Here is a 225,840-nt window from a genome sequence, read left to right as displayed (position 1 = left end):
GATCTGCGTGTTTTGCCTGTCGCACGTGCCCGCCTTGCTGTCGCTTGATATCGCGCAGATGGGCGACAGCAACGTGCTGCTGATCGCGTTCCTGATCCTTGTCGTGCAATTCGGTGACCTGCTGGAATACTGGTTCGGGCGGCGGATCGGCAAACATCGCATCGCGCCCGAACTGTCACCCAAAACCCGCGAAGGCATGATCGCCGGTCTGCTGAGTGCTGCGGCAATCGGTGCGGCTCTGCACTGGATCACGCCCTTTGGCGTTTTGGGTGCCGCCGGGATGGCTGCCGCCGCATCGCTTTTCGGCATGATGGGTCATCTGGTCTTTGCCGCGATCAAACGTGACCGCGGCGTGCAGGATTGGTCGCATCTGATCCCCGGTCAGGGTGGTGTTCTGAACCAGCTGGATTCGGTGCTGTTTGCCGCACCGGTGTTCTATCACCTGACCCGGTATATCTGGGCGACCTAACCGTCGTATTCCGCGTCGGTCACATGATCCAGCCAATCGGCCGCAGATCCATCGACCTCTTCTTGCAGGGCGAGATGGGTCATGGACACATCGGGGGCTGCCCCGTGCCAATGTTCCTCGCCGGCGGCGAAACGCACGATGTCGCCCGCGACCACCGTGATCACTGCACCGCCCCGAACCTGCACGCGCCCTGCACCTTCGGTCACGATCAGGGTCTGGCCGACAGGATGGGTGTGCCAAGCGGTCCGCGCCCTGGGTTGAAATGTCACCTGAAGCCCTGACAGACGGCTGTCCCCCTGGGCCTGGAACATGCGACGGATCGCGACACCGCCTGTAAAATAATCCGGATTGGCGGGTGCGACATCCAGCGTTGCAACGGCATTGATCTGCATGAGAGTCCTCGGGTCATGGGCGTTCCGTCATACCCTAGCCGCAGATGCGCCCCCGCCCAACAGGCATCACACCCGCTGCCGCACGGGCCAGACCTCGCACACACCGGCAAACAGCACCAGCGCGCCACCTACAAGTTCCAGCGGGGCAAGCGCCTCACCGGCCAAAAGGGCGGCAGAGGCCGCACCGATCAGAACCTCTGCCATCAACAGGATACCGACGCGGGTCGGGTCCAGACGGACCGTGGCCCACATCAGACAGGCGGTGGACAGTCCCCACCACAACGCCCCCGTGCCCAGCGCCACGATGATCGTGACACCCGGGACCGGGGCGGTTGGCCAAGGGGACAAAGATGGTGCCATGAGGACCGAGGCAATGACCGCCCCCAGCGCAAAGACAAAGGCTGCTGGCGCGGGCGCAATTTGCGATGCGGTGCGCATTCCCGTCGTCGCCAGCGACCACAATATCCCCGCGGCCAGTGCCATCCATTCACCGATACCACGCGGAACAGGCCATTGCCCGTCCGCGCTGAGCATCACGCACAATCCGCCAAGACCCAAGCCGATGGCCACAATCCGCAGCATCGGTGTGTGCCAACCCAGCACGAAACGCGTGATCAGAACGCTCCAGACCGGGGTCAGAAAGAACAGCAAGATGATGATTGCCACGCGACCGTAGTTGAACCCGATAGAATACAGCGCAAAGGCCAAACCGCCCAGGCCGATCGAGACCAGCGCCAGCGGCGACGCCCGGCGCAGGTCAGATCGCGCACGCCAGGCCGCTGGTGCCAGCACCAGCAACGCAGAGACTGTGATCGCCAGCGTCCCCCAGGCCCCGCCCAGCCCGGCATCCGACAACATCCTGACGGGCAGCCAGTAAAACCCCCAGATCGCGCCCGACAGGACGACGATCAAGGTGGCGCGCGCAATCTGACCAGACATGAACATTCCCGCCGGATATGCTTCACATGCGACCAATGCAATCGGTCGTGCTGCGCAGGATGCAGAGTGGTGGTCAGATTTTCGGTGCAAATCTTGCGGTCGACACGCCAAGCCCCAGGCGACTTGGCGATCCCGGGAGGACTCGAACCCCCAACATCCTGATTAGAAGTCAGGTGCTCTATCCAGTTGAGCTACGGGACCATGCGGTTCTGATACCGTTTCGCATTCCCGTCCGCAACCTGCTGTGCAGGGCGCGCGGGGTGGGTCGGATGCAGACCTGGCCATCGTGCCACCTGTCCTATTTTTCCGCCCCCACAACCAAGGCCCATTTGGTTGATGTTCCCGATCCCGCGACGCCCAGGCCGAAATCCTCGGCTCGGCGGTCAGTCAGGACAGCGTCGTGGGTCGGCGAATTTTGCCAATCGGTCATGACCTGCGCCTCGGTCTGTTGGCGCGCGCCAAGCGCCTCGCCCACAAAGCGAAAGTCATAGCCTTCGGCGCGCACGCGATCCCCCACAGTGCGCCCGTCTCGGCCACGGTGCGCAAAATAGTTCTGGTCGACCATATCCTGCGCGTGTTTCTGGGCCGCTGCATTCAGTCGGCTGTCGAACTGAACCGATCCCGCCCCCGAAGCGAGGCGATAAGAGTTCAGAAGCTTGCCAAATGTGGCATCGCGCGGCGAGGTGATGGGGCCGGACAGGGGTTCACGGTCCACGCGATCCACGATCACATCGGATTTCACCTCTCCGCCGCCACCCGATCCGCATCCGACCAGCATCGCCAGCATTATCGCAACCATCCCTGCCCGCATTGCGCCATCCTTTGTCCAGGGTCGCAATCCGCCAGTCGGCCAAGGCCGTTTTTCTGCGCATGCGACTATGTGTTTCGATCCATCAAGGGGATCGCACGCAGCACTTAATCAGGGATTGAGAAACGCGATGAAAAACGCCCGCAGCAGGGACTGCGGGCGCAAAAACGCATCACAAGGTAAAGAGGTCGTTTATTTCTCGGCGCCGACAATCAGCGCCCATTTGACGTCGTTGCCCGTTCCAGCCACACCCAAGCCGAAATCCTCGGCTCGACCGTCCTTCATGGCGCGGTCATGGGATGGCGAATTTTTCCAGTCCTTGAACACTTCGGCATCGGATTGCTGGCGCCAGGCGATGTTTTCCGCAACGAAACTGTAGTCATAGCCTTCGGCGCGGACACGCTGGCCGACATCCGTGCCCTCGGGGGACTGGTGGCTGAAATATCCGCGTTTGACCATGTCTTCGGTGTGTTTCTGGGCCGCGCGGTTCAGGCGGCTGTCGAACTGCACCGCCCCCACGCCAGAGGCCAGGCGGTAGTCGTTCAGCAAACGGCCAAAATTCGCATCCTGCGCCGAGGTTGCCGGCCTACCCGATGTTGATGTGCGCGACGCGACCAGCGTGTCGACTTTATCCGGCGTAACGACGACACCCGATCCACCGCCGCTGCCGCCGCCACCACAGGCCGTCATCGCCACACATGCCGTGGCACACAAAATGCGTTTCATTTCTCGTCCCTCACTGATCGGCCGGCAGGCCTGCGGCACGCCAGCATTGAATTGGGACGAATTTAACCCAACGTGCGGGCCAAAAATAAGGCCACAGGATGCCCGACTTTGGTCACTGGCGGAAAAACGCGCGCAAGTTTGCGCAAATTTGCAATAGATGGCCTGTTTTGCAGCCTATCATGCGGGTGTTCAGCGCCTAACCACAGAACTGCCCTCAGTGGGTCCAGGCACCGCGACGGTTGGTGGCAAAGTTTTCACCGTAACCACCTGCGCGCACGTTCATCTTGCGGGTCTGGGGTTCCGTGACGACTGCGTCGATCCCGTTATCCTTGGCATAATCGATTGCCTCTTGCTTGGTCGCAAAGGTCAGGCGCACCTGGCTTTGGGTATCGCTGGACGATGTCCACCCCATCAGCGGGTCGATTTCGCGGGCGCTGGCATCGACGAAATCCAGCACCCAGGTCCGTGTCTTGGCCGTGCCGGACGACATCGCGGTGCGGGCGGGACGATAGATACGGGCTTGCATGGGATACTCCTTGATCGCTGCGCGTCTTATCCAGAATCGGGTCGTTTTTTGCAAGGAAAACCGGACGATTGCCTCTGGGGTTGAACCATGGGTGAATAGACGCATTTATAAGGTCCTGCCCGACAGACGAAGGATCGCCCATGGCCTACGCCCAGACCGACAAAAGAGAGCTGGCAGACGCAGCCTATCTGTCAAATCCCGCCCCCAACGTGCGCGAGCGCGAAAAGATGGAAGGCGGCAAGCAGTTCAAGCTGGTGACCGAATTCGACCCAGCGGGCGACCAACCCACCGCGATCCGCGAATTGTCGCAAGGCGTGCGCGACGGTGAACGCGATCAGGTGCTGCTGGGGGCGACCGGCACCGGCAAGACGTTCACCATGGCCAAGATCATCGAGGAAACACAGCGCCCCGCGATCATCCTTGCGCCGAACAAGACGCTGGCGGCCCAGCTTTACGGCGAATTCAAGGGATTCTTTCCCGAAAACGCAGTCGAATATTTCGTCAGCTACTACGATTACTACCAGCCAGAGGCCTATGTCGCCCGGTCCGACACCTACATCGAGAAGGAATCACAGATCAACGAACAGATCGACCGGATGCGCCATTCGGCTACCCGGGCGCTGCTGGAACGCGACGATGTGATCATCGTGGCCTCGGTGTCCTGCATCTACGGTATCGGGTCTGTGGAAACTTATGGCGCGATGACGCAGGATATCCACGTCGGAAAATCCTATGACCAGCGCAAGATCATGGCCGACCTGATCGCCCAGCAATACCGTCGCAATGATGCAGGGTTCCAGCGTGGCTGTTTCCGGGTGCGTGGCGATTCGCTGGAAATCTGGCCTGCGCACCTTGATGATCGCGCGTGGAAACTGTCGTTCTTTGGCGAAGAGCTGGAGGCGATCACCGAGTTCGACCCGCTGACGGGCGAAAAAACCGGCACCTTCCCGAAAATCCGCGTTTACGCAAACAGCCACTACGTCACACCGAAACCGACGATGCAGCAGGCCATCATCGGCATCAAGAAAGAGCTGCGGATGCGGCTCGACCAGCTCGTGGCAGACGGCAAGCTGTTGGAGGCGCAGCGACTGGAACAGCGCACCAACTTCGATCTGGAAATGCTCGAGGCCACGGGCGTCTGCAACGGGATCGAAAACTATTCCCGCTATCTGACGGGCCGCGCACCGGGCGAGCCGCCCCCCACCCTGTTCGAATTCATTCCCGACAATGCGATTGTTTTCGCAGACGAATCCCACGTCAGCGTGCCGCAGATCGGCGGGATGTACAAAGGCGACTTCAGACGCAAGATGACGCTGGCCGAACACGGGTTCCGCCTGCCGTCCTGCATGGACAACCGCCCCCTGAAATTCGAGGAATGGGACGCGATGCGCCCGCAGTCGGTGTTCGTGTCCGCCACCCCCGCCGCGTGGGAGCTGGAACAGACCGGCGGCGTGTTTTCCGAACAGATCATCCGCCCCACCGGCCTGATCGACCCGAAAATCGAAATCCGTCCTGTGGAAATGCAGGTCGACGACCTGCTGGACGAGGTCCGCAAGGTCGCCGCCGACGGATACCGGACGTTGTGCACCACGCTGACCAAGCGCATGGCCGAGGACCTGACGGAATACATGCACGAACAGGGCATCCGCGTGCGCTACATGCACTCGGACATCGACACCATCGAACGGATCGAGATCCTGCGTGATCTGCGTCTTGGTGCCTTCGACGTGCTGATCGGGATCAACCTGCTGCGCGAGGGTCTGGATATTCCCGAATGCGGGCTGGTGGCGATCCTCGACGCCGACAAGGAGGGTTTCCTGCGCTCCGAGACGTCCCTTGTTCAGACCATCGGCCGCGCCGCGCGCAACGCCGAAGGCCGCGTCATCATGTACGCTGACCGCATCACCGGCAGCATGGAACGCGCGATGGGCGAAACCGAACGCCGCCGCACCAAACAGCTTGCCTATAACGAGGAACACGGGATCACGCCCACGACGGTGAAAAAGAACGTCGAGGACATTCTGGCGGGCCTCTACAAGGGCGACGTGGACATGAACCGCGTCACCGCCAAGGTCGAGCGTCAGGGGTCCAACATGAAGGCCGTGCTGGACGGGCTGCGCACCGACATGCGCAAGGCCGCCGAAAACCTCGAATTTGAAGAGGCCGCCCGCCTGCGCGACGAGCTGAAACGGCTGGAAGCGGTGGAACTGGCCATCGCCGACGATCCCCTCGCGCGGCAACAGGCCGTGGACAAGGCGGTCGAGGAAAGCAGCGCAAAGTCTGGCCGCTCGACGGGTGGTCGCGGCGGGATGCGCGGCGGCAAATCACGCTATGGCGGGAAAAAGCGGTGAGGCGCCTTGCCGCAATCCTTCTCACCTGCGCGGCGCAATCGGCAGCGGCCTGGACGTTCAAGGCTGACCCCATCTGCAAGATGATCCAGCCGACCGGGGACGGAAGCATCACCGTGACCTATGATCCTGCCACGGGGGAATATGCCATGATGCTGACGCTTGTGACGGATCACTGGGTGCCGTCTGACCGGCTGACCATGGCATTCATTGGCGCACGACCGTTCCAGATTTCAACCGACCGTCATTTTCTGTCGGACAACGACACGCGCCTGACCGTGACCGATACGGGGTTTGGCAATGTGCTGGACGGGTTGCAATTCAACGACGTGGCACAGGTCCGGTCTGGGGAACAGACCATGACGATCCCCCTTGCAGGTGCCGCCGAGGCCGTGGCCGCGTTCCGAAACTGCCCTGCCCCGCAGCTGTCCTAGGATTTGCGGCCAAACAGCGCCTTGACCAGCACCACCAGAATGACAGCCCCGACCACGCCGGTGAACAGGATCAGCACCAGCCCGGCACCGGCCAGTGCCGTCACGCCCAGGGCTGCAAGGATGAACGGAAACGCAACCGCCCCCAGCACGCCTGCAATGACGTATTTCGCCTTGCTGCCGCCGGTGATGACAGCCGCGATCAGGCCGGACACGACGCCGATCAGCGCCAGCAGGATCAGGGCCAGTGCCCCGACGACGTCCAGAAATGTTTCCATGGGTTGCTTTCCCTCGCGTTACCGACGCGGATGCGTCCAGGTGACTGCACCATTATCATAGGCCCCGCGCAAGATACGGCCCTTCTTTTTGACCCAAGGGTATTGCACGGACCACTCTCTGAAACGGTCGTTGGACACGACAGGCAGGTTCGCCTCGTCCGCGACCGCCAGAATGGCGGTGTCGGCCACGTCACCACGGTCAACGACCAGGATCAGACGTTCCGGCATTTCCAGCGCGCGGGCCATGGCGTCATGGCCGTGGAACCTGTCGAACAACTTGTAGCCCACATTGGCGTCGAACACGACCGCAGGCACATGTCCCAGGTCACGCAGCGCATCCAGCACCCGCAGCAGGACCGCCAACTACGGATCGCCACCCCAATGCATCACGTTCGACCCGTCGACGATGACTGTCGCCTCTGGCCCGGCGGGCAGTGCGTCGTGATCCCCGGCACCCCGCGCGCCGCGCAGGGCCCGCACCACCAGCAGTGTCGCAAGCAGCCCCAACAGGAACAAGCCAAACAGCGTGAGAACCTGAGCATCTGTCATGACGGACATCTTATTCAACCGCAGCGTGTCACGCGTTTAGCAATCACAAGATCGCAACCCAAGCCCTGAAACGGGCGCGGGCACGGATTTTTTCGCGGGCCGGTTTCGTTCGACAGAGGGCGACCCGGATGACGCAGGTTGAACGGTGCCCGCGCAGGTCGCATAAATTTCGATACCCCGCATTCATGACGCAGCAAACGGGTCTTGACTGATCCCGCCAAACCGCTGTCACTAGGCCGATCGACGGGACGCCACAGCCGCGCCCCGCCGAACCACCCCGGACGGAGCGCGCGCCATGACACTGCATTCTATGAACAACGATCCCTCTGCCATCGTCGAGGCCGACCGCGCCCATGTCTGGCACCACCTCATCCAGCACAAACCATTTGAAACCGTGGACCCGCGCATCATCGTCGAGGGCCGCGGCCTGCGCGTCTGGGACATCAAGGGCAAGGAACATCTGGACGCCGTGTCCGGTGCCGTCTGGACCGTGAATGTGGGCTACGGGCGCAAACGGATCGCGGATGCGGTGGCCGCACAATTGACCAAGATGTGTTTCTTTGCGGGTGCGTCCGGCACGATCCCCGGTGCCCAGTTCGCCGAGGCGCTGATCGACAAGATGCCGGGCATGAGCCGGGTTTATTACGCCAACTCGGGGTCCGAGGCGAACGAGAAGGCTTTCAAGATGGTGCGCCAGATCGCGCACAAGCATCACGGCGGCAAAAAACACAAGATCCTGTACCGCGAACGCGACTACCACGGCACGACCATTGCCAACCTGTCGGCTGGTGGGCAGGCGGAACGCAATGCCCACTACGGCCCCTTTGTGCCCGGTTTTGTCGCCGTGCCGCATTGTCTGGAATACCGCGCCCAGGACGGCTGGTCCGGCGAGGCCTACGGCGAACGTGCCGCCAATGCGATCGAAGAGGTCATTCTGCGTGAAGGTCCGGACACCGTGGGCGCACTGTGCCTGGAACCGATCACCGCAGGCGGCGGCATCATCACGCCGCCGCGCGGCTACTGGGAACGGGTGCAGGAAATCTGCGCCAAATACGACATCCTGCTGCACATCGACGAGGTCGTCTGCGGCCTGGGCCGCACCGGAGCCTGGTTCGGCTATCAGCAATACGGGGTCAAACCCGACATCGTGACGATGGCCAAGGGCGTTGCCTCCGGCTATGCCGCGATTTCGTGCTGCGTGACCACGGAAAAGGTGTTTTCCATGTTCAAGGACGACAGCGATCACCTGGGATATTTCCGTGACATTTCGACCTTTGGCGGCTGCACGGCGGGACCGACCGCCGCGATCGAGAACATGGCCATCATCGAAGAGGAAAACCTGCTGGAAAACTCCACCCGGGTCGGTGCCTATCTCAAGGACAGTCTGAACGCCCTGATGGACCGCCACCCGGTCATCGGCGACGTGCGTGGCCTGGGTCTGTTTGCGGGGGCAGAGCTGGTAACCGACCGCGACACCAAGGATCCGGTCAATGAAAAACAGGTCGGCGCGATCGTGGCCGATTGCATGGCGCAGGGGGTCATCATCGGGGCCACCAACCGGTCGGTGCCGGGGTTCAACAACACGTTGCTGTTTGCACCCGCACTGATCGCGACCCGCGACGACATCGACCAGATCTGCAATGCGGTCAGCGGGGCGATCACCCGCGTGCTGGGCTGACATCTTCTTCTGGTTGAAAATATCCCGGGGGCCGCGCAGCGGCGGGGCAGCGCCCCTCGACGCCTGCATGCCTGATGCCGTTTGATTTACCCCTGACGCTGGTCGCAGCACTGGCCGTGGCCCTCTTTGCCGCGGCGCTCGTGCGGGGCTATTCCGGCTTTGGGTTCTCTGCGATCTTTCTTGCCTTTGCGGCTTTGGTGACTGACCCGGTGCCGCTCATTCCCGTGGTGTTCATGGGGGAAATCGCGATGACCGCGGTGCAGGCACGCGGGATCCGGGGCCACGTCGACTGGCTGCGGGTGGTCTGGATGCTGCTGGGTGCGGCACTCACCCTGCCGCTTGCGATCATGGCAGTGCTGGCGCTGCCGACCGAAACCGTCAGGCTGGCCGTCTCGACCATCATCCTTGCAATGGCACTGGTGATGCTGGCGGGATGGACCTTGAAATCCCGCCTGTCCCTGCCCGCCCATACCGGTGTCGGCATGATCGCGGGGATCGCCAATGCCGCAGGTGTGGGTGGCCTGCCGGTCGCGGCCTGTCTGACCGCACAGCCGATGCCGCCCGCCACCTTTCGCGCGACGATGATCGTGTTTCTGACAGGCATCGACCTTCTGACCTTGCCGTTGATGGGATTGGGCGGCAACATCACGACGCAAACCTTTGTGGCCGCACTTTGGGCCTTGCCGATCCTGGTCGCGGGCACCCTGCTGGGCAACCGCCGCTTTGCCGCCGCACCGCCTGCGGCGTTCCGCCGCTTTGGCGTCTGGCTGCTGCTGATACTGGCGGCGGCCGGCATCATCCGCGCGCTGCTGAGCTGACCACCCCCGCAACCGCGCATGGACGGCCCACCCGAAAAGAGGCTAGAGTTGACCCCCAAGGACCACGCCGCAGGAGCAGCCCGTGCAGACCGCAACCATTGCTGGCCGCCCATGACCCAGCCCGTCATCGACCTGTCACCCAAGGTATCCGACGAAATCCGCAAGACGACTTGCTACATGTGTGCCTGTCGCTGCGGCATCGACGTGCACATGAAGGACGGCAAGGTCGCCTATATCGAAGGCAACCGCGACCATCCGGTCAATCAGGGCGTCCTGTGTGCCAAGGGCAGCGCCGGCATCATGCAGCACAACGCGCCGTCGCGCCTGCGCGCACCCATGAAACGGACGGGTCCGCGCGGGTCTGGCCAATACGAAGAAATCAGCTGGGACGAGGCGCTGGACCTTGCCGTCAGCTGGCTGAAACCGATCCGGGACACCGCCCCCGAAAAACTGGCGTTTTTTACCGGGCGGGATCAGTCGCAGTCGTTCACGGGCCTCTGGGCGCAGGGATTCGGCACGCCGAACTATGCCGCCCATGGCGGGTTTTGCAGCGTCAACATGGCGGCGGCGGGCATTTACACCATGGGCGGCGCATTCTGGGAATTCGGCCAGCCCGACTGGGACCGCACCAAGCTGTTTTTGCTGTTCGGCGTGGCAGAAGACCACGACAGCAACCCGATCAAGATGGGCATCGGCAAACTCAAGGCGCGTGGCGCGCGCATGGTCGGCGTCAACCCGGTGCGGACGGGCTATAACGCCGTCGCCGACGACTGGTTCGGCGTCACTCCCGGCAACGACGGTCTGCTGATCCTGGCACTGGTGCATTGCCTGATGACCGCAGGCAAGATCGACACGGACTATCTGGCGCGGTTCTCCAACGCCAGCGTCCTGGTCAATCAGGACCCGAAATCGCCGGAATACGGGCTTTTCCTGCGCGACGACGACCTGCAACCGCTGGTTATCGACCGCAACACCGGCAAACCCGCGCCGTGGAACGGCCAGGGTGTCGAACCCCTGCTGACGGGCAAATTGCGTCAACGCGGCACCACCCATGTCAGTGTTTTTCACCTGATGGCCGATCGCTACACTGATCCGGTCCACGCCCCCGAAAACGTGGCCGACCGCGTCGGCATCCCCGCCGCCCGCATCCGCCGCCTGGCCGCCGACATTGCGGATGTGGCGTTCAATCAGGAAATCGTGCTCGACCGCGAATGGACCGATTTTCGCGGCAAGGTGCACAAGACCATGGTGGGCCGCCCCGTCAGCATGCACGCCATGCGCGGTATTTCCGCTCATTCCAACGGGTTCCAGACCTGTCGCGCCCTGCACATGCTGCAAATTCTGATCGGCTCGGTCGAAACCCCCGGCGGCATGCGGTTCAAACCACCCTACCCCAAACCCGCGACAGCCCATCCCAAACCACACTGCAAGGTGGTGCCGGGTCAGGCCCTGAACGGCCCGCATCTGGGCTATCCGCAGGGACCCGATGACCTGTGTCTGGCACCCGACGGCGGGCCCGCCCGCATCGACAAGGCGTTCACCTGGGAAAATCCGCTGTCGGCCCACGGGTTGATGCACATGGTCATTTCCAACGCCCACGCGGGCGATCCGTACAAGATCGACACGCTGTTCATGTTCATGGCGAACATGTCGTGGAATTCATCCATGAACACGCGCGGTGTGATGAAGATGCTGACCGACACGGACGAAAACGGTGACTACGTCATTCCGCGTATCATCTACGCCGACGCCTACAGGTCCGAAATGGTGGCCTATGCCGACCTGATTCTGCCCGACACAACCTATCTGGAACGCCACGATTGCATCAGCCTGCTGGACCGCCCGATCTGCGAGGCGGACGCCGCCGCAGACGCGATCCGCTGGCCCGTGGTGGAACCCGACCGCGACGTGCGCGGGTTTCAATCGGTACTTTGCGATCTGGGCGGACGGCTGGGCCTGCCGGGGTTTGTGAACGCCGACGGCAGCACAAAATACGCGAACTATGCCGACTACATCCAACAACACCTGCGGCGTCCCGGCATAGGCCCGCTTGCTGGCTGGCGCGTGGGCGAACACGGCCTTCAGCATGGGCGCGGCGATCCCAACGACAGCCAGATCGACGCCTATATCGCAAATGGCGGGTTCTGGATCAAACATGTCCCGGAAGGTGCCGCCTATTACAAACCGTTCAACCGCGCCTATCAAGATTGGGCGGTTGAAACGGGCCTCTATGATGCGCCTGCGCCCTATATCTTTCAGCTATACGTCGAACCCCTGCGCCGGTTTCAGTTGGCGGCCGAGGGGCATGGCGACCGTCAGCCGCCAGACCACTTGCGTGGCCAGATCAAGGTCACGATGGACCCATTGCCGATCTGGTATCCCCCGTTCGAGGACGGCCATGTCGACCCGGCCGAATACAACCTACATGCGCTGACCCAGCGGCCTGCCGCGATGTATCACAGCTGGGGTGGGCAGAATGCCTGGCTGCGGCAAATCCACGGACATAATCCGCTCTATGTCCCGACAGCGGTCTGGGAAAAACACAAATTCAAGGACGGCGACTGGGCACGTGTCACCAGCGCGCACGGGTCCATCACTGTGCCCGTCGCCCATCAGGCCAGCCTGAACCCCAATACCGTCTGGACCTGGAATGCGATCGGCAAACGCAAAGGTGCCTGGGCCCTGGACGAAAACGCGCCAGAGGCCACCAAGGGATTTCTGCTGAACCACCTGATCCACGAATTGCTGCCGCCCAAGGGCGATGGGTTGCGCTGGTCCAACTCCGACCCCGTCACCGGGCAAGCGGCGTGGTTTGACCTGCGGGTGAAAATCGAACGATCCGGCGCGCCCGCGGAATCCCAGCCTGTTCTGCCAGCGCTCGATATGCCAAACCCGGACACACCCAAAACCCTGCGCTGGAAGGTCGGCAAACCGTGAAAATGACACTTCTCCTGATCGCTGCCTTCCTTGCCTTCACCATCGGCTCTTTCGTCTGGTACGTGGCGACATGGTCCGATCCCGCGGCGACCAGCATCATCTTGCCCCAAATACTCCCGCCGGAGGCGTCCGCCGCATGACGCAGCTGCCCCCCCCTTCGGACGTCAAGCTGGGTCTGGTGATCGATCTGGACACCTGCGTCGGGTGTCATGCCTGTGTCGTCGCCTGCAAAGGCTGGAATACCGAAAATTACGGCGCGGCCCTGTCAGACAGCGATCCCTACGGCGCTGAACCATCCGGCACCTTTCTCAACCGCGTCCACAGCTACGAGGTGCAGCCAGAAACAGGCCCTGCCCAACAGGTCCATTTTCCCAAATCCTGCCTGCACTGCGAGGATGCGCCCTGCGTCACCGTCTGCCCGACCGGTGCGAGCTACAAACGCGCCGAGGACGGGATCGTTCTGGTGAACGAGGACGCCTGCATCGGGTGCAGCCTGTGCGCCTGGGCCTGCCCATATGGTGCGCGCGAACTCGACGCCGCCGCCGGGGTGATGAAGAAATGCACGCTCTGTGTCGACCGGATCTATAACGAAAACCTGCCAGAGGTGGACCGCACCCCGGCCTGCGTGCGCACCTGCCCGTCGGGGGCGCGGCATTTCGGTGATCTGGGCGATCCCGAAAGTGCTGTCAGCCAGTTGGTTGCCGAACGTGGCGGGTTCGACCTGATGCCGGAGCAGGGCACAAAGCCGGTGAACAAATACCTGCCGCCGCGCCCGCGCGATGCGGACGAAATCGACATTCTCGCCCCGCTGCTGGCCCCTGTGGCAACCGATGGCAAGGGGTTGGTCGCCTGGATCGACCGGGCCCTGTCCGCCCTGCCCGGAGGCGCGCGCTGATGCACCCCGCACCGTCCGTCATCGCGTTCACGACGTTTTCAGGGTTGGGATTCGGCCTGCTGTTCTGGCTGGGTCTGGGCCTGCCTGCACCGACCGGACTGGTGGCGCTGGGGTTCTATGTCATCGCCTATGTCGGCGCTGTGGGCGGCTTGCTGGCTTCGACCTTTCATCTGGGCCGGCCGGAACGCGCGGCCAAGGCACTGACCCAATGGCGCACCAGCTGGCTGTCGCGTGAAGGCATCGCCGCCATCGTCACGTTGCTGCTGGGGGGCGTGCTGGCGCTGGCCGCACTTTTTGGCAGATATCTCGCACCTCTGGGCTGGCTGGTCAGCCTTGGATGTCTGGTGACTGTGGGCACGACCGCAATGATCTATGCCCAGTTGCGCACCGTGCCACGTTGGCGCCATTGGACCACGCCCGCGCTTTTTTTCACGCTGTCTCTGGGGGGCGGCGCATTGCTGGCCAATCAGGGGGCTGCGGCACTGGCCCTGCTGACGCTGGGCGCTGTCGTGCAGATTATCGCCTGGGTCACCGGGGACACGCGATTTGACCGTTCTGGCACGACAACGGGCAGTGCAACGGGCCTGGGCGATCTGGGCGAGGTCCGCGCCTTTTTGCCACCGCATTCGGGGCCGAATTATCTGTTGCGCGAATTCGTTTACGTCGTCGGACGCAAGCACGCCTTTTATCTGCGCCTCATCGGCATGTTTCTGGCCTTTGGCGTGCCGCTGCCGATCCTGGCGGTTGGACTGACCCATCTGACAGCGGGTGTCGCGGTACTGTCTCATGTGCTGGGCGTGCTGTGCCTGCGCTGGCTGTTTTTCGCGCAGGCCGAACATGTCGTGGGTCTGTATTACGGCAAGCGTTGAGGGGGCGCTGCCCCCGGGCTGCGCCCTCCCCCGGGATATTTCCAACCAGAAGAAGAGGCGTAGGGTCGGGCCCCTAGCTACGGATGCGTTGACCGCTGGTTTTGTCAAATAGATAGATGCGGCTGGCGTCGATGCTGACACCCACACGATCGCCCAGGCTGGACCGGTGGTCACCGCGTTCCTCGATCACCAGCCGCTCACCCGTGTCGCCTACCAGATAGACATAAGAGACGCCGCCCAGGCTTTCCGTGAGGTCGACGGTGTGCGTATCGCCGCCCGCATCGACTGTCAGATGTTCGGCGCGCATGCCGACGTCGACAGCCCTGTCGCCGCTGGCGGTCAGCGGCAGATCGAAGGTGCCGCGCATCGCAGGCACGGTCAGTTTTCCGCCCGCAAGGGTGCCTTCCATGAAGTTCATCGCAGGGCTACCGATGAAACCCGCCACGAACTTGTTGTCGGGATTGCGGTAGAGGTCCATGGGCGCGCCGACCTGTTCGATTACGCCTTTGCGCAGGACCACGATCTTGTCCGCGAGGGTCATCGCCTCGACCTGGTCGTGAGTGACGTAGATCATCGTGGCGCCGATGTCCTTGTGCAGGCGGGCGATTTCGACCCGCATCTCGACCCGCAATTCCGCATCGAGGTTGGACAGTGGTTCGTCGAACAAGAACACCTCTGGTCCGCGCACGATGGCGCGGCCAATGCTGACCCGCTGACGCTGACCGCCTGACAGGGCCGCCGGTTTGCGGTCGAGGTAGTCATCGAGTTTGAGGATGCGCGATGCCTCCGCCACTTTTTCGCGGATCTCGGCCTTGGGGTGGCCGTTCATTTTCAGGCCGAACCCCATGTTGTCGCGCACGGTCATATGCGGATAAAGCGCGTAGGTCTGGAACACCATCGCAACACCGCGATCGCTGGGGTCAAGCCGGGTCACGTCGCGGGCGCCGATGTCGATCTGGCCCGATGTCGTTTCCTCGAGCCCTGCGACCATCCGTAGAAGCGTGGATTTCCCGCAGCCCGAAGGACCGACGAAAACGCAGAATTCGCCATCCTCGATTTCCAGGTCGATCCCGTGGATGACCTGCGCCTCGCCGTAGGATTTCTTGACGTTCTTCAGTGTGACACCGGACATGGGTTATTCCCCCGCTAACTTGAATTCTTGGGTGGTCTGGGCTGGGAAGCTCCAGCTTTGGGCATCGCGTGCGATGGCCTGTGCTGCATCGCGCACACGCGGGGCCAGCGCCTGAAGGGCGGCCAGCGACGTGCGCTGCGTGGTGCTGGTGACGGAGACCGCACCCAGCACGCGTCCATTGTCGCTGATCACCGGGAGGGCCACACAGATGATTCCGGGCTCGTGTTCTTCGCGGTCAAAGGCGAAGCCATCCGCGCGAATCGCCCTGATTTCCTGATCCAGTGCAGCGGCGGTCGTGATCGTCTGCGGCGTAAAGCGATGAAACGACTGTTGTGAAATCACGTTCTGTGCCTGATCGTCGGGCAGATGGGCCAGCATCACCTTGCCCACGCCCGTGCAATAGACCGGGCCGACGCGGCCAGCCTGACTGTACATCGGCACCGGTTCGGCGGCGTTGCGTTTATCCAGATACAGGACCTGCCCTGCGTCGATCTGCGCCAAGTGTACGGTTTCACCCGTTTCTGCGCTGAGTTTTTGAATATGTGGACTGGCCACCTGCACCAGCGAGGATTGCGCCCATGCCGTATGCGCGAGCCGCACCAGACGCGCGCCGGGCGAATAGGTTTGCCGTTCGGCGTCGAATTGCAGCATGCCCTGATGAGTCAGCGTCTGCATCAGACGGTAGAGCGTGGGTTTGGGGTAATCCGCACGTTCCAGCACCTCGGAAAACCGGACAGGCCGGCCGAAATCGGCAACCTGGTCCAGCACGTCCAGCGCCTTGCCGACGGTGCCATCGCGTCGTGTCGTCATGGATCATCCTCCCGTGTTGACACGTTAGCGGCTCTGCGCTTTAGTATCAATATCCAAAACCAAGTTTCAAATAGTGGAACTTATCGGAAAGCATCTGGGAGGATATCATGCGTTCCATCATCAAGACTTCATTCGCTGCGGCCGTCGCGGCAGCCATCGCCAGCACGGCAAGTGCCGAACTGACCGGCGAGCTGAAAATCATCTCGGACATGTCGAACCCCGCACCGCGCGCGGTGATGGAAGGCATGGTCGCCGATTTCCAGGCGATGAACCCCGACCTGGATATCGAGCTGACGATCGTCGACCGCGAAGCATGGAAAACGCAGATCCGCAACGCCCTGGGTGCCAACCCGCCGGACGTCGTCAACTGGTACGCCGCCAACCGCATGCGCCCCTATGTGGATGCAGGCCTGTTCGCCGACATCTCGGACCTGTGGGCCGAAGAGCAGTTCGCAGCGCTGGAATCCACCAAGGGTGCCATGACGCTGGACGACAAGCAGTGGGGCGTGCCCTACACCTATTACCAGTGGGGCGTTTACTACCGCAAAGATATCTTTGAAGAGCTGGGCCTTTCCGAACCCGCCACCTGGGAAGAAGAGCTGGCAAACTGTCAGGCGATTCTGGACAGCGGGCGCAAGTGCTACACCATCGGGACCAAGTTCCTGTGGACCGCTGGCGGTTGGTTCGACTACATTAACAGCCGCACCAATGGTTATGATTTCCACATGCAGCTGGCCCGCGGCGAGGTCGAATGGACCGACGAGCGCGTGCGCCAGACATTCGCCAACTGGCGTCAGCTGATCGACATGGGCGCGTTCATCGACGACCACCAGACCTACAGCTGGCAAGAGGCCCTGCCCTTCATGCTGAATGGAGAGGCCGCATCCTATCTGATGGGCAACTTTGCCGTGGCAGCCATGCGTGAAGGTGGTCTGACCGATGACCAGCTGGATTTCTACCAGTTCCCCAAGATCAACCCCGACGTGGACTACGCCGAGGACGCACCGACTGATACGTTCCACATCGCATCGGGTGCGGAAAACATGGACAACGCCAAGGCGTTCCTGCGTTTCGTGACCTCTGCCGACAACCAGTCCAAGATCAACGCGGGCGACGCGCTGGGTCAGCTGCCGGTGAACTCTGAGGCGTCGATCAGCGACGACAAGTTCCTGCAGGAAGGGTTCGAGATGCTGTCCAGCAATGCATCCGGCGGCATCATGCAGTTCTTTGACCGCGACTTTGACGCCGAAATGGCCTCTGTCGGCATGGAAGGCCTGCAGGAATTCATGGTGTTCCCGGACAACCTGGACGACATCCTGATGCGTCTCGAAGAAACGCGCGCACGCATCTACCAGTAATCAACGACCGACGGCGCGGGCCTGCCCCGCGCCGTCAACCCATTCGCAAGCGGCGATTGCTGCCGTTTTCGCATGTGTTGAACAGGTCCAAAGGTGCCCCCAATGGCCACAGCCCCCATCGTTCCCGACCGCCATCCCCCTGCCACGCGCGGGTGGTACAAGCGCAACGAAATTGCCCTGACGCCATGGTTATTCCTGGCGCCTGCCATGCTGTTCTTTGCGGTCTACGTGATCGTGCCGATCGGCCAGTCGTTCTGGATTTCGTTTCACGAATGGGACGGTCTGGGCGAAAAGACCTGGGTCGGCATGGCCAACTACGACCGTCTGCTGGGCATCGGTGAACAGAACATCGACCGCAAGTTCGAGGTGTCGTTCTGGAACAACCTGCGCTGGTTGATCCTGTATCTGCTGGCGATTCCGCTGGGTCTGTTCATCGCGTTGTTCCTCAATCAGACGGTGACGGGCATCCGCCTGTACAAATCGTTGTTCTTCTTTCCTTTCGTCATCTCTCAGGTCGTTGTGGGCCTCGTGTTTTCGTGGTTCTACCTGCCGCGCGAAGGGCTGCTGAATGCCATTCTGGGGCTGGTCGGTGCGGGTCCGATCAACGTGCTTGGCGATCCTGACATGGCGACCTACGGCATCATTGCCGCGGGCCTGTGGCCGCAGACCGCTTATTGCATGATCCTGTATCTGACGGGGCTTAATTCCGTCGACCCCGAACAAGTCGAGGCCGCCCGTCTGGACGGCGCAAAGGGTTGGCGCATGCTGTGGTACGTGATCCTGCCACAGTTGAAGCCCGCGACCTTCATCGCCTTCGTCGTGACGATCATCGGTGCGCTGCGGTCGTTCGACCTGATCAGCGTGATGACCAATGGCGGCCCGTTCGGATCGACCCGCGTGCTGTCGTTCTACATGTTCGAGGAATCGCTGTCCGAATTCGGGTTCCGCATGGGATACGGTGCCGCAATCGCCGTCGTCCTCTTCTTTATCATGTTGTTTTTCATCGCCTATTTCCTGTGGTCGATGTACCGTGACGAACGGGGGGCACGTTAATGTTTCCGACACCTATCGCCAAACGGTCCCGCACCGCACAGATTGGCTATCAGGCGTTTTTGCCCTTGGCGTTGATCGTCTGGCTGTTGCCGTTGATTGCCGTCGCGCTGTTTTCCATCAAACCCGACGCCGATTTCACCAACGGCAACTATTGGGGCTGGCCGTCGTCATTCGAAGGCTTCACCAACTACGGGCGCGTGTTCTTTGAATCGAACATGCCCCGCTATCTGCTCAATTCCCTGCTGATCACGATTCCCACGATGATCGGCGCTGTCGCGCTGTCGGCCATGGCGGGGTTCGCGCTGGGGATCTACAAGTTTCGTGGCAACCTGTTGCTGTTCTTCATCTTTATCGCGGGCAATTTCGTGCCGTTCCAGATCCTGATGGTGCCGGTGCGCGACCTGACGATTAGCCTGGGGATGTATGACACGATCATGGGGCTGGTGCTGTTCCATGTCGCATTCCAGACCGGATTCTGCACATTGTTCATGCGCAATTTCATCCGCGCCCTGCCCTACAGCCTGGTCGAGGCCGCGCGGGTCGAAGGCGTGGCGGAATGGCGGATTTTCCTCTACGTGATCCTGCCCTTGATGAAACCCGCGTTGGCGGCCCTCGCCGTGCTGATCTTTACGTTCATCTGGAACGATTATTTCTGGGCCGTGGTGCTGACGCAGGGACCGGGCGCGCAGCCCGTCACGGCAGGTATCACCGAATTCAACAGCCAGTTCCGGGCGGCGTATCACTTGATGAGTGCGGGCAGCATCGTGGCGGCACTGCCGCCCGTGGTGATGTTCTTTCTGATGCAGAAGCACTTCATCGCCGGCCTGACGCTTGGGGCGGTCAAATAATGACCCATTACCGACTGGACGACGATCGACAAACGCTGGTTCTGCATGTGCCTGCGACGGGCCTGCCGGCCTGCGTCTATTGGGGCGCACGCCTGCCGGATGCAGAAAACCTGACGGCACTGACGGATGCGGTGCGCATCGACATGACCGGTGGATCACTGGACGCCAATCCGGCGCTGACGCTGTGCCCGCAAACCGCCGATGCCTTTCCGGGGCAACCCGGTCTGACAGTGCGCGGCGCGGACGGCAGCCCCTTGCGCCCTGTGTTCACCACGACGGCGGTCAGCGCCGATGACGGGCTGACGCTTGTCTGTGCTGACAGGGATCTGGGTCTGACGCTGACGTTCCATCTGCTGCTGGACGCAGGCACGCGGATGCTGGTGGCGCGCACCACGCTGGACAGTGCCACTCCGGTCTTGTGCGACTGGCTGGCGGCACCGGTGCTGCCTGCCCCGCAACTGGCGGACGAGGTGATCGATTTCGCAGGCCGCTGGTGCGACGAATTCCAGACCAATCGCACGCCCTGGTCACCCGGTATCCGCGCCCGCGACAATCGCACGGGACGTACGGGGCACGAACATTTTCCCGCCTGCATCATGCCCGCGCGCGGCACGACCAATACCGCCGGCCAGGCCTGGGCGATCCACTACGGCTGGTCGGGCGGGCACAAGATGCTGGTCGAGGAATTGCAGGACGGGCGCCGTCAAGTGCAATTCGGCCATGCGACGGGGCTGGACACGGCCCCTGCCACACGGTTCCAGACAGCACCCATCTACGCCACGTTTTCCGACAGCGGGTTCAACGGCTGCGCCACCGCCTATCAGCGCCACCTGCGCGACCGTGTTGTGACATGGCCCAAACCCGACACCCCGCGCCCGGTGCATTACAATTGCTGGGAAGCGATCTATTTCGACCACGATCTGCCAGCCCTCACCGCCATCGCTGACCGCGCCGCCGCCATCGGGGCAGAGCGTTTCGTGCTGGACGACGGCTGGTTCGGGCGACGCGACGACGACACCACGTCGCTGGGGGACTGGACCATTGATCCACGCAAGTACCCCGATGGACTGACGCCGCTGATCGACCATATCGCAGCGCTTGGCATGACCTTCGGCATCTGGTTCGAACCGGAGATGATCAACGCCGACAGCGATCTGGCCCGCGCGCATCCCGACTGGATTCTGGGGCCGATGGACCAGCCACTGGGTCGTCAGCAATACGTGCTGGACATGGCCAACCCTGCGGTGCGCGACCATCTGTTCATGCGGATTGACGCGGTGCTGGCGCACCACGCGGTCGATTACGTCAAATGGGATCACAACCGCGTCCTGCCCTATGCTAGCGCCGATCAGACACGCGGCACCTATGACCTGCTGGACCGCCTGCGCGCGGCCCATCCCGGGGTCGAGATCGAATCCTGCGCATCGGGCGGCGGACGTATCGATTTTGGCGTCATGCAGCGCACGCAGCGGGTCTGGCTGTCGGATTGCAACGACGCGCTGGAACGGTTGCGTATCCAGCATGATGCAGCCCTGTTTCTGCCGGCAGCCGTCACTGGCAGTCACGTCGGCCCGCGCAAATGCCACACGACCGGGCGCATCCACGACATCGCCTTTCGCGGTTGGGTCGCCGCACAGCGTCACATGGGGTTCGAGATGGACCCGCGCGAATTGACCGATCAAGAGGCCGAAACGCTGACGCGCATCACGAACTGGTTCAAGGCGAACCGCGACTGGATGCGCCACGCCGATATCCTGCGGCTGGACAGCGCCGATCCTGCCGTGATCGCCGAACAGCAACTGTCCGCCCGCGGCGACCGTTTCGTGGTCTTTGCCGGCAAGGCCGCGACCAGCAGCCAGATCGCGCCGCGACCGCTGCGCCTGACCGGCCTTGACGCTGACGCGACCTACCGTGTGCAGATCGTCAACCCAGAGGATTTGTCCACCCTGTCACGCGGTACGCCCGCACTCAAAAGCGGGCCAGTCACACTTTCGGGGCGCGCCCTGATGGAAGCCGGGCTCGCCCTGCCCTATGCTGTGCCCGACAGCATGTGGGTGCTGCAAGGAGAACGCCTATGACCGCGACATTCCCGGAACTGGCGGGCCGTGGCATCGTGATTACCGGTGGCGCATCCGGCATCGGTGACGCCTATGTGCGGGCCTTTGCCGCGCAAGGGATGCGGGTCACGTCGCTGGATATCGCGGACCCGGCCGATGCCGTGGACGGCGTCACCTACCTGCGCTGCGACATCACTGATACGGTCGCACTTCAGGCGGCGATCGCGCAGGCAGGCCCGCTGCATTGCCTGCTGAACAACGCCGCCAACGATCAGCGCATGGCACTGGATGACGTCACACAGGACATGTGGGACGGGATGATCGCGGTGAACCTGCAACCCTATTTCTTTGCAGCCCAAGCGGCTGCGCGGGTGATGTCAGAGGGGGCGTCGATCATCAACATGTCGTCCGGGTCCGTGCAGATCGCCAGCGGCGGCATGACCCCCTATGTCACCGCGAACGCGGGCATCATCGGCCTGTCACGCGCATTGGCACGCGAGCTGGGACCGCGTGGCATCCGCGTCAATTCGATCCTGCCGGGTTGGGTGCTGACCGACAAGCAGCTGGAAAAATGGGTCACGCCCGAGGCGCTGGCCGATTTCATGGAACGTCAATGCCTCAAGGCGCATCTGGCCCCCGAGGATCTGTGCGGCACGGCGCTGTTTCTGGCGTCCGACCTCAGCCGCATGATGACAGGTCAGGCCCTGTGCGTGGACGGCGGGCTGGCGTTCACATCATGACCATTTCACCTGCCTGGATCGCCGTTGACTGGGGGACGTCCAACCTGCGGGTCTGGGCCATGTCCGACAGTGGCAGCGTGTTGGCCGAGGCGACCAGCGACGAAGGCATGGGCACCTTGGATCAGGCGGGCTTTGCCCCTGCGCTGGACCGCTTGTGCGCGGATTGGGACGCGGCCCCGGTCATCGCCTGCGGCATGGTCGGATCACGTCAGGGCTGGGCCGAGGCCCCCTATACCGCCGTACCTTGCACGCCACTCTCTGGCGGTTTCGCCACCACGCACAGCAGCCGGCTGAGCGTCAACATCATTCCCGGGCTGAAACAGGCCAGCCCAGCCGATGTGATGCGCGGCGAGGAAACGCAGATTGCAGGATTTCTGGCGCAGAACCCGCGCTGGGATGGTGTGATCTGCCTGCCCGGCACGCATACGAAATGGGTCCACATCAGCGCGGACGAGGTCGTCAGCTTTCAGACCTGCATGACAGGCGACATGTTCGCGGCGCTGACGGGCCACACGGTACTGCGTCATTCCTGCGGGGATGGCTGGGACGATGACGGGTTTGCGACCGGATTGGACGACGGCATATCCCGCCCCGAACGTCTGGCCGCCCGCATGTTCACCCTGCGTGCCGAAGGTCTGCTGAACGGGTTGCCGCAGGCGCAGGCCCGGGCGCGTCTGTCGGGCCTGCTGATCGGGGCAGAGCTGGCCGCAACCAAGCCCTATTGGCTGGGTCAGCAGGTCGCGGTGATCGGCGCGGGCGCGCTGTCCCATCTCTATGTCACGGCATTGTCGACACAAGGCGTCGCGGCCACACAGGTCAACGCCGAACGCGCCACGCTGACCGGCCTGACCGCCGCCTATCGTCTTTGGAAGGAAACTGCATGACCCGTCCCCTGATCGCCATTTTGCGCGGTGTCACACCACCCGAGGCCGCGGTTGTCTGCGAGGCCTGCATTGATGCGGGCATCACCTGGGTCGAGGTGCCGCTGAATTCACCTGACCCCTTTGCCAGCATTCAGGCCATGACGGATGCGCATGGCGATCGGGCCGTCATCGGTGCAGGCACCGTTTTATCGCCCGAGGACGTCAAGCGGGTCAAACAAGTCGGTGGCCGCCTGATCGTGTCGCCCAACTGCGATGCCCGCGTGATCGCGGCAACCAAGGCCGAAGGCATGTCCAGCTGGCCCGGTGTCATGACACCGACGGAATGTTTCGCCGCGTTGAAGGCCGGTGCCGACGGGCTGAAGATCTTTCCAGCCAGCCTGATCGGACCTGAGGGCATCAAGGCGATGCGCGCGGTCCTGCCGGCCGAGACACCGGTCTATGCCGTCGGCGGCGCGGGGCCTGAAAACTTTGGCGAATGGATGGCCGGGGGGGCCGATGGGTTCGGGATCGGCTCTGCACTCTATCAACCCGGAATGACGGCAGCAGAGGTCGGCAGCCGCGCGCGGGCCATCGTGGCCGCCTACGATCAGGCCGCAGCATGATACATGACAGCAGCCTTTGTGCACTGGGTGAAGGCCCCCTGTGGCATCCCGAACGGCAGCAGCTGTTCTGGTTCGATATACTGAACAAGCGTCTGCACACCAAGGGTCAATCCTGGGATTTTCCCGACCATGTCAGTGCCGCAGGCTGGGTCGACCGCGATACCTTGCTGATCGCCTCTGCGCGTGCGCTGCACCGTTTCGACATTGCCACCGGTGCCGACGTGATCCTGACCAACCTCGAGGATGACCGCGCCCATACCCGGTCCAACGACGGACGCGCAGACCCGCAGGGCGGGTTCTGGATCGGCACGATGGGCCTGGATGCAGAACCCGGCGCGGGGTCGATCTGGCGGTTCTACCGCAACGAGCTGCGTTGCCTGTTCGCCGACATCACCATCTCGAATTCCATCTGCTTTGCGCCTGACGGCAAGACGGCCTATTTCACCGACACCCCGACGCAACAGATCATGGCTGTCGATCTGGATGCAGAGGGTTGGCCACAGGGCAGTCCGCGCGTGCAGATTGACCTTCAGGGGACCGATCTGAACCCTGATGGGTCAGTCGTGGACAGCGCAGGCAACCTCTTTTCGGCTCAATGGGGTGCGGGCCGGGTCGCGGTCTATGACCCACAAGGGCAGTTCATCGAGGCCTTTGCCGTGCCGGGACGCCATGCGTCCTGTCCGGCCTTTGGCGGTCCGCACATGCAGACGCTGTTCGTCACCACAGCGCGACAGGGCATCAGCGATCCCGACGACGATCAAGGTCGCACCTATGCGATCGAAACATCCTACACCGGCCAACGGGAACACCGCGTCATCCTGTGACGCGTCCCCCGTCCCGACAATTTCAAAATACGACAAAGGGTCCGACATGAACCGCACATTGGGCGTCTGCTATTACCCGGAACACTGGCCCGAAACGCAGTGGGCATCCGACGCGGCCCGCATGGTCGCAGCGGGCCTGACCTGGGTGCGGATCGGTGAATTCGCGTGGCAGCGGATCGAGCCCGCCCCCGGTACGTTCGACTGGGACTGGCTGGATCGCGCCGTGGCCGTGCTGGGCGACGCCGGGCTAAAGGTCGTGATGGGCACGCCGACCGCGACGCCGCCCCGATGGCTGGTGGACCAGATGCCCGACATGATCGCCGTCGATGCGCAGGGCCGCCCGCGCAAGTTCGGATCGCGCCGGCATTACGATTTCAGCTACCTGCCCTACCGTGACGCCTGCCGCCGTATCGCGCGCCTGATGGGCGAACGCTATGGCCGCAATCCGCATGTGGCCGCCTGGCAGATCGACAACGAATACGATTGTCATGACACTTGCCTGTCTTATTCGGACGCAGCCCGTGCTGGTTTCCAGGACTGGCTGGCGCAGAAATATCAATCCACCGACGCGCTGAACCGCGCCTGGGGCAATGTGTTCTGGTCGATGGACTACGACAGCTTTGATCAGATCGACCTGCCTAATCTGACGGTCACCGAACCGAACCCCAGCCATGTGCTGGATTTCCGGCGCTACAGTTCCGATCAGGTGGTGGCGTTCAACCGCGTGCAGGTGGATGTGCTGCGCGACCTCACCGATACGCCGCTGATCCACAACTACATGGGTCGCACGTTGACCTTTGATCACTATGCGGTCGGGGCCGATCTGGATATCGCCAGCTGGGATAGTTACCCCATCGGCTTTCTGTCCGACCGGATCGAGGGGACCGAGGCCGAAAAACAGGCATTCCTGCGTCAGGGCCACCCCGACAATCAGGCGTTCCACCATGATCTCTACCGTGCCGTCGGCAAGGGACGGTTGTGGGTGATGGAACAGCAACCCGGCCCGGTGAACTGGGCCCCCTACAACCCGGCCCCCCTCCCCGGCATGGTCCGCCTGTGGTCATGGGAGGCATTCGCCCACGGCGCAGAGGCTGTCTGCTATTTCCGCTGGCGGCAGGCCCCCTTTGCCCAGGAACAGATGCACGCAGGGCTGTTGCGCCCCGATGATGCCGAGGCCCCCGGACTGGCCGAGGCGCGTCAGGTCGCAGATGAACTGGCACAACTACCGGACGTCAGCGCGGGCACGGCACCCGTGGCCCTGGTGTTCGATTATGAAAGCGCATGGGCCTGGGATGCCCAGCCGCAGGGCGCGGATTTCGAGATGTTCCGCCTTGCGTTTGCAGCATACCGTGGCTTGCGCAAACTGGGGCTGAGTATCGACATTCTGCCCCCCGATTGCGCCGATTTGTCTGCCTACAAACTGGTGCTGGCCCCCGGTCTGCTGACCCTGTCGGACAACCTGCGCGACGCGCTCGCCCGGTTCACGGGCGTGGCCTTGATCGGGCCGCGCACGGATGTGAAGACCCCTGATCTGACGATCCCCAATCCGATGGGACCCAATCTGCCCGGCACCGATGTGACCGTCACCCTGACCGAGAGCATCCCGCCCTCGGATGCGATCGCACTGGAGGGCGGCGGTGCCTTCCGCCACTGGTTCGAGGCACTCGACGGCACCGCCACCGTTCATCACCGCACCGCCGACGGACGCCCTGCAATCATGGGCGGCGACCATCTGCGCTATCTGGCAGGCTGGCCCTCGGATGAGACATTTGTCGATATCCTGCGCACCACCTGCGCAGAGGTCGGCGTCGCGACACAGGATATGCCCGGCGGCCTGCGGCTGCGCGAAACGCCAGAGGCCACATTCGCCTTTAACTATGGAGCAGATCCCGTCGATTGGAACGGTCAGACAATCCCCGCCGCCGGTGTCGCATGGGTGAAACGATGACCCCGTTCGGCACGACCAAAACGGGCGAGGACGTCCACGTCCTGACGCTGACCCAGGGTGATCTGCGCGTCGATCTGCTGACCTACGGCGCGCGCTTGCAGGACGTGCGGCTGGCCGGTGTGCCGCACAGCCTGACGCTGATGTCCGACACGCTGTCCGACTACGAGGGGCCGATGCCATACCACGGCGCATTGGTGGGTCCTGTCGCAAACCGCATCGGCGCTGGTCGTGTGACGCTGGATGGCATGATGTATGAACTGGAACGCAATCAGGACGGTCGCATGACGCTGCATTCGGGCAGCGATGGCATGCATGCCCGCGTCTGGCAGGTCATCGACCACGCACCGGACGCGGCGACCCTGCAGCTAACCTTGCAGGATGGCGATTGCGGATTGCCCGGCCAACGCGTCATCACCGCCCGGTTCAAGATCACAGCACCCGCGACACTGACCATGGACCTGACAGGCACCACGGACGAGCTGACCCTGATGAACATCGCGAACCATTCGATGTGGAACATGGACGGCAGCCGAACATGGCAGGGTCACAGCCTCGGGATCGCGGCCGAACATTATCTGCCGACCGATGCCGATAACCTCGTGACAGGCGAGATCGCACCCGTGGCCGGCACCGGCATGGATTTTCGCACAGCGCGCACGCCCGTGCCAGGTGATCCGATGCTGGACCACAACTTTTGCCTGTCGGACCAGCCAACGGCCCTGCGCGAGGTGGTGACGCTGACCGGAAAAAGCGGCTTGCGAATGACGCTGGCGACCGATCGCACGGGCGTGCAGGTGTTCGACAACCACGTAGGCCTACGCCCCGGGGCTTCCCCCTACGAGGGGTTCGCACTCGAAGCGCAGGACTGGCCGGACGCGCCGGCACACCGCGATTTTCCGTCTGTCCTGCTGAAACCTGATGCCCCCTATCGCCAGACAACGACCTGGCGCTTTGACCGGACGGAATAACCGCGCGAAATGCGCAAATTCGGTTTGACACCCCGGCGCAATGGGCCTAGTTCAGCGCCCGTGGTGAGGCGCGGTAGCTCAGTTGGTTAGAGCGATCGACTCATAATCGATAGGTCGGGAGTTCAAGTCTCCCCCACGCCACCACCCTTTTCAGACAGTCTTGATGCCTGCGCATGATGGTGCCGTCGGCGTTTGGCAAGCGAACTGCCCACGGCAGGTTTTGCGGCTTGCACAGCGGCTGCGTCGTGGTCACAACTTGCGGCATGGATATTCTTGCAGCACTGCGAACCGAACTGGGTGATGATGCCGTCGTGACCGGCGACGCCATGGGACCTTGGTGCCACGATTGGACAGGTGGCTACACCAGCGCGCCCCTTGCCGTGGTCCGGCCACGCGATACCGTAGGCGTCAGCGCGGTGATGCGGGCGGCGCAGGCCTCGGGCACGGCGGTCGTGCCGATTTCTGGCAACACTGGCCTGAACGGCGGTGCGTCAACGCAGGGCGGCCTGTTGCTGTCGCTGGACAGGATGAAAACGATCCGCGCCATCGACGCCACCGCGCGCAGCGCCGTGGTTGATGCAGGCGTGATTCTCTCGCAGATGCACGACGCTGCCGCGGCGCATGACCTGATCTTTCCGCTGACCTTTGGCGCGCGCGGGTCGGCGATGATCGGCGGGGTCTTGTCGACCAATGCGGGCGGATCGAATGTCCGGCGCTATGGCAATACGCGGGATCTGGTGCTGGGGATCGAAGCCGTACTGCCGAACGGCCGCGTGATGGACCTGATGGGACACCTGCACAAGGACAACACCGGCCTGAACCTCAAGCATCTGATGATCGGGGCCGAGGGCACGCTGGGCATCATCACGGCGGCCGTGCTGCGCCTGTTTCCCAAACCCCGCGCCTATGCCACCGCGATGGTCGCACTGAACGATCTGGGGCCGGCCCTTGACCTGCTGAACCGCGTGCAGGACGCAAGCCGCGGCGCTGTCGAGGCGTTCGAATTCATGCCCGACACCTATATCGACGGACATCTGGCCATCAAACCTGACGCAAGACCCCCGTTCGACCGACGCTATCCGGTCAACATCCTGATCGAGCTGGGTGCCACGGCAGCGCAGGACACCACGCCGCTGGCCGACGGCACCGTGCCGATCACCAACCTGCTGGAGGACATCCTCGGCCAGATGATCGCGGACGGCACCGTGCTGGACGCCCATGTCGTCGCATCCGAGGCGCAGCGCAGGGACATGTGGGCCCGCCGCGAGGCCGCGGGCGAAATCGGGTTTCGCAAACGGCCATTGGTGGACACAGACGTGGCCGTCGGCCTGACCGACGTGGATGCCTTTCTGCGCAACGTCCGGTCGGGTCTGTTGGCACTGGACCCGGATGCCACCGATTGGGCCGTGTCACATCTGGGTGACGGCAACGTCCATTATGTCGCCTATCCCAGCCGCGACGACCCCGCGTTGATCCACGCGATCCGCGCCATGGTCGATGCCGTGACGGCGGACCTGAACGGGTCCTTCAGTGCAGAACACGGCATCGGCCTGTCCAAACGCATCAGCATGGCCCGGCACAAGGACCCCGCCGCACTGGATGCGATGCGCGCGATCAAGGCAGCCCTCGACCCGCACGGGATCATGAATCCGGGTAAAATGCTGCCGGACGCCTAGTCAAAGAAACCTTCGCCCGCCTCTGCCAGCAGTTTTGCCGCCATGTCGCGGCCCATGTCGGGGCCCTGTTCGACCCAGCCTGTCGCGACCTCGGTCAGCACGCGGCTGCCGTCATGGCGCAGGATCTCCCCGCGCAGATGCAGGGTATCGCCGTCCAGTTCGGCCAGCCCCCCGATTGGCGTCTCGCACGACCCGTCCAGCCCCGCCAGCAGCGCCCGTTCGGCGGCCAGACGGTGGCCCGTGGGCGCGTCGTGGATCGCAGCCAGCATACGGTCTGCCCTGTCGTCCCCGATACGCCGTTCGATCCCGATGGCGCCTTGGGCAATCGCGGGCAGCATGTCGTCCGGCGAAATGGGGAAATACGGCACATCGGCCATGCCCAACCGGTTCAGACCCGCCGTCGCGAGGAATGTTGCATCCGCGACTCCATCCGCCAGTTTTTTCAACCGGGTCTGCACGTTGCCCCGGAATTCGACCACTTGCAGGTGCGGAAACCGGGCCGCAAGCTGCGCGCGGCGACGCGTGGATGACGTGCCCACGACCGCACCATCGGGCATTTCGGCCAAGGACCGGTATTTCAGCGAGACGAACGCATCGCGCACATCCTCGCGCGGCAGGTAGCAGTCCATCACCAGCCCGTCAGGCTGCCGGGTCGGCATGTCCTTGGTCGAATGGACCGCGATGTCGATATCGCCCGCCAGCAGCGCCTCTTCGATTTCGCGGGTAAACAGGCCCTTGCCGTCGATTTCGCGCAGCGGTTTGTCCAGGATCTGATCACCAGTGACCTTGATCACCGTGATTTCAAAGGCCTCCTGCGGCAAGTCAAAGGCAGCCGAGAGGCGCGCGCGCGTCTCATGCGCCTGTGCCAGCGCCAGCGGCGAACCGCGGGTGCCGATCTTGAAGGGAGCGTCGGGTGTGGGCATTTTTTCTGTCATAAGTGTTTGTTAGCGGTGTCACGTTCGCTTGACAACGGCAGGTGTCACGTTGGATCAAAACCCCAGACAAAAGGGACTGATATGACAAAAACTATCCTGCGCGCACTGGCGGGCGAAACACTGCCGACACCACCGATCTGGATGATGCGGCAAGCGGGTCGATACCTGCCGGAATACAAGGCGACCCGCGCGCAGGCGGGCGATTTCCTGTCCCTGTGCTATAACCCCGAACTGGCGGCCGAGGTCACGTTGCAACCGATCCGTCGCTACGGGTTTGATGCGGCGATCCTGTTTGCCGATATTCTGTTGCTGCCGCAGGCATTGGGTGCGGACCTGTGGTTCGTCACGGGCGAAGGCCCGCGCCTGTCCACGATCACCAGCCAGTCCGATCTGGACAAGCTGGGTCCGGTCGACGACATCGACGAGGTGCTGTCCCCCATCTACGAGACAGTTAAAATCCTGTCGCGGGAATTGCCGTCCGAGACGACATTGATCGGTTTCGCAGGCGCGCCCTGGACCGTCGCGACCTACATGATCGCAGGTCAGGGCACACCCGATCAGGGGCCTGCGCACAGGCTCAAGGACGAGGATCGTCCGGTTTTCGAGGCCCTGCTGGACAAGATCACCGAAGGCACGATCCACTACCTGTCCAAACAGATCGAGGCCGGTGCCGAGGTCGTCAAGATTTTCGACAGCTGGGCCGGGTCACTGACTGGCGCTGATTTCGAAAAATACGCCGTGGCCCCCGCCGCGCGCATCACCGCCGCGCTCAAGGCGAAACACCCCGGCGTGCCGGTCATCGCGTTTCCGCGCGGCGCGGGTGAAAAGTACGAAGGGCTGCATCAGGCCATCGGTGCCGATTGCATCGCGCTGGATGACGGCGTGACCGCTGGCTGGGCCGCGGGTGCCGTGCAAAAGGACGGCTGTGTGCAGGGCAACCTCGCCTCGCGCCACATGGTCAGCGGCGGCGATGATCTGGTGCGCGAAACGCGCGCGATCTGCGACGCCTTTGCCAAGGGGCCACATATCTTCAACCTTGGTCACGGGATCACGCCGGATGCTGATCCGGCAAATGTGCAACTGATGATCGACACGGTGCGGGGCGGCTGACCCATGTATGTGCCGCCCGCCTTTGCCGAGGACCGGCCAGAGGTTTTGCACAAAGCGATCCGCGATATTCAGTTCGCCGCACTTGTCACGCAGACGGCAGAGGGCATGCAGGTGACGCATGCCCCGCTGCTGTTGCGCGACACGGGCCCGGTGGTGACGCTGGAAACCCATGTCGCGCGCGGCAATCCGCACGCCGGCGCGTTGTGTGCAGGCCACCCAACCGTTGCGATTTTTCAAGGACCGCAGGCCTATATCTCGCCCTCGTTCTATCCCAGCAAGGCAGAGCACGGCAAAGTCGTCCCGACCTGGACCTACATCGTGGTGCACGCGCATGGCACCGTCGCACCGATGCAGGACGATGCCGACCTGTTGCAACACCTGCACGATCTGACCGACCACAACGAACGACCGCGTGCAGAACCGTGGTCCGTCAATGATGCGCCTGACGGCTATATCGCCGCGCGCCAACGCGGCATCATCGGGCTGCGCATGACCGTCGACCGGATCGAAGGTGCGTGGAAAATCAACCAAAACAAACCAGAGGCCGACCGCAACGGCACCGCTGACGGCCTTGCGGCCAGTGGCGAAATGGGCCGCGCCCTCGCCGACGTGCTGCGCGCCGCACGCTAGAGGGGCGTCAGCCCTTCGATCTGCGGCAGCGGCGCAGGCTGCGTGACAAGGTGTGACTTGCGTTTTTCGTAGAACGCATTTCCACCCGCCGTGACGACGTAATGCATGTTGTCATAGGAAAAACGGTGATCCTTTTGATGGAAAAACCGCGCGCCGCCGACCATCGGGTGCCGTTCGCCCGCCAGCACCGCGCGGGCGGCAGCCTGCACGCCTGGCATGGCGGCAGAATTCATCGGGCGTGTCATGACGCCGGGCGCAAACTGGTTACGCTGGCCGACCACGCCGCAGACCGTGTTCGGAAAATCAGGCGACGCCACGCGGTTCATCACGACAGTACCGACAGCCATTAATCCGTCACGGCTGGATCTGTGCGATTCAAAGAACATCGCCCGTTCCATGCATTCAACGCTATCGTCACTGAACCGCATCTGCGGCCCATCCGTCACGTCGTCCTTGCCGCCAAAGAACCCGCAAGCGGTCGTCAGCGACAAAACTGCCGCCATCGTCCCCAGACGCAAAGCCGAAGTTGCCATCATATCATGTCCCCGAAGCTCGTTTGCGACAGATTATGCGCAAGGTGCTGGATCGCTCAAGACAACATTGCGCCATGCGCGCCGCACCGCCGTCAGACCCATTTCGCCAGTGGTGGCAGGCTCATCAGCACGGCATTCGCGTCGTGCCCGGTGGTCAGGCCGAATTTTGTACCCCGATCATAGACCAGGTTGTATTCCGCATAGAGCCCGCGATGGATCAGCTGTGCATCCTTGTCCGCGTCCGACCAGGGCATGTCGCGGCGCCGTTCCACAAGAGGGACATAGGCGGGCAGGAATGCACGGCCGATGTCCTGCGTCAGGGTGAAATCAGATTCCCAGTCGCCGGTGCAGTGGTCATCCATAAAGATGCCGCCGACGCCACGCGCGCGATTGCGGTGCGGGATGTAGAAATACTCGTCCGCCCAGGCCTTGAGCCGGGGATAGTGGTCGGTGCCATGCGGGTCCAGATGCGCCTGCTGCGTGGCGTGGAAATGGGCGGTGTCCTCTTCGTATTCGATGCAGGGGTTCAGGTCGGACCCGCCGCCGAACCACCAGGCGTGGGGTGTCCAGAACATGCGCGTGTTCATGTGCACCGCAGGGGCATGGGGGTTTTGCATATGCGCGACCAAGCTGATGCCCGACGCCCAGAAACGCGGATCGTCCGCCATGCCCGGCACACCGCGCGCGGCCATGGCACGCTGTGCCGCCTCGCCCAGCTGGCCGTAAACCGTCGAGGTGTTCACACCCACCTTTTCAAAGACCCTGCCACCGCGCATCACGGACATGACACCACCGCCCGCGTCCGATCCATCCTCGGACGTGCGCGCAGTCACCGTGCGTTCGAACCGGCCTGCGGGCAGGTCGGCCGTGGGGCCACTGGTCTGGCTGTCTTCCAGTCCCTCAAAGGCTGTGACGATCTGATCGCGCAGGGTTTCAAACCAGCCGCTGGCGCGCGCCTTTTCGGTATCCATCAAATCAGCCATCAACCCTTGCCCCCGTGATATTGCATAACATCTTATGCCTTGCTCCACTCGACCGGACCAGAGCAGTTCAGAGGATTTTCACGATGAAATGGGTAATCGCACTTGCGCCGCTGGCCGTCATGGCCGCCTGTGCCACGCCACAGGAACAATGCCTGTCGAATGCAACGCAGGACCTGCGGATCAATGCCTTTTTGATCGCCCAGACCGAGGCCAATCTGGAGCGCGGCTTTGCCGTTGACCAGCAGCAGCGCGTGACGCGCAGACCCACGTTCTGCCGGACCGAGGACAACGGTTTCCGGTTTGGCTGTACCGACGTGCGCGTGCGCAATGTGGCGGTGCCGCAGGCAATCAATCTGGAAACGGAACGCGACACGCTGGATCAGTTGCTCGCCACACGCGCGCAACTGCAGCGCCGGACCGATGCCGCCGTGGCCGAATGTCGGCGGATGTTTCCTGCCTGATCAGTGAACCGAAACGGCGGCCGGATCCAGCAGGGTGCGGCCACCGTCCACGGTGATGACCTCGCCCGTGACAAAGCTGGCGGCATCAGAAGCCAGATATTGCACGGTATCCGCCACCTCTGCCGCGTTGGCGATCCGGTGCATCGGCGTGCTTTCGATGATGGCCGCACGCGCGTCGCCGTGATCCTTGATCCAGCCGCGCAGCGATGCCGACAACACCGATCCAACGGATACGGCGTTCACTCTGATTTTCTCGGGGGCGAGGGCCACGGCCAGACTGCGGGTCATCTGTTCCAGTGCCGCCGAAGCGATGGAAAACCCCAGCAGTTCGGGGTGTGCACGCCGGGCGGAAATCGACGACAGGTTCACGATGCAGCCGATGCTGGAATCGTCAGGTGCAGCATCGCCAGCCTGTTTGATGAACCGCCGCGCGACCGCCTGCGACAGGCGCAGCGGCAGCAGCAGGTTCTGGTCCAGCATGTTGCTGACCGATGTATCGTCGGGGTCAAGCGGTTCGGACGGGATGACCTGTCGCGCCGCGTTAACGAGGATATCCACCCGGTCAAAGGCATCGACCGTCGCAGACAGCAGGTTTGCCACCGCCAGTTTTTCGCGCAGATCGCCCGAGAACAGCAGCACGTTGTCCTCCTTGGCAAGCTCGCCCACCTCTTCGGTCAAGGCCGCCTCGTCAATGTCGGCAAAGACGACATTCGCGCCTGCGCGCACGAAACTGCGGGCAACCGCAAGGCCCACACCATTGGCAGCACCGGTCACGATGGCCGTGCGGCCCTTGATCGAAAATGACATGATTGTCTCCTGTCAGGATGTGCCGGGGCGACTGGCGTGGAACAGCTTGAACGCCCCGTCGCCGGGCAGTTCTTCGACCCGCCGGAAATGATCACGCAGCGCGGCCTCGTAGGGCAAATGCCGGTTGGCGACCATCCACAGTTGGCCGTTCGGGGTCAGCATCCGCGCAGCCGCGGCGATGAACCCCTGCCCCAGCGCAGGCGTGCCCTTGGACCCCGTATGAAACGGCGGGTTCATCACGATACCGTCGAATTTGCGGTCCGGCCGGAACGTCAGCGCATCGGCCCAGTGGAACGTCGCACGTGGATCCTTGATGTTCAGCCGTGCACAGTCGAGGGCCAGCGCCTCGGATTCGACCAGCGCCAGTGACGTCACCTTGTCACGGCGCAGAATTTCGCTGGACAGATAGCCCCAGCCAGCCCCCAGATCGGCCATTGCACCGGGCAGTTTTGCCGGCAGTGCCCGCGCCAGCAACGCGGAGCCACGATCCACATCGCCATCGGAAAACACGCCCGCCGTCGTATAGTGACCCGCCGCATTCGGCGCAGGTGCACCGACCGCCCAATCGGCGAATGCGTCGGTGGCCGGAAACCAGAAAATGCGGCCATGCGCCTTGGGTATGGACGGCAGGTTGCCCAGACGTTTGCGGCAGGCGCGGAACAGACTGTCGATCCCGTCGCTGCGCTGGCCGTCAACGACGACGAGACCGCCACCCGCTGCGGCCTGCGCTACGAGCGATTGCGCAAGCGCCTTGAACCGGGGCACGACAACGATCGTGGTCGCACCGGGGCCCGCATCGGTCGTGACCGTGTAGCCAGCCGCGCGAAAGGCCTCGACCTCTGGGGCGTGGGTATGCTGGATCAGCACGTCTTGACCCATCAGTGGCGAAAGGTCGGTGTCCATGTTGGGACGCATGACGGTCACGGGACCGTCCGGCAGGGTCAGCGATCCGTCGGCCAAGGCGGTCGCGAGGCGGGAAAGAGCAGCCATCAGGGCGGAACAGCGCGGGGCGCTATTCCTTCTCCATCGTGCATTGCAGCGGATGCTGGTGACGTTGGGCGTAATCCATGACCTGCGCCACCTTTGTTTCCGCGATTTCGTGACTGTAGACGCCGGCGACAGCCACGCCTTTCTTGTGGACCGTCAGCATCAGGTCAAACGCCTGTGCATGAGTCATGCCGAAAAACCGTTCCAGTACCATGACGACGAATTCCATCGGCGTGAAATCGTCATTCAGGATCAGCACCTTGTACAGGGGCGGACGTTTGGTTTTCGGTTTGGTCTTCAGGGCGACGCCGATGTCGTCCTGACCATCGTCATCATCGTCCCTGTCCGCCATCATCTGCTGGTTCAAGCGCATCACAATCCCGGTTCGATCCATGTCGGTGAGACGTCTATATAACCTTGATAGGCCTGGTGAAAACCCCCGGCGGCGAAACGCCTCAATCCGTCGCAGATCGGCGGATTGTCGCAGCGCGCGGTGGCCACCTACCGCATGTGGCACAAACAACCCGCCACACCCCCTAAATGTCGTATTGTGCCGAAACAACACGGCACAAGCCCTTTTGAAATCGGGACTTTTCGTCGTCAGGCTGTTCGTGCTAGCGTGGCTTCAATGAGTAATCACCGGGGCAAACTCCGGGATACCGAGGCAGACAAAAAGGCAGGTGACGTGCAAAATCGTCCTATCTCCCGCACTCTTCGTGCGACTATCGTTGTATTGCTTATCACGATGCTCAGCCCTGTGGCGGCGTTCGCTGCCCCCTATGCTGCGTTGGTGATGGATGCCCGCACCGGAGAGGTGCTGCATTCGCGCAATGCCGACACCCGGCTTCATCCGGCATCGCTGACCAAGATGATGACGCTTTATATCGCGTTTCAGGCCATTCAGCGTGGTGAAATCACGCTGGACACCGAGGTCCGCATTTCATCCAAAGCCGCAAGCGAACCCCCGTCCAAGCTGGGGCTACAGGCCGGACAGACGATCAAGCTGCGGTTCCTGCTGCGAGCCGCTGCCGTAAAATCCGCCAACGATGCCGCGACAGCCATCGGCGAGGCAATTTCAGGATCCGAAGAGGCCTTTGCGACCCGGATGAACCGCACGGCCGCCGCGATGGGCATGACCAACACGACATTTCGCAACGCACACGGCCTGACCGAAAACGGGCACCTGTCCACCGCCCGCGACATGAGTGTGCTGGGCCGCCACGTGATCTATGATTTCCCGCAGTATTATAACCTGTTCTCGCGCCGTACCGCAGACGCCGGGATCCGGCAGGTCAGCCATACCAACACGCGTTTCCTGAACAGCTATACCGGGGCCGACGGCATCAAGACCGGTTTCACCAACGCCGCCGGTTTCAACCTGACGGCATCGGCGCAGCGCGGTCAGGAACGCATCATCGCCACCGTTTTTGGCGGCACATCCACCGCGCAGCGTAACGCCCGCATGACCGAGCTGATGGACATGGGATTCAACCGCGCTCCGGCCGTCGCCACGCTGCAACGTCCCGACATCCCCGCAACCACCGGAACCGAACAGGTGGCCATGGCCGGCAACGCACGCCCCACGACGCAGAACGGATCAGGCAAAACCGTGCGCGTGACAGGCCGCGTCAGCGAGGCGCTTCGCCCCGCGATGCGCCCTGCACCAGAGGTCCCCGTCGCACTGGCCGTGAACACCACCAGCATCGAGGACGCCCTGGCCGAGGCAATTCAGGTCAGTTCTGCCCCTGCGGCACAGCCCATGGCCCCTGCCCCCGAGGTCGTCACCCGCATTTCGACCTCTGGCGGGCGGCATTGGGGCGTGAACGTGGGCCGATTCAATTCCCGCTACCAGGCGGAAAAGGTTCTGATCCAGGTTGCCCTGAACGAGATGAGCACCCTCGAAGGTGCTGTGCGCCGCGTGACGCAGCGATCAGGCGGGTTTGACGCGAATTTCATGGGTCTGACCCGCGAGGGCGCCGACTTGGCCTGTCGCAGGCTTCAGGCGCGCAACCAGACGTGTTTCATGTTGGGCTCCGAGGGCTGAGGCAAACGGGCGATCGGTTCAGATCGCCCGACCCTCGAATGCGGCCGCCATCAACGCACGGGTATAATCAGTGCGTGGATTGTCAAAAATATCGGCAGCAGGTCCAGCTTCGACCACGTCGCCCTGTTTCATCACCATGACCTTGTGCGACAGGGCGCGCACGACCTTCAGGTCGTGGCTGATAAAGATGTAGGCAAGGCCGTAGCGCTGTTGCAGATCGCGCAGCAATTCCACGATTTGCACCTGCACCGTCATGTCCAGCGCCGATGTCGGTTCATCCAGCACCACCAGTTTCGGGCGCAGGATCATGGCGCGCGCGATCGCGATACGCTGACGCTGACCGCCCGAAAATTCGTGCGGATAGCGGTCCATCAGATCGGGCGACAGCCCCACCTCAGTCATGATTTCAGCCACCATGTCGCGGCGTGGTCTGCCTGGGTCGATATTGTGGATGGTCAGCCCTTCGGCGATGATCTGTTCGACCGTCATGCGCGGCGACAGGCTACCGTAGGGGTCCTGAAACACGATCTGGATGTCGCTGCGGTAGGGGCGCATCTGTCGCTGGCTCAACCCGTCGATGCGGTCCCCCTGAAAGGTGATCGCCCCCTCTGACCGGATCAATCGCATGATCGCAAGCGCCGTCGTCGTCTTACCCGACCCCGATTCGCCCACGATGCCGATGGTTTCCCCCGCCCTGACGGACAGCGTGGCATCGTTGACCGCCTTGACGTAGCCGGCCGTGCGTTTCAGCAGACCGCGATAGATCGGGAACCAGATTTTCAGCTGTTCGGTTTGTGCGACGACGGGTGCATCCGCAGCGACAGGGGCAGGCACGCCTGCGGATTCGGCAGCCAGCAGCATCTGTGTATAGGGGTGTTGCGGATTGCCGAAAATCTCGGCCGTGGGGCCTGTTTCCACGATCTCGCCGTCCTTCATCACGCAGACGCGGTCCGCGATCTTGCGCACGATGGTCAGGTCGTGCGTGATGAACAGCATCGACAGGCCCTGGCTGGCCTTCAGCTCGGCCAGCAGATCCAGGATCTGCGCCTGAATCGTCACGTCCAGCGCCGTTGTCGGTTCGTCCGCAATCAGCAGGTCAGGACCATTGAGCAGCGCCATCGCGATCATGACCCGCTGGCGCTGGCCGCCGGACAATTCGTGCGGATAGGCGGTCAGGCGGCGTTCGGCGTCGCGGATGCCCACCTGTTCCAGCATCTCGATCACGCGGGCACGCACCGCATCGCCGCGCAAATCCTGATGCAACACGATGGATTCGCCCAGCTGCCGTTCGATCGTATGCAGCGGGTTGAGCGAGGTCATCGGTTCCTGAAAGATGAAACTGATGTCGTTGCCACGCACACGGCGGAGGTCTGCCTCTGACGCGCCCAGCATTTCGCGGCCCTCATAGGTGATCGACCCGTCGGACTGCGCCGAATCCCCCAAGAGCTGCACCGTGGACAGCGCCGTGACGGATTTGCCCGACCCGGATTCACCGACCAGAGCGACGGTTTCACCGCGCCCCACGGTGAATGACACACCCCGCACCGCATGGGTCACGGCCCCATCCTGCCTGAACCGCACGTTCAGGTTCGACACCTCGAGAACTGGTTTCATTGAAACGTCTTTCTGGGATCGAATGCGTCACGGATCCCTTCGAAAATGAACACCAGCAGCGACAGCATCACGGCAAAGGTCACGAATGCCGTGAACCCCAGCCAAGGTGCCTGAAGGTTCTGTTTTGCCTGCAGGGTCAATTCGCCCAGCGACGGGGCCGAGGACGGCAGACCAAAGCCCAGGAAATCAAGGCTGGCCAGCGTCGCGATGGACCCGGTCACCAGAAACGGCAGCATCGTGACGGTCGCCACCATGGCGTTGGGCAGCATGTGGCGGAACATGATGGTGCGGTCACTGACGCCCAGCGCACGGGCGGCCCGGACATATTCGAAATTGCGCGCGCGCAGGAATTCGGCACGCACCACACCCACCAGCGCAGGCCAGCCGAACAGCACGGTCAGGAACACCAACAACCAGAAACTTCGCCCAAGAATCGCAAAGACGATGATGATGACATACAGGGACGGCGTGCCCGTCCAGATTTCGATGATCCGCTGGAAGATCAGGTCCGTCCATCCGCCGAAGTATCCCTGTACGGCACCTGCAACGACGCCGATCAGCGATGCAGCCGTTGTCACGATCAGCGCAAACAGGATCGACAGCCGGAATCCATAGATCACCCGGGCCGCCACATCGCGTTTGGTGTCGTCCGTGCCCAGCCAGTTGTTGCCGTCGGGTGCCGATGGGGCCACGCCCGGAATATCCACGATCGTGTCATAGCTGTAGGGGATCAGCGGCCACAGCATCCAGCCCTTGACGAAATCGGGATCGTCAATGCTGCCGGCCTCGGCCGCGTCGATCAGTCCTTGCGGGTCATCGAAACAGGACAGCAGACCGCCTGTCTTGATCAGGCATTGCACCTCGACATCGGTATAGCCCGCCTCGGTCGGGAAATCGCCGCCGAAATCCTGCTCGGAATAGAACGAGATGATGGGCGCGCGCACCTCGCCCCGGTAGCTGACCAGCAACGGTTTGTCGTTGGCCAGCACTTCGGCGAACAGCGACAGTCCGAACAGAATGCCAAAGATCACCAGCGACCACAGCGCCCGGCGGTTGCGTTTGAAATTGCGCCAGCGGCGCTGGTTCAGCGGCGACAGCCGTGGCTTGCGACGCGCGGGGGCGGTTGCAGCGCCGCCCGTCAAGGCCACGTCAGAGGCTTCGGTCTGGCTCATGTCAGCCCCTCCCCTCGAAATCGATGCGCGGGTCGATCAGCACATAGGTCAGATCGGTCAGGATGCCGACGATCAGTCCCAGCAGCGAAAAGGCGAACAGCGTGCCGAACACCACCGGATAGTCACGCGCGACCGCAGCTTCGAATCCCAGACGGCCCAGACCGTCCAGCGAAAAAAGCGTCTCGATAATCAGCGACCCCCCAAAGAACACACTGACAAACAGCGCTGGAAAACCTGAAATCACGATCAGCATGGCGTTGCGGAACACGTGTTTATACAGGATCTGGCGTTCGCCCAGCCCCTTGGCCTTGGCGGTGATGACGTATTGTTTCTTGATCTCGTCAAGAAAGCTGTTCTTGGTCAGCAGCGTCAGCGTGGCAAAGGATGAAATCGTCAGCGCCGTGACCGGCAGGATGATGTGCCACAGATAATCCAGCACCTTGCCGACCAGTGACAGCTCTTCGAAATTGTTGGAGGTCAGGCCACGCAGCGGGAAAATCTGGTAATAGCTGCCGCCGGCGAACAGCACGATCAGCAGGATCGCGAACAGAAAACCCGGGATCGCGTAGCCTACGATGATCGCCGCAGAGGTCCAGGTGTCAAACCGCGTGCCATCGCGGATCGCCTTGCGGATGCCCAGCGGGATCGAAATCAGATAGGCGATCAGCGTGGACCACAGGCCCAACGTGATCGAGACGGGCATTTTTTCCATCACCAGATCGAACACGCTGATGGACCGGAAATAGCTCTCTCCGAAATCCAGCCGCATGTAGTTCCACATCATGTTCAGGAACCGTTCCAGTGGCGGTTTGTCGAAACCGAATTCGGCCTCCAGTTCCGCGATGAAATCGGCGGGCAGACCGCGACCACCAATATAATCGGAATCGCCGCCACCCGTTATTTCGCCACCCCCACCCGAGATGCCCTCGAACACGTCACCGCCGCCTTCCATGCGGGCGATGATCTGTTCGATCGGCCCGCCAGGGACAAACTGGATCAGGGCAAAGTTGATGATCATGATCCCCAACAACGTGGGAATCACCAGCAACAACCGTCTCAGGATATAGGCGCCCATGGTTACTGTGTATCGCCGCCGGCAGTGATGCCCAGCTCTGCCGCGCGATCAGCGTCGTACCACCAGAAATCAATCTCGCCCAAGGCATAGGGCGGCAGTTCGGCGGGGTGGTCGTATATGTCATAATAGGCGACGGTATGCACGGCCTTGAACCACTGCGGCACGTTGAACCGGATGGTGCGCAGCGCACGATCCAGCGCATGTGTGGCGGTCGTCATTTCCTCGGTCGTGGTGGCATTCACGACGGCGTCGATCAGGCGGTCGATCCCTTCGTTTTTCAGATACATCAGGTTGCGACTGCTATCCTCTGCGGTCTCGGACCCGAACCACTGGTACAGCACCTGACCGGGTTCCAGCCCCATCTGAATGCTATGGGTCAGCATGTCCCAGTCGCCCGACCGGCGGCGTTCGGTTTCCTGTGCCGGATCCACGCGGTCCAGCACCGCATCAATGCCGAGGCGCGTCAGGTTCTGCACATAAGGGTTGATGATGCGGTCCCAGCTGGGGCTGGATTCAAGGAATTCGACGCGCAGCACTTCGCCGTCCTTGCGGCGCATGCCGTCATCACCGGCAATCCAGCCTGCCTCGTCCAGCAGGGCCGATGCCCGGCGCAGATTACCGCGATCCAGCTGGTTGCTGGTCGATACCGGCGGCATCACGACCTCATCCGTCAGGATGCTGGCGTCGAACAATCCCTCATCCACCAGTGGTTGCAGCAGCGCCAGTTCACCTTCGGACGGTGTGCCCGTGGCGGCCAGTTCGGAATTCGACCAGAATCCGGTGACCCGATCATACAGGCCATAGAACAGAGTTTCGTTCGACCATTCGAAATTGAACATCAGGCCCAGCGCCTCGCGCACGCGGGGATCCTGGAATTTCTCGCGACGCAGGTTGAAAATGAACGATTGCGCGGACGCGAGGTTACCGTCCGGCAATTCCGTCTTGATCACCGTGCCGTCCTGAACGGCGGGGAAATCATAAGCCGTCGCCCATTGCAGCGATGAAAACTCGTTGCGGAACCGGTAGATGCCGGCCTTGAACCCCTCGAGCGCAGCGGACCCGTCAGCAAAATATTCCAACCTGATGCTGTCGAAATTGTTGCGCCCCACATTCAGCGGCAGATCCGCGCCCCAGAAATTCGGGTTGCGCACATAGGTCAGATCGCGGCCATAGTCGAACGAGCCCAGCATATAGGCCCCGGTCCCCATCGGCGGGGTGTCCCATGATTCGTCCAGACGGCGGTCCGACGCTTCCCATTCTGCCTTGGAAAACGGGGAAAAGATCGACGCAAGGCCCACGCGCGCGCGCAGCGGTGCCTGATCGGTGAACGTGTATTTGAACCGGTAGGTGTCCAGCACCTCGAAATCGGAAATCTGATCGTTCACGACGGCCAGAAATTCCGGCAGGCCCTGTTCCATGAAGAGATTGTAGGTGAATTCCATATCCGCCGCAGTCATCGGGCTGCCGTCGGAAAAGGTGACATCCTCGCGCAGGTTGATGATGACGTAGGACAGATCCTCGGGGTATTCGATGGTGGTGCACAGATAGCAGTACAGCGTCGTCGGATCATCCGCCGTGGCGATCATGATATCCTCGAACGGGGTGGTGGACAGGGCCGCCGCATTGCCCAACCGCGTGAACTGGTTGAAGCTGTCAAAGGTGCCCAACACGCTTTGCGACATTTCCCCACCCTTCGGCGCGTCGGGATTCACATAGTCCAGATGCGTCATGTCGGGACCGTATTTCACGTCGCCGAAATACGAATAGGCGTGCGTTTCGATCAATGCCTCGTCCTGCGCCACGGCTTGGTCGGCCCAAAGTGCGGCCCCGAACAACAACGTGCTGCCCAGCAGTGCGTGACGGGTGCGGTTGACGATACGGGGGCGGCAAATGGCTTGGGGCATTGGACTCTCCGTTGCGTGGGTCGCGACACGGTAACGCCCCGGCTGGGCCAGCATCAAGTTGAGAATATGTTATCTGACGACAAGGTCATGTCGGCGCACAAAAAAACCGCGCCCCGAGGGGCGCGGCTGTGACCATTGGGCGCGGCCTGCCTCAGCTGCCGGGGTTCGACGCCAGATAGGCGATCAGGTTCGCGCGGTCGGCAGGGTCCGGCAGACCCCGGTATCCCATTGCGGTTCCGGGTGCCCAACCCTGCGGGTCCTCGAGAAACGCATAAAGGTTTTCCGGCGTCCAGACATCGGCGGCCTCTTCAAGAGCACCGGAATAGTTGTATCCCGCCACCGCGTCGATATCACGACCAACCACATCGTACAGGTGCGGGCCTACGCCATTTTCGCCTTCGGCCAGTGCATGACAGGACCGGCAGTTGCGGAACACACCTTCGCCTGCGGAGGCATCTGCTACAGCGAACGCTTCTTCAAACGTGACTTCGACAACTTCTTCGACGGGGCCGGTATCAGCCTCGGGCACCTCGACCAGATAGCCCTGTGCATGATCCTCGTCATGGCTGCCAGCGCCAACATAGATCAGTTCGGCGGCCCATCCGCCCAGCATGAACACCAAAAGTGTGCCGCACAGTCCGCCAAGGACCTTGGTCATCGTCATTGTGTCGAACATGTCGCGTTCTACCTCGCATTAAAACTTTGCCGCCGTGTAGCCGTTTTCACCCGTCCAGTGCAAGGTATAGTGGCGCGTCGAAACGCCCCAAACCGCAGGCAAGGGGCCAGGCACAGCCATTTATCCGGGAAAGACCATAGCATGAGCGGACATATCGCGTTTCAGGGTGAACTGGGTGCCTACGGCCATCAGGCCTGCGTCGAGGCGCAACCGGATTTCACCCCCCTGCCCTGCGATACCTTCGACGACACGCTGGCGGCCGTGCGCGACGGGCGCGCCGATCTGGGCATGATCGCGATCGAAAATTCCACTTATGGCCGGGTGGCCGACGTGCATTCCCTCTTGCCCGAAAGCGGCCTGCATATCGTCGGCGAAACGTTCGTGCGGGTGCACGTCAACCTGCTGGGCGTGCCGGGCGCATCGCTGGCAGACGTGCGCGAGGCCTATGGCCATGTGGTCATCCTGCCGCAATGCGCGACATTTTTGCGCGACCACGCCATCCGCGGCGTGGTCAGTTCCGACAATGCCCGCGCAGCACGCGAGGTTGCAGCGGCAGGTGACCCCAGCCGTGCGGCGCTGGCATCCGAACTGGCCGCCGACATCTACGGACTGGACGTGCTTGCCGCACATATCGAGGACCACGCCCGCAATACCACGCGGTTCGTCGTCATGGCGCGCGATCCCGACCACAGCCGGCGCGGCGACGGCAAGATGGTCACGTCATTCGTGTTCCGGGTCCGCAATATCCCAGCCGCGCTCTACAAGGCGATGGGTGGTTTCGCGACCAATGGCGTCAACATGACCAAACTCGAAAGCTACATGGTCGGCGGCACGTTCCGCGCCACCCAGTTCTATGCGGAAATCGAAGGTCATCCCGAGGACCCGAACGTCCGGTTGGCGCTGGATGAGCTGGACTATTTCACCAATCATTTGCGCATCATGGGCGTGTTCCCCGCCGCCCCCCGCAGGTTCGAACAGCGCTGATCAGCTGCGTGTCGGTTTTTCGCGGTTTTCGATGCTGGCGGCGAAATCGGCCACACGTTTCTTGAACCGGTTGGTCAGGTTCGATTTCGCCAGTTTCAGCGATTGCAGCAGCAGGCGCGCGGACAGTGTCTTGGCCGACAGATCAATGGCCATCGACATCCGCGTCTTGTTTTGTGACAGCGGCAGCAGTTCGATCGTCGACACGCCGTTCAGACCGTTGGCAACCAGCGTCAGTTCCAGCAGGTTGGGTTTTTCCATCCGGGCGACCGTCGCCGTGATCGTGCGCGCCCGTCCACGATAACTGAACGCCACATCCCAGACGCTGCCGACCCCGGCAATCCCGTCGGGGTCCGTGCGACGCACCTCGGCACCACGACGGATCATCTGACGCTCGAAGGTGTCGAAATCCGTGACCCGAGCAAACACGACGTCGATCGGGGCCTCAATGTCCTCGCGCGCGCTGAATTTCATGCTTCAACCTTACATCTTCGCGGGCGCAAGATACGCCTGTCACATCAGTCAAGTGTGTCAGATAACCAGTTTTCTAACAGAAAGTGAGCTATTGCGCCGGGCCGTGCGGGTTTGATGTCGTGGTGTTGCCCCGCGAATACATCGGCCATTTCCTCACGCGTGACCCAGCGGGCATCCTCGATCTCGGCGGGATCGATGGTGATCGCCGTGCTGGTCGCCTCGCCCCGCATCCCGCACATCAGCGACGCTGGAAACGCCCAGGGCTGGCTGGCGAGATAGCTGACTGCGCCTACCGTGACGCCAGCCTCTTCGAACACCTCACGGCGCACGGCGGCCTCCAGCGTCTCGCCGGGTTCGACAAACCCCGCGAGCAAGGAATACATGCCTTCGGGCCAACCGGGGGACCGACCGACGAGCACAGAATTCTGATGCGTGATCAACATGATGACCACTGGATCGGTGCGCGGAAAATGATGCCGCCCACAAGCGGCACAATCGCGCTGCCACCCCGCCTGTGTCGCAACACTTGCCGCGCCGCAATTGGCGCAAAACCCGTGAATCGCGTGCCAATGAAACAGGGAACGCGCCGTCGCCGCCAGTTCGGCATCCTCTCGCGACAGCCGCGTCATGGCACTGCGCAGCTCGACAAAGGTTGCCTGCGGCACGGCCGGATGTGCCTGCTCGGTCTGGTCCGAAAAGCTGTCCAGATGGGCCACGTCAGGACCCGCGGGCGTCCAGTCGGACAGATCAGCCGCAAAAATCGCACGACCCCCGCTGCGCGCCAAAAGAAGGCGCATGTCGCGCGCATCCGACAGCGCCGGATGATCGTGGCGCAGCCGCACCAGCGCATCCCCCGCGACCAAGGGTTTGCCGCGCCAGAGCGCGATCACATCCGAATCAGCAATGTGGGCGGCAGAATCGGCGCGCCAGTCAGCCGCGCGATCCAGATTGGCACCTGCAAAGGTGACGGTTTCTGCAATTTTCATGACCCGTTGAATGGCACGCTGGCTAACAAAGCTCAATATTTGCAATTTTTGTTTACAAATCTTTCAGCGCGATCCTCTTAGGGTTGCAAAGCACCCGGTGATCGTTCGATTTAAACACATGACAACTAGACCACCGATCATTGTCTCCGCGCCCTTGCGGATCTTGCAGACGACCGATCTGCACATGTCATTCACCGGCTACAATTATTTCGGGACGCAACATGCGACGCCATCGGGGTTGTTTGGCCTCGCGTCGCTGATTGCGCAGGCCAGACGCGCGGCCAGCGCCTCTATTCTGGTGGATTGCGGTGACTTTTTGCATGGCACGCCGCTTGCCGATGAAATCGCGCAGCGCGATCTGCAGCCGCATCCCATCGCGGCAGCGTTCCAGATGCTGGACTACGATGCCATCACGCTGGGGAACCACGATTTCGAATTTGGCCTGCCCTACCTTGCCGCAGCCCTGAGGCCCTGTGCAGACCGCATCGTGGCAAGCAATCTGCGCAAGGCACCGATCGAGAACCTTGCGAACCGCTGGAAGATCATCACCCGCGACCTGATGTGTTCGGACGGCGTGTCGCGCCCGATCCGGATCGGCCTGCTCGGCTTTGCACCGCCACAGATCACGGACTGGAGCGCGGACAAACTGGACAATGCACTCGAGATTGACGACGCCGTTTCCGCCGCACGGACCTATCTGCCGCAGCTGCAAAGGGCGGGTGCCGATATTGTCATTGCCCTGTGTCACGGCGGCCCGTCAGCGGATGGCCAGGCCTACAGGTCGGAAAATCCGGCGGCGGCCCTTGCGGCCTTGCCCGGTATCGACGTGGTGCTGATGGGACATCTGCATCGCAGTTTCCCGGGACCGGACTTTGGACAATTTCCACAGGTGGATACTGTCAGCGGCACGATACACGGCAAACCCGCGATGATGCCCGGTCCACACGGCGAACATCTGGGGCAGCTGGATCTGACGGTTGTACTGGATGCGCAAGGCCGCTGGTACCCGGCCCGGCATCATATCCAGTTGCTCTGTCCCGGTCCTGGCCAGGTGTCCGGGCCCGGCGATCTGTCCGCGCGTCTGTCACCGGTCATCGCCCCGGCCCATCGTGCCACGGTGGCGCGACTGTCGCAGACGGTTGGTCGATCACCCGTTGCGATGCACAGCTATTTCGCAACCATCGGGCTGGACGGCACCGCCGATCTGCTGGCGCGCGTGCAGGCCGACGTCGTGCGCGCAGGTTTGTACGGCACCGATCTCGCCACACTTCCGATCCTGTCCAGCACCGCATCCTTTGCCGCAGGCGGACATGCTGGTGCGCAGAACTTTGTCGATATCCCAAAAGGTCCGCTGCGACTGCGCGATTGCACGGCGATCGCGCCGTTCGACAATCGCATTTGCGCCGTCTTGCGGCGGGGCTGGCAAATCCGGGACTGGCTGGAACGCAGTGCGACCTATTTCAACCAATTGGTCCCGCAGAAGACCGGGCAACCCTTGTTGTCAGGCCGCACTGCATCCTACCATTTCGACACCATTTATGGCCTCGACTATGTCATCGACCTGTCGGCGAAACCGATTGTGGCAGGCAGCATGGCCCAGTCCGCGCCCCGCATCCGCGACATCCGGCTGGGTCAGACGCTGCTGAATGATGATGCGCTGGTGATCGTCGCAACCAGCGCCTACCGGGCGCGCGGCGGCGGCTCTCTTGTTCGGGCAGAAGAATCCGACATCGTCTATACCTCGCAGATCGGGTTGCGCAGCGCCCTGCAGGATGCGCTGTCGTCGGGGCGGATCACCCCGCGCGAGGCGCAACCTGTCTGGCGTTTTGCCCCCTTGCGGGTGCCAGTGCCTGCTTTGTGTCGGCCATGGCCGCACAGGATCACCTGGCGGGTGTGCCGCATGTGACCGCAGGCAATCCACTGGATGACGGGTTCATGCAATTTCATCTGCGGTTGTAGGCCGGGCCGGGTTGCACTGATTTTCGCAGCCCCCTATATATAGGGCGAGAGGTTGGCGCGGGCGAGTGCTTCGCCAACCTGGTCAGGACCGGAAGGTAGCAGCCACAACGAATACCGCTTGGGTCGTTGTCAACCTCTCACCCCCACTCATGACCCCCAGCGGGACGAGGGATTAGGATCTGCCAGACCGCGCCCGCCTTAGCCCGACCATCGTGACCGGCACACCGCATGGCTGAGCCGCTGACGCTGTTTCAGATGGGCTGGACGGACCATTTCGCGGACCAGATCACCGATCGCGACGGGACACCCGCCCGCATCAGTTCCGTCCATCGCAAACGTGTCGCCGGCCTGACGGTGGATGGACCCGTTGACCTGACACTGGATCCCGGACAATCCACCGCCACGATGGCCGTCGGCGACTGGGTTCTGTGTAACCCTGACGCCGCACGCGTCCTGCACCGGCTGGACCGTCACACGACCTTGCAACGCGGCAAGGAATTCGCCACCGGCGAACGCCAGTTGATCGCGGCGAACCTCGACACGTTGTTCATCACGACATCCTGCAATGCCGATTTCAATGTAGCACGTCTGGAACGCTACCTCGCACTTGCCCATGACGCAGGTATTGCGCCTGTGATCCTGCTGACAAAATCCGATCAGGCGGATGATGCCGCGGCCTACGTAGCCGAGGCGCAGGCGCTGGGGGCGGATCTGCCTGTCGTCGCCCTGAACGCCAAGGGTGCGGATGTGGCGCAGATCCTGTCGCCCTGGTGCGCCGTGGGGCAGACCGTCGCCATGGCCGGATCCTCCGGTGTTGGCAAAACCACCATCGCCAACGCGTTGACCGGCAACACCGCCGCGACGCAAGGCATCCGCGAGGACGACGCGCGCGGCCGCCACACGACTACCGGTCGCAGCCTGCACCGCCTGCCGCAGGGCGGCTGGTTGATCGACACGCCGGGGATGCGGGGGCTTGGCGTGGCGGATGTGTCATTCGGGATCGACGCGACCTTTCCCGAAATCAGCAGCCTGACCGACGATTGCCGTTTCCGCGATTGCAAACACGAAAACGAACCCGGTTGCGCGGTGCTGGCCGCTGTGGACGCAGGTCGCGTGACCGCCGACAGGCTGGCGCGTTATCGCAAATTGCGGCGCGAGGACGAGATCGCGACCGAAACCACCGCCGAGGCACATGCCCGCAAACGCCGTTTTTCCAAAACCGTCAATGCCGCGGTCAAGGGCAAGAAACGGGGCCGCCGGTAGCCCAGCGCATCTGCGCGTCGGTTTCCACAGCACAGGGCCTGACCTGTCGCAGGCGCGACAGAGCCAGGTCGGCCGGTTCGCCTGCTTCGATCATCAGGCGCAGGGCCACCATCCCCGACCGCCCACATCCGCCAAAGCAATGCACCAGGACGCGCGCCCCTTGCCCCAGATCGGCGCGTGCCATGGCCGCGACTGACGGCCAGCGGGCCAGAACATCAGCCCCCGGCACACCAAAGTCAGGGATCGGCAGATGGTCCCACGCGATCCCCACCGCGGCCAGATCAGACCCAAGTGACCCGGCACCCTTGCGGTCCAGCTCTGCCTGCGTGGTCATGCTGATGACGCGGCGGGGTCCCCATGTCATCAGGCGGTCCCAATCGGTTGCATAATGCCGCGTGCGGCCCGGAATCGGAGAAATGGCGAGCGTGCCGCCGCCACACTCCAGCGCATGTGGTATGAATTCCGTCACCGTCGCCTCATCCCTCGCTGTCACGACCCAATCCTAATGCCATCACCACCTCAGGCAAAAGCACCCGATTGACCCCGTATGGCTCATGTCGTCCTTCGGTTGCTCTGACACCGTCGGGCGCATAGGTTGGCGGCAGCATCCAGCGAAAAGAGCATCATGTCAGACCAACCCGCCTATCAGGTTCTCGCCCGCAAATACCGGCCCGAGACCTTCGCCGACCTCGTGGGACAGGACGCGATGGTGCGCACGCTGAAAAATGCCTTTGATGCCGACCGCATCGCACAGGCGTTCATCATGACAGGGATCAGGGGCACCGGCAAAACCACCACCGCCCGGATCATCGCCAAGGGGATGAACTGCATCGGCCCGGACGGCAACGGCGGGCCCACCACGGAACCCTGCGGCGTCTGTGAACATTGCACCGCGATCATGCAGGGCCGCCACGTCGACGTGATCGAGATGGACGCGGCATCGAACACCGGTGTGCAGAACATCCGCGACGCGATCATCGAAACCGTCAGCTACCGCGCGGTGTCGGCACGCTACAAGATCTTCATCATCGACGAAGTGCACATGCTGTCGAAAAGCGCATTCAACGCGCTGCTCAAAACGCTCGAAGAACCCCCCGCGCACGTCAAATTCATCTTTGCCACCACGGAAATCAGACAGGTCCCCGTAACTGTGCTGTCGCGATGTCAGCGGTTCGACCTGCGCCGGATCGAACCCGAGGTGATGATCGGCCTGCTCAAACGTATTGCCACCTCCGAAGGTGCCGAAATCGCGGATGACGCGCTGGCGCTGATTACCCGCGCCGCCGAAGGGTCCGCACGCGATGCAACCTCGCTTCTGGATCAGGCGATCAGTCACGGCGCAGGCGAAACCACCGCCGATCAGGTCCGCGCCATGCTGGGTCTGGCCGACCGGGGCCGCGTGCTCGATCTGTTCGACATGATCCTGCACGGCCATGCTGCCGAGGCGATGCTGGAACTGTCCAACCAATACGCCGAAGGGGCAGACCCCATGGCGATCCTGCGCGATCTGGCAGAGGTCACGCATTGGGTCAGCGTCATCAAGATCACCCCAGAGGCCGCAGAGGACCCCACCGTCGGCCCCGACGAACGCACCCGCGGGCTGGCCATGGCCGAGGCGCTGCCGATGCGCGTGCTGTCACGCATGTGGCAGATGCTGCTCAAGGCACTCGAAGAGGTGGCCCATAGCCCCAATGCCATGATGGCCGCCGAAATGGCCGTGATCCGGCTGACCCATGTCGCCGATCTGCCCACCCCAGAGGATCTGGTCAAGAAACTCAAGGATGCGACACCGCCCCCTAGTGGTCCCGGCGGTGGCGCACCGCGCCCCGCGCCCGCCGGTGGTGGCACCGCGCAGGCGGTATCGCGCACCCCGGCCCCGACACACAGCGGACCGTCCGGCCCATCGGCCAGTGCGGCACCGCAGCTGGCCACGGACGCGCTGGCGCACTACGCCCGGTTCGAGGATGTGGTCGATCTGATCCGCCACCACCGCGACGTCAAACTGCTGGTCGAGGTCGAAACCGGTCTGCGTCTGGTGGCCTACCAGCCCGGCCGCATCGAAGTGAACCCCACCGCCGACGCCGCAGCCGACCTGACCCAGCGTCTGGGTGCCAGGCTACAGGCCTGGACCGGCAACCGCTGGGCGGTCACCGTGACGAATGCCCCCGGTGCCCCCACCATCGCCGAACTGCGCGATGCCGAAGACAGCGCGCGCGAGCAAGAGGCCCGCGCGCATCCGCTGGTTCAAGCCGTCTTTGCGGCCTTTCCCAACGCCAAGATCGCAAACATCAAGACCGAGGCCGACAGGCTGGCCGATGCGGCTGGCGACATGCTGCCGGAGGTCGACGAAGAATGGGACCCCTTTGACGACGATTAGGACGCGGGCCATTCATCTGGCCCGATCCGGCCCAGGACGGTGAAACCATCGCCCGTCGGTGCGATGACATAGGCCACGCCCTGCGGTTCGGGATAGATCCCCGTCGCAGCCTCGAACGGATCGTCATGGCCCACGATCACCAGATTGCCGTCCTGCGGGATCTGCGAAATGGCCGCCGTGACATTGGCCGACATCATGTCCAGATCGGACTGTTTGTAATCCTCGGCCGGGGCGAAATTCAGTGCCGCATCCTGCCGGTAGTCGCCAAACGCCAGATCGGCCGTCTGCCATGCCCGGCAATATTCGCTGCTAATTACTTCGCCCACGGGGATTTCCAGCCCGCTGATGGCGGCACCGATGGCCTTGGCCTGCTGCCAGCCCGCTTCGCTCAGCACACGCTGTGTTGCGCAATCGCCCAGCTTTGCCGCGACCTGATCGGCATAATCGGTCTCGGTCATGGCATGCCGCAAATACAGGACGTGGCCGCCCGACTGCAACGCGTCGACCAGCTCGGCGACGCTGGCCGTCTCTTGCGCAAGGGCCTGTCCGCCGCACAGTGCAAGGCTCGCAATGGCCGGAATGAATGGGGTTTTGGATCGCAACATCAGATGATTCCTTATCCTGACTGATTTACTCAACCACTTAATCCTGATTCTTTTAGTCAAGTAAACCCCACTTGTTCGCTTCCGCAGCCCTGCATATCGTCCAGTTCACAATCAGGCGGCGCAAAGTGACACCACCGTCGCAGGCCTCGCGCCAGAAGGAGTGACAGACGTGCGATACCCAATGACCCTGCTGCTGGCATTTGCCCCGGGGCCCGCGTTGGCGCAGGTCTGCGCGCAGATGCGTCCCGATTGGTCAGGCGGCCCGGTCAGTGCGATGACCGAGGCAATCTGGCTGTTCAGCACGGCACCGACCGTTGCCCTTCTGATCGCGACCGGGGCCGCGATCTGGTTTCGCAGCACCTGGGCCGGTGCCGCCGCCGTTGTGGCATGGTCAGGCTATATCTACCTGCTCAGCTCTGACGTGCAGATCCTGTCGCAAGCCCGCGCAGAAGGCTGTATCGGGCCACAAACCTTGTCGATCGGCATCGTCATTGCAATATGTGTCACGACAGTCTTGATTACCGCGCCGCGCAAACCGCGGTCAGAATAAGGAAAAATCCAATGCTCAAAGGTTTAGGCGGACTTGGCGACATGGCCAAGATGATGAAATCCGCACAGGACATGCAGGCCAAGATGGCCCAGATGCAAGAAGACATGGACCATATCACCGTCGTGGGTGAATCCGGTGCCGGTCTGGTCAAGGCGACGGCCACCGCCAAGGGCGATCTGACGGGCCTCGACATCGATCCCAGCATCTTCAACGGTGACGAAAAGGAAATCGTCGAGGACCTGATCCTCGCCGCGATCAAGGACGCCCAGTCCCGCGCTGCAGACCGCGCCCAGCAGGAAATGGCGAAAATCGCCGAAAGTCTCGGCCTGCCTGCGGGCATGAAACTGCCGTTCTAAGGCATGTCCGCCAGTATCATCTTGCCAAAAATACTCTCGCCGAAGGCCCGGCTTTCCGCATGGAAAGCCGGTACATGACCGACAGCCCGCAAGCCATCGACGACCTGATCGCGCTCATGGCGAAACTGCCGGGGCTGGGCCCCCGCTCGGCCCGCCGCGCGGTGCTGCATCTGGTCAAGAAACGCGCACATCTCTTGATCCCTCTGGCGGATGCGATGCAACAGGTGGGCGAAACGGTGCGCGAATGTGTCAACTGCGGGAATATCGCAACCGATGACATCTGCGGGATCTGTGCCTCCGAACGGCGCGCCATCGGCGAAATCTGCGTGGTCGAGGATGTGTCTGACCTGTGGGCGATGGAACGCAGCAACCAGTTCAAGGGACGCTACCATGTTCTGGGTGGCACGCTGTCGGCACTCGATGCCGTGGGACCAGAGGATCTGCGCATCCCCCGCCTGCTGGACCGGATCAAGTCCGAAAACGTGACCGAGGTGATTCTGGCCTTGGGGGCCACCATCGACGGCCAGACCACGGCGCATTACATCGCTGATCAGTTGCCGGGCATCACGGTGACATCGCTGGCCCAGGGTGTACCGGTCGGTGGCGAACTGGACTATCTTGATGACGGCACGATCACTGCTGCCCTCAAGGCCCGCCGCGCGATCTGAGCCATCGGCCTTGCAGCGATGCAGCGCACACGGTCGCGTCGCGATCGGCATGCATTGCCCATGACTGTCCGAAACGAAAAGACCCCGGTCGAATGACCGGGGCCTTGTCAGGACGCGATGATGATCTGTTGATCAGTCTTCGTCGTCATTTTCCGCATCGACGTTCTCCGGCAGCTTGAAGAAGCTGTCGGCGTCGCGCACGTCACGGGTGTCGACGGGTTCTTCATCATCCTCGGGTGTCTCGGACAGGCTGAAGGTTTCCAGCCCGGCGATGGATGACGGCATCTTGGGTTCGGGTGCCATGCCAAGGCTGCTTTCGGTGCTGACCAGCTTGCGACGCTCGTCGTCGGTCATTGCACCGCCCTCGGCGGCCCTTTTTGCATTGGCCTTTTGCACGGCCGCGTCCAGTTCGGACTGCTTGCACAGGCCCAGTGCGACCGGATCGATCGGTTCGAGGTTGTTGATGTTCCAGTGGGTGCGTTCGCGGATCGCCTGGATCGTGGGCTTGGTCGTGCCGACCAGTTTGCTGATCTGGCCGTCCGACAGTTCGGGGTGAAATTTCACCAGCCAATAGATCGATGCCGGGCGGTCCTGACGCTTGGACAGCGGCGTGTAACGCGGGCCGCGACGCTTTTCCTCGCCCACGGCGGCCTTGTAGAACTTCAGCTTCAGGGCGTGGGACGGATCCGCCATGCCCTTGTCCAGTTCTTCCTGGGTCAGCTGGTTGTTGGCGACGGGATCGAATCCCTTGACGCCCGTGGCCACGTCGCCATCGGCGATGCCCTGCACTTCCAGCTCGTGCATGCCGCAGAAATCCGCGATCTGCTTGAAGGTCAGCGTGGTGTTGTCACACAGCCAGACGGCCGTCGCCTTGGCCATGATCGGTTTGTTGTCAGCCATCATGTCTCTCCTATTCTGGACAAGCCTTTCCCGCGCCCTTGAGGGGGCTGACCGCATGGGCCGGGTTCGCATTGTCGGGGAACTTGAGGTGTATATAGTCAGACCACACGAATTTGGAAAGACTGCAAATGTGGAAATGGCTGGCCGCTGCGGCCCTGATCGCCCCTCCTGCCCTGGCGGATGAGGCGGGCGATTTCGATTACTACGTAATGGCGTTGTCATGGTCGCCCAATTGGTGCGACCGCGAAGGGCGCGCGCGCAATTCACCGCAGTGTGCACCGGGGGCGAATTACGGCTGGGTGCTGCACGGTTTGTGGCCGCAACATGAATACGGCTACCCACAGGATTGCCGCACCAGCGTGCAACCCCCGTCGCGCGGACAAACGGCGGCCATGGCCGATATCATGGGGACCAGCGGGCTGGCATGGTACCAGTGGAACAAACATGGCAGCTGTTCAGGCCTGACGTCGCAGGCCTATTTCGACCTTGCGCGCCGGGCCTACGACAGCGTCGATATCCCGCAGGCCTTTCGCGAGTTGAACCGGGACGTGACCCTGCCTGCATCGCTGATCGAAGAGGCATTCATCGACAAGAACCCCGACCTGTCGCCCGACGGCGTGACCGTCACCTGCCGCGACGGCGCGATCCAGGAGGCGCGGATCTGCCTGACCAAGGATCTGGAACCGCGTGACTGCGGCGCGGACGTGGTGCGCGACTGCACATTGCAAAGTGCGACATTCGGGGCGATCGACTGATGCTGCGCTGGCAACCCGGAGATGATGTGGGCGCGCTGGACGACTGGCCGTTCACCGCGTCCGCCAGCGACTACGAGATTCTGCGCGGCGCACCACGCGCGAGCGGCCGCATCCTGGCCGGTGGGCCGGGTCACCCCACCCGTGCGGGGATCTGGCGCTGCACGGCCGGTGCGTTTTCCTGCATCGAACAAGGCGACGAGATGATGACGATCCTGTCCGGCACCGGCACGCTGACGGATGTCGCAAGCCAGGAGGTGACCCGCTTTGCAGCCGGTGACACCTTGTTCAGCCGCGACGGGCGGCGGGTGATCTGGGATGTGACACAGGACGTGACAAAGGTCTTTTTCGGTCACAAGGACGGTGGGTTCTGATCATCATTCGGCCCTGCGGGCCGATGCCTCCGGCGGGAGTATTTCTGGCAAGATGATGCTGTGCGTCACTGCACGAATGGACCGGGGTCGAGGCCCCGCAGGGCCTCTGCGGTATCCATCGGGCGTTTTCCGGCGCGTTGCAAGCGGGTGATCCGCACGGACCCCGTGCCACAAGCGATCGTCAGGTCGTGCAGGACCTGCCCTGGATCACCGCTTGCGTCAGCGACCTGACTGGCCAGCAATTTCACCCGTTCGCCACCGATTTCAGTCCAGGCACCGGGGAATGGCGACAGCCCGCGGATTTGTGCATTGACGGTCGCTGCATCCTGCGTCCAGTCGATCCGCGCTTCTGCCTTGTCGATCTTGGCGGCATAGGTGACGCCGGCGTCAGGCTGCGGGACCGGGTGCAGCGTCGCAATCCCGGCGAGCGCCTCGATAATCAGGCGTGCGCCCATACCGGACAGGCGGTCGTGCAGGGTTCCCGTCGTGTCATCGGCGGCGATGCACGTTGTTTCGCGCAGCAGAACAGGGCCTGTATCCAGCCCTGCCTCCATCTGCATGATGCATACGCCGGTTTCCGTGTCACCGGCCATGATCGCGCGGTGGATGGGTGCGGCCCCGCGCCAGCGCGGCAAGAGCGAGGCATGGATGTTCAGGCAACCGTGGCGCGGTGCATCCAGCACGGCCTGCGGCAGGATCAGTCCGTAGGCCACGACGACCGCGATATCGGCGTCCAGATCGGCAAAGGCCTGCTGCGCCGCGTCCGATTTCAGCGAGACCGGGTGCCGCACCTCCAGCTCGAGTGACATTGCCCGCTGCTGCACGGGGCTGGGCCGGTCTTTCTTGCCACGCCCGGCGGGACGTGGCGGTTGTGCGTAGACGGCGACCACCTCGTGCCCTGCATCGACCAGCGCCTGCAGCACCGGCACCGAAAAGTCGGGTGTTCCCATGAAGATGACGCGCATATTGGCCCCCTGTCTGATCTGGGCGGCACCCTAGCGTCTGGTGCGGGAATGGCTAGCAGCTTCGGCCCAGCACCAGCACATAGGTCGGCCCCTTGGCACCCTGTGCGACACCGACACCCATTTCGGACACGCGCGGGTGCAGGATGTTGGACAAATGGCCGGGTGAGGCATTCCAGCCATTCACAACCTGTGCAACGCGCGGGAAATCCCAGGCCACGTTTTCGGCAATGGTGCAGGCCTGATAGCCGCGGGCCCGGGCGCGCAGCTGCGAATTGGACCCGTCACTGCCACGGTGACCGCGAATGGCATGGACCGCCATATCGCAGGCATGATCCTGCGAGGCCTGCGCCAGTCGTTGGTTGAAGCCCAGTGGCGGCAGACCGCGCGCGCGCCGGGTCTGGTTCACACCGTTGACGATCTCTGTCGCGATGGCGTTGTAGTTGCCAGGGGCAGCGCAGGCATTTGCAGCGGACACATGCGTGGGCAGCGCCAGCGCGGTCGCCGCGCACATGATAAAGAATAGGGGTCGCAGCATCTTGGTCCTCCGGTTGGTCAGAGGTCCAGGGTGCGTTTTGAAAACGGCGCTTGTTAGGCGCAGATCGCGCGATTTTCGGGTCAGGCGCTGCGGATGAACCGCCCGCCGAGGCTGGCACAGGCAAAGAGCGCTACCGCCACACAAACGATCGACGGACCTGTCGGTGTGTCCAGCTGCAAGGATAGCGCGATGCCGCCAAGTGCTGCGGTCACGCCGATCAACGCGGCAACCGCGGCCATCCGCTCGGGGCCATTGCTGGCACGGCGCGCCGCCGCAGCGGGGATCACCAGCAGGGCCGTGATCAGCAATGCGCCCACGACCTTGATCGCGACGGCCACGACGCCAGCCAGCATCAGCGTCAGGATCAGATTTTCGCGTTGCGGATCGACACCGGAGGCCGTCGCCAGATCGGGATTCAGAGTCGCCAGCAACAAGGCCGACCAGTGCCACCACAAAAGCGCCAGCACGACCAGCACGCCCGCCCAGATCACCGCCAGATCGCTGCGCGTCACGGTCAACACGTCGCCGAACAGATAGGCCTCGAGGTCGATCCGCGCGCCCGGCAGCAGCGCCACCGCCACAAGGCCCAGCGCCAGGGCGCCATGCGCAAGCACGCCTAGAATGGTGTCGGTGCCCTGTTGGCGATCGCTCAGTCTGTGGATCAGCAATGCGACGATCAAGGCGACAAGCCCCACGCCCGCGATCACCGACAAATTCAGCGCAAGCGCCAGCGCCACGCCCAGGATTGCGGCATGGGCCGTGGCGTCACCGAAATAGGCCATGCGCCGCCAGACCACGAAACAGCCCAGAATACTGGCCGCCAGGGCCGTGCCGACCGCGGCAAGCGCCGCGCGCACCAGAAAATCGTCCAGCATTCAGTCCGTTGTCCCGTGATGGTGGTGGTGGTGGTGATGATGGTGATCATGATCGTGGCGATAAAGCGCGAGCGCGCCACCTGTGCCTGTCCCGAACAATTCGCGATAGGCAGGTGCGGCGGAAACGACCTCGGGCGTGCCTTCGCAACAGATATGACCGTTCAGGCAGATCACCCGGTCAGACGCGCTCATGACCACGTGAAGTTCATGACTGACCATCAGCACGGCACAGCCCAGGTCCGCCCGTACATCCTCGATCAGGCGATAGAATTGCGCGGCCCCCGGCTGGTCGAGGCCTTGTGTCGCCTCGTCCAAGATCAAAAGTTGCGGTGCGTTCAGGATCGCGCGGGCCAAGAGCACACGCTGAAACTGCCCGCCTGACAGATCGGCCATCTGACGGTTGGCCACATGGGCGACACCAGTGCGCGTCAGTGCCGTTTCCGCCTGCGCGCGCGACACCCGGCGCGGCAGATCCAGAAACCGGCGGGCGGTCAGCGGCAAGGTGGCATCGATTGACAGTTTCTGCGGCACATACCCGATGCGCAGGCCCGCCTCACGCAGGATGCGCCCGCTGTCAGGGCGCAAGGCACCAATCAGACTGCGCAAAAGCGTCGATTTGCCCGACCCGTTGGGCCCGACGATCGTCACGATTTCACCCGCCGCAATCGACAGGCTGACATCCTGCAGGATCGCCGTCGTCCCGTAAGAGACGCGCAGGTTTTCCGCAGACAGCAGCGTCATGCCGGTACCTGACATTTCGGGCACAGGCCCTCTGCTTCGATCACCGTGCGTTCGATGGCAAATCCGCTGTCATTGGCCATACGGTCGAGGGTTGCAGGCGATGCCGCCTCGGCCACGGTACGACAGGACCGGCAGATCATGAACGCCGGATCATGTTCGGCCCCCGGTCGCGCACAAGCGACAAAGGCATTGAGCCGTTCGATCCGGTGGGCAAGGCCATTATCCACCAGAAACGACAACGCGCGGTAGGCGATGGGTGGCTGGTCGCCCAAGCCTTCGTCCCGCAGCCGGGCCAGAACGTCATAGGCCCCCATCGCCGTATGGCTTTCCAGCAGGATCTCCAGCACGCGACGGCGCACCGGAGTCAGGCGGATATCGGCAGCCTCGGCCTGCGCGATTGCACCGCTGACACAGGCGCTGTGATCGTGGGGATCGAAACCGCTGCTCATGAAATGTCCACTTGTTATGTTATAACAATACATTTATAGCCCCGCCCGAAACCAATCACAAGGGGACTCTCCATGCTGCGTCTGACCACAACAACAGCCCTCGTCATGCTATCCACCACCGCGATGGCCGAGGTGCCGCGCGTTTTGACGGATATTGCGCCGATCCATAGCCTTGTGGCGCAGGTGATGGGAGATCTGGGCGCACCGGACCTGCTGGTGCCCGCGGGTGGTGATGCGCACCACATGGCGCTGCGCCCGTCCGATGCACGCCTGCTGGATCAAGCGCAGGTGGTGGTCTGGGTCGGTGAAAGCCTGACACCCTGGCTGGACGAGCCGCTGCGCACGCTCGCGCCCACAGCCGCGACACTGACCCTGCAAGAGGTCGCTGGCTGGACCCCGCGGATGTATACCGAAGCAGATGATCATGCGGGTCATGAAGGACATGAAGACCATGCGGATCATGACAATCACGACGATCATGCGGACCACGATCATGAACATGATCACGCTGGTGACGATCACGCAGGCCATGACGACCATTCAGGTCACGCGCACACGGGGCTGGACCCGCATGCCTGGCTCGACCCGGTCGCGGCCAAGGTCTGGGTGGGCGCGATCCGCGATACGCTGACCGCGACCGACCCCGACAATGCAGCCACCTATGCCGCCAATGCCGCAGGCACGATGCAGCGTCTGGATACGCTGACCGACCAGCTGACAACGACGCTGGCCGGCGTGCCTGCTGGCAGCTGGCTGGCACCCCATGACGCCTTTGGTTATTTCGAAGACCGGTTCACGGTGCCCTCTGCCGGGGCCGTGGCCGACAGCGAAGCGGTGGCCCCCGGTGCCGCAGGCCTGTCAGACCTGCGCGAACGGGTATCCGGCGGCAATGTCAGCTGCGTGCTGTTCGAGGTGAACACCGCCGACGATCTGGCCCGCACCCTGACCGACGGAACCACGGCCAAGACAGCAGCGATCAGCGTGGCAGGTGCAGGGCTGGAACCGGGTCCCGCACTTTATTCGACCCTGCTGACCAGTATTGCGGACACGCTGGTGGATTGCACGGCGTCCTAGCTGCCGAACAGCCCGGTCAGCGCCCGTTGCACCAGACCGGTGACGGACGGGCGCTTGACCGCCTGAAACGGCAGGGGACGGCAGACTTCGATCGCGGCGACGCCCACACGGGCCGTCAGCGCGCCGTTCACGATCCCCTCGCCGAACCGGCGCGACACCTTGGAGAGCAGGCCGCCGCCCGCGACGGATCCGATCAGATCGTCGCCCACGGCCACCGCCCCTGTTGCCACCAGATGCGACAGCACCGTGCGCACCAGCCGCAGACTGCCCAAGGTGCCCGACCGGCCCCCATAGATTTCGGCAATCCGCCGGATCATGCGGATGTTTGCCGTCAATGCCGTAAAGACATCCGCCAGTGCCAGGGGCACGACCGCCGTCACCAGCGCCACTTGCCGGGCAGCGGCCTGCACCTCGGCCACGGCGCGCGCGTCCAGCGGGACCAGCAGACTGCGTTCAGCCAGGTCAAGCAATCCGTCGGCATCCATCAGCTCTGGCGCGCGGTCGGCCAGTTGCGCCCGCCCCCAGCTGGTATCGTCGCGCCCGGCATACAGCGCGGTCAGTTGGTCCACCACCTTGCGCGCAGCCTTCAGATCGTGGCCGGCATGGGCCTGTGCGGCATCGGCCTGCACGCGATCAATACGGCGCAACCGGCTGAATGCCGACAACTCGCGGATCACGACGGCCAGACAGACGCAGACGAACAGGACCAGCAGTCCGGTGAACACCATGCCAAGGATCGGATGCGCCGCGACCAGCCCCGTGACGTAATTCCACGCCGCAAGCGAGATGATAAAACCGAAAATCGCCAGCAACAGCGACCAGAACCAGCGCGCCAGCGGGTTGGGCTTGCGCGTGCCCAGCGCCACCACGGATTGCATCGCGGCCCCCTGCGGCAGGTCATCCACGATGGCGGGCGCGGTCGCGGGCGTCTGGTCGGCGGGCCCGTCGAGGTCGATCAGCACGGGGCGTTTCATAGCCGGTCTCCGATCAGGAATTCGGCCGCCTTGTCCAGCCGGATATGCGGCGGCCCTTCGCCCGGTTTCAGCGTCAGATGCGATGGAGCAAAGCGCATGACCTTGTAGTCGCCCTCGCCCCAGTTTTCCGCCCCCGACCGGGCCGGTGACAACAGGTGTGCGGGATCGGTCGGCAACAAGCCGGGATAGAATGCAGCCTCCTTGCCGCTGTCCAGCAGGCGTCCGCGCACCACGTCCAGCGTGCCACCATCGTGATCCACGGTCTGTTCCACCGTCGTGCGCAGCGCGGCAATCGACATCGCCTCGGTCCGCGCACCCGCGAAATCCGCCCGGTCCTGCGCGTCGCGCAGCAAGGCCTGCGTGATCGCGGTCAGCTGTGGATGCTGCGTGTGATGCAGGTGGTCTGCCTTGGTCGCGGCAAACAGGATGCGTTCCACGCGTCGCCCGTTAAAAATGCGGCTGATAAAGCTGTTCCGCCCCGGATTGAACGCCGTCAGAATGTCGGCCATCGCACTGCGCAGATCGTCCAGCGCACGCGGGCCAGCATTGATCGCTCCCAGCACGTCGACCAGAACGACCTGCCGGTCGATCTTGGCGAAATGATCGCGAAAGAACGGACGCACCACATGGCGTTTGTAGGATTCGAACCGGCGCTCGAACTCACGTGCCAGCGATCCGCGCGGCGCCACGCCATCCGGCAGCGGCGCAAAGGTCAGGACAGGACTGCCGGCCAGATCGCCAGGCAAGAGAAACCGACCCGGTGTGCAATCGGAATATCCCGCAGCCCGCGCCGCCTGCAGATGCGCGGTATACGCATCGGCCAGGGTGCGTGCTGTAGGCTCTTGCAGTTTTTGCGCAGGGTCGGCGGCGTCCAGCGCCGCCAGATAGGCATCACCCTTGGGCCGCCCCGGCGCGCGCGCCAGTGCCGCACGCGACCATGTGGCAAAGTCCTGATCCAGCAGCGCCAGATCCAGCAGCCATTCCCCAGGATAGTCGACGATATCCAGATGCACCGTGCGCGGCCCCTGCAACCCCGCCAACATGCCAGAGGGCTGCACCCGCAGCGACAGGCGCAATTCAGAGATGTGCCGCGTGCCTTCGGGCCAATGCGGGTCCTGCCCCGTCAGGTTGCCAAGGTAGGTTTCATAATCGAACCGTGGCAGCGTATCGTCGGGCTGCGGTTGCAGATAGGCGGTCTGGATCGCGCCGTTGGCCGCCGCACGCAATTGCGGCATGCGGCCCCGGTTCATCAGGTTCGCCACAAGCGATGTGATGAAAACCGTCTTGCCCGCACGGGACAGTCCCGTGACACCCAGCCGGATCACGGGATCGCTGAACGGTGCCGTCAGTGGCCGGGTCACGGCCCCTGCCACATTGCCCACGCCACGCGCGATTTGATCGGTAAAGTCTGTCAGGCCCACGGGTATCCCCTCTTTGTCCGCTACAACTAGGGTCTCGCTGCGACGATGGGTAGGGATTGATTTCAGCGCTCCCCGCTTTTACGACCCCTTCCATGCCGCGCTATGCCCTGAAAATCGAATACCACGGCGCACCCTTTTCAGGGTGGCAGCGTCAGGCTGACCAGCCGTCGGTACAGGCCGCGATCGAGACGGCACTGGCGCGGCTGGAACCGGGCGATCACAGAATTGGTGCAGCGGGCCGGACCGACACCGGCGTGCATGCGACCGGGCAGGTCGCCCATTGCGATCTGACCCGCGACTGGGACCCGTTCCGCCTGTCAGAGGCGCTGAACTACCACCTCAAGCCACTGCCCGTTGCCGTTCTGGACTGCGCACAGGTTGCCGATGACTGGCACGCGCGTTTCAGTGCGGTCGAACGACGTTACCTGTTCAAGCTGGCGGCGCGGCGCGCGCCCCTGACCACGGATGCTGGCACGATGTGGCGCGTGACCCACCCACTTGACGCGGCCGCCATGCAGGCCGGGGCAGACCATCTGCTGGGACGGCATGATTTCACCACCTTTCGCGCGGCCCAGTGTCAGGCGGACAGCCCTGTGCGCACATTGGACGAGTTGCGGATCGAGGAGCGCGACACCCATGCGGGTCAGCTCTTGCACATTCATGTGCGGGCCCGGTCGTTCCTGCATAATCAGGTGCGCAGCTTTGTCGGGACGCTCGAACGGGTGGGTGCCGGACAATGGCATCCCGACGATGTGAAAACCGCCCTTGGTGCGCGCGACCGCAGCGCCTGTGGCCCGGTATGCCCGCCATACGGGCTATATCTGGTGGGTGTGGGCTATCCCGACGATCCATTCGCCTGACCGGGCGCGTCCCTCCCCCGGCGGGTCACGGCCAATTGCGCGATGATTCGCGAAAACGGACACAGCTGTTATTTGCGTTTGTTCCGGGATGCTTTAGATGTTCATCTGAACTGGGGATGCGGGCGATTGTAATGAATAAACTGGTTTTAGGGGCCACCGGACTGTTGGCGTTGGCAAGTGGGGCCGTTCAGGCCCAGACGATCACGCTGAATGCGCCGGGTGCGGATGACGACCTGACCAGCCTGCTGCGCGATGCGTCACTGTCGGTTTCCATCAATGCCGACGAAGAGACTGACAAAGCCCCGCAGGACTACGTCGCCGCCGCGCGTGCCGACTATCGCCGCTTGCTGACCGCGCTCTATGCCGCGGGCTATTACAGCCCGGTGATTTCCATTCAGGTCAACGGGTCCGAGGCGGCAGGCATCCCCCCACTGGACAGCCCGCAGGTCATCGACACGGTGACACTGAACGTCCAGCCCGGTCCGCTGTTCACATTTGGCCGGGCCGACATCACCCCTGTCGCCCCCGGCACCGAACTGCCCGAAGGCTATGCCGTCGGTGCGGATGCCAAGGCCGATGTGATCCGGCAGGCCGCCAGCGTCGCACGCACCCGTTGGCAGGAACTGGGCTATGCCAAGGTGCAGGTCGCGGACCAACAAATCATTGCGCAGCACAGCGACAACCTGCTGGCCGCCGATGTCACGCTGGATACGGGTCCTCAGCTGACCTTTGGCCCGCTGATCGTCACCGGCAACGCCGATGTGCGCACCGCGGCGATCCAGCGGATCGCAGGATTGCCCACGGGCGAGGTCTATTCCCCCGACGCGCTGACGGCCGCTGCCAACCGTTTGCGCCGCACGGGCGCCTTTGATTCTGTTGCACTGACCGAAGCCGACGACATCGCAGCCGGCGACACGTTGCCCATCACTGCAACCATCGCAGAGAGCCTGCCACGGCGGATCGGTTTCGGTCTGGAACTGTCATCGGTCGAGGGCGTGCGGGTTTCGACCTTCTGGATTCACCGCAACGCCTTTGGCGGGGCAGAGAATTTCCGCATCGATGGCGAGGTGGCCGGGATCGGCGGGACAACCGGCGGGACGGACTACACGTTGTCGACCGCGCTCAAGGTGCCTGCGATCTATGGCCCGCAGACGGATTTCACATTCACCACCGCGATCAGCCGCGAAGACGAGCCTGAATTCCTGATCGACAAATTCTCGACCGAGGCGCTGGTGACACGGCTGATTACCGAGGATCTGGAAATCGAAGGGGGTCTGGGTCTCTTGCTGGCGCAAGAGGAAACGAATTTCGGCGACCGGGATTACCTGCTTTTGACTGCGCCGCTGGCCGCGACCTACGACAAGCGCAATAGCGAAACCAACGCCACCTCTGGTTATTACATCAAGGCCTCGGCCACGCCGTTTCTCGCACTGGATGGTGGCGAGAGTGGCGCACGCGGGTTTCTGGACACACGCGGATACGTCAGTTTCGGAACCGATGATCGTTTTACCATCGCCGCACGGGCGCAGCTGGGCACCGTCATCGGGCCGGACATCGACCAGGCCCCGCAGGATTTCCTGTTCTATTCAGGCGGCACCAGCACCGTGCGCGGTCAAGGCTATCAATCGCTGGGCGTGCCCCAGATTGTCGACGGCGAAACCGTCACGGTCGGGGGGAAATCCTTTGCCGGTGCGCAGATCGAGGCGCGCGTTGGCATCACCGAAGCAATCAGCGCCGTGGGGTTCTACGATTACGGCTATGTCGGTGCGGATTCCGCGCCGTTTCAGGACGGCGCGGATCAATCCGGCGTCGGGATCGGCATCCGCTACGACACCGGCATCGGCCCCATCCGTCTGGATATCGGCACACCCGCCAGCGGTGACGATCAATTCAAGTCTGTCGAAGTCTACATCGGGATCGGGCAAGCGTTTTGAAAAAGTATCTTGTATTTGCAACTCTCGCCGCCCTGCCCTTTGCCGCCACGGCGCAGGACGAAGAAGGCGAGGGTTACCTGACGCGCCTCATTCAGGACAATCTGTCGGGCGATGATCGTATCGTCGACATTCAGGGGTTCGAGGGCGCACTGTCGTCCGAGGCAACGGTCGCCCGCATCACGGTCGCGGACAGCGACGGGGTCTGGCTGACACTTGAAGATGTCACCCTAGACTGGAACCGCAGCGCCCTGCTGCGCGGGCGCATCGACGTCCAGGAACTGAGCGCGGCCTTGATCCGGGTGGACCGCGCGCCGATCACACCCCCATCTGAAAACATCCCCGACGCCGAGGCGCAGCCATTTTCTCTGCCAGAGCTGCCCGTCTCGATCCAGTTGGATTCGCTCGACATCGCACGGATCGAACTGGGCGAACCCCTGATCGGTGAGGCGCTGGCCCTGTCGCTGACGGGTTCCGCGTCACTGGCAGGTGGCGAAGGGTCGGCCAATGTGACCGCAAACCGGCTGGACGGCCAGACCGGCATTTTCGACATTGCAGGATCTTATGACAACGAAACCCGCAATGTCGGCCTGAACCTGCGTGTCGAAGAAGGCGAGGACGGCCTGATCGCCACCCGCGCGGGCATCCCCGGTGCACCTTCCTTGTTGCTGACCCTTCAGGGCGATGCACCACTCAGCGCATTTGCAGCCGATCTGACGCTTGCCACATCCGGCCAGCCCCGGATCACCGGCAATTTCGCGCTGGACCAGACCGATAGCCAGACAGGATTCGCGCTGAACATCGGCGGCGATGTGACGCCACTGCTGGCCCCCGATTATCAGGGGTTCTTTGGCACGGATGTGGCACTGGTCGCGACTGGTGCGCAGGCTGACGACGGGTCGTTCTTTCTGTCCGACCTCGACCTGCGCGCGCAAAAGCTGAACCTGCAAGGCGAGGTGCGTGTCGATGCCGACGGCTGGGCCGAATTCATCGACCTGACCGGCACCGTGGCCGACACCACCGGCGACAGCGTTCTGCTGCCCATCGGCGGGCCGAAAACCTATGTCGACAACGTGGACCTGAGCATCCAGTTCGACCAAAGCCTGGGCGAGGACTGGACCGCCAGCTTTGACATCAACGGGTTCGACCGGCCCGGCCTAGGTATCGACGCGATCACGCTGGACGGCGGCGGCACGATCCGCGCCGAAAGTGCGGCTGACGCCGGTTTGTTCACCGCCGATCTGCAATACCGGGCCGACGGTGTGGAACTGGACGACGCGGGCGCGGCGCAGGCCTTTGGTGATGCGCTGACGGGACAGATCGTGGTCCTGCGCGATCCCACGGCACCGATCGAAATCCCGACACTGACGCTGAACGGGCCGGGGATCGAACTGGATGCCGAGGCGACGATCGACACCAGTGGCGACACGCCTGTAATCAACACGCAGCTGAATTTTGACGCCGATGCGATCCAGCGGTTTTCGACCCTCGCAGGACGCGATCTGGGGGGTGCGGCGCGCGCCACCATCACCGCCGTTCTGCAACCGCTGGACGGCATGTTCGACATCAACATCGATGCAGCCACCGACGATCTGGCTGTCGATGTTGCACAGCTTGATCCCATTCTGGCGGGCGCAGGCACCGTGCGCCTGTCTGCCGTGCGCGATACCGAAGGCACGCGCCTGCCCAACCTGCGGATCGAGACACCCGAGGCCCTGATCACAGGCCGCGCCAATCTGACCAGTGCCGTCAGCACCGGCGATTTCGACGTGAGCCTTCGCAACCTTGGACTGGTTGTGGCCGGATTGGACGGACCCGCGAACGTCACCGGCACCGCCGATCGCGCAGCCGATGGCAATGTGACCTTTGACGTACAGGGACAGGTGCCCGAAACCACTTTTGCAGCGACGGGCACCGTCGCGCCATTCGAGGACACGCAGCGCGTCAACGCCGTGGTGAACCTGCAGGCCGACGATCTGTCCGTTTTCCGTCAGATCAGCAATCAGGACCTGTCGGGTGCCGTCGATCTGGCGGTCGACGCCAGCTTGCTTGCGGATCTGACGAACTACAGCGCGGATATCACCGGCAGCATGCAGGACGTGCAGACCGGGTTCGATCAGGTTGACCCGCTGCTGGTCGGCGCAGGCAGTCTGCGTGGCACGGTCGGATATACCGGTGACGCGACATACCGGGTCCAGGATCTGGACCTGCAGACGCCGCAACTGTCGCTGACCGGCGACGCGCTGGGTGGCCTGACCGGCCCGGCTGAGGCCGATATCGCCCTGCGCCTGACTGACGTGGGTCTGGTCGTCGACGGTCTGGCAGGTCCGCTGGCCGCCACCATCACCGGCAATCGCGACGCAAGCGAGGTGGCGAACCTGATCCTGCGGGCCCAAGGCCCCGGCGTCGATCTGGATGCCGATGTGCAGATTGCAGCTCCGCAGGACGACTACCGGATCGCCGGGCGCATCGCGGCAGAGGTGCCCGACCTCGCCCCCTACGCTGCCCTCGCAGGGCAGGATGCGATTTCAGGTGGGATTGATCTGGTGGTCGACGGCACGCTGTTGCCCGACCTCAGCGCCGTGGATGTGACGCTGAACGGGACCACGCAGGACATCACCGCCGGCATTGCCCAGGTTGACCAGCTGATGGCTGGTGCAGGTCGCATCAGCGGCGGGGTGGCGCGGACAGGGCCGGACAGTTTTGCGTTGAACAACCTGGATGTGGCGACGCCGCAATTCACCCTGTCGGGCAGCGGCAGCGGTGGCCTGACAGGCCCGTTGAACGCCGACATCACCGCGATCCTAAGGGATGCGGGCACGCTGGCGCAGGGATTGAATGGGGCGCTGACGCTGGATCTGACCGCAGACCGCGACAGCACCGGAACTGCACAGATCGACCTGACCGCCCGTGGCAGTGGCACCGATGTCGCGGTCGATGCCACCGTTGCACCGCAGGAGGACGATTACCGCATCACGGCAACCGTGGATGCCGCCATCGCACAGCTATCGCAATTTGCGGCCCTGGCCGGCCAGCCGATTTCCGGCGGTTTGTCCGTCAATGCAGCAGCCACATTGATGCCGGACCTCAGTACTTTGGACGTGCAGGCCCGGGCGCAGACCCGCCAGCTGGCCATCGGCAACAGTCAGGTCGACCAGTTGCTGGCCGGCACCGGCAATCTGACGGTCGACGCCAGCAAGGACGGTGCGGATATCACCGTGCGGTCCTTTGACGTGCAGTTCCCACAGATCACCGCATCCGGTGCCCTTGAGGCGGGTCCGGGTGGCAGTGCTGCCGGGCAAATTCAGGCGCGGCTGGCCAATGTCGGACTGTTCACCGATGTCCTCAGCGGTCCTGTGACGGCGCAAGGCCAGGTCGGACGTACGGCGGGTGGTGATTTCACACTTGATATCGACGCCACGGGACCGGGCGGCATTCAGGCCAGCGCCGATGGCACGGTGGCGGCTGGCGGCAACCTGAATCTGGACGCCAACGGACAGGTGCCGCTGGGGTTGGCCAATACATTCATCACGCCGCGCAGTCTGGACGGGATCGCAACATTCAACCTGTCGGTGAACGGACCCCCTGCCCTGACCTCTGTCAGCGGGCAAATCGCCACGGGCGGCGCACGCCTGTCGCTGCCGTCCCTGTCGGAATCCTTGGAAAACATCACGGGTCGCATCGCACTCGACGGGCAATCCGCACAGATCGACATGACCACCGAGGTCGGCACTGGCGGCACCTTGACGCTGACCGGTCCCGTGGCCCTGACGGGCGGCTACAACGCCGACCTGGGCCTCGCATTGCGGGCTGTCCGGCTGCGCGATCCCAACCTCTACGAGGCGATCCTGAACGGGCGCGTTACCGTGCAGGGTCCGCTTGCAGGCGGTGCCGTGATTGGCGGTGACGTCCAGCTGAGCGAGGCCAACATCCAGGTCCCGTCATCGGGCGTGGGCGGGTTGGGCGAATTGCCGGAAGTCCGCCACCTGAACCCCGATGCAGCTGTGCGGCAGACGTTGAACCGCGCCGATGTGGCGATTGACGGCGGCGACCGTGCTGCGGCGGAGACGGGTGGCGGCGGCCCGGTCTATCCGCTGGCGCTGACCATCACTGCGCCCAACCAGATCTTTGTTCGCGGGCGCGGGCTGGACGCTGAACTGGGCGGTCAGCTGGCGCTGGGTGGCACAACGGCCAACATCATCCCCGTCGGTCAGTTCGACCTGATCCGGGGGCGCATCAGCATCCTGCAACAACGGTTCGACCTGACAGAAGGCTCTGCCACGCTTCAGGGCGATTTCCTGCCCTATCTGCGGCTGGTGGCCGCGACGGAAACCGACAACGGAACCGTCGTGCGCATCGTGGTCGAAGGCCCGGCCAACGACCCCGAGGTCAGCTTTGAATCCGTTCCAGACCTGCCGCAGGACGAGGTACTTTCGCAGCTGATCTTTGGCCGGGACCTGTCGGAAATTTCGCCACTGCAGGCGGTGCAGCTGGCCGCAGCCGTGGGCGAGCTGGCCGGTCGCGGGGGCGGCGGTCTGATCGACGGGTTCCGTGCAAATCTGGGGTTGGACGATTTCGATGTGACCACCGATGCCGAAGGCAACGCCGCGCTGCGGGCCGGCAAATACCTGTCCGACAACCTCTATACCGATGTGACAATCGGCAGCGACGGATCGACCGAGATCAACCTCAATCTCGATATCACGAGCGAGATCACGGCCAAGGGCACGGCTGGTGCGGATGGGGAAACCAGCATCGGTATCTTTTTCGAACGGGATTACTGACGGCAGACGTGGTCGGGGGGCTGTCTGCCCCCCGGTGCGCTGCACCTCCCCCCGAGGATATTTCGAAAACAGCGTATGCTTTGCGTCAGGCGCTGACAGCCAGCACGTTTTCAGCCTGATGGTAGGGACAGGCGACCCGGTGACCCGGCCCGACCTCCAGCATCGGTGGCAGAGCCTGCGCGCAGGTTGCTTGCGCCTTGGGACAGCGCGTGCGGAACACGCAGCCCGACGGTGGCGATATGGGTGAGGGCAATTCGCCGTCCAGCGTGGTGCGCGGACGTTTGCGTTCCAGAACGGGGTCCGGGATCGGGACAGAGCTGATCAGCGCCTGCGTATAGGGATGTTCGGGCCGTGTCGTGATGGTCCGCGCGTCGGCGGTTTCCATCTGTCGTCCCAGATACATCACCACGATCCGGTCGCTGATATGCTTCACGACAGACAGATCGTGCGCGATGAAGATCATCGACAATCCCATGTCGCGCTGCAATTCACGCAGCAGGTTCACCACCTGCGCCTGGACCGACACATCGAGGGCAGAAACGGGTTCGTCGCAGATCAGCAGCTTGGGTTTCAGGATCAGCGCGCGGGCAATGCCGATGCGCTGGCACTGGCCGCCGGAGAATTCGTGCGGATAGCGGTTCACGAGGTTTGGCAGCAGGCCCACCCGTTTCATCATGTCCTGTACACGCGATTTGCGATCCGCGCGCGACAGGCCGGGTTCGTGCGTGACCAGCGGTTCGGCGATGATATCGCCCACCGTCATGCGCGGGTTCAGGGCCGCCAAAGGGTCCTGAAAGATCATCTGCACATCGCGGCGGTGCACCCTCCGCTCGCGCGGTGTCATCGCGGCGAGGTCGGCCCCCTCGAAGTTGATCTGACCACCTGACGACGGCACGGTGCCTACGATGGCGCGTGCGAGCGTGGATTTGCCGGAGCCGGATTCCCCCACAACGCCAAGGCATTCGCCCGGTGCGAGGTCGAATGTCATCTGGCTGACCGCCTGCAATTTCAGCGGTGCCGTCCAGGGCCAGGCCCCGCGCGGGCGCACATCGAATGTGACGGACAGGTCGCGCAGCGACAGGATCGGTTCGGTCATGCGGACACCTCTGATTTCGGGACATGGCAGGCGCGGCGACGATTGCCATCAAAGGTCGCCAGTTCCGGCGGGATGTGGGCGCATGTGTTCTGAACGTAGGCGCAACGCGCGGTGAACGGACAGCCCTGCGGCAGGCGCGACATGTCGGGCGGTTCGCCCGCAATGGTCAACAGTTCGTCGTCGTCGCGGTCCAGGCGCGGCACGGCACGCAAGAGGCCCTTGGTATAGGGATGCGAGGGGTCAGCGAACACGGGATCGGTCGGGCCGTCCTCCATGATCTGGCCGCCATACAGCACCAGCGTCCGGTCGCAGAAACCTGCCACAACGCCCAGATCATGGGTGATCAGAATGATCGCCGTCCCGAAATCGTCGCGGATGTCGGCCAGCAGCTGCATGATTTGCGCCTGCACGGTCACATCCAGCGCAGTCGTAGGTTCATCCGCGATCAGCAGGCGCGGACGGCATAGCAGCGACATGGCAATCATGATCCGCTGACGCATCCCGCCGGAAAATTCGTGCGGAAAGGACCGGATGCGGTTGCGCGCATCGGGGATTTTCACCGCGTCCAGCATGCGGATACTCTCGGCAATGGCGTCCTTTTTGCTCATGCCCTTGTGCAGGGTCAGCACCTCGGCCATCTGCTCTGAAATCCGGATATAGGGGTTCAGCGAGGTCATCGGATCCTGAAAGATCATGCCGATCTGGTTGGACCGCACCTTGTTCATCTTGGACGGTGTGAGGCCCAGCAGGTCGGTACCGTCGAAACGCACCTGCCCGGTGGCGCGGCCGTTGCGCGCCAGCAGCCCCATCAGTGCAAAGGCGGTCTGGCTCTTGCCGGACCCGCTTTCGCCCACGATGGCCAGTGTTTCGCGCTGATCCAGCTGGAAACTGACGCCGTTGACGGCATTCACGTCGCCGTCTGCGGTGGAAAACGTGACCCGCAGGTTATCGATATCGAGCAGCATCAGCGGTCCTTTGGGTCGAGTGCGTCGCGCAGGCCATCGCCTACAAAGAAAAAGGCGAAGATCGTCAGGACAAAGAACGCCAGCGGAAAATAGAGTTGCCACATGACGCCGTAAGCCATGTTGGACGACCCTTCTGAAATCAGTGCCCCGAGCGAAGTGTTGGGTTCCTGCACGCCAAGGCCCAGAAAGCTGATAAAGCTTTCAAAGATGATCATCTGCGGCACCAGCAGCGTGGCATAGACGATCACGATGCCCAGCAGGTTCGGCACGATATGGCGGAGGATGATGGTGAATGGTGCCACGCCAGTGGCATGGGCGACCTCGACGAATTCCTTGTTCTTGATCGTCAGGGTCTGACCACGCGCGATCCGTGCCATGTCCAGCCATGAAATCAGGCCGATCCCGAGGAACAGCATGAAGATCGACCGGCCAAAGATCACCAGCATCAGGATCAGCACGAACATGAACGGAATCGACATCAACACATCGACGATCCGCATCATGATGTTGTCGGTGCGGCCACCTGCGTATCCTGCAATCGCCCCGTAGAGCGTGCCGACAATCACCGCGACCAGCGCGCCCACGATTCCGACCATCAGGGAAATTTGCGTCCCCTGTACCACCCGCGCGAACAGATCACGCCCGTTCGCGTCCGTGCCAAAGAAGTGCCCGGTCTCGATCGACGGGACGCCTTTTTGCATGTTGGCACCGATCAGGGTGAAATCGATCATGTCGCGTTCGTGCTGGGCAATGAACTGGCCAAAGATGGCAAAGACAGCGATCCCGAACAGGATGAACGTTCCGACCATCGCAGCCTTGTTGCGCAGGAACCGCGCGCGGGCATCCGCCCAGAGCGACCGGCCCTGCACCTCGGCGAGGTGGGTGGCGTTCAGCAGGCGTTCGGCGTCAGATGAATAGGTCATGTGGCACCCCTAGTAACGGATTTTCGGGTCGATCCACGCATAGAGGATATCGACAACGAGGTTGAACAGGATGGTCAGCGCGCCCACCAGAATGGTGATACCCATGATGACCGAATAGTCGCGATTAAAGGCGGAATTGACGAAAAACTGCCCGATACCGCCGGTGGAAAAGAAGATGTCGATCACCACCGATCCGGTTATCATGCCCACAAACGCCGGTCCCAGGTAGCTGATCACGGGCAGCATCGTGGGTTTCAGCGCATGTTTGAATATCACGCGGCGCGTGGGCAGACCCTTGGCCCTGGCCGTGCGTATGAAATTGGAATTCAGCACCTCCAGCATGGACGACCGCGTGATCCGCGCGATGGACGCCATGTAGGATGTCGACAGCGCGATGACAGGCATCACCAGATATTGCCACTGACCGCCATTCCAACCGCCACCGGGCAGCCAGCCCAGCCACAGGGTGAATGTCAGCAGCAGGATCGGCGCCATGACAAAGTTCGGCAGCACTTGTGCGCCAATGCTGATGCCAACTGCCAGGTAGTCCAGCCAGCTGTTTTGCTTGATCGCGGCAGCGGCACCGAGGGTCACACCGACGACGACGGCCACGACGAACGACCAGAAACCATAGGTCAGTGTCACCGGGAACCCTTGGGCGATCACGTCATTGACGGTGCGGTCCTCGTATTGGAACGACGGGCCGAAATCGAAATGCACCACAACGTTCCAGACGTAATCCAGAATCTGTTTCCAGAACGGCTGATCCAGCCCGTATTTCGCCTCGATGTTGGCCAGCACCTGTGGCGGCAGGGGCCGGTCGGAATTGAACGGGCCGCCGGGGGCTGCGTACATCAGGATGAACGACAGGATCACAAGGATCAAAAGCGTCGGCACCGCGATCGCAAGCCGTTTGAGGATAAAGCTGAACATGGATCGGACTTCCCGCAATGGTCACGAAAAACAAAGACGCCGCACCCCCGGTGACAGGGGCGCGGCGCAGTGGTCGTGCAGGGTTATTCCGCTGCGACCTTGTACAGATCCTTGGCATACCAGTTCTGCTGAAAGTTGTTGACGGGCCAGTTTTCGATCTGGTCGTTCAACATTTTCACAGCTGCATAGTGGTAGATCGGGATGATCGGCATATCCGTCGCGATGATTTTCTCGACCGCTGCGTAATCCGCGTTCGGGTTGTCCGACGTCTTGGCATTGGCCAGCAGCGCGTCGACCTCTTCGTTGACGTATTTGCTGTCGTTGTAGCCGGAACCGGACTGCATCAGGTCAAGGAAGGTCGATGCCTCGTTGTAGTCGGCGCACCAGCCACCTCGGGCCACGTCGAAATCACCCGAACCACGTGCGTCGAGGAACGTCTGCCATTCCTGGTTGGCCAGCGTGGTTTCGACACCCAGCGTTTGTTTCCACATCTGGCTGATCGCCACGGCCACGGCGCGGTGCGATTCATTGGTGTTGTACACCAGATCCACCGTCAGCGGGTTATCCGCACCGTAGCCTGCGGATGCCAGCAACTCTTGCGCCTGTGCGTTCCGCTCTTCCTGGGTCATGTTGGCCATGGCGATTTCAGGTGCCTCGAACCCGGCGGTCGCCCAATGGGTAAAGTTGTAGGCCGGTTTCTGACCACCGGCAAGGACGGCATCAACGATGATGTCACGGTCAACGGCCAGCGACAGCGCCTGACGCACGACGGGATCCTGAAACTCTTCCGGGCCGTTATCGCGCAGGTTGAACATGTAGTAATAGCTGCAGGACAGCGGCACGCTCATCGCCTGATCGGGGTATTCCTGCGACAGGCGCGGATACTGGCCGGCCGGCACATCGGTGCGGTCCAGCTCGCCTGCCAGATAACGGGTCAGACCGACGTTTTCGTCAGCAACCACCAGACGGGTGACGGTTTCCAGCGTCGTGTTCGCGTTGTCCCAATATTCGGTGTTGCGCGACATCACGGCGCGTTCCTGCGGCACGAATTCGGTCAGCACATAGGCACCGTTGGACACCATGTTGCCGGGCTGGACCCAGTCATCGCCGAACTCTTCGACGTTGGATTGCAGCACGGGGAATGTCGTGCTGTGGGTCAGCATCTGCGGGAAATACGGTAGCGGCTCGGACAGCGTGACCTGCAACGTGGTGTCGTCAACGGCGGTCACGCCCAATGCATCAGGTTCCATCTCGCCTGCGATGACGGCGCTGGCGTTCTCGATGCTCATCAGCTCAATATACCAGCTGTAGGGGCTGGCCAGTGCCGGCGATGCGGCGCGTTTCCAGGCGTATTCGAAATCGCCGGCGGTGACGGGTGTTCCGTTCGACCACTTGGCGTTGTCACGCAGGGTGAAGGTGTAGGTCAGGTTGTCGTCACTGACGGTGTAGTCAGTCGCAACACCGGGGATCAGGTTGCCGTCGGCGTCCTGGTTGTACAGACCCTCGAACAATTGGCGCACCATGTCGCTGCCGTCCGTATCCTCGACCTTGCCGGGATCGATCGACGGGCTTTCGTCGCCGACGCGGTAGACAAAGGTCTGTTCCGCAGCAAGCGTTGCATCGGCGGGAATGTGGCTCTCGGCCAGGGTTGCGGTGCCGGTCAGCACGAGAACGGCAGCGGTAGAGGCCATCAGATGGCGTCGGGTCAATGTCATAGAAATCTCCCTGTCAGCGGGCTGTTGTTCGCCCTGTAGTTGCGCGCACGGTTCGTTTACCTGCGCGGTGATGCTATATCCTTTGCGCATTTTTTCGGGGTTGCAAGAGCGCTGTTGTCCCATGAGCGTGAACGGGACATAACGTGACGGCAGGCGCAATGAATGGAAACGATGGGCGCGCAACAGCGCAATTTGCAGTCCGTTTTTCACCGCCAAATCAAACTTTTGAACACTGCGAATAGGTCAATCTGATGGACAAAACCGACCTCGACACCCGCAAGGGTCTGCCGGACGCCTTGCGCGTCCTGCTCGAGACATATCCGCGTGACGGTTGGACCCGCGATCCCGGCTTTGACGGGTTGATCCGATTCTGGCTGGATCGACACATGATGTTCCGCCGCCTGATGGCCGAAATGGAAACAGGCACCGAGCTGTTGCTGGACCGCAAGACGGCCCCCGATGCCTTTGCACGCCAGTTGTCACGCTATGGCGGGATGTTCGTGAACGGCCTGCATGAACACCACACCATCGAGGATGCGCATTACTTTCCGCGCCTACGCGCCAAGGACAAGCGCATCGACCGTGGCTTTGACATACTGGACGCCGATCATCACGCCCTGGACGGTCACCTGAATGCCTTTGCCGATACGGCGAACGCCACGCTGCGCCAGCTGGACGACCGCGACCGCCTGCAATCGCAGGCCGGGGCATTCCGCGACCGTCTGTCCGACATGGCCCGCCTGCTGAACCGCCACCTGATCGACGAAGAAGAATTGATCGTGCCCGTTATCCTGAAGTTCGGAAGCGCCGATCTGGGCGGCTGAACCGCCTGACGTCAGGCGGCCTGCGCCATCGCAACCTCATCGGTCCGGGACTGCAGCAACAGATCGGCCAGCAGATTGTCCCAGCACGCGACAAACCGGTCTTCCAATCCGGCAGTCAGGTGACGGGCCGCCGCGATATGCCGTTGGGTCAGACTGCGATCCAGGGCCTTTGGCGATGTCTCGTCATAAAGCATGGCCCCCAATGCTGCGTGGTCGCGCAACCCGTCGATGGCCGCAGCGATCACGGGGCGACCGGCGGCCAGCGCCTCGATCGCCACCAAGCCGTAGGCCTCCCACCGGGACGGCATGACGACGGCGTCAACAGCCGCATAGGCCGCCGCCGGGGTTGCGGCAAACCCCTTGAACCGAATGCGCGCGTCACCAGCGGCCAGCGCGCGCAGCGCGTCCTCTTCCCCGCCCTCACCGTAGATGTGCAGTGCGATATCAGGGTCAGGGCAGCTGCGAAATGCCGAAATCAGGTGATCAAATCCCTTTTGCGGTTCCAGCCGGCCAATCGCACCAAAGACCCGCACCGGCCCCACGCGGTCAGGCACGGCGCGGAAATCGCGCAGATCGACACAGGACTGGATCGTCACCAGCCTGCCCGCATCACACAGCTGGCGCGATGCGAACCATTCCGCCTGCGCGTGGCTGACCGCAACAACACGGTCGAACAGCGAAAAAGCCACCCGCATCAACGTCATGAACCGGGCGCGGCTGACGACATTTCGGTTCACGAAACCCTCGGTGTAGCTGTGTTCGACGTGGATCAGCGGCGTGCCAGCGTTTGCCGCGCGCAGGCCGATCAGACCGGGCAGACCGCGCCAGTTCAGCGTCAGATGCGACACGATCACATCGGCATCCAACATAGTGGACGGGACCTTGCCGCGTTCAATCTGCTGGGTGACGTGGCGCGCGCCCGCCTGCAGGCGGCCATCATTCACCAGAAAATCGACAACGCGCATCACACCGCCGGCGGTGCTGTCATCAACAAGGTGCAACACAACGGTTGGATTGGTCATGAACGTGACTCCTTTGCAGTCATGAGGGCCGAAATGGCCGAAGGTCCGGCGCTGCACAGCACTGCTGTTGCCGCCAGTGTGGTCAATGTCTTGCGGGGTTCCTCGAACAGCGGACGCCAAGACTGGCGCAGCGACTGCAAAACCAGTGCGCGCGCCCGGCCCGCATCCAGATCGCTGATGGCGCGGCGCGCGAGATAGCGCAGCTGATAGGCCCGCGCGATGGGGGCCATCTGCGCAAACAGCGCGGGGTCCAGTGGTGTCAGTTTCGCCACCATGTTTTCCCATGATGCCAATTGCCGGTCAGTTGCCGCCGACAGGCCCCCTGCGCTGATGCGGTAGCGGGTCAATAGCCCCGGCACGCCCGCGAATAACCAGTCCGTCGTCAGCGCAATGCGCATCCAGCATTCGATGTCTTCGGACTGGCGAAAGGTTTCATCGAAATACCAGTCGCGGCTCGTCTCGTAGGCTGGCCTGTAGGCGATGGCATCGAACACGGCGCGCCGGATCACCGCAGCAGACCCGTTGCCAATCGGATTGCGTTTGAGGATATGGGCCGCGTCGACGCCCGACAGACGTGGTGCCTGGGTCTGCCCCAACAATGCACCGGCATCGTCGATCAGGGCAGACCCGGCGTAGCTGACACCGACCTCTGGAGAGGCATCCAGATGTGCGATATGGGCGCCCAGCTTCCAGCGTTCCCATATGTCGTCGGCGTCACAGAACCCGATCAACGGCGCGCGTGCGGCGTGAATGCCGGTGTTGCGCGCGCCCGCCAGTCCGCGATTGCGTTGCTGGATCAATCGGACCCGAGGGTCGGACTGATACGACGCGGCAATCGCGGCGGTCGCATCGCTGGAACCATCGTCGACGACGATGATCTCGAAATCGCAAAACGTCTGTGCGAGGAGGGCAGCAAGTGTTTCGCGCAGCGTGGCAGCGACATTGAAGGCGGGTACAACGATTGTTGCTCGGGGATGGGATGAGACAGGTTTCATTTCGAAAACAGAGCCTTTGCACAGGGACGCGGCAGGACGACGGCGATCAGGGCACCGATCAGGGTCAGCAGACCACGGCGCGGTACGTTGAAAAAACCGACAGGACTTTGGATCAGGCCACGCAGGGCATAGCGCAGGGGCTGCAGCCGCCCTTGGCCCAGCCGCAGTGAACGGCGTGACAGATAACGCAGGTAGGTCGCATCGGCAGCCCGGCTGGGCACATGGCCGTAGCGGGCGGCGGTGGCGACAGCGATGGCACGGCCACGGGTCATTGCCATCAGGTCGGCAGACAGGCCACCGGCACTGGCCCGATACCAGACCTGCAGCATGTCCAGACCGATCACGCGCGCCCCGTCACCGACAAGGCGCATCAGCCATTCCAGATCCTCGTTATGCACGATCTCGGGGTTGAAACCGCCCGTCGCGGCAAAGGCCGCGCGCCGGATCGCGAGGTTCGACATGGTGCAGACGGGATTTTCCGCCAGCAGCATCGGCACGGTCAGATCGCCTGCGGGCACGGTCGAGGTCGCAATGGCGTCACGCGGTCGCGCGGTAAAGAACGCGACCTGTCCATAGACGGCATCGATTGTCGGATCTTCAAAGGCTGTGGCCAGTTCGGCCAGCTTGGTCGGCGACCAGATGTCGTCCGCATCGCAGAAGGCGATGACATCGCCTTTTGCCAGGTCGATGGCCCCGTGGTTGCGTGCATGGCTCGGCCCCTTGCCCGGATTGCCGACCAGCGTGATCCGGCGGTCATAAGCCGCCATGGCCGAGGTCAGCACCCGCGACCCATCGGTGGACCCGTCGTCGATCACGATGACTTCCCACGCGGGATAGGACTGGGCCTTGATCGCGTTCAACGTCTCAATCAGCGTGTGCTGCGCGTTGTAGCAAGGGATGATTATCGAAAAGGTCAGCATGGATCACACCTTCAGGGGATGAGAGAAAAAAGCCGCGCGGATCGCAGGCAGCGAGGCCGCACAGAACAGCGTGGTGGTGGTGACGGCATAGCCCGTGGCGACGGCGGCCAGTCCATGCGGGGCGAGGATCACCGTGTTGGCGACCACACCAACGGTCAGGGCAACGGTCACCAGCAATTCGACCTGGGGGCGATTGTTGGCGCGCAGCCAGCCTGCCGCAGCGGTCCAAAGCGTCGTCGGGATCGCCACCAGGCAGAGGATCGCCACGATATCCGCAATGTCGTCCCAGCCGTCACCGAACATGACAGGCACGTAATAGGGGGCCGCCAGCGCCTGCAGGATGACGACCGGTGCAATCAGACCGACACCGATCAACATGCTGCCGCGCAGCGCAGCCGTGCGGTCGGCCGTTTGCGTCAGATGCGGAAAGAGCACGGTCGAAAAGGCGGTGGTGAACGAATTGGACAGGCTCAGACCGGCATTGAACGCCATGAAATACAGTCCCAGCGCCTGCGGTCCCATCAGGGCACCGACAATCAGCTTGTCCGATTGCAGGCGCAACGCCTTGACCAATTCCACACCCAGCACCGCCCAGCCAAAACTGACAAAGGGGCGCAAGGGGGCGTAGCCTGCTTGCGGGTCACGCCGCCAGGGGTGCAGGCGCCGCACCGCCATCAGCCAGATGGGCGCGGACAGCAGACGCGGCAGCACGACGGCCAGCGCCGAAGGCCAGACCAGCACCAGCAGCACCGACATCAGGTTCGCCCCGACGATCTGTGCGCCCGCGATGCTGGCCGTCCGCTTGAGCTGGCCTGCCCGCATCGCCAGCGCCACCTGCACCAGACCGGCGGGCATGAACAGGTATTCTGCCCCCAGCAGCAGGATCAGGACCGCCAGGATCTCGCTGCCCCCACTCAGGTAGAATCCCAGTGCGATCAGCGCCTGCAGCCCGAACAGGCCGCTGCACCAGACCCAGAAAATGCGATGCGCCGTCGCACAGGTTGCCTGAAGTTCCTCGTCGCGCGCTGCGATGATCCGCTGCCCGACACCGTTTTCGGTCAGGGATTTCAGAATATCGCCCGCCGCGATTGCACTGGCAGCGATGCCGATCTGGGTCAGGTCCAGGCTGCGGGCCACGGCCATCACGACAAACAACCGCGAGACCTTGGATGCGACCTCTGATGCGCCATAGGCCATCAGGTTACCGACAAAGGCCGTGGGTTTGCGTGTCAATTGCATGATGCAGGGTCCGTTCAATTCGTGTTGGACCCTGTTTAGGCGCAGGCACCCCAGATTGTCCCAGCCACGTCCGGGCAGGCCGAACGGGCAAACGTGCAACGATCTATCCGGACGGATAGGCGGGCCGCCTTATGCGCAATGGACCCTGCAAGGCGAACGGGGTTAACGTTGCTGCAACCACCAGCATCCGAGGTTTCCGTGCGCCTGTCCAAAACTACACGATACGCGGCCTCTGTTTTCGTGCTGGCCACCGCCTGCACGTCATATGATCGTCCTGACAACCTGGAACCGGTCGCCAGCGGCGACGCCTATCAGGCGCAATATCGTGAACCGACCGTAACCCGCGCCAACGCGCAGTTCCTGCGATCAGCCGAGCTGAACGCGCAGAAATGCCTGCCCTACGGGGGGGCTGCCGGATCGGATGGCCGCATCGGCAAGGGCAGCGCCATCGCTGCTGCCGCATTGCAGGGCGAACGCCTGACACGCAATGACCTGCTGGACGTGCGGATCGCAGATGACGAAACCCTGACCGGCGACTATGTGATTTCGCGCGACGGCACGCTCAAGCTGCCGTTCCTCGATCCCGTCCGCGCACAGGGCCGCAGCAGCGATCAGATCGAGGCCGACATCGCCCGCGAACTGGTAGCCGAAGGGTTCTACGATACTGCCCCGCGCGTTTCGGTCCGGGCGGCTGATTTCGCGTCCGTCACCGTCGGCGTGTCGGGTGCCGTGTTTGAACCGCGGGCGGTCGAAATCGGCGGCGTGCCCGGCAATGGCCTCGACACCCGCAGACAAGACGCGATGGGGGCCTCGACCGAGGCACGCAACCTGTCTGCCGCCTTGCGCGCGGCTGGCGGTGTCCGACCCGATGCCGATATTTCGGCCGTTGAGGTCAGACGCGACGGCACTGTCTATAAACTGGACATGCGCGGCGTGTTCGAAGGTCAGAACGCCGTCGACGTGATGCTGTTGACCGGTGACGAAGTGCGCGTCCCCAGCCGCCAGTGTTTCCAAGAGGATCTGATGCGGCCCAGCCCGATCAGCCCACCGGGCGTCAGCCTCTATCTGTCGAACCTCACGCAACCCGCCTCCGACAACGCGTCCTCTGCCATCGGTCAGACCGTGCGCGAGGTGCCGTGGGGGACGCGATACCTTCAGGCCGTGATCGACGCCAACTGCGTCGGTGGACCCCGCAGCACCAGCGCGGACCGGTCGTCGGTCCTGTTCACACGCAATCCCGTGACGGATGTATCGACCGTGATCGAACGCGATATCGAGGATCTGGTGCGCCGTGCAGACCGCGATGACTATGACCCCTATCTGCTGCCGGGTGACGCACTGGCCTGCTATGACAGCACGATCACCAACGTGACCGAGATCGGCCGTGTCTTTGGCGTTCTGGGGGCCGTGTCACTGCTGCGCTAGGCCAGTGCAGCGATGGTGTCGCGGTGCAGGTCGGGCAAGGCCGCGATCAATCCGGGCAAGGCATCGGTATCGCCTGATTTGGCCGCCGCCTCGATCTGCTTGAGGGTTTCGCGCAGGGCAACCGCCCCGAAAACGGCCGCACTGCCCGCGCCCTTGTGCGCAGCGGCGGCTATTGCGGCCGGGTCGCCTGCCCCGTCCGTCAATTCGGCAATCAGCGCGCTCATGTCGGCGTCGAACCGGCTGCGCATCATGTCATAGGTATCGGCCCCCAACACATCGCGCGTTTCGCGGTTGTGCTGGCTGTCGATCACGTCAAAGGCACGGGGCACGGTTTGCGCGCGATCTTTTTTGGCGAGCGCTGCGTGCAGCGCGGCCTGCGTCAGTGGTTTCGTCAGAATTCCGTCCATCCCGTCCTCCAGAAAGGCCGCCCGTTCGTCCTGCAGGACGTTCGCGGTCAGTGCGAGGATCCGTGTGTTGGCCGAAGCCCCCTGGCCTGCGCGGATCAGCCGGGTGGCGGTGCGCCCGTCCATCACGGGCATGCTGATATCCATCAGGATCAGGTCATAGGCATGTGACTGCGCCTTGATCATCCCTTGCTGCCCGTCATGCGCCTCGGTCACGCGGTGGCCTGCGGCCTGCAACATGTCGCGCACGACAATGCGGTTGATCTCGTTGTCCTCGACGACAAGGATATCCAGAGGTGCGATTTTGCCGGAGGACCGGACGGTTTCGACCGCATCGGCGTGACGCGTCACACGTTTGATCGGGATATCGATCCAGAAGGTGCATCCCTGCCCCGGCTCACTGTCCACGCCGATCTGCCCGTCCAGCGCCGTCACGAACCGTTTCGCAATCGCAAGACCAAGGCCCGTTCCGCCCACATCACGGTCATAGGCCGTATTGCCCGTGACAAAGTCATCGAACACCCGATTCTTGAGGTCGGCTGCAAGACCGGGGCCAGTGTCCGCGATCTCGACGCGCAACCGGTCGCCCTGGCCGTCTGAGCGGACGCTGACGGTCAGCGACACCTTGCCCTGCCGAGTGAATTTCACCGCATTACCCACGAGGTTCATCAGGACATGCTGCAACCTGTCGGGATCGGATTCGACCCAGACCTGCGGTGGTCCATCCCAGCCCCAGTCCAGCGCGGTCCCGTTCTGTGCGGCCATGCTGCTTTGACTGTCGATGATATCCTGCACCAGATCGCCCAGGTTCATCGCGACCCGCTGGATGTTCAGCTTGCCCGCGTCATAACGCGTGATGTCCAGCACGTCGGACACATGGGTCAACAGAAGGCGGCCCGAGGTTTCCATATGGCGCAGATATCGCGCCTGATCCGGTGTCAGCGTGGTGTTGTGCAACAGGTCCATGTTGCCCAGAATTCCGTTCAGTGGCGTCCGGATTTCGTGGCTCATGGTCGCAAGGAATTCGGTCTTCAGCTTTTCCCCGGCCAATGCCCGGTCACGGGCTGCGACCAGTTCGGCCTCGGCTGCAACCCGCGCTGAAATATCCCGCAGGAACGCGATGTAGATTTCGCCGGTATCCGTGGTGGCTGACTGGATGGCCAGTTCGACGGGAAACAGTTCGCCATTGGCGCGCTGCGCCTCCAGTTTGACCCGGCCCTTGCCGACCACGTGCTTTTCGCCCGTCGTCCGCATGCGTTCCATCCCGGCGTCATGGGCACCGCGCAGATGTGGCGGCACGATGACTTGCCCAATGTCGCGGCCGATCACATCGTGACGGCTATGACCGAATATCACTTCGGCGGCGGGGCTGAATTCGATGATCCGGCCACGCGCATCACTGACGATCACACCGTCCAATGACGTGCCGATCACGGTATTCAGACGTACGGCGGTCTGTTTCTGCTGTGTCTCTCGGCGACTGACGATTGCAATCAGGCGATAAAGGTAAAAAATCGCAAGCCCCAGGGTCCCGATCAGCAGCGACAGCGCAAAAGCCAGCTGCGACATGGTGCGCGCGACCGCTTCGCGCCGAACGTCAGATTCGCGCGCAAAGATATCAAGCCCCGCCGTCGCCAGATCCCGCACCGATGGCCGGATGCCATCGGCCAATGCCGCCAGCTCTGGCAGCAGCAGACGCAGATCCGCATCATCGGCGTCGATGATCGGCACGCTGGCGGTCAGAAACAGCTGAATGTCGCGCAGGGTGTCGGAAAATCCGACATCCGCGCGCGTTGTTTCAAACACACTTGCCTGCGAAATCGTGTCCATCCGGCTGTAGAACACGTCAAAATTGCGCCGCAGCGCAGACAGGTTGACCGGGTCAGCATCCAGATGCCGTCGGTATTCCAGGAATTCGACCTCGGTCTGGGCCAGCGACCATTGCACGTTGTCGGAATTGGCCGAGCCCAAAAGCCTGATTTCGCGCGAGACATTGAACGCGAGAAACAAGATGGCTCCGATCACCAAAAGGCCGGCCAGCACCGCAAAGGTGCGACCGGCTGCGGCGCGTTGGTCTGCCGTATCAGGCAAAGCGAGCCTCCCTTGGTCGGGCATGTTGAGGGAAATGCCGGATCAGTTGACGACCTCGAGACGGTCAAGTTGCCAGATGCTGCGTGAATAAATGACCTCGGTGCGGTAGGCCGGATCGCTGTCATACGGATACACGACCCACAACGGCCCCTTGTCCCGCACGCGCATTTCCGCATCGTCCATCAGATAGGCAACCATGCCACCACCCTCGACCGCATCGCTGACCGGGATTTCAACCGCATAGTCATTGATCGCCGTGGCGATGATCGTGCCCTCGGTCACGCCAAGGGCCTCCATCAAGGTCGCCAGTGAAACGCCCTGAAAACTGTGCACGCCTTCGGTCCAGATCGTGCTGGTTTCAAAGGTGGCAGCCTCCAGCGCCATCAGCGCATCGCGATCCAGTTGAAGCTGATCGTCCACGTTCGTCATCTGGATATTGCCCGTGATCGTCAGCAGGACATCGCCCTGCGGTGCAGGAATATCCTGTGCCAGCAGCGGCGTGGCACTCAGGATCAGGATCGCCGATGCACCGGCGATTGTGCGCAGAAATTTGATCATGGTCAGTCATCCTCTTTCATTACGGCAAATCTATGCCCGAGGGCGTCCAGTCCGATAGTCGGGCATCGGGATAATCCCCTATCCGAAAGGATAGGTTTCAGGCGGCCATCTGCTGCGCGCCCGTACGCTGATTGACAAAATCCGCAAACGGGCCACCCAGGTCGGACCGCGCCATGGCATAGGCGGCCGTTGCCTGAACATAGCCCTGCACCGATCCGCAATCGAACCGTTCACCGGCGAATCGGTAGCCTGTCACCCCGATCGCGTCGACATCGGCATTGATCGCATCGGTTAGCTGCAATTCGCCGCCTGCCCCCGGCGTCAGCGCCGCCAACCGGTCGAAAATCGCAGATTCCAGAATGTAGCGTCCGACAACCGCCTGCGTCGAAGGTGCCGCGTCCGGTGCCGGTTTTTCCACCATGCCCCTGGCATGGGCGATCCGACCCTGCTGCTGGGCCACATCCAGCACGCCATAGGACGCCGTATCCGCGCGTGGCACGTCCAGCGTGGCGACCATATGCCCACCGACACGGGCGTGGGCCTGCACCATCTGTTTCAAGGCACCGGGCGCGCCCATGATGACGTCATCGGGCAAGAGGACGGCAAAGGATTCCTTGCCGATCAGATGCCGGGCCTGCCGCACCGCATGCCCCAACCCCAAGGGCTGCGCCTGCCGCAGGATCGTCAATGCACCCTCTGGCATGTGGCTGCACGCCAGCGCATCCAGCGCAGCAGTCTTGCCCTTTTCGCGCAGGCGATGTTCCAGAAGGGCGGCGGTGTCGAAATAATCCTCCAGCGCCCCCTTGCCGGCGGCCGAGACAAAGATGAATTCCTCGATCCCGGCCTCGCGGGCCTCGTCTACGGCGTATTGGATCAGGGGACGATCCACGAGGGTCAGCATTTCCTTGGGAATGGATTTCGTGGCGGGCAGAAAACGTGTGCCCATGCCTGCGACGGGAAAGACGGCTTTGCGGATATGTGTCATGTCGGTTCTCCTTGTTTCAGTGGTCAATGGGCGCCGCGGCCGGACAGGACGGCGCGGAAGGTCATGGCGATCAGGATCAGGTCCAGGATCAGGGTGCGCGATGCGGCATAGGCCAGATCCATGTCGATCATCCGGTCGAACCCGATATCGGCACGGCCGGACACCTGCCAAAGGCCGGTGATCCCGGGTTTCACCGCCAGCCGCCCGTAGGCACGTGCGGGATAGGCCGCCACCTCGGATGGCAGGGCAGGACGCGGACCGACGATCGACATCTCCCCGCGCAGGACGTTCAGGATCTGCGGCAGCTCGTCGATGGAAAACCGCCGGATGAACCGGCCCACGCGGGTGACGCGCGGATCGTTGCGGGATTTGAAACACACACCCTCGCGGTCAGAGGTCGCAAGTAGCGCTGCCCGGCGGGCCTCGGCGTCCTGCCCCATCGACCGGAACTTGAGCATCTGGAACGGGACGCCGTCCCGGCCAACCCGCGTCTGGCGGAAAAAGACCGGACCACGGCTGTCCATCTTGATGGCGATGGCGGTCAGCGCGCACAACGGTGCCAGTGCGACCAGTGCGGATGCAGACACCGTGATGTCCAGCGTGCGGCGGAACACAGCTGCGCGTGGTGCGTGACGCACGGCCCGGATGGCGCTGCGGGCCAGAAATGTCGCGTTGCCAAGCAGATACCGTTTCGCCAGGCGCCGTGGTTCCTGCGCCAGCCGCCAGATCCATTCGGACCGGGCACGGCGCAGCCAGGCCGGCGCGCGCGATACGTTGCCCGCGTAGAAATCCAGTGCGGCCCCCACGCCCAATGTCAACGAGGCATTCAACAGGTGCGCATTGCGGTGCAACCAGATTTCCTGCACAGGCACACCCAGCGCGACCAGCACGATATCGGCACCGCTGGCGTTGATATCGGCGATGACCGCGGCATCGTCCTGCGCACCGGCGAAACCGTCACGTGTTCCTGTGATCCGCAGATGTGGAATGGCACGGATCAGGTTGCGTGCCGCCAGATCAGCTGTTCCGGGCGTGCCGCCGAACAGGAACACGCCGCGACCTTCGCGGGCGGCCTGGACCAGCAGCGCCGGGATCAGGTCGGTGCCGTTCAGGTTTGCGGTCAACCGTTGTCCTGTCATCCGGGCGGCCAGCGACACGCCTACGCCGTCGGGCAACAGCATGTCGGCGCAGCGCAGCGCAGCCGCATACTGGCGGTCGCTCTCCATCACGTTGGCGCAGTGGGCGTTGACAAAGAACGCACGGCGGCGTCCCGGGGCCAGCAATTGTGCCACGGCTTGCGGTGTCGTCATGTTGGCCAGTGTCAGGTCCAGCGTCGGCAGATAAGTCGTCGGACGCAGCATGACGGGCAAGGCGGCGCGAAAATCGTCAGCAGTATGTTTCATCGGGGTCGTCCTGTGTTCAAATGATCTGGGTCATAGATCCTTGAAAACAGGCACTTCTCGCAACGGAGCGAGCGGACAGGCGGACGCCCCATGCGATGCTGCGACATCTACAGCGGGTCATGGTCGCCCCCAATTGAATGGTAAACATATCCTAATTGGTTAACGCCCTAACCAATATTGTGGGTCGTGGCGCCTTTGATTGGTCACAGTGATTGTCTAGGCTGCATTAACGAAACGAGGACACGCTATGAGAGTATTGATCGCCGATGATCACGACCTGCTGCGGGATACGCTTGTCATGTTCTTGCAGGCCCAGGGCGGGATCGACACGGAATCCGTCGCGGATTTCGACGCTGCCTGCGCGCGGATCACTGCGGACGCGCCTTATGACCTCATCCTGCTGGACTACAACATGCCCGGCATGAACGGGTTGGACGGTTTGAAAAAGGCGATTGCAATGGGGGATGGTCAGCGTGTCGCGCTGATGTCCGGAGAGGCGACCCGCCAGATCGCAGAGGATGCGCTCGAGTCGGGTGCAGCCGGTTTCGTGCCGAAATCCCTCCCCGCCAAATCGCTGGTCAACGCTGTGAAATTCATGGCGATGGGCGAACAATACGCCCCCATCGATTTCATGACGGCGGTCGAGGAAACCCAATGCAACCCGCTGGCAGAGAAGCTGACGGCGCGGGAATTGCAGGTTCTCAAGGGCTTGACCGAAGGCAAATCCAACAAGGAAATCGCCCGCGACCTCGACATTACCGAACCGACCGTAAAGCTGCATGTCAAAACGCTATACCGCAAGGTCGGGGCCGCAAACCGCACGCAGGCTGCGATGATCGCCCGCGAGGCGGGGCTCTTCTAAAGACCTATCCTGACGGATAGTGCGACGGACGGATGGACCGGACGATTAACCATACGCCCACGCGACGGTTAATTGGCAAATAGGTAAACAGCGGCAAAGGAGATTGCCGATGTTGATTGCCCCCACCCTGCCCCCTGCTGCCACACCGCGCCGGTCGCGTATCCGCCGTGCCCTGCTGGGTGGCGGGTTGGCCGATCTGGGCCGCCTGCCCCGCTATGCGGCATTCGCGATCCTGGGGGCCACACTGATCTGGGCACCGATCACGGGGTATCTGCGGACAGCACCGCTGACCTACAAATCCAGCACGTCGCTGATCCTGCCCGGTTCGGGGGCATCCGCATCCCTGAACCTCAACGGCATCGGTCAGGCCAGCTCTTATGCAAGTTCTGCATTTGCCAGCAACGCGGTCAGCCCGACCGAAACCTACAAACGACTGCTGAACGCCGACCGCATCCTCGCGGCGGCCGCCAGGTCACTGGACATCAGCATGCCGGATCTGGGCCGCCCGCGCGTGTCACTGGTCGACCAGACCAGCCTGATCCATTTCGAAATGACAGGCGGCAGCCCCGTCGAGGCCAAGGCGCGCGGCGAGGCGATCCTGGATGCGTTTTTCACCGAATTGGACGCCCTGCGCGCCGACGAGGTTGCAACCCGCGAGGACAGCGGGTTGCAGGCCATCGCCGACTATCGCGATTCGGTCGCGCAGACCCGGGCCGCCATCAGCACCCTCCAGGACAGCAGCGGATTGTTGTCGGTCGAACAATACGACGTGCTGATGGACCGGCACCTTGCCTTGGAAACCGAACTGCGCGCCCAGACGGCAACCCTCGCCGAAAAAGAGGCCGCGACAGCCAGCCTCTCGGCACAACTGGGCGTCAGTGCCGAGGCAGCGGCCCGCACGCTCAAGCTCTTTGCCGACGGTGCCTATCTGTCCTTGCTGGACGAGGCTGCGCGCTTTGCAGCCCAGCTGGCAGAGGCGCAATCGCAATTCGGACCGCGCCATCCGCAGGTCGTCACGGCCCGACAGGGCCACGATACTGCACGCAGCACGGCACAGGCCCTCGCGCGACAGGTCACGGGTCTGGATGATGCAACACTGGCCGGCCTCGACCTCGCACCGCAGGGCGTGCGGGCCGACCTGCTGGCGCAACTGGTCCAGATGCAGGCAGACAGCCGCGGCGCGCGCGAACAGCTCGAGGCGCTGCGTGCGCAGTACGCCGCAGGTCAGCGCGATCTGGCCGCCAAGGCTGCGGCCGCCGCACAACTTCAGGACCTCGAACGTGATTTTTCGGTGGCAGAGGCTGTCTTTGCCTCGGCCATCGCGCGGGCGCAATCCAGCAAATCGGACGTTTACGCGTCCTATCCGCTGGTGCAGGTGCTGGAAAACCCGTCGCTTGCGGACAGACCTTCATCCCCCAACCGCAAGCTGGCCTATGCCGCAGGCGGGGCCGCGACAATGATGATGCTGTTCGGCCTGATGATGGGCTGGGTCCGTCTGGCACTGATCAGCCGCCTGCTGACCAAACCGGAGCGTCCCGCATGACCGACCTGAACCCGGTCGAGCGGTTCATCTACAAGACGCTGGTTTACACTTGGCCGCTTTATTTCATCGGCGCGCTCTACGTGGTGGGACCCGTTCTGGCCTGGATGCTGGGCGGGTTGGCCGTGCTGGTGCTGTTCCTGGGGGATGCCATCCGGGACGACATGCGCGCGGCAGGGCCGATCCCGCCGGTGGTCTGGATGTGGATCATCGGCATGGCGGTGATGCTGATCGCGCTCTGGGTCGGTCACCTGAACTGGGACATGGGCCTGAAGCAGACGATCAAATCCAGCATCGGCTGGGCCAAGGGCTGGGCCTTGATGGCGCTGTTTCCGCTGGCGGGTGCCGTCCTGCCGATCCGGCGCAGCGTGCTGATCCGGGGGCAATGCGTCATCGGGCTGGGCACATTGATCCTGGCCCCCATCCTGCTGGCCGCACCACATATCGGATTGCCGGAAAAGATTTTCACCTCACCGCTCAAGGCCGTCGGCGGACCAGGGCCGGAATATTTCTCGGTCTATTTCTTTACCTGGGACCCATCCAGCTGGACGCCACGCTGGCAATTCTATGCCCCCTGGTCGCCCTTTGCCGCGATGCTGGGCCTGATGATGGTCCTGTTCGCGATGGAAGAGGACAACACACGCTGGCGGCGCATCGGGATCGCCGCGGGCATGCTGATGATCCTCGCGTCGAAATCGCGCATGGGGTTGGTGGGGCTGGTGGCCTGCACGATCGGACCCCGCATGATGCCGTTGCTGTTGCGTGGCTGGGCCTGGCAGGTGGTCGCCGGTCTGACCGCCTCGATGGCGATGCTGGGTGCGACGATGGCGGCGGCGGCCCTTGATGCGGTGGCGACGTTCAAGGGCGCGCGCGCCGACAGCACGCGGGTCCGCGAAACCCTGCAGCGGATCGCATGGGAACGCTGGAAAAATGATGCGGTCTGGTTCGGCCACGGGCGCGTGGCCCCTGGATCGCACGCGGTGGAATACATGCCCATCGGCAGCCACCACACCTGGTACGGGCTGTTGTTCGTCAAGGGCGTGGTCGGCCTGCTGGCGCTGCTGGTGCCCTTTGTCTGGCAGTTGGCCATCGCGATGAAGGACGCCACGCTGGGGCCGCGCGGACGGCTGCCAATGGGCTTCATGATGACGCTGACGCTGCTGTCCTTTGGTGAAAACGTCGAAATCGAGGCCTATCTGCTGTGGCCGGGCCTGATGCTCTTGGGCATCCACGCGCGCGAGGTGCGCAGCGCCCCTGCCTTGTGATCAACGGGGCGTTGTCACGGACCCGCCCCTGCCCCAAGGTATCCGGGGATGCACCACAGGATAACGTCATGACCGATCTCAACCAGCCGCTGGGCGGCAATACCATGCCCCGTTTCGGTGGCCCCGCGACCATGATGCGGCTGCCCGCACAGAACAGCGCCGCCGGGCTGGATGCCTGTTTCATTGGCGTACCGCTGGATATCGGCACGTCAAACCGGCCCGGCACGCGGTTGGGTCCGCGCCAGATCCGCGACGAAAGCAGGATGCTGCGCCCCTACAACATGGCGACCGGGGCCGCGCCCTTTGACAGCTTGCAGGTGGCGGACCTTGGCGACGTGCCCATCAACACATTCGATCTGAAAAAATCGGTCGGGATCATTGCCGATCACTACCGCGCGGTGCTGGCCCACGACGTGATCCCGCTGACACTGGGCGGGGATCATACGATCACCTGGCCCATTCTGCGGGCGATTGCCGAAAAACACGGTCCTGTCGCGCTGATCCACGTCGATGCCCATGCCGACACTAACGCGGATATGTTTGGCGAAACGGTGGCCCACGGCTGCCCGTTCCGCCGCGCCCACGAGGAAGGTCTGCTGATCGACGACAAGGTGTTCCAGATCGGATTGCGCGGCACCGGCTATGCCCCCGCCGATTTCGACTGGGGCCGCGCGCGTGGCTGGTCCGTCATCCCGGCCGAGGCCTGCTGGCACAGATCACTGATCCCGTTGATGGCGCAAATCCGCGACCGGATCGGCGATGCCCCGGTCTATCTGACCTTTGATATCGACAGTCTGGACCCCGCATTTGCCCCTGGCACGGGCACCGCGGAAATCGGTGGTCTGACAATCCAGCAAGGCATGGAAATCGTGCGCGGCTGCGCTGGTCTCAATCTGGTCGGCTGCGATCTGGTCGAGGTGTCGCCGCCCTACGACATGCCCGGCAACACCGCCGTGGCGGGCGCGGGCCTGCTGTTTGAAATGTTGTGCGCCCTGCCCGGCGTTTCACGGACCGGACAGGGTGCCACATCCGATATCGCGTTCTAGCTTTGCGCGCGTTCGGCCCAGCCTGCGAATATCTTTTCCAGAAAAACGACCGCGTAATACAGCACGATCCCCAACACCGCGAGCGCGATCAGAACGGCAAACATCAACGGGTAATTCCCGTTCGTCTCGCCCGATTTGAAAAGCGCGCCCAGACCCCGCCCGTGCGGGCTGACGATTTCCACAAGGTTGGTGCCGATGAACGCCAGCGTCGCCGCCACCTTGAGCGCGCCAAAAAATTCCGGCAGCGTTTTCGGCAGGGCGATCTTGCGGAAAATCGTGAATTTCGACGCGCCCAGCGCCCGCAGGATGTCCCGGTATTCCGGTTCCAGCGTCGACAGACCGATGCCGACCGACACCGCGATCGGAAAGAACGAGATCATGAAGGCCATCAGCACCGTGTTGAAATCGTGTTGACCGATGAACAGTAGCGCGATGACAGGCACCAGCGTCGCCTTGGGCACCGCGTTGAACCCGACCAGCAGCGGATAAAGCGCATCCCGCGCGATGCGCGAGAACCCGATGATCATGCCCAGCAACGTGCCGAACACCACGGCCAAAAACAGCCCGACAACGGTTCGCCACAGCGTTTGCCAGCCCATGATCAGGAACAATTCCTTGTACTGCCAGAACGCGGGCGGCAGGTCTGACGGTGACGCCATCTTGTAGTTTGGCCAGCCGTTGACCCAGACCAGGAATTCCCAAAACCCCAGAAAAATCAGGATCGAGGCAACCGGAACAGCGATTTTGTACAGCATCAGTGCGCCCCCCCGTCGCGCCCCTGGGCGATCTTGATCTGGTCGCGCAGGATATGCAGCATGTCCGCCACCTTGGGCGTGTAGAGGACGTCCAGCGTGCGGTCCTCTGGCAGATCGACGTCCATGACGTATTGCGTGCGCGCAGGGCGGCCTGACAGCACAATCACCTGATCGCCCAGAAACACGCTTTCGCGCAGGTCATGGGTGATCAGCACGGTAGTGAACGGTTCGGCGCGGCGCAGATCACGCATGGTTTGCCACAAGTCTTCCCGCGTGAATGCGTCCAGTGCGCCGAAGGGTTCATCCATGATCAGCACTTCGGGTTTGTGGACCAGCGACCGGCAGAGCGACGCGCGCTGCCGCATTCCGCCCGATAATTCAGAGGGGCGCTTGTTCTCGAACCCGGTCAGGCCGACCATGTCCAGCAGTTCCATCGCGCGCGCCTCACGGTCGGCACGTGACATGCGCGGGGCGACGATTTCCAGCGGCAGGATCACATTGTCCATGATCGAGCGCCATTCCAGCAGCACCGGGTTCTGAAACGCCATACCGACCGTCTTGCGCGGGCCCTTGACCCGTTCGCCATGCAGATAAACCTCGCCCTCGTCGGGCTTCATCAGACCGGCCACCAGCCGCGTCAACGTGGATTTGCCGCAACCAGACGGTCCGACCACAGCAGCAAAGGTGCCCGTCGGCACCGACACATCCAGACCGTCCAACACGGGCAATGGCCCGCTGGCGGTGGTATAGGCGTGTTTTACGCCCTTGATCTCGATCAGATTTTCGATGGTTTGCCCCCCCTTGCTCTGAAATCGGGCCGCCCGATGGGCGGCCCGTGATGGTTCAGTTCAGCATACGCGCGTCAGCGGGCGGCAGGTAGCTTGGATCGAAATAGAGAGCTGCGTCAGGTTCATTCACGAACTCATAGACACTTTTGGTCTGTTCGATCGCGCTGGCCATCCGCGCATCGTCGATCCCGCCCATGCCGTTTTCGGCCACGTAGTCGGTCAACACATTCGCATCGATCGACATTTGCAGACGCTCGGTTTCCAGTGCGGCATCGGCGGCCGGGTTGCGTTCGATCAGCGCCGCAATCGCTGCGTCAGGCGTTGCGATGGCGTCCTTCCAGCCCATCGCAACGGCGGTCAGGAAACCCGTCACGGCATCCGGATTGGCGGCGGCAAAATCAGTATTCACGATGATCGCATTGCCATAGAGATCGACACCGTAGTCAGCCATCAGCAGCGTCGAGATATCGTCTGCCTCTACGCCCAGACGTTTCAGGTTCAGCACGGACGAAAACGAGAACCCAGTGATCGCAGCCACTTCGCCTTCGGCCAACATCGGCTCTCGGGTCGGGAAACCGACAGGTTCGACAGTGATGCTGTCGATATCCAAACCGGTTTCCGCAGCAAAGATCGGGAACTGCGCCCAGGCCCCATCGGGCGGCGGTGCGCCCAGAACCTTGCCTGCGAGGTCAGCCGGGGCTTCGACGCCCAGCGACTTGCGCCCGACCACGGCAAAGGGTGGTTTGTCATAAACCATCATCACGGCAGTCACAGGCGCGCCGGGGTTCTGGTCAAGGAATCGCATCAACGAATTGATGTCAGCGAATCCGATGGGAAAGGCCCCTGTCGCGACCTTGGGGATCGCATCCAGTGAGCCCGCGCCTTCGCTGATCGTGACTTCCAACCCCTGATCGGTGAAATATCCAGCATCAAGTGCATGAAAATAGGGCGCTGCCGGGCCTTCGAATTTCCAGTCCAGCGAGAACGGCATTTCGGTCTGCGCGATCGCGGGGGCCGCAATCAGAGCCGCAGCAGCAGCAAGCATCGAGGTATGAAGCGTCATGTTTTGTCCCATTCTGATGATATCCCGGTGACGCTAGCGACGTGAATGACATCGCGCGAGTCCAATCTTGGCATCGGTCATGTCGGACATCTGGCACATCTGGCCTGCCTGAAAACTAATCACCTGTTGGCCCACGCTGCTGAACGATTCACGTTTTTACAAACCATCCTGCGGCGGTGCCGCTTGAATTGCGCGGCGCGCTCGGCGATCTTGCCCCGAATAACAGGATTTATACCGCATGCCGCACCCGGATCGACAGCCAGCGCCCGACAACAAGATCCATCCATGATCGGTGGGATTGATCTGGGCGGCACCAAGATCGAGGCGCGCCTGTTCGATGATACGGCACTGCAGACGTGCGATTTGCGTCGCGTGCCGACACCGCTGGATGATTTTGATGCACTATTCGCGGGATTGATTGCACAAATCGACTGGCTACGAGATCAGGCAGACGATCCCGATCTGGCCGTTGGCGTTTGCGTGCCCGGCGTGATCGACCCACAGACCGGCGCGGTCTGGGCGGCAAACGTGCCACTGTCGGGGCAGGATCTGGGGGCCGCGCTGACTGCGCACTATGGCCGCAGTCTGCCTGTTGTCGTCGACAGCATGGCATTTGCCTATTCGGAAACCCACGGTGGGGCCGGTCAGAACGGACGCTGCGTGCTGGGGCTGGTGCTGGGTACGGGCGTCGGGGCGGGGCTGTGCCTGAACGGAGCATTTCCATCACGCGCAGCCGGGTTGGCTGTGGAAATCGGCCATGTCGGCGTACCTGCCCGCGCCTTGGCGCGCCACGGATTGCCTCTTTGGGCCTGTGGCTGCGGGCGCGCGGGATGCTGGGAAACCTGCATTTCCGGGACAGGTCTGACCCGGTTGGCGTCCCATGTCACAGGGCAGACCATACCTGCAGAGCAGGTGACAGACCCTGCAACGCTCGACATCTGGGTGGACCTGACCGGCGAGGCGCTGGCCACGTTGCAAAACCTGATCGACCCTGACGTCATCGTCATCGGTGGCGGGCTGAGCCGGCGCGCCGATCTGATCGCCCGTTTGCCTGCGGCACTGGACATGCACCGACTGGGCCAAACCCGTGCCCCCGCAATCCGCGCAGCGCAACATGGCGACAGCTCCGGTGCGCGCGGCGCGGCCCTGCTTGCGGCCACACGATGCTGATCGCCCCTGACCTGTTGTGGGAATCCGGTCGCGGCATGACCGGGATGGGTGTCACGCTGGCAGGCGGTCTGGTCACGCATATCGCCCCCTTAGCCAGGGCAACGCCGGACCTGCGCGTCGCAGTGCTGATGCCCGGTTGCACCGATTTGCAGGTGAACGGCGGCGGTGGCGTATTGTTCAACAATGATCCCACAGTCGACGGGCTGGAACGGATCGTCGCCGCGCATCAGACCCGCGGCACGGCAGAGGTCATGGCCACGGTCATCACAGACCACCCCGATGTGACCGAGACCGCGGCCCAAGCCGTGATCGCCGCCCGAACCATGCCCGGCCTGCTGGGCCTGCATATCGAAGGACCGCATATCGCGCTGGCGCGGCGCGGCACCCACGACCCTGACGCCATCCGTCCGCTGGACGCACGCACGGTTGACCTGATCGCGCAGCTGCGCGCCCATGACATTCCGGTCATGCTGACCCTCGCGCCCGAATGCAGCGATGCCGGGCTGATGGAACAGGTCGCGGCCACCGGCGCCATCCTGTCGGCGGGCCATTCGGATGCGACAGCGACACAGACGGCCGCCGCACTGGATGCCGGGATCACCTGTTTCACCCATCTGTTCAACGCGATGCCACCGATGACATCGCGCGCGCCGGGGATCGTGGGGGCTGCGCTGCTATCAGAGACCTATTGCGGCCTGATCGCGGATGGTATCCATGTGGACTGGGACATGATCCGGATCGCCATGGCCGCGCGGCCAGTTGCGGATCGCATGTTCCTCGTCTCGGACGCGATGGCGACGGTCGGCGGCCCGGATGAATTCGACCTGTACGGGAGGACGATCCGTGTGGATCACGGGGCCCTGATCAACGCAGAGGGTGCGCTGGCCGGCGCACATCTGGACATGGTGACCGCTTGTGCCAACATTCACCACCACGCCGGCGTATCCGTCGCACAGGCCATTCGCATGGCAACCGACATTCCGCGCACCGTTATGGGCCTGCGCCCCAGATCAATCGTTCTGGAAACCCCGGTGCGCGACCTGCTGGCACTGGACGCGGACATGCAGCGCATCATCCTGCCCGATCAATAGATGTATCGGATTTGTTCAGTCCAATAGCGTTCCATCCGGCGCAGGGACCCGTTGATTTCGTCGATCCGCGTCTGATCCATAACACCAGACGACACCAGATCACCCGCATGTCGGGCAAACAGATCCGACAACGCCCGGTGCACCACACGCCCTTTTTCGGTCAGCCGCACCCGCACTGACCGACGGTCAATGTCGGACCGCTGGTGGTGCATATAGCCGCCATCGACCAGCTTCTTGAGGTTATAGCTGACGTTCGATCCCTGGTAGTAACCACGCGATTTCAATTCGCCGGCGGTCACTTCCTTGTCGCCGACGTTGAACAGCAGCAGCGCCTGCACCGGGTTGATATCCTGCATGCCCAGCCGTTCGAATTCATCCTTGATCACGTCCAGCAGCAACCGGTGCAGCCGTTCGACCATGACCAGCGTATCCAGATAGCTTTGCAGGAAAACCCGGACCAGCGGTGGCGTATCGCACTGATCCGCGGCCTTTGGTATATTGGCATGCAATGTCATCGCGGAATCCCTCGGGCGGCTGGCTCTCAGGATGATCCGAACTCTGAAATTTTCCGTTAATCGCCGCGCGGTCGCGTCAATCCTTGCGCCAGAACGGCAATATCGGCGACCATCGGGGCGAATCTCGCCGGTGCCTCGGACTGGCCGGAAACCCAGCGATAGATTTCCAAATCGCTTTCTTCCATCAGATCCTCGTAGGTGCGCAGATCCTCGGCACCGTATTCCGCCAGCCGCGCCTTGGCAAAAGCCGACAGAATCAGGTCCATTTCCTTGATCCCGCGGCGCATCGAACGCATGGCCAGCCGCTTGCGCGTAATGTCCAGATCTTCGGTCATTGCGGCACCTCCAGCGCCCGGCGCAAACGTTTTTCCAATCGCGCCAGTTTATCCGCATCCCGTGCGATCGACATTCGCAAATCGCGCATCTGCGACAACAATTCACTGATTTCGGGGGCGATGCTGACCACGTCGTCGGGGGCCGCGACGCCCTCGCCCTCGCCAGTCAGCAACCAGCCCAATGATACGTTCAGCATGCCCGCCATCATCGACAGGCGGTTCGCACGCGGTTCCTTGAGGTCCTCTTCCCATGCGCTGACGGTGCCTGTCTTGACGCCCAGCTTCTTGGCCAGGTCGGATACGCTCATACCTGCGGCATCGCGCGCCGCCGTCAGCCGGTCGCCGAATGTCGCGGCATCATCGCTATACCAGTCGTTGTCTTGCATCGCGGGGCCATCCTTGTTGCTTGCCTGATGTGGTACACACATCCTATGACATGCGCAGCACACTGATACCACCGGAGCGGCCATGAAACTGTTGTCTGCGACGCTCGACCGCGTCAAACCCTCGCCCACCATCGCCGTGACCACCCGCGCGCAAGAACTGCGCGCGCAGGGGCGCGACGTGATCGGTCTGGGGGCGGGCGAACCCGATTTCGACACGCCCGACCACATCAAGGCCGCGGGCATCGCCGCCATCCAGTCCGGCAAGACGAAATACACCGCCGTCGACGGCATCCCAGAGCTGAAACAGGCCATCTGCGCCAAATTCAAGCGCGACAACGACCTGGACTACACGCCTGCGCAGGTCAGCGTCGGGTCCGGTGGCAAACAGGTGATCTACAACGCCTTCATGGCGACACTGAACCCCGGCGACGAGGTCATCATCCCTGCCCCCTACTGGGTCAGCTACCCCGACATGGTCAAACTGGGCGGCGGCGAACCCGTGTTTGTCGCCGGTGCGCTGGATCGCGGGTACAAGATCACGGCCGACCAGCTGGCGGCGGCGATCACGCCACAAACCAAGTGGTTCCTGTTCAATTCGCCCAGCAATCCGACAGGCGCAGGTTATAGCTGGGACGAGCTGAAGGCGCTGACCGACGTGTTGCTGCGTCATCCCCACGTCTGGGTGCTGACCGATGACATGTACGAACATCTGGCGTTCGACGACTACCGGTTCTGCACGCCGGCACAGGTCGAACCGCAACTCTATGACCGGACCCTGACGATGAATGGCGTGAGCAAGGCCTATGCCATGACCGGCTGGCGGATCGGCTATGCCGCGGGGCCGCAACCCCTGATCGCTGCCATGCGCAAGGTGCAGTCGCAGTCCACGTCCAACCCCTGCACCATCAGCCAGTGGGCCGCGGTCGAGGCGCTGAACGGCACCCATGATTTCATCGCCCCCAACAATGACATGTTCATCCGACGCCGCAATCTGGTTGTCGACGCGCTGAATGCCTGCCCCGGCATCGTCTGCCCGATGCCCGAAGGCGCGTTCTACGTCTATCCGTCCATCGCGGGCTGCATCGGCAAGACCACTGCCGCTGGCACCTTGATCGAAAGCGACGAGGCATTCGCGACCGCCCTGCTGGACGAGGCCGAGGTCGCCGTCGTCTTTGGCGCGGCCTTTGGTCTGTCACCACACTTCAGGATCAGCTACGCGACATCGGATGCCGCGCTGCAGACCGCCTGTGACCGGATCAGGACATTCTGCGACGGCCTGACCTGACAGGGATCGGGTGGCTGGCCAATCCGGCCAGCGGGTGGTTAATTGATCGCGAACCAAGGATTGATGGGGTTTATGGGCGCAGACCTGCCAGACTATTATTTCCGCATCCGTGAAAACGGTGCTGTCGTGTTCAAGGTCGACACCGAGAACCGGCAACGCCGGATCGAGATGAACCAGCTGGCTGTGGTCAACGTCCGCAACGGCGAGGTGAAACCCCACGGCGACACCATCCTGTCAGAGGCCGATATCGCGGCAATACAGGAATGGCTGGATGCGCGTGTGGCGCTCTTGGCCCAGCGGGATATCGACGACATCCATCGCGCCATCGACTACCTGAACATCACGACCCAATGGGTGCAATCCAAGGCGACGGATGCGCAGCTGGACAGCGTGACGGACCCTTTGCTGCTGGCAATGCATGATCTGCGCAGCACGCTGGTGCGCAAAAAGGCGGACCGGATCCTCAGTCAGGCCGATGGCGGCAAGGCTGACAAACCGCGCGACTAGCCGCGCGATCGGGCGATCAGTTTGCGCAGCACGCGAAACACGTACCAGACCAAGAGCACTGTCAGCAGGATGTTGGTCACCGGGTTCAGATAGATGGCCACGCGGTCATAATTGGCCGACAGCAGATACCCCGCTGCGATCAACCCCGCGTTCCAGATGGCAGATCCAATCGTGGTGTAGATGAAAAAAGTGCGCAGCCGCATGCCCGACAGGCCCGCGGGCACCGAAATCAGCGTGCGGATGCCGGGGACCATGCGGCCAAAAAACACCGCCGCCTTGTCGTGCCGGTCGAACCATTCGATCGCGCGCCGCACGTCAGCGACCTCGAGCGTCAGCCAGACACCATAGCGTTCGATGAATGCCTCCAGTCGCTTGCGCCCGATGGCCTGTCCAACCCAGAACCACAGATAGGCCCCCGCCACGGCCCCGATGGTGCCCATCACGAAAATCGCGATCAGCGACACCTTGCCCTGCGCGGCCTGAAACCCGGCCAGCGGCATGACCAGTTCGGACGGGATCGGCGGAAAGACGTTTTCCAGAAACATCACCACACCGACCCCCAGCGCGCCCAGTGTGTCGATCATGCGCGTGATGAAATCAAACATGCGGATGCCCCTGCGTTGCCGAGGAGGTGGGCAGGATACGACGTTGAATCAACATCCGCCAGCACAGCGCGACGGCGGCAAAGGCCAGACCGATGGTCAGCCCCAGCCACAGGCCTTGCGGCCCCCAGCCCAGCGTAAAGGCCATGACATAGCTCAGCGGGATGGCGATCACCCAATAGCTGATGGTCGCGATGATCATCGGGATGAACGTGTCCTGCAATCCGCGCAGCACGCCCAGCGCGATGACCTGTGCCGCATCCACGATCTGGAACAAAGCGGCCAGCGCCAGAAGGCTGGCCCCCAGCGGCAGGATCATCGGCAGGGCCGGATCATCGGGGTCGACGAACAATGCGATCAATGATTGCGGCACGGCGAGGAACACGGCGATGGTGAACAGCACGAACAGACCCGACAGGCCGAATGCCGTCACCGCACCCCGGCGCAGACCCACCGCATCACCACGACCCAATGCGCGCCCCGCACGCACTGTGGCCGCCTGCCCGATGGCGATATGGATCATGAACATCAGGCTGGTCAGTTGCAGGGCGATGCCGTGGCTGGCCAGTGCGATCTTGCCGATCCAGCCCATCATGATCGTGCTGGCGGTGAACAGGCCGCCCTCGGCCAGGGCCGTTATCCCGATGGGCCAACCCAGACGGAACACCCGTGCCATGATCTGCGGGTCGGGACGGAACGGATTGCGCAGCAATTCGTATTCCGGCAGCTTGCGCAGGATGTAGATGATCAGCAGCACCACGGTGCCGCTTTGCATTGCAACGGACGCGATGGCCGCGCCCCTGATCCCCAACTCGGGCGCGCCGAAATTGCCGAAAATCAGCATATAGTTGACACCCACGTTCAGCACTGCCGCAGCAATCGTGGCCCACAGAATAAAGGCGGTCAGTTCCAGCGCCACCAGAAAGGATTTCAGCGTCATGACGATGAGCGCAGGGATCATGCCCAGAATCGCGATCCCCAGGTAGGCGCCGCCCGCGCTTGCGATTTCAGGGGTCTGTCCGATAGCCAGCAGGATCGGTTCCGCCCAGAAAAACGGCAGCGACACAACCACGGCGTAGAGGATCGACAGCCAAACCGCCATGCGTGTCACACGGCGGGCAGTCTGCGCGTCATCCGCCTCGGATGCGGCGGCGACCAGCGGTGTGACGGCCTGGGCGAATCCTGCACCCACGATGAAAATGACGAAAAACAGGCTGGTGGCCAGCGTCGCCGCCGCCAGCGCGCTGACGTCATACCACCCCAGCATCACCGTATCGGTGATGTGGATCGCGAATTGCGCCATGTTGCTGGCGACCAGCGGGGCGCCCAGCCTGACGACGGCGCGGATATGATCCGGATAGGTGAATGCAACAGTAGCCATGCCCGGGGTTTAGGCCCGATCCATCGCCTCGTCCACTGCCAGCGTCACCCCTGATCGGGAAACACCTGCTGCAATTCCGCATCGAAGCGTGCCCAGGAAATCGACGCCTTGTTGCCGGCATATCCGTGATAGTGCGACCGCCCCGACGAGGTCGGCAAACCAGCCCAGATCCGGGCCAGATTGTTCATGAACCGATGCCGCCCCATGTCGCCGCGGCGCACAGCCTGCAAACCGGCCTCATGCAGCAACACATCCGCCAGACGGTCCTGCACCGGCGGGGAAAACAGGTGATCTTCGGTCAGACCGGCCTCGCGGACGACGCGGCGCAGCGTGCTGGGAATGAACTGATACCGCCCGATGGCGTGGTTTTGGCCCGGCGTCGCGTCAATCCAGGCGTAGATTTCGCCGATCGTCAGCCGCGTGGGGCGATCGGGTGGCTGTATGTCCGCACCAAAGACGACCGCATCATAGCCATCGCGATGCGATTCAGCCTGCCCGATGACCTGCCGGATGATGTGCACATCGCGGTCGCCGACGGGGCCCGACAGCATGATGCGGCGATCCGGTGCCGCAAGGCGCGAGGTCCCCGCTGTCGCATGTTGGTCGGTGCCTGCGGGACGCGGCGGCAATGGGGCGAACATGCTGCCACCTGCCTGACCGGCAAACAGGCTGGGGCCTTGCGTCAACGCGGCAGGCCTGGGCGCGGGGTCCCGCGACACGATCAGCGGGCCGCGTTTTTGCATCAACGGGGCCGCCACGGTCGTGCGCGTATCGGCCTGCGGCCTGTCCGGCCAGAAACTGACCAGTGTCGCACTGGCCGCAAAGGTCGCTGCAAAGAGATGTTTCAAAATCATGGCCCGCCCGGAATAATTGAGGATCGGGCGGACCATGTGGCGAATGTGTTGAAATTTCGTGTCCGGGCGTCAGCCGTCGAGCACGTCGCGCCAACTGTGCGCGGGGGCGAAACCGACCATGCGTTTTGCCTTGGTGTTGTCGTAGAACGTTTCGTTTTCGCCCATCGGCCGGGTCTGTTTCACCCCCGTGTAGAACCGCGACATGACGTCGTCACTGGTCAGGTTGACGCTCATGTCGTCGTTGGACACGTTGAACACCTCGTAGCCCAGACCGTCGGTGTTCAGACAGCATTCCACCATCTGCGCCAGATCGCGCGCGTCGATATAGGCAAAGATATTGCGCCGCCGCAGGGCCGGATCATCCATGAACGCCGGAAAGTTTGCGGCATATTCGTGCGGCTCGATCACATTGTTGATGCGCAGGCCATAGATATCGATGCCGCTGCGTTCCTGAAAACTGCGCGCGCAGACCTCGTTGACGACCTTGGACATCGCATAGCTGTCCTGCGGTACGGTCGGATGGTCCTCGTCGATGGGGACGTAGGCAGGCTTCAGCTCTCCGTCGTAGAAACAGATGCCATAGGTGGTTTCGGAACTGGCAAAGATCACCTTGGGGATGCCCAGTTTCGTCGCGGCATCCAGCACATTGTAGGTGGACATGGTATTCGCCTCGAACGTGACGTTGTCCGGCTGGATCATGATGCGCGGCACGGCTGCAAAATGCACCACGGCGTCATAATGCGGCACGCCGGAACCGGGTTCCAGTTCCTCGAAATCGGCAAAGGCCCGCATGGCGTTGAACACCTGACCCGCGTCGGTCAGATCGACCCGCAGGCTGCGCCCGTCCGCCTCGGCCGCCAGATCGACGTTCGTGACCTGATGTCCCAGCGCACGCAGATGTGCGACGGCATATTTGCCTGCCTTGCCGCTACCGCCGGTGAAAAAGATACGCATTTGATATTCCTCCGTGATGCCCGTCACCCGGGACCTTGGTGCGATCATTCACTGCCAGCCGGGCGCGGTCAAACAGATCGCCGATACGCACGACCCTTTGCACTGGACCCGCCCGCCGTCGCACCACCCGCCTGCGCGAAGGTCCCACTTAAAACACGGCCGAATTCCGCATAGTGGATTGGAATTTCATTTTGCACTTTCACAATGCCGCATCACGTCGCATCGTGGCGGCAGGACAGACAGACAAGCCCTGATGAAAGGCCCGATGATGACACGCATGTTTCCCGCAATGGTCGCCGCCATGACCGCCCTGCCCGCCGTCGCCGAGAACCGCATTGATGTCGTGCGTCCCGACGCGCCCGAACTGGCGGCCATCGGCGACCACATCGTCGGGGTGCGCACACTGACCTTCACCAACCCCGACCAGGTCGATATCCTGAATACGGGTGCCGAGGGCGAGGTCGCCCGCTACGATCGTTCCCTGACGGTCGAGGTATGGTATCCCGCGGCAGACGGCACCACGCCAGGCGGCACCTACGATACCGTCCTGCGGGACGGCGTGACGCAGACCACCCTGACCGGCCGTGCCGCACGCGATGCATCCCCTGCCGCAGATAATACCTTTCCACTGGTCATCATCTCGCACGGCTACCCCGGCAACCGGTTCCTGATGGCGCATCTGGGCGAAAACATCGCGTCCAAGGGCTATGTCGTGGCGTCGATCGACCATACCGACAGCACCTATTCCGACCAGTCCGCCTTTGGATCGACGCTGTATAACCGCCCTTGGGACCAGCGTTTCGTCGTCGACCAGATGGAATCGCTGGACGATGATCTGGGCGCACTGGTGCAGGACGGCAATGCCGCCGTCGTGGGCTATTCCATGGGGGGCTATGGCGCGCTGATCTACGCGGGTGCCGGCGTGACGCAAGAGAGCCTCGATTTCGGCTACAGCCCGCCGCAGCAATTGCTGGCGCGCAACCTGTCAGGCAGCGACAGCCACGCCAGCCTGTCCGACGACCGGATCAAGGCCTTTGTCGCCATCGGCCCCTGGGGCAACAATTCCGGGTTTTTCAGCCCCGACACGCTGGCCGCGATCGACAGCCCGCTGATGTTGATCGCGGGCGAAATCGACGATGTGTCGATTTATGACGCGATGCGCGGAATCTTTGACGACGCCACTGGCACCGACCGCCACCTTCTGACGTTCCAGTCCGCCAACCACAATGCAGGGGCCCCGATGCCCGCCCCCGCCGAAAGCTATGCGCCCTCGCCAGCGACTGGCGAACCGACCTTTGGCCACTACGCGGACGCGGTCTGGGACAACGTGCGGATGAACAACATTACCCAGCATTTCGTCACCGCATGGCTCGACCAGCACCTCAAGGGCATCGACCGCGCCGCCTATTTCGATCTGGTGCCCAACGCGCAGGACGGCGTCTGGGACCGTGACGACGCAGGCAACCCGACAGAGGCCGATACCTATTGGACCGGTTTCCCGAACCGCACCGCCGCGGGCCTGACGTTCGAGACGAAACGCGCGGGCGAATAATCACCGGCCGGCTGCCCATTGCTGCGACGCGCCCACCCACCTAGTATGGGCGAAACCAAAGCAAAGAGCAGCCCGCCATGTCCGATCTTCTGTCCGGCCAGACGCCGTCCACCTATGACGCCTCTTCCATCCAGGTGCTGGAGGACATGGAACATGTCCGCCTGCGGCCGGGCATGTATATCGGCGGCAAGGACGACCGCGCGCTGCACCACATGGTCGCCGAAATCGTCGACAACTCGATGGACGAGGCCGTCGCCGGCCACGCCACATGGATCGAGATCGAACTGCACGCCAACGGCCACGTCAGCGTGCGCGACAACGGGCGCGGCATCCCCACCGACCCGCACCCCAAGGACCCCAGCAAATCCGCGCTGGAAATCATTTTCTGCACGCTGAACGCGGGCGGCAAGTTTTCCGGCGACAGCTACCAGACATCGGGCGGTCTGCACGGCGTCGGGTCCTCGGTCGTGAACGCCCTGTCCGACCACCTGCGGGTCGAGGTCGCACGCAACAAGGAACTGTTTGCGATGGAATTCTCGCGCGGGGTCCCGCAGGGAAAACTGCAAAAGGTGGGTGCCGCCCCCAACCGGCGCGGCACCGCCGTCACATTCCACCCGGACGAAGAGATTTTCGGCAAGCTGCAACTGAAACCCAAGCGCCTGTTCCAGATGGCCCGGTCCAAGGCCTATCTGTTCAGCGGTGTCGAAATCCGCTGGAAAACCGAAATCGACGACGGTGAAACGCCCGCCGCGGCGACCTTCAAATTCCCCGGCGGCCTGTCCGATTACCTCAACGAGACGCTGACCGGATCGACCACCTATTCCGAACGTCCCTTTGCGGGCACCGTGGATTTCACCGAAAAATTCGGCGTCCCGGGCAAGGTCGAATGGGCGATCAACTGGACCCCCGCGCGGGACGGGTTCATCCAGTCCTACTGCAACACCGTCCCGACGCCAGAGGGCGGCACGCACGAGATCGGGTTCTGGAACGCGATCCTCAAGGGGATCAAATCCTATGGCGAGCTGACCAACAACCGCAAGGCCGCGACCATCACCCGCGAGGATCTGATCGTGGGCGGCTGCGCGCTGGTGTCGTGTTTCATCCGCGAACCGGAATTCGTGGGCCAGACCAAGGACCGACTGGCCACCATGGACGCGCAGCGCATGGTCAACGCCGCCGTGTCAGACCATTTCGACAACTGGCTGGCCGCCGACACCAAATCGGCAGGCGCGATCCTCGATTTCCTGATCCTGCGGGCCGAAGAACGCCTGCGCCGCAAACAGGAAAAGGAAACCTCCCGCAAATCAGCCACGAAAAAGCTGCGCCTGCCCGGCAAACTGACCGACTGCACGTCCAAGACGCGCGAAGGGACAGAGCTGTTCATCGTCGAGGGCGACAGCGCCGGCGGGTCCGGCAAGGGCGCGCGCGACCGCAAGACGCAGGCGCTGCTACCGCTCAAGGGCAAGATCCTGAACGTGCTGGGTGCGGCCTCGGGCAAGCTGACGACCAACGCCGAAATCAACGACCTGTGCGAGGCGCTGGGCTGCGGCATGGGCAGCAAATTCAACCTCGACGACCTGCGGTATGAAAAAATCATCATCATGACCGACGCCGACGTCGACGGTGCCCATATCGCGGCGCTGCTGATGACGTTCTTTTTCAGCCAGATGCGCCCGCTGATCGACAACGGACACCTCTATCTCGCCTGCCCGCCTCTCTATCGTCTGACGCAGGGGCCGAAACGGCTGTATGTGGCGTCCGACGCGGAAAAGGACCGCGCGATGGAAAAGGGCCTGGGCGGCAAGGGCAAGATCGACGTGCAGCGGTTCAAGGGTCTGGGCGAGATGGACGCCAAGGACCTGAAAGAGACCACCATGGACCCCGCCACCCGCAAACTGATCCGCGTGACGGTGGACGATGTGGAACCGGGCGGGACGGCTGATCTGGTCGAGCGCCTGATGGGCAAGAAGCCGGAACTGCGTTTCCAGTTCATTCAGGAGAACGCGCAGTTCGTGGAGGAGTTGGATGTTTGAGTGACTATACATTTAGCTACAGGCAGCTACTCGCAGACTCCGCCTCCGCGCAATACAAATCGATAATCCTAGATGCATTTCAGCGAAGTAAATTACTAGATAGACATTTAACGGGAAATAAATACTCCTGGATTGTCAACAACCTTTCCGAGAGCTTACACAGTGAATTAATCGCATATTGCTTTCGCCAAATGGATGCCAAAGCGTCCGATCATTCTTTACATTCGTTAGTTAAGAAAATTCGAAAAGACAATAGTGGATATATTAGGTTTCCCGGAGGGGTTTCGAGTCATGTAAGGATTACCGAAAGCTCTGAACGAGAAAGAACTCTCAGGGATATTGAGAATAGGCTGATCCGCTTGAGATCATCGGATACATTTAAAAATATATGTATAATGCGACATGAAATAATTGGTCATTCGCAATTTATGGCTTCGACAGATAGGGAGAAATTTTTTCCCAACGACTTAACATGGCGGGAACCAACACAAGAGCAAATTATTGAGGTCGTCACATCGATAAATAGGATTGCGTATGATTATCACAAGTTAGTTGCACCAAACTGCGGCTGGGACATACTCCACATCGATGAGCAGCAAAAAATAGTAGTCGACGAGTGGATAGCAGGTCTTCCATTCGTCAAAAGGTAAATTCGACCGAACGTATACACTCCACCATCAGCTTGCTCTCCTGCGCTAGATAAACTCTCCGTTCAGGAACTTAGGCAGGCGGGTGCTTCTGCAAGCCACGCGCAGGATACACACTGACAACGCTCGTGAATCCTTTTTATTTTTCAATCCCCAGCGCCCGACCCTGGGTGGGCGTGAAGCGCCCTCCCGGGGGGAGGGTCGGGCGCTGCCGTTGCCGCAGGCAACGGCCCTGACCCGTGGCACAGGGCGTGCGCAATCCGCAGGGCGGCAGGCGTTACCGCAATGTCAGACCGCTGACCTGCGCGCGGATCATGCTTTGCGTGTCGTCGCTGTCGGCGCTGACGGCCATGCCGACCAGCGCGCCGGGAGCGCTGCCGAAGGCGCGGTTCAGATCGCCCGTCAGGTTCACCGACACGTTCATCTGTCCGGTGTCCGCCTGCCGCAGCGGGATCGTCACCCCCGTGCCCGGCTCACCATAGGGCGACGGGATCACCGACCCCACCGCGTTGTTGCCGCCCCAGACATACTGCAGGATGCGCACATCCCGGCGGCCCAACAGCGCGCGGATATCGGCCCCTGCCAGTTCTGCCACGGCAGTTTCCGGCGCGAACAGGAAATAGACCGCGATGTTGCGGTCATCGCCGCCCTTGCGGCTGAGGTCCGTGGGCGGCACGCTTTCACTGACAGACCAGCTCCATGACGCGGACGTGGCCCCCCGCGTCTGATCCGGCACGCGGGTCCACAGCAGGCTGACCGTGTTGTCCGACACGATTCCCAGTGTTCCGCCCGACTGGCTGTAGTCGTTGGACGACAGCACCTTGAGCCGCTGTTCGGTCCAGTTGTTGAAACTGATCGCCTGCGCCGAGGCGCTGGTGGCAAGCAGGGTGGCGGCGATGGTCAGGGTACGAAACATGGGATCCTCCGGTTACTGGACCTGATGGTAGCGGCTTTGGCACCTGCGTCACCCCGGCGCAGGCGGCGTCACGCGATTGTCAGTGACGCCGCGTCAAATCGCGGTTTATGTTTCAATCATGCGTATTTTTGCCCTGTGCCTTGCCCTGATCGCCCCTGCCGCCCAAGCGCAGGTGACAGAAACATCATTGGAACTGGTCCTGCTGGCTGATGCCTCGGGGTCGATCGACGCGGATGAACTAGCGTTCCAGCGTCAGGGTTACGCCGATGCGATGACCAGCGGCCCCGTGCTGTCAGCCATCGAAAACACCCTGCACGGGTCCATCGCCGTCACCTATGTCGAATGGGCGACCAACCAGGTGCAGGTCACCGACTGGATGCTGATCGACGGCCCCGAGACAGCGCAGGCCTTTGCCGCCGCACTGATGACGGCCCCCCGGTCCGCCTATGGCAGCAACGCGATCGGCGCGGCCCTGCTCGAGGCGCAGCGCCTGATCGAGGCGAACGATATCGACGGGTTTCGCCACGTCATCGACTTTTCCGGCGACAGCATGGGCAATTCGTCAGGTCCCCCCATCGTGCCGTCACGCGACACGGTGCTGGCGCAGGGCACGACCATCAATGCGCTGCCGATCCTGCGCCCCGACAATCCGCGCCGCGCGGGCGTCGACCTCGAACGGCTCTATGCGGAAAACATCATCGGCGGGCCAGGCGCGTTCATGGTCACGGCAGAGGGCCGCGACACCTTTGCCGCTGCCGTCCAGCGCAAGCTGTTTCTGGAAATCGCGGGCCTGTTGCCCAGCGGTCAGGACTACGCCCGGCGCTAGCGCTGCAAGGTTTCGATGTAATTCGACAGCGCCAGCAGTTCGGCCGGGACGGGCACGGGATTGCCGTCCTCTTCGGTCATGATGATCGGCCCCAGATCACCGTCACCAAAGCGCGGCATGACCCCGCTGACGTGATTGCCGCGGTTGAAACCGTCGATCACGCTCATCACGTAGTCGGCGGGGTAGCTGCCACCGTTGCGCGCACTGATGCGCGTCAGATCAGGGGCGACGACACCGTCCGACACCGCCATGCCCTGCCCGTTGGCCCCGTGACAGGCCGCGCATTGCGACTGGAACGCGGCCATGCCGTCGACCGGCTCGGTTTCCGGCGCACAGGCCGCCGTTGCAATGATAACGAGTGAAAGAAAACGGAACATGGCGCGCCTCGCTGCTGATGTGCGCCTACTGTGCCCCGGATTCCACCAGTTTGCCAGCCTCCAGCCGCACCGCCCGATCCATGCGCGCAGCAAGTTCCAGGTTGTGCGTGGCGATCAGCGCTGACAGCCCCGTGGACCGCACCAATCCCATCAGCGCATCGAACACCCGGTCGGATGTTTCAGGGTCCAGATTGCCCGTGGGTTCATCCGCCAGCAGCAGTTTGGGGTTGTTGGCCAGCGCGCGGCAAAAGGCGACGCGCTGCTGTTCGCCCCCCGACAGTGCGGCAGGCCGATGCCCCGCCCGCGGGGCGATCCCCACGGTGTCCAGCAACGACAGCGCACGCGCCCTGGCATCGGACCCGGTGGCCCCGTTGGCCAGTTGCGGCAGGACGATGTTTTCCAACGCGGTGAATTCGGGCAGCAGATGGTGAAACTGATAGATGAAACCCACATCATTGCGCCGGATCGTGGTCCGTCTGCGGTCGCTCAGGCCCGTGACGTCCTCGCCACCGATCTGCACCCGACCTGCGTCGGCCACGTCCAGCAGACCCGCGATATGCAACAGCGTGGATTTGCCGGCACCCGAGGGGGCGACCAGCGCCACGACCTCGCCCGGGGCGATGGTCAGCGAGGCGCCGTCCAGCACGCGCACTTCGGACGGTTTGCCGTGGTTGTAGCCCTTGGTCAGGCCCTCCAGCGTCAACACGGGGTCATTCATAGCGCAGCGCCTCGACAGGGTTCATGCGGGCCGCACGGCGCGCGGGAAAAATCGTGATGACCCAGCTCAGCGCAAGGCTCAGCGCGATCGTCGCCACCATGTCACCCCATTCGAGGATCGCATCGGGAAAGAAGAAGCCCTGCGCCTCGAGCCCGCTGACGCCGTTGCCGGACACCTGGTCCACCAGCGCATAGACATGCGCGATGTTGAGAGAAAACACGACACCCAGCAGCACGCCGCACAGCGTGCCGATCGTCCCGATCGAGGCCCCGACAATAAAGAACACCCGCAGGATCGAGCCCTCCGTCAGGCCCATGGTGCGCAGGATACCGATGTCGCGGCCCTTGTTTTTCACCAACATCACAAGGCCAGACACGATGTTCAGCGTGGCGATCAGGACCAGCAAGGACAGCAGGATGAAGATGAAATTGTCCTGCATGTTCAGCGCGTTGTTGAAACCTGACAGGCGCGATTTCCAGTCCGAAAGCAACGCATTTTCACCCGCGGCAGCCGCGATCTGCGGGCCTATCTCATCGACGGCGTCGGGGGTTTCCAGACTGACCTCGATTTCGTCGGCGACACCGTCGCGGTTGAAAAACAACTGCGCCTCGTCGAGCGGCATGTAGATGCGGGTGCGGTCGATCAGATCCAGCCCCGCGCGGAAGATATACACAACCTCGAACGCACCGGTGCGCGGCGACGTGCCCATGGCGGTCCGCACGCCATTGGGCGAGATGATCCGGATGCGGTCGCCCACGGTCACGCCCAGTTCCTGGGCCACGCCCCAGCCAATGGCGATGCCTTCGTCAAAGCGGTCAAGCGTGCCGCGGGCCTCGTCGGGGCGTTGCGCCACCAGCGGAATTTCGTTCAGGTCGTCGGCGGAGATGCCGAAAACCTCGACCCCGGCATTGCCGTTGCCGCGGTTGGCCATGACCTGCGCGCGCACCAGGGGGGCGGCGCGCAGCACACCCGGCACTGCGGCGATCCGGCCGGCCAACTGGTCGTAGTCCGCAATCAGGTAGGACACGATATCTGTGCCCGCGACGGTGTTCTGCTGATAGACGGTCACATGGGCATTGGCCCCCAGCATCGTGTCGATGAACTGCGCCCGAAATCCCGTCCGCAGGGCCAGCGTCGCAATCAGCGCAAAGACCGCAAGCGTAATCCCGATCAGGCTGATCCACGTCATGACGCTGACGCCGCCCTCGGCGCGTTTGGCGCGGATATAGCGCCAGGCGATCATCCACTCGAAGCGGGCAAAGGGTGCGGTCGTGGCCATGGTCGGTCCCAATCTGGTGGTCGCGCGGACCTTGGAGGTATTTCGCAGGCCGCGTCAATGCAACCGGGTGTGATCGGCATCGGCGTTGGATGGGGCGCTGCCCCGCCGCTGCGCGGCCCCCCGGGATATTTCAAACCAGAAGAAGACCTAGGCGCGGGTCTTGCGAACGCCGCCCAGTGTGGGGGCGGTCCGGGCGGCGGACGGTGTCAGCCGGGGTTCCCTGCGGGTCTGCGGTGCTGCGCGCGGGCGGCGGCGGAACAGTGATGCGAGGCCGCGCAGGCCAAGGGCTGCGACCAGCCAGCCAAGCGCACCACCGATCGCCCCGCTTGCGGCACCTGCAACCGTCAGCGGCAGCGCAGGTTCGAAATCGGCCCAGGCCGCCTGAACCGTTGCGGGATCACTGACGCGTGTCACCAGCGCGATGCGCCCCACAGGGCTGGCCGCGCGCAGACGCGCCAGATCATCGCTGAGCACCGCATGACGCCGGAATGTGCGGCGCATGTCATCCTGGCGGTCGGTCAGGAACGGTGTGCCGGTCATCTGGTCCAGCGCCTGCGTCCGTGTCAGCCCCGCACGCATCGCTGATGCCTCGAAATCGCCGACCACGACGCTGAGCGCGTCGACCTGCCCCGCCAGCCTTTGCAGGTAGGCCTGCGTAAAGGCGGGATATTGCGAACAGGCGGCCGCACCCGCAAGCGCACAGGCCAAGGTGACGCTGCGCCAGATCATCGGCGCAGCCATTCAGATACCATAAGTGTCATCTGCTGCCTCTTTTTTTCAGACAGCATACAGGGGCACGCGGCACCTGTCACCGTTTGCGTCAGATGCCGCCGTAGATCGCCTTGATCCTGGCCACGGCATCGGAGACGGACATTTCTTCGGCCTCGCCGGTGCGCCGGCAAGTCAATTCCACCACACCGTTCTTGACGCCGCGGGGGCCGACCGTGATGCGCCACGGCAGGCCGATCATGTCCATCGTGCCGAATTTTGCGCCCGCCCGTTCGTCCCGGTCGTCATAAAGCGGATCCAGACCCGCTGTCTGAAACTGAGCGTAAAGATCGTCGCAGACGGAATCGCACCCCGCATCGCCCACACGCATGTTCAGGATGCCCACGTGGAACGGTGTGACGCCCTCGGGCCAGATGATGCCCTTGTCGTCGTGGCTGGCCTCGATGATGGCGCCCAGCAGGCGGCTGACGCCGATGCCATGTGACCCCATGTGGACCGGCACGCTGTCGCCGTCGCGGGTCTGGACCGTGGCGCCCAGCGCCTCGGAATACTTGGTGCCGAAATAAAAGATCTGGCCGACCTCGATGCCGCGTGCCGTGCGGCGGCGTTCCTCTGGCACCTCGGCAAACAGGGCCGCGTCGTGCGTTTCATCGGTGCGCGCATAGCGCGAGGTGAATTCGTCCATCACCGCCTGACAGGCCGCGCGGTCATCGAAATCGATCTCGCGGTCGCCAAAGGTCAGATCGGTGATCTGGCTGTCGTAGAACACCTCGGATTCACCGGTCTCGGCCAGGACAAGGAATTCATGCGTGTCATCACCACCGATGGGACCCGAGTCCGCCCGCATCGGGATCGCCTGAAGCCCCATGCGTTCGTAGGTTCGCAGGTAGGTCACCAGATGACGGTTGTAGGCATGCAGCGCGTCCTCTTTGGTCAGGTCAAAGTTGTAGCCGTCCTTCATCAGGAATTCCCGGCCGCGCATCACGCCGAAACGCGGGCGCACCTCGTCGCGGAATTTCCACTGGATCTGATACAGGGTCAGCGGCAGGTCCTTGTAGCTGTTGACGTTGGCGCGAAACACGTCGGTGACCAGTTCCTCTGCCGTGGGGGTGAACAGCATGTCACGGCCGCCGCGGTCCTTGACCCGCAGCATTTCGTCGCCATAGGCGTCATAGCGCCCGCTTTCGCGCCACAGGTCTGCGGATTGCATGGTGGGCATCAGCATGGCCAGATGGCCCGCGCGCGCCTGTTCCTCGTGGACGATCTGCTCGATCCGGCGCAGCACCTTGTAACCCATCGGCAGCCAGGAATAGATCCCGGCGCTGGCCTGCTTGATCAGGCCTGCCTGCAACATCAGCCGGTGGCTGACGATCTGCGCCTCACGCGGGGTTTCCTTGAGGACGGGCAGGAAATAGCGGGACATGCGCATGGGTCGGTGATCCTTCACTCAAGGGTTATTCGGTGATCCGTGTAATGGGCGCGCCAAACCGCCGCAAGCGCTGCGTGGCTTGCGCCAGAACGCCACCTGCGCCATTTAGGAGGCGCACCAGACAGAAAGAGCCCGCCATGCCCCTGACACCGCGCCAGCAAGCGACCTACTGGGGGATCGCCATCGTCGTTTTCCTGCTCGCGCTCTTTGCGTTGGGCAATGTCATCATGCCGTTTCTGCTGGGCGGTGCGATTGCCTATGTGCTGGACCCGGTCGCGGACCGGTTGCAGAAACTGGGGCTTAGTCGGGCGCTGTCCGTTGCGATCATTTCGCTGGTGGCGCTGCTGCTGTTCGTGCTGTTGATCCTGCTGGTGATCCCGACGCTGATCCGACAGGCAAACGATCTGGTGCAGATTGCGCCGACCCTGTTCGAAAACCTGCAAACCTGGCTTGCGGCACGGTTCCCTGACCTGCTGGTCGAAGGCAGCACGATCCGCACGCAGCTGGACAACATCGGGGCGATGATCCAGTCACGCGGCGGGCAACTGCTGGAAACCGTGTTGTCGTCGGCCTTGGGTCTGGTGAACGTCGTCGTGTTGCTGGTCGTCGTGCCTGTGGTCGCGATCTACCTGCTGGTCGACTGGGACAACATGGTCGCCCGCATCGACGAGATGTTGCCGCGCGATCATGTCGGCACGATCCGCACACTGGCGAGCCAGATCGACCGCACGCTGGCCAGTTTCATCCGGGGTCAGGGCCTCGTGTGCCTGATCCTGGGCACCTATTATGCGATCGCGCTGGCGCTGGTGGGGTTGAACTTTGGCCTTGTCGTCGGGGCCGTGGCAGGCGCGCTGACCTTTATTCCCTATGTCGGTGCCGTCGTGGGCGGCGGGTTGGCCATGGGCCTTGCGCTGTTCCAGTTCTGGGGCGACTGGCCGTGGATCATCGCGGTCTACGCCATTTTCCAGTCGGGTCAGTTCGTCGAAGGCAATATCCTGACGCCGAAACTGGTGGGGTCCTCGGTCGGCCTGCATCCGGTCTGGTTGCTGTTCGCGCTGTCGGTCTTTGGGTCGTTGTTCGGATTTGTCGGCCTGCTGGTCGCCGTGCCTGTGGCCGCTGTGATCGGGGTTCTGGCGCGCTTTGTCCTCGACCGCTATCGGCACAGCACGCTCTACCGTGGCACGTCAAAGGATTGAGCCATGGCCGAGCAGCTGATCTTTGATTGGCCGGTGGGTGTCTCGCTCGAGGCGGCGGATTTCTTTGTCTCGCGGGCGAATGAAACCGCGTTTCGCATGGTCCGCGACCCGGCCCGCTGGCCGCAAGGCAAGCTGCTGCTGGTCGGTCCCGGCGGCGCCGGCAAGAGCCATCTGTCGCGCGTCTTTGCAGCAATGCAGGGCGCGCGGATCGTGACGGCAGACGCCATCGCAGGGCTGTTTCCCGATACCGCCCTCGTGGTCGAAGGCGTCGACAGCCTGACACCGGACCAGGAACCGGACCTGTTTCACCTGCACAATCACATGATCGCGCACGGTCTGCCGCTGCTGATGACCGCGCGCAGCCTGCCGGGCACATGGGGCATCGTCCTGCCCGACCTCAACAGTCGGATGCAGGCAACAACCCCGGTGCGCATCGCCCCGCCCGACGATGCCCTGCTCGAGGCGCTGTTGATGAAACTGTTTGCCGACCGGCAGATCCTCGTGCCGCCCACGCTCCCCCGTTACCTCGCGTCGCGCATCGACCGGTCCTATCTGGCTGCGCAGCGCATCGTGGCCGCACTGGACAGTGCAGCACTTGCCAGCGGCAAATCCGTCAGCACCCGCATGGCGGCCACCCTTTTGGAACAGGACGCTACCCATGGCTGATGACTGTCACACGGACGCCATGGAAGGCCGCGATACAGCGCCAATGACTCAGGCAGATTTCCTTACCTCCCCGCTTCCCGACCCTGTCACGCTCGACATCGACCTGACCGGCCCCCACCGCTTTGTGAACCGTGAGCTGTCGTGGATCGGTTTCAACATGCGCGTGCTGGAAGAGGCGGAAAACCCCCGTGTACCCCTGCTGGAACGGCTGCGGTTCCTGTCGATCTCGGCCACCAACCTGGACGAATTTTACACTGTCCGCGTCGCGGGTCTGCGCGAACTGGCACAGGCGGGCAATACAACCCCGGCGATGGACGGGCTGACACCCGTGGAACAGCTGGCGCTGATCGATTCCGCGGCGCGCGATCTGATGGCGCGCCAGCAGACCATTCTCGACACGCTGACCACTGAAATGGCGGCTGCCGGTATTGCACTGCTGAATGCAAATGACCTGTCCAAGGCCGACATCGCCTTTCTCGAGGAATTCTTTCTCGATCAGGTGTTTCCCGTGCTGTCACCGCTGGCGATTGACCCCGCCCACCCGTTCCCGTTTCTGCCGAACGAAGGTTTTGCGTTGGCGCTGCAACTGGAACGCAAGAACGACAAACGGTCGTTGCGCGCCTTGCTGCCGGTACCCGCACAGATCGCCCGGTTCGTGCGCCTGCCGGGCGAGGGCCACCGTTTCATCCCGCTCGAGGAGTTGCTGCTGCAATTTGTCGGGCGGCTCTATCCGGGCTATGGCATCAAGGGGCATTGCGCCTTCAAGGTGTTGCGTGACAGTGACCTCGAACTCGAAGAAGAAGCAGAGGATCTGGTCCGGGAATTCGAAACAGCACTGAAACGCCGCCGGCGTGGCGAGGTCGTGCGGCTCAAGATATCTGCAAATGCCCCCGCGGGCCTGCGCGACCTGATCATGGACGCCCTGCCCGTGACCGAGGCCGAAATCGTCGCCGTCGACGGTCTGATCGGCATCGCCGACCTGTCGGAACTGGTTCTGGACGACCGCCCGGATCTGTTGTGGCCGCCGTTTTCACCCCGTGTCCCAGAACGGGTGCAGGACCACGAGGGGGACATGTTTTCCGCCATCCGGCAAAAAGACATGCTGCTGCACCACCCCTATGAGACATTCGACATGGTGGTGCGTTTCCTGGCACAGGCCGCACGCGACCCCAATGTGGTGGCGATCAAACAGACGCTTTACCGGACCTCCAAACGGTCGCCCATCGTCGAGGCCCTGTGCGAGGCCGCCGAGGACGGCAAATCCGTCACGGCGCTCGTCGAGCTCAAGGCCCGTTTCGACGAGGCCGCCAACATCCGCCAGTCACGCAGGCTGGAACGGTCGGGCGCACACGTCGTCTATGGTTTCCTGAACCTGAAAACCCACGCCAAGATCAGCACCGTCGTCCGGCGCGAGGGCGACCGTCTGGTGACCTATACGCATTTCGGCACGGGCAACTATCATCCGATCACGGCCAAGATCTATACCGACGTATCGCTGTTCACCTGTGACGCGAAACTTGGCCGCGATGCGAACAAGGTGTTCAACTACCTGTCGGGCTACGCCCAGCCCGAGGCGCTGGAAAACCTGTCCATCGCACCGATCGACCTCAAATCCACGATCCTCACCCGCATTTCCGAGGAAATCGGCTATGCCAAGGCCGGCAAACCCGCGGTCATCTGGGCCAAGATGAACAGCCTCATCGAAACCGACGTGATCGACGCACTCTATGAGGCTTCGCAGGCGGGGGTCCGGATCAATCTGGTCGTGCGCGGGATCTGCGGCCTGCGGCCCGGCGTCGCCGGGCTGTCCGAAAACATCCGCGTCAAATCGGTGGTGGGACGCTATCTGGAACATTCGCGCATCGTCTGTTTCGGCGGGGGTCAGGGCCTGCCCAACAAAAAGGCGCGGGTCTACATCAGCTCTGCCGACTGGATGAGCAGGAACCTCAACCGACGGGTCGAGACGCTGGTCGAGATCACAAACAACACGGTCAAGGCCCAGATCGTCAGTCAGATCATGGCGGCCAATCTGGCCGATGTCGCACAAAGCTGGATCATGCAGCCAGATGGCAGTTTCGCGCGGGCAACCATCGCCGACGGTGAATTCGCGTTCAACTGTCACCGGTTTTTCATGGAAAATCCGTCGCTCTCGGGGCGGGGGTCTGCCGGTGCGTCCGATGTGCCGCAGTTGACCCACGACGACGACTGACCCGGTCGGGTCAGGCGTTGACAGCGGCCCTTCATATCCCGATTGATGGGGTCCGACCAACGGGGATGCGGACCAATGACCGAAACCGAAACCGAGGCCACGATCGACTGGGGCCCGTTTGGCCGTCCATTGTTCGACGGTGAATCGGCCCAAAGCCTCAAACGGGTCGGCGTCGTCGACGTGGGCTCGAACTCGGTTCGTCTTGTGGTCTTTGACGGCGCGGCACGCAGTCCCGCCTATTTTTACAACGAAAAAATCATGTGTGCGCTGGGGGCGGGCCTGTCGGAAACGGGGCACCTGAACCCCGAGGGCCGCGTGCGCGCCCTGTCCGCGATCCGCCGCTTTGCTGCATTGGCCCAGGGAATGGGCTGCGGCCCGCTGACCGCCGTCGCCACCGCCGCCATGCGCGAGGCCAGCGACGGTGCGGATTTCCGGGCAGAGGTCGAACGCGAAACCGGCGTGAAACTCTGGGTCATTTCCGGCGAAGAAGAGGCCCGCCTGTCCGCGCAAGGTGTCCTTTTGGGATGGCCCGGCAGCTATGGTCTGGTCTGCGATATCGGCGGGTCCAGTATGGAACTGGCCGATCTGGCCGAAGGCCGCGTTGGCCGCCGCGTGACCTCGCCCTTGGGCCCGCTGAAACTGCGCGAGATCAAGGGCGGCACCAAGGCGGTAAAGGCCTATATCAAAACCGTCGTGGCAGACCTGCACGACCAGATGGACAACCAGACGGGTATGCGCCTGTTTCTGGTCGGCGGCAGCTGGCGTGCCATCGCCCGTGTCGACATGGAACGCCGCGGCTATCCGCTGACCGTACTGCACGAATACCGCATGACCGCACGCCGCATCGGGGCCACCGCAGACTATATCAAGGCATCCGACCTGCAGGATCTGCGCGCCCGTTGCGGCATTTCCGACAGCCGCATGTCGCTGGTGCCCCTGGCGGTGCTCGTGCTCAAGGAACTGGTGCGCGTGTTCAAACCCAAGGATGTGGCGATTTCGTCCTATGGTATCCGCGAAGGCATGCTGTTCGAACAGATGCCCCGCGAATTGCGCGAACGCGATCCCCTGATCGAGGCCTGCCGCTTTGCCGAGGCCAAGGATGCCCGCCTGCCCGGCTTTGGCCGGTTGCTGTACGATTTCATCAAACCGCTGTTTCCCCGCGCCAACTGGCAGCGCCTGCGCATCATCAAGGCCGCCTGCCTGCTGCACGATGTCAGCTGGCGCGCGCATCCCGACTATCGCGGTGAAATTACCTTTGACAACGCGACCCGCGCCAACCTGGGCGGACTGAAGCATTATGAACGGGTGCTGCTGGGGCTGGCCCTGATGAAACGCTATTCCGGCAAGACGCCGGACAGCCGTTTCGACGATCTGTTCGCGCTGCTCAATCCCGACCAGATGCGCGAGGCGGACATCATCGGCCGCGCCATGCGGTTCGGTGCGATGCTCTGGCTGGACGGAAACCGCCAGCCCGGGACATTCAAATGGAGCCCCAAGAACAAGGAACTGACACTGACACTGGACGAGGACGCGCGGCCCCTGTTCGGCGAGGTCGCGGAATCACGCCTGAACGCATTGGCACAGGCAATGGACGCGACCCTGACGGTCCGGTTCAAGCGTCACAGCTCCACATCACCCAACGCGTCCTCTGGCGGCACATAGGCGGGCGCATCCGGGGCGCGCCGAATGATGATATCGCCGTTCGGCAGGATTTCGGGATTTTCATAGTTACCGATATCGTCAATCCGGGACATGATCTCGGCCAGGGCCGGGCCCATTTCCTCGCGCAGCATCTGCAACGCGGGGCCCACGTTATCGGCCAGATCCTGCAATTCGCGGATCGCGGGGTCCGCCTCGCGCAGCAGACCGCGCAGGAACAGCTTGGCCCCCTCCTCGATCAGGTCGCGTCCGCCGGTATCGGTATCGGTCTCCGCCTCTTGGGCGACGGCAGGCAGGGTGGACAGGGTCAATACAGCAGCAAGGATGAGATGTTTCATACCTCAGACATGGGGGCTGCCACGTGATTTTCAATCACACCATCAGATCCAGCGTGACCGGGAAATGGTCTGACGCCAGCAACAAGGCCTCGCGCAGCGACGTATCTGCAAAAACCTCTGGATCATCAAAAGGATGCCAGATGCGCCATACAGGCTGCGTCGCACGCAAGGCAGGGCTGACCATGATGTAATCCAGCAGCGCCGACAGATAGGGGCCATCGTTCGGTCTGAACCGGGCCGTCGCAGGCCGCGCACCATTGCGGCTGCCCAAGGCCAGTTGCGCATGCGGGTCATGCAAAGGCATCCCGTCGCCTTGTGTCCCCAGCACGATTTCCACGCCGGATTGCCCGAATTCGACCTCGTATTCGTCCAGCCCCGGCCCGTCGTTGAAATCGCCCAGCACCACCAGCCGGGCCGCAGGATCGTCCCGCAACATCTGGTCCACCCGTCGGCGCAGCCACAGGCATTGCGACAGTTGCTTGCGCCGGTTGGCAACCCCGACACGGGCGCGTTCGGCCGCCGTATCGCCGTGGGCCGCCTTGGATTTGGCATGCACACCGATCAGCGACAGCGCTGCGCCGTTCCTTGGCGTATAGACCAGTTCCAGCGGCGGCTTTGACCAGACGGCATCGATGTCATGGCCGTTCAGCGTCACGGTCAGGGAACGGTCGAACCGGGGGGCCGCGTCGTCGGACAGCGGGCGGTGAACCGCACTGCCGCAGTCGGGATCGAACATCAGCGCGATTTCCTGCCGCGTGTCATTGGCAAAACCGATCAGGGCAGCGCGTTGTCGCAACCCGTAGTGGTCAGCGAAATGCCGCAGTGCCGCCGCCCCGCTGCGACGCGACGACGTATCGGGGGCCTCGATCACCATGATGGCGTCGGCGTTCATCGTCTGCAGGACATGTGCAATCGCATCGGCCTGATCGCGGCGGGTCACATCCCAGCGTTTCGACCAGCCGTCATCGCGCACCAGCGCGCCTGCGTCATCGAACAGCGCATCGAACCAGGCAACGTTCCACGTGGCCAGCCGCATCATGCGGTCCCGGCGTTGATCTGCTCCCATGCGCGGTTGATCGCGATCAGGCGTTTTTCAGCCAGCCGGACGGCCTCTTCGGGCACGCCGCGAGCCAACATGCGGTCAGGGTGTGTCTCGCGCACCTGCGCGCGCCAGGCGGCACGCACCTCTTCGATCGGTGCATCGGGCGAAACACCCAGCACATCATAGGCGTCGCGGTCCGCGTCAGCCACGAACTGCGCCCTGATCCGCGCGAACCGGCGATCGTCGAACCCGAATATTTCGGCCACCCGCGCCAGAAACGCATCCTCGGCCGGGTGATAGTCACCATCGGCCATCGCGATGTGAAACAGACCCTCCATCAGGTCCGACAGCGGGCCCTCGGCCCCACGAAACATCGACGCGATCTTGGTGGCATAGGCCTCGAACCCCGCGACATCGGTGCGCGCCATGTTGAACAATCGCGCGGCATGCGCCTCTTCTGAGGCCGGGATGTGGAACACCTCGCGAAAGGCCGCGACCTCGTTGCGGGTCACCTGCCCGTCCGCCTTGGCCATTTTGGCACCCAGCGCGATCACAGCGATGGTAAAGGCCACGGACCTGTCAGGCGGCGTGCGCAGCAGATCGAACACCGTCGCCAGCCCCTCGCCCGCGCGCAGGGCCGCCAATGCGTCAGAGATTCGGGACCAGAGCGACATACCCCGATGTCTACAACATCTTGGTCAAAAGAATAAGGTCGATCCAGCGATCGAATTTGCGCCCCACTTGCGGAAGGGTCGCGATTTTCACAAACCCCAGTTTTTCGTGAAAGGCCACCCCTGCTGGATTTTCGGCGCTGCACCCGGCCCATAGGGTATGGATGCCCGCGGCGCGTGCGTCTGCGCACAGCGCATCCATCAGTGATCGCCCCAGCCCCGCACCCCGCGCGGCGGGTGCCAGATGCACTGTGTGTTCCGCCGTATGGCGATACCCGTCACCGCCGCGAAACGGGCCATAGGTGGCAAAACCTGCGACCAACCCACCGGTTTCGGCCACCAGCACGGGGCGCGTGGCAATCAGATCAGCAATGGCCTGCGGTGTCTTTTCGATTGCGGTAAACGTGATGCCTGTCTCGCGGATGATCGGGTTCCAGATCGCGCAGATCGCCGCGGCATCGGCGCGGGTTGCGGCCCGGATCATCCCAGCGTCCTGACCCCGTCCCGCGTGCGGATCGTGGCCCGAAACCGTGGCGCACCAGCGGCATAGATCACCCGTGGGTCGTCCAAGGCCAGATCGCGTCCCAACGCCTCAGCCTGCGGGTGGTGCACCTCCCAGCCGATCAGGGTGCAGCCCCGGTCGGTCAGTGTTTCTGTCGGGTGCGCCACCCCGTCACCCCACCGGATCAGCGTGGGACAGGCCCCCTGCAGGGGCAGGCCGCCGTCATCGGGCACGGTGATGTCCCACCGCAACGCGCCGCGTTCCAATGGCACGATGGCACCGACGTCCGCAGGCGCATCCGCAATCGCGCCTTTCAGATCGTCCGTCCTGCAAATCCAGTTCGCACAGCGCGGCGGCCCGGCGAATGCATCCAGCGCGAACCACGCAGGGCGCGTGCGCTGCGCGTCCGGATCCAGCGCAATCACCTCGAGGTAGGTGTCGCCCAGCGCCAGCAGCGTGTTGTGCGTGCCGAAGGCCGCGTGTTTGCCCCCTGGCTGCAACGGCACGCCCAGCGTTTTTTCCACCCATGCCGTGCCTGCATCGAGGTCGGTACAGGCAATCGCGATATGGTCGAGGGTCAGCATTCAGGTGCGCGTCTCGCGGATCAGTTTCAAAATGTCCTGTGCGGCGACAGGGATGTTCGTGCCGGGGCCAAAGATCGCCTTGACCCCCGCATCATACAGGAATTTGTAGTCCTGCTGCGGGATCACGCCACCGCAGATCACAAGGATATCACCCGCGCCCGCGTCCTCCAGCGCCTTGATCAGCTTGGGGGCCAGTGTCTTGTGACCTGCCGCCTGCGAACTGATGCCGATGACGTGCACATCGTTGTCGATGGCGTCCTGTGCGGCCTCCTCTGGTGTCTGGAACAACGGGCCTACGTCCACGTCGAACCCGATATCGGCGAATGCCGTCGCGATGACCTTGGCCCCACGGTCGTGCCCGTCCTGCCCCATTTTGACGACCAGCATCCGGGGGCGGCGCCCTTCTTCGGTTGCGAAATCCTCGATGTCCTTCTGGATCGCGGCAAAGCCTGCGTCGCCTTCGTAGGCGGCACCGTAGACACCGGCCAGCGTCTTGACCTCGGCCCGGTGGCGGCCAAAGACGTCCTCCATCGCGCTGCTGATCTCGCCCACGGTCGCCCGCTGGCGTGCGGCCTCGACCGCGGCCTCCAGCAGGTTGCCGCTCTCACGGGCGCGGCGGGTCAGTTCGGCCAATGCAGCATCGCAGGCCGCCTGATCCCGCCCGTCACGCGTGGCCTTCAGCCGGGCAATCTGGCTGTCGCGCACGCCCGCGTTGTCGATATCGCGGATGTCGATCGGGTCTTCTTTGTCCTTGCGGTATTTGTTGACGCCGACGATGACCTCGGTGCCGCGGTCGATATTGGCCTGCCGGGTGGCGGCGGTTTCCTCGATCCGCAGTTTCGGCATGCCGGATGCGACGGCCTTGGTCATGCCGCCCAACTCCTCGACCTCTTCCATCAGGGCCCAGGCGGCTTCTGCCAGATCATGCGTCAGCTTTTCGACGTAGTAACTGCCCGCCAATGGATCGACGACCTTGGTAACGCCGGTTTCCTCTTGCAGGATCAGCTGCGTGTTCCGCGCGATCCGGGCCGCGAAATCGGACGGCAGGGCAATCGCCTCGTCCAGCGCGTTGGTGTGCAGCGACTGGGTGCCGCCCAACACCGCGCTCATCGCCTCGTAGGCGGTGCGCACCACGTTGTTGTAGGGGTCCTGTTCCTGCAAACTGACGCCCGAGGTCTGGCAATGGGTCCGCAACATGGATGATTTGGGGTTCTTGGGCGCGAATTCCTCCATCACGCGGAACCACAGCAGGCGCGCCGCGCGCAGCTTGGCCGCCTCCATGAAAAAATTCGTCCCGATGGCGAAAAAGAAACTAAGCCGTCCGGCAAAGTGATCGACATCCATGCCCGCCGCAATCGCCGCGCGCACGTATTCGCGGCCATCGGCCAGCGTATAGGCCAGTTCCTGCACCAGGTTCGCGCCGGCCTCTTGCATGTGGTAGCCGGAAATCGAGATCGAGTTGAATTTCGGCATCTGGTCGGACGTGTACTGGATGATGTCCGAAATGATGCGCATCGACGGTTCCGGCGGATAGACGTAGGTGTTGCGCACCATGAATTCCTTGAGGATATCGTTCTGGATCGTGCCTGACAGCACGGACCTGTCGTGGCCCTGCTCCTCACCCACCACGATGAAATTCGCGAGGATCGGAATGACCGCGCCGTTCATCGTCATGCTGACCGACACCTTGTCCAGCGGGATTCCGTCGAACAGGATCTTCATGTCCTCGACGCTGTCGATGGCGACACCGGCCTTGCCCACGTCGCCTTCGACCCGCGGGTGGTCACTGTCATAGCCGCGATGGGTGGCCAGATCGAATGCCACCGACACGCCCTGCTGACCAGCGGCCAGCGCCTGACGGTAAAACGCATTTGATTCTTCTGCCGTGGAAAACCCCGCGTATTGCCGGATCGTCCAGGGCCTGCCTGCGTACATCGTGGCCTTGACCCCGCGCGTGTAGGGGGCCGCACCCGGAATGCCGCCCATATGCGGCAGATCGGCCGTATCCTCTGCGGTATATAACGGTTTGACGGCGATCCCTTCGAGGGTATGCCACGTCAGATCGTCCAGGGACCGCCCGCGCAGTTCCTTTTCGGCGATCTTTTCCCATTCGGTTTTGTCAGACATGATGTGGCGCTCCTCTTCCTCTGCGCCATTCATGCCGCGACGCGGCGCAAAGGTCAAAAAGCTTGCGCTATCATCGTGCTATTATTTTTCGCTGCAGGGCAATTTTATTGCGCATGCGCAAAACGACGCGGGCATGGCATTGGCGCGAGACACACCTATATTCAGATCATGAACAAAAGAAATTTCATCGCCGGCCTCGCGGCCATGACACTCTGGCCCGCCATGCTGCCGGCGCAGTCGGAATCACCCGGTGCCGTCGCCGCCTGGCTTGCCGATCCGGCAACCCCGCTGAACGCGGACCAGATCATGTTGTCCGATTTCCAGTGGATCGCCCGCCCGGTCGCGGTTTTCGCCGATTCACCCAACGATCCCGCGTTCATCGAACAGATGGAACTGCTGGCATCGCGGGTCGATGAACTGGTCGAACGTGACGTCGTGGTGCTGTTCGACACCGACCCTGCCGCACGTTCACCCATGCGCCTGCAACTGCGGCCGCGCGGTTTCATGATGGCGCTGCTGGGCAAGGACGGTCAGGTGAAACTGCGCAAACCCAGCCCGTGGGACGTGCGCGAATTGTCACGGTCCATCGACAAGATGCCGGTGCGTCAGCGTGAAATCACCGAACGCCGCGCCGCAGGATCAGCGGCGGTCAACTGATTGCGGCATGGCCCGCGCAGCCCCGCGGATCGCCATCCAGCCCAAGGTCATCAGGATCACCAGTACCAGAATCAGAACGAACACCGGATCAATCGCCACGCTGACCAGCACCCGCCCCACGACGAACAGCGCGAGGTAGACGGCCAACCCGCCAAAGGTGAATGTCCGCACCGGTTCCAGCAGGACCCCGGCCGCCCGCACGACCCCCCAGAACACGATCACGCAGATCATCGGCACCGTCACGACCGAGCGCGGAAGCTCGGTCGCGTAGCTGATTTCGGTATCCTGCACCATGATGTTGAGCAAGCCAAATCCCGCGATCACGGCGATCACGCAGGCGGCCAGCCAGATCAGCAAGAGTTGCCAGGTTTGTGTCACTCGAACTCCATGATCACATCATCCACGGCCAGGCTGTCACCAGGGGCCGCGTTGATCTTGGTCACGACGCCCTTGCGTTCGGCACGCAGGATGTTTTCCATCTTCATCGCCTCGACCGTGCACAGCGCCTGACCGTCCTGAACCTCGTCGCCCACGGCGACATTCAGCGACACGATCAGCCCCGGCATCGGGCACAGCAGCAGTTTCGACGTATCCGGCGGCACCTTGACCGGCATCAGCTTGGCAACTTCGGCCTGACGCGGGGTTCGGACATGAACCTTGACGTCGGCCCCGCGGTGCCGCACCCGGAACCCCCCCGAAATCTTGGCCACCTTAAGCACCAAGGGCGTGCCGTCCACCATCAGGCGCGCCAGTGGTTGACCGGGCAACCAGTCGCTTTCGACCCGCAAGGTCCGGTCACCGATGGTCACATCGGCCCCCGCACGGTCGGCCTTGATGATCGTGTCATGGCTTTCGCCCTGTAGCGTGACGTTCCAGTCCGTGCCGACGTGGCGTTCATGGTTGTCCATGCGCCCGGTGATGCGCGTGCGACGGATTTCACCGATTCGGTGCATCGCCGCAGTTGCCGCAGCAACACGCAGCACCGTGTCCCCTGCCAGATCGACACCCTGGAAACCGTCAGGAAATTCTTCCTCGATGAACGCCGTGGTCATGTCGCCCGCGGTGAATTTCGGATGATCCATCACCGCGGCCAGGAATGGCAGGTTGTGGCCAATCCCCTCCAGCTCGAATCCGTCCAGCGCCAACCGCATTTCTTCGATCGCTGCAGACCGGGTCGGTGCCCAGGTACACAGCTTGGCGATCATCGGATCGTAGAACATGCTGATCTCGCCACCCTCGAACACGCCGGTATCATTGCGCACGGCCCGCCCGGCCTCTGCCACCTCGACCGGTGGGCGATAGCGGGTCAGACGCCCGATGGACGGCAAGAACCCGCGGAACGGATCCTCGGCATACAGGCGGCTCTCGATAGCCCAACCATTGATCTTGAGGTCATCCTGACCAAAGGCCAGTTTCTCGCCTGCTGCCACTCGGATCATCTGTTCGACGAGGTCGATGCCCGTGATCAGTTCTGTCACAGGATGTTCCACCTGCAACCGCGTGTTCATTTCCAAAAAATAGAAATTGCGGTCGCCATCCACGATGAATTCGACGGTGCCCGCGCTGGTATAACCGACGGCCTGCGCAAGTGCGACCGACTGCGCGCCCATCGCCGCACGGGTTTCTTCGTCCAGAAACGGGCTCGGGGCCTCTTCGATCACCTTCTGGTTGCGGCGCTGGATGCTGCATTCGCGCTCGTGCAGATAGACCGCGTTGCCGTGGCTGTCGGCCAGGACCTGAATTTCGATGTGGCGCGGCTGGGTCACGAATTTTTCGATGAAAATCCGGTCGTCGCCAAAACTGTTGGCCGCCTCGTTCTTGGACGACTGGAATCCCTCGCGTGCGCCAGCGTCGTCCCATGCAATCCGCATGCCCTTGCCACCGCCCCCCGCGCTGGCCTTGATCATCACCGGATAGCCGATCTGCTGGCTGATTCTGACCGCCTCATCGGCGTCCGCAATCAGGTCCATGTGGCCAGGCACCGTGCTGACACCAGCCTCATCCGCCAGCTTCTTGGACGTGATCTTGTCGCCCATGGCCTCGATGGCCCCCACGGGCGGCCCGATAAAGGCCACGCCTTCGGCTTTCAGCGCCTCGGCGAACTTGGGGTTTTCCGACAGGAAACCATAGCCCGGATGCACCGCTTCAGCGCCGGTCTGGCGAATCGCGTCCATGATCTTGTCGATCACGATATAGGATTGGTTGGCGGGGCTGGGTCCAATGTGGACCGCCTCATCTGCCATCTTGACATGTAGCGCCTGCGCATCCGCATCCGAATACACTGCAACAGTGGCGATCCCCATACGCCGCGCCGTCTTGATGACGCGGCAGGCGATTTCGCCACGATTGGCGATCAGAATTTTCTTGAACACGTTTTACATCCCTCCAAACGCAAAACCGCCGCCGGGGCGTAAACCCCGACGGCAGTCATGTCGTGTTTCAACCCCGCTTGCGCGGGAAAATGTCTTAGCGACCGGTGATGTCGTCGCCCAGCGCACCGACGAGCGCGCCACCCAGTGCAGCAGTCGTGGTGTCGCGGTTGTCGCCGCCCAGTGCAGCGGAACCTGCAGCGCCGATACCGGCACCAACGATTGCACGCTCTGCGTCGGTGTCGAGGTTGTCGCAGCCTGCGACGCCCATGATTGCGACCAGTGCGATGGCGGAAGTAGCTTTGTACATTTTATAATGCCCTTGTTAGCTTTGAAGATGGGCCCAAAATCACGCGCTGCAAGCACGAACTCAAGCCCGATTAAGTACAAAAGGCGCAAAACCGCCGAAATGTTCCGATTTGCAGAAAAATCTTTTCCACTCATCGGAATACATCCGGAAAAGTGACCCGCGCCACGTCCTCGTCGATGCGCAACAGCGCGTCATAGCTGGCAGGATCGAACGGATCTTCGGCGGCGATTACCTCGCGACCGAACAACCAGCCCAGCCGTCCTGCGTCCAGATTACCCCGCACAAAGGGCGCGTCGCCAAAATGCTCCCACAGGGCCCGCAAGAAACCTTCGTCCGCGCGTTTGTCCGGTGGCCGCCGGTCGGAAAATCGTTCACGCGCGCGCAGCGGCGTTGCCCCGTCCTTGTGCGCGCGACGGATCACGAACTGAAAATCCGTCCCCGGCAAACGGCCTGGAAATCCACGGTGCTTTTCCATCAGAATTCGTCCCAGCTGCAACGCCCGTCCGTCACGCGGAAGGGTTGAAAAAATTGGACGACCTGCGGATCGTATATGCCGAATGTGGTTGGCTTGTCCGACACCGACAACACGATCTGGTCGCCGTCCCAGTCCTGCTGTTGCAGGGCCGGAACAACGACCACGTCGCACAACCACGTCAGATCGTCCACGACCTCCGTGAACGTCACTGCGTCATCGCCGCCCGCAAGGGCCGGTGACAGGAACCGGAATCGCGCGATCCGCGCCTGCGTGTCCATGATAACGTCAGCCAGCGCGATCTGCAGTCCTGACGGCACGGCAATCGGTTGCGGGGTCTGTTGTGCGGTCGCGGGCATGGCCCACAGACAGCACAGCAGGATCAGCGGTCCCGCAAGGCCTCGATCAGTTCGGCCTTGGTCATGTCCGAACGACCCGCGACGTCCAGCTCTTGCGCACGCGCATACAGATCGTCCTTGGTCCATTCCTCGTAGGGCGGCTGACGGCCCCCCTTCTCGCCCGGCGACATGTCGTCGTTTGCCTGCGCATTGGCAATCCGGGCGGCCTTTTGCTTGCTCGCCCCGTCGTCCAGCAGCGCCTCGTAGGTCTCGTCGTCCTTGATGGACGGTCCATGGTCCTTGGTCATCGCAATCTCCTTTGCGCACCAACGGACCCACCCCACGCGGGGTTCCCTGCATCATCTTGCCACAAATACTCCGGGGGGTCCGGGGGGCTGGCCCCCCGGGGTCACAGTGGAATGTTGTCATGCTTCTTCCACGGGTTCTGCTGCTGCTTGCCGCGCAGCGACGCAAAGGCGCGGCAGACCCGGCGCCGTGTGGATCGCGGCATGATCACCTCGTCCACGAAACCCTTCGAGGCCGCGACGAACGGATTCGCGAAACGGTCCTCGTATTCCTTGGTCAGCTCCACGATTTCTTCGGGGCTGCGTCCGCGATAGATGATCTCGACAGCACCCTTGGCCCCCATCACCGCGATTTCCGCCGTGGGCCAGGCATAGTTGAAATCGCCGCGCAAATGCTTGGACGCCATCACGTCATAGGCTCCGCCATAGGCCTTGCGGGTAATGACCGTGACCTTGGGCACCGTGGCCTCGCCATAGGCAAACAGCAGTTTCGCGCCGTGCTTGATGACACCGCCGTATTCCTGGCTGGTGCCGGGCAGAAAGCCGGGCACGTCCACCAGCGTCAGGATCGGAATTTCAAAGGCATCGCAGAACCGCACGAACCGCGCGGCCTTGCGGCTGCTGTCGATATCCAGCACACCCGCCAGCACCATAGGCTGATTGGCCACCACGCCGACGGTCTGACCTTCCAGCCGGATGAACCCGATCAGGATGTTGCCCGCATAATCGGCCTGAATTTCGTAAAAATCGCCCTCATCCGCCAGTTTGTGAATCAGTTCCTTCATGTCGTAGGGCGTGTTGGCGTTCACCGGGATCAGCGTGTCCAGACTGTCCTCGACCCGTTTGACATCGTCAAAAAACGGACGCGTCGGCGCCTTTTCGCGGTTGTTCAAAGGCAGGAAATCAAACAGGCGGCGGCATTCGGCAATCGCTTCGACATCGTTGTCAAAGGCACCGTCCACCACACCGGATTTCTTGGTATGGGTCGTGGCCCCGCCCAGTTCCTCGGCGGTGACGACCTCGTTGGTGACGGTCTTGACCACATCGGGGCCGGTCACGAACATGTAGGACGTGTCGCGCACCATGAAAATAAAGTCGGTCATCGCAGGGCTGTAGACCGCGCCACCCGCGCAGGGCCCCATGATCAGGCTGATCTGCGGCACCACACCGGACGCCATGATGTTGCGCTGGAACACATCGGCATAGCCCGCGAGGCTGGCAACACCTTCTTGGATGCGTGCACCGCCCGAATCGTTGATCCCGATCACGGGCGCACCGTTCTGGATCGCCATATCCATGATCTTGCAGATCTTTTGCGCATGGGTTTCGGACAGCGATCCGCCAAAGACGGTGAAATCCTGGCTGAACACATAGACCATGCGGCCGTTGATCGTGCCCCAGCCCGTCACGACACCATCGCCCATCGGCAGGTTGTCCTGCATCCCGAAATCCACCGCGCGATGCGTCACAAAGGCGTCGAACTCCTCAAAGCTGTCGTGATCCAGCAGCAGTTCGATCCGTTCGCGCGCGGTCAGTTTGCCCTTGGCGTGCTGCGCATCAATCCGTGCCTGTCCGCCGCCCAGTTGGGATTCGGAGCGCTTGGCCTCCAAGGCTTCGATATGGTCTTTCATGCAGGCCTCCCGTCGTGCACATGGCCTCCGCAGGCCGCATTGTCGGGCACTCTAGTCATCGGTTTTGCCGAGGAAAACCCCCAAGGCGCAATATATCCCCAGCCGCAGGGGGGCTGCACGAAACAATCTGACGCCATGCAGATCCTTGCGGATCCATGTCACGGCAACCATGGACACCGCAGCGCAAGCCGCTACTTTGCGCGCGATGACAGACTTTCCCAGCGCGCGCTTTCTCGACCGCCGCACCCCGCCTCATATTTTCACGCTGACACTGCTGGCCGGTGTATCCGCATTGAACATGTCGATTTTTCTGCCGTCCCTCACCCGGATGGCGGCCGATTTCGGCACGGATTATGCCACGATGCAATTCGCCGTTTCGGGCTATCTGGCCGCAACTGCGGTGATGCAGATCATCGTCGGCCCCCTGTCTGACCGGTTCGGACGGCGTAAGATCGTGCTGACCTCCATCACCATTTTCATCGCGGCGACGCTGGGCGCCTACCTCGCCCCCACGATCCAGCTGTTCTTGATGTTTCGCATCCTGCAGGCCGCCGTCGCGACCGGAATCGTGCTGAGTCGGGCGATCGTGCGCGACATGTTCGGGGCAGAACAAAGCGCGTCGATGATCGGTTATGTCACCATGGGCATGGCCCTGATCCCGATGATCGGCCCCACCGTCGGTGGCGCACTGGATCAGGCATTCGGCTGGCATGCCTCGTTCATCTTTCTGATGGGAGCAGGCGTTTTCTTGTGGCTGCTGTGCTATTTCGACCAAGGCGAGACCGTGCGCGGCGGCGGCACCGGATTTGCCGAACAGCTGACCAGCTATCCCGCACTGCTGACTGCGCCCCGGTTCTGGGGCTATGCGCTGTGCACCGCGTTCGCATCGGGGTCATTCTTTGCGTTTCTGGGCGGTGCCTCCTACGTCGCCGACCGGATTTACGGATTGTCGGCCTTTCAGACCGGCATCGCTCTGGGTGCGCCCGCCATCGGCTATGCCATCGGCAACGGAATATCGGGCCGCTATTCGGTGCGGGTCGGCATCAATCGCATGGTGCTGATCGGCTGCCTGATATCAGCCTTTGGCATGGGGTTGTCGCTGATCCTGGGTCTGGTGACCGTGATTCCCGCCGGCCTGCTCTTTGGTCTGTGCTCGCTGCTGGGACTGGGCAACGGCATGACGCTGCCCAACGCCACTGCCGGGTTGCTGTCGGTGCGCCCGAACCTGGCCGGCACGGCCAGCGGTCTGGGCGGTGCGCTGATGATTGGCGGCGGTGCCGCACTCAGCCAGCTGGCCGGGGTACTGCTGGCACGCGGCACGACCGCGATGCCGTTGCAGGCGCTGATGCTGGTCTCTGCGCTGCTGGCGATCGCCGCCATCATGTTCGTGATGGTGCGTGAAAAGCGCCTGTCCGCCAGCCTCTCGGTCGCGCCCTAGCGGCGTGCCGCGCGCCAGCCAGCGGCGCGCGCCTCGGCTTCGGTGCAGAACCAGCGTTCGCCGCGCGACGGGCTGATCCGGGTCTCGTCATAGAATGCGTTGCCGGGCACATGGTAGATTCGCCCGCTGCTGCTGATGTTGCCCTTGATGACACAGCCACCGGGGGTCGCATCGCGCACCTGTTCCTGCGCGCGGAAATCCGAAGGCCGCTGCATCTGCGCCGACCAGAAACCGGCCCCACTGCGCCGCGCCGCATCCTCGTCCGGGACATAGACCGTGCCATACCGGCGATAGGCGATGGCCAGCCCGTTGCGCACCATCTGCTGGCCAATGTCGACCCCGCCTGCGGTGCAACGCGCCACGGTGCGGCCGTAACGGTCGACATCCAGCGGCGCACAACTCACCGCGCGCCCCGCGATCAACGCACGCAGGCCGTCGGCCGCATGGCTGCCGCAGGAAAACGGAAACCCCTGCGCACTGCGGCAATCCTGCCCGGCTTCTGGCGCATCGATGCCGTTCAATCTGATTCGTGTCTCGCCCACGTGGATCGTGTCACCGTCGATGACACGCGCAGGCCCAGCGATCTGGGCCGCCAGGGGGGCAGCACAGAACAGTAAACAAATGGTTAACAAAATCCGCATATCCCCAATCTGGGGGGCGGATGTGGCGTTTCAATGGCGCGAAACATGAAGTTTCGCGCCAAATCGATTCAAATCAGCGCTGACTGACGGCCCATTTCGGATTGATCCACGGCACATCATTGGCCCGTGGCAGCGGATCGCGGCCCAGAATGTGATCCGACGCCTTTTCACCCACCATGATCGACGGCGCATTCAGGTTGCCGTTGGTGATCTGCGGAAAGATTGAGCTGTCCGCGACCCGCAACCCCTCCACACCGATGACACGACATTCAGGATCGACCACAGCCATCGGGTCATCAGCGGCTCCCATGCGGCATGTGCCGCAGGGATGATAGGCGCTTTCGGCGTGTGCGCGGATGAAATCATCCAGTGCTGCGTCCGATTGCACGGCCTCACCAGGCTGGATTTCGTGTCCGCTATAGGGGGCAAATGCGGCTTGCCCGAAAATTTCGCGCGTCAGGCGGATACAGGTGCGGAAATCGGCCCAGTCCTGCGGATCGGACATGTAGTTGAACAGGATATGCGGGTCCGCCGCCGGGTCCGCGCTGGTCAGTGTGACCGCCCCGCGCGAGGCGCTGCGCATCGGGCCGACATGCGCCTGATAGCCATGCCCCTCTGCCGCGACCTTGCCGTCGTAGCGGATCGCCAGCGGCAGGAAATGGAACTGGATATCGGGATATTCCACACCCGGCTTGGACCGGACAAAGGCTGCGGATTCGAACTGGTTCGAGGTGCCCAGACCGCGTTTGCCGAACAGCCAGGCTGCGCCGATCAACGCTTTCCAGATCAGTTTCCAATAGGTGAACAGCGTCACCGGCTGGATCGCTGCCTGCTGGATATAGAGCTCGAGGTGATCTTGCAGATTCTGCCCGACGCCGGGCCGGTCCGCGATCACTGCGATGCCGTGTTCCGCCAGATGATCCGCCGGTCCGATGCCCGACAGCATCAACAGCTTGGGCGAATTGATGGCCGAGGCGGCAATGATGACCTCGCGCGTGGCGCGGATCACCTCGGTCTGCCCCTTGCGGTCGACCTCGACGCCCACAGCGCGCCCCTCTTCAATCACCACACGGCGGGCAAAGGCGCGGATCAGCGTGCAATTCTCGCGCTTCAGCGCGGGCCGCAGATAGGCATTTGCGGCGGACCAGCGCCGACCGCGATAGATGGTGGCGTCAAACGGGCCAAAGCCCTCTTGCTGCGCGCCGTTGTAATCCTTGGTTTCGGGATATCCCGCCTGCTTGCCGGCCTCGACAAAGGCCTTGACCAGCGGATTGCGGCGCGGGCCGCGCGTGACATGCAGCGGACCGTCGGTGCCACGCCAGGCCGGATCACCGCCGTGAATGCCCGCGTGCCAATGTTCCATCCGTTTGTAGTAGGGCAACACGTCGGCATAGGCCCAGCCGCGCGCGCCCATCTCTTGCCATGTGTCAAAATCGCGGGCGTGGCCGCGTACATAGACCATGCCGTTGATCGAAGAGGACCCGCCGATCACCTTGCCACGTGGTGTGGCCAGGGTGCGACCACCCAGATGCGGCTCCGGTGCGGTATGAAATCCCCAGTCGTAGGCTTTCATGTTCATCGGATAGGACAAGGCCGCAGGCATCTGGATGAACGGGCCTGCATCCGATCCACCATGTTCGATCACGATGACCGATTTGCCGGCCTCGGCCAGACGGTAGGCCATTGCACATCCGGCAGAGCCCGCACCGACAATTACGTATTCAGCTTGCATGATGTTCACCGCCCGCAAGGAGCGCCCCCAAATTTTCGCGAAAATTTGGCCCCCGGCATCCGCCGGACGGCCCCTAGAATGGTGCTTCGACCGGGTTCATGGCGACGTAGACGCCCTTGAGCTGGCTATAGTGATCAATCGCCGCCTTGGAATTCTCACGGCCCACGCCGGACAGCTTCATCCCGCCAAAAGGTGCCTCGACCGGGGCGAGGTTGTGGGTGTTGATATAGCACGTTCCTGCCTCGAACCCGGCAGCCATGCGGTGCGCACGCGCCAGATCGCGGGTGAACACCGACGCCGCCAGACCGTAGGGCGTATCGTTGGCGCGGCGCAGCGCCTCTTCTTCGGTATCGAAGGTCAGCACCGACATGACGGGGCCAAAGATTTCGTCCCTCGCAATCGTCATGTCGTCGGTCACATCGGCAAAGACGGTCGGTTCGAGAAAGAAACCGTCAAGGTCGGGTCGTTTGCCGCCCGTCACCAGCCGTGCGCCCTCTTGCACGCCTTTGGCGATGAACCCTTCGACCAGATCGCGCTGACGTGCGCTTACCATAGGGCCAAAGTTGGTCGCCATGTCCTGAGGGTCGCCCATGACGACGTTTTGCAAACGCTCTGACAGGCGGCCCAGGAACGCATCCACCATGCCCCGCTGCACGAACACCCGCGTGCCGTTGGAACAGACCTGCCCCGAGGAATAGAAATTGCCCAGGATCGCGCCGCCCACGGCATCATCTAGGTCCGCATCGTCGAATACCACCTGCGGGGATTTCCCGCCCAGTTCCATCGTGACGTGACGCAACCCTTCGGCTGCGGCGGCATAGACCCGCTTGCCCGTTGGCACCGACCCGGTCAGCGACACTTTGGCCACGCGTGGATCGGTGGTCAGCGCGGCCCCCACGGCACCCAGCCCCTGCACCACGTTGAACACGCCCGGCGGCGCGCCCGCCTCGGTCAGGATTTCCGCGACCTTCAGCGCACACAGCGGCGTGGTCTCGGACGGTTTGAACACCATCGTGTTGCCACAGGCCAGCGCCGGTGCGGCCTTCCAGCAGGCGATCTGGGTGGGATAGTTCCAGGCCCCGATACCCACGCAGACGCCCAGCGCCTCGCGGCGCGCATAGACGAAATCGCCGCCTGCCAGCTGGATATGCTCGCCCGTCAAACTGCCCGCGAGGCCGCCAAAGTATTCCAGCGCATCCGCACCGGATGTTGCATCGGCCACGGTCGTTTCCTGCAACGGTTTGCCGGTATCATAGGTTTCCAGCACCGACAGGTCATGGTTGCGTTCGCGCATGATGTCGGCGGCGCGGCGCAGGATGCGGCCACGTTCCGTGCCGGTCAATGCGGCCCATGCCGCCTGCGCATTCGCAGCAGCAGCCAGCGCGCGGTCAACGATCGCGGGGGTAGCCGCGTGGACGGTGGCAATCGTCTCACCGGTGTAGGCATAGACGACGGGGATCGCCTCTCCGGCGGTATCCTCGACGTATTCACCTGCAATGTAATGGCTGGCGGTCGGTTGTGTGGTCATGATCTATGCCTCCGATGGGCGAAAATGAAAATTGATGGCTCAGGCGCGGCGCAGCAGGTTCAGCAGTGCCAGGACACGGTCAGCGCCCGCCGTCCCTACCCGGTCTGACGCGGCGCGCAGGTAAATGCCGTCGATCATCGCAGCGAGGGTGTCGGCAGCACCGGCAGGATCAGGGGTCTGACCGCGCAGCGCATGGGTCAGGTTCGATCGCAACCGCCGCTGATACAGGCGCAGCAGGTGCAGCGCGTCAGGGTTCGTCTGGGCCTGCCCGTAAAACGTCATCCAGGCGGCGACCACGCCAGGCGCAAAACAGGACTGCGCAAAACTCGCCGTGACGATGGCGGCGGCACGGTCGTCCGTATCCCGCAGGGCGCTGATCACCTCCTTGCGATAGTCGGTCAGGATCTGGCGCATCGCCGCGACAAATATCTGATCCTTGCCCCCGAAATAGTGATGCGCCAGCGCCGACGACATGCCCGCACGCTTTGCGATGCGGCTGACGGAGACGTCCAGCGAACCAGCGTCGCCGACCTCTGCAATCGTGGCTTTCACCAAGGCAGCACGGCGTATAGGCTCCATTCCAAGCTTTGGCATGTTGTCACTCCTGATCAGGTGTGGCACCCATAGCCCAAATTTGATTGACTGATCAATCAACAAAAAACTGACCGGGAGAAACCTAATGACCCTTCGCTCTACACTTTCCGTCATTGCCCTTGTTGCGGCCACGCCCGCACTGGCACAGGACAACTGCACCGAAGTCACCTTTGCCGATGTGGGCTGGACCGACATCACGGCCACCACCGCCGCCACATCCGTGGTGCTGGACGCGCTGGGATACGACACCGAAACCAAATTGCTCAGCGTGCCCGTGACCTACATTTCGCTGGCCGAAGGCGACGTTGACGTATTCTTGGGCAACTGGATGCCCACGATGGAGGCCGACATCGCCCCCTACCGCGAGGCCGGCACCGTGGACACCGTGCGCGCCAACCTCGAAGGTGCGAAATACACCCTCGCCGTGAACAAGGCCGCGGCCGACATGGGCATCACCACCTTTGCCGATATCGCCACCAACCGTGACGCGCTGGACGGCCAGATCTACGGGATCGAGCCGGGCAATGACGGCAACCGCCTGATCCTCGACATGATCGGCGCAAATGCATTCGACCTCGAAGGTTTCGAGGTCGTCGAATCGTCCGAACAGGGCATGCTGGCACAGGTCGAACGCGCCGACCGTGGCGGCGACCCGGTCGTGTTCCTGGGCTGGGAGCCGCACCCGATGAACGCCAAGTTCGACATGACCTATCTGGAGGGTGGCGACGACTGGTTCGGCCCCGATCTGGGTGGTGCGACCGTCTATACCAACACCACCGCCGGTTTCGCCGAGGCCTGCCCGAACGTCGGCACCCTGCTGAACAACCTCGTGTTCAGCCTCGAAATGGAAAACGAGATCATGGGCGCGATCCTGAACGACAATGCCGACCCCGAAGAGGCGGCGACGGCATGGCTGGCGGATAACGCGGCCACGTGGCAGCCCTGGCTGGAAGGCGTGACCACGGTTGACGGTGGCGACGCCACCGCTGCCGTCACAGCCGCACTGGCCAACTGATTTCCGAACGGGGCCGCATGCAGATGCGGCCCCGTTTCACAAATGACGGCCCCGACCCACGGCACCCTTGGCGGATGCGGCGGCTTGGGACTGAAACGGGCCCATCCCGACCGCACAGCACCGTGCTGCGGTGATGTCGCCCGACACTGTTGTAACCGAACGGCGCGCCACACGGGGCCGCGCCGCTGAAGGAGTTCACGAGATGGACTGGCTAAGCCTGAGTTTCCTGACAGACACAAAAATACCCGTCGGCGCCTGGTGCCGCGACCTGTTCGACGCGCTGAATGCCGCGATCGGACCGGCAATCGACCTTTTTGCCGACAGCCTGCGCGATTCGGTCGACTGGATCGTCGATACTGTGCTGATCCCGCCGCCCATCGTTGTCGTCCTGCTGTTCGTCGCATTGGCCTATGCGCTGCAACGACGCTGGCAGACGGCGCTGCTGGTGCTGGTCGGATTCCTGTTCATCCTGAACCAAGGCTACTGGGAGGAGACGATTCAATCCCTCACGCTGGTACTGCTCGCCTGCACGGCCTGCATGTTGATCGGCGTGCCCATCGGTATTGCGGGTGCGCATCACCCCCGGTTCTACCGCGCGCTGGTGCCGGTGCTGGACCTGATGCAGACGCTGCCGACCTTTGTTTACCTGATCCCCACGGTCGTGCTGTTCGGGATCGGCATCGTGCCGGGTCTGATCGCCACGGTGATCTTTGTGCTGCCTGCACCGATCCGCCTGACCTACCTTGGGATTTCCTCCACGCCGACGGCGCTGATCGAGGCCGCACAGGCGTTTGGTGCCACGAAACGGCAATTGTTGTGGAAGGTCGAACTGCCATCCGCAACGCCGCAAATCATGGCGGGGCTCAATCAGGCCATCATGCTGTCGCTGTCGATGGTGGTCATCGCAGGCCTCGTCGGGGCCGCCGGTCTGGGCGTGCCGGTCGTGCGTGCGCTGAACACCGTGAACACCGCGCTGGGCTTTGAATCCGGCTTTATCATCGTGATCGTCGCGATCATGCTCGACCGTACGCTGAGGGTCCGCAAACCATGAATGCTGTAGAATTCGACAACGTTTCCATCGTTTTTGGCGACCGTCCGCAATCGGCCCTGCCGCTGATGGACCAAGGCAAGACACGCGCCGAGGTGCAGGCCGAGACCGATCAGGTGCTTGGCGTGCACAATTGTTCGCTGACGGTGGAAGAAGGCGAAATCCTCGTGCTGATGGGCCTGTCGGGGTCCGGCAAATCGACGCTGCTGCGGTCCGTCAACGGGTTGAACCCGGTGGTGCGCGGCGACGTGCGGATCGCCACGCCCGATGGCATGCAATCGGTGACTCAGGCCAAATCGCGCAAACTGCGCAAACTGCGCCTGTCCAATGTGGCGATGGTGTTCCAGCAGTTCGGCCTACTGCCCTGGCGCACCGTGCGCGACAACGTGGGCCTTGGCCTTGAATTGGGCGGACTGTCCACCGCCAAACGTCGTGCTCGCGTCGACGAGGAACTGGCGCTGGTGGGCCTCGCCGACCGCGCCGACGCGCTGGTGGGCGAATTGTCGGGCGGCATGCAGCAACGCGTGGGCCTTGCCCGCGCCTTTACCACGGATGCGCCGATACTGCTGATGGACGAGCCGTTCAGCGCACTGGACCCGCTGATCCGCGCGCGTTTGCAGGACGAGCTGCTGGACATGCAGGCCGAACGTGGCCGGACCATCATTTTCGTGAGCCACGATCTGGACGAGGCGTTCAAGATCGGCAATCGCATCGCCATCATGGAAGGCGGGCGTATCATCCAGACCGGCACCCCGCGCGATATCTTCACCAACCCCGCCAACGACTACGTGGCCGATTTCGTGGCCCACATGAACCCGCTGGGCGTGCTGACCGCCCGCGACGTGATGACCCCCGGCACCGCCGGCGCATCCGAGATCGCAGCCGAAACCCCGGTGCAGGACATCATCGATACGTTGAAACAGGGCATGATCCTGAGCGTGGTGGAAAACGGCCAAAAGATCGGCCAGATCACCCCGACCTCCGTTCTCAACAGCCTGTCAAAGAACAGCTAGATGAGTTTGGAATCCGCATGTGGATGACCGCTGTGGGGACAAACTTGCTATTCCAGCGCATCGCAAGATATCGTCCCGTGAGCTTTGGAGATGGAAAGCAAAAGATGGCCAAGTCGATAAATCTGGCGGCAAAGCTCGCAACATTTGACGAAAAATGGTCTCCGCGCACTGTAGCATCCTTCAATGGTCACGACGTCATGGTCGTGAAGGTCGAGGGAGAGTTCAGATGGCATTCCCACGCAGACACAGATGATTTCTTCCTTGTTCTTTCAGGTGAAATCGAGATCCGGCTCAGGGACGGACCCGTCACCGTGACAGCGGGAGAGATGTTTGTCGTTCCTAAAGGTGTCGAACATTGCCCGGTCGCCGAAAAGGAAGCGCATCTGTTGCTGATCGAGCCGACTGGAACCCCCAACACTGGCGATGCCGGAACTGCCGCAGACCGGAAAGTCATCTAAGCGACTGACCGAAATGGGATCAAACCTGCCGCTCTCTGCCATGCAAATGGCTCAAGCCCGCGCCACCAACGCACCAAACAAAAAGGGCCCCCGCAGGAGGCCCTTTGCATATCACCCAATCAGATAGAACTTAGCTTTCGGCGTAGGCGGCCATGACCTCGTCGCTGGCGTCGACGTTGGTGGTGACGTTCTGCACATCGTCGTCGTCCTCGAGTGTCTCGACCAGGCGCATCAGCTTGGTCAGGCCTTCCAGATCCAACTCTGTCTGCATGTTCGGCTTCCAGATCAGCTTGGTGGATTCCGCCTCGCCCAATACGGCCTCCAGTGCGGTGGACACGTCGTTCAGGTCGGTCCCTTCGCACAGGATGACATGGTTTTCATCGTCCGACTGCACATCCTCTGCGCCGGCCTCGATGGCCGCCATCATGACCGTGTCCTCGTCACCGACAGACGCGGGATAGACGATCTGACCCTTGCGGTCGAACATATACCCAACGCTGCCCGTCTCGCCCAGATTGCCGCCGCTCTTGGTGAATGTCGAACGGACCGAGGATGCGGTGCGGTTGCGGTTGTCGGTCATCGCCTCGACGATGACAGCCACGCCGCCGGGGCCGTAGCCTTCGTAGCGGATTTCGTCATAGTTTTCGGCGTCACCGCCCACGGCCTTGTTGATCGCGCGCTCGATCACGTCCTTTGGAACCGAGGAGGATTTCGCTTCCTTGACGGCCAACCGCAGCCGCGGGTTTTTGTCGGGATCAGGGTCGCCCATCTTGGCGGCGACGGTGATTTCCTTGCTCAGCTTGGAAAACAGCTTGGCCCGGATCTTGTCCTGACGACCCTTGCGATGCTGGATGTTCGCCCATTTGGAATGTCCGGCCATGGCGGGAATCCTTTTGCAGAAATTTGTGTCAGCGGCCTATAGCGCAGCCCGCCCCTGCCCCGCAAGCATCACAGCGGATAGATCATCGGGATCGCGATGGAACAGATGACCGCAAGGCTCAGGTTCAGCGGCAGACCCACGCGCAAAAAGTCGGTGAATTTGTATCCGCCAGGGCCGTAGACCAAGGTGTTTGTCTGATAGCCGATGGGCGTGGAAAAACTGGCCGAGGCCGCCATCATCACCGCGATCACCAGCGGGCGTGGATCAAGGCCCAGCGCGCTTGCCAACCCGATGGCAATGGGCGTGATGACAACAGCCACGGCGTTGTTCGACACCAGTTCCGTCAGCACCATCGACAGCGTGTAGACGCAGAAAACCACAAAGAACGGCGGCATGGTCTGCAAGGTTGGCGCGATGGCATTGGCGATGATTTCCACCGCACCCGAGGCCTCCAATGCGGCCCCGACGGCCAGCATCCCGAAAATTAGCGCAAGCAACGGCCCATCCACGCTGGCAAAGGCTTCGTCCGCGTCGATACAGCCCGTTATCAGCACGATCACCACACCCAGAAACGCCAGATGCAGGATGGGTGCCACGCCAAGTGCGGCCAGCACGACGATCCCCAGCATGGTCGCAATGGCGATGGGCGCGTGACTGCGGCGGTAGGCGCGTTCGGACGGTTTGGACACATCCGCCAGCTTCATTTCCAGTGCCAGTCGCTGAATATCCTCTGGCGCGCCTTCCAGCAGCAGGGTGTCACCGACCTTGACCACAACGTCCTGCAACTGGCGGATGTTCTTGTCCCGCCGGTGTACGGCGAGGACATAGACACCGTAACGGCGGCGCAGGCGCATCGCCCCCAGCGACCGACCGACCATCTTGCAATCGGGGGAAATCAGCACCTCGACCGTCGTGGTTTCCACCGCCGACAGCTGGTCCACGCGGCGCAATTCCTTGTTAGCCTGCAACGACAGGATTTCGGACATCGCGGTGCGCAGCACCACGCGGTCGCCCACCTGCAATTCGACGGCCTCCAGATCGTGACGCAGGGACGCATCGCCCCGCACCACGTCGATCAGTCGCACGCCGTCGCGCTTGAACAGCTGCACGCCCGATACCTCGCGCCCGATCAGGTTGCTTTCGGGGGGGATCACAGCTTCGGTGAAAAACCGCATCTTGGACCGGTCCGACAACATGGCGGCCATGCTGGTCCGGTCGGGCAGCAGCCGGTTGCCGAATATCACCAGATACAGCATCGCCCAGACGGCAATGACCAGCCCGATCGGCGTGACCTCGAATATGCCAAAAGGCTCCATCCCCGCCTGCCGCGCCACACCGTCCACGACCAGGTTGGTCGACGTACCGATCAGCGTCAGCGTGCCGCCGACGATGGACCCGTAGGACAGCGGGATCAGCAGCTTGGACGCTGCGATTTTCATGGTGCGGGCCATCTGGATGAACACCGGCAGCATGACGACAACCACCGGCGTGTTGTTCACGAATGCAGAGGCCGAGATCACGAACCCCATCACGCCGCCCATGGCCTGACGGGGATTGCGCCGTGCCGCACGTTCGGCGGCCTGCGTGACGTAGTTCAGTGCCCCGGTCCGCACCAGCGCGCCCATGACAATGAACATCATCGCAATGGTCCAGGGTGCGGCGTTCGACAAAACCGCGACCGCATCGTCGTAGGGCAGGATGCCCGTGAACAGCAGCACGCCTGCCCCTGCCATCGCGACCACCTCGGTCGGAAAGACTTCGCGCAGGAACAGCACGAACATGACCCCGAGCACGCAAAGCGTCACGGCCGCCTGATGGTCGTTCAGAAATTCCGCGGGAATCATGGTCATTGCCTTAAAAGTTACACCAGCATCATCGCCCGGCCGTCAGCGCTCTGCAATGGGCTGCAAGACGGGTCAGACAGGCCCCGATTGTTGCAGTCGCCCGCCTTGGCGCACCATAACGGTCTGCGTGGCGCGGCCGGTGCGGTCATCGGTTTCGACATAGATCCCCGACAGCGTGGCGTCCTCTTCGGCAGGCTGGAACCGGCCCTTGGGCATGCCGGTGATGAAACGGCGCAGGGGTTCATCCTTTTGCATGCCGATCACGGAATTGTAGTCGCCGCACATCCCCGCATCCGACAGATAGGCCGTGCCACCCGGCAGGATCATCGCATCCGCCGTCGGCACATGTGTATGCGTGCCGACCACGATACTGGCGCGCCCGTCGCAATAATGACCCACGGCCATCTTCTCGGACGTCGCCTCGCAGTGAATATCCACCAGCGACGCGGCCAGTTGCCCGCCCATCGGATATTGCTTCAACACGCCGTCCAATGCCGAAAACGGATCATCAAAGGGACGCTTCATGAACACCTGACCCAGCACCTGCGCCACCAGCACCTTGCGTCCACGCGCATCGGTGAACACCCGCGCACCCACACCGGGGGCAGATTTGGCAAAGTTGATGGGCCGCAGGACGCGCGGTTCCTTTTCGATGAACGCCATCATGTCGCGCTGGTCAAAGGCGTGATCGCCCAGCGTGACGACATCGGCCCCCGCATCCAGGATCAGCCGCGCATGGTCGGGTGACAGTCCCGCACCATTGGTCGCGTTCTCGCCGTTGACCACGACGAAATCCAATTTCCATTCGCGGCGCAGACGCGGCAGGTGGTCAGTGATGGCGCGACGGCCGGCGCGTCCCATGACGTCGCCCAAAAACATGATTTTCATGGGGTTGGTGTTAGGCCCCTGCCCGACCTGCCGCAAGGGGAACCGGACGTCGTTTCGCGAACTTACCTGCCCGGGATCTCCAGAATCGCGTGTTCCGTCACGACTAGATCCAGCGGCTGATCGGTCGGTTCAAGCGGCAAATCCTCTGCCTCTTGCGCCGCGTAGGCGAACCCCACGGCCAGCACCGGTCCGTCGGCGCGCAGCCGTTCCAGCGTGCGATCATAGAACCCACCGCCGTAGCCCAGCCGCCCGCCGCGCCTGTCGAATGCGACCAGCGGCACGATGACGATCTGCGGGGTGATCCAATCGCCCGCCGCCGGCACCAGCGCACCAAAGTCACCCGCCACCATCGCGCAACCCGGCGTCCAGGCGCGGAATTGCAGCGGCTGATCCTTGCCCATCACTACCGGCATTGCGACCGGGCCGTGTGCGGCGGCCTCCTCCATCACCGGCAGCGGGTCGATCTCAGTGCGCATCGCGGCATAGCCCGCCAATGGCACGCCACGGTGGCCTGCCAGAAATTCCGACAGCTTGCCCGCCGGGGCCTTGGCCATCGCATGCGCCGCCGCCCGCCGGGCAAAGGCATCCGCCCGTGCCTGCGCCTTGGTCACAGCAGCCATACCGCCGCCAGTCCCAGAAAAGCAAAGAACCCAACGATATCCGTCACCGTCGTCACGAATGCACCGGACGCCAGCGCGGGGTCGATGTTCAACCGGTCCAGGATGATCGGCACCCCCGTGCCCGCCAGCCCCGCCACCACGAGGTTGATTACCATTGCGACCGCGATCACGACACCCAGCATGGGCGAGCCGAACCACACAAGTCCGACGACCCCCATCACCACGGCGAACAACAACCCGTTGATCAGGCCCACCAACACCTCGCGCCGGATGACGCGCCAGACGTTGGACCCGGTCAGGTCGCGGGTCGCCAGCGCGCGCACGGCCACGGTCAGTGACTGCGTGCCGGCGTTTCCGCCCATGGACGCCACGATGGGCATCAGCACGGCGAGTGCCACCAGCGACGAAATCGTACCCTCGAACAATGAAATCACCAGTGACGCCAAGATCGCAGTCGCCAGGTTCACCGCAAGCCAGGGCGCGCGCTGTTTCGTCGTTTCGATCACCCGGTCCGACAGGCTGCCCTCACCCACACCGGCGAGACGCAGCAGGTCTTCTTCTGCCTCTTCTTCCAGGAACGCCATGGCGTCGTCGATGGTGATGACACCCACGATCCGGCCGTCGTCGTCCACCACGGGGGCCGTTATCATGTGATAGTGGTTGATCGCCTGCGCGACCTCCTCGACGTCCTGCGACACGTTGAACGTACGGAACGTGTCCTCCACCAGGTCTCGCAGCAGCGTCGCGCGCGGGTGCGACAGCACCCGCCCAAGGGTCACGTAACCCACCGCCTTTAGCCGCGGATCAACGAGAATGATATGATAGAACTGATCCGGCAGTGTCACATCGGACCGAAGGAAATCAATCGTATCGCCAACCGTCCAGTGTTCCGGCGCGCGCACCAGTTCGACCTGCATGTGGCGACCGGCGGACTCCTCGGGGTAGGTCAGTGATTTCTCGACCACCACGCGGTCCGTGGGCGACAGGGCATCCAGCACCAGATCCTGCTGTTCGGGGTCCAGATATTCGACCAGATCGACAACGTCGTCGCTGTCCAGATCGCGCATCGCCTCGACCAGCTCTGCCGGCTGCATCAGGTCGATGATCTCCTCGCGCAGGTTCTCGTCGAGTTCCGACAGCACCTCGCCGTCGATGCCCTTCCACAACTCCATCAGCTCGCGCCGGGGGCGTGCGTCGATCACCTCGATCAGATGCGCGATGTCGGCGGGGTGCAGTGGTTCCAGCAGCGCCGCGATATCCTCGGCGTTGCGGGCGTCGATTGCCGCGATGACATCGGATACGATACGGTCGGTGATGCCGAATGCTTCTTCGGTGTCGTCCTCCGGGACCTCCGGTTCGATCTGCGCGTCTGACATGGCGGTCCCCTTGGCTGGCTTGCCTTCAGCATAGCTTGCGCGGACGTGGCGACAACAGCGCATCGGGGTGATTGTGCCTGCCTGGGCCGCCACATAGGGTGCGGACATGATAGAGCATCTTCTTCTGGGACAAACCCTGCAATTCACCGGTGACGCCCTGGCCGACTGGCAGGCTGCCACCCGTCACGACAGCGCAGGCGCGGTCCTGATCCGCGACGGGCGCATTTCGGATGTCGGCCCCGCCGAAACCCTGCGCCGGACCTACCCGCAGGCACCCGTCACCGACTACGGCGACGCGCTGATCTGCGCGGGGTTCGTCGATGCGCATATGCACTATCCCCAGACCACCATGATCGCGAGCTGGGGCAAACGCCTGATCGACTGGCTGAATACCTATACCTTTCCCGAAGAGGCCAAATTCAGCGATCCCGCCTATGCCGACATGATCGCAGGCCGCACGCTGGACCTCGCCCTCGCGCACGGCACGACCACGCTCACCAGTTTCTGCACGATCCACCCCGCCTCGGTGGACGCATGGTTTCAGGCGGCAGCGGCCCGCGGCATGGCCGTCGTCGGCGGCAAGACCTGCATGGACCGCAATGCCCCCGACGACCTGCGCGACACCGCGCAAACGGCCTACGACGACAGCAAGGGTCTGCTGGAGCGCTGGCACGGACAGGGCCGCGCGACCTATGCGATCACGCCGCGCTTTTCGCCCACCTCGACGCCCGACCAGATGTCGGCGCTTGGCGCGCTCTGGGCCGAACACCCCGATTGCCTGATGCAGACGCATCTCAGCGAACAGGTCGACGAAATCGCATGGGTCCGCGACCTCTACCCCGACGCCCGCGACTACCTCGACACCTACGAGGCGCACGGATTGCTGGGCGCACGCGGCCTCTATGGTCACGCGATCCATCTGGAACCGCGCGAAATTGACCGCCTGGCCGATGTCGGTGCCGCCGTCATCCATTGCCCGACCTCCAATACCTTTATCGGGTCGGGCCTGTTCGACATGATGGGACTGGCAAGCGCGGGCTTGCGGATCGGGCTGGCCACGGACACCGGCGGCGGGTCCAGTTTTTCCATGCTGCGAGTGATGGCTGCGACCTATGAAATCGGGCAGTTGCGCGGCACGCCGCTGCACCCCGCGCAACTGATGTGGCTGGCGACCGAAGGGTCAGCACAGGCGCTGCACGTGGGCGGCCAGATCGGCCATCTGGGCACGGGGGCCATGGCCGACCTCTGCGTGCTCGACCTCGCCTCTACCCCCGCCATCGCCCAGCGCCGCGCCAGCGCCGACGACATCTGGGAGGCGCTGTTCCCCACGCTCATGATGGGCGACGACCGCGCCATCCGCGACGTCTGGGTGGCCGGGCGGCGGGTTGCCGCAGGGTAAGAACCGAACAGATCGCCTCGTCCGACTATGCCGGTCGGCTCTCACCGCGAACCAAGACCGCTGCCCTCTAACACGGCAGCAGCATCACCACGACCCAATAACCGTCGGCGGTGCCGATCCCGTAGTTGGTGTAGGTCGCGTTCAGCATGTTGCGGCGGTGCGCGGGTGAGGCCATCCAACCCGCAAAGGCCTGATCGGACGTGCCGTAGCCCTGTGCGATATTTTCGCCGACGCCGCAGGCCGCAACCCCGGCACGACGGGCGCGGGCCATGGCGTTGCCGCCGTTCCGGTCGCGATGGGTCAGCGCCCGACGCGCCGCCAGTTCTGCGGCAAAATCCGCGGCCACCCGGTCCAGTGCCGCATTGGACACCAACGGGGCACGCCCGGCCTGCGCCCTTGCAGCGGCCAACTGACGGTCAAATCCGGCAAAAGCGGGCGTGTTGCCAGCAAGCGCCTGCCGGGGCGCACCATCCGACACCATGATGACAGGCACCGGGACCGGCACGCAGGCGGACAATGACAGGATCAGGGGCAAGGCAAACATTTTCATGGCGGACCATCTGCCACGAAATATGCGTTCCGCCTACCCATGCCACGATCTTGCGCCGATTTTTGCCAGCGGCAGACCGATCCGGGTTCATCAAGCCCGTTCGGCCAACCTTGCCGCGAGCATGTTCTGCCGCGCGATCACAGCGCCCGTGTCCACGGTCACCACTTGCCCGTCGCGCACCACGGCGCGGCCCTCGACAAACAGATCCCGCACGCGGGTTGGTCCCGCGAGGACCAGCGCCGCCGCATCCCAACTGCCAGCGGCCTCGATCCCCGAGACATCCCAGACCGCCAGATCAGCACGCATGCCCGGCACGATCTGGCCTACGTCATCGCGCCCCAGCACCCGCGCGCCGCCGCGTGTCGCCAGCCGCAGGGCGGCACGCGCGCTCATGGCGTCGGCACCGCGGGTCACGCGCTGCAGCAGCATTGCCTGCCGCGCCTCACCGATCAGATTGGCCGCGTCGTTGCTGGCCGATCCGTCCACACCCAGCCCCACGTTCACGCCTGCATCCAGCATCGCGCGCACTGGCGCGATCCCTGACCCCAGACGGCAATTGGAACAGGGACAATGGGCGACGCCGGTGCCGCTGCGGGCGAACAAATCAATCTCGGCCGTGTCCAGTTTCACGCAATGCGCGTGCCAGACATCGGGACCGGTCCAGCCCAGATCCTGCGCGTATTCCCCGGGGCGACACCCGAATTTCGCCAGCGAGTAGGCCACATCCTCGTCATTTTCGGCCAGATGCGTATGCAGCATGACCCTCTTGTCCCGCGCCAGCAGCGCCGCGTCCCGCATCAGGTCGCGACTGACGGAAAACGGCGAACAGGGTGCCACGCCCACCCGCACCATCGCCCCCGGTCTTGGGTCGTGAAAGGCGTCGATGACCCGGATGCAATCCTCCAGGATCGCAGCCTCTCGTTCCACCAGAACATCGGGCGGCAACCCGCCATCGCTGACACCGATGCTCATGGCACCGCGCGTGGGATGAAACCGCAAACCGACCTCTGCGGCGGCTGCAATCGTGTCGTCCAGCCGCGCACCATTGGGAAACAGATACAGGTGATCTGCCGTCGTGGTGCAGCCCGATAATGCCAGCTCGATCAGCCCGGTCTGGGTGGATACGAACATGTCCTCGGGCCCGAACCGCGCCCAGATCGGATAGAGCGTCTGCAACCAGCCGAACAACAGCGCGTCCTGTCCGCCCGGCACGGCACGCGTCAGCGATTGATACAGGTGGTGGTGCGTGTTGATCAGCCCCGGCGTGACCACGCATCCCGCCACATCGACCACGTCACCACGGGTCGTCAGACCCCGCCCGATGCCGGCAATCACGCCGTCACGGATCAGGATGTCGCATGTCGCGTGTTCGCTGCCCGCATCATCCATCGTCACGACGCATTGCGCACCGCGCAGCAGCAGTTCAGTCATTCAACGCATCCTGAAGGATCGAAAGCGCCACCGCATGCACATCAGCATTGGCCGCCGCGATGACCTGACCGCCGCTGTAGGCCGCGCCACCCTGCCAGTTCGATACGATGCCGCCCGCCGCCTGGATCACGCTGATCGGGGCTTGAATGTCATAGGCTTTTAATCCGGCCTCAACGACCAGATCCACCTGCCCTGCCGCCAGCAGCGCATAGCCGTAACAGTCCATCCCGTAGCGCGTCAGCCGCACCCGCTCGGACAGGGCACGAAACGCGCGATATTCCGTCTTGGTCCCGATTTCGGGAAAGGTGCTGAGCAGCGTCACCGCTTCGAGCGAGCGACTGGCCCGGGTCCGCAGGGGATGGGTGCCATGCGGTCCGCGCACCTCGGCCGTACCGAAACCGCCGATGAACCGTTCCTTGATGAAAGGCTGGTCGATGATACCGAAAATCGGTCCGCCGATGGTGGCCACCGAAATCAGCGTCCCCCAGGTCGGGGTGCCGCTGATGAACCCGCGCGTGCCGTCGATCGGGTCCAGCACCCAGATCAGCCCGCTGCGCCCCGTCACGGTCGGCAACTCCTCTCCCAGGATGCCATCGTCTGGGCGGGCCTGCTGGATCACAGCGCGCATCGCCAGTTCGGCCTCGCGGTCCGCGCGGGTCACGGGATCGAACCCGTCGGCGTCCTTGTTTTCAGCCTCAAGCGTCTGAGACCGGAAATAGGACAGCGTCACGTCCCGCGCGGCGTCGGCTGCCGCAAAGGCAACCTTTTGCAGGTCCGATTTCAGTTCGTCAGTCAGCGGTATCATGTAGCCTCAACAGCATAATTCATGCCTTTGGACCTACTTCGCTTGCCGCTGACTTGCCATCGCGAACCGCAAAGGGCCTGAAACCCGGCTCAGGCTGCGTCGCTCAGGACACGCGCCAGGTCGAACAGACGGCGGCGCTGGTTTTCGGGGATCGCGTAATAGGACCGCAGCAGGTCCAGCGCTTCCTTGTCTGACAACAGGTCGCCGGGCGTGCCTTTATGGTTGTCCTGCTCCTCCAGGTCGATTCCTTCGAAAAAGAATGCAACCGGCACGTCGAGCACCTTGGAAATATCCCAAAGGCGCGATGCGCTGACACGGTTCATGCCGGTTTCGTATTTCTGGATCTGCTGGAACTTGATCCCGACCGCCTCGGCCAGCTGCTGCTGCGTGGTGCCCAGCATCCAGCGCCGGTGGCGAATACGTTTCCCGACATGGACATCAACTTCGTGCTTCATTCTCTTCCCTCAATCGTAAATAAATCGACCCGGCCAATTCGCGCTGGACACGCGGGACCATCCGCAAAGCCCGGGCCTGGCACACAAACCCCCGGCCACACCAAACAAGTCATGGTTGCAGCCAGTGACGACAGATTACCCGCGCACAACCATGGGGCAAGTTGGCTAAAAGGTCATGTCACCCATCCGAACGGATAGGTGCGCCCGTCTTGACACCAAACCGAATAGGCAGTCCGCTGGCCGCAACAGCAGACCAAAAGGTGACCTTGTGCGCGCATTCCAGATCCAGACCTTCGACGCCCAGCCAGCCCTGGCCGAGGTCGAAACCCCCTCTCCCGCTGCGGGTGAGGTCGCGGTCAAAATCGCCGCCTGCGGTCTGAATTTCGCGGACATGCTGATGGCCAAAGGCACCTATCAGGACACGCCGGAACCGCCCTTTACACTTGGGATGGAGGTTTGCGGCACCGTGATCGCACACGGTCCGGGCGTGGACAGCCCCGCCATCGGCACCCGCGTGGCCGTGTTCGGCGGTCAGGGTGGCCTCGCTGACGTCGCCACCTTTCCTGCCGCCCTGTGCCGCCCGGTGCCAGACGCCATGCCCGATACCGTCGCCGCCGGGTTCCAGGTGGCCTATGGCACGTCACATCTGGCGCTGACGCGCCGCGCGCGCCTGCAACCGTGGGAAACCCTGCTGGTGCTGGGTGCCGCGGGCGGCGTGGGCCTGACGGCGGTGGAAATCGGCAAGGCGCTGGGCGCGCGGGTCATCGCCGTGGCACGCGGCGCGGACAAGCTGGCGGTCGCCCGCGAGGCCGGCGCCGATCACCTGATCGACAGCACCGACGGCGACCTGAAATCGCAGCTCAAGGCGCTGGGCGGTGTCGATGTGGTCTATGACCCGGTGGGCGGCGACGCGTTCAAGGCTGCCCTGTCGGCCTGCAACCGCGAGGCGCGGGTCATCGCCGTCGGTTTTGCCAGCGGTGACGTGCCGCAGATCCCCGCGAACATCCTGCTGGTGAAAAACATCACCGTCATCGGGTTCTACTGGGGCGGCTACCTGAAATTCGCGCCCGACGCGCTGACCGACAGCCTGTCGGACCTGATGGACCTATATGCTCAGGGCAAGCTGCGTCCGCACATCAGCCATGTCTTGCCGCTGGACCGCGCGGGCGAAGGTCTGGACCTGCTGGCCAACCGTCAGGCCACCGGCAAGGTCGTGATCACGCCATAGCCGGTTCGCGCTGGCCGTAAGCCGCGCGAACCAGTTCTGACAGGCGCGTCAGCACCGGCGCGTCACCCCCTTGGGAATACATCGCGATCTTGGTCCGGCCCAGGTCAGGCAAGGCACCGCCGTGGGCGATTTCCTCATGCTGGCGGGAAATGTCGGTCCTGATGACCGCCTGCACCGCCAGATCGGCACTGACAGCGGCGTTGACCGCGCTGTCACCATCCGATTCCACGACCAGTTCCCATGCGATTTCGGCCTGTTCCAGCGCGCGGATCACCCCGGGCCGAAAGACGCAATTGCTGCAATAGGCCAACCGCAGGGGGCGCGTGCGCCAGGCCGTGCCCCCGATGGCACCGACCCATGCCAACGGGATCTCGGTCAGGGTCTCGGCCTCGGGACCGGGTATGGCCTCGGTTGTGATGATGACGTCGCACGCGCCCCGGTCGAACATGTCGCGCAACTGCAAGGTGGGGGCCGATATCAACTGCACCCGCACCCGCGGAAATTCGGTCGAAAACGCGCGCAACACGCGCGGCACATAGGGATCAACGATGTCATGCGGCACGCCCAGACGGATCTCGCCGGAAAATTCCTGCGCGGTCAGCCGGGCGAACACCTCGTCGTTCAGCGCCAGCATCCGGTGTCCGTATCCCAGCAATTGTTCGCCCGCCGCCGTCAACCCGATGGTCCGCCCCGACCGGTCCATCAGGGTCAGGCCCAGCGAATCCTCCAGCCTGCGCAACTGCATCGACACCGCCGATTGCGTCAGGTTCAGGATCCCCGCCGCACGGGTCACGCCACCGCAATCCGCCACCGCGACAAAGGATCGCAAGGCCGTCATATCGATGTTCCGGGGCATATCACAATCCTTGATACGACAGTTCAGACATATTCGTTTGAACTATGGATAAACCGCGCCCAGATATCAAGCATCGAGATAGATTGACCAATTCACTTCACACAGGATGATATCATGACGACCCTGACTCAACGGCACCTGCATGCCAGAACACCGCGACTTGGCCTGTTTGCACGCCTGATTGCCGCCGACCGGGCATTTCGCCAGCGCCGGGCGATGCACCGGCTGACCGACGCGCAGTTGCGCGACATCGGGTTGACCCGCGCCCAGATCGCAGCCGACACAGCGCAGCCTGTCTGGGACTCTCCGCGTCACTGGCGCGCCTGAGGGTTTCGGGCCTGCCGATCACTCCGATTTCAGGTCCATACCACTTGAAATAAGGGGGCAACCTGCCAATATCGGGCACGAGCGTCGAAAAATCCGGCGCAACGTTTTTGCAGGAGGTCTCAATGGCACAATACCAGACGATCCCCCGCGCGGGCACCTCCCGCACGGCTATGATCGACGAAGGGCTGCGCGCCCACATGAACAAGGTCTACGGCATCATGTCTGTGGGCATGCTGATTACGGCACTCGCCGCCTGGGCCATCTCGGGTCTGGCGATTTCGACCGAACCGACCGCCTACCAGATCGGGTCCAGCACCTATCTGACCGAATTCGGCGCGACGCTGTGGACCAGCCCGCTGAAATGGGTCGTGATGTTCGCCCCCCTCGTCATGGTGTTCGCCTTCGGCGCGATGATCAACAAACTGTCCGCTGCCGGTGCACAGACGTTCTTTTACGCGTTTGCGGCGCTGATGGGTATTTCGCTGTCGTGGATCTTTGCGGTCTACACCGGCGTTTCGATCATCCAGGTGTTCCTGATCACCGCGATCGCATTCGCGTCGCTGTCGATGTACGGCTACACGACCAAGCGTGACATCTCGGCCTGGGGCAGCTTCCTTATCATGGGTGTTGTCGGCCTGATCATCGCCAGCATCGTGAACATCTTCCTCGGGTCGGGCGTTGTCCAACTGGCGATTTCCGTTCTGGGTGTGCTGATCTTTGCGGGTCTGACAGCCTATGACACCCAAAAGATCAAGAATGACTACATCGCACACGCCCAGCATGGCGACAGCGAGTGGCTGGCGAAATCGGCGATCATGGGTGCGCTGAACCTGTACCTCGATTTCATCAACATGTTCATGTTCCTGCTGCAACTGTTCGGCAACCGCGAATAATCAGCACGACATACCCGTTATCAAAGGCCGGTCAGCTGACCGGCCTTTTTTGTTGCGCGGTCGCACGCTAGGCTGACTCTGCCCCGCATCAGGATCGCCCCATGACTGCCATTGCCACCGCCCGCCGTGCCGACCTGATCGGCAGCGCCTACATGGTCTGCGCGATGGCGCTCTTTGCGGTCGAGGATGCGTTTATCAAGGCCGCGGCCACCACCCTGCCGCTGGGGCAGATCCTCATCATCTTTGGGGTGGGCGGTGCCGTTGTCTTTGCCCTGCGGGCGCAACGGATGGGCCAACCGCTGTTCGTGCCGGACGTGCTGTCGCGGCCCATGCGTATCCGCGTCCTGTTCGAAATCACGGGCCGGCTGTTCTACGGGTTGGCGATTGCGCTGATCCCGCTGTCCGCCGCCACGGTCATCCTGCAGGCCACCCCGCTGGTCGTCGTCGCGGGTGCCGCGCTGCTGTTTGGCGAAACCGTCGGCTGGCGACGCTGGACCGCGATTTTCATCGGCCTGATCGGCGTCGTCATCATCATCCGGCCCGGCACGGATGGGTTCAGCGCCCTGTCCCTGCTGGCGGTCATCGGCATGGCCGGGTTTGCCGGGCGCGATCTGGCTAGCCGTGCCGCACCGCTGACGGTCAGCACCACGCTGCTGGGGTTCTACGGGTTCTGTGCACTGGTCATCGCGGGCGCGCTTTACACCGTGTGGGACGGTTTTGCGTTGCGTGCGGTGACGGCAACGACAGCCCTCTGGCTGGCAGGCACCATCGCAGCCGGTGTGATCGCCTATACCTGCCTGATGCGCGCAATGCGCACGGGTGACGTGTCCGCCGTGACTCCATTCCGCTACAGCCGTCTGCTGTTCGGGATCGCCCTGGGCGTTGCGCTGTTCGGGGAACGCCCCGATGCAGCAACATGGATCGGGTCCGGCCTGATCGTGTTGGCGGGTCTGTTCATCATGTGGCGGGGCAAGAACGCCGACACCTGAAACGCAAAAGGCCCCGCAATTGCGAGGCCCAGCGTAACCGTCAGAGGCGGATCAATTACTTGATCTTGCCTTCCTTGTACTCCACGTGCTTGCGCACAACGGGGTCGTACTTCTTGATGACCATCTTTTCGGTCATCGTACGGGCGTTTTTCTTGGTGACGTAGAAATGGCCTGTGCCCGCGGTGGAGTTCAGGCGGATCTTGATCGTGGTTGGCTTCGCCATGGTGTCTCTCCTGTTCGCGGCGCAGACGCTTCGCGCGCGCGGATCATATCTCTTGAAGTCCGCCTTCTAACTGGCGCGGGGGCCGAGTCAACCGCAAAAGCTGCGGATTACAGATCAAACCCGACACGGAACATCGTTCCACCATCGGGAAGGGCGACCCAATCCAGTGCGCCACCGATCTTGGCCGCCATGGATTGCACCACGATCATCCCCATGCCGCCCGCGCCGTCGGGTGTGAAATCCTCCGCCAGACCACAGCCGTTGTCGCGCACGCATAGTGCGACACGGTTGTCGGACGGCCGGATGAGATCGACACCGATCACGCCGTCCAGCCCCAGTTCCGCGTGGCGCAAGGCATTGCCGGTCAGTTCCGCCACGATCAACCCCAAGGCAAGGCTGACCTCGGATTTCACCCGCAGGTCCGGGCCCAACCCCGCATAATCCAGACTGACGGTTCCGCCGATGCTTTGCTGGATATCTGCGCATAGCGATGACAGGTATTCGTCCAGCGCCACCTCGTCCGACATGGCGCGATGCAGCTTGTCATGAACCGACGCGATGGTGCGGACCCGCATTGCGGCGTCAGCCAGTGCTTCACGTACATTTTCATCGTCGGACGCCCGGGCGCGCATGTTCAACATGCTCGACACCAGGCTCAGGCTGTTCTTGACCCGATGATCGACCTCACGGCGCAACATCTCGCTTTCGGCCAGGGCCGCCTCCAGCGCGGTCTGACGATCCACGAGCGTCGTCACATCGCGCGACACCGCCAGCACCTTGCCCACGGTGCCATCCGCCTCGCGCACCGGGGACACCGTCACAGCCCACCAGCGCGGTGTGCCCTTGGCCGTGGGGCAGAACGCCACGAATTCCGATGTCTCACCGCCTGCCGCCGCCTGCACGGCGTCCCGCAGACGGTCGGTTTCGGCCTCGGGCCACAGCGCCCACCAATCCTGACCCAGAATCACATCGACGTCGTCGATTTCCATCGCACCCTGTCCGGCGTAACTCATGAATATGAGGTTGCCGTCCAGGTTCAGCAATTTCACGCAGTCTGGCGAACTGGCGAGCAATGATAGTGTCAGGGACTGGTTTTGCGGCATAACACCGACCAACGCCGCATCATCACGGTCGATTGCGTCAGCGGTGCACCCTGTCCGAGTCGTTTGGCCGAGACGCGTCATACTTAGCCCCCCAAAGACAAGTTCGATCATTAAATTACCTGCACCCCGACCATCGGTCAATTCTGCTTTGGTTTAGGGCGGGCGCATGGCGCGAGATGACACGGATGGCCTATAAGCCGGATTTTGTCCCCCGCATTGCTGCGGTTGGATGATCATTCGTCTAAAGCCGTCGTTGCCGACGACCCTCTGGCTGCCAACCCGGGCCTCTCGGGTCAGGCGTCCCTGCCGGATCGCTCCGGCACGAGGCCCCTATTTGGCATTGCTCCCGGTGGGGCTTGCCGTGCCGCTTCTGTTGCCAGTCGCGCGGTGGGCTCTTACCCCACCGTTTCACCGTGACCACGCATGCGTGGCCGTCTGTTCTCTGTGGCGCTATCCCTGGGGTTACCCCCGCCGGGCGTTACCCGGCACCGTGCCTTATGGAGTCCGGACTTTCCTCGACCGCTTGCGCGGCCGCGATCACCCGGCCATCCGTGTCGGGTTTGCGTTACTGGGGCGAACCCTTTGCGTCAACGCCAAACCGCGCTGCCAGATCGGCGGCAAGCGCGCGGTCAATGTCGTCCAGCGGCCCTGTATGGCGCGGTCTGAACCGCAGGCGGAACGCCGCCAGCAGCGTGTCGTCGTCCACATCCGCCGTATAGCCAAACCGCGCGAGGTCCGCGCGGAAATCCCCCGGCGTGGCCCGTTCAGGCCAGATCGACAGACCCTCGCGCGCCAGCCTGCGCCAGTCGAATCGCGCGCCGGGGTCGATCTTGCGCCCCGGTGCCATGTCGGAATGTCCGATGACGCGGTGTGCGGGAATGTTCCAACGCCCCATGATGCCGGCCACCAGATCACACAGTGCATCCATCTGCGCCGCGGCAAAGGGACAGGTGCCGATATTGGACATCTCGATCCCGATGGACCGGCTGTTCACGTCCGTCACGCAGCCCCAGCGCCCGGCCCCCGCATGCCACGCGCGCTGGTCCTCTGGTACCAGGGCCAGCACCTCGCCGTCGGTGCCGATCAGGTAATGGGCCGATACCTCTCGCGCGGGATCACACAGCACGCGGGCAGCGGCAGCGTGATCCGCCATCGCGGTGTAATGCAGCACGATGATATCGGGCACGGCACCGTCACGCCGCGGCCCGCAGTTCGGGGACGGGTGCCGGATCGGGGTCAGTTGCCAGTCGCCACAAGGCGGAACGGTGCCGGATCCCAGCCACAGGCAAAGCCGTCGCCGTCGGGGTCAAGCCCGCGCGCATTGCGTTCCGGCCCGCCACGCGCCAGGAAATCGCGCTGTGCTGCATCAGGCGAATTGTATTCGGCGCAATTGCGTTCGAACGTGCGCTGACTGGCAAAGACTGACCTTGAATACCATTCCTGACCTTTGCGATTGGGCGCGGACAAGGCGTATTCGACGATATTCGGTCCGGTATCGGCTGGCCGGTTCGGTACTGCAGTCGGCATGACGACCTGTCGCTGTGCCGCCAGTTGCGCGCGGCGCTGCGCATCGGATTCGATCGTTTCGCGCGATGCCACCGCGTCAAAGCTGTTTTCGTCGGACAGTGCTGCATTGTTCGATGCGACCTGCTGCACCCTGACTGCCGACAGCGGCGGGCCGACCTGCTCTGGTGCGGCGGCTGCACCCGCACCGATGCCCAATGCGGCCAGTTCAGAGGACGCGACCGCCTGATTGTCGGCACCAAGCGGCGCTGCAGCGACAGCAGAAGGTGCGCTGAAGGTTGCCGGCGCCTGCGCCTGCTGCGCGGCGCGTTGGCTTGCCATCACGGCCGCCGCGCCGCTATCGGGCACACGCGGCGCACAGGCGGCAGTGGCAACCAGGGCCGTCAGACACAGAACAGAACGGATCACGTCACGCCTCCTTGAACGAATGATCCAGCCTACCACCACTTGGCGGGCTTGGCGTTGAAACCTGCGCTGCGTTCCAGCGCATAGGCGACATTCAGCAGATCGCCCTCTTCCCAAGGACGACCGATCAGTTGCAGACCCAGTGGCAACCCCTTGGCGTCCAGTCCGGCTGGCACGCTGATGCCCGGCAGACCAGCGAGGTTCACCGTCACGGTGAATACGTCGTTGAGGTACATCTGGATCGGGTCGGCGTTCTTCATCTCGCCCAGACCAAAGGCGGCGGACGGGGTCGCGGGCGTCAGGATCGCATCGACACCATCTGCGAACACCTGATCAAAGTCACGCTTGATCAGCGCACGGACCCGGCGCGCACGGTTATAATAGGCATCGTAGAAACCCGCGGACAGCACATAGGTGCCCACCATGACGCGGCGCTGCACCTCTGGACCGAAGCCTTCGGCGCGGGTCTTTTCGTACATCTCGGTGATGCCGTCGCCCGCGTCCAGCTTGGCCCGGTGGCCGAACCGCACACCGTCGTAGCGGGCAAGGTTCGATGACGCCTCGGCGGGTGCGATGACGTAATAGGCGGGCAGCGCGTATTTGGTGTGCGGCAGGGTGATGTCACGCACCTCTGCGCCTGCGTCACGCAGCATGGCGGTCCCGTCTTGCCACAGTTTTTCGATCTCGGCGGGCATGCCGTCCATACGGTATTCCTTTGGAATACCGATGACCTTGCCGCGAATATCACCGGTCAGCGCGGCCTCGAAATCGGGCACGGGGATATTGGCCGACGTGCTGTCCTTGGCGTCGAAACCCGACATCGCCTGCAACATGATCGCGCTGTCGCGCACGTCCTTGGTCATCGGGCCTGCCTGATCCAGCGACGAGGCAAATGCCACGACGCCCCAGCGGCTGACGCGGCCATAGGTCGGTTTAATCCCGGTGATCCCGGTGAATGCGGCGGGCTGGCGGATCGATCCGCCAGTATCGGTGCCGGTGGCCCCCAGGCACAGATCGGCGGCGACAGCGGCAGCGGACCCGCCGGATGACCCGCCCGGCGTCAGCTGGCGGTCATCGACCTTCCACGGGTTGACGGCATCGCCGTAGACGGAGGTTTCGTTGCTGCTGCCCATGGCGAATTCGTCCATGTTCAGCTTGCCCAGCATCACCGCGCCTGCATCGAACAGCTGCGTCGTGACGGTGGATTCGTATTCCGGATTGAACCCTTCGAGGATGCGGCTGGCCGCCTGAGAGGCGACCCCCTTGGTGCAGAACAGGTCCTTGATCCCCAGCGGGATACCGCACAAATCTGGCGCCTCACCCGCCTGAATGCGCTGATCCGCGCTCTTGGCTTGGCTTTCTGCAACTTCGGGCGTTTTGTGCACGAATGCGTTCAGCGTATCGGCCGCGTCAATCGCCGTCAGGCAGGCGCTGGTCAATTCAGCGCTGGTCACCTCGCCCTTGCGCAGGGCGTCACGGGCGGCGGCGATGGTCAGTTTGGTCAGATCGGACATTATTCCACCACCTTGGGCACGGCAAAGAAACCCTCGCGGGCGTCGGGCGCATTGGCGAGCACCTTGTCCTGCTGGCCACCGTCGGTCACCACGTCATCGCGGCGATACAGGCGTTGCGGCGTGACGGATGTCATCGGTTCCACCCCGTCCACATCAACCTCGTTCAGCTGCTCGATAAAGCCCAAGATCGCACTGAATTCCTGCGCAAGCGCGGGCAAAGCGTCGTCTTCGACCTTGATGCGCGCCAGTTTGGCCACGCGGCGGGCGGTGTCGGTATCGATGGACATCGGGGCCTCGTTTCTACGGTTCAGCCTGCGTTTACCCGCCCCGGCGATGCGCTGCAAGCACGGCTGCATTGCCGGGCGGGGTGCGCAAGCTACCATGACGGCATCGCACAAGAAGGAATGACCGAGATGAATATCACATGGCTGGGCCACGCCAGTTTTCGTATCGAAATCGCGGAGGCAGTGCTGCTGATCGACCCCTGGCTGAACGGCAACCCGTCGTTTCCGGACGACCAGCGCGACGCAGCGATCGCAGGAACGACACATATTCTGCTGACCCACGGTCACGGCGACCACGCAAGCGAGGTCCAGCAGATCGCACGGGACACGGGCGCACCGGTCTACGGCATCGTGGAACTGATGGGCGTGATCGCGGGCGACGGCATCGAAACGGTGGGTTTCAACAAGGGCGGCACCGTCGATCTGAACGGCGCGCATGTCACGATGGTCAACGCGGTGCACTCATCGTCCTTTGACGGGGCGGACGGCACGCGGGTCGCGGGCACCGAATGCGGTTTCATGATCGCGGGTGAAGGCAAAACGATCTATTTCAGCGGCGACACCGACATCATGGCCGACATGGACTGGATGGGCGACTTGCACAAACCCGACATCGGCATTTTGTGCGCGGGTGGATTTTACACGATGGACATGGGCCGTGCTGCCTATGCCGCGAAACGGTATTTCAATTTTTCAACCGTGATCCCCTGCCACTATGGCACGTTCGACGCGCTGGCACAGGATGCGCAGGTCATGCGCGACGCCCTGCCCGGCGTCGATGTGGCGACACCAGCGGTCATGGATACCGTCACGTTGTAGGCCGCCGAACCGATTGCCAATTGGCAATCGGGGCGAAAACCACCGCGCGTCAGATGGTTCGATCTGTGCGCGGTGGGGTTTTTCATTGGTGAATTTTCAGCCCGCGCGAGGCCGCCCATGCGGGATGCCGTGACACGGTGACGCAATCGTGATTACCCTGAGCGCGATCAGCAAAAGGGAGATCACACATGGGACTTTTCAGCTTTGTCAAAGATGCGGGCAAGAAACTGTTCGGCAAGGACGACGCGCCGGAATCGACACAAGAGGCGCTGAACGCCGAACTGAAGGATCTGGGTCTGGACGCATCCGACGTGCAGGTCACGGTCGAGGGCGACAAGGTCATGATCAAGGGCAAGGCCCCGACTCAGGAACAGCGTGAAAAGATCATTCTGGCCGCCGGCAACGTCGATGGCGTGGCTGCAGTCGAAGAGGAAATCGAAGTTGCAGACGCGGCCGCAGAGCCGGTGTTCTACACCGTGAAAAAAGGCGACACCCTGTCCGCCATCGCACAAGCCACGATGGGCAAGGCCAGCAAGTACCACGCCATTTTCGAGGCAAACAAGCCGATGCTGTCCGACCCGGACAAAATCTATCCCGGTCAGAACCTGCGCATCCCGCAGGAATGAACTAGCGTTTCGACGCAAAAAAGCGGCGCAGCAGGTCTTCGGATTGTTGCGCCGCAATGCCGTCATAGACCTGTGGCGCGTGGTGGCATTGCGGGTGGCTGAACACCCGCGGCCCTTGGGCGACCCCCCCCGATTTCGGATCAGACGCCCCGTAATAAAGGCGCGCCAATCGCGCGCTGCTGATCGCGGCGGCGCACATCGGGCATGGTTCCAGCGTCACATACAGATCGCAACCGGTCAGCCGTTCCTGCCCCAAGGCCGCACAGGCGGCCCGGATCGCCAGCACCTCGGCGTGGGCGGTGGGGTCGTTCAGTTCCCGCGTGCGGTTTCCGGCCTGCGCCAGCACGCCGTCCGGCCCCACGATCACGGCACCCACCGGCACTTCGTCCCGGTCGGCCGCGGCGCGGGCCTGTGCCAGTGCCAGGTCCATGTAGCTGCGAAATGTCATGCCCCGTCATGCCCGCAGGTGGGACACTCTGGCAAGCCCCACGGATTCAGGATAACGCGGAGGGATGACAGAGAACACTCCAGACGGCGACCGCATCGCCAAGGTCCTTTCGCGCAGCGGCGTGGCGTCGCGCCGCGAGGCCGAACGCATGATCGAAGCCGGGCGCGTCAGCGTCAACGGCAAGACGATCACCAGCCCCGCGCTGAACGTGACCGACCGCGACCGCATCGTGGTCGACGGCAAACCCGTGGGCAAGCCCGAAGCCCCGCGCCTGTGGCTGTATCACAAGCCCGCAGGCCTTGTGACCACGGCGAGCGACGATCAGGGCCGGGAAACGGTGTTCGACAAACTGCCAGAAGACCTGCCGCGCGTCATGAGCGTGGGCCGTCTGGACATCAATTCCGAAGGCCTGCTGCTGCTGACCAACGACGGCGGCATCAAGCGCCGGCTGGAACTGCCCAGCACCGGCTGGCTGCGCCGCTACCGCGTGCGCATCAAGGGGTCGGTGTCAGAGGCGAAACTGGACGAATTGCGTGCGGGCATCACCGTCGAAGGCGTCAACTATCAGCCGATGATCGTGACATTCGACCGCCAGCAGGGCGCAAACGCCTGGCTGACGATCAGCATCCGCGAAGGCAAGAACCGCGAGATCCGCCGCGCGATGGAGGCCGTGGGCACCATCGTGAACCGGCTGATCCGTGTGAGCTATGGTCCGTTCCAACTGGGCAATCTGGCCGCCGGTGCTGTCGAAGAAGTCAAGGGGCGCGTGCTGCGCGACCAGCTGGGTATGGCCGCCCCCGAACCCGCGACCCGCGCGCGCAAACCGGTGCAACGGCCACGCAAACCCGGTAGCGAGGGTCCAAGACCGCAGCGCGGTGCCCCAAAGCGCAGATAGGGTGCAAAAATCCTCGCAAATCGGGCGACCCATCACTACCTAAGTGTCCTATGACCCTAACCGGACCGGTCGCTGATGCTGCGTATTGTCCTCATTTTGCTGCTGATTGCGGGCGCGGCCTTTGCCGTGGGGACCGTGGCGTCGGCAGTGCGCGCCATGACCAGTGATCCCCTCACGTCGGAGTCCCCGATGCCGAAACCATTTCGCCTGATTTCCTTTGTTCTGCTGTTTTTGCTGATGCTGGGGGTCAGCACCGGCTGGCTGGGTGCCGCCTGATGGCTCAGCGGTTCGGCGGAAAATTCAGCCCCGGCGGCGGGACCGCGGCCCCGGTGGACCGCGTGACGGTGCATCCGGTAGGTGCGCGCGCGAACCTGATGTTCGCGCCGCCCATCGCACTGGTCTTTGCCTCGCTCAACAACGGGCCATTCGTGATGGTCACAGCGCTGATCGCGGCAGGGCTGATGACGGCGGGGGCCTGGCTGCTGCGCGACGGTCTGCGGGCGCAGGCCGCCTATGATGCACGCGAGGTCGCCCGCCGCCCCGCCCTGCCGCGCAAGATCATCGCGGCCATTTTGGCGGGGGTTGGTGTGGGACTTGCGGCCGTGACCGGCGACACGGGTGTGGCCGGGTCCATCGTCTACGGCATCGCCGCAACCGGTCTGCATCTGGCGGCCTTTGGCATTGATCCGCTGCGCGACAAGCGCCTGTCGGGCGTCGATACGTTCCAGCAGGATCGTGTGGCCCGCGTGGTGGATGAGGCCGAGGCCTATCTGACCGACATGACCAACCAGATCGCGCGTCTGCGTGACCGCACATTGACCGCGCGGGTTGCGGCGTTCCAGACCAGTGCGCGGCGCATGATCCGGGCGGTCGAACAGGACCCGCGCGACTTGACGGCGGCGCGCAAGTATCTGGGCGTCTATTTGTTGGGCGCACGTGATGCGACGGCACAGTTCGCGGACCTTGCCGCGCGCGGCCCGCAACCGGCGGCGCAGGCGGATTACACTGCGCTGCTGGATGATCTGGAACAGAATTTCACCAGCCGCACCGAGAAATTGTTAGCCGACGATCGCAATGCTATGGATATCGAGATCAAGGTGCTGCGCGACCGGCTGTCGCGCGAAAGATAGGAAGAAACCATGTCAGACAAGACCCGCACGGCGGCGACCTCCCGCACCTCGGACATCGAAAAGGTCACGGCCGTCGTCCTGCCGGAACCCGCAGGCGCGCTGGTGCCGCTGGAACAGGCGGACCCCGTGACCTCTGACGCGATCCGGTCGCGTATGGACGAAATCGACCTGAACGACACCGGATCGATCGTGTCGTTCGGATCGGCGGCACAGGCCGAATTGCAGGCGATCAGCCAGTCGATGCTGTCCGGCGTGCGCAACAAGGACGTGGGTCCTGCAGGCGATTCCTTGCGTGAAATCGTCAGCACGATCCGCGGTTTTTCGGTCAGCGAACTGGATGTGGGCCGCAAGCAGTCCTGGTGGGACCGGTTGCTGGGCCGCGCGACGCCGATGGCGAAATTCGTGGCCCGGTTCGAGGACGTGCAGACCCAGATCGACCGCGTCACAGAGGACTTGCTGCGTCACGAGACGACTCTGCTCAAGGATATCGAATCGCTCGATCAGCTCTATGAAAAAACGCTCGCCTTTTATGACGAGCTGGGCCTGTACATCACCGCAGGCGAAGCCCGTCTGGCACAGATCGACAGTGACGAAATTCCCGCCAAGGAGGCAGACGTCAAGGGCGCGCCGGACGAACAGGGTGTCATGGCCGCACAGGAATTGCGCGACCTGCGCGCCGCGCGTGACGATCTGGAACGCCGGGTGCATGACCTGAAACTGACGCGGCAGGTGACGATGCAGTCGCTGCCGTCGATCCGTCTGGTGCAGGAAAACGACAAGAGCCTCGTGACCAAGATCAATTCGACGCTCGTGAACACGGTACCGCTGTGGGAAACGCAGCTGGCGCAGGCGGTGACGATCCAGCGGTCGTCGCAGGCGGCACAGGCCGTGCGCGAGGCAAACGACCTGACCAATGAATTGCTGACCGCCAATGCCAAGAACCTGCGCGACGCCAACAAGGTGATCCGCACGGAAATGGAACGCGGTGTATTCGATATCGAGGCTGTCAAACAGGCCAACACCGACCTGATCGCCACCATCGAGGAAAGCCTGCAGATCGCGGACGAAGGCAAGGCCCGTCGCGCCACAGCCGAAGCAGACCTGCAAAAGATGGAAGGCGACCTGAAAAACACGCTGGCCTCGGCCAGTGCCATGCGTCCCCGCGCAACCGGCGCTGCGGAGGCCTGAATGATCCCAATGCGCAATCTGGTCGCGGCGGTGGTGCTGGGTGGTCTAGCGGCCTGCACCGCACCGACCGAGACGGCCGCCCCCGATCAGGTTGCGCGCCCGGTCGAACGTGTGACCCCGGTCGTGCCGGAACCCGCACCCCCTGCCCCCGTAGCCAGCCCCGAGAGCATGGCGCTGGCGACCTACTATCGGCGTCTGCAGAACGATCTGCTGGCGCAGGGGTTGTTGCGGGGCGACGGTGGCGGGGCGGATACGCCGTTCACCGATACGATGCTGGCGCGCAATTTCATCCGTATCGCGCTCTACGACGAATATGTCACCGATGGCGACGTGCTGCGCGCGCAGGCCACGGCGTCAAAGCTGCGGCGCTGGGATCAGCCGATCCGCATGAGCGTCGAATTCGGCGCGTCGGTGCCGGCAGCCCAGCGCGCGCGCGACCGCACCGGTGTCGCGGCCTATGCAGCGCGGCTATCGCGGGTCAGTGGCGTGCCGATCCGCATGTCCGAAAACGATCCGAACTTTCACGTTCTGTTTTTATCAGAGGACGACCGTGCCGGTTATGCTGATCGCCTTCGTCAGATCGTGCCGGGCATCGGCCCCGGCAGCCTGCGTGCGATCATGAACCTGCCGCGTGACCAGCTGTGCATCGTCATCGCGTTTTCCGAAGGCGGGTCCAGCAGCTATGCCAAGGCCGTCGCCGTGATCCGCGCGGAACACCCAGACCTGTTGCGCACATCCTGCGTTCACGAAGAGGTGGCGCAGGGTCTGGGGCTGGCCAACGACAGCCCGCAGGCGCGCCCGTCGATTTTCAACGACGACGAGGAATTCGGCCTGCTGACGACCCATGACGAGCTGCTGCTGAAAATGCTGTATGACCCCCGTTTCACCACCGGCATGTCCATTATGGAAGCCGCCCCCATCGCCCGCCAGATCGCGACCGAATTGACTGGCAGCGGTGGCAGCTAAGGAGACCGCCCATGTCCATTTTCGATTTTCTCTCGGGTCAGTTCATCGACGTCATTCACTGGACGGACGACACCCGTGACACGATGGTGTCCCGGTTCGAACGGCAGGGTCACGAGATCAAATACGGGGCCAAGCTGACGGTCCGCGAGGGACAAGCGGCGGTGTTCGTGCACGAGGGGCAGCTGGCGGATGTGTTCACGCCGGGCCTCTACATGCTTGAAACCAACAACATGCCGATCATGACGACGCTTCAGCACTGGGACCACGGGTTCCGGTCGCCGTTCAAGTCCGAGATCTATTTCGTCAACACCACGCGGTTTACCGACCTCAAGTGGGGCACGAAAAATCCGATCATGCTGCGCGACCCGGAATTCGGGCCGATCCGGCTGCGGGCATTCGGCACCTATACGATCAAGGTGGCGGACCCTGCACTGTTCCTGCGCGAGATTGTGGGCACCGACGGCGATTTCACCGCCGACGAGGTGACGTTCCAGATCCGCAACATCATCGTGCAGGAGGTCAGCCGCGCGCTGGCGTCCAGCGGCATTCCAGCTTTGGATATGGCGGCGAACACCAAGGATCTGGGCGATCTGGTCGCCAAGGCGATCGACGGCACCGTGGCGCAATACGGCTTGACCATACCAGAGCTGTACATCGAGAACATCAGCCTGCCACCCGCAGTGGAAAAGGCACTGGACGAACGCACCAGCCGCGGGATCGCGGGCAATCTGGACGACCACATGAAATGGAAGGCCGCAGAGGCCATGTCACAGCCCGGATCGGCCGCGGGGCAAGCGATGGGCATGGGCATGGGGGCCGGTCTGGGGATGCAGATGGGCAACATGATGCAGGCCGGCCCATGGGGTGCAGCACCCCAGCCTGCAGCGGCCACCGCCGCACCCCCGCCCCCGCCGCCGCCTGTCGAACACGTCTGGCACATCGCAGAGGCAGGCCAGACCAGCGGTCCGTTTTCCAAGGCCGCGATGGGGCGCAAGGTGACCGAAGGCGCGCTGACCCGTGAAACCATGGTCTGGACCCAAGGCCAGGACGGCTGGATGGCCGCCGAGGACACGGAACTGGCGCAGTTGTTCACCGTGATGCCGCCGCCCCCACCGGGGGCATGAAGGCGAAACTTTTGCGCGACGGACAACGTAACTAAGGCATGAGTGTTGCACCTGACCCTGCCCGGCCCGACTGGCGTGCCCGCATCCGCGCGCGCATGCCGGTGCGGCGCAGCTTGGTGAAATGGACGCATCTGGCGATGATCCCGATGTTCGTCTGGTTCCTGTTCGTCACCCCGGCCGTGGTCGTGCCCTTTGGCCCGGCTGCTTTTCAGGCGCATTCGACGCTCGCGCTGGTGTTCGTGACCCTGACGCTGGTCTGGTATGCGGATTATCTGCGGCGCGGGCTGGTCGGACGACCTGGGCCAAAGCTGTCACCGCGCGCCAAGGTTATCCACCAGTGGCTGCACAAGACGCTGATCTGGGGCCTGTTCGGCGTGGCGCTGACCGGATTTCTGCTGGGACTGACCTCTGACAGGTTGCTCAAGGCCGGTGGTTTTCTGCCTTTCGCGCCGCCACTCGACATGAAGGCCGCGAACGAGATCATCGGTAAGATCCACATCTACGAATACTACCTGCTGGCGGTCGTCGCGGTCGGGCATGCGGGGTTCCACGTCTGGCGCCATGTCAAGCTGCGCGACAACGCGCTGCGCATCATGGCCCCGAAACGCTGGCACCGTTATCTGTGAATTCGCACTGGCAACGCCGGTAATTCATGCCATCTTGGCCCCCCGATGACCGGAGCCACCATGCCCCCCGAAACCGCGCCTCTCACCGCACACCGTTTTCCCTGTGATGCCTGCGGGTCCGACCTGCGGTTCGACCCCGCCAGCGGCGATCTGGTCTGCGATCATTGCGGCAACGTGCAGGCGATCGGTAGCAGCGCTAGCCCCTTTGTGCAGGTCCGCGAGCTGGATTTCGCAGCGGCGCTCAACGCGCAATTGCCCGAGGCCGAAATCGAGGAAACCCGCGTGTCGCAATGCCCCAATTGCGGGGCACAGGTCGAATTCGACCCCGACATTCACGCCACCGAATGCCCGTTCTGCGCCACACCCGTGGTCACGGGCACAGGCACCCATCGCCACATCAAGCCGCGCGGCCTTCTGCCGTTTTCCGTGGATGACAGCCAGGTGCATCAGGCGATGATGGACTGGCTAGGCGGGCTGTGGTTCGCCCCCAACGGGCTAAAGGAATACGCCCGCAAGGGCCGGCGCATGGACGGTATCTATGTCCCCTACTGGACCTTTGATGCGCAGACCCAGTCCGACTATATCGGGCAACGCGGCGACGATTACTTTGTCAGCAAACGCGTGATGCGCGACGGCAAGATGCGTACCGTTCAGGTGCGCAAGACCCGCTGGCGGCGGGCCACGGGCCGGGTCGCACGGTTTTTCGATGATGTGCTGGTGCTGGCCTCGACATCACTGCCCAAGACCCACACAGATGCGCTGGAACCGTGGGATCTGTCCGGGCTGGAACCCTATCAGCCCGATTATCTGGCCGGATTTCGCGCCGAGGCCTATCAGGTGGAATTGCAGGACGGTTTCGCCCAGGCGCGCAGCTATATGGATGCGATGATCCTGCGCGACGTGAAATTCGACATCGGCGGCGACCGTCAGCAGGTCGCGGACGTGCAGACCCGGATATCGGACGTCACGTTCAAGCATATTCTGCTGCCGGTCTGGGTTGCGGCCTACAAATACAACGGCCAGTCCTACCGGTTTGTCGTGAACGGCAGGACCGGACGGGTGCAGGGCGAACGGCCCTACTCTGCGTGGAAGATCGCCTTTGCCGTGATCGTCGGGCTGGTGGTGGCGCTAACAGTCGGCTACCTATACGCGATGAACGCTTAAAAAGGACCGACCGATGATCCTCTGTTGTGGCGAAGCCCTGATCGACATGCTGCCCCGAGACACCACTGGCGGCGAGGCCGCATTCGCGCCCTATGCAGGCGGTGCGGTGTTCAATACCGCGATTGCGCTGGGACGGCTGGAATCGCAGGTGCAGTTCTTTTCGGGTCTGTCGTCGGACCTGTTCGGTCAGCAATTGGTGAATGTGCTGCACGAATCCCGCGTCGATACGGCCCCCTGCCACATCAGTGACCGGCCCACCACGCTGGCCTTTGTCCGGCTGGTGGACGGCCATGCGACCTATGCCTTCTATGACGAAAACACCGCCGGTCGGATGCTTACGGCGGATGTGCTGCCGCAGGTGACGGCGGATGCGCTGTTTTTCGGCGGGATCTCGCTGGTGGTCGAACCCTGCGGCGATGCCTACCGTACCCTGATGCAGCGCAACGCGGATCAAAAGCTGATCATGATCGACCCCAACATCCGCCCCGGTTTCATCACCGACGAGGCCGCCTATCGTGCGCGGCTGACCGACATGCTGGGCATGTCCGACATCGTCAAGATCTCGGACGAGGATCTGGCATGGTTGCAGGGCAAGACCGATCCCGCCGCCCTGCTGACTGACGGCGGCCCGCAGGTCGTCTTGTTGACGCGCGGGGCCGACGGGGTGACGATCTACACACGCTACGGGGCCTTTGACGTTGCAGCCCAGCGCGCCGAGGTGGTCGACACCGTGGGGGCGGGCGACACGTTTAACGCCGGATTTCTGGCCGGTCTCGACCGGGCCGGGCTGCTGTCCAAGGACGGTGTGCGACAGGCCAGTGCCGATGACCTGCGGGCCGCGGCCACGCTGGGGGCACAGGCCGCGGCGATCACTGTCAGCCGCGCGGGTGCAAACCCGCCCTGGTCGCACGAACTTTGATCCATGCGGGCACTGATCCAACGGGTAACCGAGGCTGCGGTCCGCGTCGACGGTGACGTGATCGGGGCCACGGGTCCGGGCCTGCTGATCCTGATCTGCGCGATGGAGGGCGACGCGCCCGATGCGCCGGCCCGGATGGCGGCCAAGATCGCCAAACTGCGCATTTTCAAGGATGACGCGGGCAAGATGAACCGGTCCTTGCTGGACACCGGCGGGTCTGCCCTGATCGTCAGCCAGTTCACGCTTGCTGGCGACACCAGCCGCGGCAACAGGCCCGGGTTTTCAACCGCGGCGCGCCCTGATGCGGGCCGGGCTGCCTATCTGCGTTTCATCAATGCCGTGCAGGCCCTGGGCATTCCCACCGCGACCGGCGCGTTCGGCGCGGACATGGCGGTCAGCCTGACCAACGACGGTCCCGTCACGCTGTGGATCGATCTCTGACGCGGATTGCAAACCGGCCGGACACGCCCTTAGACTGCAACGGAATATCTGGGGGGCCACATGACGACCATCACGACCATTGACGACCTCAAGGCGATCTACAGACGTCGTGTGCCGCGCATGTTCTACGATTACACCGAAAGCGGCAGCTGGACCGAACAGACGTTCCGCGACAATGTCTCTGATTTCGACCTGATCCGCCTGCGTCAGCGTATTGCCGTGGACATGTCGGACCGCACGCTGGCCAGCACCATGGCAGGCCAGGAGGTGGCGATGCCCGTGGCCCTGGCCCCCGTCGGCTTTACGGGCATGCAATCCGCCGACGGTGAAATCAAGGCCGCCCGCGCGGCAGAAGCCTTTGGCGTGCCCTATACCCTGTCCACCATGTCGATCTGTTCGATCGAGGATGTCGCAGCCCACACCAGCGAACCGTTCTGGTTCCAGCTCTATGTCATGCGCGACGAGGAATTCGTCGACAACATCATCGCGCGGGCGAAAAATGCCGGCGTGTCCGCGCTGGTGCTGACGCTGGATCTGCAGGTGCTGGGCCAACGGCACAAGGACCTGAAAAACGGCCTGTCCGCGCCGCCGAAATTGACGCCCGCCACGATCGCCAATCTGGCGACGAAATGGCGCTGGGGGTTCGAGATGCTGCAAACCAGACGGCACAGTTTCGGCAATATCGTGGGCCATGCGAAAAACGTCGAAAACATGGGGTCGCTGTCGTCCTGGACCGCAGAACAATTCGACCCCAAGCTCGACTGGAACACCATTGCCCGGCTCAAGGAAAAATGGGGCGGCAGACTGATCCTCAAGGGTATTCTGGACCCCGACGACGCCGTGCGGGCCGCCGATCTGGGCTGTGACGCCATCGTCGTCAGCAACCACGGCGGCCGCCAGCTGGACGGGGCCTTGTCGTCGATCCGCATGTTGCCCAGCATTCTTGCGGCCGTCGGCGACCGGGTCGAAGTCTGGCTCGACAGCGGCATCCGGTCCGGTCAGGACGTGCTCAAGGCGCGGGCGATGGGCGCGCATGGCGTGATGATCGGGCGGGCGTACATCTACGGTCTGGGTGCCATGGGTCAGGCCGGCGTGACCAAATCCCTCGAGATCATCATGCGCGAACTGGACCTGACCATGGCGCTGTGCGGCAAGCGTGACATCAACACGGTCGACCGCGATATCCTGCTGATCCCAAAGGATTTCGAGGGCGACTGGGCCTAGCATCATCTTGCCAGAAATACTCCCGCCGGAGGCACCCGCCCCCGGCCAAGATCACACCATCCCGAACGGAGCGTCCCCATGTCAGCCACACCGCGTCGCGGCGTCACGAATGACGAAATCTTTGCGCTGCGCTGGGACCGCGGCCAGCGGGACCTGATCGGGCCGCTGCACCGGCTTTACGGTGGCGACACGCTGGCACTGATGGACCGGCTGCGGGACCTGCTGAAAAAACACTGGCGCGCCCGGCCCGCCGATCTGCGCCGGCTGGATCTGGTGCGCGATCTGAACCCCGACTGGTTCCTGTCAGAGGACATGGTCGCCTATGTGTTCTACATCGACCGGTTTGCAGGCGACCTGAAACACCTGCCTTCGCGCATTCCCTACCTGCAAGAGTTGGGTGTGACCTATGCCCATATGATGCCTTGTCTGAAACCGCGACCGGGGGCCAACGACGGGGGCTATGCGGTGATGGACTACACCGCGATCAATCCTGCTCTTGGGACGATGGCGGATTTCCAGCAATCGAACCTGCAATTGCGCGCGGCGGGGATCAGCCCAGTCATCGACATGGTGCTGAACCATACGGCCAAGGAACACGCATGGGCGGTCAAGGCGCGGGCAGGTGATCCGTATTATCAGGCGTTCTACCGGATGTTCGATGACGACACCCTGCCGAAGCAATACGAGAAAACACTGGTCGAAATCTTTCCCGATCAGGCGCCCGGGAATTTCACCTTTTACGACGATATGGGCAAATGGGTCTGGACGACCTTCAACGAATACCAATGGGACCTGAACTGGGAAAACCCGGAGGTGTTTCTGGCCGTGCTGGACACGATCCTGTTCCTGGCCAACCGCGGGGTCGAGGTATTCCGGCTGGATGCGGTGGCGTTCATGTGGAAACAGATGGGCACATCCTGCCAGAACCTGCCGCAGGTGCACGATATCCTGCAGGCGCTGACGCAAGCCACCCGCGTCTGCGCCCCCGCCGTCATCCACAAGGCCGAGGCCATCGTGGGACCGCAGGATCTGGTCCCCTATCTGGGCACCGGCAGTCACGCGGGCCGCGAGAGCCAGCTTGCCTATCACAACAACCTGATGGTGCAATTCTGGTCCACACTGGCCAGCGGTGACAGCCGGTTGATGACATACGTGCTGAAAACGCACTTTCCCGAAAGCTTTCGCCGCGCGTCGTTCGCCCCTTATATCCGCTGCCACGACGACATCGGATGGGCGATCACGCCAGAGGATACGGCCCATATTCCCCATATGGACGCCAAGGCACACCGCGACTATCTGGCCGATTTCTACAACGGCACATATCCGGGCAGCACCGCGCGCGGCACGGATTTTCAGGTCAACGCGGAAACTGGCGACCGGCGCACCAACGGCACCTTTGCAAGCCTCGCGGGGCTGGAGGCGGCACGCACACCAAAGGAGGTCGACACCGCCATTGCGCGGATGCGGCTGGGACATGCCCTGATCGCCAGTTACGGTGGCATACCCCTGATTTACATGGGTGACGAAATCGGCATGACCAACGACTATAGCTATGTCGACAATCCCGATCACGCGGACGACAGCCGCTGGATACAGCGCCCGATGATGGATTGGGACGCGACCGAGCAAACCGAGGGGCCCGCCGCCCGAATCTCTGCCGATCTGCGCCACATCATGCGCACCCGCAAAGCCACGCCGCAATTCGCGGGCACCGTGCCGACCCGGGTTCTGGACACCGGGCATCGCGCCCTGTTCGTGTATCAGCGTCTGGGCGACGACCGCGAGGTGACCTGCATCGTCAATTTCACCGCGGACACGCAAAAACTGTGGCCCGAGGATGCAGCGCTGCGCGACGTACCGCATGTCGACCTGCTGTCCGGACAGGCCCTGGCGCTGTCCCACGGGCAAATCACCCTGGCCCCCTATCAGTCGATGTGGCTGCGACCGGTCTGAAACGCTCGCAGGCTGTGCAGAATCCACCTTTTCAAGCGGGGCGCGACGCCCTATAGGGGCGGCTCACCCGGCGCCATGCACCCTTGGAGGATGGCGCCCCTTTATTATTTGGAGATACCACATGGCTGACAAGATCCCTGATCTGCACGCCGAGGTTCGCGCGGGGACAGGCAAGGGGGCCGCCCGCCAAGCTCGTCGCGACGGACAAGTTCCCGGAATCGTTTATGGCGGCGGCGTTGATCCGCTGTCGATCAACCTCGATTTCAACAAGCTGCTGACGCGCCTGCGCAAGGGCCGTTTCATGTCGACGCTGTTCAACCTCAAGGTTGAAGGCCACGACGACGTCCGCGTCATCTGCCGCGGCATCCAGCGCCATGTGGTCAAGGATCTGCCGATCCACATCGACCTGATGCGCCTCAAGCGCACCAGCCGCGTCAACATCTTCATTCCGGTCACCTTTCTGAACGAAGACACCTGCCGCGGCCTGAAGGCTGGTGGCGTGTTGGGCGTGGTCCGCAACGAAGTCGAGATGAACGTGCTGGCCGGTGATATTCCCGACGAGCTGACGGTCGATCTGGCCGAGGCACAGATCGGTGACACCATCCACTTTAGCGATCTGACCGTCCCCGATGGCGCAAACCCGGTCATCAGCGACCGCGATTTCGTCATCGCCACCATCAGCGCACCGCGCGCACTGGCCGCCGACGATGACGACGGCGATGATGTCGATGCAGACGAAGTGCCGACCACGGAAATGGGTCCGCCCGCCGATCCCGAGGAATAAACACCTCTGTCACGGTTTTGAACGGGGCCCCATCGCGGGCCCCGTTTTGCGTTCCGCCTGCCCTTTTCGTTTGGGCCGCGCGACCATAAGGTAAGCCTATGAAACTGATCACCGGCCTTGGCAATCCCGGCGCGCAATACGCGGGCCACCGACACAACATCGGCTTTATGGCGCTGGACCGTATTGCCGACGATCACGGGTTTTCGCCCTGGCGGTCGAAATTCAACGGGCTGGTCTCCGAAGGGCGGTTCGGGTCGGACAAGGTCGTGCTGCTGAAACCGCAGACCTTCATGAACGAGTCAGGACGGTCGGTGCAGGCCGCAAGCGCGTTCCACAAGATCGACGTGGCCGATGTGATCGTGTTCCACGATGAACTGGACCTGGCCCCCGGCAAGGTGCGGCTGAAAACGGGTGGCGGTCACGCGGGGCACAACGGGTTGCGGTCGATCCACGCGCATCTGTCGCCGGAATACGACCGCGTGCGGTTGGGGATCGGTCATCCGGGGCATAAGGACCGGGTGGCAGGTTACGTGCTGCATGATTTCGCCAAGGCCGATCAGGACTGGCTGGACGACGTGCTGCGCGGCATTTCCGACGGGATCGCGGAACTGGTTGCAGGCCACGGCGACCGGTTCCTGAACGCGATCGCACAGCGGGTGGCCCCGCCGCGATCCTCGACGACGGCACCCAAACCGAGACCAGCCTCGTCCCCCCAGGACACGGTCGAGGACACCCGCAGCGCGATGCAGAAACTGATGGACCGTTTCAAGTGACACCCGCGCGCATCAGGGAGGCCTTTGTCACGCAGGCCGCCCATTGTGCGGCACTAGGGTCACCCTTCATGGAACGGTTGTGCGGGCTGCTGGCGGTGCGCGACTGGCCCAAGGGTGAGATCCGGGATCGCATTTTCGACTGGCGGGGCGACCCGTCAAACCGCGCGGGCGCTGTGCCACTCCGGCTGGCGGGTGCGCTGCATGCGCTGAAACTGGCCGGCGATCCGGTGCTGACCCCTGCCTACCCGCCATACCATGTCAGCGATGATGCGCTGTGGGATGCGGTCTGCGCCAGTCTGGTGGGTCAGGCGACGTTTATTGACGATTTCATCGACAGCCCGCCACAGACAAACGAGGTGCGCCGCGCGGCTGCGATCATTGCCGCCGCCCATTACCTGCATGCGTTGCACCCACTCCCCCTGCGGGTGTCGGAACTGGGGGCCAGCGGCGGGCTGAACCTGATGTTCGACCGCTTTGCGCTGGCCTTGCCGGAGGCGATCCTTGGACCACTGGACCCCGCGCTGACGCTGACCCCGGATTGGTCGGGGGCCTTGCCACCGCTGGATGCGCCGCAGGTGGTCGCGCGGGCAGGCGTCGATCTGCGCCCCGTTGACCCGCACACAGGCGCGGGGTCGGCACGGTTGCAGGCCTACCTCTGGGCGGATCAACCCGACCGGTTGACGCTGACACAGGCCGCGATTGCCGCAGCAGGCCCCGCCCCCGCGCAGGCGGATGCAATCGACTGGCTGGCGCCGCGACTGACCCATGTGCCAGGACAAACGCACCTGATCTATCACACAATTGCCTGGCAGTATTTTCCCACGCCCGTGCAGGATCGTGGTCGTGCCCTGATCGCGGCGGCTGGCGCGCTGGCGACGCAACAAAACCCGCTGGCCTGGGTCGCGATGGAGGCCGACACCAACGCAGGCGGTGCCGCGCTGACATTGCGGCTGTGGCCCGGTGATCTGACCATCACGCTGGGCCGAGTTGATTTTCACGGGCGCTGGATCGACTGGACGGCACCGGTGCCTGTGCTACCTTAACGTCATGGAAAAAGACCCCTCGTTCAATGTCCTTGGTGGCCCGCTCGCGCCCTGTTCAACCGACCCCATGACCGGATTTTTCCGCAACGGGGCCTGCGATACCTGCGCGCAGGATCAGGGCAGTCATACGGTCTGTGCTGTGCTGACAGCCGAATTTCTGGCCTATTCGAAATATGTCGGCAACGATCTGTCCACGCCACGCCCGGAATACGGGTTTCCGGGGCTGAAACCCGGAGACAGCTGGTGTCTGTGTGCAGGGCGTTTCATGCAGGCCCACGCCGAAGGCTGCGCGCCACAGGTCAATCTGGCCGCGACCCACGTCCGGGCGACCGAAATCGTGCCGGTGGACGTGCTACGTCTGTACGACAAGGACGCGTGATGCTGCGGACTGCCGTCTGCCTTGCGCTGCTGGCCTCGCCCCTCGCGGCACAGGATATGCTGCGCCCTGCCGATCAGGTGCGGCTGGACGCGCTGGATGCGGCCGCAGGATCGGCCCTGCTGACGGCACTGGCGGGCGGCGGGCGCGGCGACGTGGACCTGCTGCAAGAGGTGATGGAAGGTGCGCCACTGGCCCCGATCCAGACCACATTGCCCGGAGACTGGCAGTGTCGGACGCTGAAACTGGGCGGTGAGGCCGCATTGGTCGTCTATGCCGCGTTCGATTGCACGATCACGACCGATGGCGACGGTTTCATTCTGACCAAGACCACAGGATCGCAGCGCCTGACGGGGCGCATCACCTTGGCACCCGAGGGCATGGTGCTGACCGCGACAGGCCATGTCGCAGAGGTCGAACCGATTGCCTATGCCGATCTGGCGGATGATTTCGAAACAGACGGCACCCTGTGGCCCATCGTGGGGCGTGTCGAACAACCCGCGCCCGACCGCGCGCGCATCCTGATGCCGCTACCCGCGCTCGAGTCCGAGTTCGACGTGCTCTCTTTGCGGCGGTGACGGCGCGGCGGTGCCCAGCGGCCCGGACATCAGATCATCAATGAAAAGGCTCAGCAGTTGGGGGCGTCCGCTGACACCTGCCTTGCGGTAGATCGCGTTGGTCTGTGCCTTGACCGTGCCCTCGCTGGTCTGACGCAGCGTGGCGATTTCATTGGTGGACATCCCCTTGATCGCGAACAGCGCCACGTCGCGTTCCGCGGGGGTCAGCCCCCAATCGGCAAAACGATCCTCGAGCAGTTCCATGAAAGCCCCCGATGCGATGCGCAACTGGTCCTCGATCCGGTGGGTGCGCTGCATGACCCGCACCAGCACGACGGCCCCCAGAACAACCCCCAGCAGCAACCCGACAGCCGCACCCAGTTCGATCAGTTCGTGCACCATCCATGTGAACGCGAATAATCCCGTCACGGTCGAGATGATGTTGACCACGAAAAGCACAGCGCTGATGGCCTGAAAGACCACCACTGCGAAAATCAGGATGCTGCGCTTTTTCATCGGCTCATGCGGGTCCGGTTTCAGTCATCGTCATCATCGTCGTCGTCATCGTCGTCGCCACCACGCCCCCGTCCCCGACCGCGTCCCCGTCCCTTGTCATCGTCGTCATCGTCACGGTCGGCAGATCGTTTGCGGTCGTCATCGCGGTCGTCAGATCGTTTGCGATCGTCGTCGCGGTCGTCGTTGCGATCCCGATCATCATCATCGCGGTCCCGGTTGGAAAAGGGCTGTGCGACGCGCGGCACCGTGTTGCCACTCGACCGGCGGGTCCAGCTGTCGCGCAGGATCTCACCCGTCGCCGGATTAAAGATCATTTCCCGATCCAACGTCGGTGACAGCGCCCGCAGCTGGACACGGCCCAACAGCGTGCGGTTCATCTCGATCTGGGTAAACCCCTGCGCCCGAAGCTGCGTGACGATCTGATCCTCGACCGATTGCGCCGACACCCATGCGGGGGCGCAGATCAGGGACAGTATGAGCAGCAGTCGTTTCATTGCGGCTTTTCCAATCATCATGCGCCCCCGCAACAGGACGGGGGCGCTTTCAACTCTATCGTTCCGGCTGATCCTGGGAAGGAAAATCAATCGTCGTCATCGTCGCGGTCGCGGCGGTCATCGTCGCGGTCGCGGCGGTCATCGTCACGGTCACGGCGGTCGTCGTCGCGGTCACGGCGGTCGTCGTCGCGGTCGCCTTTCTTGCGATCATCATCGTCGTCATCGTCATCACGCCCGCCACGACCACGGCCACGGCCCCGGTCGTCATGATCGTCATCGTCATGGGCGCCGTCACGCCCGCCGCGGCCGCGACCGCGCCCACGGTCATCGTCGTCGTCATCATCTGAAAAGCGGCGACCATTGCCACCGAGGCCACGATCATCATCGTCGTTGTTGCGGGCCGACACGAAATCGCGGCGTTCGTCGCGCACCTCTATGCCCGTAGCATTCCGGTCGCGGCTGTCCACGGCGTTGACCTCTTGCTTGAGGATCGCGCCAGTGCGTTTGTCATAGACCACTTCCAGCTCTCGGTTGCCACGGATGGCCTCGACCTTGACCTGGCTGATGCCGTTCTTGACCTCGATCCGGCTATAGCCCTGATCGCGCAACGAAGAGATCACCTGTTCGGAAATCGACTGCGCCATTGCCGTCGATCCGACCGTTGTCGTTCCCAACGCCAGAACCGCCGTCATCCAAAAATGTTTCATGTCTTATCCCTTTCACCAGTCTGCACGCCCCGTCATGGTGACGTGTCTGGTGACGACAAAGACCCACATGGGCCGCCCCACGCTATTCGCACGGAGTTTAGGGGCCGCGCCATAAACCATCTGTCGAGGGCACTAAACTTTGGTTTAGGCGGTCCAAAACGACGAACGCCGCCCGGTTGGGGGCGGCGTTTGCGTGTTCTTTCGGGGCGTTACGGTCAGCCCGGAACCTTCATTTCGAAGCCGAGGTGTTTGGCCACGGTAAAGATGTCCTTGTCGCCGCGACCGCACATGTTCATCACCAACAAGTGGTCCTTTGGCAACGTGGGCGCGATTTTCATCACATGGGCCAAGGCGTGGGACGGTTCCAGCGCGGGAATAATTCCCTCAAGCGCGCAGGACAGCTGGAATGCCTCCAGCGCCTCTTTGTCCGTGATTGACACGTATTGCGCACGACCGATGTCGTGCAGCCAGGCGTGTTCAGGGCCGATGCCGGGATAGTCGAGACCCGCCGAGATGCTAAACCCTTCGAGGATCTGGCCGTCGTCGTCCTGTAGCAGATAGGTCCGGTTGCCGTGCAGCACCCCGGGGCGACCGCCGGTCAGGGATGCGCAGTGTTCCATTTTCTGATCGACGCCCTTGCCGCCGGCCTCGACCCCGATGATGTTGACCTCTTTGTCATCAAGGAACGGATAGAACAGGCCCATCGCGTTGGACCCGCCACCGATGGCGGCGATCAGCGTATCGGGCAGGCGCCCCTCGGCCGCGTGCATCTGTTCGCGGGTTTCCTTGCCGATGATCGACTGGAAATCGCGGACCATCGCAGGATAGGGGTGCGGCCCGGCCACGGTGCCGATGCAGTAGAAGGTGTCGCGCACGTTGGTGACCCAATCGCGCAGCGCGTCGTTCATCGCGTCCTTGAGCGTGCCACGGCCAGAGGTGACGGGCACGACCTCTGCGCCCAACAGGCGCATCCGGAACACGTTGGGGGCCTGACGTTCCACGTCATGCGCGCCCATGTAGACCACGCATTTCAGACCGAATTTCGCACAGACCGTCGCCGTGGCGACCCCGTGCTGGCCCGCGCCGGTTTCGGCGATGATGCGCGATTTGCCCATGCGACGTGCGAGGATGATCTGACCCAGCACGTTGTTGATCTTGTGCGCGCCGGTGTGGTTCAACTCGTCGCGCTTGAGGTAGATCTTGGCCCCGCCCAGATGATCCGTCAGGCGTTCGGCGAAATACAGCGGGCTGGGGCGACCCACGTAGTGCGTCCACAGATCGTGCATCTCAGCCCAGAAACTGTCGTCAGTCTTGGCATTTTCGTACTGTTCCTCGAGTTCGAGGATCAGCGGCATCAGGGTTTCGGACACGAAACGCCCGCCGAATTCGCCAAAACGGCCCTTTTCGTCGGGGCCGTTCATGAAGCTGTTGAAAAGATCGTCCGGCATGGGCCCATCCTTGCGTAAAATTGCCTGTCAGCAGTATCGCCCCCGTGCCCCTTGGGCAAGCGGTCGCAGTGTCGCGTCAGATGCCACGCACCGCCGCGCAAAAGTCGCGTATGGCGTCAGGGTTCTTGACCCCCGGCGCGCGTTCGACACCCGATGACACGTCCACCATCGGCGCGCCGGTCTGGCGGATCGCATCGGCCACGTTGGACGGCCGCAAACCGCCCGCCAGCATCCAGGGCACCTTCCAGTTGACGTCCCCCAGCACCGACCAGTCGAATGTGTGGCCGTTGCCACCGGGCAGGTCCGCATCCTTGGGCGCCTTGGCATCCACGAGGATCTGTTCGCAGACAGCCATGTAGTCATCCAGCCCTACAAGGTCGTCCGCCGTGGCCACACCGATGGCCTTCATCACGGGCAGGCCGCTGCGGGCGCGGATATCGGCCACGCGCTCGGGCGTTTCCGATCCATGCAGTTGCAGCATGTCCAGCGGCACCCGCGCCAGCAGATCATCAAGGGCTGCGTCATCCATGTCGACCACCAGCCCGACCTTGCGCACGCCCAGGGGCACTGTCAGGGCCAGTTCGGCTGCCGCGTCGAAGTCAAGATTTCGGGGCGATTTCGGGAAAAACACCAGACCGATGTCATCGGCACCGCATGCCACGGCAGCGGCGACGTCCTGCGCCGTGCGCAGACCGCATATCTTGATTCTGGTCGCCATCAGCCTGCTTTTTTGCGGGGTGCGTCCAGCAGGGCGATGACGTCATCGCCCTGTTCGGGATGACCGGTTGTCATGCGCAGGTCCGCGACTTCCTTGCGCAGGCGTGTCAGTTCCTTTTCCTTGGCGCGGGCGTCTAGGCGTTCGGGGTATTCGCGGATCCATTCCCAGATCAGACCGACCAGCAGGCCGATCCCGGCAGCCAGAAAGATGACGACGAACAGGGGCAGCGTGATGTTGGGGGAAATGCCCAGCAGGTCGGCAAAAGGCGTCGGCATAGCCTGAAGCGTCGTCGCATCACGATTGGCCAGACCAACAAGGATCAGCACGACGGCAACGATCGCCCAAAAGACGTATTTCAGTGTTTTCATCGTGTCAGTCCCTTTGATTTGCGCCCGCGGGTCAGGCCCCGTTCAGGCGGTCACGCAGCAGTTTGCCTGTCTTGAAGAATGGCACATGCTTCTCTGACACTTCAACCGCTTCTCCGGTGCGTGGGTTCCGTCCGATGCGTCCATCGCGCTTTTTCACGGAGAATGCACCGAAACCGCGCAGTTCCACCCGTTCGCCCCGCACGAGGGCGTCGGTGATCTGATCAAAGATGGTGGTGACGATGCGTTCGACGTCGCGCTGATAAAGATGAGGGTTTTCATCGGCAATCTTCTGAATCAGCTCCGAACGGATCATCATGTCCTCCACAACATATTATGAACGCCAGGGCAGACTGACGCCGTCGATTGGCATAACCCTATTACCTTCGTCTGTCTCAAGGGAACAGTTCACACGCATTCAGTTGCCGAAAACTGCCGCTGTGCACGGATTGGGCACAGTTCGGCGGTTATTTGTCTCGAAATATGAAACAAACAGAGGGGTTTGAACGAAAAAAGGCGAAAAAAGGCAAAGCGATTCGTCGCAGAAACGAAAACGGCCCCGCCAGATGTTTCTGGCGGGGCCGCGTATCAGTCGATCACATCGGGATCAGTCGTCGCCCTTGAGCGCCGCACCCAGGATGTCGCCCAGCGATGCGCCAGAGTCGGAAGAACCATACTGTTCGACGGCTTCTTTCTCTTCTGCGATCTCGCGGGCCTTGATGGACAGACCCAGCTTGCGGGTCTTGGAGTCGATGTTGGTCACGCGCACGTCGACCTTGTCACCGACGCCGAAACGCTCGGGGCGCTGTTCGGCGCGGTCACGCGACAGATCGGAACGACGGATGAAGGATTTCATGCCCTCATAGTCGACCTCGATGCCGCCGTCTTCGATCTTGGTCACCTCGACGGTGATGATCGAACCGCGCTTGGTGCCGCCGATGGTTTCAGCAAAGGGATCGCCTTCCATCGCCTTGATCGAGAGCGAAATGCGCTCTTTCTCGACGTCGACTTCTGCAACCTTGGCCTTGACCATGTCGCCCTTGCGGAAATCGCCGATGACGTCTTCGCCACGGCCATCCCATGTCAGGTCGGACAGGTGAACCATGCCGTCGATGTCGCCCTCGAGGCCAACGAACAGACCGAATTCGGTGATGTTCTTGACTTCGCCTTCGACCTCGGTGCCCTCGGGGTGCGTTTCAGCAAACACTTCCCACGGGTTGCGCTGCGTCTGCTTCAGACCCAGGGACACGCGACGCTTGGCGCTGTCGATTTCCAGCACCATGACTTCGACTTCTTGCGAGGTCGACACGATCTTGCCGGGGTGCACGTTCTTCTTGGTCCAGGACATCTCGGAGACGTGAACCAGACCTTCGACGCCGGGCTCGAGTTCAACGAATGCACCGTAGTCGGTGATGTTGGTCACGCGGCCGGTGTGCACGGATTCCAGCGAGTATTTCGCCTCGACCGCATCCCACGGATCGTCCTGCAGCTGCTTCATGCCGAGGCTGATACGGTGGGTTTCCTTGTTGATCTTGATGACCTGCACCTTGATCGTCTCGCCGATCGTCAGGATCTCGGACGGGTGGTTCACACGACGCCACGCCATGTCGGTCACGTGCAGCAGGCCGTCAACACCGCCCAGGTCAACGAACGCACCGTATTCGGTGATGTTCTTGACGACGCCGTCGACTTCCTGGCCTTCGTGCAGGTTGCCGATGACTTCGGCGCGCTGCTCGGCACGGGATTCTTCGAGGATGGCACGACGGGACACAACGATGTTGCCACGGCGACGGTCCATTTTCAGGATCTGGAACGGCTGCTTCAGACCCATCAGCGGGCCAGCGTCGCGCACGGGGCGAACGTCAACCTGGCTGCCGGGCAGGAACGCAACAGCGCCACCCAGATCGACAGTGAAACCACCTTTTACGCGGCCAAAGATTGCGCCATCGACGCGCAGTTCGTCGGCATATGCCTTTTCCAGACGGTCCCAGGCTTCTTCGCGGCGGGCCATTTCGCGGCTGATGACGGCTTCGCCACGCGCGTTTTCGACCTGACGCAGGAACACTTCAACCTCGTCACCGACGGACAGGTTGGGCTCTTCACCGGGTTCTGCAAATTCCTTGAGATCGATGCGGCCTTCCATCTTGTAGCCGACGTCGATAATGGCCTGGCCTGCTTCGATTGCGATGACCTTGCCTTTGACGACCGAACCCTCGGAGGGGGTGTCGATCTCGAAGCTCTCGTTCAACAGGGCTTCGAATTCTTCCATGCTTGTGTTGCTTGCCATGTGGCGTTTGTTTCCTAATCTGACGTTTTATACGGGCCGTGCGGTTGTCTCCGCCGGTCTTTGAGTTGCAGTTGGCCGGACACCGATACGAACATAAAACAACAGGGCCGGTACAATACCGACCCTGCTCGAGTCTCATGCCCGCACCTGTCTCGATGCTTCGGCCCGCGTGTCATACAGCGCGGACCGATTTATCGCAAGCCCCGAGGGGTCAGTCGATGCGTGTAAACAGGATGTCGCGGTTACGGCGCACCTTTGGCGCGTCCACCAGCCAGTCATTTTCCGCGTCGCGGTAGCCCAGAGGCAGAATTACACAGGTTTTCAGACCTTTTTCGCGCAGGCCGAGGATCTCGTCGAACTTGGCGGGATCGAACCCTTCCATCGGGGTGGCGTCGACCTCTTGTTCGGCTGCGGCCAACATGGCCACGCCCAGCGCGATATAGGCCTGTTTCGCGGCGTGCTGGAAATTCACATCGGCGTCGCGACCGACCAGCATCCCCTTGAGGTTTTCATAGTAGTCGCGGACCTGGTCCGTCACACCGCCACGGGCATTTCCAGTTTCGTCGCGCACCATGTCGATGCGTTCGTCGGTATAGTCATCCCATGCCGCAAACACGAGCACGTGGCTGCCGTCGACCAACTGTTGCTGGCCGAATGCGGCCTCTGACAGTTTGGCGCGGATGTCCTTGTTGGTGACGACCATCACCTCGAACGGCTGCGTCCCGCTGGAGGTCGGCGCAAGCCGCAGCGCGTCCAGGATCGCGGTGACCTTTTCTTCGGGGACGGTCTTGGTCGGGTCCATTTTCTTGGTGGCATAGCGCCAGTTCAGCAGATCGTTCAGCATGGTCTATCACTTTCAATCGGGAGGCATCCCGCCGCGGGATGTTCTGCCAAGAGATAGTCAAAACGCTGCGGGGCAAAATCGCGCAAATTGCACAAGCGATTGTGCGGTCCTGCGCGGCTCAGTTCAGCAGCGCCTCGATCCGGGCGGTCAGTTGCCGCGACGTGGGGCGTGTCTGCGCACGCCATGTGCCGGCGATCTGCCCCTGCCCGTCCAGCAGCACCTTGTTGAAATTCCAGTTGGGGACGAACCCGGTTTCGGTTTCCACCCATTTGTAGAACGGATGCGCCTGCGCCCCGCGCACGCGGGTGATCGTGGTCATCGGCAGGTTCAGGCCATAGGTCATCTCACAGTATTCCTTGGCCTCCTGGGCGGTCTCCAACTCTTGATTGAAATCATCCGACGGCACTGCCACGACCACCAGTCCCGCATCACGGTAGGTTTCATGCAGCGTCTGCATTTCGGTCAATTGACCTGCAAAACCACACAAAGAGGCTGTATTGACCACCAGCACCGGCTGTCCTGCGAAATCGTCCAATGCCAGATCGCCCCCGTCGATCGATGCAAAGGTCATGCGCGGATCGGCGGCCTGCGCGATCGTGACAGTCAGGGTCAACAACAGGGCAAGGAGGTATCGCATGGGTCTGATCCGATGGCTGTGCATGTCTTAGGTAACACGCGCAGGCAGTCAGACCAGTTTCACCCCTGCGGCATTCTTTCGCTGATGATGGCGATGGCGCGGGCGCGGGCCTGATCAGCCGTCAGGTCGGATGTATCCAGCGTGACCGCATCGTCGGCCGGGCGCAGCGGGGCGGTGGCGCGATTTGCATCGCGATCGTCGCGGGCGCGCACCTCTTGGAGGATGGCCGCACGGTCGGCGGTCTGCCCTGCGTTCACCAGTTCCAGATAGCGCCGTTCAGCGCGGGTTTCGGCGCTGGCGGTGACGAACAGTTTCACCGTCGCATCGGGGCAGATCACCGTGCCGATATCCCGCCCGTCCAGCACAGCACCGCCGTCGCGCGCGGCGAAATCCCGCTGAAAATCGACCAGCGCCTGCCGCACCTCGGCGATGACGGCGATCTGGCTTGCGGCCTCTGCCACGGCCTGAGTGCGCAGGGCCGGGTTGTCCAGCGCCGCAGGTTCAAGCGTTTGGGCAACCTTGATCGGATCGCCCCCGGCCAGCACCCCAGCCCCGACGGCACGGTAGAGCAGCCCTGTATCAAGGTGGGCAAAGCCGAAATGCGCGGCAAGCGCCTTGGACAGCGTGCCCTTTCCTGCGGCGGCAGGACCATCGACGGCGACCGTCATCTTCATGCGTTCGACCGCACGAGTTGCGCACCCAGTTCAGCCATCAGCGGCTCGAATATCGGGAACGACGTGGTGATCGGGCGGCCATCATCAACGCTGACCGGCTTTTGCGCCGCCATGCCCATCACCATGAAGGCCATGGCGATCCGGTGGTCCAGACGGCTTGCCACGGTGGCACCGCCGGGCACATTGCCAGCGCCCAGACCTGTCACCTGCCACCAGTCGTCACCTTCGGCCACGTCAACACCGCAGGCGCGCAGCCCTTGGGCCATGGCGTCGATGCGGTCGCTTTCCTTGACCCGCAACTCCTTGACCCCCTGCATGTCGGTGACACCGGTGGCAAAGGAGGCAACGACCGACAGCACCGGGTATTCGTCGATCATGCTGGCAGCACGGTCGGGCGGCACGGCGATGCCCTGCATGTCTGGCGAATAGCGCGCGCGCAGGTCCGCGACGGGTTCGCCGCCTTCGATCCGTTCGTTTTCATAGGTCAGGTCGGCACCCATCTCGCGCAGCGTCGTGAACAGGCCCGCACGGGTCGGGTTCAGGCCGATCCCCGGCACCAGCACGTCGGACCCCGGCACGATCAGCGCCGCACAGACCGGAAACGCGGCAGAGCTGGGATCGCGCGGCACGACGATGTCCTGTGCTGTCAGTTCGGGCTGGCCTTGCAAGGTGATGACCCGGCCTTCGTCGGTATCCTCGACCTCGATTTCAGCTCCAAAGCCCGCGAGCATCCGTTCGGTGTGATCGCGGGTCGCTTCCTTTTCGATCACGACGGTTTCGCCCGGGGCATTCAGTGCGGCCAGCAGCACGGCGGATTTGACCTGCGCGGACGGGACCGGGACGGTGTAGTGGACCGGTAGCGGGTCGCGCGCACCTTCGATCGTCATAGGCAGGCGGCCTCCCGCGCGACCCGTGGCGCGCGCGCCGAACAGGGCCAGCGGATCGGTGACGCGTCCCATGGGGCGACCGTTCAGGGATGCGTCGCCCGTGAATGTCGCCGTGATCGGGCTGGTGGCCATGGCCCCCATGATCAGCCGCACGCCGGTGCCGGAATTGCCGCAGTCGATGACGTTTTCAGGTTCTGCAAATCCGCCGACACCGACCCCCTGCACCGACCAGTTGCCATCGCCGTGATCGGTGACGGTCGCACCAAAGGCGCGCATCGCCCGCGCGGTGTCCAGCACATCGTCGCCTTCCAGCAGGCCGGTCACGCGGGTGGTGCCCACGCTCAGCGCACCAAGGATCAACGACCGGTGCGAAATCGATTTGTCGCCCGGAACATGCGCGGACCCTTTCAAGGGGCCACAGGGGCGGGATGTCATCGGGATCGGGGTGCCGTGGCCTGACATAGCGGTCTTCCTTTGCTGCGCGCCAGATCCCTACCCCACTGCGCGGCAGGGGAAAAGCCCACAAGGGGTCGGTGGGCGGGACGATCCGCGGCGTCAGCCCGCGGGAGCGGCGTCCCCGTCCCGCAGGAACGTCAGATAATGCGGGGTGCGGTCCTCGCGGATCGCCTTTTGTTCATACCGGGTGCTGATCCAGTCATCCCACGGCTGTTGCCAGTCCGCCGGGCGTTCTGCGGTCCATGTGAACCCGGCCTTTGGCACCTCTTCCAGCGTCTGGCGCACATAGCTTTCGATATCGGTGGCGACGCGGAACTCGGCCCCCGGCTTCATCACCCGTGCCAGCGGCAGCAGGTGTTCGGGCGTGACAAAGCGTCGGCGGTGATGCCGCGCCTTGGGCCAGGGGTCAGGATAGTTCAAGAACGCCTTGGACACGCAGGCATCGGGCAGCACGTCGAACAGGTCGCGTACGTCGCCGGGGTGGACCGCCAAGTTGTCCACATCGGCCTGACGCACCTTGCCCAGCAGCATGGCGACACCATTGATGAACGGCTCGCAGCCGATGATCCCGATCTGCCGATTGGCCTGTGCCATGCCGATCAAATGTTCACCGCCACCGAAGCCGATTTCCAGCCACAGCGGTTTGCCATCGAAAATGGCCTGCGGGTCCAACGGCGTGCGGTCGGGGTTCACGTCCCAGCCGATAGGTCCGGGCGACAGATCATCCAGATCGTTTTCCAGATAATCCTTCTGGCTCGCGCGGATGGTCTTGCCCTTGAAACGGCCGTAAAAATTGCGCCACGGGGCGCCGGAGGGGTGTCGATCTTGGCTCATGCCGGTCCTTTAGACCGATGACACCCCCCGGCGCAAGTTTACAGCTGTTCGGACAGAAAGGCGCGCAGCCCTTCCCATGAACCCTGATCCGCAGTCAGGTCATAGTCGTCCGATCCGAACACGGTAAAGCTGTGCAGCGCACCACCAAAGACCTGTGCGCCATGTGTCACGCCAGCCTCGTTCAGGTTGGTCAGCAGGGCGGCCAGTTCATCCATGCCGGACACCGGGTCGGCCGATCCGTGAAACAGCATCACGGGAGCCTGCACATTGCTGTAGTCCTGCCCCTCCGGCAGGCCCAGCCCGCCGTGAAAACTGACGAACCCGTCGATGTCGGCACCTGCACGTGCGGCCTCCAGTGCTGCGGCTCCGCCAAAGCAGTAGCCCATCATCACGATGTTCTCGGTCCCGCCGGTGATGTTGGGCACCTCGGCGATGGCCCCCAGCAGGCGCGCGCGGAAGGTGTCGCGGTCGGCATACATGGCACCGGACAGGGCGCGGTATTCCTCGAACCCCTGCGGATCGGTATCGGCCCCGTAGACGTCGATTGCAAAGGCGGTGTAGCCCTGTGCGGCCAGCATGTCGGCGCGGCGTTCCTCGTAGTCGGTCATGCCGTCCCAGTCGTGGACGATCAGCACGGTGCCACGCGGCGTTTCCAGATCGGTGTTGGTCGCGACGTAGCCTTCAAAGGTGACGCCGTCGATGTCGTAGCTGTGATACTCACCCACGATTTCGGCCTGTGCGGCCCCGGCGATCATGGCGGCGGCAGCGGTCATTGCGATAGTTTTCATGGTTTTCTCCCTGCGGTGACGTGATGTTTGGGATGTAGGGCGACGCTGGGTAAAGTCGCCTGACGAAAGGATGTGTTTTGAGCGGCAAGTTGCCGCGGAATGCCTTAAGTGCCGGCGGCAGTGGTTCAGTCTGTGCGCAACGAACCGCTTTGGCTCTCTTTGGCGCCGGATGTTCCGCGCCGCATGATATGGCTGGTCGGTGTCAGCGCCACGCGCCGCGAGGTGCGTTCAAAAAGGCAGACACCCAGCTCTTATTCCATGGTGCTCAGCTATTTGGGCAGGCTGGGCTGACGGACGGCAAGCGCCTCTGCGGCGGTGCCGAATGCGCCGTGATCGGCGACAGGTACGCAGCATCCGAGCTGCCTCGACGGCGGTCGCATGACATCCGCCCGCATTCATTCCCTCAGGCTATCGAAACCGGAAATCATTCAATCGGTAGCATGAAAATCGCTGCCCCTATCCCAGTCACCACCCCGACCAAACACGCAAATGAAGACTGACAAGACACATCCCAGGACGCTTGCAGCAGCAACGGTCATTGCGTTTGCCGCCTCCAACGGCGCCGTATTTGCCGCTGACCCGTCCGGTTTGACGCGCGAACAAATCACCGCCGTCCAGACGGCATGGGGCCATGGCATCGTGAACATCGACCAGATCCACGCCGACGGCGGCGACTATCCGGCCGCGGCAACGGATCATATCAGTACGTTCTACGCCTACAAAGAAGATGAGGCGCTTTTCTACCCGACACCTGCCGCCGAGGATCAGTTCCACGGCTCCTTCGACGAGGCGCTGTTCTATTTTGTCGGTGATGACATCGCCGAGGACGGTGGTTTCGCGACTGCGCTCTACACCAATGTATGCTGGGAAAACACAGGCACGATCATCAGCGGCGATACCGCCATGGCGATGGGCAATTATTTCTTTACCACGACCGACGGGTCAGAGGCGAAGGTCGCATACACGTTTGGCGACGCGCTGATGGAAAACGGCGCGCCAAAGATCGTGCTGCACCATGCGTCGCTGCCGTATTCACCCAGCTAAGTGCAGATCTGGGCCGGACTCCCTTGCGGCCCATTTTACGCCCCTCTGGACCGTCGGGTGTCAGGGTTGCCCGGCATCGGACCACGGCCGGGACCCTTTGACTGCCAACAAAAAAGGGCGGGCCACCGGCCCGCCCCTTTCGTCGAAATTGAACCGGATTACACCGCGCGCTTCAGCGCCTCGGCCAGATCGGCGCGTTCCCAGCTGAAGCCGCCATCGTCCTGCGGCGCGCGGCCGAAATGGCCGTAGGCCGCCGTGCGGGCATAGATCGCGCGATTCAGGCCCAGATGCGTGCGAATCCCCTGCGGGGTCAGGTCCATCACCTGCGGGATGATCCGTTCGATCGCAGCCTCGTCGACCTCGCCCGTGCCGTGCAGATCGACGTAGATCGACAGCGGTTTCGCGATACCGATGGCATAGGATAATTGCAGGGTACAGCGCGACGCCATGCCGGCGGCCACGATGTTTTTCGCCAGATAGCGCGCAGCATAGGCGGCCGAGCGGTCAACCTTGGTCGGGTCCTTGCCGGAAAACGCGCCGCCGCCGTGGGGGGCCGCACCGCCGTAGGTGTCCACGATGATCTTGCGTCCCGTCAGGCCCGCGTCGCCGTCGGGCCCGCCGATGACGAATGTGCCGGTGGGGTTCACCCACCATTCGGTCTTGTCGGTGATGAAACCGTCGGGCAGCGTTTCGCGGATATAGGGTTCCACGATGGCGCGGATGTCGGCCTGGCTTTGCGCCTCGGACTCGTGCTGGGTGGACAGCACGATCTGCGTGACCTCGACGGGTTTGCCGTTTGCGTAACGCAGGCTGATCTGGCTCTTGGCGTCGGGGCGCAGCAGCGGTTCGGCACCGGATTTGCGCACCTCGGCCAGACGGCGCAGGATCGCATGGGCATACTGGATCGGTGCCGGCATCAGGTCGGGCGTTTCGATGCAGGCGTAGCCGAACATGATGCCTTGGTCGCCGGCACCCTCGTCCTTGCCTTCGGCGCTGTCGACACCCTGGGCGATATGCGCGGACTGGTTGTGCAGCAGGTTCGTGATTTCCACCGTTTCATGGTGGAACTTGTCCTGCTCGTAACCGATGTCCTTGATGCAGGCGCGGGCGATCTCGGGCACGCTGTCCTTGAATGTCGCAAGGCGCGATTTGTCAGACAGGCCGACCTCGCCGCCGATGACGACGCGGTTGGTCGTGGCAAAGGTTTCACAGGCAACGCGCGCCTCTGGTTCTTCGGCGAGAAAGGCGTCGAGGACGGCATCGGAAATGCGGTCGCAGACCTTGTCAGGGTGACCCTCAGAAACGGATTCCGAGGTGAAAATGTAGTCTTGGCGTGCCATGAAAGTGCTCCGGTATGTTGATCCCACCCCGTCAGGAAGCCGTTGGAATGGTGAATGGATGCGGCCTATGCGCTGGCCCTAAGGGGGTCAAGCGTCAAGATTATGGCGGCGCGGTGTTGTGATAAGTGTGACCGCGAGACCCAGCAGGACCAACAGCAGCGCAGGCCAGTCACCGGCGCGCGCATAGACCGTGACGGGATCTGCTGGCGGCAAGGGGGCGTCGATATGCCCCGCCTCGCCCAGCGGCAGCGATGCAAGCACCCTGCCCTGCGCGTCAATCATCGCGCTGATGCCCGTGTTGGCCGACCTCACCATCGGCAGGCCCTGTTCGATCGCCCGCAGACGCGCCTGTGCCAGATGCTGTTGCGGTCCCGCCGCACGGCCAAACCAGGCGTCGTTGGTGATCATCACCAGCAGGCGGGGCCGCGCACCGGGAACGGCGACCTCTTCGGCAAATATACCCTCGTAGCAGATCAGGGCGCGGGCCGGACCAATGCCGGGCAGATCAATCAGGGATTGGCGCGGCAACCCCTTGGCAAAGCCGCCACCATCGGATGGTGCCAGCCCGCGCACCCCCATGGATTTGAGCAGATCCCCAAAGGGGACATATTCACCAAAGGGCACAAGATGGGATTTGTCGTAGATATCCATGACCTGCGCACCGCGCCCCAGCACGATCAGGCTGTTGTAATACTGATCGTCCTGCACCCGGTTGATGCCCGTGATCAATGGCGCGCCGCGTGCGGCCTCTGACATGATTTCCAGCTCGGGCCATGCGAAATCCAGCCGGACGGGTATCGCGGTTTCCGGCCAGACAATCAGGTCCGGCACCGGGTCCGCGCGGGTCGCAGCCATCATCCGGTCAAAGAAGACGGCGTTGCTTGCAGGATCCCACTTTTCGTCCTGCGGCGCATTGGGCTGGACGATGCGCACCATTGGACCGTCCGTTGCAGGTGCGGGGCCCGGTGCCAGCAGCGGCCATGCGCAGGCCGCAACGATCAGCGGCACGGACCCCCACCAGTGGCGCTGGACCACGTAAACAAGACCCGCTGCAACGGTCAGGATGACCAAGGTCAGCAGATGCGGCCCGCCCAGCGCCGCCACTTGTGCAAGCGGTGTCGGGATCAGCGCGTGACCGATCAAGCCCCAGGGAAAACCGGTGAACAGATAGCCGCGCAGCGCCTCTGCCAGGGTGAGGCACAACACCAGCGCGGGCAAACGCCCTGCCCCGACCCAGCGCGCGACGGCCACGCCCGCCACCCAGAATAGCGTTTCACGCAGGGCCATCAGGCTGACGCCGAACGGTGCAGCCCAGCCCCAGGTCGCCGCATCCACCAGAAAAGGTTCGATCAACCAGCGCAGCGTGAACCCGAAATAGCCCAGCCCGACAGCCAGCACGGCTGTCAGCGCAAGTCGCAGTGTCGGGGCTTGCGCCAGCACCCAGAGGATCGCGGCCCAACCGATCAGCGCGGCGGGCCACAGATCGAACGGCGCATGGGTCAGCGCGGTGAAAACACCCAGCCCCGCCAGCGCCCCGAACCGCAACAGCCCGTGAACGGACCAAAGGCGCGCGCGGGTCATTTCGGATCAGGCCTTGGGCATCCGCACACGCAGGCGCTTGATGCGGCGCGGATCGGCGTCGACCACCTCGAATTCGGGGCCGTCAGGGTGCTGGATGACCTCACCGCGCACGGGAACATGGCCGGTCAGCATGAAAACCAGACCGCCAAGGCTGTCGATTTCCTCTTCGTCGATCTCTTCGTGTTCGGTCAGGTTCATGCCGATTTCGGCTTCGAATTCCTCGAGCCCGGTTTTCGCCTGCACGAGGTAGACACCCGGTGCCTCTTCGGTCCAGCTTTCGACCTCGTCGACGTCGTGTTCGTCCTCGATCGCACCGACAACCTGTTCGATCAGGTCCTCGATCGTCACCAGACCATCCGTGCCCCCGTATTCGTCGATCACCAGCGCCATGTGGATGCGTTCCGTCTGCATTTTCGCAAGCAGGATGCCCAGATGCATCGACGGCGGCACATAGAGAAGCGGACGCAGCAAGGCCCGCAGATCGAATGCGGACGCTTCGCCATTGAAACCGTATTGCAGGGCAAAATCCTTGAGGTTCACAAACCCCATCGGTGTATCCAGCGTGCCGTCGAACACGGGCAGACGCGTCAGGCCGCTTTGACGGAACACCTCGACCAGTTCGTCCTTGGACGTGGTGACGGGCGTGGCCTTGATGTCGGCCTTGGGCACGGCGACATCCTCGACCTTGAGCCTGCGCAGATTGAGCATCCCCAGCATCGGTGCCGCGGCCCCGGTGGCCCGCAGGGTTTCCGGGGTCAGGTCGCTGGTGTCATCGTTCGGGCTGAGAGCCTCGAACAGGCGCGCAAAAAATCCGCGACTGGCGTCGTCGCTCTGGTCATCGCGGTCGGCATGACTGCCTGACCTGTCATCGTTGTCGTTCATTGGCCCTCTGCCTGATCCCGCCCCATCGCGTCGTCGCTATATGGGTCTGCGTGACCCATGGATACAAGTATCTGCGACTCGAGTCCTTCCATCAAGTCCGCATCCGCGTCGCGTTCGTGGTCGAACCCCAGCAGATGCAGCGTGGCATGAACCAGCAGGTGTGTGGCATGCGCCGTGATGGCTTTGCCTGCCGCCTCGGCCTCGCGGGCGCAGGTATCATAGGCGATGGCGATGTCGCCCAGTTCGGGGTCCACCGGGTCGGGCGGCAGCGGCATTTCGCCGTCGATCCCCGCGGCGCGTTCATCCGATGGCCAGGACAGCACGTTGGTGGGCGCAGGTTTGCCCCGGAAATCGGCGTTCAGGGCCGCGATACGGGCATCGTCACACCCCAGCAAGCTGATGTCCCACTGCGCAGGATCAAGCCCCAGTTCGGCAAGGGCCGCATCCGATGCCGCCTCGGCCAGCGTGGCAAGATCCAGCGCATCCCAGCGCGGGTCCTCGATATTAAGGTCGATCGTCACGGCATCACCCTTTTGCAGCGTCCTCGGCCTCGTAGGCCTCGATGATGGCGGCAACCAGCGGGTGACGGACCACGTCCTTGGAGGTAAAATAGTTAAAGCTGATCTTGGGGATGTTTTTCAGCAGGCGTTCCGCGTCCCACAGACCCGAACTGACGCCGCGCGGCAGGTCGATCTGGGTGCGGTCACCGGTGATGGTCATGCGCGACCCCTCGCCCAGACGGGTCAGGAACATTTTCATCTGCATCGACGTGGCGTTCTGCGCCTCGTCCAGCACCACGGCCGCGCGGGCCAGCGTGCGCCCGCGCATAAAGGCCAGCGGTGCGATTTCGATCCGCTTTTCCTCGATCAGCTTGGCGACCTGCTTGGCCGGGAAAAAGTCGTTCAACGCATCGTAGAGAGGCTGCATGTATGGATCGACCTTGTCCTTCATGTCGCCGGGCAGATAGCCCAGTTTTTCGCCTGCCTCGACGGCGGGGCGTGACAGGATGATCTTGTCCACGTTGCCGCTGATGAAATGGTTCACCGCGACAGCCACCGCCAGGTAGGTCTTGCCAGTGCCCGCAGGACCGATTCCGAACGACAGTTCGTTTTCGAACAGCGACCGCACGTAGGCCTTTTGCGCCTCGGTGCGGGGTTCGACCAGTTTCTTGCGCGTCTTGATTTCCACGCGGTCCGCTGGCGTGCCTTTGAACATTTCCTTTTGGTCGCCGGGTTCGGGCGGACCGGAATCGACGCCCAGGCGCATCGCGCTGGTCACATCACCCGGTTCCAGACTGCGACCGGACTCGAGCCGTTCATAGAGCCCGATCAGCACCTTGCGCGCGTTCTGACGCGCATCCTCGTCGCCCATCACCTCGAGCTGGTTGCCACGGCGCAGGATCTGCACGCCCAACGTGCTTTCGATTGCGGCGAGATTGCTGTCGTATTCGCCACACAGGTCGATCAGCAGAAAGTTGTCGGGAAATTCCAGCGGGGCGTCTGGACGGATATCGGGGCTCAGCGCGTCAGTGGACAAGCGTCTCTCCTGCTAAGGTTTCAACTTCAAGGTGACGTCGCAGCCGACAAGGTCAAGATGCCAACGCAACCGTGAGACAAAAAAGGCCGCAGCGAATGCTGCGGCCTTTTTGCTGATGATGTCATTGTGCCGATCACAGGCTATCCGGGATCGGCGAGCCGGATTTGAACGGGCCAACTGCTGTTGTCGGTGCAGCGACGCCCGAACAGACAGGGCGACCGTCGGGGGTCATACGCTCGGACAGGTAGCCTTCGACGCCGTCATCGATGATCCAGTGATCGCAGCCGTTTGGATCGACCCAGACGCCTGCGACAAGGGTCGACAAATGGTGGGCGTTGATACCGCGGTCGATCGTCTTGTCGGGCCCGATGCGGCCAAAGCCTTCGCCGCCCTCACAGGCCGAAAGTGCTGTGCCGATTGCGAGAAGCCCGATCAATTTCATAGGTGTCATATCAAGTTTCCCCTTAGCGGATGCAGTAGATTTCGACGCGGCGGTTTTGCTGCATGCCAGCGTGGGTGTCGTTCGTGGCGCGCGGCTGACGCTCGCCGAAACCCTTGATGTCGACGACGCGTGCACCCAGGCCCTGTGCCACGGATGCAACCGCGCCGGCGCGGTTGTTGGACAGGCGGATGTTGTATTCATCGGAGGCGCGGCTGTCGGTGTGACCGTAGATCATGAAACCGAATGCATTGGCCGTGCGAAAGAATTGCTCGAGCTGCGTACGGGCATGTGCCGTGATGTGCCAGCGGTCGGTTGCGAACAGCGTATCTGTCGGGATCACGCCGCAGATTTCAGACCGGTGGCAGACCGGACGCCCGTCACGGGTGCGATGTGGCGACATGTAACCCTCTGCGCCGTCATCCATGGCCCAGTGCTCACACCCGTCAGGGTCGATCCAGATCGTGGGCTGATAAATCTCGCCGCGCTGCTGGGCAGCAGCACCGCTGCCGATCATGGTCGCCGCCAATGCAGCGGCCATCCCGACCTTCAGAATTTCGTTAAATTTGAATGCCACGTCGGAATCCCCTCAAAAATCGCCACCCACAACCAAATGTAGGGCTAGACAGCTTTAACACACAATCGCCACGATTCTAGCAAGTATGGTGAATTCGCCAAGCATTTTTTCCACATATTGTGTCCCAAACGGCAACAATCGTTGGATTTCTTGACGATTTGACCGGATTCACGCTGGGTGGTGGCGTCAGTCGACCAACACGCCACCCAGAGAGTTCGGACCAGCGGTTTCGATCCTGACGCGGCGGACCTGACCGATGGCGGTCTGCGGTGCGTCGGCATAGACCGCATGCAGATAGTCCGATTTGCCGATCAACTGACCGCCGATGCGGCCTTTCTTTTCGAACAGGACCCCCACCTCGCGGCCAACCATGCTATTCTGGATCGCCCGCTGCTGTTCTGTCAGCAACGCCTGAAGCCGTTGCAGGCGGTCGTTCATTACATCCTCTGGCAGTTGCGGTTTTTCGGCCGCAGGCGTGCCGGGCCGGGTGGAATATTTGAACGAATAAGCCTGCCCGTAATTCACCGTCCGGATCAGATCCATCGTCGCCTCGAAATCCTCTTCGGTCTCGCCGGGGAAACCGACGATGAAGTCACCGGACAGCAGGATGTCGGGGCGCGCCGCGCGGATGCGTTCGATCAGGCGGACATAACTTTCGGCCGTGTGCTTGCGGTTCATTGCCTTGAGGATCCGGTCCGACCCTGACTGCACCGGCAGGTGCAGATAAGGCATCAGCTTGGCGCACTCACCGTGTGCGGCAATCAGCGCGTCATCCATGTCATTGGGATGGCTGGTGGTGAAACGGATACGTTCCAGCCCGTCGATTTCGGCCAGATCCCAGATCAGACCCGCCAAACCGCCGTCATGACCATGATAGGCATTCACGTTCTGCCCCAGCAGCGTCAGTTCGGCCACACCGGCATCGACCAGTTCGCGGGCCTCCTGAATGACACGTGACGCGGGGCGGCTGACCTCTGCGCCGCGCGTGTATGGGACCACGCAGAACGCGCAAAATTTGTCGCAGCCTTCCTGAACGGTCAGAAAGGCAGAGGGCGCGCGTTTCGCCTTGCCGCGCGATTTCAGCGTGTCGAATTTGTCGTCATCGGGAAAATCGGTGTCCAGCGCGCGCTGCCCGCTGCGGACCGCATCGTCCATCGCAGGCAGACGATGATAGCTTTGCGGGCCGACGACCAGATCCACGACGGGTGCGCGGCGCATGATCTCCTCGCCCTCGGCCTGTGCCACGCAGCCTGCCACGCCGATTTTCAGATCCGGGTTCGCATCCTTGAGCGGCCGCAGACGGCCGAGTTCGGAATATACCTTTTCTGCCGCCTTTTCGCGGATGTGGCAGGTGTTCAGCAGGATCATGTCCGCATCTTCGGGGGTGTCGGTCGTCACATAGCCCTGCCCGCCCAGCTGTTCGGCCATGCGCTCGCTGTCATAGACGTTCATCTGACAGCCGTAGGTTTTCACAAAGAGCTTGCGGGGCGCGGACATCGGGTTCACTCGCTTGCAGGGGTCGGGGCGCACGATCCCTAACGCCTGCTGCTGTGTCTTGCAATGCGGTGCAAATTCACCGAGTCTGCGACCAGTCCCAAAAGACCGTGATGCCAGCCATGATTTACGACAGCCTGTCCGCCTTTCTGACCGCCAGCAAGGGCCGCCTTGGCAAGGGACCGATCGCGCTGATCCTGCTGGAGGACGACACCGAAGTCGACAGCACGCTGCGCCACCATCTTGAATGTGGGTTTCGCAAGGTCGTGGCATTCGGCATGCCCGATATCGTGGTGGCCGAGGATGTGGCCGACAAGGTGACACGCGTGCACATGGACGTCCTCGCCAAGGGGGCGCTCGAAACCATCGTCAATGCGGTGATCGGCATCGCGGACGGGGAATGGATTTTCTACTGCTACAACGCGGAATACCTGTTTTTCCCGTTTTGCGAGACACGCAGCGTCGGCGAGATGATCGCCTTTTCGCTGGAGGAACGCCGCCACACGATCCTGACCTTTGTCGTGGATATCTACGCCGACGATCTGACCGCGCACCCCGATGCCGTCAGCATGGACAATGCGCATCTGGACCGATCCGGTTACTATGCGCTGGCGCGACAGGATGCGTGGAACAACGACATCGACCGCCAATACGATTTCTACGGCGGCCTGCGCTGGCGGTTCGAGGAACACGTGCCCAAGCCGCGCCGCCGGATCGACCGCACATCGCTGTTCATGGCGAAAAAGGGTTTGTCCCTGCGGGACGATCACACCACGAACGAACCTGAATACAATACCTATGCCTGCCCCTGGCACAACAGTCTGACCGCCACGGTGGTATCGTTCCGCACGGCCAAGGCATTGGTCCGCAATCCGGGGTCGGCCCCGCATATCCAGACCTTTCGCTGGCACAACTCCGCCCCGTTCAAATGGCATTCCCAGCAACTGCTGGAACTGGGATTGATGGAACCGGGGCAATGGTTCTGACCGGCTGACTGACGCGACCCACGCATCCACGAAAGCCATCAGCGATATTCTGACGCGCCCCCGCAACGCGGCGCGGCATCGCGTTGACATGCCGATCGAACTGCGCGACCGTCTAGGCACGCCAGGGGCGCCGCAAGGCTGAGATGCACCCTTTGAACCTGAACCAGATAATGCTGGCGGAGGGAGGTCGTGACCGAACCATCGGGTTCGGCCCGTCTCTTTGTCCGTCCGCAGACGGAGAGACCGAATGAAACCAAGTGCTGCCTGTCAGACAATGCGGGACCGCGTGCCGCTGGTGCATTGCATCACCAACTATGTCGCAATGAACATCGCCGCAAATGCGACGCTGGCCGCGGGTGCGTCCCCTGCCATGCTGCACGCCCCCGAAGAAGTCGCTGATTTCACGCCCCTCGCAGGGGTATTGACGATCAATATCGGCACCCTGTCGCCACAATGGGTCACGGGCATGCTGGCGGCCGCCGCGGCTGCGAAATCGCACGGCGTGCCCTGGGTTCTGGACCCGGTCGCGCATTTCATCACCCCCTACCGCGCCAATGCGACCCAGGATCTGCTGGCGCACAAGCCGGACATCATCCGCGGCAACGCGTCAGAAATCATCGCGCTTTCAGGACAGGCCGCGTCGGGCAAGGGTGCGGACAGTGGTGATGATGTGGCACAGGCGCAGGATGTTGCCATCCGCATGGCAAGTCAGCGCAACTGCGTCGTGGCCGTCACTGGCCCGGTGGATTTCGTCACCGATGGCACGCGCAAAGTGACGGTGCATGGCGGGTCCGACCTGATGCCCAAGGTGACCGCGATGGGGTGTTCACTGACCGCCGTCATCGGGGCCTATGCTGCGGTTGCACCCGCCTTTGACGCGACGGTCGCTGCCCTGTCCCATTTTGCCGTGGCAGGCGCGCGTGCAGGTGCGGACTGCCCGGGACCGGGTCAATTCCAAGTACGGTTCCTGGACCAGTTGCATGCCCTGCAACCTGCCGATCTGGACGCGGCGCGGCTGACATGGCTTTGATCCGCGCGCAATTGCGCCTCTATCTCGTGACTGATCCGCTGCTGTGCGCGCGGATGGGGCTGATCGAAACCGTCACGGCAGCGGTGCGGGGTGGCGTCACCTGCGTGCAGCTGCGTGACAAGTCGGCCTCCACCCACGCGCGCATCGACGCAGCCCGCGCGGTGAAATCCGCGCTTGCAGGTTCGGGTGTGCCGCTGATCATCAACGATGATCTGGATGCGGCTGTCGCGGCCGGGGTGGACGGTGTGCATCTGGGTCAGGGTGACGCGCAGGCCGCCACGGCACGGGCCCGTCTGGGCACAGATGCGATCATCGGCCTGTCATGCGAAACCCCGCAGGATGTGCGTAAAGCCGACATGGCGGCCGTCGACTATCTCGGCCTTGGAACGGTGTTTCCCACGGCAACCAAGGACGACCACAAACCCAGTATTGGTCTGGACGGACTAGCCACACTTGCAGGTCTGACCGACCTGCCCTGCGTGGCGATCGGCGGCCTGAAGCACGCGCACGCCGGGGCGGTTCTGGCCGCAGGCTGCGACGGTATTGCCGTCGTTTCGGCCATTTGCGGCCAGCCTGACCCGGAAACTGCGGCCCGCACACTGATGCACGCCATGACCCCTACCACAGGAGAAAATACATGATCCACAACGTCCTGAGCATTGCAGGATCTGATCCGTCGGGTGGAGCGGGAATACAGGCCGATCTGAAAACCTTTGCGGCGAACGGAACCTATGGCATGGCCGCTCTGACCGCGCTGACCGCGCAGAACACACGCGGTGTCAGCGGCGTCGAAACGGTGCCGCCGGCGTTCGTTCAGGCGCAGATTGCAGCCGTGTTCGACGACATAAGGGTCGATGCGGTCAAGATCGGGATGATCGCGACCGCCGATATCGCGTCCGCCGTGGCAGAGGTTCTGTCCCGCCACCCCGGCGTGCCCATCGTCTTGGACCCGGTCATGGTCGCCAAGGGCGGTGCCACCTTGCTGGACAAGGATGCTATTGCCGCCGTCAAGACCACCCTGCTGCCGCTGGCAACCGTGGTGACGCCGAACCTGGCCGAGGCTGGCAAATTATTGGACCTGCCGCAGGCAACAGATCGCCGCGGCATGGCAAAACAGGCGGCCGCACTGGTCGGCCTTGGCCCACGCGCCGCATTGGTCAAGGGTGGCCATCTGGATGGATCGGACAGTCCCGACGTACTGCAAGACATGCATGATGCCCAATGGCTGGACGCGGCGCGAACGCCCGGCCGCAATACGCACGGGACCGGATGCACCCTGTCGTCCGCGCTGGCCGCACACCTGGCCAAGGGTGCCACGATCCACGACGCGGCACGTGCTGCAAAACGCTATGTCACTGGTGCCATTGCGGCGGCGGATACCCTGTGTGTCGGTCAAGGCCACGGCCCTGTGCATCATTTTCACACCCTCTGGAGAGACTGACATGACCACAGCCATTGACGCACAAACCGTTCTCGTGACCGGCGCAGGACGCGGCCTGGGGGCCGCGATCGCCACGGCCTTTGCCCGCGAAGGCGCACAGGTCATCATCAACTATCGCAACAGCCGGACGGCGGCCGAGGCATTGGCAGACCGGCTGGGTGACCGAACCGTCGCGTTGCAGGCCGATGTGACAGACGCTGATGCAGTCGCCCGGATGGTCGATATTGCCACCACCCGCTTTGGCCCGATCACGACTGTCGTGCACAACGCGCTGGCCGATTTCAGCTTTAACGGCGATGCGCGGGAGGATCTGACCACGCTTGGACCGGCGCACATCATGGCACAGCACGATACCGCCGTCCTGGGTGCGCTGCATGTTGTTCAGGCAACAATCCCTGCAATGAAAACCGCGGGCTTTGGTCGGATCGTCACGATCGGAACAAACCTCTTTCAGAACCCGGTGGTGCCCTATCACGCGTATATCATGTCAAAGGGTTCGTTGTTGGGTCTGACGCGCAGTTTCGGGCGCGAGCTGGGGGGATTTGGCATCACGGTGAACATGGTTTCAGGTGGTTTGTTGCGTCAGACAGATGCGAGTTCTGCAACACCGGAGGCGGTTTTTGACTTGATTGCGCAAAGCACGGCTTTGGGATCGGTGACGACACCGGCCGAGGTTGCGGATGCGGTCTTGTTCTTTGCAAGTCCGTGGTCACGCGCGGTGACGGGTCAGAACCTGATTGTCGATGGTGGGCTTGTGAACGGATGAGACGACGGCCACCGCGGGTCGCGGTCTATGTCGGCGTGGCTTTAGCAGGGCGTTGTGTTTTTACGCCCTGTTCCGGCGCGTTCTGATCTGCCGGTGTGTGCGAGGCACTTGCAGCGCAAGGCGTTTTGTCGCGCGAACCTGACCTATCTGCCGTGCTTTGCCAGCGAAACGCAGCACGGGAAGAAAGCGGTCATTGTCGGGCGAAAATAAAGGCCACGTCCAGGCACAGCTTTTGCGGGGATGTCGTCGTTTGCTTCGAACCCGCCGAAGGCAAGGATCACGGCATCGGCGCGGACAGCCTCCTCGCCGACCATGACGCCGCTGATAACATCATCTTCTGTAATCCCACTACGGTGCCCCCGAGGTCTTGAAAAGCGGTCATTTCCGTGTCCCACAGACCCACACCTTCGTTTTCGGCCAACAGTGTCTGGCCACCGCAAAACACCTACTTGCCGTCTTTTCCAAAATTCTGGCGGCTGCAAATCGGCTCTAAGGTGACGTGATGGCCTGACAGCCATAGCATCGTCTCAAGCCCCTTGGTGATCAGGATCGTCTGTTCGGGCGACAGGGGGCGACCCTCGTTAAACCCGAGCGGGTCTTCGGTCATTTTGGTCTGTGTGTAGCTGCCGAAATCGGTGTTGGGCAATCGGGGGGCAACCGCGTTGCGCAACAACGGGATGAGGTCGTCACCACCATCATATGGAAACCGCATTGCGCCTGCGGTGTATTCTGTGTTGCCGCCCGCCAGCGCCTTATCCGCCTTTTCCAGCATCGAAACGTCTGCGCCCTGTTCCAATGCGGCGATCTAGGGGCAAAGGGTGGTGTTTCCTGATCCGACGACGATGGTTTTCTTCTTTGACATGGTGCGCTGCCTTGGCTACCACCAAATTGCATCCAAGCGGATACAATTTTGAAAGCCTGCATATGCGGACACCCGACAAATCCGAAATGTCCCAAGGCGAGGTGGCCTATGCGACCCTGCTCGAGGCGATCCGCGGCGGTGTTTTTCAGCCTGGTGACCGTCTGCGTGAAGAGGATGTCGCAACACGATTGACGTTGTCGCGTACGCCGGTCCGTGAAGCCCTGCGCAAGCTCGAATCTGACGGTATTGTTGAACATCGCCCGCGCCTCGGAGCGGTCGTGCGCGCGCTCAACCATACCGAAGTGGTCGAACTGTATGAAATGCGCCTGGTGCTGGAACGCACGGCAGCCGAAATGGCCGCGAAACATGCGATAGCCGCCGAAATTGACGAGTTGGAAGAATTGAACGAGGCAATTGCCAATGCCGTGGCTGATCCTGCCCGGGCGGCGTCGATCAACCAACAGTTTCATCGCTGCATCTACCTCGCCACGCGCAACCGGTTTCTTTTGGAATCCGCGCGCGCATTGAACAATGCCCTGATGTTGTTGGGCCCGACAACGCTGGCCGATGAGGCGCGGATCACGGTCGTGTGCCGCCAGCATCAGGACATCATCGATGCAATCCGCAATGGGGATGCAGAGGCGGCAGGTGCGTCAGCCGAGGCGCATTTGCAAACGTCGCTGCGACACCGCTTGTCGGTCATGCGGGGATGAAAAGTCTTGCCCTGACCTATGCAGTGGCGGGTATGGGTGTTGCGGTTTTCCAGCTGTTGAACCTGCCGTTGCCATGGCTGCTCGGGCCGATCTTTGCCTGCCTGTTTGCCGCTCTGGCGGGGGTGCCGCTCAAGGGGAACAAGCTGGTGAATGATGCAATGCGATCCATCCTCGGGGTCGCGGTTGGCGCGACCTTTACGGTCGCCTTGCTCGGTTCGATGGTCGCAATGTGGCCGACCTTGCTCATGATTCCCCTGATGATCGCCAGTATTGGTTTTGTTGGCGTGCCTTACTTCCAGAAAATCTGGGGGTTTGACTTTGCGACCAGCTACTATTCGGCGATGCCCGGGGGCTTGCAGGACATGTTGGCCTTTGGAGAAGAAGCCGGCGGTGACGTGCGTGCGCTGTCGCTGATCCATGCCACGCGGGTCATGGTGATCGTCGTGGCGCTGCCCTTCATCTTGCAGGGTGTTTGGGATGCTGACTTGTCCAACCCGCCGGGCGCGCCTGCGACTTCGATCGCTCCATCCCAGCTTTTGCTGATGGTTCTTTGCGGCCTGGTCGGTTGGCGCGGTGCCAAGGCCGTGGGCATGTTCGGGGCGTCCATTCTCGGCCCCCTGATTATTGCCGCAATCCTATCTCTGCTGGGTATTTTGCAGCACCGCCCGCCTGCCGAAGCAATCTGGATGGCCCAGTTTTACATCGGGATGACTGTCGGAACCAAATATGTTGGCGTGACGATGCCGGAGGTGCGCCGCGATGTTGCCGCAGCCCTTGGTTTGTGTGTGATCCTTTTGGTGCTGACAGTGATCTTCGCCGAGGTGATTTATTTGATGGACCTGGCACCGCCGATGGAAACGCTACTGGCCTTTGCGCCCGGCGGTCAGGCGGAAATGACGGTTCTGGCGCTCATTGTCGGGGCAGACATGGCTTTTGTGATCGCACATCACGTCTTGCGGATTTTCGTGGTTATTCTTGGCGCGCCGCTCGCGGCGCGATTGTTCAGTTCCAAATCGACGGATTGACCATGTGTATCGGCGCGCCGGCAGCATAGGCGTTGATCTGATCGAAAATGTCGTTGAACTGCATATTAAACTCGTCTTCGGTGACGTAAGCGTTGCACCCTTTGGTCGAGATGGGGCTTGATCCGCGACTTGCCCCGGCATGACGTGTTCCTCATGCCGGGGACAGCATCTGGCGTTTCTCATGCGCTTCTCTGCTCCTGATGATCGGACCGGGAGGCTTTGAATTGTACTGATTACATCATGGCCGGTGGCCGACCGCCAAAATCCTTGTCCGGGCGGCTGGTATTGTTGAACGCCATCCCCGTTGCGGACACCGGTGCTGCACGTCGCATGACTGTCCGCGTCCTGCTGCGGAAACTAGACCGCGACCATCAACCGTAACGCGTCGTAGATTGCCGCGTGGGTGTTTCGGGCGGAAACTGCGTCACCGATACGGAACAGCTGAAACGTGCCCTGTGTGTTGCGGACGACCGTCTGTGGCCGCAGATTCAGCAAATCCGCCTGATCGACCGCACCGCCATTCGACGAGGCAGGCCGCAATTCGTGATAAAGCTCATCGAGCGGCGTGGTGCCGTAGTTCACGACGACGTGGTCGTAATCGCAATGCCCCACTTTGTCGGAATAATCGGTCCCGATGCGCGCGCGCAGCCGATTGCCGACCTGCTCTATTCCGCGCAGACGTTTGGTGACGGTGAATGTCACGTCGTCACGTTGCAGGTTACGCATATAGGGGACGAGGTTCATGGCCATGACTTCGGGCGCGAAGGTGCGGTCGGGGGTCATGATCTCGACGGTGCATCCGGCGTTTACGGCCATCTCGGCGGCCTGCAGGCCTGTGTGGTCGCCGGCTTCGTCGTAGATCAGAACCGATCCTGACGGTTTTACGTCACCCGACAGAATGTCCCAAGCAGATATGACGTGATCCGGCGCGTCCGCTTCGTACAGGGTCGTGTTCGCCATGCCGCCGGTCGCGATAACGACGACGTCTGGCTTTTCGTCCAGCACGTCCGAAGCCTCGGCGTAGAGGTTGTATCGCAGCGTGGCACCTGCGGCCTCGCACTGGGCGACACGCCAGTCGATGATCTGCATCATCTCGGCCCGCCGCTTTGAACGGGCCGTAAGGAGAACCTGGCCACCGGCGCGACTGCCTGCCTCGAAAACGACGACCTCGTGACCGCGCGCGCTTGCGACGCGCGCCGCTTCCAGCCCTGCGGGGCCGGCACCAACGACAACAACCTTGCGGCGCTCGGCGCCGGGTTCGATGACATGAGGCATCGAAAGTTCCCGGCCCGTCGCGGCATTGTGGATGCACAGCGCCTCGCCGCCCTGATAGATGCGGTCCAGACAATAGTTCGCCCCGACGCAGGGGCGGATGTCATGTTCGCGGCCCTCCACAATCTTGCGCACCACATGGGGGTCGGCCATGTGCGCGCGGGTCATGCCGACCATGTCCAGAAGGCCCGAAGCAATGGCATGACGTGCGGTGGCGACGTCCTGGATTTTGGCGGCGTGGAATGTCGGCATGCCGGTCGCGCGCCGGACTTCGCCGGCGAAATCCAGATGCGGGGCCGACGGCATCCCCTGGATCGGGATCACATCAGTCATGGCCGGGTCTGTATGGATGCGACCCCTGATGACATTGAGGAAATCGACCTGGCCCGTATCGCGCAGCAGTTTGGAAATCTCGATACCCTCTTCGACCGTGATGCCACCCGCCTGCACCTCGTCCGCCGTATAGCGAATGCCGACGATAAATGCGGGGCCTACCCGTTTGCGCACGGCGGCCAGCACATCGGTGGTAAAGCGCAGCCGGTTTTCCAGCGTATCCGCGCCGTAGGGACCGGTCAGCTTGTTGGACAGCGGCGACCAGAACTGGTCCATCAGGTGCCCATAGGCCTGGATTTCGATCCCGTCCATGCCGCCAGCCTGCATGCGTTCGGCGGCGGTCGCGTAATCCTCGATCACGCGCTCTATATCCCAGTCCTCCATCATCTTGGGAAAGGCGCGGTGCGCGGGTTCGCGGTCGGGGCCCGCCGAAATCGACGGCAGCCAGTCACCTTTGTTCCAGTTCGTGCGGCGGCCCAGATGAGTCAGCTGAATCATGGCCGCACAGCCGTGTTCGTGCAGGGAATCGGTCAACTCGCGGATCCACGGCACGACCTCGTCGCGATAGGCCAGAATGTTGTTGAAGACCGGCGGGCTGTCGCGGCTGACCGCGGCGGACCCTGCGGTCATCGCCAAGGCGACGCCGCCTTTGGCACGCTCTTCGTGATAGGCGCGATACCTGGCCTTGGGCATCCCGTCTTCGGGATAGGCTGGTTCGTGACTTGTGGTCATCACCCGGTTCTTCAGGGTCAGATGCTTGAGCTGGTAGGGCTGAAGCAGGGGATCGGCGGCGACGTGGTCTTTCATCGGGGGACTTTCTTCTTCAGCAATCAAGAATGATGTCGGTCAGAGGGCGACTGACGCAGGGCAGGATAAAGCCGCGATCGATCTCGCGCTGGCGGATGCCGCCTTCGTGGGTCATCACGACTTCGCCTGCATGTTTGAATGTCTTGCAGGTGCCGCACATTCCCCGTGCACAAGAGGAGGCAAGCGGCAGTCCCGCCTCTTTCATCGCGGCCAGGATCGTGCTGGTTTCGGCACATTCGAACGACCGACCTGTCCGGGAAAGTGTTACCGTCCTGTTCGGCGTATCGGCCCCGGCGATGACACCGGGAAGCGGCGAGGAGAAATCAAAACTTTCCTCGCCATAGCGATCCGCGGGTACGCCTGCGGCATAGGCTGTGGTGCGCACCATCTCCATGAAGGAATGGGGTCCGCAGCACAGGACGGTGCGATCCGACAGATCCGGGATAACCCTTTTCAGCAGTTCGGCGTCCGGTCGGACACCGCCAGGGCCGCGCGTTGTGATCGGCACATGGACAAGGCGGCGCAGACGTCGCGACAGGCCGTCGATTTCATCAGCAGCAACAAGATCCGCCGATGTGGATGCGACCTGGATCAGGACAATATCAAGGTCCATGCCCCGGTCGGCCGCGGTCCGCACGATCGACAACATCGGGGTAATCCCACTGCCCGCCGCCACCAGCGCATAAGCCGATCCCGGCAACGTCGCAGGACCAAAGCGACCAGACGGGCCCAGTGCCTCGATGGTGGTACCCGGAACAAGCGTGTCGTGAAGCCCGCGCGCGCCGGGGCCGTCCTGCCGCTTGACCGCAATCTCGATGCCGCCGTCGCGCGCGGCCGAGGACGCGATGGTATAGCACCGCTCGACCGGGCCGTTTGGCGTGTCGATACGGAACGTCATGAACTGACCGGGATCGTGTTCGATCCGGCTGCCATCCTGCGGTGTCAGGAAAAAGCTCCGGATATCCGCCGTTTCGTCCCAAACCGCACGACACACAAGCGCGCCCCACCGGTCGGACGGGAACCGCCGCCGCCGCCGTGCACCCCAATCGGCAAGGTCCACCCGCGTCATGCGCCGTATCCGTTGGCCTGCATGCGGGTGACATACCACGTTGCGAATTCGTCCAGCGCCCGTTCGGTATAGCGCGAATAGGGGCCGGGCCTGTATCCGGGTGACGCGACGCCGCGGTGGGCCAGTCCTACGAGATGCGCGTCCTCCGCGTTCGTGGTCTTCCACACGGATGTCAGCGTTTCCAGATCGTAGTCTTCGCCCTCCACCGCGTCCGGATGGACCAGCCATTTCGTCCGGACCAGCGTTCTGTTCGGACCCAAGGGAAAAGCGGTGAAGATGACGGCATGATCGGACATGACATGGTTCCAGGAGTTGATCCCCCACAGATGCACATCGCCCATCCAGGGCCTGCCTGCATTGCCCAACGGAATCTGAACGGCGGCGCGGGTGTCCGGTGTCTGGCTTTCGCCCAAGCCCGCGATGATCAATCGCTGGGTGCGAAAATTCGTAGGCCAGCCAACCGTGTGTTCGACGGCCTCGAACGGCATGTCCTGGGCGCGCCAATATTGTTCATAGCTGGCATAGGCGTCGAGCAGGGCGTTCACTTCCGCCTTTTCGGTGTCGGTCAGACCTTCCGGGTCATAGCCGAAATCCGCCGCGTGAAACGACAGGCTAAGTTGCGGATGGTTGGACGCGCAGTGATAGCACTCGCGGTTGTTCTCCATCGTCAGCTTCCAGTTGCCCTCTTCGATCAGGTCCTGCTCAAAGGCCACCTTGGCATTGCGCAGATCATAGTCTGCCAGGCGCGGTTCAAGAACCTCTGCCAGTTCCGCGATATCCGCCGGGGGATCGTCCGACAGGCAGGCATACAAGATCCCACCGATGTCGCGCAGAGCGACGGGTTTGAGGTGATGCAGCGACCGATCGAAATCGACACCCATATGCGGCGCGCGCGCAAGCGCCCCGTCCAGGTCGTAGGTCCATTGGTGATAGGGGCAGACAAGTTTTCCCACGACCGAACGGCCCGGCGGCAGAAGCCGCGCCCCCCGGTGAGAGCAGACATTGTGGAACGCCCGCAGCGCGTCGTCATCGTCGCGCAGGATGACGATCGAGGCAGGACCGATATCGATCGCGATGACATCCCCGGCCTCGGGTATGTCGCAGGTCACGCCCACGGCGATCCAGTGCTGCCCGAAGATCGCCTTGCAATCCGCCTGCCAGGCCGCATCCGACGTATAAAGCGGTGCCGGAAGGCTGTAGCCCGGCCGTCGGGCCGCCAGAAGCGTCGCAATATCATCGGGACGGGAATTGCCATGATCCAGCATTGTGCCTCCTCGGCGTGGGATATGTCGCCACTACGGGTCTGTTTTCGCCGCCATCATGCGCTTGACCGAAGCCTCGGAAAACTGCACTAATTTACGCAAATCCATACGTTCAGGTTATGGATCAGGTTACTTGTGCAGGAGGCCCCAGTGTCTCACCAGATCCGCCGCAGCGTTCCTTCCCTGACCGCGCTCGTGGCGTTCGAGGCGGCGGGCCGACACGAGAATTTCACACGGGCCGCTGCGGAGCTTGGGGTCAGCCAGGCCGCCGTCAGTCGACAGATCGCCGCGCTGGAAGCCGATTTGGGCGTGGCCCTGTTCATACGGGCCAATCGCCGCGCACAGCTGACCGTTGGCGGCAAGTCGCTGTACGATGCGGTGAAGGACGGGTTCGATGCGATAGCGGACGCCGTTACCCGGCTGCGCACGGCACACGTGGACCTGACCGTCAGTGTATCGATCGCCTTCGCACACTTTTGCCTTTTGCCGATCCTGTCGTCGTTCCGCGCGACTGCCCCGCAGATCGGTGTACGGGTCATTTCCGAGGATGACTGGCGGGCACCGCACGATCGGACGATCGACCTGGCGATCCGGTATGGACGACCGCCGTTCGACGGCATGTCTATCGTTGGATCACTCGCTGAAACGGTTGTGCCGGTTTGCGCACCGGATATCGCGTCTAGGCTCGCCGGTATCGTGATCGAAGACCTGATCCGCCAGACAGACGTGGCCCTCATTGCCTGCGATGCACCGGAACCCAGCTGGCTCGATTGGTCTCAGTGGCTGTCGCAGATTGGGTTGACGCGGACTGCTGTGAGGGCCGGTCTGAATTTTACCAGCTATTCGGACGCGGCCTATGCAGCAATGGCCGGTCAGGGGGTTCTTCTTGGCTGGACCGGCCTTCTCGATCGGCCTCTCGCGGATGGGCGGTTGATCGAATTGGACCTGCCCCGGCTTTGCCCAGAGGAACGTCACTACGTCCTCGTTCCGGAAAACCGCCAACCATCAGGCGCCGTCAAAGCCTTTGCGCGATGGTTTCAAGAAGGTACTTTTCAACAGGCCTAGGTAAGACCACGCGAGTTGCGTCAAGGTCGGTCAAGACAGCAGACGATGCAGAAAGGCAGACCACGCCTTTCACTTTGCGCATGGCGGCAAAGTTTCGCACAGCATACCTTGGCTGTCAGAAAGTGCCCCCGACGCACGCGCAACCGCCTTGGTTAAGTTTCCTTACAATCCTTTTGTGCTTCTCTCGTTTTCCAGCCACCGATGATCCAACAGTTTGCGGGATAATCCATCCTGGTTGATGGATCCCTTTCAGGGGGACCTGCACGGGACGAGGTAACTGCCAGGAGCCGCACGTGGTCAGCTGGCGACGGCATCCCTTTCGCCGCCGCTGGCGTCGTCGGCGGCTGTTTCGGGATCGCGCTGTAACAGGTCATACAGCACGGGCGTCAGGAACAGCGTCAGGATCGAGGCACCGAGGAAACCGCCGATGATGACGAGGCCGATGGACAACCGGCTTTCGGCCCCTGCCCCGCTTGACAGCACCAGCGGCACGGCACCCAGAACCGTCGACAGGACGGTCATCACGATGGGACGCAGACGCGTCACCGACGCCTCGATCGCCGCGTCGCGCACGGATTGTCCGCGTTCGCGCAACTGGTTGGCGAATTCCACGATCAGGATGCCGTTCTTGGCCATCAAGCCGATCAGCATGACCATCCCCACCTGAGTGTAGATGTTCACCGCCTGCCCCAGCGCCAGCAACGTCAGCAGCGCACCGGCCACCGCCAGCGGAACCGACAGCAAGATGATGATCGGCTGGATGAAGCTTTCGAATTGGGCCGCAAGCACCAGAAAGACAATGGTCAACGCCAGCGCGAAGGTCAGAGCGATGCCGCCGGAGGTGTCTTGAAAACTCTCGGCCTGGCCGGAATAGGCGATCTGCATCTGTGGCGGCAGTTCTGCTGCAAGCCGTTCAACGGTCGCGATGGCCGACCCGAGGTCGACGCCATCAGCGAGCGAGGCCGTGATCTCGACCGACGGTTGCCGGTCCAGCCGGTTGAAGGCCGCGACCGATGCGCGGCGTTCAAGCGTCACCAGCCCATCGAGCGGCACCAGCGCGCCGCTATCGGACCGGACGTTGACGCCGCGCAGGTCGCGGGCATCGGCGCGGCGATCGTCGGGAGCCTGAAGGATCACAGGGTATTGCCGATCGCGCGAGATGAACTCTGTCACCTCGGCAGAGGCGAAGAAGGTGCGCACCGCGTCCGAAATCGCCTGCGCGTCCACGCCGATTTCGCGCGCCATGTCGCGATTGACGGCGATGTCGTAGCCCGGCGTGTTGACCTCGTAGGCACGGCGCACGCTGGTGATGTCGGGATTGTCACGCAGCTTCTGCGCCAGTTGGGCGGAATAATCCGCCGCCGCGTCGAAACTGGGGGCGGTCACGATCAGGTCGAGCCCAGATCCACCGCCGCCACCCAGGCCCGACGGCGCAAAGGCACGCACATTGGCACGGGTGATCTGGGCAAATTTCGGGCGCAGCTCTGCCAGGACATCGCGCGGACCCATCTCTCGCTCGCCCCAGGGGGCCATGACGGCAACCATAAAGGCGCGACCCGTCTCGTTGTACTGGCCGACAATGGCGATGGTGTTCTCGATGACGCCGTCGTCGCGATACGGCGCGAGCAGCGTCTCGACCTGGCGGACCGCATCGTCGGTCAGGGCCAGCGCCGATCCGGCAGGGGCCTGTATCGACACGAGAAAGACGCCACGGTCTTCCTCTGGTGTCAGCTGCGACGGCAGGGTCTGGTAGAGCGTCCACGACATGCCAGTCAGGGCAGCGGCGATACCTAGCACCAGGATCGGCGCACGGATCGCGCGGGTCAGAAGACTGCGGTAGCCGCTGGCCATGGCATCGGTGATCCGTTTGACGAGGCGCGCAAACCGCCCCTCTCCCTGCCCCGGCTTCAGCAAAAGGCTTGCCATCACAGGACATAGCGACAGCGCGACAAAGGTCGACACGGCCACCGCGATGGCCAGCGTGATGCCGAATTCGCTGAAGAGCTGACCGATCTCGCCCGGCAGAAAGGATAGCGGCACGAAGACGGCGATCAGCACAGCCGAGGTCGAGACGACGGCAAAGAAGACCTCGTTCGCGCCGTTGCGCGCTGCTTCCTTTGGGTCGTCGCCTTCCTCGATCCGGCGTTCGATATTTTCCAAGACGACAATGGCGTCATCGACGACGAGGCCGATTGCGAGGATCAGCGCGAACAGCGTCAGGATGTTGATGGAAAACCCTGCGATGGCAATGCCCGCGCAGGCACCCAGCAGGGCGATGGGGATGGTCACCGCAGGGATCACCGTCGCCCGGACGGACGTGAGGAAGGCGAAGATCACGGCCACCACGATGGCCACAGAAATCGCGAGGGTGGAAAGCACCTGAACAATCGAATTCTCAATGAAATCCGCGTCGTCAGAGGTGATCGTCAGGGTGGTGCCTGCCGGCAGGTCTCCTTGAATCGCATCGACCTCTGCCCCGACCGCGTCAGAGATGGTTAGCGTGTTCGCCGAAGACTGGCGCTGCACGCCAAGTCCGATGGCGGTGACGCCGTTGGCGCGGAACTGACTGTCGTCGCTCTCGGTCCCGATTTCGACGTTCGCCACGTCACCCAGCGTGACACGGCCCGTGTCGGTCGTCGTGACGACCAGCCCTTCGAACTCCGCCACACTCGACAGTCGGGTCTGGGTACGCAAAAGGTAGGTTCGCGCTGTGCTTTCGATCTGACCGGCGGGCAATTCGAGGTTGTTGGCCCGCAGGGCGGACGCGATCTCGGTCGCGGTGACACCGCGTGCAGCCATCCGGTCGGGATCGAGCCAGACCCGCATCGCATAGGGGCGGTCGCCGTAGATCTGCACGGCGGCGACCCCGGGCAGGGTCTCGAACCGGTCGGTGACAAAGCGGTCGGCGTAATCTGTCAGCTCTGGCGCGGACAGTGTGTCGGAGGTCATCGTCATCCAGACCACCGGGTCGCCTTGGCTGTCGTTCTTGGCGACCTGTGGCTCGTCCGCCTCTTCGGGCAGGTCGCCCGACACAGCCTGAACCGCAGCCCGCACGTCAGAGGCCGCCTGGTCCACGTCGCGTCCCTGGCGGAAGGTGATGACCGTGCGCAGCCCGCCCAGTTCGGAGGATGTGGAGATCCTTTCGATCCCCGCAACGCTGGAAATCGCACCCTCGATCACAGAGGCAAGTTCGCTGTCCACGACCGCAGGACCCGCCCCGGTGTAGTTCACGCTGACCGTGACCTGCGCGGTCGAGGTGTCTGGCAATTCGCGCACCGCCATGGACTGAAGGCCCGCGATCCCGGCGATCACGATCAGGATGGACATGACGGTCGCCAGGACCGGGCGGCGGATGCACAGGTCGGGAAGGGTCATTCGTCGGTCACCGCTGCAGCGTCATCGACGATTTCGACGGGGGCGCCGTCTGTCAGATTGTCCCAGCCCGAGATCACCACCTCGTCATCTTGCGACAACCCTTCACGCACCTCGGTCAGCGCGCCCAAAGAGCTGCCGACGACGACATCCGTGCGTACGGCGGCCGAATCGCGGGCTACATAGACATAGGTCGTCAGCCCTTCGCTGATGATGGCGTCATCGGGGACCGCAAGACCGTCGTAGGTGTCGAAAACCAGACGCGCGTCAGCGAACATGCCCCCCACGAGCTGGCCGTCGGGGTTAGGAATCTCGGCCCGGATCGTGAAGCTGCGGGTTGCAAGGTCGATCTGGGGCGCACGGACCGTCACCTCGCCTTCAAAGTTCGCGTCAGGATAGGCGGGCGTGGTGATCGTGACGCCCTGCCCCGGCGCGACGCGCTCGTAGTAGCGTTCGGGCAGGCTGGCACTGACTTGCACGACCGACAGGTCCGACAGGTCAGTGACGGGCATACTCCCATCGAGCACGGCCCCCGGCTCTACGTCGATCAACCCCAGCGTGCCGGCGAAGGGCGCTGTGATCGACAGATCATCCAGCGCCGCGCGAGCCTGCATGACGGCAGCCTCCGCCCGGGCATAGGCGGCACGCGCGGACTCGAGCCGGGTCTCGGCGGCAGTGTTTCGGTCGGCGAGTTCGTCGACGCGTGCCAATTCCTGGGATGTCTCGGCCAAGCTCGCCTCCGCTTCGGCCAGCGTCGCCCGGGCGGCGCGATCATCGAGCTGGATCAGCAGGTCGCCGGGTGCGACCTGATCGCCGGAAGAGACGGGCACAGCGGTCACGCGGCCAGGCACCGTCGGCGTCAGTGCGACGGTACGCAGCGGCATGAGGGTCCCGACGGCAGTGATGGCATCGTCGATGGTCTGCGTCTGCGGGCGGGTGACGCCTACGGCGACTTTGGACTGCGGCGGCGGGCCGCCTGCTTCGGCCTCGCCACTCAGCAGCGCCTGCGTGCCCCACAGGCCCGCGGCGGCACAGGCCCCGACGACACACAATCCGAACAAGACCTTGAAAACGCGACCCATAAACACTCCAAAGATGATACGGACAACTAGCGGTTTGGGCCACGCATCAAGCCTGCAGCGTCATTCTGTCGCAGGTCGGTCACTGCCGAATCAGAGCGGCAGGGCGACCTGTCCCCCTGAACACTCCGCTATTCTGGGGATGTGACCTGCCCGGCATGCCAGTTCCGGCGGCATAGATAAGGAGAGCGTGCAGGCGGAGACAAAAAGTATCATGATACCGGCAAAGGCATTTTCCCGCCTTAGCCCTATGAAAGACTGGATTGTCACCGACATCCCTGCCCTGCGGATCGTAGGTCGCCGAACCGCGCCAAAGCGTTGTGAACTTGCAAGTCTACGCTCTGCGCGACCTATTCCGTGATCAAGCTCTCGTTAATGAAAAGACAACATTGTCGTCGATGGCTTCGGATATGAACCCCACCTTCGGATGGACTGACAACGGGCGCACCCGCACTTGCACGGGCCCGGATTATGCGGCTGCGATCGCCGCCACGTTGTCGGTCATCGAGGACCTGATAGGGACTTCGATTTCCACGCCTCGTCTGACTGATCTTACTCCTGCAGCAGGATTCGAAAGTGTTTGGGAAGCCGTTGCGGCGCGTGACCTGCCACTGAACTTTCATCCTGCCTCCGCGAGCAAAACGGCAACGCAGAAAGCCACCCGAAGGTGGCTGATAACGTATTGATTATGCTTAGTAATTTTGGTTGCGGGAGGGCGCAACCGCCGATGCTTACCCAAGTTATTTTGCTCCGCGTGATGAAGTCACATGCCTCTGATTGCAACCCAGGATATCGACCGCAGGACGGGCCTCGGCGAACTGGATCCCGTTTGTTGGATGTCACTCAGAACTGACCCAGCAGCAGTCGAAATTGTCACTGAGAATTGACCCATGTGGAACCTTACCCCTGACGGAATTTGTCGGGGGTTGTTGGAGTGATCGACATGGATTTTTAAAGCGTCATTCGACGTTGGGCGTTGCGGGACAAGATGCCCATCCGCGAGATTTCACGGCGGACCGGGCTGTCTCGTATCACAATCAGAAGGTATCGGCGGGCGGGCACTGTTGAGCCCAAGTTCCAGGCACCATCAAGGCCTAGCACGCTGGACCCGTATGCCGCGAAGCTGACAGGCTGGCCGGTGACGGAGCAGCGCAAGTCGCGCAAGGACCGCCGCACCGCCAAGCAGATGCACGCTGATCTTGTTCAGCTCGGCTAGTCAAGCTTCGGACCCAGCACATCCATCAGCCGCGCAAAGGACCGGATGTAACTGCGCTTGGAGTAGGGGGCCGATTGGAAAAGACGGGCTCCTGGCCTGCTGCCGGTTTCGTGGACACGAAGATAAGATCGTGACCATGGAATTGGAGATTGGATATGACGAGACGAAAGTTCAGCCGCGAGTTCAAGTTCGAGGCAGTAAAGCTGATGACTGAGCGGGGTGTTGCGGTCTCTCAGGCGTGCCGGGATCTAGATTTGGCAGAGAGCGTGCTGCGGCGCTGGATGCGCGAGGTGGCTGCGACACCGACCACGGCGTTTCCCGGGAATGGCCAGCAGCGCGCGGAACTGGCAGAGATCGCGGCCTTGAAGAAAGAGGTCGCCCGTCTCCGGGCGGAGCGTGACATCCTCAAGAAGGCGGCGGCTTTTTTCGCGCGGGAAGCGACATGACGTTCGCATCCATCGCAGGGCACCGGCACATCTGGCCGGTCAGCTGGATCTGTGACGCGTTGGGTGTTTCCCGGTCCGGCTTTCATGCCTGGATCAGAAGACCGATCAGCGACCGCGCGGTTCATGACGCGAAGCTCGTTCAGGCGATAGACAAGAGCTTCAAGGCCAGCGATCGCACCTACGGTGCTCGCCGGGTCTGGGCTGACCTCGATGAACCTGGGCTCTCTTACGTAGAAAAGGCCGCCAATACGTTACATAGAGATCATGCGGCCTCACCACGGGTCATTCCGATCTCGGAAGCCCTCCTATGTAAGGTAATGATACCTAACAAGGGCGACCCGGCGGCTGGTTCCCCTATGTACGGTAAAGGCTGGGACGCGGCGGACGCTGTCGCTGCGGGTTGGGACAATGCGATGATCGATCGCCTGCTGTCATATGCCGAACCGCCGAAAGCGGCGAATGACAATGAAAGCCCAACATCTCTGAAAACCAAGCCCTCACCGCCAGACCTGTCGGACGTCGAAGTCTGGAAAACACCGGACGGCGAACCCTTCGCAACTTTGCGCATCGATGGCCATTTTGAACATTGGCCAATCGCGTCGGCGACGTTCAAAAAGTACCTGTCATTCCAGCATTACCAAGCGACGGATAAGATGATGCCGCAATCCGCGCTGGACGATCAGCGCCGGACCTATGAGGGCCAAGCGCTGTTTGGCGGCGACACGCATCCGGTGTTCAACCGGGTCGGCACCTTGGGCCGAACCCTCTACGTAGACTTAGGGAGCGCGGATTGGAAAGCTGTCGCCATCAACAGTGAGGGCTGGCAGGTCATTGATCACCCCCCTGCCCGCTTCACTCGCGCGAGGTCGATGCAACCACTGCCCACCCCCGCCAACAGTGGCGGCGATATCAACATGCTCCGCCCGTTCCTTAACACGGCGACTGAAGCCGACTTTCAAATGCTGGTCGCTTGGCTTGTTGGATGCTTCCACCCCAAGGGACCGTATCCCATCTTGATCCTGAATGGCGAACAAGGCAGCGCCAAAAGCACGACCGCGCGCGTCCTACGTAACCTTATCGATCCCGCGAACCCTATTGCCCGCAGCGCACCCAATACGGAGCAAGACTTAGTCATTGCCGCGAAGCACAATCACGTGCTGGCGTTTGACAACCTCTCAACCATCAAGCCCATGATGGCGGATGCGTTCTGCCGGATTGCGACAGGCGGCGGGTTTGGCACACGCAAGCTGCATACGGACGCCGATGAAATGCTCTTCAGCGCCACCCGGCCTTGTCTGCTGAATGGCATCCCTGACCTCGCTGGACGCCCTGATTTGGCAGACCGCGCAATCGTCGTCTCACTGCCCGTCATCCCACCATCTGAGCGAGCATTTGAAGGAGAGTTCAACAAGGCGCTGGACGCTGCCATGCCGCGCATCTTGGCTGGGCTGCTGGATGCTGTATCGACCGCACTGAGCAACCTTGCCTCTGTGCAGCTCTCAGAGCGGCCTCGGATGGCCGACTTCGCAAAGTTGGTCACTGCCGCCGAACCTTCGCTCGGATGGCTTGACGGCGCGTTTTTGGCGGCCTACGCGGCAAACAGAGATTCAGGCGACCGCGCGACGGTTGAGGGCAACCCGGTGGGTATGGCCATCACGAAGCTGGTGCAAGACGATGTGCGCTGGTCTGGCACGATGACAGAGCTCAAAACAATCCTGCGAAACCGCTATCCCTTACTGACTGATGACCCGTACAGCTTCCCCCGCCAAGAGAACAAACTTTCTGCCGCGATCCGGCGCATCATGCCGCCCCTGCGCCGCATGGGGATCGAAATCACTTTCGCGCGGCAAGGCCAGCCAGGGGAGCGAGTTCTGAAGATCAAAAGAGCTTAAATGATCGTCAGTATCGTCAGTGAGAAGCAATACTGACGATACTGACGAAAAATTTGAACAGACTAGACCACTTTTGGCCCTGACCTGCCGTTCGCTTCATGGCCGAGCGCTGCTGTGCAGCTTCACCAAACCGGCCATTTATCCATGGCGCAGCATTTTCGGAGAGTGGAGGTCGGCAGAGCGGGACCTTCCTGGCGGTAGTCTCAATTCCGAGAGGCCTATGACAAGACCTTTGGAATATTATCGGCCTGCGGGAATGTGGATCGTATGCGATCACATCTGGATCATTTCGGACATGTTAAGATTTTGACCATTTGGGTCAGCGCTGTCATGCGATCGGATCGCGCGAAGCAGGACGGTCGCGCCGGACGAACCGGCGCGGCCGTTACGTTCAGATGTTGCCGCGCGACATCTCGGCGGCGATATGTTCGGCCTGACGGATGGCCAGCGCCACGATGGTGAGCGTCGGATTTTCCGCAGCACCCGTGGTGAACTGCGATCCGTCAGAGATGAACAGATTCGGCACGTCATGCGCCTTGCCGTTCTTGTCCACCACGCCGTCCGCCGCGTTCGCCGACATCCGATTGGTGCCCAGGTTGTGTGTCGACGGATAGGGCGGGGTGGGCAGAACGCGCGTGGCCCCAAGCGCCTCATACATCGCCATGCCGGTCTTGAAGGCGTGGTCGCGCATCGCGATGTCGTTGGGGTGGTCGCTGAAGTTGACATTGGCGACCGGCAGTCCGTGCTGATCTTTCACGTCCATGTTCAGCGTCACGCGATTGCTTTCCTGCGGCATGTCTTCGCCCACGATCCACATGCCGGCCATGTTTTCATAGCTATCCAGCGCGGTCGTGAATTCACGCCCCCAGCTGCCCGGGTCCATGAAAGCGGCCATGAACGGCAGGCCAAGGCTTAGCGTTTCCAACTCGTAGCCGCCGACGAAACCGCGTTCGGGGTTGTGGCCCGCCTCGTCCTGCATGATGCCCGCCATGGTCGTGCCGCGCCACATCTTCACCGGTTTGTCGAAGATGCCGTAAACCGATCCCGTGACGTGGCGCATGTAGTTGCGTCCGACCTGTCCGGAAGAGTTCGCCAGCCCGTCAGGGAACATCGACGACGCAGAGTTCAACAACAGACGCGGGCTTTCAAAGGAGTTGCCCGCGACGCAGACTATCCGTGCCTTCTGCATCTGCAGGTTGCCGTCCTTATCGAAATATTCGACGCCCGTGACCTTGCCGCTGGCGTCGTGCAGGATGCGCGCGACGTGGGCGCGCTCTCGCACTTCCATGTTGCCCGTGGCCTCGCCTTCGGGCACCTCGGTGTAGGCGGTGGACCACTTAGCGCCCCACTTGCAGCCCTGAAAGCAAAAGCCGGTCTGCTGGCACATCATCCGGTCGCCGGTCTCGTCCGAGTTGATGGCCATGTGGCCGGTGCTGACCTCCATCTTGCCGATGGCCTTGGCTCCGGCCTCGAACACCTTGTAGTTGTTGTTGCCGGGCAGGCCGGGACGGCCGCCAGTTCGCGTGACGCGCATCTTCTCTTCGGCGCGGGTGTAGAAGCTGTCCATCTCGCGCGGGTCGATGGGCCAGTCCAGCAGGTTTGCACCGGCGACGTCGCCGTAGGTCGTGCGTGCCTTCCATTCATGATCCTGGAACCGCAGGGATGCACCGGCCCAGTGGGTCGTCGTGCCGCCCACGGCCTTTACGATCCAAGCGGGCAGGTTCTTGAAATCGCGGGACACACGCCATTCGCCGGACGTCGTGCGGGTGTCGGTCCAAGCCAATTGCCCAAAGCTGTCCCATTCGTCGTTGATGAAGTCCTGCGGCAAGTAGCGACCGCCAGCCTCCAATGCGACGACGCTGATGCCCTTCTGGGCCAGTTCGTTGCCCAGCGTGCCGCCGCCGGCGCCTGTTCCGATGATAACGACGACGCTGTCGTCGTTCAGATCAAATGGTGCTGCCATGATCCGTCTCCCCCCTCAAAGCCAGTTGATGTCGTCGAAGCCGCGATTGATGTAGCCTCCCTGGGAATAGCTCTCACCCTCGTAGCCAAAGATCGGCCAGATCGCCTTCTGGTTATAAAGCCCCGTCACCAGACCACTGCGGATCTGCTGAAAGAAGTCGGTGTCTTCCATGCTGCGCAGGATCTTCACGCGGTCCGCTTCCCACAGGGTGCCAAGGTAACTGTCGAAACCTGCTTCGCGGGCAGCCTCGTTCAGCGCGGCGATGCCGGCCTCGATACCTTCGGCCCCCTCGTTGGTGTCATACATCTGCACGGCGGTGGCGTAGTATTCGTCGGCCACCTTGTCGTGCGGATAGATGTCACGCGCCATCTGCGTTAGCGTGGCAAAGGTTTCCGGGCTCAGGGCCTTCATCTCCACCGCCCATGCGGCGTCTGGTGCGGCGATGAAGCCAGCCCCCACCACAAAGGTCGCCCCCGCCGCCGTCGCACGCGACAGAAGCTGGCGCCGCGTCATGCCCTTCGGGCTTGTCGTCGTTTCCATATCGTCTCCTCCCTTATGTGATCACTTGAAGCGACCGGCGCGGGCCAGCACTTCGATCTGATAGCCGTCCGGATCGGCCACGAAAAAGAACCGCCCCACCAGCTCCCCCGCTGGGGCGAATTCCACGAGTTTTCGAGGATTGAGGCCTTCCGCCTCGAACCGGGCATGTTCGGCGTCGAGATCATCGACTGACACCGCAAGATGGCCGTAGCCGTCGCCAAGGTCGTAGGGGTCGGTGCGCCCCTTGTTGATCGTCAGCTCCAGCTCAAAGTCGCTCTCGGCGTTGGCCAGATAGACCAGCGTGAAGTCCGGAAAATCGAGACGGTCTGCGATCGTCAGTCCGAACGCCTTTTCGTAGAACGCTACGGAACGCGCCTCGTCCAGCACCCGGATCATGGAATGAATTGTCTTGGCCACCGGCCTCTCCCCCTCTTTGGTCATGGGGACAGGCTAAGACAGGGCGACCGGGGGCCGGGTAGTATGGACCTACTACCCGCGTATTTTATCGCGGCGCAATGATCGGCCCTATTCGGCAGCGATCTCGAAACGTGGGGTGGTGATGGAGGATTCCATGAATTTCAGACACGCACAGCGCAGCAGCGACGTGAAATTCTCCGGCTCTCCACGTAATTCAAGGACCTCGGCGTGCAACTTCGAGATGAACATCGGCGTTGTCACGCCGTCACGTTCAGCGATCTGGTCGATCACCCCCCAAAAGGCGTTTTCAAGCCGAATGCTGGTGCTTTGGCCGTTCAGCCGCAGGCTGCGTGTCTGACTGGCGTAGCGGTGCGGATCTTGGTCAGCAAAGACGTGGCACATCTGAATTCCCCTTGCTTGAGCATGGCGCGGATCGAAGCCAGGCCGACCGCGGCACCGCGTATCGTATTTCGTATACGAAATGACGGAACCTGTCTATCCGCGCGGCGCAATCGTGATAGGGCTTCCAGGACTCAGCTTGCAGGGTGGTGACATGGAGACAGTGAAACAACGGCGCAGCCTCGTGGAGGAGACCTACGACATCCTTGTCGATGCGATCTGCACTGGCGAAATCCGGCCGGGTGAACGGTTGAACCAAGACGATATCGCCGTCAGGCTCAATGTCTCGCGCCAGCCCGTCAACAGTGCCATCTCGATCCTCAAGGCCAACGGCCTGGTCGAGGATACCGGCCGTCGCAGCGTCATCGTGACGCCCTTCGACCGCCACCTGTTTCGCGCGATCTATGACTTTCGGGTCGTGATCGAGCCCTTTGCGGTGCGGCAGGCCGGGAAGACCCTGACGCCCGCCGACCGGGCGATGGCGGACGCGGTCCTGCGCGCGGCCGATGACGCACGGCGTGACGGTAGTTTAAGTCGGCTGGTGCAAGCCGACATGAAGTTTCACGAGATGATCTACGGCTGGAGCCGCAACCCCGTCATCGAGACCTCAATGCGGATGAATTGGCATCACATCCGTCGGTCCATGGCCGAAATTCTGAGGGATCCCGCTGCAATCTCTTCTGTCTGGGCGCAGCATTTCGATATCGTGGAGGATCTCTTTGCAGGCGAAATTGAAAGCGCTGCTTCGAAAATGGAGAATCACATCCGGCAATCGTATGACGCGGTTATCCGTGTGATTGAGACAAACGAGACGGACAGGATCAAGGTCTGAAGGGGTTTTCTTCTTAAGCCTCAAATATATCTAAAATTTCAAATTATTCCGATACCTCGCTCTAATTCTACCTTGGGCCTGTGAAGTTAGACTTAATGCCGGGCACCTTTGCGGTTATAGGGTAATCCTCCCCAAAACTAAGGGGATGCGGGGGTAGAATTTTCTCAGCAAGATACCTGAGGAGAATCTGATGAAGATGACGAGATTTAGCGAACCCCAGATCCTTGCGATCCTGCGCCAAGCCGAAGGCGGCGTGCCCGTTGCCGAGCTTTGCCGAGAGCACGGCATGAGCACGGCGTCCTTCTATAAATGGCGGGCGAAGTATGGCGGCATGGATGCGTCCATGATCAGCCAGATGAAAAGCCTCGAAGACGAGAACCGCCGGTTGAAGCGCATGTTCGCGGATCTGAGCATGCAGGCTGATTTGCTGAAGGAAGCCCTTGGAAAAAAGTGATTGGGCCATCTCAGCGACGCGAGATGGCCGCTAAGGCCGTAAAACATCGAGGAGTCAGCATCGCGCTGGCGTGCCGGGCGTTTGGCGTGAGCGAGACGTGCTATCGCTACAGGCCGTTGCTCAGCGATGAGAACGAGATGATCGCTGATCTGTTGGTCGGCCTGACCGAAGCCCGCAAGACGTGGGGATTTGGGCTGTGTTTCCTTCATCTGCGCAACGTGAAGGGGCACCCGTGGAACCACAAACGCGTCTACCGCATCTACTGCGCCCTGGAACTGAACCTGCGGATCAAGCCGCGCAAACGATTAAAGAGGGACGTGCCAGACGCTCTGGCCGTGCCCGAGCGACCGAATGTGACATGGTCGATGGATTTCATGGCAGATCGGCTTGAGGACGGTCGGGCCTTCCGGCTGCTGAACGTGCTGGATGACTTCAACCGCGAAGGTCTGGGGATCGAGGTCGACTTCTCCCTACCGGCCGAGCGGGTCATCCGCAGCCTGAATAATATCATCGAGTGGCGGGGCAAGCCCAAGACGATCCGCGTGGACAACGGCCCGGAATACATCAGTCAGGCCCTGTTGGATTGGGCCGAAGAGCAGGGCATCGCCTTTGCCCACATCCAGCCAGGTCAACCGCAACAGAACGCCTACATCGAGCGCTACAACCGCACGGTCCGGCACGAATGGCTGGACCAATACATCATCAACAGCATCGAGGAGGCCCAGCATTTCGCCACCCAGTGGCTCATGCGATCATTCTCTTGAACCAGTGGCGTTCATGATCTCATCTTGAACAACAACGACCGCCCGAACATGGGCATCGGCGGCATCACGCCTGCAATGAAACTGAAAATGGCTGCGTAAGTTCTACGAACAGATCCCGTTAAAAACGGGAGGATTACCCCAAGAACAGTGCGCTGCTCATCGGTCTCTGCATCTTCAACCTACAGGTAAGCGGTTCGATTTTCTATACAATCATAGCTCCCGCTGTAAGCCAGTACAGGCTCGCTGATGCTAGTGACGCCCAAAAACGTAGCACCGCCGTAGCACCACGCAAAACGGCAACACAAAAAGCCACCCGAAGGTGGCTGTTATCTCATTGTGATCA

222 protein-coding genes, 2 tRNA genes, 2 other RNA genes, 3 pseudogenes and 2 riboswitches (1 of these 231 only partly in view) are annotated in these 225,840 nt (G+C 62.7%); of the genes and pseudogenes, 99 read left to right on the top strand and 130 right to left on the bottom strand.

All coding sequences use genetic code 11. The annotated features are described in order from the left end of the window. A protein-coding gene (locus LGQ03_RS10530; protein WP_090158995.1) for a phosphatidate cytidylyltransferase crosses the window boundary here: on the top strand, positions 1 to 469 show its final stretch. It extends 476 nt beyond the left edge of the window; 469 of the gene's 945 nt are visible here — the last part of the coding sequence; the start codon falls outside the window, past its left edge; the stop codon is at positions 467 to 469. Here the strand turns inward: LGQ03_RS10530 and LGQ03_RS10525 are convergent. The 6 genes from LGQ03_RS10525 to LGQ03_RS10500 all read right to left on the bottom strand — a co-directional run bounded on the left by LGQ03_RS10525 (position 466) and on the right by LGQ03_RS10500 (position 3,860). Continuing rightward, positions 466 to 861, bottom strand: a complete 396-nt coding sequence (locus tag LGQ03_RS10525) for a (R)-mandelonitrile lyase (RefSeq protein WP_226748357.1) — start codon at positions 859 to 861, stop codon at positions 466 to 468. The genes LGQ03_RS10530 and LGQ03_RS10525 overlap by 4 nt on opposite strands. A gap of 66 nt (positions 862 to 927) precedes the next feature. Next, positions 928 to 1,800, bottom strand: a complete 873-nt coding sequence (locus tag LGQ03_RS10520; RefSeq protein WP_226748356.1) for a DMT family transporter — start codon at positions 1,798 to 1,800, stop codon at positions 928 to 930. 124 nt (positions 1,801 to 1,924) lie between these two features. Further along, positions 1,925 to 2,001: transfer RNA gene (locus tag LGQ03_RS10515), tRNA-Arg, on the bottom strand. A 97-nt stretch (positions 2,002 to 2,098) separates the two neighbouring features. Next, complete coding sequence (locus tag LGQ03_RS10510; RefSeq protein ID WP_090158997.1) at positions 2,099 to 2,611, bottom strand: CAP domain-containing protein; 513 nt, start codon at positions 2,609 to 2,611, stop codon at positions 2,099 to 2,101. A gap of 189 nt (positions 2,612 to 2,800) precedes the next feature. Beyond that, a complete protein-coding gene (locus LGQ03_RS10505) occupies positions 2,801 to 3,334 on the bottom strand; it encodes a CAP domain-containing protein (protein ID WP_090158998.1) in 534 nt (177 codons plus the stop codon). A 214-nt stretch (positions 3,335 to 3,548) separates the two neighbouring features. Further along, positions 3,549 to 3,860: an ETC complex I subunit gene (locus LGQ03_RS10500; RefSeq protein ID WP_056036649.1), complete on the bottom strand. Its 312-nt coding sequence runs from the start codon at positions 3,858 to 3,860 to the stop codon at positions 3,549 to 3,551. A gap of 140 nt (positions 3,861 to 4,000) precedes the next feature. Between LGQ03_RS10500 and uvrB the strand changes: the two genes are divergently transcribed. Then, positions 4,001 to 6,211 carry an excinuclease ABC subunit UvrB gene (gene uvrB / locus LGQ03_RS10495; RefSeq protein ID WP_090159000.1) on the top strand — a complete coding sequence of 737 codons (2,211 nt, stop codon included), beginning with the start codon at positions 4,001 to 4,003 and terminating at the stop codon, positions 6,209 to 6,211. Next, entirely contained in the window at positions 6,208 to 6,642 is a 435-nt protein-coding gene (locus tag LGQ03_RS10490) for an excinuclease ABC subunit B (protein WP_226748355.1), read from the top strand. The genes uvrB and LGQ03_RS10490 overlap by 4 nt, the downstream gene beginning before the upstream one ends. Here LGQ03_RS10490 and LGQ03_RS10485 read toward each other — a convergent pair. From LGQ03_RS10485 to LGQ03_RS10475, 3 genes are read right to left on the bottom strand one after another with little or no spacing between them, the layout of a single operon-like run. Next, on the bottom strand, positions 6,639 to 6,917 hold the full coding sequence (locus tag LGQ03_RS10485; protein ID WP_226748354.1) for a GlsB/YeaQ/YmgE family stress response membrane protein: 279 nt from the start codon (positions 6,915 to 6,917) through the stop codon (positions 6,639 to 6,641). The genes LGQ03_RS10490 and LGQ03_RS10485 overlap by 4 nt on opposite strands. Positions 6,918 to 6,935: 18 nt before the next feature. Continuing rightward, positions 6,936 to 7,280: an NYN domain-containing protein gene (locus LGQ03_RS10480; protein ID WP_226748353.1), complete on the bottom strand. Its 345-nt coding sequence runs from the start codon at positions 7,278 to 7,280 to the stop codon at positions 6,936 to 6,938. Further along, a complete protein-coding gene (locus tag LGQ03_RS10475) occupies positions 7,281 to 7,466 on the bottom strand; it encodes a hypothetical protein (RefSeq protein ID WP_226748352.1) in 186 nt (61 codons plus the stop codon). 295 nt (positions 7,467 to 7,761) lie between these two features. On the opposite strand from LGQ03_RS10475, the gene LGQ03_RS10470 reads away from it, so the two are divergent. From LGQ03_RS10470 to LGQ03_RS10450, 5 genes are all read left to right on the top strand, one after another. Further along, on the top strand, positions 7,762 to 9,144 hold the full coding sequence (locus LGQ03_RS10470) for an aminotransferase family protein (RefSeq protein WP_226748351.1): 1,383 nt from the start codon (positions 7,762 to 7,764) through the stop codon (positions 9,142 to 9,144). Positions 9,145 to 9,218: 74 nt separating this feature from the next. Continuing rightward, positions 9,219 to 9,962 carry a TSUP family transporter gene (locus LGQ03_RS10465; protein WP_226748350.1) on the top strand — a complete coding sequence of 248 codons (744 nt, stop codon included), beginning with the start codon at positions 9,219 to 9,221 and terminating at the stop codon, positions 9,960 to 9,962. Positions 9,963 to 10,073: 111 nt separating this feature from the next. After that, positions 10,074 to 12,899, top strand: a complete 2,826-nt coding sequence (locus LGQ03_RS10460) for a molybdopterin oxidoreductase family protein (protein ID WP_226748349.1) — start codon at positions 10,074 to 10,076, stop codon at positions 12,897 to 12,899. A gap of 136 nt (positions 12,900 to 13,035) precedes the next feature. Then, the gene (locus tag LGQ03_RS10455) at positions 13,036 to 13,794 is read left to right on the top strand and encodes a 4Fe-4S dicluster domain-containing protein (protein WP_226748348.1); all 759 of its coding nucleotides are present in this window, start codon (positions 13,036 to 13,038) and stop codon (positions 13,792 to 13,794) included. Next, a complete protein-coding gene (locus tag LGQ03_RS10450; RefSeq protein WP_226748347.1) occupies positions 13,794 to 14,663 on the top strand; it encodes a dimethyl sulfoxide reductase anchor subunit family protein in 870 nt (289 codons plus the stop codon). Before LGQ03_RS10455 ends, LGQ03_RS10450 begins: the two co-directional genes overlap by 1 nt. 73 nt (positions 14,664 to 14,736) lie before the next feature. On the opposite strand, the gene LGQ03_RS10445 is transcribed toward LGQ03_RS10450, so the two are convergent. Next, entirely contained in the window at positions 14,737 to 15,795 is a 1,059-nt protein-coding gene (locus tag LGQ03_RS10445) for an ABC transporter ATP-binding protein (RefSeq protein ID WP_226748346.1), read from the bottom strand. A 3-nt stretch (positions 15,796 to 15,798) separates the two neighbouring features. Beyond that, a complete protein-coding gene (locus LGQ03_RS10440; RefSeq protein ID WP_226748345.1) occupies positions 15,799 to 16,605 on the bottom strand; it encodes an IclR family transcriptional regulator in 807 nt (268 codons plus the stop codon). Between the two features lie 107 nt (positions 16,606 to 16,712). Between LGQ03_RS10440 and LGQ03_RS10435 the strand changes: the two genes are divergently transcribed. The 12 genes from LGQ03_RS10435 (at position 16,713) to LGQ03_RS10380 (ending at position 29,563) form a co-directional block, all read left to right on the top strand. Next, entirely contained in the window at positions 16,713 to 17,963 is a 1,251-nt protein-coding gene (locus LGQ03_RS10435) for an ABC transporter substrate-binding protein (RefSeq protein ID WP_226748344.1), read from the top strand. Positions 17,964 to 18,065: 102 nt separating this feature from the next. Next, positions 18,066 to 19,016 (top strand): carbohydrate ABC transporter permease, encoded by a 951-nt coding sequence (locus LGQ03_RS10430; RefSeq protein WP_226748343.1) that lies wholly within the window; start codon positions 18,066 to 18,068, stop codon positions 19,014 to 19,016. Beyond that, positions 19,016 to 19,864: a carbohydrate ABC transporter permease gene (locus LGQ03_RS10425; protein ID WP_226748342.1), complete on the top strand. Its 849-nt coding sequence runs from the start codon at positions 19,016 to 19,018 to the stop codon at positions 19,862 to 19,864. The genes LGQ03_RS10430 and LGQ03_RS10425 overlap by 1 nt, the downstream gene beginning before the upstream one ends. After that, positions 19,864 to 21,942 (top strand): alpha-galactosidase, encoded by a 2,079-nt coding sequence (locus LGQ03_RS10420; RefSeq protein WP_226748341.1) that lies wholly within the window; start codon positions 19,864 to 19,866, stop codon positions 21,940 to 21,942. Before LGQ03_RS10425 ends, LGQ03_RS10420 begins: the two co-directional genes overlap by 1 nt. Then, positions 21,939 to 22,661 carry an SDR family NAD(P)-dependent oxidoreductase gene (locus tag LGQ03_RS10415; RefSeq protein ID WP_226748340.1) on the top strand — a complete coding sequence of 241 codons (723 nt, stop codon included), beginning with the start codon at positions 21,939 to 21,941 and terminating at the stop codon, positions 22,659 to 22,661. Before LGQ03_RS10420 ends, LGQ03_RS10415 begins: the two co-directional genes overlap by 4 nt. Continuing rightward, positions 22,658 to 23,545 carry a 2-dehydro-3-deoxygalactonokinase gene (locus LGQ03_RS10410; RefSeq protein WP_226748339.1) on the top strand — a complete coding sequence of 296 codons (888 nt, stop codon included), beginning with the start codon at positions 22,658 to 22,660 and terminating at the stop codon, positions 23,543 to 23,545. Before LGQ03_RS10415 ends, LGQ03_RS10410 begins: the two co-directional genes overlap by 4 nt. Beyond that, complete coding sequence (locus tag LGQ03_RS10405) at positions 23,542 to 24,147, top strand: 2-dehydro-3-deoxy-6-phosphogalactonate aldolase (RefSeq protein WP_226748338.1); 606 nt, start codon at positions 23,542 to 23,544, stop codon at positions 24,145 to 24,147. The genes LGQ03_RS10410 and LGQ03_RS10405 overlap by 4 nt, the downstream gene beginning before the upstream one ends. Beyond that, complete coding sequence (locus tag LGQ03_RS10400) at positions 24,144 to 24,971, top strand: SMP-30/gluconolactonase/LRE family protein (RefSeq protein WP_226748337.1); 828 nt, start codon at positions 24,144 to 24,146, stop codon at positions 24,969 to 24,971. The genes LGQ03_RS10405 and LGQ03_RS10400 overlap by 4 nt, the downstream gene beginning before the upstream one ends. A 46-nt stretch (positions 24,972 to 25,017) precedes the next feature. After that, positions 25,018 to 26,919, top strand: coding sequence for a beta-galactosidase (locus tag LGQ03_RS10395; protein WP_226748336.1), 1,902 nt, complete (start codon positions 25,018 to 25,020; stop codon positions 26,917 to 26,919). Then, a complete protein-coding gene (locus LGQ03_RS10390) occupies positions 26,904 to 27,887 on the top strand; it encodes an aldose epimerase family protein (RefSeq protein ID WP_226748335.1) in 984 nt (327 codons plus the stop codon). Before LGQ03_RS10395 ends, LGQ03_RS10390 begins: the two co-directional genes overlap by 16 nt. A gap of 67 nt (positions 27,888 to 27,954) precedes the next feature. Beyond that, positions 27,955 to 28,031: transfer RNA gene (locus tag LGQ03_RS10385), tRNA-Met, on the top strand. 119 nt (positions 28,032 to 28,150) lie between these two features. Further along, entirely contained in the window at positions 28,151 to 29,563 is a 1,413-nt protein-coding gene (locus LGQ03_RS10380) for an FAD-binding oxidoreductase (protein WP_226748334.1), read from the top strand. Here the strand turns inward: LGQ03_RS10380 and hemC are convergent. Continuing rightward, positions 29,560 to 30,498: a hydroxymethylbilane synthase gene (gene hemC / locus LGQ03_RS10375; RefSeq protein ID WP_090159019.1), complete on the bottom strand. Its 939-nt coding sequence runs from the start codon at positions 30,496 to 30,498 to the stop codon at positions 29,560 to 29,562. The two genes, LGQ03_RS10380 and hemC, sit on opposite strands and share 4 nt — an antisense overlap. Before the next feature lie 81 nt (positions 30,499 to 30,579). Between hemC and hemE the strand changes: the two genes are divergently transcribed. Both hemE and LGQ03_RS10365 read left to right on the top strand, forming a co-directional pair. Then, positions 30,580 to 31,608 (top strand): uroporphyrinogen decarboxylase, encoded by a 1,029-nt coding sequence (hemE, locus tag LGQ03_RS10370; RefSeq protein ID WP_226748333.1) that lies wholly within the window; start codon positions 30,580 to 30,582, stop codon positions 31,606 to 31,608. Between the two features lie 3 nt (positions 31,609 to 31,611). Further along, positions 31,612 to 32,238 (top strand): FMN-binding negative transcriptional regulator, encoded by a 627-nt coding sequence (locus LGQ03_RS10365; protein ID WP_226748332.1) that lies wholly within the window; start codon positions 31,612 to 31,614, stop codon positions 32,236 to 32,238. Here LGQ03_RS10365 and LGQ03_RS10360 read toward each other — a convergent pair. Both LGQ03_RS10360 and hemF read right to left on the bottom strand, forming a co-directional pair. Beyond that, a complete protein-coding gene (locus LGQ03_RS10360) occupies positions 32,235 to 32,774 on the bottom strand; it encodes a cell wall hydrolase (protein ID WP_404807647.1) in 540 nt (179 codons plus the stop codon). The two genes, LGQ03_RS10365 and LGQ03_RS10360, sit on opposite strands and share 4 nt — an antisense overlap. An 89-nt stretch (positions 32,775 to 32,863) precedes the next feature. Next, entirely contained in the window at positions 32,864 to 33,754 is an 891-nt protein-coding gene (gene hemF, locus LGQ03_RS10355; RefSeq protein ID WP_226748331.1) for an oxygen-dependent coproporphyrinogen oxidase, read from the bottom strand. Between the two features lie 83 nt (positions 33,755 to 33,837). On the opposite strand from hemF, the gene LGQ03_RS10350 reads away from it, so the two are divergent. Continuing rightward, positions 33,838 to 34,215 (top strand): hypothetical protein, encoded by a 378-nt coding sequence (locus tag LGQ03_RS10350; protein ID WP_090159023.1) that lies wholly within the window; start codon positions 33,838 to 33,840, stop codon positions 34,213 to 34,215. Here the strand turns inward: LGQ03_RS10350 and LGQ03_RS10345 are convergent, their stop codons facing one another. Genes LGQ03_RS10345 through clpS form a run of 3 tightly spaced genes read right to left on the bottom strand, consistent with a single transcriptional unit; the run spans position 34,216 to position 36,382 of the window. Beyond that, entirely contained in the window at positions 34,216 to 35,022 is an 807-nt protein-coding gene (locus LGQ03_RS10345) for an SDR family NAD(P)-dependent oxidoreductase (protein WP_090159024.1), read from the bottom strand. Positions 35,023 to 35,034: 12 nt separating this feature from the next. Beyond that, positions 35,035 to 36,012 (bottom strand): class I SAM-dependent methyltransferase, encoded by a 978-nt coding sequence (locus LGQ03_RS10340; RefSeq protein ID WP_226748330.1) that lies wholly within the window; start codon positions 36,010 to 36,012, stop codon positions 35,035 to 35,037. A 22-nt stretch (positions 36,013 to 36,034) separates the two neighbouring features. After that, positions 36,035 to 36,382 carry an ATP-dependent Clp protease adapter ClpS gene (gene clpS, locus LGQ03_RS10335; protein ID WP_056036708.1) on the bottom strand — a complete coding sequence of 116 codons (348 nt, stop codon included), beginning with the start codon at positions 36,380 to 36,382 and terminating at the stop codon, positions 36,035 to 36,037. A gap of 372 nt (positions 36,383 to 36,754) precedes the next feature. Here clpS and LGQ03_RS10330 point away from each other — a divergent pair, with 372 nt between their 5' ends. Continuing rightward, positions 36,755 to 38,053: a D-alanyl-D-alanine carboxypeptidase family protein gene (locus LGQ03_RS10330; RefSeq protein ID WP_226748329.1), complete on the top strand. Its 1,299-nt coding sequence runs from the start codon at positions 36,755 to 36,757 to the stop codon at positions 38,051 to 38,053. An 18-nt stretch (positions 38,054 to 38,071) separates the two neighbouring features. On the opposite strand, the gene LGQ03_RS10325 is transcribed toward LGQ03_RS10330, so the two are convergent. The 5 genes from LGQ03_RS10325 to LGQ03_RS10305 form a co-directional block, all read right to left on the bottom strand. Continuing rightward, positions 38,072 to 39,667 carry an ABC transporter ATP-binding protein gene (locus LGQ03_RS10325; protein WP_226748328.1) on the bottom strand — a complete coding sequence of 532 codons (1,596 nt, stop codon included), beginning with the start codon at positions 39,665 to 39,667 and terminating at the stop codon, positions 38,072 to 38,074. Further along, entirely contained in the window at positions 39,664 to 40,839 is a 1,176-nt protein-coding gene (locus LGQ03_RS10320; RefSeq protein WP_090159028.1) for an ABC transporter permease, read from the bottom strand. The genes LGQ03_RS10325 and LGQ03_RS10320 overlap by 4 nt, the downstream gene beginning before the upstream one ends. Position 40,840: 1 nt before the next feature. Then, complete coding sequence (locus tag LGQ03_RS10315; RefSeq protein WP_226748327.1) at positions 40,841 to 41,914, bottom strand: microcin C ABC transporter permease YejB; 1,074 nt, start codon at positions 41,912 to 41,914, stop codon at positions 40,841 to 40,843. Between the two features lie 2 nt (positions 41,915 to 41,916). Further along, positions 41,917 to 43,818, bottom strand: coding sequence for an extracellular solute-binding protein (locus LGQ03_RS10310; protein WP_226748326.1), 1,902 nt, complete (start codon positions 43,816 to 43,818; stop codon positions 41,917 to 41,919). A gap of 151 nt (positions 43,819 to 43,969) precedes the next feature. Beyond that, entirely contained in the window at positions 43,970 to 44,494 is a 525-nt protein-coding gene (locus LGQ03_RS10305; RefSeq protein ID WP_090159031.1) for a c-type cytochrome, read from the bottom strand. A 141-nt stretch (positions 44,495 to 44,635) separates the two neighbouring features. Here LGQ03_RS10305 and LGQ03_RS10300 point away from each other — a divergent pair, with 141 nt between their 5' ends. Next, entirely contained in the window at positions 44,636 to 45,478 is an 843-nt protein-coding gene (locus LGQ03_RS10300) for a prephenate dehydratase (RefSeq protein ID WP_090159032.1), read from the top strand. Here the strand turns inward: LGQ03_RS10300 and LGQ03_RS10295 are convergent, their stop codons facing one another. Together LGQ03_RS10295 and nudC are read right to left on the bottom strand one after the other, a co-directional pair. Beyond that, on the bottom strand, positions 45,479 to 45,949 hold the full coding sequence (locus LGQ03_RS10295) for an SRPBCC family protein (protein WP_090159033.1): 471 nt from the start codon (positions 45,947 to 45,949) through the stop codon (positions 45,479 to 45,481). Between the two features lie 44 nt (positions 45,950 to 45,993). Further along, the gene (gene nudC / locus LGQ03_RS10290) at positions 45,994 to 46,935 is read right to left on the bottom strand and encodes an NAD(+) diphosphatase (RefSeq protein ID WP_226748325.1); all 942 of its coding nucleotides are present in this window, start codon (positions 46,933 to 46,935) and stop codon (positions 45,994 to 45,996) included. Between the two features lie 118 nt (positions 46,936 to 47,053). On the opposite strand from nudC, the gene LGQ03_RS10285 reads away from it, so the two are divergent. From LGQ03_RS10285 to rsgA, 3 genes are all read left to right on the top strand, one after another. Further along, positions 47,054 to 48,841, top strand: coding sequence for a metallophosphoesterase (locus tag LGQ03_RS10285; RefSeq protein ID WP_226748324.1), 1,788 nt, complete (start codon positions 47,054 to 47,056; stop codon positions 48,839 to 48,841). Between the two features lie 98 nt (positions 48,842 to 48,939). After that, positions 48,940 to 49,037: signal recognition particle sRNA small type (gene ffs, locus LGQ03_RS10280), an RNA gene on the top strand. Between the two features lie 85 nt (positions 49,038 to 49,122). Continuing rightward, complete coding sequence (rsgA, locus tag LGQ03_RS10275) at positions 49,123 to 50,157, top strand: ribosome small subunit-dependent GTPase A (RefSeq protein ID WP_226748323.1); 1,035 nt, start codon at positions 49,123 to 49,125, stop codon at positions 50,155 to 50,157. Here the strand turns inward: rsgA and LGQ03_RS10270 are convergent. Further along, on the bottom strand, positions 50,129 to 50,650 hold the full coding sequence (locus LGQ03_RS10270) for a phosphatase domain-containing putative toxin (protein WP_226748322.1): 522 nt from the start codon (positions 50,648 to 50,650) through the stop codon (positions 50,129 to 50,131). The genes rsgA and LGQ03_RS10270 overlap by 29 nt on opposite strands. A 102-nt stretch (positions 50,651 to 50,752) precedes the next feature. Between LGQ03_RS10270 and LGQ03_RS10265 the strand changes: the two genes are divergently transcribed. After that, the gene (locus LGQ03_RS10265; RefSeq protein WP_226748321.1) at positions 50,753 to 52,534 is read left to right on the top strand and encodes a DNA polymerase III subunit gamma/tau; all 1,782 of its coding nucleotides are present in this window, start codon (positions 50,753 to 50,755) and stop codon (positions 52,532 to 52,534) included. Here the strand turns inward: LGQ03_RS10265 and LGQ03_RS10260 are convergent. After that, positions 52,531 to 53,139, bottom strand: a complete 609-nt coding sequence (locus LGQ03_RS10260; RefSeq protein WP_226748320.1) for a histidine phosphatase family protein — start codon at positions 53,137 to 53,139, stop codon at positions 52,531 to 52,533. The genes LGQ03_RS10265 and LGQ03_RS10260 overlap by 4 nt on opposite strands. A 169-nt stretch (positions 53,140 to 53,308) precedes the next feature. Here LGQ03_RS10260 and LGQ03_RS10255 point away from each other — a divergent pair, with 169 nt between their 5' ends. From LGQ03_RS10255 to recR, 3 genes are all read left to right on the top strand, one after another. Continuing rightward, on the top strand, positions 53,309 to 53,689 hold the full coding sequence (locus LGQ03_RS10255) for a hypothetical protein (protein WP_143056789.1): 381 nt from the start codon (positions 53,309 to 53,311) through the stop codon (positions 53,687 to 53,689). An 11-nt stretch (positions 53,690 to 53,700) separates the two neighbouring features. After that, entirely contained in the window at positions 53,701 to 54,045 is a 345-nt protein-coding gene (locus LGQ03_RS10250; RefSeq protein WP_056036735.1) for a YbaB/EbfC family nucleoid-associated protein, read from the top strand. Positions 54,046 to 54,119: 74 nt separating this feature from the next. After that, a complete protein-coding gene (gene recR, locus LGQ03_RS10245) occupies positions 54,120 to 54,713 on the top strand; it encodes a recombination mediator RecR (protein ID WP_090159211.1) in 594 nt (197 codons plus the stop codon). A gap of 132 nt (positions 54,714 to 54,845) precedes the next feature. Here recR and LGQ03_RS10240 read toward each other — a convergent pair whose 3' ends face one another. Beyond that, complete coding sequence (locus tag LGQ03_RS10240) at positions 54,846 to 55,613, bottom strand: DUF1013 domain-containing protein (protein WP_226748319.1); 768 nt, start codon at positions 55,611 to 55,613, stop codon at positions 54,846 to 54,848. Positions 55,614 to 55,741: 128 nt separating this feature from the next. On the opposite strand from LGQ03_RS10240, the gene LGQ03_RS10235 reads away from it, so the two are divergent. Both LGQ03_RS10235 and LGQ03_RS10230 read left to right on the top strand, forming a co-directional pair. Continuing rightward, on the top strand, positions 55,742 to 56,368 hold the full coding sequence (locus tag LGQ03_RS10235; RefSeq protein ID WP_226748318.1) for a ribonuclease T2: 627 nt from the start codon (positions 55,742 to 55,744) through the stop codon (positions 56,366 to 56,368). Next, positions 56,368 to 56,739 (top strand): cupin domain-containing protein, encoded by a 372-nt coding sequence (locus LGQ03_RS10230; RefSeq protein ID WP_226748317.1) that lies wholly within the window; start codon positions 56,368 to 56,370, stop codon positions 56,737 to 56,739. The genes LGQ03_RS10235 and LGQ03_RS10230 overlap by 1 nt, the downstream gene beginning before the upstream one ends. A 65-nt stretch (positions 56,740 to 56,804) precedes the next feature. On the opposite strand, the gene fmt is transcribed toward LGQ03_RS10230, so the two are convergent. The 5 genes from fmt to LGQ03_RS10205 form a co-directional block, all read right to left on the bottom strand. After that, a complete protein-coding gene (gene fmt / locus LGQ03_RS10225) occupies positions 56,805 to 57,704 on the bottom strand; it encodes a methionyl-tRNA formyltransferase (RefSeq protein ID WP_226748316.1) in 900 nt (299 codons plus the stop codon). 52 nt (positions 57,705 to 57,756) lie between these two features. Beyond that, the gene (locus LGQ03_RS10220) at positions 57,757 to 58,239 is read right to left on the bottom strand and encodes a CAP domain-containing protein (protein WP_090159043.1); all 483 of its coding nucleotides are present in this window, start codon (positions 58,237 to 58,239) and stop codon (positions 57,757 to 57,759) included. An 80-nt stretch (positions 58,240 to 58,319) separates the two neighbouring features. Then, entirely contained in the window at positions 58,320 to 59,114 is a 795-nt protein-coding gene (locus LGQ03_RS10215) for an iron chelate uptake ABC transporter family permease subunit (RefSeq protein WP_226748315.1), read from the bottom strand. Continuing rightward, positions 59,115 to 59,855 carry an ATP-binding cassette domain-containing protein gene (locus tag LGQ03_RS10210; RefSeq protein ID WP_226748314.1) on the bottom strand — a complete coding sequence of 247 codons (741 nt, stop codon included), beginning with the start codon at positions 59,853 to 59,855 and terminating at the stop codon, positions 59,115 to 59,117. It lies immediately after the preceding gene. Then, positions 59,852 to 60,304 carry a Fur family transcriptional regulator gene (locus LGQ03_RS10205; RefSeq protein WP_226748313.1) on the bottom strand — a complete coding sequence of 151 codons (453 nt, stop codon included), beginning with the start codon at positions 60,302 to 60,304 and terminating at the stop codon, positions 59,852 to 59,854. Before LGQ03_RS10205 ends, LGQ03_RS10210 begins: the two co-directional genes overlap by 4 nt. Before the next feature lie 72 nt (positions 60,305 to 60,376). Between LGQ03_RS10205 and LGQ03_RS10200 the strand changes: the two genes are divergently transcribed. Further along, positions 60,377 to 61,378, top strand: a complete 1,002-nt coding sequence (locus tag LGQ03_RS10200) for a zinc ABC transporter substrate-binding protein (RefSeq protein WP_226748312.1) — start codon at positions 60,377 to 60,379, stop codon at positions 61,376 to 61,378. Here the strand turns inward: LGQ03_RS10200 and LGQ03_RS10195 are convergent. Together LGQ03_RS10195 and LGQ03_RS10190 are read right to left on the bottom strand one after the other, a co-directional pair. Further along, positions 61,375 to 62,352, bottom strand: coding sequence for a YcjF family protein (locus LGQ03_RS10195; RefSeq protein WP_226748311.1), 978 nt, complete (start codon positions 62,350 to 62,352; stop codon positions 61,375 to 61,377). The two genes, LGQ03_RS10200 and LGQ03_RS10195, sit on opposite strands and share 4 nt — an antisense overlap. Next, complete coding sequence (locus LGQ03_RS10190; RefSeq protein WP_226748310.1) at positions 62,349 to 63,773, bottom strand: YcjX family GTP-binding protein; 1,425 nt, start codon at positions 63,771 to 63,773, stop codon at positions 62,349 to 62,351. The genes LGQ03_RS10195 and LGQ03_RS10190 overlap by 4 nt, the downstream gene beginning before the upstream one ends. Positions 63,774 to 63,865: 92 nt before the next feature. Between LGQ03_RS10190 and truA the strand changes: the two genes are divergently transcribed. From truA to LGQ03_RS16820, 3 genes are all read left to right on the top strand, one after another. Further along, the gene (gene truA / locus LGQ03_RS10185; RefSeq protein WP_226748309.1) at positions 63,866 to 64,633 is read left to right on the top strand and encodes a tRNA pseudouridine(38-40) synthase TruA; all 768 of its coding nucleotides are present in this window, start codon (positions 63,866 to 63,868) and stop codon (positions 64,631 to 64,633) included. Positions 64,634 to 64,764: 131 nt separating this feature from the next. Beyond that, complete coding sequence (locus tag LGQ03_RS10180; RefSeq protein ID WP_226748308.1) at positions 64,765 to 66,567, top strand: autotransporter assembly complex protein TamA; 1,803 nt, start codon at positions 64,765 to 64,767, stop codon at positions 66,565 to 66,567. Continuing rightward, positions 66,564 to 71,348: a translocation/assembly module TamB domain-containing protein gene (locus LGQ03_RS16820; protein ID WP_226748307.1), complete on the top strand. Its 4,785-nt coding sequence runs from the start codon at positions 66,564 to 66,566 to the stop codon at positions 71,346 to 71,348. Before LGQ03_RS10180 ends, LGQ03_RS16820 begins: the two co-directional genes overlap by 4 nt. An 85-nt stretch (positions 71,349 to 71,433) precedes the next feature. Here LGQ03_RS16820 and LGQ03_RS10170 read toward each other — a convergent pair whose 3' ends face one another. The 5 genes from LGQ03_RS10170 to LGQ03_RS10150 form a co-directional block, all read right to left on the bottom strand. Then, on the bottom strand, positions 71,434 to 72,444 hold the full coding sequence (locus LGQ03_RS10170) for an oligopeptide/dipeptide ABC transporter ATP-binding protein (protein WP_090159050.1): 1,011 nt from the start codon (positions 72,442 to 72,444) through the stop codon (positions 71,434 to 71,436). Further along, complete coding sequence (locus LGQ03_RS10165; RefSeq protein ID WP_226748306.1) at positions 72,441 to 73,409, bottom strand: oligopeptide/dipeptide ABC transporter ATP-binding protein; 969 nt, start codon at positions 73,407 to 73,409, stop codon at positions 72,441 to 72,443. The genes LGQ03_RS10170 and LGQ03_RS10165 overlap by 4 nt, the downstream gene beginning before the upstream one ends. Next, positions 73,409 to 74,332, bottom strand: coding sequence for an ABC transporter permease subunit (locus LGQ03_RS10160; protein WP_226748305.1), 924 nt, complete (start codon positions 74,330 to 74,332; stop codon positions 73,409 to 73,411). Before LGQ03_RS10160 ends, LGQ03_RS10165 begins: the two co-directional genes overlap by 1 nt. Positions 74,333 to 74,341: 9 nt before the next feature. After that, a complete protein-coding gene (gene oppB / locus LGQ03_RS10155; protein ID WP_056036769.1) occupies positions 74,342 to 75,265 on the bottom strand; it encodes an oligopeptide ABC transporter permease OppB in 924 nt (307 codons plus the stop codon). A gap of 83 nt (positions 75,266 to 75,348) precedes the next feature. Then, the gene (locus tag LGQ03_RS10150) at positions 75,349 to 76,980 is read right to left on the bottom strand and encodes a peptide ABC transporter substrate-binding protein (protein ID WP_226748304.1); all 1,632 of its coding nucleotides are present in this window, start codon (positions 76,978 to 76,980) and stop codon (positions 75,349 to 75,351) included. Between the two features lie 251 nt (positions 76,981 to 77,231). On the opposite strand from LGQ03_RS10150, the gene LGQ03_RS10145 reads away from it, so the two are divergent. Further along, positions 77,232 to 77,804 carry a hemerythrin domain-containing protein gene (locus tag LGQ03_RS10145; RefSeq protein ID WP_226748303.1) on the top strand — a complete coding sequence of 191 codons (573 nt, stop codon included), beginning with the start codon at positions 77,232 to 77,234 and terminating at the stop codon, positions 77,802 to 77,804. A gap of 11 nt (positions 77,805 to 77,815) precedes the next feature. Here the strand turns inward: LGQ03_RS10145 and LGQ03_RS10140 are convergent, their stop codons facing one another. The 4 genes from LGQ03_RS10140 to LGQ03_RS10125 are packed head-to-tail and all read right to left on the bottom strand — an operon-like array spanning position 77,816 to position 81,980. After that, positions 77,816 to 78,826 (bottom strand): glycosyltransferase family 4 protein, encoded by a 1,011-nt coding sequence (locus LGQ03_RS10140; protein WP_226748302.1) that lies wholly within the window; start codon positions 78,824 to 78,826, stop codon positions 77,816 to 77,818. After that, positions 78,823 to 79,821 (bottom strand): glycosyltransferase family 2 protein, encoded by a 999-nt coding sequence (locus LGQ03_RS10135; protein WP_226748301.1) that lies wholly within the window; start codon positions 79,819 to 79,821, stop codon positions 78,823 to 78,825. The genes LGQ03_RS10140 and LGQ03_RS10135 overlap by 4 nt, the downstream gene beginning before the upstream one ends. Continuing rightward, positions 79,818 to 80,741, bottom strand: coding sequence for a glycosyltransferase family 2 protein (locus tag LGQ03_RS10130; RefSeq protein ID WP_226748300.1), 924 nt, complete (start codon positions 80,739 to 80,741; stop codon positions 79,818 to 79,820). The genes LGQ03_RS10135 and LGQ03_RS10130 overlap by 4 nt, the downstream gene beginning before the upstream one ends. Positions 80,742 to 80,744: 3 nt before the next feature. After that, the gene (locus LGQ03_RS10125; RefSeq protein WP_226748299.1) at positions 80,745 to 81,980 is read right to left on the bottom strand and encodes an oligosaccharide flippase family protein; all 1,236 of its coding nucleotides are present in this window, start codon (positions 81,978 to 81,980) and stop codon (positions 80,745 to 80,747) included. Positions 81,981 to 82,184: 204 nt separating this feature from the next. Between LGQ03_RS10125 and LGQ03_RS10120 the strand changes: the two genes are divergently transcribed. Beyond that, positions 82,185 to 83,405 carry a polysaccharide biosynthesis/export family protein gene (locus LGQ03_RS10120; protein ID WP_404807651.1) on the top strand — a complete coding sequence of 407 codons (1,221 nt, stop codon included), beginning with the start codon at positions 82,185 to 82,187 and terminating at the stop codon, positions 83,403 to 83,405. Here the strand turns inward: LGQ03_RS10120 and LGQ03_RS10115 are convergent. The 4 genes from LGQ03_RS10115 to LGQ03_RS10100 form a co-directional block, all read right to left on the bottom strand. Next, a complete protein-coding gene (locus LGQ03_RS10115) occupies positions 83,402 to 85,900 on the bottom strand; it encodes a hybrid sensor histidine kinase/response regulator (protein WP_226748298.1) in 2,499 nt (832 codons plus the stop codon). The genes LGQ03_RS10120 and LGQ03_RS10115 overlap by 4 nt on opposite strands. A gap of 42 nt (positions 85,901 to 85,942) precedes the next feature. Continuing rightward, the gene (locus LGQ03_RS10110) at positions 85,943 to 86,458 is read right to left on the bottom strand and encodes a molybdopterin-dependent oxidoreductase (RefSeq protein ID WP_226748297.1); all 516 of its coding nucleotides are present in this window, start codon (positions 86,456 to 86,458) and stop codon (positions 85,943 to 85,945) included. A gap of 97 nt (positions 86,459 to 86,555) precedes the next feature. After that, positions 86,556 to 87,443: a UTP--glucose-1-phosphate uridylyltransferase gene (locus LGQ03_RS10105; RefSeq protein ID WP_090159059.1), complete on the bottom strand. Its 888-nt coding sequence runs from the start codon at positions 87,441 to 87,443 to the stop codon at positions 86,556 to 86,558. Between the two features lie 23 nt (positions 87,444 to 87,466). Continuing rightward, positions 87,467 to 88,846, bottom strand: coding sequence for a sugar transferase (locus LGQ03_RS10100; RefSeq protein WP_226748296.1), 1,380 nt, complete (start codon positions 88,844 to 88,846; stop codon positions 87,467 to 87,469). A gap of 247 nt (positions 88,847 to 89,093) precedes the next feature. Here LGQ03_RS10100 and LGQ03_RS10095 point away from each other — a divergent pair, with 247 nt between their 5' ends. From LGQ03_RS10095 to speB, 4 genes are all read left to right on the top strand, one after another. Beyond that, entirely contained in the window at positions 89,094 to 89,708 is a 615-nt protein-coding gene (locus LGQ03_RS10095; RefSeq protein WP_226748295.1) for a response regulator transcription factor, read from the top strand. A 109-nt stretch (positions 89,709 to 89,817) separates the two neighbouring features. Beyond that, positions 89,818 to 91,251 carry a GumC family protein gene (locus LGQ03_RS10090; RefSeq protein ID WP_226748294.1) on the top strand — a complete coding sequence of 478 codons (1,434 nt, stop codon included), beginning with the start codon at positions 89,818 to 89,820 and terminating at the stop codon, positions 91,249 to 91,251. Continuing rightward, positions 91,248 to 92,513, top strand: coding sequence for an O-antigen ligase domain-containing protein (locus LGQ03_RS10085; RefSeq protein WP_226748293.1), 1,266 nt, complete (start codon positions 91,248 to 91,250; stop codon positions 92,511 to 92,513). The genes LGQ03_RS10090 and LGQ03_RS10085 overlap by 4 nt, the downstream gene beginning before the upstream one ends. 68 nt (positions 92,514 to 92,581) lie before the next feature. Beyond that, positions 92,582 to 93,559 (top strand): agmatinase, encoded by a 978-nt coding sequence (speB, locus tag LGQ03_RS10080; RefSeq protein ID WP_226748292.1) that lies wholly within the window; start codon positions 92,582 to 92,584, stop codon positions 93,557 to 93,559. On the opposite strand, the gene LGQ03_RS10075 is transcribed toward speB, so the two are convergent. The 3 genes from LGQ03_RS10075 to LGQ03_RS10065 are packed head-to-tail and all read right to left on the bottom strand — an operon-like array spanning position 93,556 to position 96,165. Continuing rightward, positions 93,556 to 94,314: an ABC transporter permease gene (locus tag LGQ03_RS10075; protein WP_056036808.1), complete on the bottom strand. Its 759-nt coding sequence runs from the start codon at positions 94,312 to 94,314 to the stop codon at positions 93,556 to 93,558. The two genes, speB and LGQ03_RS10075, sit on opposite strands and share 4 nt — an antisense overlap. Next, positions 94,314 to 95,102: an ABC transporter ATP-binding protein gene (locus LGQ03_RS10070; RefSeq protein WP_226748470.1), complete on the bottom strand. Its 789-nt coding sequence runs from the start codon at positions 95,100 to 95,102 to the stop codon at positions 94,314 to 94,316. The genes LGQ03_RS10075 and LGQ03_RS10070 overlap by 1 nt, the downstream gene beginning before the upstream one ends. Positions 95,103 to 95,157: 55 nt before the next feature. Beyond that, entirely contained in the window at positions 95,158 to 96,165 is a 1,008-nt protein-coding gene (locus LGQ03_RS10065) for an ABC transporter substrate-binding protein (protein ID WP_090159218.1), read from the bottom strand. 285 nt (positions 96,166 to 96,450) lie between these two features. Between LGQ03_RS10065 and LGQ03_RS10060 the strand changes: the two genes are divergently transcribed. Continuing rightward, the gene (locus tag LGQ03_RS10060) at positions 96,451 to 97,335 is read left to right on the top strand and encodes an ROK family protein (RefSeq protein ID WP_226748291.1); all 885 of its coding nucleotides are present in this window, start codon (positions 96,451 to 96,453) and stop codon (positions 97,333 to 97,335) included. Then, on the top strand, positions 97,329 to 98,426 hold the full coding sequence (locus LGQ03_RS10055) for an N-acetylglucosamine-6-phosphate deacetylase (protein ID WP_226748290.1): 1,098 nt from the start codon (positions 97,329 to 97,331) through the stop codon (positions 98,424 to 98,426). Before LGQ03_RS10060 ends, LGQ03_RS10055 begins: the two co-directional genes overlap by 7 nt. Here the strand turns inward: LGQ03_RS10055 and LGQ03_RS10050 are convergent. The 3 genes from LGQ03_RS10050 to LGQ03_RS10040 are packed head-to-tail and all read right to left on the bottom strand — an operon-like array spanning position 98,420 to position 99,662. Beyond that, positions 98,420 to 98,941 (bottom strand): MarR family winged helix-turn-helix transcriptional regulator, encoded by a 522-nt coding sequence (locus tag LGQ03_RS10050; RefSeq protein WP_090159068.1) that lies wholly within the window; start codon positions 98,939 to 98,941, stop codon positions 98,420 to 98,422. The genes LGQ03_RS10055 and LGQ03_RS10050 overlap by 7 nt on opposite strands. Positions 98,942 to 98,997: 56 nt before the next feature. After that, positions 98,998 to 99,276, bottom strand: a complete 279-nt coding sequence (locus LGQ03_RS10045) for a succinate dehydrogenase assembly factor 2 (protein ID WP_090159069.1) — start codon at positions 99,274 to 99,276, stop codon at positions 98,998 to 99,000. Then, positions 99,273 to 99,662 carry a helix-turn-helix domain-containing protein gene (locus LGQ03_RS10040; protein WP_090159070.1) on the bottom strand — a complete coding sequence of 130 codons (390 nt, stop codon included), beginning with the start codon at positions 99,660 to 99,662 and terminating at the stop codon, positions 99,273 to 99,275. Before LGQ03_RS10040 ends, LGQ03_RS10045 begins: the two co-directional genes overlap by 4 nt. An 82-nt stretch (positions 99,663 to 99,744) precedes the next feature. Here LGQ03_RS10040 and LGQ03_RS10035 point away from each other — a divergent pair, with 82 nt between their 5' ends. Further along, complete coding sequence (locus LGQ03_RS10035) at positions 99,745 to 100,947, top strand: pyridoxal phosphate-dependent aminotransferase (protein ID WP_226748289.1); 1,203 nt, start codon at positions 99,745 to 99,747, stop codon at positions 100,945 to 100,947. 72 nt (positions 100,948 to 101,019) lie between these two features. Next, a complete protein-coding gene (locus tag LGQ03_RS10030; RefSeq protein WP_090159219.1) occupies positions 101,020 to 101,454 on the top strand; it encodes a hypothetical protein in 435 nt (144 codons plus the stop codon). On the opposite strand, the gene LGQ03_RS10025 is transcribed toward LGQ03_RS10030, so the two are convergent. From LGQ03_RS10025 to LGQ03_RS10010, 4 genes are all read right to left on the bottom strand, one after another. Next, positions 101,451 to 102,059 (bottom strand): DedA family protein, encoded by a 609-nt coding sequence (locus LGQ03_RS10025; RefSeq protein WP_226748288.1) that lies wholly within the window; start codon positions 102,057 to 102,059, stop codon positions 101,451 to 101,453. The genes LGQ03_RS10030 and LGQ03_RS10025 overlap by 4 nt on opposite strands. After that, positions 102,052 to 103,437, bottom strand: a complete 1,386-nt coding sequence (locus LGQ03_RS10020; protein WP_226748287.1) for an MATE family efflux transporter — start codon at positions 103,435 to 103,437, stop codon at positions 102,052 to 102,054. Before LGQ03_RS10020 ends, LGQ03_RS10025 begins: the two co-directional genes overlap by 8 nt. A gap of 44 nt (positions 103,438 to 103,481) precedes the next feature. Continuing rightward, positions 103,482 to 104,291, bottom strand: a complete 810-nt coding sequence (locus tag LGQ03_RS10015) for a lysozyme family protein (protein WP_226748286.1) — start codon at positions 104,289 to 104,291, stop codon at positions 103,482 to 103,484. Between the two features lie 69 nt (positions 104,292 to 104,360). Beyond that, a complete protein-coding gene (locus LGQ03_RS10010) occupies positions 104,361 to 105,245 on the bottom strand; it encodes an NAD-dependent epimerase/dehydratase family protein (protein WP_226748285.1) in 885 nt (294 codons plus the stop codon). 268 nt (positions 105,246 to 105,513) lie between these two features. On the opposite strand from LGQ03_RS10010, the gene LGQ03_RS10005 reads away from it, so the two are divergent. The 3 genes from LGQ03_RS10005 to LGQ03_RS16790 all read left to right on the top strand — a co-directional run bounded on the left by LGQ03_RS10005 (position 105,514) and on the right by LGQ03_RS16790 (position 109,480). After that, complete coding sequence (locus LGQ03_RS10005) at positions 105,514 to 106,797, top strand: alpha/beta hydrolase family protein (RefSeq protein WP_226748284.1); 1,284 nt, start codon at positions 105,514 to 105,516, stop codon at positions 106,795 to 106,797. Positions 106,798 to 106,874: 77 nt separating this feature from the next. After that, positions 106,875 to 108,830 (top strand): DNA topoisomerase IV subunit B, encoded by a 1,956-nt coding sequence (parE, locus tag LGQ03_RS10000; RefSeq protein WP_226748283.1) that lies wholly within the window; start codon positions 106,875 to 106,877, stop codon positions 108,828 to 108,830. Continuing rightward, positions 108,827 to 109,480: an AbiU2 domain-containing protein gene (locus tag LGQ03_RS16790; protein WP_226748282.1), complete on the top strand. Its 654-nt coding sequence runs from the start codon at positions 108,827 to 108,829 to the stop codon at positions 109,478 to 109,480. The genes parE and LGQ03_RS16790 overlap by 4 nt, the downstream gene beginning before the upstream one ends. Positions 109,481 to 109,754: 274 nt before the next feature. Here the strand turns inward: LGQ03_RS16790 and LGQ03_RS09990 are convergent, their stop codons facing one another. Continuing rightward, entirely contained in the window at positions 109,755 to 110,393 is a 639-nt protein-coding gene (locus tag LGQ03_RS09990) for a DUF3047 domain-containing protein (protein WP_226748281.1), read from the bottom strand. A 118-nt stretch (positions 110,394 to 110,511) separates the two neighbouring features. On the opposite strand from LGQ03_RS09990, the gene LGQ03_RS09985 reads away from it, so the two are divergent. Next, positions 110,512 to 111,219 carry a DUF1194 domain-containing protein gene (locus tag LGQ03_RS09985; RefSeq protein ID WP_226748280.1) on the top strand — a complete coding sequence of 236 codons (708 nt, stop codon included), beginning with the start codon at positions 110,512 to 110,514 and terminating at the stop codon, positions 111,217 to 111,219. Here the strand turns inward: LGQ03_RS09985 and LGQ03_RS09980 are convergent. The 5 genes from LGQ03_RS09980 to proS form a co-directional block, all read right to left on the bottom strand. Then, positions 111,216 to 111,596, bottom strand: a complete 381-nt coding sequence (locus LGQ03_RS09980) for a c-type cytochrome (RefSeq protein ID WP_226748279.1) — start codon at positions 111,594 to 111,596, stop codon at positions 111,216 to 111,218. The genes LGQ03_RS09985 and LGQ03_RS09980 overlap by 4 nt on opposite strands. Before the next feature lie 25 nt (positions 111,597 to 111,621). Then, the gene (locus LGQ03_RS09975) at positions 111,622 to 112,314 is read right to left on the bottom strand and encodes an ABC transporter ATP-binding protein (RefSeq protein WP_226748278.1); all 693 of its coding nucleotides are present in this window, start codon (positions 112,312 to 112,314) and stop codon (positions 111,622 to 111,624) included. Beyond that, entirely contained in the window at positions 112,307 to 113,593 is a 1,287-nt protein-coding gene (locus LGQ03_RS09970; RefSeq protein ID WP_226748277.1) for an ABC transporter permease, read from the bottom strand. Before LGQ03_RS09970 ends, LGQ03_RS09975 begins: the two co-directional genes overlap by 8 nt. A gap of 147 nt (positions 113,594 to 113,740) precedes the next feature. Further along, entirely contained in the window at positions 113,741 to 114,334 is a 594-nt protein-coding gene (locus LGQ03_RS09965) for a DUF2937 family protein (protein ID WP_226748276.1), read from the bottom strand. Between the two features lie 79 nt (positions 114,335 to 114,413). Beyond that, a complete protein-coding gene (gene proS, locus LGQ03_RS09960; protein ID WP_226748275.1) occupies positions 114,414 to 115,751 on the bottom strand; it encodes a proline--tRNA ligase in 1,338 nt (445 codons plus the stop codon). A 137-nt stretch (positions 115,752 to 115,888) separates the two neighbouring features. On the opposite strand from proS, the gene LGQ03_RS09955 reads away from it, so the two are divergent. The 4 genes from LGQ03_RS09955 (at position 115,889) to LGQ03_RS09940 (ending at position 121,484) form a co-directional block, all read left to right on the top strand. After that, positions 115,889 to 116,947: an AI-2E family transporter gene (locus tag LGQ03_RS09955; protein ID WP_226748274.1), complete on the top strand. Its 1,059-nt coding sequence runs from the start codon at positions 115,889 to 115,891 to the stop codon at positions 116,945 to 116,947. Positions 116,948 to 116,950: 3 nt separating this feature from the next. Then, on the top strand, positions 116,951 to 117,613 hold the full coding sequence (locus LGQ03_RS09950; RefSeq protein ID WP_090159086.1) for a P-loop NTPase family protein: 663 nt from the start codon (positions 116,951 to 116,953) through the stop codon (positions 117,611 to 117,613). A gap of 43 nt (positions 117,614 to 117,656) precedes the next feature. Then, on the top strand, positions 117,657 to 119,822 hold the full coding sequence (locus LGQ03_RS09945) for an RNA degradosome polyphosphate kinase (protein ID WP_226748469.1): 2,166 nt from the start codon (positions 117,657 to 117,659) through the stop codon (positions 119,820 to 119,822). A 75-nt stretch (positions 119,823 to 119,897) separates the two neighbouring features. After that, on the top strand, positions 119,898 to 121,484 hold the full coding sequence (locus tag LGQ03_RS09940) for a Ppx/GppA family phosphatase (protein ID WP_226748273.1): 1,587 nt from the start codon (positions 119,898 to 119,900) through the stop codon (positions 121,482 to 121,484). Here the strand turns inward: LGQ03_RS09940 and LGQ03_RS09935 are convergent. Genes LGQ03_RS09935 through scpA form a run of 6 tightly spaced genes read right to left on the bottom strand, consistent with a single transcriptional unit; the run spans position 121,442 to position 126,745 of the window. Beyond that, the gene (locus LGQ03_RS09935) at positions 121,442 to 121,819 is read right to left on the bottom strand and encodes a hypothetical protein (RefSeq protein ID WP_226748272.1); all 378 of its coding nucleotides are present in this window, start codon (positions 121,817 to 121,819) and stop codon (positions 121,442 to 121,444) included. The genes LGQ03_RS09940 and LGQ03_RS09935 overlap by 43 nt on opposite strands. A 34-nt stretch (positions 121,820 to 121,853) precedes the next feature. Further along, on the bottom strand, positions 121,854 to 122,858 hold the full coding sequence (locus tag LGQ03_RS09930; RefSeq protein WP_319004476.1) for an endonuclease/exonuclease/phosphatase family protein: 1,005 nt from the start codon (positions 122,856 to 122,858) through the stop codon (positions 121,854 to 121,856). Then, positions 122,855 to 123,535: a molecular chaperone DjiA gene (locus LGQ03_RS09925; RefSeq protein ID WP_056036870.1), complete on the bottom strand. Its 681-nt coding sequence runs from the start codon at positions 123,533 to 123,535 to the stop codon at positions 122,855 to 122,857. The genes LGQ03_RS09930 and LGQ03_RS09925 overlap by 4 nt, the downstream gene beginning before the upstream one ends. 10 nt (positions 123,536 to 123,545) lie before the next feature. Further along, a complete protein-coding gene (locus LGQ03_RS09920; RefSeq protein WP_090159091.1) occupies positions 123,546 to 124,016 on the bottom strand; it encodes a GNAT family N-acetyltransferase in 471 nt (156 codons plus the stop codon). Continuing rightward, on the bottom strand, positions 124,013 to 124,618 hold the full coding sequence (locus LGQ03_RS09915) for a VOC family protein (RefSeq protein ID WP_226748271.1): 606 nt from the start codon (positions 124,616 to 124,618) through the stop codon (positions 124,013 to 124,015). The genes LGQ03_RS09920 and LGQ03_RS09915 overlap by 4 nt, the downstream gene beginning before the upstream one ends. Then, positions 124,619 to 126,745 carry a methylmalonyl-CoA mutase gene (gene scpA / locus LGQ03_RS09910; protein ID WP_226748270.1) on the bottom strand — a complete coding sequence of 709 codons (2,127 nt, stop codon included), beginning with the start codon at positions 126,743 to 126,745 and terminating at the stop codon, positions 124,619 to 124,621. 168 nt (positions 126,746 to 126,913) lie between these two features. Here scpA and LGQ03_RS09905 point away from each other — a divergent pair, with 168 nt between their 5' ends. Next, a complete protein-coding gene (locus LGQ03_RS09905; protein ID WP_226748269.1) occupies positions 126,914 to 127,402 on the top strand; it encodes a DUF4174 domain-containing protein in 489 nt (162 codons plus the stop codon). On the opposite strand, the gene LGQ03_RS09900 is transcribed toward LGQ03_RS09905, so the two are convergent. From LGQ03_RS09900 to LGQ03_RS09870, 7 genes are all read right to left on the bottom strand, one after another. Further along, the gene (locus LGQ03_RS09900) at positions 127,385 to 127,780 is read right to left on the bottom strand and encodes a hypothetical protein (protein ID WP_090159095.1); all 396 of its coding nucleotides are present in this window, start codon (positions 127,778 to 127,780) and stop codon (positions 127,385 to 127,387) included. The genes LGQ03_RS09905 and LGQ03_RS09900 overlap by 18 nt on opposite strands. Beyond that, the gene (locus LGQ03_RS09895; protein ID WP_226748268.1) at positions 127,777 to 129,774 is read right to left on the bottom strand and encodes an acetyl-CoA carboxylase biotin carboxylase subunit; all 1,998 of its coding nucleotides are present in this window, start codon (positions 129,772 to 129,774) and stop codon (positions 127,777 to 127,779) included. Before LGQ03_RS09895 ends, LGQ03_RS09900 begins: the two co-directional genes overlap by 4 nt. A 94-nt stretch (positions 129,775 to 129,868) precedes the next feature. Next, positions 129,869 to 130,081 (bottom strand): hypothetical protein, encoded by a 213-nt coding sequence (locus LGQ03_RS09890; protein WP_226748267.1) that lies wholly within the window; start codon positions 130,079 to 130,081, stop codon positions 129,869 to 129,871. Between the two features lie 130 nt (positions 130,082 to 130,211). Next, positions 130,212 to 130,556 (bottom strand): hypothetical protein, encoded by a 345-nt coding sequence (locus LGQ03_RS09885; protein ID WP_090159098.1) that lies wholly within the window; start codon positions 130,554 to 130,556, stop codon positions 130,212 to 130,214. Further along, positions 130,556 to 130,912 carry a DUF6497 family protein gene (locus tag LGQ03_RS09880; RefSeq protein WP_226748266.1) on the bottom strand — a complete coding sequence of 119 codons (357 nt, stop codon included), beginning with the start codon at positions 130,910 to 130,912 and terminating at the stop codon, positions 130,556 to 130,558. The genes LGQ03_RS09885 and LGQ03_RS09880 overlap by 1 nt, the downstream gene beginning before the upstream one ends. 23 nt (positions 130,913 to 130,935) lie before the next feature. After that, positions 130,936 to 131,199 (bottom strand): DUF7218 family protein, encoded by a 264-nt coding sequence (locus tag LGQ03_RS09875; RefSeq protein WP_226748265.1) that lies wholly within the window; start codon positions 131,197 to 131,199, stop codon positions 130,936 to 130,938. 101 nt (positions 131,200 to 131,300) lie between these two features. Next, a complete protein-coding gene (locus tag LGQ03_RS09870; protein ID WP_090159101.1) occupies positions 131,301 to 132,827 on the bottom strand; it encodes an acyl-CoA carboxylase subunit beta in 1,527 nt (508 codons plus the stop codon). A gap of 205 nt (positions 132,828 to 133,032) precedes the next feature. Between LGQ03_RS09870 and LGQ03_RS09865 the strand changes: the two genes are divergently transcribed. After that, complete coding sequence (locus LGQ03_RS09865) at positions 133,033 to 134,265, top strand: multidrug effflux MFS transporter (RefSeq protein WP_226748467.1); 1,233 nt, start codon at positions 133,033 to 133,035, stop codon at positions 134,263 to 134,265. Here the strand turns inward: LGQ03_RS09865 and LGQ03_RS09860 are convergent. From LGQ03_RS09860 to betI, 4 genes are all read right to left on the bottom strand, one after another. Continuing rightward, on the bottom strand, positions 134,262 to 134,906 hold the full coding sequence (locus LGQ03_RS09860) for a thermonuclease family protein (protein ID WP_226748264.1): 645 nt from the start codon (positions 134,904 to 134,906) through the stop codon (positions 134,262 to 134,264). The genes LGQ03_RS09865 and LGQ03_RS09860 overlap by 4 nt on opposite strands. A 73-nt stretch (positions 134,907 to 134,979) precedes the next feature. Then, on the bottom strand, positions 134,980 to 136,638 hold the full coding sequence (gene betA, locus LGQ03_RS09855) for a choline dehydrogenase (protein WP_226748263.1): 1,659 nt from the start codon (positions 136,636 to 136,638) through the stop codon (positions 134,980 to 134,982). A 73-nt stretch (positions 136,639 to 136,711) separates the two neighbouring features. Next, positions 136,712 to 138,166, bottom strand: a complete 1,455-nt coding sequence (gene betB, locus LGQ03_RS09850; protein ID WP_226748262.1) for a betaine-aldehyde dehydrogenase — start codon at positions 138,164 to 138,166, stop codon at positions 136,712 to 136,714. 39 nt (positions 138,167 to 138,205) lie between these two features. Next, positions 138,206 to 138,760, bottom strand: a complete 555-nt coding sequence (gene betI, locus LGQ03_RS09845; protein WP_226748261.1) for a transcriptional regulator BetI — start codon at positions 138,758 to 138,760, stop codon at positions 138,206 to 138,208. 85 nt (positions 138,761 to 138,845) lie between these two features. Here betI and choX point away from each other — a divergent pair, with 85 nt between their 5' ends. The 4 genes from choX (at position 138,846) to LGQ03_RS09825 (ending at position 142,294) form a co-directional block, all read left to right on the top strand. Next, positions 138,846 to 139,775 carry a choline ABC transporter substrate-binding protein gene (gene choX / locus LGQ03_RS09840; protein ID WP_226748260.1) on the top strand — a complete coding sequence of 310 codons (930 nt, stop codon included), beginning with the start codon at positions 138,846 to 138,848 and terminating at the stop codon, positions 139,773 to 139,775. Positions 139,776 to 139,977: 202 nt separating this feature from the next. Beyond that, on the top strand, positions 139,978 to 140,826 hold the full coding sequence (gene choW, locus LGQ03_RS09835; RefSeq protein WP_090159107.1) for a choline ABC transporter permease subunit: 849 nt from the start codon (positions 139,978 to 139,980) through the stop codon (positions 140,824 to 140,826). Then, positions 140,823 to 141,836 carry a choline ABC transporter ATP-binding protein gene (gene choV / locus LGQ03_RS09830; protein WP_226748259.1) on the top strand — a complete coding sequence of 338 codons (1,014 nt, stop codon included), beginning with the start codon at positions 140,823 to 140,825 and terminating at the stop codon, positions 141,834 to 141,836. The genes choW and choV overlap by 4 nt, the downstream gene beginning before the upstream one ends. 104 nt (positions 141,837 to 141,940) lie before the next feature. Further along, positions 141,941 to 142,294 (top strand): cupin domain-containing protein, encoded by a 354-nt coding sequence (locus LGQ03_RS09825; protein ID WP_226748258.1) that lies wholly within the window; start codon positions 141,941 to 141,943, stop codon positions 142,292 to 142,294. A 130-nt stretch (positions 142,295 to 142,424) separates the two neighbouring features. Here the strand turns inward: LGQ03_RS09825 and LGQ03_RS09820 are convergent, their stop codons facing one another. The 5 genes from LGQ03_RS09820 to mgtE all read right to left on the bottom strand — a co-directional run bounded on the left by LGQ03_RS09820 (position 142,425) and on the right by mgtE (position 147,902). Beyond that, positions 142,425 to 143,174 (bottom strand): YebC/PmpR family DNA-binding transcriptional regulator, encoded by a 750-nt coding sequence (locus LGQ03_RS09820; protein WP_090159109.1) that lies wholly within the window; start codon positions 143,172 to 143,174, stop codon positions 142,425 to 142,427. Between the two features lie 68 nt (positions 143,175 to 143,242). After that, a complete protein-coding gene (locus LGQ03_RS09815; protein WP_226748466.1) occupies positions 143,243 to 145,018 on the bottom strand; it encodes an SLC13 family permease in 1,776 nt (591 codons plus the stop codon). A gap of 72 nt (positions 145,019 to 145,090) precedes the next feature. After that, complete coding sequence (locus LGQ03_RS09810) at positions 145,091 to 145,906, bottom strand: TIGR00282 family metallophosphoesterase (protein WP_226748257.1); 816 nt, start codon at positions 145,904 to 145,906, stop codon at positions 145,091 to 145,093. Positions 145,907 to 145,968: 62 nt separating this feature from the next. Beyond that, on the bottom strand, positions 145,969 to 146,526 hold the full coding sequence (locus LGQ03_RS09805) for a 5-formyltetrahydrofolate cyclo-ligase (protein ID WP_226748256.1): 558 nt from the start codon (positions 146,524 to 146,526) through the stop codon (positions 145,969 to 145,971). Next, on the bottom strand, positions 146,514 to 147,902 hold the full coding sequence (mgtE, locus tag LGQ03_RS09800; protein WP_090159113.1) for a magnesium transporter: 1,389 nt from the start codon (positions 147,900 to 147,902) through the stop codon (positions 146,514 to 146,516). Before mgtE ends, LGQ03_RS09805 begins: the two co-directional genes overlap by 13 nt. Before the next feature lie 106 nt (positions 147,903 to 148,008). On the opposite strand from mgtE, the gene guaD reads away from it, so the two are divergent. After that, positions 148,009 to 149,301: a guanine deaminase gene (guaD, locus tag LGQ03_RS09795; RefSeq protein ID WP_226748255.1), complete on the top strand. Its 1,293-nt coding sequence runs from the start codon at positions 148,009 to 148,011 to the stop codon at positions 149,299 to 149,301. A gap of 67 nt (positions 149,302 to 149,368) precedes the next feature. Here guaD and LGQ03_RS09790 read toward each other — a convergent pair whose 3' ends face one another. The 4 genes from LGQ03_RS09790 to LGQ03_RS09775 form a co-directional block, all read right to left on the bottom strand. Beyond that, complete coding sequence (locus LGQ03_RS09790; RefSeq protein WP_226748254.1) at positions 149,369 to 149,851, bottom strand: CAP domain-containing protein; 483 nt, start codon at positions 149,849 to 149,851, stop codon at positions 149,369 to 149,371. A 90-nt stretch (positions 149,852 to 149,941) separates the two neighbouring features. After that, positions 149,942 to 151,282, bottom strand: a complete 1,341-nt coding sequence (locus LGQ03_RS09785; protein WP_226748253.1) for an 8-oxoguanine deaminase — start codon at positions 151,280 to 151,282, stop codon at positions 149,942 to 149,944. After that, positions 151,275 to 152,087, bottom strand: coding sequence for an inositol monophosphatase family protein (locus tag LGQ03_RS09780; protein ID WP_090159118.1), 813 nt, complete (start codon positions 152,085 to 152,087; stop codon positions 151,275 to 151,277). Before LGQ03_RS09780 ends, LGQ03_RS09785 begins: the two co-directional genes overlap by 8 nt. 89 nt (positions 152,088 to 152,176) lie before the next feature. Further along, positions 152,177 to 152,542: a helix-turn-helix domain-containing protein gene (locus LGQ03_RS09775; RefSeq protein ID WP_226748252.1), complete on the bottom strand. Its 366-nt coding sequence runs from the start codon at positions 152,540 to 152,542 to the stop codon at positions 152,177 to 152,179. A gap of 268 nt (positions 152,543 to 152,810) precedes the next feature. Between LGQ03_RS09775 and LGQ03_RS09770 the strand changes: the two genes are divergently transcribed. Then, positions 152,811 to 153,770 carry an NADPH:quinone oxidoreductase family protein gene (locus LGQ03_RS09770; RefSeq protein WP_226748251.1) on the top strand — a complete coding sequence of 320 codons (960 nt, stop codon included), beginning with the start codon at positions 152,811 to 152,813 and terminating at the stop codon, positions 153,768 to 153,770. Here LGQ03_RS09770 and LGQ03_RS09765 read toward each other — a convergent pair. Continuing rightward, a complete protein-coding gene (locus LGQ03_RS09765) occupies positions 153,760 to 154,626 on the bottom strand; it encodes a LysR family transcriptional regulator (protein WP_226748250.1) in 867 nt (288 codons plus the stop codon). The genes LGQ03_RS09770 and LGQ03_RS09765 overlap by 11 nt on opposite strands. 114 nt (positions 154,627 to 154,740) lie before the next feature. On the opposite strand from LGQ03_RS09765, the gene LGQ03_RS09760 reads away from it, so the two are divergent. The 3 genes from LGQ03_RS09760 to LGQ03_RS09750 all read left to right on the top strand — a co-directional run bounded on the left by LGQ03_RS09760 (position 154,741) and on the right by LGQ03_RS09750 (position 156,835). Next, positions 154,741 to 154,953: a DUF1127 domain-containing protein gene (locus tag LGQ03_RS09760; RefSeq protein ID WP_226748249.1), complete on the top strand. Its 213-nt coding sequence runs from the start codon at positions 154,741 to 154,743 to the stop codon at positions 154,951 to 154,953. A 122-nt stretch (positions 154,954 to 155,075) separates the two neighbouring features. Beyond that, positions 155,076 to 155,846 (top strand): Bax inhibitor-1/YccA family protein, encoded by a 771-nt coding sequence (locus tag LGQ03_RS09755; protein WP_090159123.1) that lies wholly within the window; start codon positions 155,076 to 155,078, stop codon positions 155,844 to 155,846. A gap of 101 nt (positions 155,847 to 155,947) precedes the next feature. Next, on the top strand, positions 155,948 to 156,835 hold the full coding sequence (locus LGQ03_RS09750; RefSeq protein WP_226748248.1) for a DMT family transporter: 888 nt from the start codon (positions 155,948 to 155,950) through the stop codon (positions 156,833 to 156,835). A gap of 55 nt (positions 156,836 to 156,890) precedes the next feature. Here LGQ03_RS09750 and rpmG read toward each other — a convergent pair whose 3' ends face one another. The 7 genes from rpmG to gatC form a co-directional block, all read right to left on the bottom strand. Beyond that, a complete protein-coding gene (rpmG, locus tag LGQ03_RS09745; protein ID WP_008233681.1) occupies positions 156,891 to 157,058 on the bottom strand; it encodes a 50S ribosomal protein L33 in 168 nt (55 codons plus the stop codon). A gap of 107 nt (positions 157,059 to 157,165) precedes the next feature. Continuing rightward, a complete protein-coding gene (locus LGQ03_RS09740; RefSeq protein WP_226748465.1) occupies positions 157,166 to 158,161 on the bottom strand; it encodes a sensor histidine kinase in 996 nt (331 codons plus the stop codon). Positions 158,162 to 158,338: 177 nt separating this feature from the next. After that, positions 158,339 to 158,714: RNase P RNA component class A (gene rnpB, locus LGQ03_RS09735), an RNA gene on the bottom strand. Between the two features lie 12 nt (positions 158,715 to 158,726). After that, positions 158,727 to 159,338, bottom strand: coding sequence for an N-acetylmuramoyl-L-alanine amidase (locus LGQ03_RS09730; RefSeq protein ID WP_226748464.1), 612 nt, complete (start codon positions 159,336 to 159,338; stop codon positions 158,727 to 158,729). Between the two features lie 59 nt (positions 159,339 to 159,397). Further along, a complete protein-coding gene (locus tag LGQ03_RS09725) occupies positions 159,398 to 160,093 on the bottom strand; it encodes a hypothetical protein (protein WP_319004473.1) in 696 nt (231 codons plus the stop codon). A gap of 29 nt (positions 160,094 to 160,122) precedes the next feature. Beyond that, the gene (gene gatA, locus LGQ03_RS09720) at positions 160,123 to 161,604 is read right to left on the bottom strand and encodes an Asp-tRNA(Asn)/Glu-tRNA(Gln) amidotransferase subunit GatA (RefSeq protein ID WP_226748247.1); all 1,482 of its coding nucleotides are present in this window, start codon (positions 161,602 to 161,604) and stop codon (positions 160,123 to 160,125) included. Then, positions 161,604 to 161,891, bottom strand: a complete 288-nt coding sequence (gene gatC / locus LGQ03_RS09715) for an Asp-tRNA(Asn)/Glu-tRNA(Gln) amidotransferase subunit GatC (RefSeq protein ID WP_226748246.1) — start codon at positions 161,889 to 161,891, stop codon at positions 161,604 to 161,606. Before gatC ends, gatA begins: the two co-directional genes overlap by 1 nt. Before the next feature lie 126 nt (positions 161,892 to 162,017). On the opposite strand from gatC, the gene LGQ03_RS09710 reads away from it, so the two are divergent. Continuing rightward, on the top strand, positions 162,018 to 162,707 hold the full coding sequence (locus LGQ03_RS09710; RefSeq protein WP_090159225.1) for a metal-dependent hydrolase: 690 nt from the start codon (positions 162,018 to 162,020) through the stop codon (positions 162,705 to 162,707). 188 nt (positions 162,708 to 162,895) lie between these two features. Continuing rightward, positions 162,896 to 163,333: a peptidoglycan-binding protein LysM gene (gene lysM / locus LGQ03_RS09705; protein WP_226748245.1), complete on the top strand. Its 438-nt coding sequence runs from the start codon at positions 162,896 to 162,898 to the stop codon at positions 163,331 to 163,333. A 1-nt stretch (position 163,334) separates the two neighbouring features. On the opposite strand, the gene LGQ03_RS09700 is transcribed toward lysM, so the two are convergent. After that, positions 163,335 to 163,781: a nucleoside deaminase gene (locus LGQ03_RS09700; RefSeq protein WP_226748244.1), complete on the bottom strand. Its 447-nt coding sequence runs from the start codon at positions 163,779 to 163,781 to the stop codon at positions 163,335 to 163,337. 64 nt (positions 163,782 to 163,845) lie between these two features. Here LGQ03_RS09700 and LGQ03_RS09695 point away from each other — a divergent pair, with 64 nt between their 5' ends. From LGQ03_RS09695 to LGQ03_RS09615, 17 genes are all read left to right on the top strand, one after another. Then, entirely contained in the window at positions 163,846 to 164,676 is an 831-nt protein-coding gene (locus tag LGQ03_RS09695) for a pseudouridine synthase (RefSeq protein ID WP_226748243.1), read from the top strand. Between the two features lie 75 nt (positions 164,677 to 164,751). Further along, complete coding sequence (locus LGQ03_RS09690) at positions 164,752 to 164,952, top strand: hypothetical protein (protein WP_090159132.1); 201 nt, start codon at positions 164,752 to 164,754, stop codon at positions 164,950 to 164,952. Beyond that, positions 164,952 to 165,806, top strand: a complete 855-nt coding sequence (locus LGQ03_RS09685) for a 5-bromo-4-chloroindolyl phosphate hydrolysis family protein (RefSeq protein ID WP_226748242.1) — start codon at positions 164,952 to 164,954, stop codon at positions 165,804 to 165,806. The genes LGQ03_RS09690 and LGQ03_RS09685 overlap by 1 nt, the downstream gene beginning before the upstream one ends. Positions 165,807 to 165,815: 9 nt before the next feature. Next, the gene (locus LGQ03_RS09680) at positions 165,816 to 166,994 is read left to right on the top strand and encodes a toxic anion resistance protein (RefSeq protein ID WP_226748241.1); all 1,179 of its coding nucleotides are present in this window, start codon (positions 165,816 to 165,818) and stop codon (positions 166,992 to 166,994) included. Further along, entirely contained in the window at positions 166,995 to 167,960 is a 966-nt protein-coding gene (locus tag LGQ03_RS09675) for a DUF2927 domain-containing protein (protein ID WP_226748240.1), read from the top strand. It abuts the gene before it with no gap. An 11-nt stretch (positions 167,961 to 167,971) separates the two neighbouring features. Further along, positions 167,972 to 169,084, top strand: coding sequence for an SPFH domain-containing protein (locus tag LGQ03_RS09670; RefSeq protein ID WP_226748239.1), 1,113 nt, complete (start codon positions 167,972 to 167,974; stop codon positions 169,082 to 169,084). Between the two features lie 38 nt (positions 169,085 to 169,122). Beyond that, a complete protein-coding gene (locus tag LGQ03_RS09665) occupies positions 169,123 to 169,710 on the top strand; it encodes a cytochrome b/b6 domain-containing protein (protein WP_226748238.1) in 588 nt (195 codons plus the stop codon). Positions 169,711 to 169,770: 60 nt separating this feature from the next. After that, entirely contained in the window at positions 169,771 to 170,874 is a 1,104-nt protein-coding gene (locus LGQ03_RS09660; protein ID WP_226748237.1) for a TFIIB-type zinc finger domain-containing protein, read from the top strand. Between the two features lie 13 nt (positions 170,875 to 170,887). Further along, positions 170,888 to 171,793, top strand: coding sequence for a carbohydrate kinase family protein (locus tag LGQ03_RS09655; RefSeq protein WP_226748236.1), 906 nt, complete (start codon positions 170,888 to 170,890; stop codon positions 171,791 to 171,793). A 3-nt stretch (positions 171,794 to 171,796) separates the two neighbouring features. Then, positions 171,797 to 172,234, top strand: a complete 438-nt coding sequence (gene dtd, locus LGQ03_RS09650) for a D-aminoacyl-tRNA deacylase (protein ID WP_226748235.1) — start codon at positions 171,797 to 171,799, stop codon at positions 172,232 to 172,234. A gap of 60 nt (positions 172,235 to 172,294) precedes the next feature. Beyond that, positions 172,295 to 173,458, top strand: a complete 1,164-nt coding sequence (locus LGQ03_RS09645; protein WP_226748234.1) for an alpha-hydroxy acid oxidase — start codon at positions 172,295 to 172,297, stop codon at positions 173,456 to 173,458. Between the two features lie 78 nt (positions 173,459 to 173,536). Beyond that, positions 173,537 to 175,411, top strand: coding sequence for an amylosucrase (locus tag LGQ03_RS09640; RefSeq protein ID WP_226748233.1), 1,875 nt, complete (start codon positions 173,537 to 173,539; stop codon positions 175,409 to 175,411). A 121-nt stretch (positions 175,412 to 175,532) separates the two neighbouring features. Further along, positions 175,533 to 176,195 (top strand): 50S ribosomal protein L25/general stress protein Ctc, encoded by a 663-nt coding sequence (locus LGQ03_RS09635; protein WP_090159141.1) that lies wholly within the window; start codon positions 175,533 to 175,535, stop codon positions 176,193 to 176,195. 98 nt (positions 176,196 to 176,293) lie between these two features. After that, positions 176,294 to 176,968, top strand: coding sequence for an aminoacyl-tRNA hydrolase (gene pth, locus LGQ03_RS09630; protein ID WP_226748232.1), 675 nt, complete (start codon positions 176,294 to 176,296; stop codon positions 176,966 to 176,968). After that, positions 176,965 to 178,011, top strand: a complete 1,047-nt coding sequence (locus LGQ03_RS09625) for a DUF2332 domain-containing protein (protein ID WP_226748231.1) — start codon at positions 176,965 to 176,967, stop codon at positions 178,009 to 178,011. Before pth ends, LGQ03_RS09625 begins: the two co-directional genes overlap by 4 nt. Positions 178,012 to 178,015: 4 nt before the next feature. Further along, positions 178,016 to 178,390, top strand: a complete 375-nt coding sequence (locus tag LGQ03_RS09620) for a DUF2237 family protein (RefSeq protein ID WP_226748230.1) — start codon at positions 178,016 to 178,018, stop codon at positions 178,388 to 178,390. Next, positions 178,390 to 178,965: a DUF4893 domain-containing protein gene (locus tag LGQ03_RS09615; protein ID WP_226748229.1), complete on the top strand. Its 576-nt coding sequence runs from the start codon at positions 178,390 to 178,392 to the stop codon at positions 178,963 to 178,965. Before LGQ03_RS09620 ends, LGQ03_RS09615 begins: the two co-directional genes overlap by 1 nt. Here LGQ03_RS09615 and LGQ03_RS09610 read toward each other — a convergent pair. The 14 genes from LGQ03_RS09610 to LGQ03_RS09545 all read right to left on the bottom strand — a co-directional run bounded on the left by LGQ03_RS09610 (position 178,918) and on the right by LGQ03_RS09545 (position 190,599). Then, a complete protein-coding gene (locus LGQ03_RS09610; protein WP_226748228.1) occupies positions 178,918 to 179,460 on the bottom strand; it encodes a helix-turn-helix transcriptional regulator in 543 nt (180 codons plus the stop codon). The genes LGQ03_RS09615 and LGQ03_RS09610 overlap by 48 nt on opposite strands. Before the next feature lie 20 nt (positions 179,461 to 179,480). Continuing rightward, positions 179,481 to 179,954, bottom strand: a complete 474-nt coding sequence (locus LGQ03_RS09605) for a hypothetical protein (RefSeq protein WP_226748227.1) — start codon at positions 179,952 to 179,954, stop codon at positions 179,481 to 179,483. An 86-nt stretch (positions 179,955 to 180,040) separates the two neighbouring features. Next, on the bottom strand, positions 180,041 to 180,661 hold the full coding sequence (locus LGQ03_RS09600) for a PepSY domain-containing protein (protein ID WP_226748226.1): 621 nt from the start codon (positions 180,659 to 180,661) through the stop codon (positions 180,041 to 180,043). Positions 180,662 to 180,876: 215 nt separating this feature from the next. Beyond that, the gene (gene trpB / locus LGQ03_RS09595; RefSeq protein WP_090159148.1) at positions 180,877 to 182,109 is read right to left on the bottom strand and encodes a tryptophan synthase subunit beta; all 1,233 of its coding nucleotides are present in this window, start codon (positions 182,107 to 182,109) and stop codon (positions 180,877 to 180,879) included. Positions 182,110 to 182,185: 76 nt separating this feature from the next. Continuing rightward, positions 182,186 to 182,827, bottom strand: coding sequence for a phosphoribosylanthranilate isomerase (locus tag LGQ03_RS09590; protein WP_226748225.1), 642 nt, complete (start codon positions 182,825 to 182,827; stop codon positions 182,186 to 182,188). Further along, entirely contained in the window at positions 182,827 to 183,195 is a 369-nt protein-coding gene (locus LGQ03_RS09585) for a lipopolysaccharide assembly protein LapA domain-containing protein (RefSeq protein WP_056037980.1), read from the bottom strand. The genes LGQ03_RS09590 and LGQ03_RS09585 overlap by 1 nt, the downstream gene beginning before the upstream one ends. A 31-nt stretch (positions 183,196 to 183,226) precedes the next feature. After that, complete coding sequence (ihfB, locus tag LGQ03_RS09580) at positions 183,227 to 183,508, bottom strand: integration host factor subunit beta (protein WP_056038152.1); 282 nt, start codon at positions 183,506 to 183,508, stop codon at positions 183,227 to 183,229. 291 nt (positions 183,509 to 183,799) lie between these two features. Then, positions 183,800 to 185,479, bottom strand: a complete 1,680-nt coding sequence (rpsA, locus tag LGQ03_RS09575; RefSeq protein WP_083484450.1) for a 30S ribosomal protein S1 — start codon at positions 185,477 to 185,479, stop codon at positions 183,800 to 183,802. Between the two features lie 211 nt (positions 185,480 to 185,690). After that, positions 185,691 to 186,323: an NAD(P)H-dependent oxidoreductase gene (locus LGQ03_RS09570; protein WP_226748224.1), complete on the bottom strand. Its 633-nt coding sequence runs from the start codon at positions 186,321 to 186,323 to the stop codon at positions 185,691 to 185,693. A gap of 118 nt (positions 186,324 to 186,441) precedes the next feature. Beyond that, complete coding sequence (locus LGQ03_RS09565) at positions 186,442 to 186,960, bottom strand: glutathione peroxidase (RefSeq protein WP_226748223.1); 519 nt, start codon at positions 186,958 to 186,960, stop codon at positions 186,442 to 186,444. A 59-nt stretch (positions 186,961 to 187,019) separates the two neighbouring features. Then, positions 187,020 to 187,634, bottom strand: coding sequence for a (d)CMP kinase (locus tag LGQ03_RS09560; RefSeq protein WP_226748222.1), 615 nt, complete (start codon positions 187,632 to 187,634; stop codon positions 187,020 to 187,022). After that, entirely contained in the window at positions 187,631 to 188,983 is a 1,353-nt protein-coding gene (gene aroA / locus LGQ03_RS09555) for a 3-phosphoshikimate 1-carboxyvinyltransferase (protein WP_226748221.1), read from the bottom strand. Before aroA ends, LGQ03_RS09560 begins: the two co-directional genes overlap by 4 nt. A gap of 93 nt (positions 188,984 to 189,076) precedes the next feature. Next, on the bottom strand, positions 189,077 to 189,811 hold the full coding sequence (trmB, locus tag LGQ03_RS09550) for a tRNA (guanine(46)-N(7))-methyltransferase TrmB (RefSeq protein WP_226748220.1): 735 nt from the start codon (positions 189,809 to 189,811) through the stop codon (positions 189,077 to 189,079). Positions 189,812 to 189,849: 38 nt separating this feature from the next. After that, entirely contained in the window at positions 189,850 to 190,599 is a 750-nt protein-coding gene (locus LGQ03_RS09545) for a dienelactone hydrolase family protein (protein WP_226748219.1), read from the bottom strand. Between the two features lie 489 nt (positions 190,600 to 191,088). Between LGQ03_RS09545 and LGQ03_RS09540 the strand changes: the two genes are divergently transcribed. Further along, positions 191,089 to 191,643, top strand: coding sequence for a hypothetical protein (locus LGQ03_RS09540; protein WP_226748218.1), 555 nt, complete (start codon positions 191,089 to 191,091; stop codon positions 191,641 to 191,643). A 158-nt stretch (positions 191,644 to 191,801) separates the two neighbouring features. Here the strand turns inward: LGQ03_RS09540 and metK are convergent, their stop codons facing one another. The 8 genes from metK to miaB all read right to left on the bottom strand — a co-directional run bounded on the left by metK (position 191,802) and on the right by miaB (position 199,495). After that, positions 191,802 to 192,983, bottom strand: coding sequence for a methionine adenosyltransferase (gene metK / locus LGQ03_RS09535; RefSeq protein WP_226748217.1), 1,182 nt, complete (start codon positions 192,981 to 192,983; stop codon positions 191,802 to 191,804). Positions 192,984 to 192,988: 5 nt separating this feature from the next. Beyond that, a riboswitch (SAM-SAH riboswitch) is annotated at positions 192,989 to 193,037 on the bottom strand. Between the two features lie 33 nt (positions 193,038 to 193,070). After that, positions 193,071 to 194,564: an apolipoprotein N-acyltransferase gene (gene lnt / locus LGQ03_RS09530; protein WP_226748216.1), complete on the bottom strand. Its 1,494-nt coding sequence runs from the start codon at positions 194,562 to 194,564 to the stop codon at positions 193,071 to 193,073. A gap of 6 nt (positions 194,565 to 194,570) precedes the next feature. Then, complete coding sequence (locus LGQ03_RS09525) at positions 194,571 to 195,446, bottom strand: transporter associated domain-containing protein (protein ID WP_090159158.1); 876 nt, start codon at positions 195,444 to 195,446, stop codon at positions 194,571 to 194,573. Further along, positions 195,443 to 195,967: an rRNA maturation RNase YbeY gene (gene ybeY, locus LGQ03_RS09520; RefSeq protein WP_226748215.1), complete on the bottom strand. Its 525-nt coding sequence runs from the start codon at positions 195,965 to 195,967 to the stop codon at positions 195,443 to 195,445. The genes LGQ03_RS09525 and ybeY overlap by 4 nt, the downstream gene beginning before the upstream one ends. A gap of 4 nt (positions 195,968 to 195,971) precedes the next feature. Next, a complete protein-coding gene (locus LGQ03_RS09515) occupies positions 195,972 to 196,982 on the bottom strand; it encodes a PhoH family protein (RefSeq protein WP_226748214.1) in 1,011 nt (336 codons plus the stop codon). Positions 196,983 to 197,115: 133 nt separating this feature from the next. Next, the gene (locus LGQ03_RS09510; RefSeq protein WP_226748213.1) at positions 197,116 to 197,433 is read right to left on the bottom strand and encodes a hypothetical protein; all 318 of its coding nucleotides are present in this window, start codon (positions 197,431 to 197,433) and stop codon (positions 197,116 to 197,118) included. A gap of 13 nt (positions 197,434 to 197,446) precedes the next feature. Next, complete coding sequence (locus LGQ03_RS09505) at positions 197,447 to 197,962, bottom strand: OmpA family protein (protein WP_404807650.1); 516 nt, start codon at positions 197,960 to 197,962, stop codon at positions 197,447 to 197,449. 222 nt (positions 197,963 to 198,184) lie between these two features. Then, positions 198,185 to 199,495 carry a tRNA (N6-isopentenyl adenosine(37)-C2)-methylthiotransferase MiaB gene (gene miaB / locus LGQ03_RS09500; protein ID WP_226748212.1) on the bottom strand — a complete coding sequence of 437 codons (1,311 nt, stop codon included), beginning with the start codon at positions 199,493 to 199,495 and terminating at the stop codon, positions 198,185 to 198,187. A gap of 119 nt (positions 199,496 to 199,614) precedes the next feature. Between miaB and LGQ03_RS09495 the strand changes: the two genes are divergently transcribed. From LGQ03_RS09495 to LGQ03_RS09475, 5 genes are all read left to right on the top strand, one after another. Further along, positions 199,615 to 200,478, top strand: coding sequence for a hypothetical protein (locus tag LGQ03_RS09495; protein WP_226748461.1), 864 nt, complete (start codon positions 199,615 to 199,617; stop codon positions 200,476 to 200,478). Between the two features lie 113 nt (positions 200,479 to 200,591). Beyond that, a riboswitch (TPP riboswitch) is annotated at positions 200,592 to 200,681 on the top strand. Positions 200,682 to 200,725: 44 nt separating this feature from the next. Continuing rightward, positions 200,726 to 201,508 carry a hydroxyethylthiazole kinase gene (gene thiM, locus LGQ03_RS09490; protein ID WP_226748211.1) on the top strand — a complete coding sequence of 261 codons (783 nt, stop codon included), beginning with the start codon at positions 200,726 to 200,728 and terminating at the stop codon, positions 201,506 to 201,508. Next, entirely contained in the window at positions 201,499 to 202,149 is a 651-nt protein-coding gene (thiE, locus tag LGQ03_RS09485; protein WP_226748210.1) for a thiamine phosphate synthase, read from the top strand. Before thiM ends, thiE begins: the two co-directional genes overlap by 10 nt. Continuing rightward, the gene (gene thiD, locus LGQ03_RS09480) at positions 202,146 to 202,949 is read left to right on the top strand and encodes a bifunctional hydroxymethylpyrimidine kinase/phosphomethylpyrimidine kinase (protein WP_226748209.1); all 804 of its coding nucleotides are present in this window, start codon (positions 202,146 to 202,148) and stop codon (positions 202,947 to 202,949) included. The genes thiE and thiD overlap by 4 nt, the downstream gene beginning before the upstream one ends. A 1-nt stretch (position 202,950) precedes the next feature. Further along, entirely contained in the window at positions 202,951 to 203,715 is a 765-nt protein-coding gene (locus LGQ03_RS09475) for a 3-oxoacyl-ACP reductase (RefSeq protein WP_226748208.1), read from the top strand. 445 nt (positions 203,716 to 204,160) lie between these two features. On the opposite strand, the gene LGQ03_RS09470 is transcribed toward LGQ03_RS09475, so the two are convergent. Beyond that, positions 204,161 to 204,511, bottom strand: a complete 351-nt coding sequence (locus LGQ03_RS09470) for a hypothetical protein (protein WP_226748207.1) — start codon at positions 204,509 to 204,511, stop codon at positions 204,161 to 204,163. A gap of 128 nt (positions 204,512 to 204,639) precedes the next feature. Here LGQ03_RS09470 and LGQ03_RS09465 point away from each other — a divergent pair, with 128 nt between their 5' ends. Together LGQ03_RS09465 and LGQ03_RS09460 are read left to right on the top strand one after the other, a co-directional pair. Continuing rightward, positions 204,640 to 205,290 carry a GntR family transcriptional regulator gene (locus LGQ03_RS09465; protein ID WP_226748206.1) on the top strand — a complete coding sequence of 217 codons (651 nt, stop codon included), beginning with the start codon at positions 204,640 to 204,642 and terminating at the stop codon, positions 205,288 to 205,290. Next, positions 205,287 to 206,315 carry an AbrB family transcriptional regulator gene (locus tag LGQ03_RS09460; RefSeq protein WP_226748205.1) on the top strand — a complete coding sequence of 343 codons (1,029 nt, stop codon included), beginning with the start codon at positions 205,287 to 205,289 and terminating at the stop codon, positions 206,313 to 206,315. Before LGQ03_RS09465 ends, LGQ03_RS09460 begins: the two co-directional genes overlap by 4 nt. A gap of 357 nt (positions 206,316 to 206,672) precedes the next feature. Here LGQ03_RS09460 and LGQ03_RS09455 read toward each other — a convergent pair whose 3' ends face one another. From LGQ03_RS09455 to LGQ03_RS09445, 3 genes are read right to left on the bottom strand one after another with little or no spacing between them, the layout of a single operon-like run. Then, entirely contained in the window at positions 206,673 to 208,727 is a 2,055-nt protein-coding gene (locus LGQ03_RS09455) for an NADH:flavin oxidoreductase (protein ID WP_226748204.1), read from the bottom strand. Positions 208,728 to 208,743: 16 nt separating this feature from the next. After that, positions 208,744 to 209,796, bottom strand: a complete 1,053-nt coding sequence (locus LGQ03_RS09450; RefSeq protein ID WP_226748203.1) for a flavin reductase family protein — start codon at positions 209,794 to 209,796, stop codon at positions 208,744 to 208,746. Then, positions 209,793 to 211,061 carry an aromatic ring-hydroxylating oxygenase subunit alpha gene (locus LGQ03_RS09445; protein ID WP_226748202.1) on the bottom strand — a complete coding sequence of 423 codons (1,269 nt, stop codon included), beginning with the start codon at positions 211,059 to 211,061 and terminating at the stop codon, positions 209,793 to 209,795. Before LGQ03_RS09445 ends, LGQ03_RS09450 begins: the two co-directional genes overlap by 4 nt. Before the next feature lie 147 nt (positions 211,062 to 211,208). Here LGQ03_RS09445 and LGQ03_RS09440 point away from each other — a divergent pair, with 147 nt between their 5' ends. Then, entirely contained in the window at positions 211,209 to 212,123 is a 915-nt protein-coding gene (locus tag LGQ03_RS09440; RefSeq protein WP_226748201.1) for a LysR substrate-binding domain-containing protein, read from the top strand. A 297-nt stretch (positions 212,124 to 212,420) separates the two neighbouring features. On the opposite strand, the gene LGQ03_RS09435 is transcribed toward LGQ03_RS09440, so the two are convergent. Both LGQ03_RS09435 and LGQ03_RS09430 read right to left on the bottom strand, forming a co-directional pair. Continuing rightward, positions 212,421 to 215,498, bottom strand: a complete 3,078-nt coding sequence (locus LGQ03_RS09435; protein ID WP_226748200.1) for an efflux RND transporter permease subunit — start codon at positions 215,496 to 215,498, stop codon at positions 212,421 to 212,423. Continuing rightward, positions 215,495 to 216,577, bottom strand: coding sequence for an efflux RND transporter periplasmic adaptor subunit (locus LGQ03_RS09430; protein ID WP_226748199.1), 1,083 nt, complete (start codon positions 216,575 to 216,577; stop codon positions 215,495 to 215,497). Before LGQ03_RS09430 ends, LGQ03_RS09435 begins: the two co-directional genes overlap by 4 nt. A 985-nt stretch (positions 216,578 to 217,562) precedes the next feature. On the opposite strand from LGQ03_RS09430, the pseudogene LGQ03_RS09425 reads away from it, so the two are divergent. After that, positions 217,563 to 217,787: pseudogene (locus LGQ03_RS09425) on the top strand (IS21 family transposase); the annotation flags it as partial. 158 nt (positions 217,788 to 217,945) lie between these two features. Further along, positions 217,946 to 218,463, top strand: a pseudogene (locus LGQ03_RS09420) (transposase); the annotation flags it as partial. Positions 218,464 to 220,519: 2,056 nt separating this feature from the next. On the opposite strand, the gene LGQ03_RS09415 reads toward LGQ03_RS09420, so the two are convergent. From LGQ03_RS09415 to LGQ03_RS09400, 4 genes are all read right to left on the bottom strand, one after another. Next, positions 220,520 to 222,091 carry a GMC family oxidoreductase gene (locus tag LGQ03_RS09415; RefSeq protein WP_056035327.1) on the bottom strand — a complete coding sequence of 524 codons (1,572 nt, stop codon included), beginning with the start codon at positions 222,089 to 222,091 and terminating at the stop codon, positions 220,520 to 220,522. 15 nt (positions 222,092 to 222,106) lie between these two features. Beyond that, the gene (locus tag LGQ03_RS09410; RefSeq protein WP_226748198.1) at positions 222,107 to 222,631 is read right to left on the bottom strand and encodes a Twin-arginine translocation pathway signal; all 525 of its coding nucleotides are present in this window, start codon (positions 222,629 to 222,631) and stop codon (positions 222,107 to 222,109) included. A gap of 21 nt (positions 222,632 to 222,652) precedes the next feature. Then, a complete protein-coding gene (locus LGQ03_RS09405; protein ID WP_226748197.1) occupies positions 222,653 to 223,048 on the bottom strand; it encodes a VOC family protein in 396 nt (131 codons plus the stop codon). A 108-nt stretch (positions 223,049 to 223,156) separates the two neighbouring features. Further along, positions 223,157 to 223,450: a ribbon-helix-helix domain-containing protein gene (locus LGQ03_RS09400; RefSeq protein ID WP_090161419.1), complete on the bottom strand. Its 294-nt coding sequence runs from the start codon at positions 223,448 to 223,450 to the stop codon at positions 223,157 to 223,159. A gap of 151 nt (positions 223,451 to 223,601) precedes the next feature. Here LGQ03_RS09400 and LGQ03_RS09395 point away from each other — a divergent pair, with 151 nt between their 5' ends. After that, complete coding sequence (locus tag LGQ03_RS09395; RefSeq protein WP_226748196.1) at positions 223,602 to 224,279, top strand: GntR family transcriptional regulator; 678 nt, start codon at positions 223,602 to 223,604, stop codon at positions 224,277 to 224,279. A gap of 190 nt (positions 224,280 to 224,469) precedes the next feature. Further along, positions 224,470 to 225,596: pseudogene (locus LGQ03_RS09390) on the top strand (IS3 family transposase). The last annotated feature ends 244 nt before the right edge of the window (positions 225,597 to 225,840 follow it).

Source organism: Loktanella gaetbuli, assembly GCF_020531945.1.
GTDB lineage: Bacteria > Pseudomonadota > Alphaproteobacteria > Rhodobacterales > Rhodobacteraceae > Loktanella > Loktanella gaetbuli.
Note: the sequence above shows the minus strand (reverse complement) of the source record. Positions and strands in the feature narration are given on the sequence as shown.

Excerpts from the sequence above, each read along its gene's own strand:
- LGQ03_RS10525 (WP_226748357.1), bottom strand. The coding sequence starts at position 861 with ATGCAGATCAATGCCGTTGCAACGCTGGATGTCGCACCCGCCAATCCG.
- LGQ03_RS10520 (WP_226748356.1), bottom strand. The coding sequence starts at position 1,800 with ATGTCTGGTCAGATTGCGCGCGCCACCTTGATCGTCGTCCTGTCGGGC.
- LGQ03_RS10510 (WP_090158997.1), bottom strand. The coding sequence starts at position 2,611 with ATGCGGGCAGGGATGGTTGCGATAATGCTGGCGATGCTGGTCGGATGC.
- LGQ03_RS10505 (WP_090158998.1), bottom strand. The coding sequence starts at position 3,334 with ATGAAACGCATTTTGTGTGCCACGGCATGTGTGGCGATGACGGCCTGT.
- LGQ03_RS10500 (WP_056036649.1), bottom strand. The coding sequence starts at position 3,860 with ATGCAAGCCCGTATCTATCGTCCCGCCCGCACCGCGATGTCGTCCGGC.
- uvrB (WP_090159000.1), top strand. The coding sequence starts at position 4,001 with ATGGCCTACGCCCAGACCGACAAAAGAGAGCTGGCAGACGCAGCCTAT.
- LGQ03_RS10485 (WP_226748354.1), bottom strand. The coding sequence starts at position 6,917 with ATGGAAACATTTCTGGACGTCGTCGGGGCACTGGCCCTGATCCTGCTG.
- LGQ03_RS10475 (WP_226748352.1), bottom strand. The coding sequence starts at position 7,466 with ATGACAGATGCTCAGGTTCTCACGCTGTTTGGCTTGTTCCTGTTGGGG.
- LGQ03_RS10470 (WP_226748351.1), top strand. The coding sequence starts at position 7,762 with ATGACACTGCATTCTATGAACAACGATCCCTCTGCCATCGTCGAGGCC.
- LGQ03_RS10465 (WP_226748350.1), top strand. The coding sequence starts at position 9,219 with ATGCCGTTTGATTTACCCCTGACGCTGGTCGCAGCACTGGCCGTGGCC.
- LGQ03_RS10460 (WP_226748349.1), top strand. The coding sequence starts at position 10,074 with ATGACCCAGCCCGTCATCGACCTGTCACCCAAGGTATCCGACGAAATC.
- LGQ03_RS10455 (WP_226748348.1), top strand. The coding sequence starts at position 13,036 with ATGACGCAGCTGCCCCCCCCTTCGGACGTCAAGCTGGGTCTGGTGATC.
- LGQ03_RS10450 (WP_226748347.1), top strand. The coding sequence starts at position 13,794 with ATGCACCCCGCACCGTCCGTCATCGCGTTCACGACGTTTTCAGGGTTG.
- LGQ03_RS10445 (WP_226748346.1), bottom strand. The coding sequence starts at position 15,795 with ATGTCCGGTGTCACACTGAAGAACGTCAAGAAATCCTACGGCGAGGCG.
- LGQ03_RS10440 (WP_226748345.1), bottom strand. The coding sequence starts at position 16,605 with ATGACGACACGACGCGATGGCACCGTCGGCAAGGCGCTGGACGTGCTG.
- LGQ03_RS10435 (WP_226748344.1), top strand. The coding sequence starts at position 16,713 with ATGCGTTCCATCATCAAGACTTCATTCGCTGCGGCCGTCGCGGCAGCC.
- LGQ03_RS10430 (WP_226748343.1), top strand. The coding sequence starts at position 18,066 with ATGGCCACAGCCCCCATCGTTCCCGACCGCCATCCCCCTGCCACGCGC.
- LGQ03_RS10425 (WP_226748342.1), top strand. The coding sequence starts at position 19,016 with ATGTTTCCGACACCTATCGCCAAACGGTCCCGCACCGCACAGATTGGC.
- LGQ03_RS10420 (WP_226748341.1), top strand. The coding sequence starts at position 19,864 with ATGACCCATTACCGACTGGACGACGATCGACAAACGCTGGTTCTGCAT.
- LGQ03_RS10415 (WP_226748340.1), top strand. The coding sequence starts at position 21,939 with ATGACCGCGACATTCCCGGAACTGGCGGGCCGTGGCATCGTGATTACC.
- LGQ03_RS10410 (WP_226748339.1), top strand. The coding sequence starts at position 22,658 with ATGACCATTTCACCTGCCTGGATCGCCGTTGACTGGGGGACGTCCAAC.
- LGQ03_RS10405 (WP_226748338.1), top strand. The coding sequence starts at position 23,542 with ATGACCCGTCCCCTGATCGCCATTTTGCGCGGTGTCACACCACCCGAG.
- LGQ03_RS10400 (WP_226748337.1), top strand. The coding sequence starts at position 24,144 with ATGATACATGACAGCAGCCTTTGTGCACTGGGTGAAGGCCCCCTGTGG.
- LGQ03_RS10395 (WP_226748336.1), top strand. The coding sequence starts at position 25,018 with ATGAACCGCACATTGGGCGTCTGCTATTACCCGGAACACTGGCCCGAA.
- LGQ03_RS10390 (WP_226748335.1), top strand. The coding sequence starts at position 26,904 with ATGGGTGAAACGATGACCCCGTTCGGCACGACCAAAACGGGCGAGGAC.
- LGQ03_RS10380 (WP_226748334.1), top strand. The coding sequence starts at position 28,151 with ATGGATATTCTTGCAGCACTGCGAACCGAACTGGGTGATGATGCCGTC.
- hemC (WP_090159019.1), bottom strand. The coding sequence starts at position 30,498 with ATGACAGAAAAAATGCCCACACCCGACGCTCCCTTCAAGATCGGCACC.
- hemE (WP_226748333.1), top strand. The coding sequence starts at position 30,580 with ATGACAAAAACTATCCTGCGCGCACTGGCGGGCGAAACACTGCCGACA.
- LGQ03_RS10365 (WP_226748332.1), top strand. The coding sequence starts at position 31,612 with ATGTATGTGCCGCCCGCCTTTGCCGAGGACCGGCCAGAGGTTTTGCAC.
- LGQ03_RS10360 (WP_404807647.1), bottom strand. The coding sequence starts at position 32,774 with ATGATGGCAACTTCGGCTTTGCGTCTGGGGACGATGGCGGCAGTTTTG.
- hemF (WP_226748331.1), bottom strand. The coding sequence starts at position 33,754 with ATGGCTGATTTGATGGATACCGAAAAGGCGCGCGCCAGCGGCTGGTTT.
- LGQ03_RS10350 (WP_090159023.1), top strand. The coding sequence starts at position 33,838 with ATGAAATGGGTAATCGCACTTGCGCCGCTGGCCGTCATGGCCGCCTGT.
- LGQ03_RS10345 (WP_090159024.1), bottom strand. The coding sequence starts at position 35,022 with ATGTCATTTTCGATCAAGGGCCGCACGGCCATCGTGACCGGTGCTGCC.
- LGQ03_RS10340 (WP_226748330.1), bottom strand. The coding sequence starts at position 36,012 with ATGGCTGCTCTTTCCCGCCTCGCGACCGCCTTGGCCGACGGATCGCTG.
- clpS (WP_056036708.1), bottom strand. The coding sequence starts at position 36,382 with ATGCGCTTGAACCAGCAGATGATGGCGGACAGGGACGATGATGACGAT.
- LGQ03_RS10330 (WP_226748329.1), top strand. The coding sequence starts at position 36,755 with ATGCTCAGCCCTGTGGCGGCGTTCGCTGCCCCCTATGCTGCGTTGGTG.
- LGQ03_RS10325 (WP_226748328.1), bottom strand. The coding sequence starts at position 39,667 with ATGAAACCAGTTCTCGAGGTGTCGAACCTGAACGTGCGGTTCAGGCAG.
- LGQ03_RS10320 (WP_090159028.1), bottom strand. The coding sequence starts at position 40,839 with ATGAGCCAGACCGAAGCCTCTGACGTGGCCTTGACGGGCGGCGCTGCA.
- LGQ03_RS10315 (WP_226748327.1), bottom strand. The coding sequence starts at position 41,914 with ATGGGCGCCTATATCCTGAGACGGTTGTTGCTGGTGATTCCCACGTTG.
- LGQ03_RS10310 (WP_226748326.1), bottom strand. The coding sequence starts at position 43,818 with ATGCCCCAAGCCATTTGCCGCCCCCGTATCGTCAACCGCACCCGTCAC.
- LGQ03_RS10305 (WP_090159031.1), bottom strand. The coding sequence starts at position 44,494 with ATGTTCGACACAATGACGATGACCAAGGTCCTTGGCGGACTGTGCGGC.
- LGQ03_RS10300 (WP_090159032.1), top strand. The coding sequence starts at position 44,636 with ATGAGCGGACATATCGCGTTTCAGGGTGAACTGGGTGCCTACGGCCAT.
- LGQ03_RS10295 (WP_090159033.1), bottom strand. The coding sequence starts at position 45,949 with ATGAAATTCAGCGCGCGCGAGGACATTGAGGCCCCGATCGACGTCGTG.
- nudC (WP_226748325.1), bottom strand. The coding sequence starts at position 46,935 with ATGAAAATTGCAGAAACCGTCACCTTTGCAGGTGCCAATCTGGATCGC.
- LGQ03_RS10285 (WP_226748324.1), top strand. The coding sequence starts at position 47,054 with ATGACAACTAGACCACCGATCATTGTCTCCGCGCCCTTGCGGATCTTG.
- rsgA (WP_226748323.1), top strand. The coding sequence starts at position 49,123 with ATGGCTGAGCCGCTGACGCTGTTTCAGATGGGCTGGACGGACCATTTC.
- LGQ03_RS10260 (WP_226748320.1), bottom strand. The coding sequence starts at position 53,139 with ATGTTGCGATCCAAAACCCCATTCATTCCGGCCATTGCGAGCCTTGCA.
- LGQ03_RS10250 (WP_056036735.1), top strand. The coding sequence starts at position 53,701 with ATGCTCAAAGGTTTAGGCGGACTTGGCGACATGGCCAAGATGATGAAA.
- recR (WP_090159211.1), top strand. The coding sequence starts at position 54,120 with ATGACCGACAGCCCGCAAGCCATCGACGACCTGATCGCGCTCATGGCG.
- LGQ03_RS10240 (WP_226748319.1), bottom strand. The coding sequence starts at position 55,613 with ATGGCTGACAACAAACCGATCATGGCCAAGGCGACGGCCGTCTGGCTG.
- LGQ03_RS10235 (WP_226748318.1), top strand. The coding sequence starts at position 55,742 with ATGTGGAAATGGCTGGCCGCTGCGGCCCTGATCGCCCCTCCTGCCCTG.
- LGQ03_RS10230 (WP_226748317.1), top strand. The coding sequence starts at position 56,368 with ATGCTGCGCTGGCAACCCGGAGATGATGTGGGCGCGCTGGACGACTGG.
- fmt (WP_226748316.1), bottom strand. The coding sequence starts at position 57,704 with ATGCGCGTCATCTTCATGGGAACACCCGACTTTTCGGTGCCGGTGCTG.
- LGQ03_RS10220 (WP_090159043.1), bottom strand. The coding sequence starts at position 58,239 with ATGCTGCGACCCCTATTCTTTATCATGTGCGCGGCGACCGCGCTGGCG.
- LGQ03_RS10215 (WP_226748315.1), bottom strand. The coding sequence starts at position 59,114 with ATGCTGGACGATTTTCTGGTGCGCGCGGCGCTTGCCGCGGTCGGCACG.
- LGQ03_RS10210 (WP_226748314.1), bottom strand. The coding sequence starts at position 59,855 with ATGACGCTGCTGTCTGCGGAAAACCTGCGCGTCTCTTACGGGACGACG.
- LGQ03_RS10205 (WP_226748313.1), bottom strand. The coding sequence starts at position 60,304 with ATGAGCAGCGGTTTCGATCCCCACGATCACAGCGCCTGTGTCAGCGGT.
- LGQ03_RS10200 (WP_226748312.1), top strand. The coding sequence starts at position 60,377 with ATGCTGCGTCTGACCACAACAACAGCCCTCGTCATGCTATCCACCACC.
- LGQ03_RS10195 (WP_226748311.1), bottom strand. The coding sequence starts at position 62,352 with ATGAAACGCCCCGTGCTGATCGACCTCGACGGGCCCGCCGACCAGACG.
- truA (WP_226748309.1), top strand. The coding sequence starts at position 63,866 with ATGCCGCGCTATGCCCTGAAAATCGAATACCACGGCGCACCCTTTTCA.
- LGQ03_RS10180 (WP_226748308.1), top strand. The coding sequence starts at position 64,765 with ATGAATAAACTGGTTTTAGGGGCCACCGGACTGTTGGCGTTGGCAAGT.
- LGQ03_RS10170 (WP_090159050.1), bottom strand. The coding sequence starts at position 72,444 with ATGACCGAACCGATCCTGTCGCTGCGCGACCTGTCCGTCACATTCGAT.
- LGQ03_RS10165 (WP_226748306.1), bottom strand. The coding sequence starts at position 73,409 with ATGCTGCTCGATATCGATAACCTGCGGGTCACGTTTTCCACCGCAGAC.
- LGQ03_RS10160 (WP_226748305.1), bottom strand. The coding sequence starts at position 74,332 with ATGACCTATTCATCTGACGCCGAACGCCTGCTGAACGCCACCCACCTC.
- oppB (WP_056036769.1), bottom strand. The coding sequence starts at position 75,265 with ATGTTCAGCTTTATCCTCAAACGGCTTGCGATCGCGGTGCCGACGCTT.
- LGQ03_RS10150 (WP_226748304.1), bottom strand. The coding sequence starts at position 76,980 with ATGACATTGACCCGACGCCATCTGATGGCCTCTACCGCTGCCGTTCTC.
- LGQ03_RS10145 (WP_226748303.1), top strand. The coding sequence starts at position 77,232 with ATGGACAAAACCGACCTCGACACCCGCAAGGGTCTGCCGGACGCCTTG.
- LGQ03_RS10140 (WP_226748302.1), bottom strand. The coding sequence starts at position 78,826 with ATGACCAATCCAACCGTTGTGTTGCACCTTGTTGATGACAGCACCGCC.
- LGQ03_RS10135 (WP_226748301.1), bottom strand. The coding sequence starts at position 79,821 with ATGAAACCTGTCTCATCCCATCCCCGAGCAACAATCGTTGTACCCGCC.
- LGQ03_RS10130 (WP_226748300.1), bottom strand. The coding sequence starts at position 80,741 with ATGCTGACCTTTTCGATAATCATCCCTTGCTACAACGCGCAGCACACG.
- LGQ03_RS10125 (WP_226748299.1), bottom strand. The coding sequence starts at position 81,980 with ATGCAATTGACACGCAAACCCACGGCCTTTGTCGGTAACCTGATGGCC.
- LGQ03_RS10110 (WP_226748297.1), bottom strand. The coding sequence starts at position 86,458 with ATGATCAAATTTCTGCGCACAATCGCCGGTGCATCGGCGATCCTGATC.
- LGQ03_RS10105 (WP_090159059.1), bottom strand. The coding sequence starts at position 87,443 with ATGACACATATCCGCAAAGCCGTCTTTCCCGTCGCAGGCATGGGCACA.
- LGQ03_RS10100 (WP_226748296.1), bottom strand. The coding sequence starts at position 88,846 with ATGAAACATACTGCTGACGATTTTCGCGCCGCCTTGCCCGTCATGCTG.
- LGQ03_RS10095 (WP_226748295.1), top strand. The coding sequence starts at position 89,094 with ATGAGAGTATTGATCGCCGATGATCACGACCTGCTGCGGGATACGCTT.
- LGQ03_RS10090 (WP_226748294.1), top strand. The coding sequence starts at position 89,818 with ATGTTGATTGCCCCCACCCTGCCCCCTGCTGCCACACCGCGCCGGTCG.
- LGQ03_RS10085 (WP_226748293.1), top strand. The coding sequence starts at position 91,248 with ATGACCGACCTGAACCCGGTCGAGCGGTTCATCTACAAGACGCTGGTT.
- speB (WP_226748292.1), top strand. The coding sequence starts at position 92,582 with ATGACCGATCTCAACCAGCCGCTGGGCGGCAATACCATGCCCCGTTTC.
- LGQ03_RS10075 (WP_056036808.1), bottom strand. The coding sequence starts at position 94,314 with ATGCTGTACAAAATCGCTGTTCCGGTTGCCTCGATCCTGATTTTTCTG.
- LGQ03_RS10065 (WP_090159218.1), bottom strand. The coding sequence starts at position 96,165 with ATGACGCTTCATACCTCGATGCTTGCTGCTGCTGCGGCTCTGATTGCG.
- LGQ03_RS10060 (WP_226748291.1), top strand. The coding sequence starts at position 96,451 with ATGATCGGTGGGATTGATCTGGGCGGCACCAAGATCGAGGCGCGCCTG.
- LGQ03_RS10055 (WP_226748290.1), top strand. The coding sequence starts at position 97,329 with ATGCTGATCGCCCCTGACCTGTTGTGGGAATCCGGTCGCGGCATGACC.
- LGQ03_RS10050 (WP_090159068.1), bottom strand. The coding sequence starts at position 98,941 with ATGACATTGCATGCCAATATACCAAAGGCCGCGGATCAGTGCGATACG.
- LGQ03_RS10045 (WP_090159069.1), bottom strand. The coding sequence starts at position 99,276 with ATGACCGAAGATCTGGACATTACGCGCAAGCGGCTGGCCATGCGTTCG.
- LGQ03_RS10040 (WP_090159070.1), bottom strand. The coding sequence starts at position 99,662 with ATGCAAGACAACGACTGGTATAGCGATGATGCCGCGACATTCGGCGAC.
- LGQ03_RS10035 (WP_226748289.1), top strand. The coding sequence starts at position 99,745 with ATGAAACTGTTGTCTGCGACGCTCGACCGCGTCAAACCCTCGCCCACC.
- LGQ03_RS10030 (WP_090159219.1), top strand. The coding sequence starts at position 101,020 with ATGGGCGCAGACCTGCCAGACTATTATTTCCGCATCCGTGAAAACGGT.
- LGQ03_RS10025 (WP_226748288.1), bottom strand. The coding sequence starts at position 102,059 with ATGTTTGATTTCATCACGCGCATGATCGACACACTGGGCGCGCTGGGG.
- LGQ03_RS10020 (WP_226748287.1), bottom strand. The coding sequence starts at position 103,437 with ATGGCTACTGTTGCATTCACCTATCCGGATCATATCCGCGCCGTCGTC.
- LGQ03_RS10015 (WP_226748286.1), bottom strand. The coding sequence starts at position 104,291 with ATGATTTTGAAACATCTCTTTGCAGCGACCTTTGCGGCCAGTGCGACA.
- LGQ03_RS10010 (WP_226748285.1), bottom strand. The coding sequence starts at position 105,245 with ATGCGTATCTTTTTCACCGGCGGTAGCGGCAAGGCAGGCAAATATGCC.
- LGQ03_RS10005 (WP_226748284.1), top strand. The coding sequence starts at position 105,514 with ATGACACGCATGTTTCCCGCAATGGTCGCCGCCATGACCGCCCTGCCC.
- parE (WP_226748283.1), top strand. The coding sequence starts at position 106,875 with ATGTCCGATCTTCTGTCCGGCCAGACGCCGTCCACCTATGACGCCTCT.
- LGQ03_RS09990 (WP_226748281.1), bottom strand. The coding sequence starts at position 110,393 with ATGTTTCGTACCCTGACCATCGCCGCCACCCTGCTTGCCACCAGCGCC.
- LGQ03_RS09985 (WP_226748280.1), top strand. The coding sequence starts at position 110,512 with ATGCGTATTTTTGCCCTGTGCCTTGCCCTGATCGCCCCTGCCGCCCAA.
- LGQ03_RS09980 (WP_226748279.1), bottom strand. The coding sequence starts at position 111,596 with ATGTTCCGTTTTCTTTCACTCGTTATCATTGCAACGGCGGCCTGTGCG.
- LGQ03_RS09975 (WP_226748278.1), bottom strand. The coding sequence starts at position 112,314 with ATGAATGACCCCGTGTTGACGCTGGAGGGCCTGACCAAGGGCTACAAC.
- LGQ03_RS09970 (WP_226748277.1), bottom strand. The coding sequence starts at position 113,593 with ATGGCCACGACCGCACCCTTTGCCCGCTTCGAGTGGATGATCGCCTGG.
- LGQ03_RS09965 (WP_226748276.1), bottom strand. The coding sequence starts at position 114,334 with ATGGCTGCGCCGATGATCTGGCGCAGCGTCACCTTGGCCTGTGCGCTT.
- proS (WP_226748275.1), bottom strand. The coding sequence starts at position 115,751 with ATGCGCATGTCCCGCTATTTCCTGCCCGTCCTCAAGGAAACCCCGCGT.
- LGQ03_RS09955 (WP_226748274.1), top strand. The coding sequence starts at position 115,889 with ATGCCCCTGACACCGCGCCAGCAAGCGACCTACTGGGGGATCGCCATC.
- LGQ03_RS09950 (WP_090159086.1), top strand. The coding sequence starts at position 116,951 with ATGGCCGAGCAGCTGATCTTTGATTGGCCGGTGGGTGTCTCGCTCGAG.
- LGQ03_RS09945 (WP_226748469.1), top strand. The coding sequence starts at position 117,657 with ATGACTCAGGCAGATTTCCTTACCTCCCCGCTTCCCGACCCTGTCACG.
- LGQ03_RS09940 (WP_226748273.1), top strand. The coding sequence starts at position 119,898 with ATGACCGAAACCGAAACCGAGGCCACGATCGACTGGGGCCCGTTTGGC.
- LGQ03_RS09935 (WP_226748272.1), bottom strand. The coding sequence starts at position 121,819 with ATGAAACATCTCATCCTTGCTGCTGTATTGACCCTGTCCACCCTGCCT.
- LGQ03_RS09930 (WP_319004476.1), bottom strand. The coding sequence starts at position 122,858 with ATGATGCGGCTGGCCACGTGGAACGTTGCCTGGTTCGATGCGCTGTTC.
- LGQ03_RS09925 (WP_056036870.1), bottom strand. The coding sequence starts at position 123,535 with ATGTCGCTCTGGTCCCGAATCTCTGACGCATTGGCGGCCCTGCGCGCG.
- LGQ03_RS09920 (WP_090159091.1), bottom strand. The coding sequence starts at position 124,016 with ATGATCCGGGCCGCAACCCGCGCCGATGCCGCGGCGATCTGCGCGATC.
- LGQ03_RS09915 (WP_226748271.1), bottom strand. The coding sequence starts at position 124,618 with ATGCTGACCCTCGACCATATCGCGATTGCCTGTACCGACCTCGATGCA.
- scpA (WP_226748270.1), bottom strand. The coding sequence starts at position 126,745 with ATGTCTGACAAAACCGAATGGGAAAAGATCGCCGAAAAGGAACTGCGC.
- LGQ03_RS09905 (WP_226748269.1), top strand. The coding sequence starts at position 126,914 with ATGAACAAAAGAAATTTCATCGCCGGCCTCGCGGCCATGACACTCTGG.
- LGQ03_RS09890 (WP_226748267.1), bottom strand. The coding sequence starts at position 130,081 with ATGTACAAAGCTACTTCCGCCATCGCACTGGTCGCAATCATGGGCGTC.
- LGQ03_RS09885 (WP_090159098.1), bottom strand. The coding sequence starts at position 130,556 with ATGGAAAAGCACCGTGGATTTCCAGGCCGTTTGCCGGGGACGGATTTT.
- LGQ03_RS09880 (WP_226748266.1), bottom strand. The coding sequence starts at position 130,912 with ATGCCCGCGACCGCACAACAGACCCCGCAACCGATTGCCGTGCCGTCA.
- LGQ03_RS09875 (WP_226748265.1), bottom strand. The coding sequence starts at position 131,199 with ATGACCAAGGACCATGGACCGTCCATCAAGGACGACGAGACCTACGAG.
- LGQ03_RS09870 (WP_090159101.1), bottom strand. The coding sequence starts at position 132,827 with ATGAAAGACCATATCGAAGCCTTGGAGGCCAAGCGCTCCGAATCCCAA.
- LGQ03_RS09865 (WP_226748467.1), top strand. The coding sequence starts at position 133,033 with ATGACAGACTTTCCCAGCGCGCGCTTTCTCGACCGCCGCACCCCGCCT.
- LGQ03_RS09860 (WP_226748264.1), bottom strand. The coding sequence starts at position 134,906 with ATGCGGATTTTGTTAACCATTTGTTTACTGTTCTGTGCTGCCCCCCTG.
- betA (WP_226748263.1), bottom strand. The coding sequence starts at position 136,638 with ATGCAAGCTGAATACGTAATTGTCGGTGCGGGCTCTGCCGGATGTGCA.
- betB (WP_226748262.1), bottom strand. The coding sequence starts at position 138,166 with ATGACCACACAACCGACCGCCAGCCATTACATTGCAGGTGAATACGTC.
- betI (WP_226748261.1), bottom strand. The coding sequence starts at position 138,760 with ATGCCAAAGCTTGGAATGGAGCCTATACGCCGTGCTGCCTTGGTGAAA.
- choX (WP_226748260.1), top strand. The coding sequence starts at position 138,846 with ATGACCCTTCGCTCTACACTTTCCGTCATTGCCCTTGTTGCGGCCACG.
- choW (WP_090159107.1), top strand. The coding sequence starts at position 139,978 with ATGGACTGGCTAAGCCTGAGTTTCCTGACAGACACAAAAATACCCGTC.
- choV (WP_226748259.1), top strand. The coding sequence starts at position 140,823 with ATGAATGCTGTAGAATTCGACAACGTTTCCATCGTTTTTGGCGACCGT.
- LGQ03_RS09825 (WP_226748258.1), top strand. The coding sequence starts at position 141,941 with ATGGCCAAGTCGATAAATCTGGCGGCAAAGCTCGCAACATTTGACGAA.
- LGQ03_RS09820 (WP_090159109.1), bottom strand. The coding sequence starts at position 143,174 with ATGGCCGGACATTCCAAATGGGCGAACATCCAGCATCGCAAGGGTCGT.
- LGQ03_RS09815 (WP_226748466.1), bottom strand. The coding sequence starts at position 145,018 with ATGATTCCCGCGGAATTTCTGAACGACCATCAGGCGGCCGTGACGCTT.
- LGQ03_RS09810 (WP_226748257.1), bottom strand. The coding sequence starts at position 145,906 with ATGAAAATCATGTTTTTGGGCGACGTCATGGGACGCGCCGGCCGTCGC.
- LGQ03_RS09805 (WP_226748256.1), bottom strand. The coding sequence starts at position 146,526 with ATGGCTGCTGTGACCAAGGCGCAGGCACGGGCGGATGCCTTTGCCCGG.
- mgtE (WP_090159113.1), bottom strand. The coding sequence starts at position 147,902 with ATGTCAGACGCGCAGATCGAACCGGAGGTCCCGGAGGACGACACCGAA.
- guaD (WP_226748255.1), top strand. The coding sequence starts at position 148,009 with ATGATAGAGCATCTTCTTCTGGGACAAACCCTGCAATTCACCGGTGAC.
- LGQ03_RS09790 (WP_226748254.1), bottom strand. The coding sequence starts at position 149,851 with ATGAAAATGTTTGCCTTGCCCCTGATCCTGTCATTGTCCGCCTGCGTG.
- LGQ03_RS09785 (WP_226748253.1), bottom strand. The coding sequence starts at position 151,282 with ATGACTGAACTGCTGCTGCGCGGTGCGCAATGCGTCGTGACGATGGAT.
- LGQ03_RS09780 (WP_090159118.1), bottom strand. The coding sequence starts at position 152,087 with ATGATACCGCTGACTGACGAACTGAAATCGGACCTGCAAAAGGTTGCC.
- LGQ03_RS09775 (WP_226748252.1), bottom strand. The coding sequence starts at position 152,542 with ATGAAGCACGAAGTTGATGTCCATGTCGGGAAACGTATTCGCCACCGG.
- LGQ03_RS09765 (WP_226748250.1), bottom strand. The coding sequence starts at position 154,626 with ATGCCCCGGAACATCGATATGACGGCCTTGCGATCCTTTGTCGCGGTG.
- LGQ03_RS09760 (WP_226748249.1), top strand. The coding sequence starts at position 154,741 with ATGACGACCCTGACTCAACGGCACCTGCATGCCAGAACACCGCGACTT.
- LGQ03_RS09755 (WP_090159123.1), top strand. The coding sequence starts at position 155,076 with ATGGCACAATACCAGACGATCCCCCGCGCGGGCACCTCCCGCACGGCT.
- LGQ03_RS09750 (WP_226748248.1), top strand. The coding sequence starts at position 155,948 with ATGACTGCCATTGCCACCGCCCGCCGTGCCGACCTGATCGGCAGCGCC.
- rpmG (WP_008233681.1), bottom strand. The coding sequence starts at position 157,058 with ATGGCGAAGCCAACCACGATCAAGATCCGCCTGAACTCCACCGCGGGC.
- LGQ03_RS09740 (WP_226748465.1), bottom strand. The coding sequence starts at position 158,161 with ATGCCGCAAAACCAGTCCCTGACACTATCATTGCTCGCCAGTTCGCCA.
- gatA (WP_226748247.1), bottom strand. The coding sequence starts at position 161,604 with ATGTCCGATCTGACCAAACTGACCATCGCCGCCGCCCGTGACGCCCTG.
- gatC (WP_226748246.1), bottom strand. The coding sequence starts at position 161,891 with ATGTCCATCGATACCGACACCGCCCGCCGCGTGGCCAAACTGGCGCGC.
- LGQ03_RS09710 (WP_090159225.1), top strand. The coding sequence starts at position 162,018 with ATGAATATCACATGGCTGGGCCACGCCAGTTTTCGTATCGAAATCGCG.
- lysM (WP_226748245.1), top strand. The coding sequence starts at position 162,896 with ATGGGACTTTTCAGCTTTGTCAAAGATGCGGGCAAGAAACTGTTCGGC.
- LGQ03_RS09700 (WP_226748244.1), bottom strand. The coding sequence starts at position 163,781 with ATGACATTTCGCAGCTACATGGACCTGGCACTGGCACAGGCCCGCGCC.
- LGQ03_RS09695 (WP_226748243.1), top strand. The coding sequence starts at position 163,846 with ATGACAGAGAACACTCCAGACGGCGACCGCATCGCCAAGGTCCTTTCG.
- LGQ03_RS09690 (WP_090159132.1), top strand. The coding sequence starts at position 164,752 with ATGCTGCGTATTGTCCTCATTTTGCTGCTGATTGCGGGCGCGGCCTTT.
- LGQ03_RS09685 (WP_226748242.1), top strand. The coding sequence starts at position 164,952 with ATGGCTCAGCGGTTCGGCGGAAAATTCAGCCCCGGCGGCGGGACCGCG.
- LGQ03_RS09680 (WP_226748241.1), top strand. The coding sequence starts at position 165,816 with ATGTCAGACAAGACCCGCACGGCGGCGACCTCCCGCACCTCGGACATC.
- LGQ03_RS09675 (WP_226748240.1), top strand. The coding sequence starts at position 166,995 with ATGATCCCAATGCGCAATCTGGTCGCGGCGGTGGTGCTGGGTGGTCTA.
- LGQ03_RS09670 (WP_226748239.1), top strand. The coding sequence starts at position 167,972 with ATGTCCATTTTCGATTTTCTCTCGGGTCAGTTCATCGACGTCATTCAC.
- LGQ03_RS09665 (WP_226748238.1), top strand. The coding sequence starts at position 169,123 with ATGAGTGTTGCACCTGACCCTGCCCGGCCCGACTGGCGTGCCCGCATC.
- LGQ03_RS09660 (WP_226748237.1), top strand. The coding sequence starts at position 169,771 with ATGCCCCCCGAAACCGCGCCTCTCACCGCACACCGTTTTCCCTGTGAT.
- LGQ03_RS09655 (WP_226748236.1), top strand. The coding sequence starts at position 170,888 with ATGATCCTCTGTTGTGGCGAAGCCCTGATCGACATGCTGCCCCGAGAC.
- dtd (WP_226748235.1), top strand. The coding sequence starts at position 171,797 with ATGCGGGCACTGATCCAACGGGTAACCGAGGCTGCGGTCCGCGTCGAC.
- LGQ03_RS09645 (WP_226748234.1), top strand. The coding sequence starts at position 172,295 with ATGACGACCATCACGACCATTGACGACCTCAAGGCGATCTACAGACGT.
- LGQ03_RS09640 (WP_226748233.1), top strand. The coding sequence starts at position 173,537 with ATGTCAGCCACACCGCGTCGCGGCGTCACGAATGACGAAATCTTTGCG.
- LGQ03_RS09635 (WP_090159141.1), top strand. The coding sequence starts at position 175,533 with ATGGCTGACAAGATCCCTGATCTGCACGCCGAGGTTCGCGCGGGGACA.
- pth (WP_226748232.1), top strand. The coding sequence starts at position 176,294 with ATGAAACTGATCACCGGCCTTGGCAATCCCGGCGCGCAATACGCGGGC.
- LGQ03_RS09620 (WP_226748230.1), top strand. The coding sequence starts at position 178,016 with ATGGAAAAAGACCCCTCGTTCAATGTCCTTGGTGGCCCGCTCGCGCCC.
- LGQ03_RS09615 (WP_226748229.1), top strand. The coding sequence starts at position 178,390 with ATGCTGCGGACTGCCGTCTGCCTTGCGCTGCTGGCCTCGCCCCTCGCG.
- LGQ03_RS09610 (WP_226748228.1), bottom strand. The coding sequence starts at position 179,460 with ATGAAAAAGCGCAGCATCCTGATTTTCGCAGTGGTGGTCTTTCAGGCC.
- LGQ03_RS09605 (WP_226748227.1), bottom strand. The coding sequence starts at position 179,954 with ATGAAACGACTGCTGCTCATACTGTCCCTGATCTGCGCCCCCGCATGG.
- LGQ03_RS09600 (WP_226748226.1), bottom strand. The coding sequence starts at position 180,661 with ATGAAACATTTTTGGATGACGGCGGTTCTGGCGTTGGGAACGACAACG.
- trpB (WP_090159148.1), bottom strand. The coding sequence starts at position 182,109 with ATGCCGGACGATCTTTTCAACAGCTTCATGAACGGCCCCGACGAAAAG.
- LGQ03_RS09590 (WP_226748225.1), bottom strand. The coding sequence starts at position 182,827 with ATGGCGACCAGAATCAAGATATGCGGTCTGCGCACGGCGCAGGACGTC.
- LGQ03_RS09585 (WP_056037980.1), bottom strand. The coding sequence starts at position 183,195 with ATGAAAACACTGAAATACGTCTTTTGGGCGATCGTTGCCGTCGTGCTG.
- ihfB (WP_056038152.1), bottom strand. The coding sequence starts at position 183,508 with ATGATCCGTTCGGAGCTGATTCAGAAGATTGCCGATGAAAACCCTCAT.
- rpsA (WP_083484450.1), bottom strand. The coding sequence starts at position 185,479 with ATGGCAAGCAACACAAGCATGGAAGAATTCGAAGCCCTGTTGAACGAG.
- LGQ03_RS09570 (WP_226748224.1), bottom strand. The coding sequence starts at position 186,323 with ATGCTGAACGATCTGCTGAACTGGCGCTATGCCACCAAGAAAATGGAC.
- LGQ03_RS09565 (WP_226748223.1), bottom strand. The coding sequence starts at position 186,960 with ATGCGATACCTCCTTGCCCTGTTGTTGACCCTGACTGTCACGATCGCG.
- LGQ03_RS09560 (WP_226748222.1), bottom strand. The coding sequence starts at position 187,634 with ATGAAGATGACGGTCGCCGTCGATGGTCCTGCCGCCGCAGGAAAGGGC.
- aroA (WP_226748221.1), bottom strand. The coding sequence starts at position 188,983 with ATGTCAGGCCACGGCACCCCGATCCCGATGACATCCCGCCCCTGTGGC.
- trmB (WP_226748220.1), bottom strand. The coding sequence starts at position 189,811 with ATGAGCCAAGATCGACACCCCTCCGGCGCCCCGTGGCGCAATTTTTAC.
- LGQ03_RS09545 (WP_226748219.1), bottom strand. The coding sequence starts at position 190,599 with ATGAAAACTATCGCAATGACCGCTGCCGCCGCCATGATCGCCGGGGCC.
- LGQ03_RS09540 (WP_226748218.1), top strand. The coding sequence starts at position 191,089 with ATGAAGACTGACAAGACACATCCCAGGACGCTTGCAGCAGCAACGGTC.
- metK (WP_226748217.1), bottom strand. The coding sequence starts at position 192,983 with ATGGCACGCCAAGACTACATTTTCACCTCGGAATCCGTTTCTGAGGGT.
- lnt (WP_226748216.1), bottom strand. The coding sequence starts at position 194,564 with ATGACCCGCGCGCGCCTTTGGTCCGTTCACGGGCTGTTGCGGTTCGGG.
- LGQ03_RS09525 (WP_090159158.1), bottom strand. The coding sequence starts at position 195,446 with ATGAACGACAACGATGACAGGTCAGGCAGTCATGCCGACCGCGATGAC.
- LGQ03_RS09510 (WP_226748213.1), bottom strand. The coding sequence starts at position 197,433 with ATGACACCTATGAAATTGATCGGGCTTCTCGCAATCGGCACAGCACTT.
- LGQ03_RS09505 (WP_404807650.1), bottom strand. The coding sequence starts at position 197,962 with ATGGCCGCTGCATTGGCGGCGACCATGATCGGCAGCGGTGCTGCTGCC.
- miaB (WP_226748212.1), bottom strand. The coding sequence starts at position 199,495 with ATGTCCGCGCCCCGCAAGCTCTTTGTGAAAACCTACGGCTGTCAGATG.
- LGQ03_RS09495 (WP_226748461.1), top strand. The coding sequence starts at position 199,615 with ATGATTTACGACAGCCTGTCCGCCTTTCTGACCGCCAGCAAGGGCCGC.
- thiM (WP_226748211.1), top strand. The coding sequence starts at position 200,726 with ATGAAACCAAGTGCTGCCTGTCAGACAATGCGGGACCGCGTGCCGCTG.
- thiE (WP_226748210.1), top strand. The coding sequence starts at position 201,499 with ATGGCTTTGATCCGCGCGCAATTGCGCCTCTATCTCGTGACTGATCCG.
- thiD (WP_226748209.1), top strand. The coding sequence starts at position 202,146 with ATGATCCACAACGTCCTGAGCATTGCAGGATCTGATCCGTCGGGTGGA.
- LGQ03_RS09475 (WP_226748208.1), top strand. The coding sequence starts at position 202,951 with ATGACCACAGCCATTGACGCACAAACCGTTCTCGTGACCGGCGCAGGA.
- LGQ03_RS09465 (WP_226748206.1), top strand. The coding sequence starts at position 204,640 with ATGCGGACACCCGACAAATCCGAAATGTCCCAAGGCGAGGTGGCCTAT.
- LGQ03_RS09460 (WP_226748205.1), top strand. The coding sequence starts at position 205,287 with ATGAAAAGTCTTGCCCTGACCTATGCAGTGGCGGGTATGGGTGTTGCG.
- LGQ03_RS09455 (WP_226748204.1), bottom strand. The coding sequence starts at position 208,727 with ATGAAAGACCACGTCGCCGCCGATCCCCTGCTTCAGCCCTACCAGCTC.
- LGQ03_RS09450 (WP_226748203.1), bottom strand. The coding sequence starts at position 209,796 with ATGACGCGGGTGGACCTTGCCGATTGGGGTGCACGGCGGCGGCGGCGG.
- LGQ03_RS09445 (WP_226748202.1), bottom strand. The coding sequence starts at position 211,061 with ATGCTGGATCATGGCAATTCCCGTCCCGATGATATTGCGACGCTTCTG.
- LGQ03_RS09435 (WP_226748200.1), bottom strand. The coding sequence starts at position 215,498 with ATGACCCTTCCCGACCTGTGCATCCGCCGCCCGGTCCTGGCGACCGTC.
- LGQ03_RS09430 (WP_226748199.1), bottom strand. The coding sequence starts at position 216,577 with ATGGGTCGCGTTTTCAAGGTCTTGTTCGGATTGTGTGTCGTCGGGGCC.
- LGQ03_RS09415 (WP_056035327.1), bottom strand. The coding sequence starts at position 222,091 with ATGGCAGCACCATTTGATCTGAACGACGACAGCGTCGTCGTTATCATC.
- LGQ03_RS09410 (WP_226748198.1), bottom strand. The coding sequence starts at position 222,631 with ATGGAAACGACGACAAGCCCGAAGGGCATGACGCGGCGCCAGCTTCTG.
- LGQ03_RS09400 (WP_090161419.1), bottom strand. The coding sequence starts at position 223,450 with ATGTGCCACGTCTTTGCTGACCAAGATCCGCACCGCTACGCCAGTCAG.
- LGQ03_RS09395 (WP_226748196.1), top strand. The coding sequence starts at position 223,602 with ATGGAGACAGTGAAACAACGGCGCAGCCTCGTGGAGGAGACCTACGAC.